The organism is Microbacterium sp. zg-Y818 (assembly GCF_030246905.1).
Lineage (GTDB): Bacteria > Actinomycetota > Actinomycetes > Actinomycetales > Microbacteriaceae > Microbacterium.
The window spans coordinates 461,374-692,059 of record NZ_CP126741.1 but is presented as its reverse complement, the minus strand read 5'-3'; the positions used below and the strand labels follow the sequence as shown (position 1 = coordinate 692,059).

Genomic DNA, 230,686 nt, shown 5'->3' with positions numbered 1-230,686 from the left:
CCTTCAGATCGCGGGCGGTCAGCAGCCAGAGGGAGTGCAGGTAGCGCCGCGGAGAACCGGGAGTACCGACGGTCGCACTAGTCACGCTGTCGATCCTAGGGGCGACGAAGGACGCGCAGGCGCCGAAGCACCCCGCCCGCTGCGCGCCGAACGCGCGCTTCGGGCCGGGCGCGCATGACTGCCAGAAGCTCCGCGTTCTCCCGCGCTTGCTCTTCGGCCAGACGGGCGCGGCGAGCTTCGCTGCGGTACAGGTCCCGCCAGTGCGTGCTGGCCTCGAGGTGCTCCATCTCGAGGCGGATAACGATGTCGGCAATCGGCCGGGCACCGGTGACGTCCTCCTCGGAGTAAGGGTCGGAGTCACCTGACACGGTCCGCAGGAAGTCATCGGGCAGGAGCGCGCCGCCTTCCCTCAGCGCCGTGAGGCTTTCGCGCAGGCGGGCGTCGAACACGAAGCCCTCGGGATTCGGCCCCACTGGATGCCGAACGAGGTAGACCGGCTCGAGCAGCCCCGCCTTCCAGAAGCGGTAGTCCCGCATGCCGTGATGCTTCGGACTCGGATTGAGGGTGGGGTTCGCGTCGTAGGAGCGTCCGGTGTTGACCACCTTCGTGCTGTACTGCGCGTAACTGCGCCACGGTACATGGAGCACGTCGATGGCATACGCATCGTCGGGCTCCCCCAGGGACGGGATGCTCACGCCGTGATTGCCCTGCTGCACGAGCACATCGGCAGCGCCGACGTGGATCGCGTCGGCACTCGGGTGGGCATGCAGCGCTGAGGTCTCCATGAGAGTCTCCTCCGCTCGCTCATCGCGCCAGACGAAGGTGGTGAGGTCGGCGACGGTGTGCGACGGCACCCCGGACATGTTCTTGACGGGAGCGAGAAAGGACCCGATCGCGGGATCGACGTGCGCGAGTGCGTCGCGCACCGATAGCTCGGGGTCACGGGCGACGAAGAACTCGTCGGCGTCCGCATTGATCACCCAGTCGGCGTCGTGCACCGTCTTGGCGCGGGATGCCATCTGGGATACGACCATGGTCTGGTTCTTGTCGTGCTGGAGATAGTCGTGGACCTCGACGCGGCCCGTCTCCTCGTAGCGCGCGAGGATCTCCCGGGTCCCGTCCACCGAACCGTTGTCGGTCACGATGATCAGGTCGATGCCCTGGGCGAGATGATGTTCGATCATCGCCGCGACGATGTCGGCTTCGTCCCTCACCATCAGGGTCATGACGATCTTCGGACTGCGCACCTGCTCTCCCATCAGTCGGCGGCCCGTTCCCGCCGGATACGCAGAGCGTCCTCGACCAGGCGCTGCGCCCGGGCCGTGAACGAGTGGTCCCGCGCAACGGAGGCCGCCGAGAGGCGCAGCTCCGAGTCCGACGGCCATCGGCCGGGCTCGCTCAGCAGCTGCGCGAGCTCTTCTCGGGTCCGGTAGACGGCGACCTGCGGCCCGAAGACCTCCTCCATCCCCGCCACGGGATCACTGACGATCCGCGCCCCCGCGGCGGCAGCGTCGAACAGCCGATTCGAGAGGAATCCTTCGGCCGCCATGTCGTCCCAGTGATCGTTCAGGACGACTCCGGCCTCGGCGTACACGGTGGGCAGTTCGTCGTTGGCGACCAGCGATCCGCGGATGTAACGCGGGTGGATGAACTGCTCCCAGCCATCATCGCCGTACACGGCGACGTCTCCGCCGACCGCGATCGCGTCGGCCACGATCTTGCGCGGCACGCCTCTGGTTCTGCCGACGAAGACCACCGAATCCGACCGCCCTGAACCTGCTGCGGGGGTGAATCGCCGCTCGTTCGTCGCCTGCAGGAGGGTCTGAATGCGAACCTGCCATGCTTCGCTCATCCGGCGAGCCCAGATGTCTCCCGCCGCGTAGACCGCGTCGAATCCGGACACCAGCTCGGCGCGTGTGACCAAGTCGGGATGGCTGATGACCCAGAGCAGATTGACCGCGTCCGGCTGGGGAGTGAATGACGTGAGGCCACGCAGCGTGAGCGTGACGTCGTCCCACACGTCCGACTGGGGCCGGGTGTGCGAGCTGATCCGGTCGACGACGACATCCTGGCCGCACCGGCGCAGCGCATCGGCGAGGTCATCGGCGAAGAAGGTGTCCCCCCACGTATCGCCGGCCGAGTCGCCCGTGGCAGAGGTCTTGATGGCCCAGCGCAGACGCGGGGCGGCCTCGTCCACCTGCAGGGGCAGGTGCCTCGTCAACACGATCTCCCCCTCGCGCAGAGGACTCTCCCTCTGCGGCCGCCACCGCATCGAGGTCCAGCTCAGCGCAGTTCCGTCCAGGACGTTACGGTCGTCGAGATCGTGGACGAGCTCGTGGTGCCAGCGCGCCACGAACCGGTGCCGGTTGTCGTTGACGAAGGCGTGCCGATTGGGCGTCTTGCTCTCCAGATGCAGGACGCGCGATGACGTGCAGACGCGAAGCGGCCTGCCCGTGCGCTGACGCAGCTTGAGAGACAGATCCACGTCCTCCATCCCGTTGACGTAGTGCGTGTCGAAGCCACCCGCGGCGGCCCAGTCTTCGAATCGCATTGCCACGCACGCTGCCGTCAGAGCGGCGAACGGATACTCCGAGATGCGAGGGTCGACATCGAGCTGATGGAATCCCGCCAACAGGTGGCACGGCATCGACAGTCCGCCGGGGAACACCGTGCCTGCTGTCTGGACCGTGCGGTCGGGGTAGAGAAGAAGCGGCTGCGCGGCCACGGCTCCGGCGTCCAGCGAAGCGAGCAGGGGCTCCAGCCATCCCGCTTGAACGATCGTGTCGTTGTTGAGGAACACCAGGGTGCGCGCAGGTTCTGAAGCCACGCCGGCGTTCGATCCGAGCGCGAAATCGGTGTTGCGTGGGAGTCGGCGAATCTTCACGCGGGCGTCGCCGGCGAATTCGCCCGCGAGCAGCGTCGCCACCGGACGGCGGGACCCGTTGTCCACGACGACGATCCGCACGTCCTCCCCCGGGGTGTGCGCCAGCACCGCTCGGACGGCCCCTGCCGTGAGCGCCCAATCCTCGTATGTGGGGATGGAGACGACGACGCCGTCGCGGATCGGCTGGTCGAAGCGTACAAGCCTCCGTGAGCGGGCAGCGTTCGCGCCGGCGCGCGCTTCGAAGCGCTGGGCGCGGTCGGAGATCACCTCGACGAGCGCCGAACGGATCACCGCGCAGACTCCGTCCTCAGCCAGCCCGAAGACGATTCGCTGCGCGACACCCAGGTCGAGCGCGGCATCCGGCAGCACGGCATCCGGACCCGTGCCGCGCAGCACCACGCCGGCACCGTCCACGTCGTCCAGCCACAGCGCGTCGGCGGTGTTCAGCCAGCTCTGGCTGAGACCGTCGTGGGCTACGACCGCCGCCGACGCCTCGGGATGCGCGGCGAGCACGCTCGAGGCGACGAAGGCGAAGCGAGGATCCCACAGCTCCCCGGGACGCCACATCGTCCAGGCGGTCGGAGAAACAGCCTGCAGCGCCCGACGGGCTGCGGAGCCGAACGACTCGTGTCCCTCACGCAGGGTCACGGTTGCTCCGATACGTGCGAACTCGGTCTCCATCCCAGAAGACCGGGGGTAGCGGGTCTCCTCGATGACGAGCAGCCGCACCTCCACGTCCCGCTGCGCGGCGGCCTCGGCGAGCTCGGGTACGCTGTCGAGCGTGAGGTGCCGCCCGTCGACGACGATGGCGAACGTCCCGGAGGGCGTCGCGCTTCCCGGGCTGACGATGTGCCTGCTCACAATCGCGCCCGCTGGCCGGATCACCGCCAGGCTCGCGTGGTACTCACCGACCGTCCGCCGCGTGATCTCGAGCGCGTCGCTGACCTTCACCGGTGTCACGCCCTCGGATGACGGAGTGAACTCCTGCCTGCCGGCCCGCTCGGCGAACCATGCGATCAATCTGGTCTCGTCGGCTTCGGGGTGGATCTCCAAGCACCGCTGGCCCCAGAAATGCGGGCTGGCCTGACCGCGCTGCCCCTGGCGCACGTACTCCAGGAACTGATTCAGAGCGCGGCCTGTTCTGCGCTGCGCCCGATCACGCTCGAGATGCCATTCCGCCTCGAAGAACGGGTGAGGCGACCGGCCGTCGAACTCGCCGTTGGTGAGGTAATCGTCCAACGCAGCCTCGGGGGTCAGCGGACGCGCTCCGCCGATCTGAAGCGAGTAGAAATCCAGATCGAGGAGCCCCCCGCGATGCACCGCCGCCGCGACCTCGGCCAGCCCGCTGCACTCGGACATCACGTCGCGCCACGCCAGGCGACGGGCGCCGATGAGCATCGGCAGGCGCTCACGCTCGAGGTGCGACAACCGCATGAGAGCGACCGGCCAGCCACCTCGGCGGTCTGGGAGACGCGGATACCTGGCGGCGAGCGCGAGCGCGTCGGCGAGCCGGCTCAGCGGCAGCGCTGTGGAGCACTCACCGATCATCGCTGCCTGCGCCAGCGCGTTGCGCAGGCGCAGCGAGGCGAAGATAGAGAACCGTACGGCGGGTAGATCGATGAGGGGGTTGGGAATGACCCCGAGCTTCCATCCCGTGCTGAAGTAGTGTCGGGCGGCCTCCTCCTGGGAGGCGAAGGTGCGCCCGACGAGCATGCCGTAGTACTCGCCGACCACCATGTCCACGCCGCGCGCGGTGGGAAGGTAGGGACGCGCAGCCAGTGTCGCCGCGGCTCGCAGCCCGCGAGTCCCCCGCGCGCGTCGCAGGAAGGGCTTCAGGCGATTGATGAGTGGGTGCACGACGAAACGATCCTTCGGCTCAGCTCTCGTTCAGGACAGTCGGTTGTTCCACATGGACAGCGCGGCACCGATCGCCATGTGCATGTCGAGGTACTGGTAGGTGCCCAGGCGTCCGCCGAAGTGCACGTCGCGCTCACCCTTGGCCAGCTCGCGGTACGCCAGCAGGCCCGCCCTGTCGGCCGCGGTGTTCACCGGGTAGTACGGCTCGTCCTCACGGGTGGCGAAGCGGGAGTACTCCCGCATGATCACCGTCTTGTCCGTCGGGTAGCGCTCGGCCCGTTCCGGGTGAAAGTGCTTGAACTCGTGGATGCGCGTGTACGGGATGTCCGCATCGGCGTAGTTCATCACCGGGGTGCCCTGGAAGTCACCGATGTCGAGCACTTCCTCTTCGAAATCGAGCGTGCGCCATGAGAGCTCGCCCTCGACGTAGTCGAAGTAGCGGTCGACGGGGCCGGTGTAGACGATCGGCAGCTGCCCCACAGTGGCCGCTTTGTTCAGCGGCTGCGCGGGGTCGAAGTAGTCGACGCCCAGCTTGACCTCGATGTTGGGATGGTCGGCCATCCGCTCGAGCCACCGGGTGTAGCCCTCAACCGGGAGCCCCTCCCAGGTGTCGTTGAAGTAGCGGTTGTCGTACGTGTAACGCACAGGCAGGCGGCTGATCACCTCGGCAGGCAAGTCCTTCGGATCGGTCTGCCACTGCTTCGCCGTGTAGTCGCGGATGAAGGCCTCGTACAGGGGACGCCCGATCAGCCCGATGGCCCGCTCTTCGAGGTTCTGCGCGGTCTGCGGGTCGAACTCCCCCGCCTGCTCGTGCACGAGGGCCCGCGCCTCATCGGGGCTGTAGGCCGCCTGGAAGAACTGGTTGATGGTCCCGAGGTTGATCGGAAGCGGGTACACGACGCCGGCGTGGTTGGCGTAGACCCGATGCACGTAGCGCGTGAAATCCGTGAAGCGGTTGACGTACTCCCACACTGTCGGGTTGGAGGTGTGGAACAGGTGCGCGCCGTAACGGTGAACCTCGATGCCGGTGGTGGCCTCGTCCTCGCTGTAGGCGTTGCCGCCGATGTGGTGGCGACGATCGATCACCGTGACCTTGCGGCCGGCCGCAGCCGCCCGCTCTGCGACCGTGAGACCGAAGAAGCCCGAGCCGACGATGAGGAGATCCATAAAAGACGCTTTCGTTCGATTTCGCGGTGCCACAGAGAGACCAACCCAGCCTATCCGGCGGCCGCTGGGCGCCTGATCAATGCAATGTTCCTAAGCTGGAGGCGATGATGATCGATCTCATGCTTCCCTACTGGGGCGACCCGGACCTGCTTTTCCGCACCGTCGATTCGGTGCGTGCGCAGACCGACCCCCGCTGGCGGCTCACGGTTCTCGATGACGGGTACCCCGACCCGCGCGTGGCCGACTTCTTCGCCGGGGTGCGAGACGACCGCATCCGGTATGTCCGCCGCGAGGAGAACGCCGGCATCGTGGCGAACTTCCGCGCCAGCGTCCGCCAGTCACAGGCCGAATACCTCACGGTGCTGGGCAGCGACGACCTGCTCGAGCCCGGCTACGTCGCGCACGTGCACGAGGTGATCGCCCGACACCCCGGCGCGGACATCATCCAGCCCGGCGTGGTCGTGATCGACGCGGAAGGCACCCCGTACCGGCCGCTGGCCGACCGGATCAAGCACGCCATCGCCCCGCGCACCGACCACGGCGACGTCGAACTGCAGGGCGAGCGCCTGGCCACGAGCCTCGTCCGTGGCAATTGGCTTTACTGGCCTTCACTGGTCTTTCGCCGCGAGGCCATCGCGCGACACGATTTCCGCGACGACCTGCCCATCATCCTCGACCTCGCCATCCTGCTCGACCTCGTGTTCGACGGCGCCACACTCGTGGCGACCGGAGCCCCGGTGTTCCGTTACCGCCGGCACCGCGCGAGCGCCTCACAGACCTCACTGCTCAGCGGCCGCCGCTTCGACGACGAGCGGCGCTTCTACGCAGAGGTGGCGGCCCGGGCTGCGGGCGCGGGCTGGTCGACCACCGCGCGAGCGGCCCGGGCGCGCCTGCTCTCCCGATTGCATGCGCTGACCGAACTCCCGCGCGTGCTGCGCGAAGGATCGCCGGCTGGTCGCAGTGCCGCGCTGCGCCACATCCTCCGCTGACGGCTCCCCCGCTCAGCGGCCGAGTGCGGCCATCCAGGCACGGGCGAGCATGAGCCGGGCGCGCAGCACCGCAGCGATCCCCCGCGGCCGTGACGGTGAGGTGTTCTCCGCGTGCAGCCGGCGACGGATCGTGGGCTGGTCGATGTGCACGAGCAGGCCGTGCGCGTTGGCGAACGTCGCCAGCCACAGGTCGTGCGATTCGACGAGAAACGATGGGAAGGGCAGCACCCGCGGGAGCATGTCGCGCCGGACAGCCATCGCGCACCCGAAGTAGGGCGCGATCCCCGCGAGGATCCGCAGCTCATTGCGCACCCGCTGACGCGACCGCCGCGACGACAGCCGCCAGGGCACCCGCCGGATCGGCGAGGGCAGAGGCGCGTCGGAACCCAGCAGGACGAGGTTGGATGCCGCGACGCCCGCTCCCCGCAGCGCCTCGACGAACGCCGCGCGGCGCCCGGGAATCCACACGTCGTCCTGGTCGGAGAGCATGATCACATCGCCCCGCGCGCCGGCCATGGCCTGCTCGAAGGCCCGAACATAGCCGACGTTGCTCTCCCGCACCTGAAGGCGGATGCGGTCGTCGTCGATGGCTCTGATGATCGCGGCGGTGTCGTCACGGGAGGCGTCGTCGACGATGATCACCTCGTCCTGTGGTTCGAGCTCCCACAGGATCGATTCGAGCTGCTCACGGACGTAGGCCGACCCGTTGTAAGTCGCCATGCAGACGCTGACCCTCGCAGCGGTCATCCCCGTCCCCCTCCGCGCATCCGCAGCTCGCGCCACAGCACGGACACCTGGTACCCCGCAACGCACAGCTCCGAGACCGCCACGGACCATGCCACCAGTGAGACCGAGCCGCTCGCAGCGAAAACGAGGATCATCGGAGCGCCCACGCCCGCCCCGATGAGCGTCGAGACTGCCAGGGAGCGTACGCGGCCCACCGCCACCAGGCAGGCATAGCCGACGACGGCCGACACGCCGACACCGACGAAGGCCACGCCCAGCGGGAGCGAGAGCTGCCACGGCACCTCCAGCTTCCCGGCGGAAAGCAGCACCGATGCCAGCGGGGACAATCCCGCGATGAGCCCTCCCCCGATCAGGGCGATGACGGCGGAGGCCAGCGCGGCCGCCTTGGCTCGACGTGCGAGGTCGGCGTCGGGGTCGGGCACCCACCCCTGGAAGAACTGCTGGATGGGCAGGAAGGCGATGGAGCTGTACTTGAAGAGCCGGTCGGCCATGCCGTACAGCGGCACCAGGGCGGGAAGGAACACCTGCACCGCGACGATCGGCAGGCTCACGTACAGGGTGCTCGTGGCGGTGGCCACCACGGCGTGACGCTGCTCGCCGAGGACCAGCCGCAGCGGTCGGCGCTGGGGCTGCGGCGTGGCACCCCGCCCGGCGACCACCGCGTCGATCGAGACGGCGACGAGGAAGCCGAGACCCTGCCCGACCAGGAAAGCCCAGAGCTGACCGGTGAGCAGCGCCGCTCCCACTCCCACGATCGTTCCCGCCATCGTCGGCACGGTGTCGCAGAGGAACAGGCGCAGCGGACGCGCCTGGCCGGTGAAGAACCAGGTCGCGCCCAGATACGGCAGCAGATACACGACAGCGCCGAGGAGCGAAGTGACCACGTCGCCGCGCGTCAGCAGCAGCAGCACGACTGCAGCCAGCGGCACCGCAGCGGCGTAGAGCTGCAGCCGGACGCGCAGGGATTCCCGGTACAGGTTCGGCCGGTCGGCCTCGGGGGCGGAGGCGACCATCGCCGCTCCCGTCGCACCCCATCCGAAGGCGACGAGGACCCCGCCGAGCTGCCCCACCGTCTGCACCACCACGAGGATGCCCCAGGTCTCGGGGCCGAGGGCCACCATGAGCACCGGCAGCGCGAGGATGCCCAGCAGGCTGCCAGCCCCGACCGAGAGGGAGAATCCGCTGATGCGACCGAGCACTCCCACGAGCGGGCGGGCGCTCACCGGTCACCCTCCGACATGAGCGGCGCATCCCAGCGAACCGTGGCCGCCAGGGTTCGCAGAGGGGCAGGCATGGGACCCATCCTGCCCCGCACCGCAGCGAACAGCGCCGCGCGGTAGATCCGCGCCAGTGCCCGTCGCGGGCGCGCCAAAGCGAGCGCGTTGACGAAGTGCACGGCATCCAGAAGCGTGTCCCGCACGATCTGGGCGGGCGCGCTGCGAAAGTACTCACGATCGAGCACGAGCCGGTTGCGCACCCGGTAGAAGTAGCGGAACGGGGTGCTGAGCGTCACTTCCGGGGGGATGCCCGGGACGCGCACGGGACGGCCGAACAGCCGCCGGTCGTACTTCGTGCCCAGCGCATGCCCCAGCCGCAGGCCCGCGACGGCGACGACGCGGTAGCCCCGGCGCCGCAGTCGCAGTTCGAACTCGGTGTCGACCAGGTCGATGAAGAAGTCCTCCCGCAGGTCGCCGACCGCCTGGATCGTGCGCAGCGGGATGAGCATGCCCGACTGGATGACGTTCGCGGCCGGTGCCAGCCCATCGGCGTCCGGCGGCGCTGTGGCCTGGCGGACGTCGGCGAAGTACTCCGGGACGGCCGCGCCGAGCCACTCATCCACGACCTTCTCCGCGCCCTCACGCAAGCCGGCCACGAATCCCTCGGGCACGACGGAATCCTGATCGAGGGTCAGGACATGGCTTGCGCCGCGCGCGTGGGCGATGCGCATGCCGCGGTTCAGATTGGCGGCGATGCCGACGTTCGCGTCGGAGGCGGTCACGTGCGCTCCGAGTTCGCGCAGCCGGTCCAGCGTCGCCGTCGAGTCCTCTCCGGAGCCGTCATCGACCACGATGACCCCGTCGACCTGTCCTCGCACGGACGCGATCGCCTCCACGGCGGAGGGGCCGGGGCGGTACGTCGACACCACCGCCCAGACGACGGCGGCGGTCACCGACGCCCCTGGAGACGGTCGGAGCGGGCGCCGGGGTGAGGGCGGGCGCAGTGGTCGCGAGACAGGGGCATGGCGGACCTAGACTATCCTGACTCGCTGGACCGCCACCGGGCGGCCGGGAGGGCGGGCAGATGGTTCACGGACGCGGCGCGATCGTGCTGGCGGCGTACCGCCCCGACGCCGAGCTGTTCCGGCGCCAGCTGCTGTCGCTGCGGGACCAGACCGTGGCCGACTGGGAGTGCATCATCTCCGTCGACGGCGACCCTGCCGAGGTCGAGCCGGTGCTGCGCGCGGCGGTCGGCGACGACGCCAGGTTCCGCCTCGTCGGCGACGGCACACGGCGGGGCTTCTACGGAAACTTCGAGCGCGGCCTGCGCCAGGTGTCCGAGGCGACCGCCTGGGTGGCCCTGTGCGACCAGGACGACCGATGGGATGCCGACAAGCTCGCGGCCCTGCTTCCCCACCTCGCCGACGTCTCCCTCGTGTCGGGTCAAGCCCGGCTCACCACGTACCCCGGTGACGCAGTGACCGGCCGCACCGACCGGCGCGACACCGACGCGGCGGACACCGTGCTGTTCAACCAGTTCACCGGGTCCTTCTGCGTCTTCGACCGCGCGATCCTGGATACGGCACTGCCTTTCCCCCGCGCGTCGACGCGCGTGGCCACGCACGACCACTGGCTGGCGGTTGTCGCCGGTGCGCACCGCGGCACCCGCGTCGTCGACACGGTGCTGCAGGACTACGTGCAGCACGCTTCCAACGTCTACGGCGACCCCAGCGCACTCGGCCCCGCGAGCCTGGCGGCCTCGGTGCGAAACGTCACGGCCCAGGCGCGCCGCTACGAAGGGTCGTCCTCTGCCGCCGGGATCGCGCGCATGACCTTCTGGACCTACGTCGGCTGGCGACAGCTGATGGTCGACGCGCTGCGCCTGCGCACCGACGGGGTCGAGCCGCAGCTGGGCGAGCTGTTCGGCCACGAGCGTCGATTCCGCCGCCTCGACGCCCTGCTGCGCAGGGCGCTGCGCGCCGGGGTGATCCCGCCGCGGTTCGCCATGGAATATCGCGCGAGCTGGTGGGCGGGGGCCCTGGTCGGCGGCCGGCGCCGCGCCCTCCGAGCCGCCGCGGCTCAGTCGGACGACTCCGGGTCCTGACCGCGGTCCTCGAGCAGGCCGACCCGGGCCTGGATCGACTCGACCTGGAGCCGCAGGATCGCCGATTCCTCGGCGAGGCGCCGCACCTCGTCCTCGGCGAGGCTCAGCTCCCACGACAGATGCAGCGCGACCCCCAGCAGCAGCAGGATCGCCGTGCCGAACAGCAGGTTGGACGGCAGCTGGACGCCCAGGGCGCGCGTCAAGCCGTCGAGCAGCCCCGGGAACAGTCCGACGATCAGCACCGCGAGGCCGATCACCAGCCACATGACGGCGTACTTCTCGCGCAGACGCCGCGTCAGCAGCATCCACATGACCAGCACGATCGTGACAAGTGCCAGGCCGATCCCGATCCACACGATCACGATGCGCTCCCCTGCTCCCGGCGGCGCGGCACCGCGCGTCGCATCAGCGCCAGACCCAGCGCGAAGACGGACCTGAGCAGGTATACGGCTGCGCCGAGGGGCCCCTGACTCGGACGGCCGTGCGCCCGCGGACGCATGGCCACCGGCACCTGCGTCACCGTGAGCCCTGCATGGACGGCCGCCACCAGCGAGTCGAGGGTGTCTCCCAGGTACTCCGCCGGGTAGTAGCGGACGTACTGTTCGATCGCTCGCGCGTTGGCGGCCCGGAAGCCGCTCGTCACGTCGGTGAGCCGGGTTCGGGCGACCTTCGACACGACGGATGCCAGCACGACCATCGCCCACCGGCGGGGGCCGCGCACGCTGTAGTCCCCGACGTCGGCGAATCGCGCGCCGATGGCGATATCGGCCCGCGCGAGACCGCCGAGCACCGCAACGATGTCGCCGGGGTCGTGCTGCCCGTCCGCATCCACCTGAATCGCGCGCCCGTAGCCCTGGCGCTGCGCGTAGGCGAATCCGGTGCGCATGGCCCCGCCGACGCCCAGGTTGAACGGCAGCGACAGCACATGGGCTCCGGCCTCCCGTGCGACCCGTGCAGTGTCGTCAGCGGATCCGTCGTCGATCACGACCACGTCGTAGTCGGACGACGCCGCCCTGATCTCCCGCACGGTGGGACCGACGCTGCGCTCCTCGTTCCATGCCGGAACGAGCACGAGCACCCGCTCGGCGTTGCTGTGTTCGACCATTCGATGCATCCTCCGTGGTCACCCCCGACCGCAGGCGACGACCTCGAAGAGTCTGGCATCCCCCTGCTGGTCCACCAGACGCACCGCTCCGGAATCCTCCAGGTCGGTCAGACCGGGCAGCGCATGGTCACCGCCGTGCACCTCACGCGATCCGAAATCCAGCACGTACCCCACGTCGAGGTCGTCCACGGCGTGGCACACGGCCGGGTCGTCGTCCGCATCGCGCAGCCCGTCGTTGACCTCCGCCATGTCCTCTGACACGTCCATCAGGATGTGCGGCATCAGCACCGGTCGACCGCTGTACGCATACGCGAGGCCCGCTCCGGTGTACGGGTTGCCGGCGATGACGGTCCCCTCGGGCACCGATTCATCCAGGCGTGACAGCAGGGCCGCCTCGTCGTCGCTCAGCAGCGGTGACGACGCGTTCATCACGAAGGAGTGATGTGCCCGATCCGCAGCGGCCTGAAGTCCCGGCTGCGCGGCGGCCAGGAGCGCGATCGCTCCGACGGCACCCAGCACAGCGGCCGACGTCGCGCGCAGGCGCAGTCGCGCCGCGGCCCACTGCGCGGTGCGGGCGATCCCGTAGGCAGCCAGCGGCGCGACCGCGACGACGCAGAGCGCGGCGAGCCGCGGCCAGTTGTTGTACCAACTTCCCGTGAGCGCGTCGCGGAGGTTGCCCCACGGCGACGAGGTGACGACGACGAACAGAATCACCCCGATCGCCCACGAGGCGACCATGACGAAACTCTCGCGGGTACGGTCGATCGCCGCCCACACCAGCCCCAGCAGCACACCGGCCGCGGCGACAGAGGCCGGGACCGGGTAGTAGAGGGTGAGCGTCACGGCATCGACGACGGCCGAGACCGGGTCCATGATCGTGGGCCACAGTCGGGTGGGTAGCGGCGGACGCAGGACTTTCAGCAGCAGGATGCCCAGCACGCCGTAACCGGCGAGCGATGCCACCACGAGAACCCGAGTGCGCCACCCCCTCGCGCGCGCCCAGACGCGCCAGGCGAAGGCGAGGACCATCGGCACCGAGAGCGCCAGCCAGGCGACGAAGCCCCCGGGGTGCGCGAGCGCGACGCCGGGGAGCGAGCCGATGAGCACCAGTGCCCACCACCCGGGAGCCAGTGCGACGTCGCGCTCGCCTCCGATCCCCAGAAGGCGCGCGGTCGCCGCCAGCGCCACGGGCGCCAGAGCAAGCGAGAGCTGATACGGGTACAGGACGCCGTAGTCCATCGGCAGGAAGGGGAACGCGGGCACGGAGACGCTGATGACGGCCGCGCTGACCGTCACGGCTGTGCGCCCGCCGGCGAGCGTGCGAGCCAGGAGCATTGCCGCGGCGGGCCATGTGACGGCCGCGATGACGATCGTCTGGGCGTTGACGACCACCGGGATCGACGCCCCCGTCAGCTGAACCACCAGCGCGGCGGTGGCATGCCACGCCGCGGGGTAGAACGGGACTCCCCCGCCGGGACTGGTCATCTGGCCGATCTCCAGCGCCGACGCCGTTCCGACGTCGGTGATGTAGCGGATCGCGTTCAGGTGGAACACGTTGTCGAATGTCTGCGAGATGGCGTCCGGGGAGCCGAGGACGGCCATCACCCTCAGCGCGAGGATGCCCGCGGCCACGGCGAGCGCGGCCGCCGTCCACCACGCGCCCGCCGTCATCGGGGACGGCCGCAGGCCGAAGGCCGTAGCCGCGCGCCGCGCGAGCATCAACCGCACGCCGACGACGGCGATGGCGATGACGGCCGCGCACAGCAGCGGGGGCACGAAGTTCCACCGCAGGCCCAACCAGGGAGCCACGACGCTCGAGCCGCCGATGACCGTGGTGGCGAAGGCGGGGGCCGCGGCGATGGACCACAGGCCACGCAGACCGATCAGGCGGGCGAGGATGAACCCGAACACTCCGTAGAACAGGAGGGTCGCGATCATGGCGCCCAGAAGTTGGCTCACCACTGCGAACGGGGCCTTTCTGTAAGCGGAGGGGTGTCTGCCCAGGCTATCCCGCTCCCGTGCGCCGACCCTGTCAGGCCCCTCAGAACGGCCCTGACACGAGAAGCGCAGACCCCGCCGGTTAGGCTGGCTGTCGTCTCGCGCGCCCGCGGCGCGGCAATCCTTATCGGAGAACACACCATGCCCCCTGCTTCACGGCGGCTCGCCGACTCTGCGGCGACGACCGATACCCCGGTCGCCCCGCCGTCCCCCCCTCCTGTCCGGGTCGGGGAAACCACGGCAACCGGCCGGGCGAGCATGCGACGCACCGAACGCAGCCATTCAGGTCTCAGCCCCGTTTCTGCGGCGGCCGGTGCTGCCGGCCGCGTCCGGGCACGGTGGGACCGGCTCACGTGGATCCTCTTGGCCACGGTTGTCGGTGGCGCACTCCTACGGGTGACGGGGATCACCTGGGGGCTGCCCGTCCCGCTGCACGCCGACGAGTGGGTCGTCGTCGAAGGTGCGATCGACATGGCCGCCCGCAACTCCTTCGAGCCGCCGTACTTCATGCGTCCCGACCACCTCGAGATGCAACTGAGCTACCTGTTGTTCCAGGCGTGGAGCCACCTCGTGCTGGGGGTGTCGCCCGAAGTCGCCTTCGCTTCCGACGTCGCACCCTTCTATGCCCTCGCGCGCGCCGTGACGGCCGTGCTGGGCACCGCCATGGTCCCCGTCGCCTACCTCATCGGTCGCGAGTATGCACGGTCGGTCGGCGTGCTCATGGCGCTCGCCGTCGCGGTGTTCCCGCCGTTCGTCGCGCATTCCCGCGTCGCGACCCCCGACATCCCGCTGACCTTCGCCGTCATGATCGCGATCCTCGGCGCGGTCCGCTACATCCGCACGCAGTCGTGGCGCGACCTGGCGCTAGGGACGTTCGGTGTCGCCGTGGGGGTAACGGCGAAGTACCCCGCCGCGCTGGCCGCGGTGGTCATCGTCTATGCCGTCATCTATGCCGCACTCCGCAGTCGCCGGCCCGCGCTCATCGTCACCCGTGGCCTCGGCACGCTGGGGATGTTCCTCGGGATGACCTTCCTGCTGTCTCCCACGCTGTTCACGAACATCGCCGAGGTGCGACGCCAGCTGTTCCAGCAGAACTCCACAGGACACCTGGGCGCAGACGGCCTCGACTGGGGCGGCAACCTGGCGTTCTACGCGCGTGACTTTTTCTCCGAAGGCGGCGTCCTGCTCACCGTCTTCGCCGTCGCAGGCCTGTGCGCCATCCTGTGGCGCCGTGTGTGGAGCGCGCTCCCCCTGCTCGTGGGCATCGCGTTCTGGGTGGCGATCAGCGCGCTGACGCTGCACTGGGCGCGATGGGGACTGCCGATGTACATCACTCCGGTGCTGCTCGCCGGTATCGGCGTCGTGGCCGTCTACCGGGCCGCGGCCGCGCTCGGGCGGCGCGCGGAGAACGCCCCACCCGCGGCCAGACGCGCGCCCGCCGTGACGGTGGCGGTGCTTGCCGCGATCTCGGGGGCGAGCCTGCTGCTCAGCTCCACCGTCGGTCTGCTCGTTGCGCTCGCCCCCGATACACGGGCGCTGGCGGAGCGCTACCTGAAGACCCACGGCATCACCGCCGACCAGGTGATCTCCGACGGCTACACTCCTTTTCTCCCCGCCGGAGCGCGCAGCGTCCTGAGCGACCTCACCGTCGACGACGGCGTTCTCCGATCGCGCCACGAGGGCGAGGACCGCACGTACGTCTTGACGTCGTCCACCATGGCGGGCCGCCACCTCAGAGCAGCCGGCACCGAGGGCGCCACGGTCTACTCCGCCATCGCTGAAGAACTGCCCGTGCTGGAGCAGTGGCAGCCGGTCACGGGCTCGCCATCGAGCCCGTGGGAGGCCACAGATATCGCCCGCGAGCTCGCCAAGCTCGCCCAGATCCTCGACGGCGGAGCGAGCGGCCCACAGCTGGTGCTCTACCGATTCCCCGCCCCATGACCCCGTCCCCTTCCTCGCGCCGTCCGTCCGGGACCCGTGGGATAGCCTGGAACGTGGCCATGCATACGGATGAGCGGTGAGTAGCAGATGGGCGGTCCGATCTGTGGCTGAGGAAGCTGAACCGTCGCCGGGCTCGGCGGAGGCGATCGGCGGCATGTCAGGCCCCGATGGTCCGCTGCTGCGGCTCGTCAAGGACCGCCGCGTCGCATTCCTCATCGTGGGCGTGATCAACACCGTCGTCGGGTTCGCCTGGTTCGCCCTGTTCGACCTGACGATCGGTCGCCTCTGGGGCTACATGATCACCCTGCTGTTCGCCCATGTCGCGAGCGTGCTGTGCGCCTTCGTGCTCTATCGGCGCTTCGTGTTCCGCGTGCGAGGACACGTCTGGGCAGACCTCGGTCGATTCGAGCTCGTCTACCTCAGCGCCCTCGCCGTCAACGCGGTGCTGCTGCCGCTGCTGGTCGAGTTCGCCAGACTCCAGCCGATCGTCGCGCAGGCCGTCATCGTGTTCGTGACGACCATGATCAGCTACCTCGGCCACAGCCGCTTCTCGTTCCGTCGAAGAAAGGGTGATGCGTGACGACCCACCCCACACTGAGCATCGTGATCCCGGCGTACCGCAACGCCTCGACGATCCGCGAGACGATCAGCTCCGTCCTCTCGCAGGAGGGAATCGATCTCGAGCTCATCATCGCGGACCACACGTCCGATGACGGCACGCGCGCCGTCGCCGAGGAATTCGCGGAGGATCCTCGCGTCACGATTGTGGACACACCCGCCGGCGGCGGCGCACCGCGCAACTGGAACCGCGTGACCAGCCTGGCTGGCGGGGCGTATCTCAAGCTGGTGTGCGGCGACGACGTTCTCCGACCGGGAGTGCTGGCGCGCCAGGTGCGCCTTCTCCAGACGTCCGGAGCCGTACTCACCGCGTGCCGACGCGACATCATCGACGCCAGTGGGCGCACCCTCTTCGCCGGCTGGGGGCTCCGCGGCCTCGGTCGCCGGATGCCGGGGCCGGAGGCGGCCCGCCGCGCCCTCCGCGCCGGCTCCAATCTGTTCGGTGAGCCGGCATCCGTCATGATGCGGCGGGACGCGCTCGAACAGTCCGGCGGCTGGTTCGCGGACTTCCCCTACCTCATCGACCAGGCGACCTACACGCGGGTGCTCGAGCACGGCGAGTTCGTGCCCGACCTCACCGTGGGTGCGACGTTCCGCATGTCCGCCTCCCAGTGGAGCGTGGCGCTTTCGCGGTCGCAGGCGAGGCAGGCGCGAGCATTCCACGCATGGTTCCGCGCGCAGCGTCCCGATGTCGTGTCGCGGCTCGACGTGATGATCGGCGACGCGCGGGCGACCGCGATGGCTCACCTGCGCAAACTCTCGTACACCCTGCTGAAAAGGAGGATGCGATGACGGCAGTGGAGCCGTTCACGCACGGCATCAGCATCGTCATCCCCGTCTACCAAGGCGAGAAGACGCTGCGCGGCGTCTTGGAGGAGATCCGGCCGCTCACGGCGGGATTCCGCACGCCCGACGGCCACGCCGCACGCGTGGACGAAGTGGTGCTCAGCTACGACCGCGGGCCTGATGCCTCCGCCCGCGTCATCCGCGAACTCGCGTCCGAGTCGGCGTGGGTGAAGCCCGTCTGGCTCAGCCGTAACTACGGGCAGCACGCCGCGACCCTTGCCGGCATCGCCAGCTCGGGGGGCGACTGGGTGGTGACCCTCGACGAAGACGGTCAGCACGATCCGTCCTACATCGGCACCCTCCTGGACACCGCGCTGCGCGAGCAAGCCGACGTCGTCTACGCCCAGCCCTCCAACCGGCCACCCCACGGCTTCGTCCGCAACGCCGCCTCCCGCACCTCCAAACGCGCACTGGAGAGCATCTTCGGCGGCGGGAAGGCCTCGCACTTCAACAGCTACCGGCTGATGCTGGGCGAGATCGGCCGCAGTGTGGCCGCTTATGCGGGCCAGGGCGTCTACCTCGATGTGGCCCTCGGATGGGTCGCAGGGCGCACCACGACCGCCCCGGTGCTGCTGCGCAGCGAGGGCGACAGAGTCTCTGGTTACTCCTACCGTCGGCTCTTCGCTCACTTCTGGCGGATGATCCTGACATCGGGGACGCAGGGCCTGCGCGCGGTCACCGTGACCGGGCTGGTGTTCTTCCTGGGCGGCATACTGTTCGCGCTTTACCTGATCGTGGCGCGGTTCGTCGGGGGCGATACGCCCGAGGGATGGACGTCGCAGATGGTGCTCAGCGCCATCGGCACGGGAGTGATCCTGGTGTCGCTCGGCATCATCGCCGAGTACGTGGGGGTCACGGTGAGCGTTGCGCTGGGCAAACCGGCGTACCTCATCGTGCGCGACCCGCAGGCCGGCCCGCTCGGGCGGACCGCCCGCGCGGAAGACGGAACGCCCGGTGGCGAACACTAGGTGGATCATCGGGCACGGTCTGCTGGGCCGTGCCGTGAACAGGGTCGGCTCGGAACCGGCGCTGCTCGCCGACGTGCGGTGGCACGACGTCGATCTCGCCGCCGCCGACCTGGCCACCGGGCTCCGGCGCGCCACGGCAATCGGCTCACCGTTGGAGATCTACTGGTGCGCCGGACGTGGAGTGACCTCTACTCCGGCGAGCCAGCTGGACGACGAGGTGGCCGTCTTCGCTCGATTCCTCCGCTCGGTCGGCGACCTCGATCCCACCACGCGTGGCAGGCTCACGTTCTTCCTCGCCTCGTCCGTCGGCGGGGCCTTCGCGGGCACCCCGCATCCTCCGTACACCGAACGCAGCCCCGTCTCACCGCTCTCCGACTACGGCCGGGCCAAGCTGCGCATGGAGGGTCTGCTGGAGGAAGCGACCACCGAGGGGAACTGGCGCACGTTCATCGCACGGATCACGAACCTGTACGGACCTGGCCAGAACGCCGGCAAAGCCCAGGGCCTGATTTCTGTGCTTGCCGACGGGCAGGTCAGCAGGCGGCCGGTCTCGGTCTACGTGCCGCTGGACACGCTGCGCGACTACATCTACGAAGACGACGCGGCGAGGGTGATCGACGCGGCAATGCGCCGCACGTGGGACCTTGCACCAGGCCAGACCGTCATGAAGCTGGTCGGGAACATGCGCGCGGTCTCGATCGGCGCGATCCTCGGCGAGATCGTCCGGCTGCGCCGTCACCGCGGTGCCATTGTGCTCGGTCAGGGCGACTCGACAGGACAGGCATCGGACCTGCGCGTGCGCTCGATCGTGTGGGAGGACCTCGACGACTTGGTGCGCACAACGCTGCCTGAAGGAATCGATCAGGTTTTCCGCGCTGCGCTCGCGCGCCGCGCGCACGGGGTCTGAGCACGCCTCCCGGGCCGTGCTCAGCGACTAATCTGCGCACATGGCAGGATGGATCCTGTGAAGGGCATCATTCTGGCCGGGGGCTCCGGCACGCGTCTACATCCGATCACGCTCGGCGTCTCCAAGCAGCTGATCCCGGTGTACGACAAGCCGATGGTGTACTACCCGCTGTCGACGCTCATGCTCGCGGGCATCCGGGACATCCTGGTGATCACCACACCGCATGACGCGCCGCACTTCGAGCGTCTCCTCGGCGACGGATCGCAGTTCGGCATCCAGCTCACCTTCGCCCAGCAGGCGTCCCCGGACGGCCTGGCGCAGGCCTTCACGATCGGCGCCGACCACATCGGCGACGACAAGGTCGCCCTCGTGCTGGGCGACAACCTGCTTTACGGCCCCGGCCTCGGCACGCAGCTCAAGCGCTACGACGACGTCGACGGCGGCGCGGTGTTCGCCTACTGGGTCGGCGAGCCCACCGCCTACGGCGTGGTGGAGTTCGACGACGAGGGCCGTGCGGTCTCGCTCGAGGAGAAGCCCGCCGTGCCGAAGTCGAACTACGCCGTGCCCGGTTTGTACTTCTATGACAACGACGTCGTGCAGATCGCCCGCGATCTGCAGCCCTCCGCCCGCGGAGAGTACGAGATCACCGACATCAATAAGGCCTACCTCGAGGCCGGCAAGCTCCAGGTCGAGGTGCTGCCACGCGGCACCGCCTGGTTGGACACCGGAACGTTCGACCAGATGCTCGATGCCGGCGAATACGTGCGCACCATGGAGCGCCGCACCGGCATGCGCATCGGCGTCCCCGAAGAGGTCGCCTGGCGCCAGGGGTTCCTCACCGATGAGCAGCTCGAGGCGCGCGGAACCGCCCTGAAGAAGTCCGGATACGGCTCGTATCTGCTGGAACTGCTCGAGAGAGGCCTTTAGAGACATGCCGCGCAGACTGCTCGTGACCGGTGGGGCCGGTTTCATCGGCTCCAACTTCGTGCACCACGTCGTGGAGCACACCGACGACCATGTCACGGTGCTGGACAAGCTGACGTACGCCGGCAACCGCGCTTCGCTCGCGGGCCTCCCGGAGGACCGGGTGCGGTTCGTCCAGGGAGACATCGCCGACGCCCCTCTCGTGGACGAGCTGTTCGCGCAGACGGATGCCGTCGTCCACTACGCCGCCGAGTCGCACAACGACAACTCGCTGCACGACCCGCGGCCGTTCCTCGACACCAACATCGTCGGCACGTACACGCTGCTCGAGGCGGCACGCAAGCACGACGTGCGCTTCCACCACATCTCCACCGACGAGGTGTACGGCGACCTGGAGCTGGACGACCCGGCGCGGTTCACCGAGTCGACGCCCTACAACCCGTCGTCCCCCTACTCCTCCACCAAGGCCGGCAGCGACCTGCTGGTGCGCGCGTGGGTGCGCTCCTTCGGCGTGCAGGCGACCATCAGCAACTGCTCGAACAACTACGGTCCCTACCAGCACGTCGAGAAGTTCATCCCCCGCCAGATCACCAACGTCATCCGCGGCATCCGCCCCAAGCTCTACGGCAACGGCGAGAACGTGCGCGACTGGATCCACGCCGACGACCACTCCTCGGCCGTGATGACGATCCTCGACAAGGGCGTCATCGGCGAGACCTACCTCATCGGCGCCGACGGCGAGAAGGACAACAAGACCGTCATCGAGCTGATCCTGCAGCTGATGGGACAGCCCTCCGACGCGTACGACCACGTCACCGACCGGGCCGGGCACGACATGCGCTACGCCATCGATTCGACGAAGCTGCGCACCGAGCTCGGCTGGGCGCCGCGCTTCCAGGATTTTGAGGCGGGGCTGGCGGCCACCATCGACTGGTACCGCGAGAACGAGGACTGGTGGGCACCGGCCAAGGACGACGTCGAAGCGTTCTACGCGGCCAAGGGCCAGTAGTGACCGACTACGGCAAGCAGCTGCGGCCGACCGAGACCGCGATCCCGGGGCTGGTGATCTGGGATCTGCCCGTGCACGGCGACAGCCGCGGGTGGTTCAAGGAGAACTGGCAGCGGGAGAAGATGGCCGCGGCGGGGCTTGCCGACTTCGGGCCGGTGCAGAACAACATCTCCTTCAACGACGCCGTCGGCACCACCCGCGGCATCCACGCCGAGCCCTGGGACAAGTGGGTCTCGGTCGCCACCGGCCGCATCTTCGGCGCGTGGGTGGACCTCCGCGAAGGGCCGACGTTCGGCGCGGTCTTCACCGCCGAGCTCGACCCATCGAAGGCCATCTTCGTGCCGCGCGGGGTGGGCAACTCGTACCAGACCCTCGAGCCGGACACCGCGTACACGTACCTCGTAAACGACCACTGGTCCCCCGACGCGCAGTACACGTTCCTGAACCTGGCCGACGAGACCGCGGCCATCGCCTGGCCCATCCCGCTCGATGAGGCCGAACTCTCGGCGAAGGATGCCGCGCACCCGCGGTTGGCCGACGTCACCCCCGTCCCGCCGAAGAAGATCCTGGTGCTCGGCGCCGGCGGACAGCTCGGCCGCGCGCTCCGGGCCGAGTACGGCGATGCCGCGCAGATCGAGTACGCCGACCGCGCGGAGCTCGACCTGACGGCCCCGGGCCTGGAGTCGGCGCGGCGCTGGCGCGAATACGACACCGTCATCAACGCCGCCGCCTACACCGCGGTCGACCTCGCCGAGACGGCGGAGGGACGGGCGGATGCCTGGGCGGCGAACGTGACGGGTGTGGGGGCCCTAGCCCGGGTCGCCGCGGCCAACGGCATCACGCTGGTGCACGTCTCGAGCGACTACGTCTTCGACGGCACCAAGCCCGGGCCCTACACCGAAGACGACCCGATGGCGCCGCTGGGGGTCTACGGACAGACCAAGGCCGCGGGCGATGCCGTGGTGGCCACGGCCCCCCGCCACTACATCGTGCGCACCAGCTGGGTCATCGGCGAGGGCGGCAACTTCGTGCGGACCATGGCTTCCCTCGCAGAACGCGGCATCGACCCCAAGGTCGTGGGCGACCAGGTCGGTCGCCTCACGTTCACGACGGACATCGCGCGCGGCATCCGCCACCTGCTGGACACCCGCGCGGCATACGGAATATACAACCTCACCGGCACAGGCGAGCCGACCTCGTGGGCGGATGTCGCCCGACGGGTGTTCGCGCTGACGGGCCACGACCCGGCGCGGGTGACCCCCGTGAGCACCGACGACTACTTCGCGTCGGCGGCCGGCCCCGTGGCGCCCCGCCCCCGAAACAGCTTGCTGGAGACAGCGAAGATCGAGGCCACCGGATTCGCCCCGGCCGACGTCGAGCAGTCACTTTCCGCCTATCTCCAGGAGCGATCCACATGAAGCTGTCGGTCATCGGCTGCGGTTACCTTGGCGCCGTCCACGCGGCGGCGATGGCGTCGATCGGCCACGATGTGGTCGGCATCGACGTCGACGAGCGCAAGATCGAATCGCTCTCGCGGGGTGAGGCGCCGTTCTTCGAGCCGGACCTGCAGGAGCTGCTGACCGAGGGCATCGCGTCGGGTCGGCTGCGGTTCACCACCGACATCGCCGCGGCCCGCGGCGCGGCCGTGCACTTCCTCGGCGTGGGCACACCCCAGCAGAAAGACGGCAACGCCGCCGACCTCACCTACGTCAACGCCGCCATCGACGCCCTCATCCCGCACCTGAGCGCGGGCGACATCGTCGCCGGCAAGTCCACCGTCCCAGTCGGCACCGCGGCGGCCCTGGCCGAGCGCGTGCACCCCACGGGTGCGACGCTGGTGTGGAACCCCGAGTTCCTGCGCGAGGGCTTCGCGGTGCTCGACACCATCGACCCCGATCGGCTCGTCGCGGGCGTGCCCGCCGGCGCCGACGGTGAGCGGGCAGCGGCGGTGCTGCGGGAGGTGTACCACCCGTCGGTGGCCAAGGGGACCCCGTTCATCGTCACCGACTACGCCACCGCAGAGCTGGTGAAGGTCGCCGCCAACGCGTTCCTGGCCACGAAGATCAGCTTCATCAACGCGATGGCAGAGATCGCCGAGGTCACCGGAGCGGACGTCACCACCCTCGCCGACGCGATCGGACACGACGCCCGCATCGGCCGCCGGTTCCTCGGCGCCGGCATCGGGTTCGGCGGCGGCTGCCTCCCCAAGGACATCCGCGCCTTCGCCGCCCGCGCCGAAGAGCTCGGCCGCGGCGAGTCGGTGGCGTTCCTGCGCGAGATCGACGCGATCAACCTGCGCCGCCGCGACCGCGCCGTCGACCTGGTGGTCTCGGCCCTGGGCGGGTCGGTGTTCAAGAAGAACATCACCGTGCTCGGGGCGGCGTTCAAGCCGCACTCCGACGACATCCGCGACTCCCCCGCCCTCGACGTCGCCGTGCGCCTGCACGGCCTGGGCGCCTGGGTCACCATCACCGACCCCGAAGCCATCGACAACGCCCGCCGCGCCCACCCGCAGCTGAACTACGTCGCCGACCGCGACGAGGCCCTGCGCGGCGCCGACGCCGTCATCGTCGTCACCGAGTGGGACGAGTACCGCCGCGAGCTCTCCCCCGAGCACGCGGCATCCCTCGTCGCCGGCCGCGTCATCGTCGACGGCCGCAACTGCCTCGACCCCGTGGCCTGGCGCGCCGCCGGCTGGGACTACCACGGCATGGGCCGGCCGTGACCTCCGGCCCGCTGGTTGCCGTCGTCGTCCGCACCAAGGACCGGCCGCACTTCCTGCGGCGCGCGCTGGCGAGCATCAGCGCACAGACCATGCCGGAGTGGGAGTGCGTCATCGTCAACGACGGCGGCGACCCCGCACCCGTCGAGGCTCTCGTCGACGAGCTGGCTCCGGCGCACCGTGCCCGCGTGCGGATGATCCACTCAGAGCAGTCGCGAGGCCGCTGGAAGAGCGCCAACGCGGGCGTGCTGGCGACGAGCGCTCCCCTGCTCGTGCTCCATGACGACGACGACTCGTGGCATCCCCGCTTCCTCGCGGACGCCACGCGCTACCTGGACGACAATCCCGACCGCGACGGCGTGGTGGGAAGGATAGAGATCGTCTGGGAGCGGCGCGAGGGCGACCGTTACACGGCCGTTCGCCGGGAGATCTTCCAGCCCGAGCTGCAGGATGTGCTCCTGAGTGACGCCCTGCTGTTCAACCGGTACGTCCCCATCGGCTTCGTGTACCGTCGCCGCCTGCACGAAGAGGTCGGACTCTACGACGACTCGCTTCCCGTTATCGGAGACTGGGCTTTCAATCTGAAGGTGCTGCAGCGCGGCGCCCTGGAGTATCTGGGAGACGAGCCGCGCGCGTACTGGCATCAGCGTGAAGGTGACACCGGAGCCGACGCGAACAGCGTCATCGGGGCGCGCAACGACCATTCCCGGTACGACGCGCTGCTGCGCGACGACGCGTTCCGCAGCTACGCCCGGGAGCAGGGTCTGGGGCTGGTGCTCTACCTGACCAAGTTCATCGACCGGCGGTTCGTGGACGTGGAAAACGGCATTCGTGCGGAGATCCTCGCCAACAGCACCTGGAACCGTGTGCGCGACAGGGTGTCGAGACTGACGCGTCGACGGCGCTGAGCAGACCTTCATCTCGGGCGGTGGTCGGCCCTACAATCGTCCGATGCGTCCAACACGCACGGTCGTCGTCTTGCCCGCCTGGGACGACAATCCTTACCTGGACCTCCTGTCCCGCGTGCCGGCCTCCCACGGCACACGGTTCCTGCCGGCGCTGACCGTCGAAGAAGCGATCGAGCGCTCCGATGCTCTGACTTCAGGCGACGTCTTCCACCTGCATTGGACCGCCCCCGTGGTGCAGGGGGCAGCGGGCCCGGTCGAAGCCAGGCTGCTCCTCGATCGCTTCGAGCGCCTGCTGACGTCCCTGCACAGTCGGGGGATCGCCATAGTGTGGACCGTTCACAATCTCATGCCTCATGAGCTGGTCCATGCTCGGGAAGAGCAGGAACTGCTGCGGCTGCTCGCCTCGCGTGCAGACGCGATCCACATCATGGCGCCCGGCACCGCGGCACTGTTGGCCCCCGTCGCGTTCCTCGACCCGGAGAAGACCCACCGCATCGCCCACCCCCACTACGCGACGTGCTATCCCAGAACCGACAGGGGGCTTGCGCGGGAGGTGTTCGGTCTCACCGAGGAGCAGTTCGCAGTGCTGCACTTCGGCAACCTCCGCCCCTACAAGGGCCTGGACGCCCTCTTCGGTGCGCTCGAGCGAGCACGCGCCATCATGGGCCGCCAGCCCGTACTGCTACTCACCGGTCACGCAGCGCCCCATATTGCGAGGGAGGTGACCGCGAACCTTCCGGCTGGAGTGCGGGCCGTGACCGAACTCACCTTCACCCCGCCCGACGAACTGGGCGTGTGGGTCGCCGCCTCGGACGTGGTGGCGCTTCCGTACCGCTCTGTTCTCAACTCCGGCAGCGTCCACCTCGCGGGGTCTCTGCACCGCCCGGTGATCCTCCCCGGAGACCCTCACATCCGTGAGCAGTTCCACCGCTACGGATGGGTGCGGTACTTCGATCCCGCAGCATCCGAGGTCTCGCTCGCAGAGGCGATCGCCGACAGTTCACGGCGCGCCGCCACCCTCCCGGATGCGTACCGGAGCTTCCTCGACGACAGCGACCCCCTTCGGGTCTCGCGCCGTTACGACCAGCTTCTGCAGCGCGTCCGGCCGCACCCCGATTCACCCGGGGCCGGGGCCGACCGATCAACCGCGCATGAACGAGATGGCGCTTGACACGTCGCCGTCGAAGACCTTCTTGCCTTTGGAGATCACGATGCCTCGTTCGCAGAGCTGGCTGATCATGTTCATGTCGTGGCTGACCACGAGCATCGTCACCCCTTGGCTGGTGAGCTCCTTGATCTTCTCCGCGCACTTGGCTCGGAACGGACCGTCGCCGACCGAGAGCACCTCGTCCACGAGCAGGACGTCGAGTTCGACGTGGATGGCGACCGAAAACGCCAGCCGCATGAACATCCCCGACGAATAGTGCTTCACCTCCTGATCGATGAACTCTCCGATCTCGGAGAAGGCGACGATGTCGTCGAAGCGCTCCTCGGTCTCGCGTCGTGTCATGCCGAGGATCGCGGCGTTGAGGAACACATTCTCCCGGCCGGACAGCTCGGGGTGGAACCCGGCCCCGACCTCGATGAGCCCCGCGACCCTGCCACGGGTGAACACGCGACCGCCGTCGGGCTCGAGCACCCCCGACACGAGCTTCAGGGTGGTGGACTTGCCCGAGCCGTTCAGACCGAGGATCGCGACGGATTCCCCCTGCCCGACCTGGAAGCTGAGGTCCTCGAGCGCACGGAAATGATCGGAGCGTACGTTGCGCCCCTTGAACCACCCGACGAACGCCTCCTTCAGCGAGTGCGCGTTTCGCTTGACGAAGCTCTTTGAGACGTGGTCGACGATGATCGCGGGTGGGTTCTTCGTTTCACAGATGATGTCGCTGGTCATGATCACAGGTCCTGGGCGAAGGTGCGCTCGAAGCGCCGGAAGGTCAGTTGTCCCGCGGTGAGGAAGATGAGGACGGCCCCAGTGGCGATCATGGCGTAGACGGCGAAGCCCGGCGGCAGCCCGTGGGTATTCTGCACGGTGTCCGCCCAGAATCCTCGGTGGAACAACTCGACTCCGATGGTCAGCGGGTTGGACATGTAGATGTTGAATGCCCAGTCCGGCATGGTGTTGCGCACGAGCGGCCAGATGTAGAGCACCGGCGAGGTCCAGGTGGCGAACATGCGGATGACCTCCACGAGGTTCTGCGCGTCCCGGTACCGCACGTTGATGCCGCTGAAGAACAGCCCGAGCCCCACCGCCAGCGCCACCACCAGCAGCACTCCGAGCACAGCCGCGCCGATTCCCGCCAGCGTCGGCGTCCAGCCCACCAGTATGCAGACGAGTGCGAGGATGGCGAGCTGCGGGAGAAAATGAATGAGGGCGACGATGATCGCAGAGACGGGGAACAGCTCTCTGGGCAGGTAGATCTTCTTCACCAGAGAACCGTTGTCGACGATCGCGGTGGTCGCATTACTGAAGGCCTCGTTGAAGAGATTGATCAGCACCACACCGGAGAACAGATAGATCGCGAAGTTCTCCACGTCGCGATGGGCGTTGAGGATGATGCCCATCACGAAGTAGTAGATGACGAACTGAGACGCCGGCTTCACGTACGACCACGTCCACCCGAGCACCGAATTGCGGTAGCGGGTGGCGGTGCCCTTGCGCACAAGCAGTCGCAGCAGATACCGCTTGCGGAAGACGTCGAGGATCCCGCGCCCTCGACCGGGCGTGTCGTAGTCGCGCAGATCGACGATCGGCGATGAGCTCACGGTTACCGCGCTTCCTGGATTCGGGTGAAAGACGACGGGCGCATTCGCCCACACGATCCTAACCGGCCGCTCCCCGAGCGATCGCTGAGCGGTCGCGTGTGACGGACCTCATCAACCCCGAAGGACGCTCAGGCTGCCCGGCGAGACCCGCACGACGGACTCCGCCGGGAATGTCGTGTCTGTGGAGACGAGGCTGCCTTCTTGAGCCACATACACAGGCCCGGTGCCGTCGGTGATGCGCAGCGCGGCCAGCGTCGGTGCCGTCGCGAACGTCAGCGTCCGGCAGGTGGCCGTGTCGAGCGGTTCGACGCGGAGTCCGCCTTCGGCACCGCGTTGCACCTCGCGCAGCTGTCCCCCGCTGGCGAGGTAGATCCGACCTTCGCAACCCACCAGCGGGGAGAGCGTCCCCTTCGGAGGATGAAGCGCCATCTCCACGGCAGGACGGACGGTCAGTCGCGACCTGATGCCGAGATCGTCCCCCACGCCCCAATTGGGAAGTGCCACGCGCCTCGCGCCGTCGAGCAGATAGACCGTCCCGTCCCCCACCCCGCGTACGACTGCACCTACGGCTGGGAGCGCCCCGGGGGCGGGCAGCGAGGCGAACAGGCCTGCGGTGATGCGGCGGGGCTGCGGCTCGCGGCCCCCATTGGCCGCGCGCGCCTGCTCGGCCGTCTGCAGGCGCAGGAAGCCGCCTGCGGCCGCCACCGCCACGCGGGAACCGTCCGTGACGAAGGCGGGACCGTCGATCGTCGCCCGTATGGGGATCTGCGCGCACGCCGACGGGGCGAGTTCGGAGATCCCGTTGCCCTCAGCATCCCCCGACGACACGCGCGACCGGCCGCCGTCACCGGCGAGGTAGAGCTCGGCTGCGCACGTGACGAACGGCGTCAGGTTCCCCTGAGACGGCCCCGCCGTCGCCAGCTGTGCCGCCGACACGGCCGTGCTCGTGGCTGGGAGCCCCAGGGCGCGCGCGAGGTCCCATGACGGAAGGTGCAGGAGGGAGGCCCCGTTGACGAAGTACACCGTGCTGGCGCCGTCCGCCCGGACCATGCTCCCCGGTCGCAGATACGGCAGCCCCTGCGGGAGAGCGGCCAAGCTCGCGGGCGAAACACGAAGGATCGTGGGGAATGCCCCGCCGTTCAGCTCCTTCAGTAACTCGACGTTCGGCACGTGCCGCAGCGCGTCACCGTTGAGGTGGTGGATCGCGTCCGCACCGATGGCGCCGATGAAGATCTGGCCGCCCGCCGGCGTATCGGCCAGGGCGAGGGCCGCGCACGTCGCCGCATCAAGCTCGGTGGCCGGCAGTGTGCCTCCGGCACCCTGCGGCAGCCTCGTGAGCCTTCCTGAGCCCGCAATGAAGCGCTCGCCCGCGCAGGTGGCCACGGGGGTGAGGGAGCCCGCGGGTGTGTACCCCTGGGTCCGAGCGCGATCCACAACACGGAAGGTCGAACCGGGGATGCCGTAGTCGGCGATCATGGCGAAGCTCGGCACATGGATCAGACGGCCGTCGCTCGTGGGGAGGTACACCTGCGCCCCACCGTCGATGCGCAGCGCTCGTGCCGGGGCGAACAGCGTCGGTCCTGTCGGGACGCCCGCCTGGACGCTCGCCGGCATGACGGCAGCGAACGGCAACGTGCCGCCGTTGACGAGCCGCGCCGACTCGGCATCGAGAATCGGGCGAAGCTGCCCGCCGGCCCAGCGCTGATACAGCCCCGTGACCGCCGTTCGCGAGTAGTCGGTCATCGCGGGCCCGGCCTCGAAGCGAGCGAACTGCTCGGGTGTGAGGTCGACGCGCTTCGCGCAGTCCCCTCCCCAGAGCTGCACCAGGGAACAGCTGGAGAACCAGTGCGTTCGGCCGTTCTGGACATAGGCGATCTCGCCACTGGCCGCGTTGCGGACGAAGAGCGAAACCGGTCCGGAGTCGGTGAACCGGTTGAGGTACGAGGCCGAGGTCGCCACGGCGGTCCCGAACACCCGGATGTACTCCGCGTACACCGTGGAGGGCATGTGGTACCGCCGGTCGCCGGCGACCAGCCAGACGTCGACGCCCACCTTGACCAGAGTGCTGGCAGATCCCTGAGTCGACCCGAACCAGTCGGTGAAGTACTGGTAAAAGTTCCTGTTGCCGTACGCGGAGCAGCCATCACCCTCGCCGTAGCCGGCGCGCAGCGCAGCGGCATTGGGCTGATAGGGCGTGTAGTAGTACAGCGCCGCCGTCGCCTGGTTCGCGATGTACACCGGCGACGAGCCGCACGCGACCGTCGGGTGGTAGCGGACGTTCCAGGTCTTTCCCGGTGCATACCAGGTGAAGTAGTTGCTCGTTCCGGGTGGGTTGGCGTAGCGCTTGAGCTGCCACGCCGCCCCGTACACCTGGTTGAAGAACCCGAAGTACCGGGAATCGCACGCCGCGGTGTCGGGGCAGCCCTGTCCCATGGCGATCTTGTACTGCGAATCCAGCGGCCAGGTGTCTCTGACGAGGCTCTGCTCCTTCTGCAGCATCACGAGAAGCGCCTGGGGGTTGATGCCGCACGCCTGGGCCACCTTGAACAGGATCCGGGCGGCCGACTCGACGCCTCCCCCGGCGTACGCGTTGCACATCGGGTCCGCGGGGATGGCGCGCGTCGTGTCCGTCTTGTCCTTCAAGCACACATACCCCGACCGGCATGTTGGTACCTGGGCGTTGAGGAAGGCCTGGATCTGCCCTTCTGTCATCGTTCCCGAGTTGTAGAAGACGGCGTCGGAGATGATATTCCCCGGCTGGAACTTCGACAGGTCGGCGGTCTTGACGATGCCGGATGCCACCCGTGCCGCGGGTGCCGCGGAGATGCCTTTTGACGTGTCCGCGTCGGCGGTCGGCACAGCCTGTGCGGGCACCGCGACCACCAGTCCGGCAACGAGAAGGATGACGGAAGCGACCGCGGCCGCAGCTCTCGTGCGAAGGCGTGCCGGACGTGCGGGGGGGCGCAGCATGTGACCAGTGTTACGGAAGTTACCAGTGAACACCAATGGGGCGCCCATAACGATCTGTTATGGGGTTACAGATCCGCGTGCAGCTGCCACACCCGCTCTGCCGCCCCGGGCCACGAGAACGCCCGTCCGCGGTCACCCGACAGCACCGACAGGCGCTGGCGCGCCGACTCCGACCCCAGCAGTCGTCCCAGCTCCTCGGACAGTGCGTCGGGGCCGGCGTCGACGAGCGCACCGCCGTCGAGCACGATCTCCCGATGCACCGCGCAGTCCGCGGCGATCACGGGCGTGCCGAGCGTCAGCGCGTCGACGACGAGCCAGGGGAAGGCGGTGACGGCCGCCGGGGCGAGCAGCACCGAGGCCCCGCTCAGCACGGCGGCACGGTCGGCGGCGTCGAGGCCGCTCGGCACATGCACCCGCTCGGCGGGGAGCCCTGCCTCGACGGCGAGCCCCGCGACCTCGGCGCCACGGGAGCCCGCGACGCCGGTCACGACGATGGGCAGCCCCGCCCCGCCGCGGGCCACGGCGGCGAATGCGGCATCCAGCCCCGTACGCCAGGTACCGTCCACCAGCACGTACTCCCCCGGAAGCTCCAGCGCGCGCCGTCGCCCCACCTCGTCGGTCGGCACCGCGAACCCTTCGGGAGCCGCGCCGGCGATCACGCGGATGCGCTCACCGAGCTTCGCGATCTCGGCGAGACGCTCCGCGTGCGCGTGGGTGGGCACCACGACGGCATCGGCGTGCTTGCCGACCCGCTTGAGCATGGCCTTCTGCCACGACACGAACGGTCTCGCCAGTTCATCGGGCGCCTCCCAGGCGGCGAGGTCCCACATCGTGACGACGGTCTGGTCGTGGTGGTAGACGCGGTCGTGTCGAACCAGGGGCGCAGCCAGGCCGGTGGCGTGGATCATCCCCCCGCCGACCCCGGCAGCGATGCCCAGCTGCCACGATGCCGCCAGCTCGCGGCGCGCGAGCGGTGCGGTGTCCACCCGCGCGAGACCGGGGACCTGCGCCTGCAGGTCTGCGAGCACGTCGTCGGGCACCGACGGAACGAGCGCGGCCACATCGCAGCCCGACGGCGCCGTGCGCACCAGCGCCCCGGCCAGTTCGCGCCCTGCCTGGGCCTGCCTGTCGCCGATGGACGCCGACGCCTCCAGCACGACCCGCAGTGTCGTCGTCACCGCTCAGCCCTCCGAGGCGGGGGTCCGCGTCGGCGGATGCAGTGCCGCCTGCACCGCTTCGTGCACACGGTCGTAGTCCGGGTCGTCCGGGTCGATGCCGATTCCCTGCGGGGTCAGTTCGAGCGTCGTCAGAGGCTGTTCCTTGGCCTTCAGCGCCAGGTCGGCGAAGTACGCCAGCATCGACTGGGGCAGGTCGGTCTCGATCAGGTCCTGCCCGGCGGCGGCGATGTCGTTGAACCGCGTCAGCGCGTTGAACGGATCGAGCTGCTCGAGCATCGCCTGCTGCAGCTGCCGCTGTCGCTGCATGCGGTCCCAGTCGCTGGTGGTGTAGCGGGAGCGGGCGTACCACTGGGCGGTGTCGCCGTCCATGTGCTGATCCCCCGCTTCGATCCAGCCGATCGCCCACTCGTCAGCGGGCTGGCCGTCGTACGCCGGCCCCCCGCCCTTGGGCAGCCGCTCGGCGACCGTGATGTCGACCCCGCCCAGCGCGTCGATCATGGCGGCGAAGCCGTGCATGTCGATGAAGACGTAGTACGGGATCTCGATGCCGAGGATTCCCTCCGCGGCATCCTTCGTCGCCTCTACGGCGGGCGTGGAGCCCCGGTCCGCCGCGTCGGGGTACAGGCCCGAGCCGTCGCGGCACACCTGGACCGCGTTCATCAGCTGGTTGATGCCGCCCCCCCAGCCGCACGAGGGGTCGGCATGGCCCTCGAAGCCGTCAGGGTAGAGGTCTTGCATGGGACCCTCCGAGAACGGCGCGTTCTGGATGTCGCGCGGGATGCCGGTGATCGTCACGGCACCGGAGTCGGCGTTCACCGACACCACAGAGATGCTGTCGAAGCGCATCGAGTCGCGGCCGTCGCCGCTGTCGGCGCCCAGCAGCAGGATGTTGTAGTAGCCGTCGGACGGCGGCACGCTGGGGCCGCTCTGCCCGAAGATGCTGCCGAACGCACCGCGCAGGGTGCCCACCGAGTACGCCGCATACGCGGTGCCCCCACCCGCGATCACAAGCAGTGCCACCGCGAGCGCGGCGATGCCGGCGCGGGCGCGCTGCCGAACGCGAACCAGTCGCACGAGACGCAGCGTATCGACCGTGAGCACGCACCACAGCACGACATAGCCGATGAGCAGCACCTGTGCGGCGGTGAGCGCGAACCAGTTGCTGCCGAGCGTGAACAGCGCGGGGCGCCAGAGGAGCGCGAGGAGCCCGACGACGACGACGAGCACCCACATCGTCAGCGTCGCGGCGAGGCCGACGCGGCCGAGCCGGCGGCTGCCGGCGAGCACCTGCGCAGAGCCGGGCACCAAGAAGTTCAGGACGACGAGCCACCAGGCACGACGGGTCATGACCTCGGGCGACGTGGCATCCGGATGCCGCAGCGGGCGCTCCTGCAGCAGTCGCGTCCGCGCGCCGGTCGATCCCGCAGCGCTCACGCGCGGCGGCGTGGTCACGCTCACAGGGCGCCCTTCAGCCGGCGGTTCTTCTCCTCCACCTGGCCCTCGAGGTCGCGGGCGTAGCCGGCCACGCGCTCGGCGAGCCGATCGTCGGACATGCCCAGCATGCGCACCGCGAGGAGGCCGGCGTTCTTCGCGCCGTTGATCGAGACCGTCGCCACCGGAATGCCGGCGGGCATCTGAACGATGCTCAGCAGCGAGTCGAGACCGTCGAGGGTGGCCAGCTGCACCGGAACCCCGATCACCGGCAGCTCCGTCACCGAAGCCAGCATGCCGGGAAGGTGCGCCGCTCCCCCGGCGCCGGCGATGATGACCTTCAGGCCCCGCGCCCGCGCCTCGCGGCCGTAGCGCAGCAGCTTGTCGGGCGTGCGGTGGGCCGAGACGACCTCGACCTCGTGCGGCACCGCGAAGTCCGACAGCGCCTGCGACGCGTCGCTCATGACCCGCCAGTCGGAGTCCGAGCCCATCACGACGCCGACGAGGGGTTCTTCAGAGGAATGCAGCGGCCGGGTCACCTGTCAAGGCTAGGCCGCGCTCCTGCAAGTTCCCCGCAACGGCGCGCGCCCGGCGTCGCCCCGACAGCCTCGGGCAGCCTCTCGCAGCCTCGATCAGCCGTCGAAGTGGGCAGCGGCGGCACGCGCCTCGTACACGGCGTCGTCGAGATCGGGGCCGGCGACGGTGACGTGCCCGACCTTGCGGCCGGGGCGCGGCGCCTTGCCGTAGGTGTGGATCTTGGCGCCGGGGTGCTCGGCCATCGCCCGGTCGAAGCGGTCGTCGAGCCCGCCCGAGGCGGGGCCCCCGAGGATGTTGACCATCACCGACCACGCCGCGCGCGGCGACGGATCCCCCAGCGGAAGGTCGAGCACCGCACGCAGGTGCTGCTCGAACTGACCCGTGACCGCGCCGTCCTGGCTCCAGTGGCCGCTGTTGTGCGGGCGCATGGCCAGCTCGTTGACGAGCACCCGCCCATCGACGGTCTCGAAGAGCTCGACGGCCAGCATGCCGGTGGCCCCGAGCCCGGTGGCGATGGATTCGCCGATGCCGCGGGCCACGTCGATGAGCCGTGCGGAGGCATGCGGGGCGGGAGCGATGACCTCGGCGCACACCCCGTCGCGCTGCACGGTCTCGACCACGGGATACGAGCGCAGGTCACCGGAGGGCCGGCGCGCCACCTGCTGGGCGAGTTCGCGGGTGAAATCGACGAGCTCCTCCACCAGCAGCTCGCCGCCTCGGGCGTCTTCGGCGAGAGCGGTGAACCAGTCCTCGGCCTCGGCCGCCGCAGCGACGACCCGCACTCCCTTGCCGTCGTAGCCGCCGCGCGGGGTCTTCACGACCGCGCGTCCGCCGTGCGCATCGAGGAAGTCCTGAAGCTGGGATGCCTCGGCGACGGCGGCCCACTCGGGCTGCGGCATGCCGAGTTCGTCCAGGCGGGCGCGCATGAGCAGCTTGTCCTGCGCGAATCTCAGCGCGTCGGGCCCGGGGTGCACCGGCACTCCCGCATCGACGAGGGCGTGCAGCACGTCCTGCGGCACGTGCTCGTGGTCGAAGGTGACGACGTCCACGTCCCGCGCGAAGGCGAGCACCGTGTCGGCGTCGCGGTAATCGCCGACCGCCGACGCTGCGAGCGAGGCCGACATGCCCGGCTCCTCCGCCAGAACCCGCAGCTCGACCCCCAGTTCCACCGCCGGTGCGATCATCATGCGGGCCAGCTGCCCCCCACCCACGACTCCGACTCGCAGCGCCATGCCGTTCCTTTCGTCCCCTTCATCCTCCCGCATGCGCGGGGCAGCACGCGCTCAGCGACCGGGAAGGGGCCGCGGCGGTCCGGCGGCGTCGGCGATCGTCTGAATGGCGTGGGAATCGCGGTGCGCCAGGATCTGGCTCACCTCGACCTGGTCGGCGAGCACCTCATGCACGAGTGACACCGCGGGGATGTTCTTGAGCACCACCGGCGCGTCCACCCCGTTGGAGAGGATCAGCGTGCCCGAGCCCCACAGTCGCTGCAGCGGTCCCCGTCGCTCGCGGATGGTGTACCCGCGGGCGTGGGCGACTTCGGTGCGGTGGGTGGTGAACAGCCCCGAACGCGCGATCACCCGTCGGGTCGTGATCGTGTAGGTGCGCGAGAGCCAGGACAGGTACGGCAGCACGACGACGATCAGCACGATCGCGGCCGCCGCGGTCGGCAGCATCCAGTCCTCGAACGGCGCCGGCACGTGCCCGTAGAAGTAGCCGACGGCCCCGGCCACCGCGATGAGCACCAGCGCCGGCCAGAACATGCGCCGCGCATGGCCGCGCACGCGCGCCACCCTCAGTTCGGGCGTCGGCGCGCCGGGCGCCGGCGTCAGCGGACGCCCCGCGAAGCTCATGGGCTGGGTCACCCCACCATTGTGACGGGCGGGGACGACAGCAGACGTCCGGCACGCGGAACGCCGCTCAGCGCACGTGCACGACGTCCCCGGCCGAGACCATCGTCTCGACGCCCGAGACCTCGACGACCAGGCGCCCGTCGGCATCCAGCCGCACGGCCCGGCCGAGGAGCACGCCGCCGTCGGGCATGCTCACCGACACGTCGCGGCCGATCGTGTCGCAGACCGCCTCGACCTCGGCGCGCACTCCGGATGCCGCGGCGTCGCCGCCCGCGGCTGTCAGGGCGGCCAGCTGCTCCTCGATGAAACGCAGATAGCGGGCGAGCAGTGCGTCGAGGTCGATGTCCACGCCCACGGCGGCGAACGACGTCGCGGTGGGCACCGGCAGGTCGACCCGGCGCATGCTGGTGTTCACCCCTGCCCCCACGACGACCGCCGAAGGATCGCCGGGAACCACCTCGGCGAGGATGCCGCACACCTTGCCGCCGTCCAGCAGCACGTCGTTCGGCCACTTCAGCGCCACTTCGTGGGCGTGCCCGCGCAGCTGATCGGTGAGCGCTCGCGTCATCGCGGCGCCGGCGACCAGGGGGATCCAGCCCCGCGCGTGCGGCGGAAGATCGGGGACGCGCACGAGCACCGACACCGCCAGCGCGGTGCCGGCCGGCGTCGTCCAGGAGCGGTCCAGGCGACCGCGACCGGCCCGCTGGTCGTCGGTGAGCAGCACCGACAGGTGCGGGTGACCGGCGGGATCGTGCTCGACGTCGCGGATGAGGTGGGCATTTGTGGAGTCGGTCGATTCGACGACCTGCAGCCGGGGCGAGACGGCCGCTGCGAGCGGGAAGCCTGCGGTGGGGAGCGTCATGGCGACACCCTACGCCTCGACGGATTCCCACAGCGGATGCCGCGACCCCTTGTCTCCACCCTCCAACGTCCGGGAGGGCGCTGTCGCTAGGGTGGAACGGTGACGGACCAGCCCGACCTCTCCACGACCGCCGGCAAGATCGCCGACCTGCGCGACCGATACCAGGAAGCGGTCCTCGATGCCGAGGCCGCCGCGCGCGACAAGCAGCACGCGAAGGGCAAGCTCACCGCCCGTGAGCGCATCGAGCTGCTGGTGGACCCCGGCTCCTTCGTCGAGTTCGACGAGTACGTCCGCCACCGCACCACGGCGTTCGGGATGGACCGCTCCCGCCCCTACGGCGACTCGGTCGTCACCGGCACGGGCACCATCCACGGCCGCACCGTCGCCGTGTACGCCCAGGACTTCTCGACGTTCGGCGGCTCCCTCGGCGAAGTCGCCGGCGACAAGATCATCAAGGTGATGCAGTTCGCCCTGCGCGGCGGCATGCCCATCATCGGCATGCTCGACTCCGGCGGCGCCCGCATCCAGGAGGGCGTGGTGGCCCTCGGCAAGTACGGCGAGATCTTCCGCCTCAACACCGCCGCCTCCGGCGTGATCCCGCAGATCTCGATCATCATGGGTCCCGCCGCCGGCGGCGCGGTGTACTCCCCCGCGCTCACGGACTTCGTGATCATGGTCGACAAGACCAGCCAGATGTTCGTCACCGGCCCCGACGTCATCAAGACCGTCACCGGCGAGGACGTCGGCATGGAGGAGCTGGGCGGCGCACACACCCACAACACCCGCTCGGGCGTTGCCCACTACCTGGCCGAGGACGAGGACGACGCCCTCGACTACGCGCGCACCCTCATCGGCTTCCTCCCCGACAACAACATGGCCGAGCTGCCCGTGTACGAGCACGGGTTCGAGTGGGAGACGACGGATGCCGACCGTTCCCTGAACGCGATCATCCCGGATTCCGCCAACCAGCCGTACGACATCCACCAGGTCATCGCTCACCTCGTCGACAGCGGTGACTTCCTCGAGGTGCAGCCGCTGTTCGCCCCGAACATCGTTATCGGCTTCGGTCGGATGGAGGGCCGCACGGTGGGCATCATCGCCAACCAGCCGTCGCAGATGGCCGGGACGCTCAACATCGAGGCAGGCGAGAAGGCGAGCCGGTTCGTGCGGTTCTGCGATGCGTTCTCGGTGCCGATCGTGACGCTCGTGGACGTGCCCGGCTACCTTCCCGGCACCGACCAGGAGTGGACGGGCGTCATCCGCCGCGGGGCGAAGCTGCTGTATGCCTACGCAGAAGCCACGGTGCCTCTCGTGACCGTGATCCTGCGCAAGGCCTACGGCGGCGCGTACATCGTGATGGGTTCCAAGCAGCTGGGCGCAGACGTCAACCTCGCCTGGCCGACGGCCGAGATCGCGGTGATGGGCGGCCAGGGCGCGGTGAACATCCTGTACCGAGGCGAGATCAAGCGGGCCGAGGAGGCCGGCGAGGACGTCGCCGCCGTGCGGGCGCGCCTCGCGTCGGAGTACACCTACAACGTCGCCTCCCCGTTCCTCGCCGCCGAGCGCGGCGAGCTCGACGGCATCATCGAGCCGGCTCAGACCCGCGTCTCGGTGGCCAAGGCCCTGCGGTCGCTGCGCGGCAAGCGCGCGAGCCTGCCGCCGAAGAAGCACGGGAACATCCCGCTGTGAGCGCCACGGACCCTGGCAACTCCCGCATCCGCGTCGACGTGCGCCGCGGCAGCCCCACCGAGGAGGATCTCGCCGCGGTGATCGCCGTGGTCACCGAGGCATACGAGCGCGAGGCAGCCGACGCGGTCGTCGACGACCCGCCGGTGCGGCCCGGGTGGGAACGCGCCGCACGCGGACTGCGCCAACCGCTGGATCGGCAGTCCGGGTGGCGCAGCGCCCTGCGATGAGTGCGCACGTGTCCCCCAAAGTACCTACAGACAGGTTCGGTCGCCGCGACGGATACTGATCCTGCTGAACGCAATTCTGCGTCCGCCGGATCGCTTCGTTTCATCGAACGCGTGGCCCGGCCCCGCGGAGAGGTTTTCGGGTAACCGCTCCGCACACGGCGAGGGGCGGGCGGCTTCGCCGCCCCTCGCCGCTCTACCTTCCCGCCCCCGCGGACCGCTTCTCGGCGTCCGGGGCCGGCACGGGCAGGGCGATTTCGCGCCAGAGGTCCACGGTGTCCTCGCCGTCCTCGCGCGAGCGGCCGACGACGGTGACGGCGACCGTCTCGTGCGGAGCCGTGCGGATGTAGATGCGCTCGGACTGCGCGTCGCGCAGCACCTCGGCCAGTTCCGCGCGCACCGCTCGCAGTGCCCGCTCGCCGAGGCCGTCCAGGCCCCCTTCGTCGAGCACCGTGACGTTCGCACCACGCTGCCGTGCTGCTTCGAGCACGCCCCGCACGTCGTCATCGAGAAGCCGGCGACCGCGCAGCTCGTCACGGACCCGGCCTTCGGCCAACCGGGCCAGCTCACGCTCGTGGGCGTCGAGGTCGCCGCCCGCGGCGATGGTGCGGGTGAGCACGGGGCCGGCGACGGCGAGCGCCCGCTGCACCTGCACGCGGCGCTCGCGCTGACGACCGGCCTGCGACGCCAGCCACTCCGACGCCGCGCGCTGCAGGCGGGTCAGCTGGGTGCTCTCGCGCGAGGCCCGGTCGGTCGACCACATCAGCAACTGCGCCATCGCCGTCCACACGACCGAGCCGACGAGTCCGAGCGAGAGGGCAGGCACCAGCCCGATCCAGACGGCGCCCTGAAGCGTCAGCAGCGCGATGCCGGCGGCGGCCACGACGGGACGCCGCCGCACCACGATGATCACCATGAGCGCGCCGATCGCGCCGATGGTCCAGGTGGCGTAGGGCTGGGTGCGCCCGGCCTCATCGACGCTGGCCCACACGACGCTCGGAACGGTTGCGGCGGTCAGGAGCGCAAGACCGGCCACCCACGCGGGGAGGAGCGTCGGCCCACCCACCCCGGTGGTCATGCCCGTGTCATCGACGAGGCCGCGTTGCAGCGCCTCTCCGCTGCGCCCACCCCAGAAGATGCTCAGCCACGACGCCGCCAGGTACAGCGCGACGGCGCCGGCGGTGGCGGCCCAGTGGTCGGAGAAGCCCCCCTCCCACCACGGCCAGCCGATGCCGAGGTAGGCGGTGAACGCCACGCCCAGCGCCGACAGCACGATCCGGGGTCGCAATCTCATGGCGCCGGCTCCCATTCCAGGACGACGCTGGTCCCCTCGTCGGTGGGTGACACGTGTGCGCGTCCGCCCACCGCGGCGACCCGGGCGTAGATCGACGCCCGGATGCCGAGCCGATCGTCGGGGACTGCCCCCAGGTCGAACCCCGTACCGGCGTCGCTGACGGTGATGCGGATGCCACCGCTCTCGGCGCCGTCGTCGACCGTCACCTCGAGGCCGGCCGAAGCGGCGTGCTCGACGGCGTTCGCGACGGCCTGTGTGGCGGCGAGCACGAGCGCCCGTCCGACGCGGCCGGGCACGGTGACGGCGTCGTCGGCCAGGGAGCGCTGCACCAGCAGATCCACACCGACCTCCTGCGCTGCGCGCTGCAGTCGCTCGATCAGCTCATTCACCGAGACCGGCGCGTCTGGTCCCTCGCCGGCATCCTGCTCGGTGTTCGCCAGGCGGGTGAGCGCCTCACGCGCCATGGCCACCGCCAGCGCCTGCTCACGCGGCGTCTCCGCCCGCTCTGCGGCGATGAGGGCGGCCAGCACGCTGTCGTGCATGAGCGCGGCGACGGCGATGCGCTCATGTTCGGCAGCGTCGGCGGCGGCGGCGGCGGCGTACGAGGCAACCGCCTCGGCCCGTGCCTCGTCGACGTCGGTGGCGACGGCACGGTAGACGCGGTCAAGCGTCAGCAGCACCGAGCCGAGGATGATGGCGTAGATGACGTCGAGGCCAACGGGGGCAGCGGCATCCGGGGCGAAGTCGAACTGCGCCCACCGCACGATGCCGTACTCCACCGGCACCATCACCGTCCAGACCAACTGCAGCGGCAGCGGGAAGGACAGCACGGCCGCGACCGTCGCCACATTGAGCAGCAGCCAGATCCACGGTCCTTCCGAGGGCGAGGTCGGCGTGCCCGTCACCGCGAGCGGCCACGCGAGGAGGGCCAGCGGGTAGGCGACGGCGAAGACGCCCGCGGTCAGGCGCACCTGGCGCCCCACGAGGCAGCCGATGATCATCGCCGCCAGGGGGACGAACACCAAGATCATGAGCGCAGTGCGCCACTCGGGCTGTTCGGCCGTGGAACCGAGTGCGGTCAGGAGTGAATGAACGCCCAGGGCGATGCTGCCTGCGCCGACCGCGAGCGAGGTGAAGCGCTCGACGCGCGCCCGGGTGAACGTCGCCATCCCCGCGATCGTGTCGGCCGTGTGCGGAAAGGTGCCGTGTGCGTCGGCCAGCACGCGGCGACCGGCTTCAGTCTGCACCGGGGGACTCTGTGGGTCGGGTCAGGAGTCCGTCTTCCATCGCGCGGCGGGCCAGGTCCACCTTGGTGGGCGCAGGGCGACCCACCTCGACGTACTTGTACCTCACTCGCGTGATGTTCTCCTTGGCCGTCGAGTACGCCACCCCCAGGCGGTCCGCGACGACCTTCAGCGGAAGACCCGCAGCGTAGAGCCTCAGCACGTCTCGCTCGCGGGCGGACAGCTGGGCGTCGGCGAAGGCCCGGTCGCCCTCAACGGCGCTGGCCCACTCCACGTTGTCCAGGTGCTGTCCGTCGGCCACGGTGCCGATCGCCTCGACGACCTCGTCGATGCGGCTGGCCTTGCTGATGACCCCCGCAGCTCCCGCGGCGAGCGCCTCCCGTACGGTGGCCGCACGGTCCGCGACGCTGTGGATGATGACGCTCGAGCCGTCGCGCACCAGGCGCGTGACGTTCTCGGTGACGGTGGTGCCGTCGCCCAGCGTCAGGTCGAGCACGACCACGTCCGCCGGCGGCTGGCGGCTGTACTGCCGCCAGCCGAGGTACTCCGTGACGGAGCTCCCCGAGAAGACGACGTCCTGCGCGCCGGAGCGCAGGCACGCCGCTTCGAGCCCGAGGCGCACCGACTCGTGGTCGTCGATGAGGGCCACCCGGATCATGGTCGCCATGCTACCGCCGCGGCTCTTCGCGGATGAGCGTCGCCACGGCCTCGACGTGATGCGAGTGCGGGAAGAGGTCGAGGCCGTCGATGCGGGATGCCGCATACCCGGCATCCCGGAAGGTTGCGACATCGCGCGCCAGCGCGACGGGATCGCACGCCACGTAGACGATGGTCTGCGGGGCGAGGGCTGCCAGCGCCTGCACCACCTCGCGCCCGGCGCCGGAGCGCGGCGGGTCGAGGACGACGACACCGCGGGCCAGCCGATCCCGCTCACGCGGCGAAGCCTCGGCGCCCCACCGCGCGACCCATCGGTCGACCCGGCCGGTCTCGGCGCGGGCGCCGACCCATTCGGAGAGGTTCTCGCCGGCGTGCTCGGTCGCGCGGGAGTCGGACTCGACGCTGATGACGCGCGTACGGGGTCCGCCGATGTCCCCGAGCGCCGCGGCGAACAGGCCCACGCCGCCGTAGAGGTCCAGGTGCAGCGCCTCGGGGTCGAGCCCTTCGGGGTGCGCCTCATTCAGATGCTCGGAGACGACCTGCGTCAGCGCGCGGGCGGCGAAGCGGTGCACCTGCCAGAACCCGCCGGCGTCGACGCGGAACTGGCGCCCCGCGACCTCTTCCACGATCACTTCGCGCAGCGGATTGGCCCCCGTCGCCCTGTTCCCCGTCGGCGTCGCGCCGCGGGGCCGGCGCCCACCGGCACGGTGGTGGTGCTCGGGGCGGGGCAGCACCCGCACACGCCCGTCTGCGGGCAGCACGAGGTCGATCCGCCCCGGCGCCACGCCCTTCAGCTCCAGGGCCACACGCGCGAGGTCGGGGGCGGCGAGCGGGTGGTCTTCGACCGTCACCACGCGGTGGCTGCGCGCCGCGTAGGGTCCGACGCGGCCATCGGCGTCCACGTGCAGGCTCAGCCGGGTGCGCCACCCGGTGCCGTCGCCGTCTTCGGGCGGGGTGGCGCGGTCCACGCCGTCGGCGCTCACCGGCGCGACGGTGACCGGCGTCGTCAGGCCGGCGAAGCGCTGCAGCGCGTCGGTGACGACGTGCTGCTTGAGTTCCCGCTGATGGGTGAGTTCGATGTGGCCGAAGTCCGCGCCGCCCGGTCGGTTCTCCGGGGCCACGTCGACATCCGCCTGCCGCCAGATGTGCGGGCGACGGTGTGGCGACGCATCGAGCACCTCCAGCACCTCACCACGCCAGAACGACGCCTTGCCGACGTCGGTCAGCCTCACCCTCACCCGCTCCCCAGGGAGAGCGTCGGGAACGAACACGACCCGCCCCTCGTTACGGCCGACGAACACGCCGCCGTGAGCGACGTCGGTGACGTCGAGATCGATGAGGGCGTCCGTGGATGCCAAGGGTGTAGCCATCCTTCGATGCTCGCACACCCAGATGTGCCCGCCCCTAGGCTGGGGCGATGCGCGTGTGCCTCGCCTCGACCTCTCCCGCCCGTCTCACGCTGCTGCGGCAGGCCGGTATCGAACCGGAGACGATGGCACCGGACGTGGATGAGGATGCCGTCATCGCAGCGGTTCAGCACGACGAGGCGCGCACCCTGCCCGCCGCCGAGCACGTGCTGCTGCTGGCGCGGCGCAAGGCCGCGGACGTCGCCGAGCGCGTGGCCGCAGCCGGGTTCGAGGGCATCGTCATCGGCGGGGACTCGATGTTCGAGATCGACGGAGAGATCCTCGGCAAGCCCTACACGGCCGAGGCCGCAGTGGCGCGCTGGCGCGCGATGCGGGGGCGAACCGGCATCCTGCACTCCGGCCACAGTGTCGTGCGGGTCGGCCGCGGGCGGCCGGAAGCGGAAGCCCACGGGGTCGCCGAGGCCTCCGTCACCTTCGCCGCCGACATCACCGACGACGAGATCGCCGCCTACGTCGCCACCGGCGAACCGCTGCACGTGGCCGGAGCCTTCACCATCGACAGCCTGGGCGGCCCCTTCATCGACACCGTGCACGGCGACCCCTCGACGGTCGTGGGGATGTCGCTGCCGACCGTGCGGCGCCTCGCGCGGCAACTCGACGTCGCCTGGCCGACCCTCTGGAACCGTTCGTAGACATCGACGAAGGTTTCCGGAACTTTCTTGTGCGAGTGATCCAAAGAGCGCCCCCGCTGTCTGGGTAGGCTGACATCCATGCCTGCTATCGCCAAGGTGCTCATCGCGAACCGCGGCGAGATCGCCGTTCGCATCATCCGCGCCGCTCGCGACAGCGGAAAGGGGTCGGTCGCCGTCTACGCCGACCAGGATCGCGACGCTCTGCACACCCGCCTCGCCGACGAGGCCTATTCGCTGGACGGCGCGACGAGTGCCGACACCTACCTCTCGATCGAGAAGATCCTCTCCGTGGCCCGCCGCTCCGGCGCCGACGCGGTGCACCCCGGCTACGGCTTCCTCGCCGAGAACGCCGACTTCGCCCGCGCCGTCATCGCCGCGGGTCTCGTCTGGATCGGCCCATCGCCCGAGGCGATCGAAGCCCTCGGTGACAAGGTCACCGCGCGCCACGTGGCCGAACGGGTCGGCGCTCCGCTCGCACCGGGCACGCCCGGGCCGGTCGCGAACGCCGACGAGGCCATCGCTTTCGCCCGCGAGCACGGCCTGCCGATCGCCATCAAGGCCGCGTACGGCGGCGGCGGCCGGGGACTGAAGGTCGCCCGCGAGCTGGACGAGGTGGGCGAGGCCTTCGAGTCCGCCACCCGCGAGGCGATCACCGCCTTCGGTCGCGGCGAGTGCTTCGTGGAGAAGTACCTCGACAAGCCCCGTCACGTCGAGACCCAGTGCCTGGCCGATGCCGCCGGGACCGTGGTCGTCGTCTCGACCCGCGACTGCTCACTGCAGAGGCGCCACCAGAAGCTCGTGGAAGAGGCCCCGGCGCCCTTCCTCACCCGCGAGCAGAACGAGGTGCTCTACACCTCGTCGAAGGCGATCCTCAAAGCGGTGGGCTACGTCGGTGCCGGCACGTGCGAGTTCCTCATCGGCGCCGACGGCACCATCTCGTTCCTCGAGGTGAACACCCGCCTGCAGGTCGAGCACCCGGTCTCCGAAGAGGTCACCGGCATGGATCTCGTCCGCGAGCAGTTCCGCCTCGCCGAGGGCGGCCTGCTCGAAGACCGGGACCCCGAGCCCGTCGGCCACTCGATCGAGTTCCGCATCAACGGCGAGGACCCCGGCCGCGGGTTCCTGCCGCAGCCCGGCCGCATCCACGTGTTCAAGACCTTCGGCGGCCCCGGCATCCGGCTGGATTCCGGCGTCACCGCGGGCGACGCCGTGTCGGGCGCGTTCGACTCGCTGCTGGGCAAGATCATCGTCACCGGGCGCGACCGCGCCGAGGCGCTGTCTCGGGCACGCCGGGCGCTGGACGAGTTCGAGGTCGCCGGCATGCCCACGGTGCTGCCGTTTCACCGCCGCGTCGTGCGCGACCCCGCGTTCACCGCCGAAGACGGCCGGTTCGGCGTCTTCACGCGCTGGATCGAGACCGAGTTCGACAACGACATCCCGCCGTGGGACGGCGAAGACGACACCCCGGATGCCGGCGACAGCCGCCACACCGTCGTCGTCGAGGTCGCGGGCAAGCGCCTGGAGGTGAGCCTTCCCGACCGCATCGCCGCGGCCCCGGCGAAGGTCGGCCGCCCGGCGGCCGTGCCGCCGTCGCGGCGCATGCACGCCCCGACGGTGGTCGCCGGGGCATCGGGCGACGCCGTCACCTCGCCGATGCAGGCGACGATCGTCAAGGTCGCCGTGGCCGAGGGGCAGCAGGTCGTCAAGGGGGACCTGGTCGTCGTGCTCGAGGCCATGAAGATGGAACAGCCCATCCAGGCGCACAAGGACGGCACCGTCGGCGGCCTGGATGCCATGGCGGGCACCACCGTGCCGGCCGGGCACCTGCTTCTCACGATCACCTGAGCCCGGCGGGGTCGCGGCCCCGCGGCATCCGTCGCGCCCGGGCGAGGGAGGGCAGCGCGCGGGCTACGCTTCGGGCTCAGCGGCCCGGTCGACGATGTGCATCGCACGGGCGGCATCGGTGATCGACCCCGAAAGGGAGGGGTACACCGCGAACACGCGCGACACCTGGTCGACCGTCAGGCGTCGCTCCACGGCGATCGCGATGGGGTAGATGAGCTCCGAGGCGCGCGGGGCCACGATGACCCCGCCGAGCACGGTGCCGCTTCCCTGGCGGGCGAAGAGCTTCACGAAGCCGTCGCGCACGCCCATCATCTTCGCGCGCGGGTTGGCCGCCAGCGGCAGCTTGTGCACGACGCCGTCGACCAGGCCCGAGTCGATGTCGGCCTGCTGGAACCCGACGGTCGCGATCTCGGGCGCGGTGAAGATGTTCGCGGAGATGCGCCGGCGCTCGAGCGGGATGACGGTGTCGCCCAGGGCGTGGAACACCGCGGTGCGTCCCTGCATCGAGGCGACCGAGGCCAGCGGCACGAAGGTGGTGCAGTCGCCGGCGGCGTAGATGTTGGGGACCGACGTGCGGGCGACCCGGTTGACCCGGATGTGCCCGGAGTCGGTCATCTGGATGCCGGCCTCCTCCAGCCCGATGCCGGCGGTGTTCGGCACGGACCCGACCGCCATGAGGCAGTGGCTGCCCTCGACCGTGCGTCCGTCGGCGAGGGTCACCACGACGCCGTCGCCCGAGCGCTGGACCGTCTGTGCGCGGGCCTTGGACAGCACCTGCATCCCGCCGCGCTTGAAGACGCGCTCGAGAAGGGCCGCCGCGTCGGGGTCCTCCCCCGGCAGCACGTGGTCGCGACTGGAGACCAGCGTGACCTTGGCCCCCAGGTTCATGTACGCGCCGGCGAACTCGGCCCCGGTGACGCCCGAGCCCACCACGATGAGGTGCTCGGGAAGGGACTTCATGTCGTAGAGCTGGGTCCAGGTGAGGATGCGCTCGCCGTCCGGCGGTGCACTGGGGAGCTCTCGCGGCGACGACCCCACCGAGACCACGAGGGTGTCCGCCTCGATGCGGTCGAAGTCGACACCACCGGGGCCGGTGGACACCACCAACGCGTTGTCGCCCTCGAGGCGTCCGTGGCCGGAGACGATCCGCACCCCCGCCTCGACGAGCGTCGCGCGCATGTCGTCGGACTGCTGGCGCGCCAGCGACAGCAGACGCTTGTTGACCGCAGCGAGGTTGATGGCGATCTCGGGCTGCAGCGGCTGACCGTTGCCGCCGCGGGCGAACAGCTGCACGCCCAGGTCGCCGGCCTGTGAGATCGCCACGGCGGCGTCGGCGGTGGCGATGAGGCTCTTGGAGGGCACGACGTCGGTGATCACCGCGGCGCCGCCGACGCTCGCGCGCTCGACGAGGGTGACCTTCGCGCCCAGCTGCGCAGCGGCGATCGCGGCTTCGTAGCCGCCGGGGCCCCCACCGAGGATGGCGACGGTCTGGGTGCGCTCGAAACTCAACGACATGACTTCATTCTCTCAGGCGCGATCGGGCGCCGACGCCGCTCGGCTGGCCCCGCGGCATCCGACTTCCTAAAGTGGGGACATGTCCGACACGACCCCCCATCCCCTCGACGACCCCGCTGCCGACCCCTTCGGCGTGGCCGCCGACGCCGCCGCCGACATCGCCCGCATCACAGGCGTCGAGCGACACGACATCGCCCTGACGCTCGGAAGCGGGTGGGGCAAGGCCGCAGAGCTCATCGGCGAGACGACCGCCGTCTTCCCCGCCACCGAGGTCACCGGCTTCAGCCGGCCCGCCCTGGAGGGCCACGTCGGCACGCTCCGAAGCGTCCGCACCGAGTCCGGCGCGAACGTGCTGGTCATCGGCGCGCGCACCCACTTCTACGAGGGCCACGGCGTCCGCCGGGTCGTGCACAGCGTGCGCACCGCCGCCGCGACCGGCGCCCGCATCATGGTGCTCACCAACGGCGCCGGCGGCATGCGGGAGAGCTGGACCCCCGGCCAGCCCGTGCTCATCAGCGACCACATCAACCTCACCGGCGCCTCACCGCTGGAGGGCGCGACGTTCATCGACCTCACCGACCTCTACTCCCAGCGCCTGCGGGACCTGGCACGCACGATCGACCCCTCGCTCGACGAGGGCGTGTACTGCCAGTTCCGCGGCCCGCAGTACGAGACCCCCGCCGAGGTGCGCATGGCCGGGATCATCGGTGGCGACATCGTCGGCATGTCCACCGCACTCGAGGCCATCGCCGCCCGGCAGGCCGGCATGGAGATCCTGGGCTTCTCGCTCATCACCAACATGGCCGCCGGCATCCAGGAGAGCCCCCTCAGCCACGGCGAGGTGCTCGAGGCCGGCCGGGAGGCCGAGCCTGTCATCTCGTCGCTCCTGGCCCGAGTGATCGGCTCGCTGTGAACGACATCACGCGGGCCGCCCGCCGCTGGCTCGCCCAGGACCCCGACCCCGTCACCCGCGCCGAGCTGGAAGAGCTGCTCGCACGTGAGGCCGAGGGCGACGAGGCGGCATCGGCCGACCTGACCGACCGGTTCGGCGCCCGCCTGGCGTTCGGCACCGCGGGGCTGCGGGGGCGCCTGGGCGCCGGCAGCAACCGCATGAACCGGGTTCTGGTCATGCAGGCCGCCGCCGGACTCGCCGCGTTCCTGCTGGAGCGCCCGGGCCCCGATGGCCCGCCCACCGTCGTGATCGGCTACGACGGCCGTCGCAACTCCGACGTTTTCGCCCGAGACAGCGCCGAGGTGTTCGCCGGGGCGGGGCTGCGCGCGATCCTCCTCCCCCGGCTGCTGCCCACCCCGGTGCTGGCCTTCGCCGTCCGCCACCTCGGTGCCGACGCGGGCGTCATGGTCACCGCCAGCCACAACCCGCCCGACGACAACGGCTACAAGGTCTACCTCGGCGGCCCCGACGACGGCGCGCAGATCGTGCCCCCGGTCGACGCCGATATCGCCGCGCACATCCAGCGCGTGGCGGATGCCGGCGACGTCGGATCCCTCCCCCGCTCGAGCGACTACGAGGTCGCCGGCGAAGAGCTCGTCGAGGCGTACGTCGACGCGACCGCCGCCGTGGCCCCCGCCCCGGCGGGTGCCGACGGCATGACCTGGGTCTACACCGCGATGCACGGCGTGGGCTGGGAGACGCTCTCGCGCATCCTCGAACGCGCCGGCTACCCCGCCCCCGCCCTGGTGACGGCGCAGACGCAGCCCGACGGCACCTTCCCCACCGTCGCCTTCCCCAACCCCGAGGAACCGGGCGCCATGGACCTGGCGTTCCAGACCGCGCGCGAGGTCGGCGCGGAGTTCATCCTCGCCAACGACCCCGACGCCGACCGGCTGGCCGTCGCCGTCCCCGACCCGGGCGCGCCCGGCGGGTGGCGCAAGCTCACCGGCAACGAGGTCGGCCTGCTGCTCGGTTGGCGCGCCGCGCGGCGCGCGGCCGCAGCGGGAGCCGGCGCGGAGGCGTCGCTGGCGTGCTCGCTGGTGTCGTCCCCGGGTCTCGCCACGGTCGCCGCGCGCTACGGCCTGTCGTCGCATGCGACGCTGACCGGCTTCAAGTGGATCTCGCGCGCACCCGGCATCGTCTACGGCTTCGAAGAGGCCCTCGGATACCTCGTCAACCCCGAGACCGTGCGCGACAAGGACGGCATCTCCGCCGCGATCGCCATGCTGGGGCTCATCGCCGAGGCGCGCGCATCGGGCGGCGACGCGAACAGTCTGCTCACGCAGTTCCAATCCGAGTTCGGGTTCTTCGACAGCGGCCAGGTGTCGCTGCGCGTGGACGACGTGTCGTTCATCGGCCGCATCATGGCGTCGCTGCGCACCGCGCCCCCGCAGGCGGTCGGCGGTGTCGCCGTCGAGCGGATCGATGACCTGCTCGACGGCGTCGACGGGCTTCCGCCGGGCGACGTGCTGCGACTGTGGCTTGCCGACGGATCGCGCGTGATCGTGCGGCCGAGCGGCACGGAGCCCAAGGTCAAGGTCTATCTCGACGTGCGCGGCGACTCCGCCGCCGACGCGCGCGAGCGACTTCAGGCGCTCGAGACCGGTGCCACGGAGCTGCTCGCCCGCGGCTGAAAGAGGCGCACATGCGCGAACACGACGCGCCCACGCCGGGCGCAGACGCTTCCAGTGCGGCGGATCCGCCGCACTGGAAGCGCAACGTGGTGCTGTTCCTCGCGGGGCAGACCACGAGCCTCTTCGGGTCGATGCTCGTGCAGTACGCCGTGTTCTGGTACCTGACGCTGACCTATCAGCGGGGCGACATCATGGCGCTCGCGGCGGTGTTCGGGTTCCTGCCGCAGGCGATCGTCTCGATCTTCGGCGGGGTGTGGGCCGACCGCCACAACCGCAAGCACCTCATCATCGCGGCGGATGCCGGCATCGCCCTGACGACCCTGTCCCTCGCCCTGATGATGATGACCGGCTACGACGGCGTATGGCTCATCTTCCTGACCCTCGCGATCCGCTCCGCCGGCGCCGGCATCCAGAGCCCCGCCGTGTCGGCGCTGATCCCGCAGATCACCCCGGCCCGGAACCTCATGCGCGTCAACGGTGTCAACGGCTCCATCCAGTCCGCCATGGCGCTGCTCGCGCCGGCGGCGGCGGGCGCCGTCTTCGCGTGGGCGGCGACCGTGTGGGGCGGGTCGGCGGCGTCGCTCATCCCGATCTTCTTCGTCGATGTCATCACCGCCGCCGTCGGCATCCTGCTGCTCGCGTTCGTGCCCGTCGGCGCCGTTCGCCGATCCGACGACGCCCCCACCGGGTATTTCGCCGACCTCGTGGAGGGCGTGCGCTACGTCGCGCACCACGCCTTCCTGCGATGGCTGCTGGCGTTGTTCGCGATCATCTTCCTGCTCAGCGTGGCGCCCTCGAACCTCACCCCGCTCATGCTGGTGCGCACCTTCGACGCCGGCGAGCAGCAGAACATCACCAACCTCGCGGTGCTCGAGATCGCCTTCAGCGTCGGGATGATGCTCGGCGGCATCGTCGTGGCATCGTTCTTCGCCAAGCGCAGCCGTATCGGGATGATCGTGACGTCCGCCCTGGTGTTCGGCCTGCTGGCGATCGGCATGGGGCTGTCGCCCACCGTATGGACCTTCTTCGCCTTCTTGTTCCTCGTGGGGCTCGCTGTGCCGTTCTTCTCCACACCGGCGTTCACCCTGCTGCAGGAGACCGTCGATCCCGAGCGGCAGGGCGGCGTCTTCGGGTTCGTCGGCATCGTCATGGCCGTCGCGATGCCGCTGGGCATGTCCGTGCTGGGCCCCCTCGCCGATGTCGTCGACATCGAGGTGCTGCTGGTGGCCACCGGCATCCTGACCTTCATCGTCGTCGGCGCCGCGGTGGGGCTGCCCGTCGGGCGCCGTGCCATGCAGGCGGCCCGCGAGGCCTCCCGCGCGGGGGATCCCGCGACGGCGGCGGCTGCTGCGGAGGCGGCGATGCACGAGCGGCCCGCGCGGGAAGCCTGACCATCGGCGACGGACGACGCGGCCGGCGGGCCGGTCCGTCCGCTGCGCCCGGTAGCCTCGTGCTGTGCTGCTGAGCGACGCCACCATCCTGGAGAACGCCCACATACGACTCGAGCCGCTGGGGCCGCAGCATGCGTCCGACCTCGCGGTGGCATCCGTCGGGCTGGAGCACGCCTGGTACACCTCGGTGCCTGCGCCGGCGGGCGTGCCGGAAGAGATCGCCCGGCGCTTGGCGATGCGCGACGCCGGGACCATGAACCCGTGGGCGGTGCTCCGCGATGGGGTCGCCGTGGGGATGACCAGCTTCTGCGGCATCGACCAGCCGAACCGGCACGTCGAGATCGGCTACACCTGGCTCGCGCTGTCCGCGCAGCGCACCGCGGTGAACACCGCGGCGAAGCTGCTGCTGCTGGGGCACGCGTTCGACGCGTGCGACGCGATCGCCGTGGAGCTGCGCACCCACTGGCACAACCGTCAGTCGCGGGAGGCCATCGCCAGGCTCGGCGCGAAACAGGACGGCGTGCTGCGCAACCACCGCCTGGGACCCGACGGCTCGCTGCGCGACACCGTGGTGTTCTCGATCCTGCCGCACGAGTGGCCCGCCGTCCGTCTCGGGCTCGAGGAGCGGCTGCGCGGCGGCTGACCCCCGCCGGCGCTCCACGGTTCGTCGCCCGATACGCGCCCCGACCCGGGGTTTTCGCGGTTCGCCGCCCGATACGCGCCCCGAACCCGGGGTTCTCGCGGTTCGTCGCCCGATACGCGCCCCGAACCCGGGGTTCTCGCGGTTCGTCGCCCGATACGCGCCCCGAACCCGGGGTTCTCGCGGTTCGTCGCCCGATACGCGCCCCGAACCCAGGGCGGCGCCTTCTCCACACGCCCCGCGGAGCGGCGTGTCCTCCCCGATTGTCGAATCACCGTCCCGGATGGATGCCGCCAGCGGCGATCGTCCGAGGATGACCGAGGAAATCCGACTGCTGACACTCGATCACCTGCGACAGCGCGGCATGACCAGCCGTCAGATCGCGGCTTCCGCGGCCGGCGGAAGTCTCGTGCGCCTGCGTCGCGGCATCTACGCGAGTGCGAGCGCCTGGCGAGCGGTGTATCCCGAGCAACGCATCGTCGCCCGCGCTCACGCGCTCGCGGCGGTCTCGGTCGCGCGGCCCGTCTTCGCGTATGCAACGGCTCTGGCGCTGCAGGGTCAGCCGCTGTACCGCGCGCGCGACGACCGGCTGCACGTCATCGCGGATGCCGGCCGGCCCGGCGCCGCGCATGGGGTGGTGCGGCACCGCGGAGAGACCACCGGCGACGTGGTCGAGATCGACGGGCTGCTGTGCACCGGGCTCGCTCGTTCGGTCGCGGACATGGCCCGCACGGCGACCTTCGAGCAGGCGGCGACCTCGGCGGACGCGGCGCTGCACACCCTGTTCGCGCCGCGCGACGGCGTCTACGACCTCGATGGCGCGGAGGAATTCCGAGAGAACGTGCGCCGGATCGTCCACGCCAGCGCACACGGGGTGAACCGGGCGGAGCGGGTGCTCGAGTTCGCCGACGGCAGGGCACATCTGCCCGGCGAGACGATCAGTCGCATCCGCCTGCGTGAGGTGGGGTTCCGTCGCATCCGCCTGCAGGTCGCCGTCCCCTCACCCACGGGCGGCTGCTACTACCTCGACTTCGGGATCGACGACGCCGACGCCTACGGCGAGTTCGACGGCTCGATCAAGTACATCGACGGGCGGATGCTGGACGGTCGCACTCGCGCCGACGTCTTCGACGCCGAGAAGCAACGCGAGGACTGGATCCGGGGCACAACGCAACATCGCCACGGCCGATGGGGGTGGCCGCACGTGTCCACCGCTGCCACCTTGGCGGAGCGTCTGGCCGCGTTCGGCATCCGTCCCCCGCGGTGACCGTCGCCCGATACGCGCCCCAAACCCGGGGTTTCCGAGGTTCATCGCCCGATACGCGCCCCAAACCCGGGGTTTCCGGGCTTCGTCGCCCGATACGCGCCCCAAACCCGGGGTTTCCACGGTTCATCGCCCGATACGCGCCCCAAACCCGGGGTTTCCACGGTTCATCGCCCGATACGCGCCCCAAACCCGGGGTTTCCGGGGTTCGTCGCCCGACACGCGCCCCAAACCCGGGGTTTCCGGGGTTCGTCGCCCGATACGCGCCCCAAACGGCGAGGCGCCGGGCGGGCGGGCGGCCGGCGGGCGGACGTGCGGGCGATCGGGGCGGGGCTCAGCCGTCGATGACGGCGACCAGCTCGTCGAGGAACGCGGCGAAGTCGGTGCCGCGTCGCACGATGCGCTGCACGCTGTCGCGCTCGCTGAACACCTCGACGAACTGCTCGAACACCGTCTGGAACGCCGCGCGGTCGTTCTCGGAGAAGGCGGTGAAGGCGACGACCTGCACGCGCCCCTCGCCCCACGAGACCGACGGCTCGGCGATGCCGATCGCGATCGCGGTGCGCGTGGCCGTCATCCCGATCGCGTGCGGCACGGCGAGGGCGTCGGTGAACGCGGTGGACGAGAGGTTCTCGCGCTCGATCGTGCGCTGCACGTACCCCTCGTCGATGATCCCCTGTTCCACGAGCAGGCCGCCCAGCCGCCGGATCACGGCTTCTTCGCCGCCCTCGCCGTCGAGCCCGTGCACGAAGGCCGCGGGCGAGAAGTAGCGTTCCAGTTCGGCGCGGAGCCTGGCCAGCCGGCGTCCGCGGCGCACCCGCCCGGCCGCCGCCTGCACGCGCTCGACATCGGATTCGGTGAGGAACGGCTGGATGCGCACGATCCGCTCCCCCGGCGCCGGGGGGTCGATCGTGGTGAGCACCAGGTCGGTCTGGATGCCGGACCAGTCCGGGTCCACGCGCGTCTCGACTCCGACGACCTCCACGGCCTGTCCCAGCGAGCGCGAGACGCTCGAGCGCAGCAGCTCGTGCAGCTCGTAGTAGCCGGGGCAGACGATGGTGGCGGTGAGCAGCTGGTCTGCGCGCCGACTGCGCTCCAGCCGCCCGCCGACGTGCATCGCGATGTAGGCGATCTCGTCGTCCATGAGGGGGATGTCGAGGCGCTCGGCCAAACGGCTGGCCATGAAGACGGCGACGTCGAAGATCATCGGGTACGTGGACTTCAGCGACCGGGTGAGGGGGTTGCGGGACCACGCCTGGGCGCGGGCGCGCTGCAGCAGGTTCTGCACGTGCAGCGCCAGGCGCAGCACGAAGTCCTCGTGCGCGATGTCGACGAGGAACTCCGACGCCGCCGACTCGACGACCTCGCGCACCACCCGCTCCACCTCGAGGTCGAGGCGGTCGCGCGCTCGGTCGACCGGCCCGGCGCCCGGGGCGACCACGCGGGTGAGCACCAGCGTGGCCAGATGGCTGCGATCCCCCGCGCCCAGCCGCACCCCGAGGTGCTCCTGGCTCAGCCGGTCGATGATGGCCCCGATCTCGGCGCGAGCGGGATCGTCTTCTGGCGCCTCTTCCAGCCCACGGTCCCGCGAGACCCGGTCCGCGGCGATGGCGATGTGCATGACGACGTCGGCGATGCCCAGCTCGTTCACGAAGTAGCCCAGCTCCCCGAGGCCGGCCACGAGCTCCGTCTTGAACGGGCCGAAGGCCTGGGCTCCGATGGAGCGCGCACCGAGGGTGCGCCGCAGTGCCTCGAGGTCGAACGAGCCGGCATCCATCTCGTCGTGAGCCAGCTTGCTGAGAAGTCGTCGCTGCGCGGCCTCGGTGCCTCGCAGGCTCACGCGATACCCCGAGCGCTCGAGCGTGAGCTCGGTGCCTCCGAGCAGTCCCCGCACCCGGGCGAGGTCCGCCTCGATCGTGGCAAGACTGACGAACAGCTGATTCGCCGTCTCGTAGAGGTCGATGCCGTCGTGCTCGTCGAGGAGAGCCCGCACGAGCGTGTGCAGACGATCGCGTGGGGTGCCCCCGTCGGAGTCGGCGCGCAGAGCCGCGCCGGCCTCGGGCCCCGCGCGGTAGCCCTGCGGCCCGGATTCGATCGCCGTTCCGCCGGGCACGCGCGCGTTCACCGCCGTGACGTAGCTGCGGACGCTGCGCGGGGTCACGCCCAGCGCGTCGGCCGCCCTCGCCGCAGTGATCCAGTCGCCGTCGCGCGTGAGCAGCATGAGCAGACGGTCCTGCCTGGCTCTGGTCACGGGGATCCCTTGCGGTGTCGGTTCCTTCAGTCAACCACGCACACGGGCAGAACCTTCCGCCCCCGCGGAAGCAACCCTGGGTTGTCCCGGGCCTCGGTATTGAGAAAGATGTCCGGGGAGGAGGCACGATGATGAGAATCCTTGTGGTGTGCGCCGCGGGCGCGTCCAGCACGTTCGTTGCCCAGCGTGTGCGCCATGCGGCACACGATCGCGGCCTGCCGTACGCGGCCTTCGCCGGCACCGAACAGTCGCTGCCGATCGATCTGGACGGCGCCGACGTCGTGCTGGTGGGTCCGCACCTGACGTACGCGCTCGAGGACATCCGCCGAGAGGCCGCTCCCCGCGGCACCGCGGTGGTGCTGCTACCCGACGACATCTTCAGCGACCGCGACGGCTCCCGCACCCTCGCCTTCGTGCAGAGCGCCCTGGAAGGAAGGGAAGTCCTGTGAGCGCGATCACCCGCACCGTCCGCGTCGGCTCCACCAACGGTCTGCACGCTCGCCCCGCGAAGCTCTTCGCCCAGGCGGCCAAGGACTCCGGCATCCCCGTCACCATCGCCAAGGATGCCGGTGCGCCCACCAACGCGGCCAGCATCCTCGGCGTCATCGCGCTCGGCGTGGAGCGCGGCGACTACGTGACCCTGACCGCCGACGGTGACGGCGCCGAGAACGTCCTCGACACCCTGGCCGAGCTGCTGGCCACCGACCACGACGCCTGATGAACGACGAAGGAGACATGATGAGCGAGTTGCGCGGAGTGGGCATCGGACTGGGCGTGGCCCAGGGTCCCGTTGCCCGCATGGCCGAGCCGCTCCCTGCGCCCGCCGACACGGCGAGCACACGGGATGCCGAGGAGGAGCGCGCCCGCGCCCGCGAGTCGGTCAGTGCCGTGGCCCGCGAACTCGAGCAGCGCGGTGCGCAGGCGGGAGGCGCCGCCCGCGACGTGCTGGAGGCGCAGTCGATGATGGCCGAGGACCCCGCGCTGCTGCAGGAGGTCGACGCGCGCATCGCGCAGGGCAAGACCGCCGAGTACGCCGTCTTCGACGCCTTCGCGTCGTTCCGCGAGCAGCTGACCGCCATGGGCGGCTACCTCGGCGAGCGCGCCGCAGACCTCGACGACGTCGCCCAGCGGGTCATCGCCCACCTGCAGGGGGTGCCCGCGCCGGGCGTGCCCGACCCCGGCCACCCGTTCGTGCTCGTGGCGCGCGACCTCGCTCCGGCCGACACGGCTCTGCTGGACCTCGACAAGGTGCTGGCACTGGTCACCAGCGACGGCGGCCCCACGTCGCACACGGCGATCCTCGCCCGCGAGAAGGCGATCGTCGCGGTCGTCGGCGCGGCCGGCGCGACCGAGCTGGCCGACGGCGAGACGGTGATCGTCGACGCCGCTGCTGGCGTCGTCGTCACCGACCCGTCTGCGGAGGACCTGGCGCGGGCCCAGAACCGGGCCGACGCCCGCGCGTCGGCGGCATCCGCCCCCATCACCCCCGGGGCTCTCGCCGACGGCACCCTGGTGCCGCTCCTGGCGAACCTCGGCAAGCCGGAGGGCGCCGAAGAGGCCGTCGCGCTCGGGGCCGAGGGCGTGGGGCTGTTCCGCACCGAGTTCCTCTTCCTCAGTTCCCACTCCGCTCCCACCGTGGAACAGCAGCGGGAGACCTACACCCGGCTGCTCGAGGCGTTCCCCGGCAAGAAGGTCGTCGTGCGCGTGCTCGACGCCGGCGCCGACAAGCCGCTGGCCTTCCTCAACGACGCCCACGAGGACAACCCCGCCCTGGGGCTGCGCGGCCTGCGCGCACTCCGGGCGAGCGAAGACATCCTGCGCGAGCAGCTCACGGCCTTGGCGCAGGCGGATGCCGCGACGGACGCCGACGTGTGGGTGATGGCGCCGATGGTGTCCACCGTGGAGGAGACGCGGTACTTCACCGAGCTCGCCCGCGACTACGGCCTGAAGATGGCCGGCGTCATGGTGGAGGTCCCCTCGATCGCGCTCATGGCAGACAAGGCCCTGGCCGTGGCCGATTTCGCCTCGATCGGCACCAACGACCTCACCCAGTACACCCTCGCCGCTGACCGCCTGCTCGGTTCGGTGGCCGCCTTCCAGGACCCCTGGCACCCGGCTGTGCTGCGCCTCATCCGGGAGGTCGGCGAAGCCGGCCGTGCCAACGGCAAGCCCGTGGGCATCTGCGGCGAGGCCGCCGCCGACCCGCTGCTGGCGGTCGTGCTCGTCGGACTCGGGGCCTCGACGCTGTCGATGGCGCCGACCGCCCTCGCCGACGTGCGCGCCAGCCTGCTCACCCAGACGCTCGACGACGCCCAGCGCATCGCCGAAGCCGCCCTCACCGCCGATGACGCGGCGGGGGCACGCCTCGCGGCCCAGCAAGCCGCTACCCGACAGAAGGAGACACAGCAATGACGACTGCGTCAGCCCCCGCCACACAGGGGGGCAGCAAGGCGCGGGTCGGAGTCCAGCGCTTCGGCACGTTCCTGTCCGGCATGATCATGCCGAACATCCCCGCGCTCATCGCGTGGGGCATCTTCACGGCGTTCTTCATCGACGTGGGCTGGACGCCCAACGCCGACCTCGCGACCATCGTGGGCCCGTTCATCCACTACCTGCTGCCGATCATCATCGCCTACACCGCCGGCCACATGGTCTACGGCGTGCGCGGCGCCGTCGTCGGCTCGATCGCCGTCATGGGTGCGATCGCCGGGTCCGACGCGCTGATCGCGCAGTTCAACGCGACCCTGCCCGAGGGCGCGGCGCCGCTCGGCCAGATCCACATGTTCATCGGCGCGATGATCATGGGTCCGCTGGCTGCCTACACGATGAAGTGGCTCGACAAGCTCTGGGACGGCAAGATCAAGGCCGGCTTCGAGATGCTCGTCAACATGTTCTCGGCGGGCATCTGGGGCTTCGTCATGGCCATCGTCGGGTTCTACCCCGTCGCCTGGCTCGTCAACGGCCTCATGGACGTCCTCGGCAACGCGGTGGACTGGCTCGTCGAGGCGAACCTGCTGCCGCTGACGAGCATCCTCATCGAGCCGGCGAAGGTGTTCTTCCTCAACAACGCCATCAACCACGGCGTGCTCACCCCGCTCGGCATCGCGCAGGCCGACGAGACCGGCAAGTCGATCCTGTTCCTGCTCGAGGCCAACCCCGGCCCGGGTCTCGGCCTGCTGCTCGCGTTCACCTTCTTCGGGATCGGCGCCGCGCGCGCGTCGGCCCCGGGAGCGGCCGTCATCCAGTTCTTCGGCGGCATCCACGAGGTGTACTTCCCGTTCGCCCTGATGAAGCCGGTGCTGATCGTCGCGCTCATCGCAGGCGGCATGACCGGTGTCACCACCAACATGCTGTTCGGCGCGGGGCTGCGCGCTCCGGCCGCGCCGGGGTCGATCTTCGCGGTGCTGGCACAGACCGCGAACGACAGCTACGTGGGGGTCATCCTCTCGGTGATCCTCTCCGCGGCGGTCACGTTCATCGTGGCATCCATCATCCTGCGGGCTACGCGCAAGCGCGACCTGCTGGCCGAGGGCGACAAGTTCGCCTCCGCGGTCTCGCAGACCGCGGCGAACAAGGGCAAGTCGTCGGCCTCGCTCGACGCGCTGCGCGCCGCCGACCGCACGGACCGCGAGGGCGTGCGCGAGGGCGAGCAGGCGGTGGACCGCCTCGAGACCGAGGCCGAGACCGGTGGGCGCCTCAGCGGCGGCACCGTCGCGGTGAAGCCGGTGCGCAACATCGTGTTCGCGTGCGACGCGGGCATGGGCTCGTCGGCGATGGGCGCCAGCGTCCTGCGCAACAAGATCAAGAAGGCGGGCATCGACGATGTCACGGTCGTCAACAAGGCGATCGCGAATCTCGACCCCTCCGCCGACCTGGTCATCACGCAGAACCAGCTCACCGACCGGGCGCGCCGGCAGACGCCGGACGCGATCCACGTGTCGGTGGACAACTTCATGAACTCGCCGAAGTACGACGAGGTCGTGGAGCTGGTGCGCGAGCAGCACGACGGAGCCTGACACAGACAGCTGCGGGGCCGGGTGGCATCATGCCCCCGGCCCCGCGGCGTCTCGCATTCCGACCGCTAGCCACGCCCGCGCAGAGAGCGCAAGCCCTCTGGCCGGCGAGGAGCGAACTGAGACAGTGAAGGGGACGGATGCCGCGGCATCCGCCCGATGAAAGGGGTACGACATGGCACGCGAGGTGCTGAACGTAGGACAGGTCCGCATCCACCCGGGCTCGGTGAGCCGCGAGGACGCGATGAAGGAGGCCGCCGACATCCTCCAGGCGGCGGGGGCTGTGACCGGCGCCTACTACGACGCGATGCAGCAGCGCGAGGAGACCGTCTCGACCTACATGGGCAACGAGCTGGCCATCCCCCACGGCACGAATGAGACCAAGGAGACGATCCTGGACTCGGCACTGTCGGTCGTCCGCTACGACGGCGGCGTGGACTGGGACGGCAACCCCGTGACCTTCGTCGTCGGCATTGCCGGCAAGGGCGACGAGCACCTCGAGATCCTGTCGCAGATCGCCCTGGTGTTCTCCGACGAGGACGAGGTGGCCAAGCTCAAGCAGGCGCAGACGCCGGAAGAGCTGTACACCCTCCTCTCGACGGTCAACGCATCATGAAGGCCGTCCACTTCGGCGCCGGCAACATCGGGCGCGGCTTCGTCGGCCTGCTGCTGCACGAGGGCGGCTACGAGCTCGTCTTCTCCGACGTCGCGGCCGACCTCGTCGATGCGATCAACGCCGCCGACTCCTACACCGTGCACGAGGTGGGCGAGGGCGGCACCGACAAGGTGGTCACGAACTTCCGCGCCATCAACAGCCAGACCGACCCGCAGGCGGTCATCGATGAGGTGGCCACGGCTGACATCGTCACCACTGCGGTCGGCCCCACCGTGCTGCGCTTCGTCGCACCGCACATCGTCGCCGGCATCGCGATGCGCGACCCCGCGCTCCCACCGCTGAAGGTCATGGCGTGCGAGAACGCCATCAACGCCACCGACCTGCTGCGCGACGAGATCCGCGCCCAGGCGGAGGATGGCTGGGATGCCATCGCCGGCCACGCCGTCTTCGCCAACACTGCGGTGGACCGCATCGTCCCCGCCCAGGCGCCGGGGGAAGGCGTCGACGTGACCGTCGAGCCCTTCTTCGAGTGGGCCATCGAGGCGCCGCCCTTCGGCGGCGAGCTGCCCTCGATCCCGGGGGCGCATTTCGTGGATGACCTGGCGCCCTACATCGAGCGCAAGCTGTTCACGGTCAACACCGGCCACGCGGCGACGGCCTACTTCGGCGCGCGTGCCGGCGTCGACACGATCGCCGCGGCGCTGGAGGAGTCGGAGATCGTCGCGGCCGTCGCCCGGGCGCTGTCGGAGACGTCGGCGCTGCTGGTCGCCAAGCACGGCCTCAACCCGGACGACCTCACCGACTACCGCGAGACGATCCTGCGACGCTTCGCCAACCCCGCGCTCCCCGACACCGTGTGGCGCGTGGGACGGCAGCCGCTGCGCAAGCTCTCCCGGCACGAGCGGTTCGTCGGGCCCGCTGCGGAGGCGGCCGAGCGCGGCCTCGCCGTCGACGGCCTCGTGGCCGCGATGGGCGCCGCGCTGGAGTTCGACGACCCCGAGGACCCGCAGTCGGTCGACATGCAGCGGCTGCTGCGCGAACAGGATGCCGCGACCTTCACGGCATCCGTCACGGGTCTCGACTCGGACCACCCGCTGTTCGCTCCCGTGCTGGCCGTCGTCACGGCCCGACAGCGCGCGCTGCGTTGAGCACGCCGGGCACCCGCCACGGGCGCGGGCGGCGGGGCCGCCGCGTGCTGTGGTGGGTGCTCGGGTCCCTCGCCGGGCTGCTGGTCCTCGCCGTGGTCGGCGTCGTGATCTGGAGCCAGGTCGGTGTCATGGCCGCGGAGTCCGACCCCCTGGACGCGGTGCGCGCGGACGAGCGCATCACCGTGACCGACGACTCTGCGGCGATCGTGCTCTCCCCCGCCGACGGCGACTCCGACACCGGCCTGGTGTTCATCCCCGGCGCCAAGGTCGACCCGTGGGCTTACGCCGCGCTGCTGGCCGGCGCCGCCGCGGAGAACGACCGGACGGTGGTCATCACCAAGCCGTGGCTGAACCTGGCGTTCTTCGACCCGCGAGGGCTCGACACCTTCACCGACCTCGCGCCGGGCGTCGACACGTGGATCGTCGGCGGCCATTCCCTGGGCGGCGTGCGGGCGTGCCAGCTGGCCGACGACGCCGACGGGCTCGCCCTCTTCGCCTCGTACTGCGCGACGGATCTGTCCGACTCCGACCTGCCGGTGCTGAGCCTGGCGGGCAGCGAGGACGGCCTGTCGACGCCGCAGAAGATCGCCGACGCGCGAGGGTTGCTGCCCGCCGACGCCGAGTTGGTGGAGATCGACGGCGCTTCGCACGCGTCGTTCGGGGACTACGGCGCGCAGCCCGGGGACGGCGAGCCGACGATCAGCGACGAGGACATGCGGGCGCTGGTCGCCGAAGAGCTCGGCGGGCTCGCGGCGTCATCGGCGCCCTGAGCGCGGGCGCCGGGGCGCCGGGCGCCGGGGCCGCCGCAGGTGCGGGGAAGGCCGGCGCGCGCCGTAACTCCTCAACAACGCACGGTCGGCCGGGCCACCGACTGGATTCCGGCCTCGCCAGGGCGGTTTTTGAGGAGTTGCGACGGGGCGCCAGGCCGCAGCCCGCGGGCGGCTGCCCAGCCGACGCCGCGCCGGCCGCCGATTCCTCCCCGGCCCGCGAAGGGGAGTATCCGTCCACCGTTCCGATCGCGCGGCCATCGCCGCCGGCCGCCCACCCCGCACAGTGTCGACATGCTCCGACAACCGCCGCCCACCTCCCCCGACGTCCCGATGCGGTTCCTGAGCACCCGGGAGCTCGCCTTGCACGGGGTCGGTCGGCAACGGGTGCGGCGCGGCCTGCAGGACGGCTCGCTGCTGCGCGTGCGGCGCGGGCGGTATCTGCTCGCCGGGTGCCACCCCGACATCGTGCGCGCGGCTCGCTTGGGGGTCCGGGTCGACTGCTTGTCACTCCTCGCGCTTCTCGGCGTCTTCGTCATGGACCACAACCGGCTGCACGTGCAGGCGACCAACGGCGCGAGTCGACTGCCGCCACGGCCGCCGGATGTCGTCTGCCACTGGCGGCCGTCGTCCGCTGAGCCGACCCGCCTCATGACCGATGTGGTCGAGGCCCTCGCACAGGCCTGCCGCTGCCAAGGACCGCGCGAGGCGATCGCGACGCTCGACAGCGCCTGGTACCGCGGCATCGTCGACGAGAAGGGTGTGGCCGCCGTCTTCGCGCTCCTCCCCCGGCGGTTCCAGCGGCTGCGGCCGCTGCTTGATCCCCGTTGCGAGTCCGGTCCGGAGACGATCATGCGGCTGCTGCTGCGCGGCCTCGGCTGCACCGTCGAGATACAGGTCTCGATATCCGGCGTCGGCCGCGTCGATCTCGTCGTCGACGGATGGCTGATCATCGAATGCGACAGCGAGGCGCACCACGCCGGGTGGGAGGCGCACAAGCGCGACCGCCGCCGCGACCTGGCCGCCGCCGCGCTCGGCTATACGACCGTGCGCCCGATCGCCGAGGACATCCTGTACCGGCGGGAGCAGATGCTCGCGCAGCTGAAGCAGATTCTGGCCGTCGGCCCGACCACGCCCCGGGCGCAACTCCCCAAACGCGTCCCAGCTCGGTGAGGCGAGAGTCGTAACTCCTCAAGAACCGAGAACGGGGCCGACGGACGCGGCCGATCCCGGCAGTTCGCGCGTGCCTTTGAGGAGTTGCGACGACCGCTCACCGGAGCACGCCGCCGCGCGGTCCCGCGCGGGCGACCAGCGGCTGCTGACCACGCCCCGGTCGCAACTCCTCAAAACCGGGCGTCGGGCGCGGCAGAAGCGGTCGATCCGGGCGAGCGAGGCCGGTTCTTGAGGAGTTACGGCGCCTGCGGGCGCGTAGATGCCGCACCAACCCCGCCCGCGCCAGGCACGGCGAGCCCGCGGTCACGACCTTCTCAGCGGGCGAAACCCTCGGCGATGATCTCGATGAGCTCCTCGCGCTCTTCCACCGTCAGGAAGGCGGCGGCGGCGGCGTTCAGCTGGAACGCCTCGAGGTCGTCGAGGTCGTACTCGAAGGCCTCGGCCAGCAGTGCCAGCTCGCGAGTGAGCGAGGTGCGGCTCTGCGTGCGGTTGTCGACGTTCACCGTGACGGAGAATCCCAGCTGGTACAGCAGGTCGAACGGGTGGTCGGCCAGCTCCTTGCCCCAGCGCTCGATGGCACCTGTCTGCAGGTTCGACGACGGCGACAGCTCCAGCGGGATCTCGCGGTCGCGCACCCACCGGGAGAGGTCACCGAGCTGGACGAAGACCTCTTCGCCCTCGCGCGAGATGACCTCGAGGTCCTCGGCGAGCCGCACACCGTGGCCGAGGCGCAACGCGCGGCCGTCGATGAGCGCCGAGCGGATCGAGTCGAGCCCGGCCGCTTCACCGGCGTGCACTGTGACGGGGAAGAAGTGGGCCGCGAGGTAGTCGAACGCCTCACGGTGGTTCGACGCGGGGAAGCCGTCCTCGGGACCGGCGATGTCGAAGCCGACGGCGCCGCGCGTGCGGTGGGCGACGGCGAGCCGGGCGATCTCGAGCGAACGGTCGGTGTGGCGCATCGCCGTGAGGAGCTGGCCGACGCGGATGTCGCGACCGGTCGCCTCGACGGCATCCTCACCCTCTTCGATGCCCTCCTGCACGGCCTCGACGGCCTCGTCCAGTGACAGCCCGCCTTGCAGGTGCTGCTCCGGCGCCCATCGCACCTCGCCGTACACCACGCCGTCGGCGGCGAGGTCCTCGACGAACTCCCGCGCCACCCGGGTGAGACCCTCGCGCGTCTGCATGACCGCGGTGGTGACGTCGAAGGTCTTCAGATACTCCACGAGCGAGCCCGAGTCGCTGCGCTCCTCGAACCATTCCGCCAGCGCGTCGGCGTCGGTCTCGGGGATCGGCACACCGGTCGCGTCGGCGAGTTCGATGATCGTCGCCGGGCGCACAGCGCCGTCGAGATGGTCGTGCAGCGAGACCTTCGGGAGCTCGCGGATCGAGACTCCCTGCAGCCGGACGTCGTCGTTCTGGTCCATGCCCATGAGGTTCCTTCGTTCGGTGCGGAGTCAGGCGGTGATGCGCTCGAGCACGAGCGGCGTGGCCGTCGGAGCGGTGGCGCCGATCTCCCACGCGTCGTCGAGGGCGTCGAGCGCGCGGGCGAACCGCTTGTCGTCGTCGGCCAGCAGGGTGAACAGCGGCTGCCCCTCGGTGACCGTGTCGCCGGGCTTGACGTGCAGGTCGATGCCGGCGGCGTGGACGACCGGGTCCTGCGCGCGGGCGCGACCCGCCCCCAGCCGCCACGCGGCGATCCCGAAGGGGAGCGCGTCGAGACGGGTGACGAAGCCCCCGGCGGTCGCGGTGACGGTGTGGGTCTCGCGGGCGACCGGCAGCGGTGCGTCCGGGTCGCCGTCCTGGGCGCGGATCATGGCACGCCATGTGTCCATCGCCCGGCCGTCGCGCAGCGCCGCTTCGACGTCGGCGTCGGGCTGGCCCGCGAGGGCGAGCATCTCGCGGGCGAGGGCCACGGTGAGCTCGACCACATCGGCGGGGCCGCCGCCGGCGAGCACCTCGACAGACTCCCGCACCTCGTTGGCGTTGCCGATCGCGAGGCCGAGCGGAGTGTTCATGTCGGTGAGGAGCGCAGTGGTCGCGACGCCCGAGTCGGTGCCGAGCGCCACCATCGTGCGGGCGAGCTCGCGGGCCTTCTCGACATCGCGCATGAACGCGCCGCCGCCGAACTTCACGTCGAGCACGAGCGCGTCGGTGCCTTCGGCGATCTTCTTCGACATGATGCTCGACGCGATGAGCGGAATGGCCTCGACGGTGCCGGTGACATCGCGCAGCGCGTAGAGCTTCTTGTCGGCGGGGGCCAGGCCCGAGCCCGCAGCGCAGATGACCGCACCGATGTCGCGTAGCTGCGCGAACAGCTCGTCGTTGGTGAGGGCTGCGCGCCAGCCGGGGATCGACTCGAGCTTGTCCAGCGTCCCTCCGGTGTGACCGAGGCCGCGTCCCGAGAGCTGCGGTACGGCGACGCCGAAGGATGCCACGAGCGGCGCGAGCGGCAGGGTGATCTTGTCGCCGACACCGCCGGTGGAGTGCTTGTCGACGGTCGGCTTGCCGAGGGCGGCGAAGCTCATGCGCTCACCCGAGGCGATCATGGCGTCGGTGAGAACGCGGATCTCGTCGCGCTGCATGCCGTTGAGGAGCACCGCCATCGCGAAGGCGGCCATCTGCGATTCCGCGACGTAGCCGCGTGTGAAGGCGTCGACCATCCAGCGCAGTGCGGGCTCGGGGACGGCGCCCCCGTCACGCTTGGCCCGGATGACGTCGACGGCGTCGAACGGTTCGTTCTCGGTGGTCATCGTGAAACTTCCTCGAGGTCGCGCGGCCCGAACGCGTCGGGCAGGACCTCGTCGATCGTGCGGATGCCGGAGACGGTCTCCAGCAGCATGCCCGGCAGGGCGAATTCATTGAGCAGCTGACGGCAGCGTCCGCACGGCATGATCGTCTGGCCGTCGTTGTTGACGCAGACGAACGCGACGAGTTGGCCGCCGCCGGACATCTGCAGGTCACCCACGAGGGCGCACTCTGCGCACAGGCCCACCCCGTAGGAGGCGTTCTCGACGTTGCAGCCGGCCACCACCCGCCCGTCGGTCACGAGCGCGGCGGCGCCCACCCGATACCGGGAGTAGGGGGCGTACGCCCGCTCCATGGCCTCCGTCGCGACGGCGCGGAGATGGTCCCAATCGATGTCGGTCATGTCGATGTCATCCCTTGATGTACGGCTTGCCGGCTGCCGCGGGTCCGCGGATCTGGCCGGCGAAACCGGCCACGGCGATGATGGTGACGACGTAGGGCAGCATGAGCATGAACTCGCTCGGGATCGGCGTGCCCAGCACCGTCAGCAGATTCTGCAGGTTGGTGGCGAAGCCGAACAGCAGCGCCGCGAGGGCGGCGCGGATGGGGTCCCACCGGCCGAAGATCACCGCGGCCAGGGCGATGAAGCCGAGACCCGCGGTCATCTCCTTGCCGAACTGCGGCACCGACACCAGGGTGAAGTACGCCCCGCCGATGCCGGCGATGGCGCCCGCCAGCGACACGTTCCAGAAACGGGACATGTTGACCTTGATGCCGACGGTGTCGGCAGCCTGCGGGTGCTCGCCCACCGCGCGCAGGCGCAGGCCCCAGCGGGTGCGGTACAGGCCCCACGCCACCACGGCGACGGTGATGTACATGAGGTACACCAGGAACGTCTGGTTGAACAGCACCGGTCCGATGATCGGGATATCGCTGAGCAGCGGGATCTCGAGCCGCGTGAAGCGCACGGGCTGGTTGAGCTCGTTCTCGTTGGGCACGAGCAGCGCGCCGTAGAGGAAGCCGGTCAGGCCGGTGACCAGCACGTTCAGCACGACGCCGACGATCACCTGGTCGACGAGGTACTTGATCGCGAAGGCGGCCAGCACGAAGGCGACCAGCACACCGCCGATCATCGCGCCGATCAGGCCGATGAAGGGGTTGCCCGTGACGCTCGAAAGCAGCGCCGCCGAGAAGGCGCCCAGCAGCAGCTGCCCCTCGATGGCGACGTTGACCACGCCCACCCGCTCGCCGATGACCCCGCCCAGCGCGCCGAAGACCAGCGGCACCGAGAGGGAGATCGCCCCGAACAGCAGCCCCGTGACCGGCACGAGTCCGCCCGCGGCCGCCCACACGAGGAAGGCGAACACCCCGAGCACCGCGAAGACGATGACCAGCCACAGCGGCGGGCGGCGGTACGACCAGGCATCCCACGCCGCCCATGCCGTCAGGGCGAGCAGCAGCACCACGAGCAGCCAGCTGGTGGTGGCGGTGGGCAGCTCCACGTTGGGAAGGGCGATCGCCGACGACGCGTCGCCGAGCCGGAAGGTGCTGATCCCGTCGCGGGGGGCGAAGAAGAACAGCGCAGCCAGCAGCACCGTGGCCAGGGCCAGGACGACCGGCACCTTCAGGTGCCGCTCCTTGACCGTGCCGAGCGGGAGGGCGCCGGGGTTCGACGCCGTGGGAGCGAGCGCGCTCATGCGGCCACCGCCTTCTTCGCTGACTTGGCTCGGGCCTTGGCTGCCTTCTCCGCTTCGGTCTTGGGCAGGAAGAACACCGCCCGCAGCAGCGGCGGGGCCGCGATGAACAGCACGATGAGCGCCTGAACGACCAGCACGATGTCGACGGGGATCCCCTGCGCCTGCATCGAGAAGGACCCGGACTTCAGCGCGCCGAACAGGATGCCGGCGGCGAAGGTGCCCCACGCGCGACTGCGGCCGAGGAGGGCGACGGTGATGGCGTCGAAGCCGATGCCGGCGTCGATCGAACCGGAGAAGCCGGTGGTCACCGACCCCTGGATCTGGTTCATCGCGGCCAGGCCCGCCAGCCCTCCGGCGAAGAGCATCGCGTAGACGTAGATGCGCTTGACGTTGATGCCCGCCGCGCGCGCTGCGTGCGGGTTCTCCCCCACGGCGCGCAGGCGCATGCCGAGGCTGGAGAACTCCACGATCCACCAGACGGCGATCGTCGCGATGATCACCATCACGAAGCCCCAGTCCAGCAGCGGGAAGGCAGACCCGAAGAGCTCGGGGAACTGCGCCGTCTCGGGTGTGGCCGAAGTGATCGGCTGGTTGGTGCCCGGCTTCTGCAGCAGGCCGGGCGTGCGGATCATCCACAGCAGCAGGTAGTAGGCGACGTAGTTGAGCATGATCGTGAGGATCACTTCATGCGCGCCCGTGCGCGCCTTCAGCACACCCACGATCCCGCCCCACAGGGCGCCCCCGATGATGCCGGCGAGCATCGTCAGCGGCATGTGCAGCCAGAACGGCAGGTCGAGATTGAAGGCGAACAGCGCCGCGAAGATCGCGCCGACCAGCATCTGACCGCGGGCGCCGATGTTGAACAGGCCCACGCGGAACGCCAGCGCCACGCCGAGTCCGGCGGCGATGAGGGGAGCTGCGAACCCCAGGGAGCTGGTCAAGGGACGGATCTGCGCGGCGAAATCCGCCCCGCGCGGGTTGAACACCGCGCCGCGGAAGAGGGCCTCGTAGCCGCCGTAGACGGCGCTCCAGATCGCGGCGAACGTGTCGCCGGGACGGGCGAAGAAGTAGCCGGCCGCCTCTTGCACATCTTCGTCGGTGAGGGCGATGAGGATGCCGCCGACGACCAACGCCAGCACGATCGCGAGGATCGTGGTGAACGCGCTGCCGCGCAGGAGGTCCTTGATGAAGACGTTGGTGCGCGGCGGCGGCGGAACCTGGGGCTCCCCCGCCAGCGGGCTCTTGACAGGAGGCAGCTGCTCGGGGGGCAGCCCCTGTGTCACGTCGTCGGCACCGGGTGTCGTGCCGGTCATGCTGCCACCTCCGGGTCGCTGGCGCCGGCCATCATGAGGCCGAGGATGTCGCGCGGGGTGTCGCCGGGGACGACGCCGACGATCGCGCCGCGGTACATCACGGCGATGCGATCGGCGAGCGCGGTCACCTCGTCGAGCTCGGTCGACACGACGATCACCGGCACGCCGCTGTCGCGCGTCTCGATGATGCGCTTGTGGATGAATTCGATGGAGCCGACATCGACGCCTCGGGTCGGCTGGGCGGCCACCAGCAGCCGCAGCTCGCGATCGAGTTCGCGGGCAATGACGACCTTCTGCTGGTTGCCTCCGGAGAGGGTCGCCGCGGGAGCCTGCGGGCCCTGCGTGCGGATGTCGTACTCGGCGATGCGGTCGCGCGCGAACCGGTCGAGGGTCTTGCGCATGATCGTGCCCCAGCGCACGAAGGCGCGGTCGGACGAGCGGTCCAGGATGAGGTTCTCGGCGACGGAGAACTCACCCACCAAGCCGTCCTCGTTGCGGTCCTCGGGGACGAACCCCACGCCGGCGTCGAGGATGCCACGCACGCTCCGGCCCACGAGCTCGGTGCCGTCGAGGCTGATGGAGCCTTCGACGCGGCCGGCGAGGCCGACGATGGCCTCGACCAGCTCGGTCTGGCCGTTGCCCTGCACGCCGGCGATCGCGAGCACCTCACCGGGGCGCACGTCGAACGAGACGGCGTCGACGACGATGGCGCCGTGGTGGGTGAGCACGCGGAGGTCGCGCACCTCGAGTCCTCCTTCGCCCAGGCGCGGCGGCTGCTTCTGCACGGTCAGCTCGACCGCACGGCCCACCATGAGGGAGGCGAGCTCGGTGTTGGAGGCGGTCGGCGCGGCCGCGCCGACGACCGCGCCGAGGCGGATGACGGTGATGCGGTCAGCGACTTCGCGCACCTCGCGCAGCTTGTGGGTGATGAAGACGATCGAGGTGCCCTCGTCGCGCAGCTGACGCATGATCGTCATCAGCTCGTCGGTCTCCTGCGGGGTGAGCACCGCCGTCGGCTCGTCGAAGACGAGCACCTTGGCGTCGCGCGAGAGCGCCTTGATGATCTCGACGCGCTGCTGAACGCCCACGGGGAGGTCGCCCACGGTGGCATCCGGATCGACGTCGAATCCGAACCGGTCGGCCACGGCACGCACGTGCGCGCGGGCGGCGGCGAGGTCGAGCCCACCCAGCCCCTTGGTCGACTCGTGGCCGAGCATGACGTTCTCGGCGACGGTGAACACCGGGATCAGCATGAAGTGCTGGTGCACCATGCCGATGCCCGCCGCCATCGCGTCACCCGGCCCGCGGAAGTGCTGCGGCACCCCGTCGAGCAGGATCTCGCCCTCGTCGGCCTGGTACAGGCCGTAGAGGACGTTCATCAGCGTGGACTTGCCGGCACCGTTCTCGCCCAGCAGCGCATGGATCTCACCGGGCTCCACGGTGAGATCGATCCGGTCGTTGGCGACGAGGCTGCCGAACCGCTTGGTGATTCCGCGAAGCTCGAGCTTCATAACTGCACCCTAATCCAGGAGCCGCTCCGCGCGGAAACGGCTCTCACTGTCCATGGAACATGCTCAGGGGCGAGCAGCGACGTGCGCTGCTCGCCCCGAGCGGACTTCAGAAGGTCACGGGGAGTTCGGCGACTCCACCGTGATGTCGCCCGCGATGATCTGCTCCTGCAGCGCGGCCAGCTCGTCGGCCAGACCCTCGGGCAGCTCCGCCTCGAACTCGTGGAACTCGGAGAGCTTCACGCCCTCGTTCTCGAGCGTCCCCACGTACGGCTCCACGTCGAAGTCGCCCGCGGCGGCCTCGAGGGTGGCGTCGTAGACGGCCACGTCGATGGCCTTCATGATCGAGACGAGGGTCACGTCCGTGACGTCGGGGTCAGCGACTGCCAGGTCCTTGTCGACGCCCACCATGACGACGTCGAGGCCACCGTCGGCGATGGCCGCCGCCGCGCTCTGGTAGATCGGTCCACCCACGGGGAGGATGACGTCCACACCCTGGTCGAGCACACCCTGCGCCGTCTGCTTGGCGGTGTCGTTCGCCGCGAAGCCACCGGTGAAGAGGCCCTCCTGCGCGGCAGTGTCCCACCCGAAGACCTCGACGGCAGCGCCCTTGTCCTCGTTGTACTTGTCGACGCCCTTCTCGAAGCCGTCCATGAACACGGCGACCGACGGGATCTGCATGCCGCCGAAGGTGCCGACCTTGTTGACGCCGTTCTGCGCCGACCAGGCCGCCGCGGCGTAGCCGCCGAGGTACGACGCCTGCGCGGTGTCGAACACGAGGGGCTTGATGTTCGGGGCGTCGGTGGCGCCGTCGAAGTCGTTGTCGGCCCAGTCATCGATGATCGCGTAGTCGATCTCGGGGTTGGCCAGCGCCGACTCGACCGTGGCGGCCGAGAGGTTGAAGCCGACCGAGACGATGAACGTGCAGCCCTCGGAGACGAGCGTCTCGAGGTTCGGCGCGTAGTCGTTCGGGGTGGCCGACTCCATCTCGATGCCCTCGATGTCGAGTTCTTCGAGCGCGCGGTCCATGCCTTCCTTGGCGGCCTGGTTGAACGAACGGTCGTTCCAGCCACCCTCGTCAGAGATCAGGCAGGGCTTGAAGTCGTCTGCCGACTCGGGTGCGGCACTGCCGCCGGTGTTCTCCTCGGGCGCGCTTCCGCAGCCTGCGAGGGCGACGAGCAGCGCAGCGGCGCCGGTCGCGCCGAGGACCTTCTTGGTGGTCGAGATGGTCAAAGCAGCCTCCACGATGGCTCCCGCGGATTTCGCGGCGCCATGTGAAAGTTACCGACTGTTACGCGGTGCCCTTGACCGAATCCGGGCCAGACGGCGAAAGGTTACAAAGACGCAATCATCGCGTCATAGAAACCTCACAAGACATCGCCGCGACCGGTGAGCTTGAGGGCATCCACGACGCCCTTCACCCGCTGCGCGTGCTCGCTCGTGGTGACCAGCAGCGCGTCCTCGGTGTCGACGACCACGATGTCCTTCACCCCGATGAGGCTGATGACCCGCGACGTCTGGCTCACCACGATGCCGCTGGCGGCGTCCGAGAGGATGCGCGCGTTCTTTCCCAGGATCGCCAGCTCGTTGCGCCCGTGGGAGTTGAGCTTGGCGAGGCTCGCGAAGTCCCCGACGTCGTCCCAGTCGAAGTGACCGGGGATGACCGCCAGCCGCCCCTTCTCGGCCGCCGGCTCGGCGACGACGTAGTCGATCGCGATCTTCGGCAGTGCCGGCCACACCCGGTCGACGACGGGGCCTCGGCGGTCCCGGTCGTCCCAGGCCTCGGCGAGCTCCAGCAGGCCGGCGTGCAGCTCCGGTGCGTTCTCGGCGAGCTCTGCCAGCAGCACGTCGGCGCGGGAGATGAACATGCCCGCGTTCCACAGGTACGAGCGGTCGGCGAAGTACTCCTTCGCGGTGTCGAGGTCGGGCTTCTCCACGAAGCGCTCGACGACAGCCGCCTCAGGCGCCCCGTCGACGATGAGCTCGCCGTCCTTCTTGATGTATCCGAAGCCCACCGACGGCTCGGAGGGCTGGATGCCGATCGTGCAGATGTAGCCCTCGCGGGCGACGGCGACGGCCTGCTGCACGGCGAACTCGAACGTCCGCGTGCCGCGGATGACGTGGTCGGCGGCGAAGGAGCCGATGATGACATCGGGCTCGCGGCGCACCAGCACGGCCGCGGCCAGCCCGATGGCGGCGGCGGATTCGCGCGGCTCGGACTCGAGGAAGACGTTGCGGTCGGGGATGCCGGGCAGCTGCTCCTCCACCGCCGCGCGATGCGCGCGACCGGTGACCACCGCGATGCGCTCGGGTCCCGCGAGAGGCTCGAGGCGATCCCAGGTGTCGCGCAGCAGCGTCTGGCCGGAGCCCGTCAGGTCGTGGAGGAACTTCGGCGCGTCGGCGCGCGACAGCGGCCACAGGCGGCTGCCGATGCCTCCGGCGGGGATGACGGCGTAGAAGTTCGCAAGGGGATCTGCCATGAGGCTCAGGCTAGCGAACCGCAGCATCCGTCCCCTGAACATGCTCGATAGGGCCGGCGTTCGTCGCCCGGGTTCGATCCACGGGAATAGGATGGAAGACGCGCCCCTGTGACGCAATGCGGATCCCGCCCCGATCGTGTGAGCGGTCCGCCTCCCCCCTGTCGACCATGGAGGACGAAAGTGGCTGCACCAGCACGCGTCACGCTGTCGGTGAAAGAGACGACATCGAAGACGCCACGCGGCACGCTGTACCGCGGTAACGAAGGCATGTGGTCGTGGGTGCTGCACCGCATCACCGGTGTGGCGATCTTCTTCTTCCTGCTCGTGCACGTGCTCGACACGGCCCTGATCCGGGTGGCTCCCGAGGCGTACAACGCCGTCATGAGCACCTACAAGAACCCGATCATGGGCCTCGGCGAGGTCGTGCTCGTCGCGGCCGTCGCCTACCACGCGTACAACGGGCTGCGCATCATCCTCGTCGACTTCTGGTCCAAGGGCGCCCGATACCAGCGCCAGCTCTGGTGGGGGGTTCTGGCCCTGTGGCTCGTGACCCTGGTGCCGTTCTCGGTGCGCCACCTCTCGATCGTGTTCGCTTCCGGATGGGGAGGCCACTGATGACCGCTGACACCCTCGCCGCGCCCCGCGCGCCGCACTCCACGCCCCGCAAGAAGGGCACGAACCTGGAGAAGTGGGGCTGGATCTACATGCGCGTCTCCGGCGTACTGCTGGTCGTGCTGATCTTCGGCCACCTGTTCGTGAACCTCATGCTGGGCGAAGGCATCCACGGCGTCGACTTCGCGTTCGTCGCCGGCAAGTTCGCCTCGCCGTTCTGGCAGTGGTGGGACGTGCTGATGCTCTGGCTCGCCTTCATCCACGGCGCCAACGGCATGCGCACGATCGTCAACGACTACGTCACGGGCCCCAGGGCCCGCCGCGTGCTGGTGTGGGCCCTCTGGTTGTCGGCGGGATTGATGATCGTCCTGGGCACGCTCGTGGTGTTCACCTTCGACCCGTGCCTCGGGATCGAGAACAGCACCACCGAGTGGCTGATCGAGAAGTGCGCGGCGTAGCGACGCCGCGCGACACAGCAGAGATTGAAGGCATCTGACACGTGAGCACCCAGAGCGAAGGCGCTGTCGTCAAGGACGGCGTGCACTACCACCAGTTCGACATCGTGATCGTGGGCGCCGGCGGCGCCGGCATGCGGGCGGCGATCGAGGCCGGTCCCGGCGCCAAGACCGCCGTGATCTCGAAGCTCTACCCGACCCGTTCGCACACCGGTGCGGCGCAGGGCGGCATGGCAGCGGCCCTGGCCAACGTCGAAGAGGACTCCTGGGAGTGGCACACCTTCGACACCGTCAAGGGCGGCGATTACCTCGTCGACCAGGATGCCGCGGAGATCCTCGCCAAAGAGGCGATCGACGCCGTCATCGACCTCGAGAACATGGGGCTGCCGTTCAACCGCACCCCCGAGGGCAAGATCGACCAGCGCCGCTTCGGCGGACACACGGCCGACCACGGCAAGACGCCCGTGCGCCGCGCCTGCTACGCCGCCGACCGCACCGGCCACATGATCCTGCAGACGCTGTTCCAGAACTGCGTCAAGCTCGGCATCAACTTCTTCAACGAGTTCTACGTGCTCGACCTCATCACGGTGAAGGCCGAGGACGGCACGATGCAGGTCGCCGGCGTCGTCGCCTACGATCTCGCCACGGGCGACCTGCACGTCTTCCAGTCCAAGGCGACGATCTTCGCCACGGGCGGCTTCGGCAAGATCTTCAAGACGACCTCCAACGCCCACACCCTCACCGGTGACGGCGTCGGGGTCATCTGGCGCAAGGGCCTGCCGCTGGAGGACATGGAATTCTTCCAGTTCCACCCGACCGGTCTCGCCGGTCTCGGCATCCTCCTCACCGAGGGCGCCCGCGGCGAGGGTGCGATCCTGCGCAACGCCTCGGGCGAGCGGTTCATGGAGCGCTACGCGCCGACCATCAAGGACCTCGCCCCACGCGACATCGTCAGCCGGTGCATGGTGCAGGAGGTGGCCGAGGGCCGCGGCGCCGGACCGGAGCGCGACTACGTGCTGCTGGACTGCACGCACCTGGGCGCCGAGGTGCTCGAGACGAAGCTCCCCGACATCACGGAGTTCGCCCGGACCTACCTGGGCGTGGACCCCGTCGTCGAGCCCGTGCCGGTCATGCCGACGGCGCACTACGCGATGGGCGGCATCCCCACCAACGTCAACGCCGAGGTGCTCAGCGACAACACCACCGTCGTCCCCGGTCTCTACGCCGCCGGCGAGTGCGCCTGCGTGTCGGTGCACGGCTCGAACCGCTTGGGCACCAACTCGCTGCTGGACATCAACGTCTTCGGCAAGCGAGCCGGCCGCAACGCCGTGGAGTACGTGCAGACCGCGGACTTCGTGCCGCTGCCGGAGGACCCTGCCAAGGAGGTCCGCGAGATGCTCGAGACCCTCCGCAACAACCCCGGCACCGAGCGCATCGCGGTGCTGCGCAAGACCCTGCAGGACGAGATGGACCGCAAGGCCCAGGTCTTCCGCACCGACGAGTCCCTCTCCGAAGTGATGGACGTCATCGCGGACCTGCGCGAGCGCTACCGCAACGTGCACGTGGACGACAAGGGCAAGCGGTTCAACACCGACCTGCTCGAGGCCGTCGAGCTCGGGTTCCTCCTCGACCTCGCCGAGGTCGTCGTCGTCACCGCCCGCAACCGCAAGGAGAGCCGCGGCGGCCACATGCGCGACGACTACCCGAAGCGCGACGACGAGAACTACATGAAGCACACGATGGCCTACCTCTCGGGCGACCCCCACTCGTCGCACCCCGAGGACCACATCCGCCTGGACTGGAAGCCCGTCGTCATCACCCGCTACCAGCCGATGGAGAGGAAGTACTAGGCATGGCCACCGCACTCGCCCCCGCCGAGACGGCCGACGCCGTGGAGCCCGGCGCCGCCGGCATCCAGTCGTTCCTCGTCACCTTCATCATCCGCCGCTTCGACCCCGAGAAGGACGCCGAGCCGCGCTGGGTCGACTACGACGTGGAGCTGTACTCCACCGACCGCGTGCTCGATGCGCTGCACAAGATCAAGTGGGAGGTCGACGGCTCGCTGAGCTTCCGCCGCTCGTGCGCGCACGGCATCTGCGGCTCCGACGCGATGCGCATCAACGGGCGCAACCGCCTGGCCTGCAAGACGCTCATCAAGGACCTCGACATCTCCAAGCCCATCTACGTGGAGGCCATCAAGGGCCTGCCGCTGGAGAAGGACCTGATCGTCGACATGGAGCCGTTCTTCGCGTCATACCGCGAGGTGCAGCCCTTCCTCATCTCCACCTCCAAGCCGGAGCCGGGCAAGGAGCGCATCCAGACGATCGCGAACCGCGAGATCTTCGACGACACGACCAAGTGCATCCTGTGCGCGGCCTGCACGTCGTCGTGCCCGGTGTTCTGGACCGACGGGCAGTACTTCGGTCCAGCCGCCATCGTCAACGCGCACCGGTTCATCTTCGACTCGCGCGACGACGCCGGCGACGCCCGCCTGGACATCCTCAACGACAAGGAGGGCGTGTGGCGCTGCCGCACCACCTTCAACTGCACCGAGGCGTGCCCCCGCGGCATCGAGGTGACCAAGGCCATCGCCGAGGTCAAGCAGGCGATCCTGCGCAAGTAGGACACACGTCACCGAGGGCGGATGCTGCGACCTGCGGCATCCGCCCTCGCTTACGCTGGGCGCGTGAGCGACTCCGGCCGCAACGGCACGCCCGACGACGTGCGGGATGAATCGTGGCGCGCCCGCTGGGACGATTCGGTGCTGCGCGAACGCCTGGACGAGCCGATCGAGCGCGCGTCGGCGCTGCGTCGGCGCACCCTGAAGGCCTTCCCGGTGCGGGTCTGGCGGCACTTCCTGCGGCACAACGGGTTCCTGCTGGCCGCCAGCATCAGCTACCAGTCGCTGTTCGCGATGTTCGCGGTGCTGTACTTCGCGTTCGCGATCGTGGGGCTGTGGCTCGGCGGCAGCACGCAGGCCATCGACGCCCTCATCGCGCTGGTGAACCTCTACATTCCCGACCTCATCTCCACCGGCGGCCTGGTGTCGCCCGAGGATGTCACCCAGGTCGCCCGTTCCAGTACGGGCGCGCTGGCGGTCACCGGTTCCGTGGCGGTCCTGGTGGCGATCTGGACCGCCATCGGCTTCGTCACCTATACCCGCCGTGCCGTGCGCGACATCTTCGGTCTGCCGTACGATTCGCGCAGCTACCTGGTGCTGAAGGCGCGCGACTTCGTCGCCGCGGCCATGTTCGGCGTCGCGCTCGTGCTCGGCGCGGGGCTCGGGGCGATGGCCTCGGGCGCGGTCAATCTGCTGTTCGACCTGTTCGGGTGGGAAGACGCCGCCACCTGGGTGTCGGTGGTCAGCCGGGTGGGGTCGATCGTGGTGGCGTTCGCGATCAACTCCACCGCGCTGGCGCTGCTGTTCCGTTTTCTCGCCGGGGCCTCGGTGCCGTGGCCCACCATCTGGCCGGGCGCGCTGCTCGGCGGGGCGGCGATCGGCGTGCTGCAACTGGGAGCCGGGCTGCTGCTGGTCTACACCCCGGCCAATCCGCTGCTGGCGACGTTCTCGGTCTTCATCGCGTTCCTGGTGTGGTTCCGCCTCGTCGCCATCGTCATCCTCGTCGCGGCGTCGTGGATCGCGGTCGCAGCCGCCGACCACGACATCCCCCTCGCCCCGGTCAGCGATGCGCAGCGCCGCGCCGTCGAAGCGCGCGCGCTCGTGATCGCCGCGGAGGTGCACCTGCGCGAGGCACGGGAACGGCGCCGGCGCGCGCCCTGGTACCGAGCCCGCCGAGCCGCCCGCGACGTGCGCGCGGCGAAGGAAGAGCTCGCTCGCGCGCAGGCGGCGCTGCCACGGGCCGACGGCCCCGTCCCCGGCGGGCTGCTGGACTGAGGGCGGCGTTTCGCTGGTTCGCCGCGGCGTCGGGTGTCGGCGCCGCTGGTTAGGCTTTTCGTCGTGCCACGAACACTTCGCATCGCCTCCGTCAACGTCAACGGCATCCGCGCCGCCGTCCGAAAGGGCATGACGCCCTGGCTCGAGGAAGCCGGTGTCGACATCCTCACCCTGCAGGAGGTGCGGGCCGAAGCATCCGACCTCGCCGCCGCTCTGCCGGGCTGGCACGTCGTCAACGACGAGGCGCTGGCGAAGGGCCGCGCGGGCGTCGCCATCGCCGCCCGCGAGCCGCTGGAAGTATGGCGCACCGACCTCGGCGCTGACGAGACCCTCGACACCAAGGGTCGCTGGGTCGAAGCCGACGTCGACGTCGACGGCGAGCAGGTCACCGTCGTCAGCGCCTACGTCTTCACCGGCCAGGCCGACACCGACAAGCAGGTGGCGAAGTACGCGTTCCTCGACGCCATGGAGGCCCGCATGCCGCACCTCGCCGCCGACGGTGCGCTGGCCGTGATCACCGGTGATCTCAACGTCGGCCACCGCGAGCTCGACATCCGCAACTGGAAGGGCAACGTCAAGAAGGCCGGGTTCCTCCCCCGCGAGCGGGCGTACTTCGACCGGTTCACCGGCGCCGTCGGCGCCCAGGTCACCGGCGTCGACGGATCGACGGGCACCGGGCTCGGCTGGGTCGACGTGGGGCGCACCTTCCACGGCGAGGTGGACGGGCCGTACACATGGTGGTCCAACCGCGGCAAGGCGTTCGACACCGACACCGGGTGGCGCATCGACTACCACCTGGCCTCCCCCGCGCTGGCGGACCGGGTGGTGGACTACCGCGTGGTGCGGGCGCCCTCGTGGGACACACGGTGGAGCGACCACGCGCCCGTCATCGCGGACTACACCGTCGGCGTCTGACGCGGGCTCGGTGAGGGCCTCGGCATCCGCTCTCTAGACTGGAGGGGTGACCAAGCCCCGTCTCTACTCCGGAATGCAGCCCTCGGCCGATTCGCTCCAGATCGGCAACTACATCGGGGCGCTGCTGCAGTGGCGTGACCTGCAAGAGGCGTACGAGGCGTACTTCTCGGTGGTGGACCTGCACGCGCTCACCCAGCCGAACGACCCCGCCGAGCTGCGCGAGAAGACCCGTCGCACGGCGGCGCAGTACATCGCCGCCGGCATCGAGCCATCGCGGTCGACTCTGTACGTGCAGTCGCACGTGCGCGCCCACGCCGAGCTGGCCTGGATCCTCTCGACCATCACCGGGTTCGGTGAGGCCGGCCGGATGACGCAGTTCAAGGACAAGTCGCAGCGTCATGGCACCGACGGCACGACGGTCGGCCTGTTCACCTATCCGATCCTCATGGCCGCGGACATCCTGCTCTACCAGACCGACATCGTGCCGGTGGGAGACGACCAAAGGCAGCATGTCGAACTCACCCGCGACCTCGCGGAGCGCTTCAACTCCCGCTACGGCGAGACGTTCACGGTGCCGATGCCGGTGATCCAGAAGGAGACCGCCCGTATCTACGACCTGCAGGACCCGCTGGCGAAGATGTCGAAGTCCGCCGAGTCGGATGCCGGCGTGCTGTGGCTGCTGGATGACCCCAAGGTGTCGGCGAAGAAGATCATGCGCGCCGTCACCGACAGCGAGGGCGCGGTGCGGTACGACCGCGAGAACAAGCCCGGGGTGTCGAACCTGCTGGTGATCTACGCGGCCCTCACCGGTCGGCAGATCCCCTCGATCGAGGACGAGTACGCCGGCCGCGGGTACGGCGACTTCAAGAAGGGACTCGCCGAGGTCGTCGCCGAGGAGTTCGGACCGGTTCGCGCCCGCGCGCTGGAGCTGCTGGACGACCCCGCCGAGCTCGACCGGGTGCTCGCGGCCAACGCGGCCCGTGCCGAAGAGGCCGCGGACGCCACGCTGTCGACCGTGTACGACCGCGTCGGGCTGCTCCGCCGCGCCTGACCCGGGTGCGGCCGGCGGCGTCGGGCACACCGCGGCGCGGTTAGGCTCGAATGATGCAACCGGTGACCCTCCGCACGTCCCGCCTCGAGCTGTCGCTCCCGACCGAGGCGGATGCCGACGCCGTCACCGCCGCCGCGCAGGACCCCGAGGTCGCTCGCTGGACGACCCTACCCTCGCCGTACCACCGCAGCCACGCCGTGGACTTCATCGCCAAGGCCGCCGAGTGGTGGGATGCCGAGACCGAGCTGACCTGGGCCGTCCGCCGCGACGGCGCGTGGATGGGCATGCTGGGCCTGCAGCACCTGCATGTGGGCGGCGACGCCGAGATCGGGTTCTGGATGGCGGCGTCCGCGCGCGGCCAGGGCTACCTCGGCGAGGCGGCCCGCGCCGTCATCGACTTCGCGTTCGACCCCGACGGGCTGGGCCTGCAGCGCATCGAGTGGCAGGCGATCGTCGGCAACATCCCCTCCGCCCGCACGGCGCGCTCGCTGGGATTCCGCTACGAGGGCCTGATGCGCCGGAAGCTCGTCGACCCCCGCGGCCGTCACGACGGCTGGGTCGCCGGGCTCCTCCCCACCGACGACCGCTCGCCGGTGGACTGGCCGATCCTGGCGGCCTGACCCCGCGCCTCGCCGGCGCCCACGGCCGCCCGGTGGCACCGACGCAACCCCCCGCCCACGCTCCCCGGGTCCGTGCCAGGATGCCGGTATGCCCGAGATGCCAGAAGTGCAAGGGCTCGTCGACTTCCTCGGCGAGCGCGCACGCGGCCTGCGCGTGTCGCGCGCGACGGTCGCGAACATCGCCGCGCTGAAGACGTACGACCCTCCCGTCGATGCCCTCGTCGGGGCGGAGATCACCGGCGCCGAGCGCCACGGCAAGTTCGTCGACCTCGCCGCGCGCACCGAGACCGGCGACACGCTGCACCTGGTGTTCCACCTCGCCAAGGCGGGGTGGCTGCGCTGGTACGACCGGCTTCCGGCGACCGTCATCAAGCCCGGTCGCACCCCCATCGCCCTGCGCATCGCCTTCGACGACGGGTCGGGCTTCGACCTCACCGAGGCCGGCACGAAGAAATCCCTCGCCGTCTACGTCGTCCGCGCGCCGGCCGACGTTCCCGGCATCGCGCGCCTCGGCCCGGACCCGCTCGATCCGGGCTTCGACCGCGACACGCTCGCGGGACTCCTCGCCGGCCGGCGCACCCAGATCAAGGGGGTCCTGCGCGACCAGTCCGTGATCGCGGGGGTCGGCAACGCCTACTCCGACGAAATCCTCCACGCCGCGCGCATGTCGCCCTACGCCCTCGCGGCGGGACTCGACGACGCCGAGGTCGACCGCCTGTACGCAGCCCTCCGGGAGACGATCACGGATGCCGTTGCAACGGCATCCGGCAAGCCCCCCGCCGATCTGAAGGATGCCAAGCGCCGCGGCATGCAGGTGCACGGCAGGCGCGGCGAGACCTGCCCGGTGTGCGGCGACGAGGTGCGGTCGGTGTTCTTCGCCGACAATTCGCTGGAGTACTGCCCCACCTGCCAGACAGGCGGCAAGATCCTCGCCGACCGCCGGCTGTCACGCCTGCTGAAGTAGCGTTCGCGCCCTACTCGTCGGTGCCCATGAGGATGCGGGCATCTTCGTCGACCCAGTCGAAGGACTTGGTCACAGCCTTGCGCCACATCCGGTGCCGACGCTCGCGCTCGTCCTCGTCCATGCGCGGCTCGAAGCGCGCCTCTTCCTGCCAGTACGCGCGCAGTTCGTCGTGCCCAGACCAGACCCCGGTGGCGAGCCCTGCCGCGTAGGCGGCGCCGAGCGCGGTGGTCTCGATCACCCGCGGCCGCACGACCGGGATGCCCAGGATGTCGGCCTGGAACTGCATCAGCAGGTCGTTGCGGGTCATGCCGCCGTCCACCCGCAGCTCGTCGAGGGTCGTGCCGGAGTCGGCGGCGACGGCCTCGACGATGTCCCGCGTCTGGAACGCGGTCGACTCCAGGGCCGCCCGCGCGATGTGCGCGCGGTTGACGTAGCGCGTCATGCCCACGAGTGCCCCGCGAGCGTCGGGCCGCCAATAGGGTGCGAACAGTCCCGAGAAGGCGGGCACGAAGTAGGCGCCGCCGTTGTTCTCCACCGTCGCCGCGAGGGTCTCGACCTCACCGGAGCTCTGGATGATCCCGAGATTGTCGCGCAGCCACTGCACAAGCGAGCCGGTGACGGCGATCGACCCCTCCAGCGCGTACCGGGCCGCCTCGCCCTCTCGGCGGTACGCGACGGTCGTGATGAGGCCGTGTTGCGACCGCACGAGTTCGTCCCCGGTGTTCACGAGCAGGAAGTTGCCGGTGCCGTAGGTGTTCTTCGACTCCCCCGCGTCGAACGCCGCCTGGCCGAAGGTGGCCGCCTGCTGGTCGCCCAGGATGCCGGCGATGCGGATGCCGCGCGCGACGCCGGGCACCGTGACCTCGCCGACCACCTCGGACGACGAGCGGATCTCGGGCAGGATGGCCCGCGGAATCCCCCAGACCTCGAGCATCTCGTCGGACCATTCCAGGGTCCGCAGATCCATTAGCAGGGTGCGGGAGGCGTTGGTGACGTCGGTGACGTGGATGCCGCCGCGGCTGCCGCCGGTGAGGTTCCAGATCACCCAGCTGTCGGGGGTGCCGAAGAGCACGTCGCCGGCTTCCGCCGCCGCCCGCACTCCCGGGACGTTGTCGAGGATCCAGGCGATCTTGGATGCCGAGAAGTACGTCGCCAGCGGCAGCCCGGTCTGCTCGGCGAACCGCTGGCTGCCGGCGTCGGATTCGGCCGCCAGCTGATCGATGCGCCGCTGCGTGCGGGTGTCCTGCCAGACGAGGGCATTGTGCACCGGCCGGCCGGTGCGCCGGTCCCAGAGCACGGCGGTCTCACGCTGGTTGGTGATGCCGATGGCGGCGACGTCGCCCGCGCCCACCCCGGCGCGCGACATCGCCGACGACAGCACCCACTCGGTGTTGGTCCAGATCTCCATCGGGTCGTGCTCGACCCACCCCGCGCGCGGGAAGATCTGCGCGTGCTCGCGCTGAGCGGTGGTGACGATGGCGCCCGCGTCGTCGAAGACGATGGCGCGGGTGGACGTCGTGCCCTGGTCGATCGCGATCACGTGGTCGGTCATCGCGCCTCCCGACTGTCGGCGAAGGGTTCCGCACGCGCCGGGTGCGGCGGGTCGGACGCCCCGGCGGGGTCGGCGGCGTGCACGGCCTGCAGCGCCCGATCGATCTCCTGCCCGACGCGGGTGCGGTTCCACCCGAGCACCGTGGCGATGGCGCCGGCCGCCTCGCGTGCCACTTCCGCGGTGACCGCGCCGGTGAAGGCCAGGTCCGTGCGGCGCATGAAGAGGTCATCGAGGTGACGCACGTGCTCGGTCGCGGCGAGGTGGCGCAGCTCCCCTGAGCTGTAGCCGGCGGCGCTCGCGAGCGGCTTGTCGTCGGGATCGGCGGTGACGGCGGCGATGACCTCGGCGGCGATCGTGCCGTAGCGAGTGAGCAGCTGGTCGACCCTCTCCACCGGCAGGTCGCCGGCGTTGGCCTTCACCCACTGCGCGCGGGCACGCTGCGTCGTCGGGAAGCCGCGTCCGCCCCCGATCGCGGTGCCCTTCGTCGAGCGACGCCGGGGCGCACCGAGGTGGCCGAGCACAGTGTCGGCGAGCCGCTCGGCCGAAGCCCGGAAGGTGGTCCACTTGCCGCCCACGAGGGTCAGCACGACCGCGGGAAGTCCCGCCACCTGCGTCTCGTCGATGCGGTAATCCCGCGACACGAACCCGGGGGCGACGTCGTCGTGACGAGGCAGCGGCCGCACGCCGGAGAAGCGGTAGACGATCTCGTTGCGATCGACGTTGATCCCGGGAAGCACCTGCCGCACCAGGTCGATGAAGTAGTCGACCTCGGCCTCGGTGCACACCGCGGGCTCGCGCATGTCGTGCTCGAGGTCGGTGGTGCCGATGAGCACGCGACCGCGCAGCGGGTAGATCAGCACGATCCGGCCGTCTTCGTTCTCGAAGAACAGCTCTCTGCCTCCGGTCGCCGCCAGCAACTGGGGGTTGTCCACGACGATGTGCGACCCCTTCGTGCCGCCCATGCGCCGGACCGGGTCGCCCAGGCCGGCATTGGTCAGGTCGGCCCAGGGGCCGGTCGCGTTGACGATGACGGAGGCTCGGAACACGGTCTCATCGCCGCTCATCGCGTCGCGCAGCAGAATGCCGCCTTCGCTCACCCCGACCGCGGCGGTGTAGTTCGCCGCCCGGGCCTGCCCCGCGCCGGCCGCGAGCGCATCCCGCAGCACGTCGATGGCCAGCCGCTCGGGGTCGTGGACCGAGGCATCCCAGTAGGTCGCGGTGTACTTTACGGCCGGATTCAGATCGGGGAGCTCGTGCAGGGCGCGCTTGCGCCCGCGGAAGGCGTGGCGCGGGACCCGCCCGCCGCTGCGCGAGAACGAGTCGTAGATGACCAGACCGATCTTGATCAGCGCGGCCCCGCGCTCACGCGTGGCGCCCGAGCCGTGCCGGAGGAACCGCAAGGGCGCCGAGAGCAGCCCCGAGAAGGTGGAGAAGATCGGGATGGTCGTCTGGAGGGGTCTCACGTAGTGCGGCGCGGTCCGCAGGAGCGCGTTGCGTTCGGTGACGGCCTCGTGCACGAGGCGGAATTCGCCGTTCTCGAGGTAGCGCACCCCGCCGTGGATCATGTGCGACGACGCTGCGGAGGCGCCGCTGACGTAGTCCGACCGGTCCACCAACGCGACGTCGACCCCCTGCATGGCCAGGTCGCGGAAGGTGGCAAGTCCGTTGATGCCGCCGCCCAGGATCAGCACGTCCGCGTGAGGTCGCGCGGCGAGGGCGGCGAATCCGGTGTTTCCGTCTGCGTTGTGCATGGTCACGTCTCTTCCTCGTAGGCGCTGTCTCCACCCTCGCACGATTGCGGGCTCCGGGACGCGTCCGCTTCGGCGGCCGCGTGGAGCATCGCACGCCCGACCGCCGCCGCAACGGGGACCGCCGCGGCCTCCCGCACGCGCAGCGTGGTGATGGTGACCGCTCCCTCGCTCCACCGGATCGTCACCGTGCTGGCCGCCGCGCCCCGCAGCCACCCGGAGAAGATGCCCGAGTGCACGACCGCCGGGCGCAGCGGTCCCGGGATGCCGCTGATGACGCGCGCGCCGAGCAGATCCTCGAAGGCGATGCCGAGCACCGCATCCCCGGGCACGGCACGGAACGGTCCGGTGCGGTCGAGCCACTCGGTGCGGGGAACCCAATCGCCGTCGCCCGCCCGCCCCACCAGGCGCGCCGAGGGGAGGTAGTCGAACGCTTCGCCGAGGGCGTCGTCGTCTTCGGCCAGCAGCAGCACACGGCCGCCCGCAGCGGCGTGGCGCCGGGCGGATGCCGTGAACCTGCGGGTGACCAGGAGCGTGTCGGCATCCGCCTCGGTCACGACATCGGCGCCGAGGCTCTGCAGCCAGGAAGCGGTCTGCTCGTCGTCGGCCGCACAGCGCACGCCCCGGGCCGTGGGCGGTGCCACGACGATGACGTCGGCGCTGTCGCGCGCGAGCACGGCGTCGCCGACGTGCAGCTCCACGGCAACCTCGTACTGGCCCGGCGCCGACGGCAGAGTGACGCCGACATCCAGCGACTGCCGGCTGCCGTCGACGGCACCGAGATCGCGGGGTCCGTCGGCGCCACCGAGCAGGCGCAGCCGCGTATCGTCGGCGAGCGCGTCGGGGCCGGGCACCACCGTGACGGCGACCGGGACCTCGCCGCCGACGAACGTGCTGTACGCCGCAGGGCGCAGGGCGACGGCATGCTCGCCGTTGACCAGGCGGTAATCCGGGGTGAACCGCTTGGGGCGGCGGTTCATGTCGAAAAGCCCATTGGCCTCCCACTGCACGTCCGAGAGCTGCGTCAGCACGTACCCGCGGATCTGCGGGTGCAGGCGGATGCTGGTGGTCTGGTAGCGGTTGGCCACCGACTGGGCGCGCTGGAGCTGCAAGACGAGTTCCTCCCACGACCCGAAGACGGCGTCCAGACCGAGCGCGGCGAACCGCTCGCGCAGCCCGGTGGCGTCGGCCGCCCCGAAAGCCCAGCCACCGCCCAGGGCGAACCACCAGGGCTCCACGCCGTCGACGTACTGGTCGCGCACGTCGGGCAGGCCCCAGTTGCCGAACTCCGAGAGCATGAGCGGCTCGCGTCCGGTGCGAACGGCGTCGCCGTGCGGGGAGAAGGTCCATTCCGGCCGTCCCGCGAACTCGGCGATCTTGTCATCCCATTCGCGGCGGGATTCCGGGATGCCGCGGTACAGGTGGTAGTCGTCGACCTGAGTGCGCAGGTGGAAGTTGGGGGCGCACGCCGAGTTGTCCACGAGCACGTGCCCGGGCAGCGCCGCACGGAACTCCTCGTACATGTCGCGCAGCCACGCGCGCTGCGGCGCCTCGGAGAGGTCGACGCCCCACGACTCGTTCATGATGGTCCACATGACGATCGACGGGTGGTGGCCGTCCTCGGCGATGATGTCGTGCAGCAGGCCCCGTGCCTCGTGGGCGACGCTGGGGGTCCAGGTCATCCAGCTGGGCAGCTCCGTCCACACCAGCATCCCGAGACGATCGGCGATGTCGTAGTACCGGGGATCGGGACGTTTGATGTGCACGCGCAGCATGTTGAAGCCCAGGTCGCGGGTCTCGCGCAGCAGCTCCTCCCATGCCGCGAAGTCGTCGGCGACGGGCTGGGAGCCCGGGTGGTAGTCCTGATCGAGCACCGCGCGCAGGTAGATCTCGCGGCCGTTGAGGCGGAAGACGCCGTCCTCGGCGCTGAACTCGCGGAAGCCGGTCGCCCGGTCCACGGCGTCGAGCACGGCACCCGCTTCGCGCACCTCGACCCGCACGTCGTAGAGCACCGGCGCATCGAGGTCCCAGCGCTCAGCGCCGTCGATACGCAGCGTCGCCCGGTGGCGGTCGCCGGAGGGATGCATCTGCGCGGAGCCGGCCACCACGCCGTCGCGCAGGACGACGACATGGATCTCATGTCCGGGCCGCACCGCCGGGGTGACGGCCGCGGAGACGTCGAGCGATGCCGTGACGGCGTCGGCGCGCACACTGACGGCGCGCAGATGGGCCTCATGCCGGTCTTCCAGAGCGACGGACTGCCAGATGCCCGCCGTCGTGCCGTACCAGGACTGCTTGCCCAGCGGGCGCTCGAGGAAGCCGGGCCGGTCGGCGCCGCCCACGCGCGGCGGATAGGAGACCGTCACCCGCAGCAGATTGGCGCCGCCGCACAGCGCCGAGGTGGCGTCGAGCTCGAAGGGCAGCCACGCCCCTTCGTGCTCGCCGATCAGCGTCCCGTTCAGCTCCACCCGCGCGTGGTGGTTTACCGCGTCGAACCGCAGAATCTGACGTCGGTCTTCTTCGCCGGTCGGGGTCCAGTCGAAGCGTCGCTCATAGCGCACGGTGGCGTGCGAGTCCCCCGCGCCAGGGACCTGGGCGGTCCAGGCACCGGGTACGGCGACATCGGTCGTGCCGCCGCCGGGCAGATGCAGCGTCCACGTGCCGTCGAGAAGGAGGCGGCGACGGGGTTGCGAGGGCATGGGGTTCCTTCCGGGGATGGGGACGCGGGGCCCGCCAGGGCGGGCCCCGCGTCGGGACGGGCGTGGAACGTCCGTCAGTTCAGCTGCTGCTCGAGCCTGCTCTGGGCCTCGGCGAGGGCTGCGGCGATGTCCTTGTCGTTGAACCAGACCTCTTCGAGCTGCGTGTGGATGAGGTCCTTCACTGCGGTCCAGTTGTCGATCTGCGGCACGAAGCGGATGTCCTCGAGCGCGGTGGACGTGTAGAACTCGCGGTTGGGGGCGGCCTGGTAGGCGTCGGACTCGATGACCGACACGCGGGGGGCGATGTGCCCGGTGGCCACCGACCACACGTCGGTGTTGTCGTACAGGAACGACGCGAACTCCAGGGCGGCGCGGTACTTCACCGGGTCGTCCTCGCGCTGCCGCGGCAACACCCACATGTGCGAGGACGCCCACACGGCCGGCTCGCCCATCAGCGCGGGGAAGTCGGCGACGGCGTAGCCGAACGGCGCCGTGGCCGCGTACTCGTTGACCACCCACGTGCCGTTGACGAGGATCGCGGACTTGCCGCTCTTCCATTCGTCGATCGAGCCGGCGTAGTCGGCGTCGGTGTGGATGTAGCCCCCGTCGATGAGCTCGTTCATGAGCTCAAGTGCCGCAGCCGCCTCCGGCGTGTCGATCTGCGCCTCGCCGTCGTCGGTGACGACGTCCGATCCCTGCTGGCGCACGAGGGAGTAGAACATGCGCCATGCCATGTCGTCGTTGGCGACGCCGAGGGAGAACAGGTACGAGCCGGTCTTCTCCTTCACTGCGGCCGCCATCTCGAGCAGCTCGTCGGCCGAGGTCGGCATGGCCGGGCGCCCGTCCTCGCCCATGTACCCCGCCGCCGCCAGAATGTCGGTGTTCACGTGGGCGAGGATCGCGTGTGAGTCGAACGGGACCGCATAGGTCTCGTCGCCGTAGCGGACGGAGGACTGCGCCTGGGCGGTGCTGTCGGACAGGTCGATGCCGAACTGCTCCGGGTCGAACGCCAGCAGCTGGTCCCGCTGGGCATAGTCCGACATCGAGTAGTCGTGCAGGTTGGCGATGTCGGCGGGATCCCCGCCGGCGACCGAGGCGTTGAACGCGTCGTAGTAGGAGTGCCAGTCGGCGCCTCCCAGCCGCTCGACGGTGATGCCGTGCTCGTTCTCGGCGTTGAACTGGTTGGTGAGGATCTGGATGGCCTCGCACTCGCTGGCCGCCTGCGAAGGGTCGGTCACGTCCTGCGTGGTCTCCTCGCAGTCGCCGAACATGCGCGACATCGTGATCGTGACGCCGTCGAGCTGGTCGTCGGTGACCGCCGCGATCCGGTCGGCGAGGTCGTCGGCTGCGCTGCCGCCCCCGCCCGCTGCGCCGGTGCCGGTGCCGGTGCCGCATGCCGTCAGCAGCATCGCCGCTGCCGTCAGCGACGCGGTCGCGCCGGCGATCTTCATCTTTCGCATGTGTTTCCTCTCTCTGGTGGACGTGACGTCCAGGACGGCCGCGAACGCGGCCGGGTTCGGGTGCCCGGCGTTCGACGGACAGTTCATTTGCCGCCCGAGGTCATGGAGATACCTCGGATCAGGTGGCGCTGGAACAGCAGAAAAATGATCAGCAGCGGCAGAGACCCCACGAGGCCTCGGGCCATGAGGCTGCCGAGCTCCGTGGCCTGGGCGAAATTACCCTGCAGCGAGGCCAGGCCCGTGGTGATGGTGAACATCTCCGAGCGGGTCGCCGAAACCAGAGGCCACAGGTAGTCGTTCCAGGTCTGCACGAAGGTGAAGATGGCCAGAGCGATCATCGCCGGCCGCGCCAGCGGCAGCATGATGAAGAAGAACGTGCGCCACGGGCCCGCGCCGTCGATGCGAGCTGCTTCCTCCACCTCGTGGGGCACCTTGGAGAAGAACTGGGTCATCAGGAACACGCCCAGCGGCGCCGCGATGCGCGGGAGGATGAGCGCGGCGTACGTGTTGTGCATCTGCACGTCGGCGACCATCGTGAACAGCGGCACGAACATCGCCTCCTTCGGGATCATGAGTCCCGCCAGCACGCTGGCGTACACGATCGCCTTGCCTCGGAAGTCGATGCGCGCGAAGGCATAGCCGGCCATGGCGCACAGCAGCACCGTGAGCACCGTGGTCACGATGCTCACGACGGCGCTGTTGAGGAACCAGCGCGAGGTGAGCCCCACCGAGAAGACGCCGAGGAGGTTGTCGAGGGTGATGTCCCGCGGAATGAGGAACTGGGTCTCCCGTGTCAGTGCCGCGTTGTCGCTCAGCGCAAGCGACGTCATCCACAGCATCGGCAGAAGCCACACCAGAGCCGCCACGATCATCGCGATGTGGTACCAGGATGCCGCCGACGCCCGGCGCAACCCGGAGGAGCCTCGAGTGCGACGCGGCGCGGTCGGGGCGGGGACCGCCACGGTACGGGTGGGGGCGACGGAGGTCATGCGCTTTCGTCCTTGCCGAGGTACTTCATCTGGATCACGGAGACCACGAGCATGATGGCGAACAGCACGAGCGACATCGCCGAGGCGTAGCCCAGCTCGAAGTCCCGGAATCCGGTCTGGTAGATGTGCCGGATCACAACGTCGGTGGAGCTTCCCGGCCCGCCCCCGGTCATGATGTTCACCTGCCCGAACACCTGGAACGAGGCGATGACCTGCATCACCATCACCAGCAGCAGTACGTGACGGATGCCGGGGAGGGTGACGTGGACGAACTTGCCCCACGGACCCGCCCCGTCCAGTGCGGCCGCCTCATACAGGGACGCGTCGACGTCCTGCAGCCCGGCGGCGAACAGCACGAGGTTGAACCCGACGGTCCACCACACCGTGGTGGCGACGATCGCGATCATCGCGGTGTCGGTACTCGACAGCCACGCGATGGGCGCGATACCCAGTGGCTCGAGCAGCGCGGCCAGGAGTCCCTGGTTGGGCGACAGGAAGTACGTCCAGATCAGCGTCACGACCGAGACGGGCAGGATATAGGGCAAGAAGAACGCCATCTGGTACCAGCGCGCGCCGCGACGGCCGCCCTGCAGCGCCAGCGCCATCAGCAGCCCGAGTCCCGCTATGAGCGGTGTGGAGACGGCGGTAAACAGCAGCGTGTTCTGCAGCGCGGTCCAGAAGCGCGGGTCGAACCAGAAGCCCGTCTCGCCCGGGTGGAATCCGAGCGCGAAGGCGACGGCCACGAGGCCGAGCACGCCGACGGCGCGCCACACGGTCAGTCTTCGCCGCCGCGCCGGCCCTACCAGCAGCGCCGCGGCGAGGGCGAGGATGCCCAGCCGCCACCAGAACAGGTGGGTCATGGTCCACGTCATGTCGACGCCCCACAGCATCCGAACGTAGTTATCCAGCCCGATGAACTCGCGCGTGGCCCCCAGCAGGTCCCAGTCGTGCACGCTCATGACGATCGCCTGCACGACGGGGACGAGCACGAAGACGATGTACAGCGCGATGAACGGTCCGATGAAGGCGATCCCGTATCGCAGCCCGACCCTGCCGTTGCGAGTCGGGCGCGCGGGCGCTGCCCGCCTGCCGGCCTGGATGGTCGCCATGTGCTCTCATTTCTTGCCACGTTGCAAATTGCGCGATCAGTCTGTCGACGCGACATACTCGTTGTCAACTCGACGCCGTTTGCGTGCGGCGGGCGACGATGCGGAGACGCGGAACGTGAGGAGCGGCATGGCCACGAGCATGCGCGATGTCGCCAAGCTCGCCGGCGTCTCACCGCGCACCGTTTCCAACGTCGTCAACGACTTCGAGTACGTGCGGGACACCACGCGCGAGCGGGTGCTGCGAGCGATCGAGGAGCTCAACTACAAGCCCAACATCTCCGCGCGCCGGCTGCGCGAGGGGCGCACGCGCATCCTCGGATTCGCGGTGCCGGAGCTATCCCAGCCCTACTTCGCAGAGCTGTCCGAGCTGGTCGAATCCGCGGCTCACGCCCGCGGCTACACCGTGATCGTCACTCAGACGGCGGGCCGCAAGGACAACGAGCTGCGCATGCTGCGCGAGTTCACCTCCCATCTCGTAGACGGCCTCATCTTCAGCCCCTTCACCCTCACCGACGAGGAGTTCCACGCTGCGGCCCCGAGCGTTCCCACCGTGCTCATCGGCGAGCAGATCTCGAGCCCTCGCCACACCGGCATCGCCATCGACAACGTGCAGGCGACGACCGACATCACCCGGCATCTGCTCGAGCAGGGTCGGCGCCGCATCGCCGTGCTCGGCGCGTACCACTCCGACCTCTACCGCAGCGCACGTCTACGACTGCAGGGCTACCGCGACGCCCTCGACGCCGCCGGGGTCGCGTTCGACCCCGACCTCGTGCTGTACACCGACAGGTTCGGCCGGCAGGCGGGCCGCGACGGTGTCGCCGCAGCTGTGGCGCAGGGCGTGCGCTTCGACGCACTCGTGTGCTTCACCGACATGCTCGCGTTCGGCGCCGTGCGCGCCTTCGCCGACGCAGGCGTACGGGTGCCGGCCGACGTGGCGATCGCGTCGATCGACGACGTGCAGGAGGCGGAGTTCTCGGTGCCCTCTCTGACCACGGTCGCACCCGACAAGAAAGCCATCGCCGACACGGCCGTGGAGCAGGTGCTGTCACTCGTGGAGGAGCCGACCACCAGTCCCGGCCGCTTCGAGATCGCCTACCGTCTGATCACGAGGGAGAGCTCGGCTGGCGGGGAATGAACAGGCTGCCGCCGCGTTGACTACACTCAGGAAGAGAAACGTGCTCCGGGGTCGGTGAGAATCCGAACCGGCGGTGACAGTCCGCGAGCCCGAGCCTTACGGCAAGGGTTGACCTGGTGGAATTCCGGGACCGACGGTGATGCGACAGATGTCGCTAGTCCGGATGGGAGGAAGCACGAACGACGCCACGCGCGTCGTCGGCGGTCCGACCGTCCCCCGGAGTCTGGACCGGAGGACGAGGATGGACGCGACAGACCGCGAACGCGAGGCCATGCGCCGCGCGCTGTCCCTCGCCCTACGCGGCCCCCGCGGCGTGAATCCGCAGGTGGGAGCCGTGCTGCTCTCGCCCGACGGCACGGTGCTGGCCGAAGGGTGGCACCGCGGTGCCGGCACGGACCACGCCGAAGTCGACGCGCTGGGGAAGCTCGCTCCCGGCGCGGCGCGAGGCGCCACCGCGGTCGTCACGCTGGAACCCTGCAATCACACCGGCCGCACCGGCCCGTGCGCCGAGGCGCTCATCGCCGCCGGCGTCGTGCGCGTGGTCTACGCCGTCGCAGATCCCGGCGAGGCATCGTCCGGTGGCGCGGCCCGCCTGCGCGCGGCCGGCGTCGACGTCACGGGCGGCGTGCTGGCCGACGACGGCAGGGCGCTGCTGGACTCGTGGCTCACGGTGCAGCGGCTCGGCCGCCCCCACGTGACGGTCAAGTGGGCGCAGTCCCTCGACGGCCGCGCCGCCGCCGCCGACGGCACCAGCCAGTGGATCACCGGACCCCGCGCACGGGAAGACGTGCACCGCCGGCGTGCGGATGCCGACGCGATCGTCGTCGGCACCGGCACCGTGATCGCCGATGACCCGGCGCTGACCGCCCGACGCCCGGACGGCGCGCTGTACGACGCGCAGCCGATGCCGGTGGTGGTCGGCCGGCGCACGATCCCCCACGACGCGCGCGTCCACCGGCATCCGCGCCCCCTCATGCTGCACGAAGGCGCCGATCTGTTCGGTGGGGACGAGGATGCCGCGACGTCGCTGCTGGCGCAGTTGCGCGACCGCGGCGTGCATCGCGTCTTCGTCGAGGGCGGTCCGACCCTCGCGAGCGCCTTCCTGCGCGCAGGACTCGCCGACCAGGTGCTGGCCTACATCGCGCCCACCCTTTTGGGAGGACCGGTCACCGCGATCGGGGACCTCGCAGTGGCGACCATCGACGAGCAGCTGCGCCTGGACGTGGCCGCCGTCGAACGACTCGGCGACGATCTGCTGATCGTCGCGACCCCCCGGCAAGCCCGGGGACCGGAACAGGAAGGAACCCGCTGATGTTCACCGGAATCGTGGAGGAACAGGGCGAGATCACCGCCGTCGCACCCTCGGGCGACGGCGTGCGGCTGACGGTGCGCGCACCGCTGGCGGTGTCGGATGCCGGGCACGGCGACTCGATCTCGATCAGCGGCGTGTGCCTGACGGTCGTCGACCAGGACGGCGACCTGTTCACCGCCGATGTCATGAAGCAGACGCTCGACATGTCGACTCTCGGCGAGGCCGCGCCGGGCGTGCACGTCAACGTCGAACGCGCCATGGCCGCGCACGGGCGCCTGGGCGGCCACATCGTGCAGGGCCACATCGACGGTACCGGCGAGGTGCTCGAGGTGCGCCCGGGCGATCAGTGGCGCGTGCTGCGCATCTCGCTCGATCCCGCGCACGCCCCGCTCGTGGTCGACAAGGGCTCGATCGCCGTCGACGGCGTCTCGCTCACCGTCAGCGCCGTGAGCCCGGCCGGAGCCGACCCGGCGTGGTTCGAGGTGTCCCTCATCCCCGAGACGCTCACCGCCACGACGCTCGGCGCCCTCGCCCCCGGTCGCCGCGTCAACCTCGAGACCGACATCCTCGCGCGCCACGTGCAGCGCCTGCTCGCATTCCCGCCGACCGCCGCGGCGGTCCCGAACGAAGGAGGCTCCCGATGAGCCTTTCCACCATCCCTCAGGCTCTCGAGGCGCTGCGCGCCGGGCGGCCCGTCATCGTCGCCGACGACGAGAACCGCGAGAACGAAGGGGACGTCGTCCTCTCGGCACAACTGGCGACCCCCGAGTGGATCGCCTGGACGGTGCGCCACTCGAGCGGTTTCATCTGCGCGCCCATGCCCGGCGAGTGGGCCGACCGGCTGGATCTCCCACCGATGGTCGAGGTCAACGAAGACGCCCGCGGCACCGCGTACACGGTCAGCGTCGACGCCGCCGACCGCGTCACGACCGGCATCAGCGCGGGCGACCGCTCGCGCACTCTGAATGTGCTGGCCGATCCGGATGCCACGCCCGCCAGCGTGATCCGCCCCGGCCACATCCTGCCGCTGCGCGCGGTGGACGGCGGCGTGCGTGAGCGCGGCGGCCACACCGAGGCATCGGTGGAGCTCATGCGCCTGGCCGGCCTCGAGCCGGTCGCCGCGATCTGCGAGCTCGTCGCCGACGACGGCTCGATGATGCGGCTTCCCGGCCTACTCGAGCTCGGCGAGCGCGACGGCCTGCACGTCATCACGATCGAGCAGCTCGTGGCCTACCTCGACGAGCACGAGCCCGTGGCCTCGGCCGCGAAGCTGCCGCACCGCCGGCGCGTGAGCCTGCGGGCCGAGGCCAAGCTGCCCACCTCGCACGGTGTCTTCCGCGTGCTGGCATACAAGGACCGCATCACCGGCACCGATCACCTCGCCATCGTCTCGGGCGACCTCACCGACGAAGCGCCCCTCGTGCGGGTGCACTCCGAGTGCCTGACCGGCGAGGCCTTCGGGTCGCTGAAGTGCGAGTGCGGGCCGCAGCTCGACGCCGCCCTCGACGCGATCGAGCAGGACGGCGGCGTCGTCGTCTACATGCGCGGCCACGAAGGTCGCGGCATCGGCCTGATCAACAAGCTGCGCGCCTACAGCCTGCAGGAGAACGGCCTGGACACCGTCGACGCGAACCTCGCCCTCGGGCTTCCCGCCGACGCACGCGACTACGCCGCCGCCGCCGGCATCCTCTCCGACCTCGGGGTCGACCGGCTGCGACTGCTGACCAACAACATGGACAAGGTCGACCAGCTGCGCGCCCTCGGCCTCGACGTCGTCGAACAGGTCCCCCTGCTCGTGGGCGTGGGGCCCAACAACCACCAGTACCTGGCGACGAAGGCCGAGCGCATGGGCCACATCATCGCCAACGACGACCTCGACGGCGCCTTGGCGCAGAGCCAGGAGGCCCGCGCATGAGCGGCACCGGATCCCCCCAGCAGCACGCCCCCGTCGACGGCACCGGCCTGCGGGTCGTCGTCGTCGCCGGCACCTGGCACCACGTCATCACCGACGGTCTGATCGCCGGCGCCCAGCGCACGCTGGATGCCGCGGGGGCGACCTGGTCGCTGGTGCGGGTGCCCGGATCGTTCGAGCTCCCCCTCGCGTCGAAGGCCGCGCTCGAGTCCGGCGCCGACGCGGTCGTGGCGCTGGGCGTCATCATCCGCGGCGGCACTCCGCACTTCGACTTCGTCTCCTCCGCCGCCACCGACGGGCTCACCCGGGTGGCGCTGGACACCGGCAAGCCGGTCGGGTTCGGCGTGCTCACACTCGACGACGAGCAGCAGGGCCTGGACCGCGCAGGCCTGGAGGGCTCGAAGGAGGACAAGGGCGCCGAGGCCGCAGACGCGGCGCTGCGCACCGCCCTGCTGCTGCGGGAACTGCGGGCCTGAATCGGCACGCCGCAACCATCAGGATGCCTGAAGGTCTGGCTACACTGAGCCCATGGAACTCCTGCGGCACATCGTCGTCTTCATCCACCTGACCGGATTCGCCGTGCTCTTCGGCGCCTGGGCCGTCGAGGCGTTCGGCGGTCGCCGCCGCTTCACGTCTCTCATGACCATCGGCATGACCATCGCGGCGGTCGCCGGCCTCGCCCTCGCCGCCCCCTGGGGCATCGAGTACGACCTCAACTACGTCAAGCTCGGCGTCAAGCTCGGCGTGCTGCTGGTCATCGGCGCGCTCCTGGGCATCGGCACCGGCCGCCAGCGCAAGACGGGCGCCGTACCCTCGGCCATGTTCTGGTCCGTCGGGGTCCTGACGCTGCTCAACGCGGCCATCGCCGTCATCTGGCGCTGATCCCGCGCCGCTGCCGGGCGCGCGCCCGGCAGCGGCTTAGGATGGACCACCGTGCGACCGCGACAACGCGGACGCACACCGGTGATTCAGCGCTGAGACGCCCGCCGCACCACCCCGCTCCGGACGCCTGCCACCGGACCGTCCTACCCGGACGGGACCAACACTTGTCGACAGGCTTCCTCCTCCATGTCCTCAGCACCCGCGGCATCCGCCGTCCCCGCCAACCCCCGCTCGCGCGTCATCACCGCGAGCCTGGTCGGCACGACGATCGAGTTCTACGACTTCTACGTCTACGCGACCGCCGCCGTCCTGGTCTTCCCCATCCTCTTCTTCCCGACCGGCGACGAGACGACGGCCCTGCTGTCGTCGTTCGCGGTGTTCGGTGCCGCCATGGTCGCCCGCCCCATCGGTGCGGTGATCTTCGGCCACTTCGGTGACCGCTTCGGCCGCAAGGCGACCCTCGTGGGCTCGCTGCTGACGATGGGCATCGCGACCTTCCTCATCGGCCTGCTGCCGACCTACAACGACATCGGCTGGTGGGCGGCGCTGCTGCTGCTGCTCATGCGTCTGGCACAGGGCTTCGCCCTGGGCGGGGAGTGGTCCGGTGCCGCGCTCGTGGCCACCGAGAACGCGCCGAAGGGCAAACGCGCCTGGTACGGCACCTTTCCGCAGCTGGGCGCCCCGATCGGGTTCATCATCGCCAACGGCGTGTTCCTCATCATCAACTTCGCCCTCCCCCACCCCGACGGTCCGGCTCAGCGCTCCGCCGACTTCCTGGAGTGGGGCTGGCGCGTGCCGTTCCTGTTCTCCGCGGTCATGGTCATCGTGGGACTGTGGGTGCGACTGAAGCTCGTCGAGTCCGAGACCTTCGCCAAGGCGGAGAAGACCGGCGCGATCCACAAGTTCCCGCTGGGTGAGGTCGTCCGCCGCCACTGGCGCCCGCTCATCCTCGGCACGTTCATCATGCTGGCCACCTATGTGCTCTTCTACCTGATGACGAGCTTCACCCTGTCGTACGGCACCAAGCCGGGGCTCGAGGCCGCCGAGCAGGCCGCACTCGACGCCGGCCAAGCCTTCGACGCCGCCACGTACGTGCCGGGGCTCGGGTTCGGCTACACCGACTTCGTCATCATGCAGATCATCGGCGTGGTGTTCTTCGGCATCTTCACGCTGCTCTCAGGCCCCGTCGCCGACAGCATCGGACGTCGCAAGCTCCTGCTGTGGGTCACCGCCGCCATCGCGGTGTTCGGCCTGCTGTTCAACGTGTTCCTGCTGCCGCACGCCGACCCGAAGTTCACCGGCGCCCTCACCCAGGCGTTCCTCATCTTCGGCTTCATGCTGATGGGCGTGACGTTCGGACCGATGGGCGCCGTGCTGCCCGAACTCTTCCCCACGAACGTCCGGTACACCGGGTCGGCGATCTCGTACAACGTCTCGTCGATCCTGGGCGCCGCTCTGGCACCGCTGGTGGCCGTGGCGCTGTGGGCCGCCGCCGACGGTCAGCCGTGGCTCGTGGGCGTCTACCTCACCGGCTCAGCGGTGCTCACCTTCATCGCCCTCATGCTCTCGAAGGAGACCAAGGACGTCGAGTACGAGACCAACATCGGCCTCGGGGCCACCGGCTCACTCTGACACGACCGACAAGACGGCGGATGCCGCGGGGCCGAGGCTCCGCGGCATCCGCCGTCTGTGCATGGGGTCTGATGTCAGTCCAGGAACAGGGCCCGCATCCGCTTGGTGGTGAACACCAGCCCGACGGCGATCATGACGACGTAGTAGAGGATGTGCCATCCCATGTCGGGGCTCATGACCCCGGTGGTGAACCCGCGGATGAGCTCGACCCCGTGCCACAGGGGGAACGCCTTGACGACCCACTGCACGACCTCGGGGTAGACCGTGATCGGATACAGCGTCGAGGAGAAAAGGAACATCGGCAGCAGCACGAAGTTGATCCAGTCCATGTGCTGGAACGTCTTCATGTAGCTGGTGACCGCCATGCCGAGGCTCGCGAAGCCGAAGGCGATCAGCAGCACCGCGGGGATCGCCAGGATCGCCGTGGGGGCGAGGTTCAGCCCCAGCACCTGCATGATGATGAGGAATCCGGTGGCGTACAGCAGCCCCCGCAGCAGGGCGTAGAGCATCTCCCCGAGCGCGACGTCGAGCGGGCCGAGCGAGGTCGACAGCATCCCCTCGTAGAGCTTGCCGTAGTTGAGCTTGAAGAAGACGTTCCACGTGGAGTCGTACACCGCGCCGTTCATCGCCGACACGGCAAGCAGCGCCGGGGCGATGAAGGCGGCGTAGGGCACGTCGACGCCACCGCTGGTCTGCACATCGCCGATGAGCGCTCCCAGCCCGATGCCCATCGAGGCGAGGTAGAAGACGGGCTCGAAGAACCCCGAGAGCACGACGATCCAACTCGACGAGCGCGCGGCGAGGAGCCCGCGCTGCACGACCGCCCACGGATTGCCGGCCCACAGCGCCCGCACGCCGCCACGACGCGGCGTGGCATCCGCTGCCGTCGCCCTCTCTGCGGGCCCGCGCGTTCCCTCTGTGCGACCCACGCTCACCTCGCCAGCCTCCGTTCGAAGTAGTGCCGGCCGAGGAACCAGCCCCCGAGCGCCAGGACGAGCAGGTACGCGACGTGCACCGCGAGCATCGGCGGCACCCCGTCGCCGTAGGTGGCCGCCCGCCCGAGCTCGGTGGCGTGCCAGAGCGGCGAGATCCAGCCGATCCACTGCAGCCAGCCCGGCAGCTCGCTGAGCGGATAGAACGTCCCCGAGAAGAGGAACATCGGCATGAAGATGAAGCGCTGCACGAGCGCGAACTGGCCCTTGTCATCCTCGATCGACGCGGCGTAGGCCATGACCGGGATGCCGAAGGCGAGTCCGGCGGCCAATCCGGCGAAGATCGAGAGCCAGCCGGTCGCCGGGTCGGGCACGGCGCCGAAGAGCCACAGGAAAAGGTAGTAGAGGACGACCGTCACGACCATGCGCGCGGCGGCACCGGCGACGACTCCCGCTGCGATCTGCGCGGAGGCGATCGGCGACGCGCTGAACCCGTAGAAGTAGCGGCGCCACTTGAACCCGGCCATGACGGGGTAGGTGAACTCCTCGGATGCCACGGCGATCGCCGCCGTCATCAGAAGCGCCGGCGCCACGAAGACGAGGTAGTCCACCTGCTGTCCGCGGTCGGTGATGGGCGCGTCGATGAGGGCCGCGAGCCCCACGGCCATGCCGAGGAGGTACAGCACCGGCTGCCCGAGGGCGCCGATCACGATGGTCCAGCCGTAGGCGCGCATCGCCCGCACCATGTGCTCGGTGACGTACCAGCCGCCGAAGCGCCGGGGCTTGCGGCCCCACTGCATCGCCTCGGCGCGCAGCTGCGCCAGTGATGGGTTCTCGGCCACCGCGGTCTGCGGCTGCGGAGCCTGAGGATCGCTCGGTGTCGTCATTCGATCAGCGACCTTCCCGTGAGCCGTAAGAACACGTCCTCGAGCGACGAGCGACGCACGAGGCTCGTGATCGGCTCGAGGCCGGTCGCAGTGACCCGCTCGAGGGCGGCTTCGCCGTCGTGCGCGTAGATGAGGATGCGGTCGGGCAGCACCTCGGTGCGCTCGCCGATGCCCTGCAGCTGCGCGGCCACCTGCTCATTGCGACTGGAGCCGAAGCGCACCTCGAGCACCTCGCGACTGGAGTGCTCACGGATGAGCGACGTGGGCGTGCCCTCGGCCATGATGCGGCCGTTGTCGACGACCACGAGGCGATCGCAGAGCTGCTCGGCCTCGTCCATGTAGTGCGTCGTCAGCACGAGGGTGGTGCCCCGCTCCTTCAGACGGAAGAGGCGATCCCACAGCACGTGGCGGGCCTGCGGGTCCAGGCCCGTCGTCGGCTCGTCCAGCAGCAGGATGCGCGGGTCGTTGATGAGGCCGCGGGCGATGGTGAGCCGGCGCTTCATGCCGCCGGAGAGCTGGTCGACCTTGCTCTTGGCCTTGTCCTGCAGCTGGGCGAAGGCGAGCAGCTCATCGGCCTTCGCTGCGCACACCTTGCCCGGCAGGCCGAAGTAGCGACCGTAGATGTAGAGGTTCTCGCGGGCGTTCAGCTCGCCGTCGAGGTTGTCCTGCTGGGGCACGACCCCCAGGCGCGACCGGATCTCGGGTCCGTAGCGGTCGGGGTCGAGGCCGAGGATCTGCAGGTCGCCGCTGGTGCGGGTGGACACCGCGCCGATCATCTTCATGGTGGTGGACTTGCCGGCGCCGTTGGGTCCGAGAAGGCCGAACGACTCCCCAGGCGCTACCTCGAACGACAGCCCGTCGACGGCGAGGAAGTCGGGCTTTCCCTTGGAGCGGTAGGCCTTGACGAGGTTGTGGGCGGCGATGACCGGTTCTGGCACCGCACCACAGTAGCGCCGCCTCCAGACATCGACGACGCCGAACGTCAACATACGTTGACCCCACCCCGGCCGTCAACTATTGTTGACCCGTCGAAGGAGCAGACCATGAGCGCAGACGACATCCGGACGCTGATCGGCACGCCGGGCGAGCGCGAGCCGATCGCCGAGCTGCACCGCCTCACGGCGGTGCGCAAGGAGCTCTCGCGTGCGGAGGAGGCGCAGGTGCGGCGGGCCCGCAACCTCGGATTCTCCTGGCAGGCGATCGCCGCAGCCCTCGGGGTCAGCAAACAAGCAGTGCACAAGAAGTACGGTCGACGATGAACCCCCACGCATGAACGAGGTATCAGACATGTCCTCCCCCGCTCCCTCCCGCGGCCGCGCTGGCCGCCGCGCCACCACCGACGGCCCCCGCGCGAGCCTGAAGCAGCTGCTGCCGTTCCTGCTGGAGCACAAGCGCGTGCTCGTCGTCGTGGCGGTCCTCAGCGTGCTCGAGGCCCTCGCGACCCTCGGCCAGCCGCTCGTGGTCGGCCAGGTGATCGAGCGCGTGCAGGGCGGCGAGATGCTCGGCATGCTCGTCTGGGTGCTGGTGGGGCTCGTCGTGGCATCCTCGCTGATCGGAGCCTGGCAGCACTATCTGCTGCAGCGCACCGGCACCGCGGTGGTCTATTCGAGCCGCAGGCGCCTCATCTCCCGGCTGCTGCACCTGCCGATCCGGGAGTTCGACGCACGGCGCACCGGGGACCTCGTCTCGCGCGTGGGCACCGACACCACGCTGCTCTACGCCGTGCTCACGCAGGGGTTCGCCGACTCGATCGGCAGCGTCCTCATCTTCGTCGGCGCGATGGTCGCGATGCTGCTCATCGACCCGCTTCTGCTGTTGCTCATCCTCGTGGTGATCGCCGCCTCGGCCACCGTCGTGGGGCTGCTCAGCGGCCGCATCCGCTCGGCCACGCAGGCCCAGCAGCAGAAGGTCGGCGAGCTGTCGTCGGGGGTGGAGCGTGCGATCGGCTCGATCCGCACGATCCGCGCGGCGGGTGCCGCCGAGCGCGAGCAGCAGACGATCGACGACACCGCGCGCGGCGCGTACGACGCGGGGGTGCGGGTCGCGAAGGCCTCGGCGCTCGTCGTGCCGGTGGCGGGCGTTGCCCTGCAGGTGTCGCTGCTGGTGGTGCTCGGGGTGGGCGGCTTCCGCGTGGCCTCCGGAGCCATCTCCATCGCCGAGCTCGTCACGTTCGTGATGTTCCTCTTCTTCCTCGTGCAGCCGCTGGCGTCGTTCTTCGGCGCCATCACCTCGGTCAACCAGGCCCTCGGCGCCCTGGGCCGCATCCAGGAGGTGCTGGATCTGCCGGCCGAATCGGACGACGACGCCGCGATCTCGGCTGCCGCGGCCGCGCCGTCACCTGCGGATGCCGACGGCGCCGCGCCCGCGATCGAGTTCCGCGACGTGCGGTTCCGTTACCCCGAGGCGGTCGTCGCCGCCCGGCGCACCGCAGAGAGCGAGGCGCTGCGGACGCTCGCCGACGCGCACGTGGATGCCGCGGCGGTCGAGCTGATCGACGACGACGCCGCCGCGGGCGACACAGACGTGCTGCGGGGGGTCTCGTTCACTGTGCCCGCCGGCGCCCGCGTGGCGCTGGTCGGCCCGTCCGGCGCGGGCAAGAGCACGACGCTCGCCCTCATCGAGCGGTTCTACGACCCCACCGATGGCGCGATCCTGCTGCACGGCCGCGACATCCGCACCCTCGACCGGGCCGAGCTGCGCGCGCAGCTGGGCTATGTGGAGCAGGACGCGCCGACGCTGGCCGGCAGCATCGCGGACAACCTGCGGCTCGCGTCGCCTTCGGCATCCGACGACGAGTGCGAGCGGGTGCTGCGCAGCGTCAACCTCGGCGACGTGCTCGAGCGCAGCCCGCTGGGTCTTGACGCTCCCGTCGGCGAGGCCGGTGTCATGCTCTCTGGTGGTGAGCGCCAGCGACTGGCGATCGCGCGGGCGCTGCTGGCGGCGCCGCCGATCCTGCTGCTCGACGAGTCGACATCGTCGCTCGACGGCCTGAACGAGCAGCGCATGCGTGAGGCGATCGATGCGGTGGCCACCGGCCGCACGCTCGTGGTCATCGCCCATCGCCTCTCGACCGTGGTCGACAGCGATCACATCGTCGTCATCGACCGCGGCCGGGTGGTGGGCCAGGGCACGCACTCCGAGCTCGTCGCCTCGACCCCGCTGTACCGGGATCTCGCGAAGCACCAGCTGCTGGTGTGAGCGGGGAGCGCCCACACCGCGGGCGCAGAACGGATGCCGCGACCCCCAGGGCCGCGGCATCCGTTCTGTGACCTGCTGTTCAGCCCCGCTGGGCGACCTTCAGCCGGTAGCGCAGAGCCGCGAGCTCGGCGTACAGGGTGGCGGGCACCCGTCCGTCGAAGGTGCCGTAGAACTCCTCGGTGAGGTCCGCCTCCTGCAGCCACAGTGCGGGGTCGATCGCGAAGAGCTCGTCGAGGTCCTGCGGCGAGACGTCGACGCCGTCGAGGTTGAGGTCCTCGATGCGCGGGAGCCGTCCGATGGGGCTGTCGACGGCCGGCACCGTGCCCTGCACGCGACGGACGATCCAGTCGATCACGCGGGAGTTGTCACCGAAGCCCGGCCACAGGAAGCGGCCGTCGGCGCCCTTGCGGAACCAGTTGACCTGGAAGATGCGCGGCGCCCGGTCGAATCGCACCTGCTGACCGACCTTGAGCCAGTGCGCGAAGTAGTCGGCCATGTTGTAGCCGCAGAAGGGCAGCATCGCGAAGGGGTCGCGACGGAGCTCTCCGACGGTCCCCTCGGCGGCCGCGGTGCGCTCGGACGAGATGTTGGACCCCAGGAACACTCCGTGTGCCCAATCGGTGGCCTCGACCACGAGCGGCACGTTCGTCGCCCGCCGGCCGCCGAAGAGGATGGCATCCAGCGGCACGCCCTCGGGAGCGTCCCAGTCCGCGGCGATCTGCGGGCACTGGGCCGCGGCGACCGTGAAGCGGGAGTTGGGGTGCGCCGCCGGGCGGCCGCTGTCGGGGGTCCAGGGATTCCCCTCCCAGTCGGTCAGGTGAGCGGGCGCCTCATCGGTGAGCCCTTCCCACCACACGTCGCCGTCGGGACGCAGCGCGACGTTGGTGAAGATCGTGTTGCCCCACAGGGTCTCCACCGCGGTGACGTTCGTCGACTCACCCGTGCCGGGGGCGACGCCGAAGAAGCCCGCCTCGGGGTTGATGGCCCACAGGCGCCCGTCCTCGCCGGGGCGGATCCAGGTGATGTCGTCGCCCAGGGTCTCGACCCGGTAACCGGGGAGGGTGGGGCGGAGCATGGCGAGGTTCGTCTTGCCGCACGCCGACGGGAAGGCCGCGGCGATGTGGAACGCTTTGCCCTTCGGGTCGATCACCCGGATGAGCAGCATGTGCTCGGCGAGCCACCCCTCGTTGCGGCCGATCACCGAGGCGATGCGCAGCGCGAAGCACTTCTTCGCCAGGATCGCGTTGCCGCCGTAGCCGGAGCCGTACGACCAGACCTCGAGGGTGTCGGGGAAATGCACGATGTACTTGTCGTCGTTGCAGGGCCAGGCGACGTCCTGCTCGCCCGGGGCCAGGGGCGCACCGACCGAGTGCACCGTCTTCACCCAGTGCTTGCCGGCGGCGATCTCGTCGACGACACTCCGGCCGACCTTGGTCATGATGCCGATGGATGCCACGGCGTAGGCACTGTCGGTGATCTGCACGCCGATGTGCGACAGGGGCCCGCCGACGGCGCCCATCGAGAAGGGCACGACGTACATCGTGCGTCCGCGCATCGAGCCGGCGAACAGCGGCGTGATCGTGGCGCGGATCTCGTCGGGGGCGACCCAGTTGTTGGTGGGTCCGGCGTCTTCCTCGCGCTCGGAGGCGATGAAGGTGCGCCCCTCGGTGCGCGCGACGTCGCTCGGGTGCGAGCGCGCCAGGTAGGAGCCCGGCCGCCACTCGGGGTTCAGCTTGATCAGCTTTCCCTCGGCGACCATCTCGTGCAGGAGCGCGTCGTTCTCGGCCGCCGACCCGTCCACCCAGTGGATGCGGTCGGGCTGCGTGAGTGCGGCGATCTCGTCCACCCATGCGAAGAGGGCTTCGGCCGCCTCACCGCTGAGGGCGGGGCGCTTGCCGTTCGGTACCGCTGTGGGCACCCGGCGCACCGCGGTCGTGGCGGGGCGGGCGAAGATGTCTGCGAGTGCCATGGTCTCTCCTTCTGCGGCGATACCTTCAGGATGCCGGGGTGCGGCGCACTCTTACAGCGACTCGGGCACGCAAGAATCGCGATTCTTTCGCTAGCATCAAGGAATGCCCCCATCCTCCCTGGAACTGACGACGCTCGGTCACCGGATCCGTCACCACCGCCTCACGCGCGGCTTCACCCTCGATGAGCTGGGGGCGCTCGTGGGCGTGGCGGGCAGCCAGCTGAGCCTGATCGAGAACGGCAAGCGCGAGCCCAAGCTGTCCCTGCTGCAGGCCATCGCCGAGGCCACAGGGACCGAGGTCGCCGAGCTGCTGTCAGCAGAGCCGCCGAACCGGCGCGCCGCGCTCGAGATCGAACTCGACCGCGCGCAGGCGAGCACGGTGTTCCGTCGTCTCGGTGTGCCGCCGGTGAAGGTCACCAAGGGCACGCCGGACGAGACCCTCGAGTCGCTCCTGGGCCTGCACCGCGAGCTGCAGCGGCGGGAGCGCGAGGCCATCGCGACGCCCGAAGAGGCACGGCGCGCGAACACTGAGCTGCGGCTGGCGATGCGGGAGCAGGCGAACCATCTGCCTGAGATCGAGGCCCTGGCCGAGAAGCAGCTGAAGGCCGCCGGTCACGTCGCGGGGGCGCTCACCCACCGGACGGTGAGCATCATGGCATCCCAGCTGGGGTTCGAGCTCATCTACGCCGGAGACCTGCCGAGCTCGGTCCGGTCGGTGACCGATCTTGAGAACGGGCGCATCTACCTCCCCCCGGCATCCATCCCCGGCGGCCACGGACTGCGCTCGATGGCGCTGCAGGCCATGGCCCACCGACTGCTCGGCCACCGTCAGCCCACCGATTACGCGGACTTCCTGCAGCAGCGGCTGGAGATCAACTACTACGCAGCCTGCTGCCTCATGCCCCAGGCGGCATCCGTCGCCTTCCTGCAGCAGGCCAAGCGTGACCGCAACCTCGCCGTCGAGGACTTCCGCGACGCGTTCGGCGTCACCCACGAAGCCGCCGGCATGCGCATGACCAACCTGCTGACCACCCACCTCGACATTGCGCTGCACTTCCTGCGCGTGGATGGGAACGGCGCCATCTCACGCGTGTACGAGAACGACGGGCTTCCGCTGCCGATGGATGTGACGGGGGCCGTCGAGGGGCAGGTGGTGTGCCGCCGGTTCCTGGCGCGATCGGCGTTCGAGGAGCAGAACCGCACCACCGAGCACTATCAGTACACCGACACACCGGCCGGGACCTTCTGGTGTTCGACGCAGACCGGCACCACGTCCGACGGGGAGTTCTCGATCACCGTCGGGGTGCCCTTCGACGACGCTCGGTGGTTCCGCGGCCGCGAGACGCCCAAGCGGGTGTCGTCGTCGTGTCCTGACGAGGCCTGCTGCCGACGCCCGCCGGCTGACGTCGCCGCGCGCTGGGAGGGCAAGGCGTGGCCGAGCGCCCGCGTGCACATGCAGATGTTCTCGCCCTTGCCGCGGGGGGCCTTCCCGGGCGTCGACGACAACGAGGTGTACGACTTCCTCGAGCGGCACGCGCAGGGCTGAGCGCCGGCGCCCGCCTCAGCGGCCGAGGAAGTGTGAGAAGCGGGCCAACGCGGCGTCGACCTCGGGCGCCTCGACCCGATCGGGCGCCAGGACCCGCGCCACCGGGAGCCGGGCTTGCCGGCTGGCCGCCACCGACGTCGACCACACCCCCACGACCTCCCCTTCGGCGACGAGGATGGGCTTGACGATGCCGTTCTTGGCCGGCCCGACCTCTCCGAGCAACGGGGCGGGGCAGGCCACGGTGCGATCCGCGTAGGAGATATAGGACTCCTCGAACGGCGGGAGCGCCAGGATGCGGGGCGCTGACAGCAGACGCCGCGGGGCGCGGGAGCGGCTGAGGTACAGCTGTTCGCCCGCACGCTCGGCTACCACTTCGACGTCCTCGGCTGCGGCATCGGCGGCCCGACGCGCGACGCCCAGGGGAAGACCAGACCACCAGGTGAAGTCGCGCGGCCCGGCCGGACCGTGCGAGGCGACGAACCGACGGAAGAACTCCGCCAGCGGCTCGGCCGGCGCCACCTGATCGGGCGCCCACTCCTCCACCAGCACGAAACGCTGCTCCCGCGTCGGCAGTCCCTCGCGCGCGACGACGGGCCCTTGGCAGATCACCAGCCGCGTCGAGAGCACGACGAGCAGGTGGTAACCCCGCTGCCCGGCCGTCGACACGCCCGCCGCTTCGAGCACGGCGAAGATCTCGGCGCGCGTGAGCCGTCCGCCGCCGCGGAGCGCCGCGCGGACGGCGCGCTCCGCCCGCAGCGCCTCGGCGTCGTCTATGCCCTCGGACCGGTGCACCCCAGCCGCCTGCTGGCGCTGACGTGGGCCGGTGACCGCCAGCACCCAGCCGAGGTCCCGCGCGGGCACGATGTGGATCGTGCCGCGCATGGTCCACGTGCGCACGATCTCGCCGCGGTCGAAGGCGGCGTCGACGTCGCTCAGGGCCGGCGCGCCGCGGGTGCGGGCGGCCAGCGCCCACCGGCCTCCGCAGAACTCCTGGGCCTGCACGGCGAGCATGTGGGATGCCGCATCGGCGACGCTGGCCGCCGGCGCGCTCAGTCGGTGCGAACGCAGGCGCTCGCGGCGGAGGGTGGCGGCATCCATGGCCCCATCATGGGGGATGCCGCCTTGAGGAGTTGGGGCCTCAGCCGAACGGGTTCGCCGTGAGGGTGTACTTCGTCTGCAGGTACTCGTGGATGCCCTCGGCGCCGCCCTCGCGTCCGAGGCCCGACATCTTCCAGCCGCCGAAGGGCGCCGCCGCGTTGGAGACCACGCCGACATTGAGCCCCATCATCCCGGTCTGCAGGCGCTCGATCATGCGCTGCCCCCGGCTGAGGCTCTCGGTGTAGACGTACGACACCAGCCCGTACTCGGTGTCGTTGGCGATGCGCACGGCGTCGTCCTCGTCGTCGAACGGGACGATCGCCAGCACCGGACCGAAGATCTCTTCGCGCAGGATGTCGCTTCCGGCGGGCACGTCGCTGAGCACGGTCGCGGCGAAGAACGAGCCGGGCCGATCGATGGGCTCGCCGCCGGCGCGCAGCGTCGCGCCGCGTTCGACCGCGTCGGCCACCAGCTCGCCGGTCTTGGCCACGGCCTTGTCGTCGATGAGCGGGCCGATGACGACCCCCTCCTCGGTGCCGCGGCCCACACGGAACGACTCGACGCGCTCGGTGACGCGGCGCGCGAACTCGTCGACCACACCGCGGTGCACGATGAAGCGGTTGGCGGCGGTGCAGGCCTGGCCGATGTTGCGGAACTTCGCCGCGATCGCCCCGTCGACGGCCTTGTCGAGGTCGGCGTCGTCGAAGACGATGAACGGGGCGTTGCCGCCGAGTTCCATGGACGTGCGGAGCACCCCCTTCGCCGCCTTCTCCAGCAGCGAGACGCCCACCGGGGTGGAGCCGGTGAACGAGAGCTTGCGCAGGCGCGGGTCGGCGATGATCGCGTCCGACAGCGGACCCGAGGATCGCGTCGTGACGACGTTGACGACGCCGGCGGGAAGCCCCGCGTCCTCCAGCAGCTTCGCGAAGGCGAGGGTGGTCAGGGGCGTCAGCGCGGCGGGCTTGACGACCACGGTGCAGCCGGCGGCGAGCGCGGGCGCGATCTTGCGGGTCGCCATCGCGAGCGGGAAGTTCCACGGCGTGATGAGGAAGCACGGTCCGACGGGGTGCTGCGTGACGATCATGCGGCCGGTGCCCTCGGGGTTCGCCCCGTAACGGCCGTTCGCGCGCACCGCCTCCTCGCTGAACCACCGCAGGAACTCGCCACCGTAGGCGACTTCACCGCGCGCCTCGGCGAGGGGCTTTCCCATCTCGAGGGTCATCAGAAGCGCGAAGTCCTCCTTCCGCTCCTGCAGCAGGTCAAAGGCCCGGCGGAGGATCTCCGCCCGCTCACGGGCGGGGGTCGCCGCCCAGGCCGGGAACGCCGCGTCAGCGGCATCCAAGGCGGCCACACCGTCGGCGACCGAGGCGCTGGCGATGGTCTTCACCACATTGCCGGTGGCGGGGTCGACGACGTCGAGCGTGCCGCCGTCCGATGCCGCACGCCAGGCCCCGTCGATGAACAGGCCCTCTGGAACGGAGGCCAGCAGCTCGGTTTCGCGGTCGTCAGTCATTAGGACTCCTTCGTCGTCGGATGCCGCACACACACGTCCCCATGATCGTATACGATCCCCGCGCAAATGACCCTATACTCGGTGACGTCCGGCGGCCGTGCGCCGCCGGTGCCCGAAAAAGGGGCACGCAGCCACCCGGAAGCCCGCGACCGACGACGGTCGCGGGCGGGCGGGCCAGACACATACGGCATCCGATCACCGTCCCTGTACCTGGAGCACCACCCATGCCCTCCGTCTCCGCGCACGTCGCCGTCACTCTCGCCGCCCACATCGATCACGTCTTCGGGTTGATGGGCAACGGCAACGCCTGGTTCCTCGACGCCATCGTTCGCGACACCGACGCCTCGTTCACTGCCGTCCGTCACGAGGCGGGCGCCGTCGTCGCCGCCGACGCCTACCACCGCGCCTCGGGGCGCCTGGCCGCCGCGACCGCGACGTACGGCGCCGGGTTCACCAACACCCTCACCGCACTGGCCGAGGCCGTTCAGGCGCACGTGCCGCTGGTGCTCGTCGTCGGCGACGAGCCCACCTCTGGGCCGCGCCCCTGGGACGTCGACCAGATCGCGCTGGCGGCGGCCGTCGGCGCCCGCACATACACCGTGGGTCGGACGGATGCCGCCGCGACCACCGTCATCGCCATCGAGCACGCCCTGACCTACCGGGTGCCGACGGTGCTGGCGATCCCTTACGACGTGGCCACCCGTGAGGCGGGGCCGATCCCGACGGCGCCGGAGCCGGTGCTGCCGGCGCCCCTGCAGCCTGGACCCTTCGCCCGCGCCGCCGTGGACGACCTCGCCCGCGCGCTGGCCGGCGCCCGCCGCCCGCTGCTGCTGGCCGGCCGCGGCGCGTGGGTCTCGGGCGCCGGCGCGGCACTCGGTCGCCTCGCCGACGCCACCGGTGCGGTGACGGCGACGACCGCGCTCGGGCGGGGCGTCTTCCCCCGCCCGGAATACGACCTCGGCGTCACCGGCGGATTCGGGGCCGAGGGCGCGATGGAGCTTGTGCGCGACGCCGACGTCGCAGTGGTGTTCGGGGCGTCGCTGAACCAGTTCACGATGCGCTTCGGCGACCTGTTCGCACCGGGCACCCGCGTCGTCCAGGTCGACACCGCACCCGCGGCGACCCACCCGCACGTCGGCGGGTTCATCCGCGGCGACGCCGCTGTGGTGGCCGATGCCCTCGCCACCGCTGTGACGGGGCTCGGCGCCGCACCGTCCGGCTGGCGAGAGAGCGTCGACATCGCCGCGCTGCGCACCCAGCGGGCCGGCGAGGAGTTCGCCGCCGACGGCCGCCTCGACCCCCGCGCGGCGGCTGCGCGCATCGGCGAGCTGCTGCCGGAGAACCGCGTCGTGGTCTCGGACGGCGGGCACTTCATCGGCTGGGCGAACATGTACTGGCCGGTTGCGTCGCCCGACCGCATGATGATGATCGGCACCGCCTTCCAGTCGATCGGTCTGGGCTTTCCGAGCGTGCCCGGCGCGGCGCTGGCGCAGCCGGATGCCACGGTGGTGCTCACCACCGGCGACGGCGGCGGCCTCATGGCGCTGGCCGACCTCGAGTCCGCGGTGCGCGTCGCCGGTGGGCGGGGGCTCGCGGTGGTGTGGAACGACGGCGCGTACGGCGCCGAGGTGAACCTGTACGGCCTGAAAGGCGTCGCCCGCGGCCCGATGATGATCCCCGACGTGGACTTCGCCGGCCTCGCATCCGCCGTCGGTGCGCGCGGTGTGGTCGTGCGCAAGCTGGCCGACCTGGAGGCGCTGGCGGAATGGGCGGCCCAGCCGGCATCCGAGCGCCCCTATCTGCTGCTGGACCTGCGCATCTCGTCGTCGGTCATCGCCCCGTACCAGCAGGAGATCATCCGCGTGAACTCCTGACGGGGCGGAGCTCTCCCGTCGCGGGTGCGCCGATATGCGGGGATCCGCCGAAACGAGGACGGACTCGCCGCCGACATCCGCATTCCGGCAGATCCCCTTGTTTCGGCAACGCCAACGGCGCCGACGAAAGCCGCCCGGGTCAGGCCGGGACGGCCGCCGGCTCCCGCATGTGCTGCGCGAAGAAGTCCGCCAGCTCCTGGCGGTCACTCAGCGGCAGCACGTGCGCGACGTACTGGTCCGGCCGCACCACCACGACCGCGCCGCCGCGGTCGATGCCGCGCCGCTCGAAGATGTCGTCGTCGCCGCGGGCGGCGTAGATCTTCTCGTAGTCGATCAGCCCGAAAGGCCCCACCCGCGGCAGGAACACCGCCGGGATGTCCGCCATCTCCACCTCGGAGTGGTCCTGCTGGTAGACGGCCTTCACGTCGAACACGGCGTCGAGGTCGGCCTCGGCCGGGGTGAAGCGCACGACCGGCGAGTCGGATGCCGTCGCCAGCCAGTCCGCCCACGCCCGCAGGGCCGAGGCGTCGCGGTCGGCGAAGGCGTAGATGCGCCAGCGGCCGTCGGCCCGGGCGTGGTGGCCGAGGTGAGCGGGCACCGCGTCGCCGATGCGCACCACCGGCGCCGAGGTGAACCGCTTGCCCACGGGGAAGCCCGTGGCGAGGTCCTGGTGGGTCGCCTCGCCGACGATCATCGACGGCCGGTACTGCGTCATGAACCCGGCGGGGAATTCCGCCGTGGCCGTGTAGAACTCGGCGAGCTCCTCGGGGCTGTCGAACTCCTCGGGCTTCTTGGCCATGAGGCTCGACCACTCCTTGTCGAAGTCGATGAGGTTCTGCGCGATCTCCTGCCTCTCGGCGGAGTACGTCGACAGGAGGGCCTCGGGCGCCCGGCCGGTGAGCACCGAGCCGAGCTTCCAGCCGAGGTTGAACCCGTCCTGCATCGACACGTTCATGCCCTGGCCCGCCTTGGCGCTGTGCGTGTGGCAGGCGTCGCCGCAGATGAACACGTGCGGGGTGCCGTCCTGTCCGGGATCGATGTCGTCGAACTTGTCGGTCACGCGGTGCCCGACCTCGTACACCGACCACCAGGCGACGTCCTTCACCTCGAGCGTGTACTGCCCGAGGATCGCGTTGGCCTTGGCGATGATCGTCTCCAGCGGGGTCGTGCGCACCTTGCCGTTGTCACCTTCGGGCACCTCGCCCAGGTCGACGTACATGCGGAAGAGGTGTCCGCCCTCGCGGGGGATGTGCAGGATGCTGCCGTGCTCGGACTGAATGGCGCACTTGATGCGGATGTCGGGGAAGTCGGTGACGGCCAGCACGTCCATGACGCCCCACGCGTGCCGGGACTGGTCGCCGATGTGCCGGCGTCCGATGGCCTGGCGCACCTTGCTGCGCGCGCCGTCGCAGCCGACGACGTACCGTGCGCGCACCGTGCGCTGCTCGCCGGCGTCGGGCCCGTCGGTGCGCTCCAGGGTGACGGTGACCGGGCGCTCCCCCTCGCCGACCTCGAGCGAGACGAACTCCCAGCCGTAGTCGGGGGTGATCCGCCCCGGCGAGGTCGCGGCGACCTCTCCGAAGTAGTCCAGCACACGGGCCTGGTTGACGATGAGGTGCGGGAACTCGCTGATGCCATGCGGGTCGTCGTCGGCGCGCGCGGTGCGGACGATCCGAGAGCGGTCGGCGGTGTCCGGCGCCCAGAAGTTCATCTCGCTGATGCGATAGGCCTCGGCGGTGATGCGCTCGGCGAAGCCGAAGGCCTGGAACGTCTCGACGCTGCGCGCCTGGATGCCGTCGGCCTGCCCGATCGCGAGGCGGCCGGGACGGCGCTCGACGATGCGGGTCGTCACGGACGGGTACTGAGCCAGCTGTGCGGCCAGCAGCATGCCGGCCGGCCCTGAGCCGACGATGAGCACGTCCATCTCGTCGGGAAGCTCGGCGGGCCGGTCGAGGCCCGTTCCCGCCGCGGGCTGCACGCGCGGGTCGGTGGAGACATAGCCGTGGTGGTGGAACTGCATCGTCGTCGATTCCTTCCTCGGACGCGACGTCATGCGTTGACGCCGTCGTCATCGTGTTCTATATTCGAACACGTCGTTCTACTATTGAACAGATCGTATACGACCGGATGCCGCTCGGCAAGCTCCGGCGGAGAGGATGCCCGTGCCCGAGTCCCCCGCATCGCAGACCCTGAGCCGCGGCATCCGCATTCTGGAAGTGCTCGCAGACGCCTCGGAGCCGCTCACGATCGACGAGGTCGCAGCGCGCCTGGAGGTGCACCGCTCGGTGGCCTACCGGCTGGTGCGCACCCTGGAGGACCACGGCTTGGTCTCCCGCGACGCCTCCGGCCGGCTGACGCTCGGCGCGCGCCTGGCCGCCCTGGCCGCCGGCGTGGCCCACGACCTGCAGGCCGAGGCCCTCCCCGAGCTCACCGCGGTCGCCAACGAGCTCGGCATGACGTGCTTCCTCGCCGTGCTCGATCACGACCAGTGCGTCACGCTCGCCAGCGTCGAGCCGCGACATGCCGTGGCGTCGGTGGTGCAGCGCCCCGGGGCGCGGCATCCGATCACCGTCGGCGCGCCGAGCAAGGCGATCCTGTCGACCCTGGCTCCCGACCACTGGCCGGTGCCGCTGCCGCTGCCGGCGGCGCTCGTCGACCAGGTCACCGCCGCCGCCGAGCGCGGCTACGCCATCAGCGCCGACGAGGTGATCCCGACGGTGCGGTCGGTGGCCGTGCCGCTGCGACTGCGCGCGCCGGCCCGCCCCGCGGCGATCGCCGTCGTGCATGTGGGCGGCCAGGCCGACCCCGCAACCATCGCGCAGCGGTTGCAACGCTCGGCCGACGCGATCCGCGAGGCCCTGGACGGGTGACGACGGAGGGCCCGGATGCTGCGGCATCCGGGCCCTCCGCATCAGCGGGTCAGGCCCTCGACAGCCCGTAGATCGGGCTCTTGGCCTGCTCCTCCTCGTGGTCGGGTCCGAGGGGAATGCCGCTGCGGTCGCGCAGCAGCAACGTGGCCACCAGCCCGAGCAGGGTCATGCCGACGAGGTAGAAAGTCACGGCATCGGTCGACCCCGTCGCCTGCACGAGCGCCTGCGCGATCGTCGGAGCGAACGCACCACCGAGGATCGCGCCGATCGCGTACGAGATCGACACCCCCGAGAACCGGATGGATGCCGGGAACAGCTCGGCGTACAGCGCCGCCTGCGGCCCGTAGGTGAATCCGAGGCCGGCGGTCAGGAGCACGAGCCCCAGGGTGAGCAGCTCGATGCTGCCGGTGTTCACCAGCGGGAACAGGGCCAACACGCCCGCGAGCTGCAGCCCCCAGCCGACGAGGTACGTGTTGCGGCGGCCGATCTTGTCGCCCGCCCAGCCGGCGATCCAGGTGAAGACGAGCCACGACACGGCGGAGATCGTCACCGCGCCCAGCACGTCGGCGGTCTGCAGACCGACCGGACCCTCGGGGTCGGTCGCGTAGCGCTGGATGTAGCCACCGGTGGTCATGTAGCCGATGGCGTTGTTGCCGGCGAAGACGAGTGCAGCGATGATCACGAGCAGCGCGTGCTTGCGGAACAGCTGCACGATCGGCATGCGCGTCTGCTCCTTGCGCTCGGCGAGCTCGGTGAACACCGGGCTCTCCTCGACCTTCTTGCGCACGTAGTAGCCGATGAGGATCAGCACGAACGACAGCAGGAACGGAATGCGCCAGCCCCACTCGAGGAAGGCGTCCCCTGGAGCGATGACGGCCATGAGGCCGAGCATGCCGCTGGCCAGCAGCAGACCCAGCGGCACGCCGATCTGCGGCGAGGCACCGAACAGGCTGCGCTTGCCCTTGGGTGCGTGCTCGACGGCCATGAGCACCGCGCCGCCCCATTCGCCACCCGCGGAGATGCCCTGCAGGATGCGCAGGAAGATCAGCAGGGCGGGGGCGGCGATGCCGATCGCGGCATACGTCGGCAGCAGACCGACGAGAGTGGTCGCGACGCCCATCAGCATGAGGGTGAGCATCAGTACCAGGCGGCGACCGTACTTGTCACCGAGGTGCCCGGCGAGGAAGGCGCCGAGCGGGCGGAACAGGAAGCTGATGCCCACCGTGATGAAAGAGAGGATCTGCGCGAACTCCTCGCCGGCGGGGGCGAAGAACAGCTGGCCGAAGATCAGGCCCGCGGCGGAGGCGTAGAGGAAGAAGTCGTACCACTCGACGGTGGTACCGACGACCGTGGCGAAGACAACCCTCCTGCGGTCCTTCGCGACGGCGATCGTGCCGGTAGGGGTGAAGCCCGAGGTGGGCGTGGGGTGACTCATCGTTGTGACTCCCAGGGGGTGACGGCTCTGTCTTGTGTCGGGTCCTCCGGGGTTGCCGGCGGTGGCATGATCATATACGATTTCGAATACGACGCAAGGGCGAGGGAGCTCATGACTATCGACACCACCACCGATCCCCGGTTCGCCGGCCTTCCCGGCCGCCCCGGCAAGATCATCGCCGTGCACCTGAGCTATGAATCGCGCGCCGCTCAGCGCGGGCGCCGCCCGGCCGCCCCGTCGTACTTCTTCAAGGCATCCAGTTCCGTCGCCGCATCCGGTGGCACGGTGGAGCGACCGCAGGGCACCGAGCTGCTGGCCTTCGAGGCCGAGATCGCGCTCGTCATCGGCACCACCGCCCGTCGCGTCCCCCTCGCCCGCGCCTGGGAGCACGTCGGCTGGGTCACCGCCGCCGACGACCTGGGCCTGTACGACCTGCGCGAGGCCGACAAGGGCTCGAATGTGCGCTCCAAGGGCGGCGACGGGTTCACCCCCATCGGCCGCGACCTCATCGACGCGCGCTCCGTCGACCCCACTGGACTGCGCGTGCGCGCCTGGGTCAACGGCGAGCTGCGGCAGGAGGGGACGACGGCCGATCTCATCTTCCCGCTGGCCCAGTTCGTCGCCGACCTGTCCCAGCACTTCACCCTGGAGCCGGGCGATGTCATCCTCACCGGCACGCCGGCGGGCTCGTCGGTCATCGAGCCGGGCGACGTCGTGGAGGTCGAGGTGGATGACCCCGAGTCCGGAGCCACCTCCGGCCGCCTCACCACGACCGTCGTCGCCGGACCCGCCGTGTCGTTCGACCCGGCGCTGGGCACGCTGCCTGCCGTCGACGACACCCAGCGCGAAGAGGCATGGGGCTCTCGCGAGGAAGCAGGGCTTGCCGCCCGCGGCCTCGACCCCGAACTGCGCGGCCAGCTCGAACGCATCCCCGTCGCCGCCCTGTCGCAGCAGCTGCGCAAGCGCGGCCTGAACAACGTGACCGTCGACGGCGTGCGTCCCACCCACCCCGACCGCAAGCTCATCGGCACCGCCAAGACACTGCGCTTCGTCCCGGGCCGCGAAGACCTCTTCGCCGCGCACGGCGGCGGGTACAACGCGCAGAAGCGGGCGTTCGACGCCGTCGCCGAGGGCGAAGTCATCGTCATCGAGGCGCGCGGCGAAGCGGGGTCCGGGACCCTCGGCGACATCCTCGCGATCCGCGCGCACGCCCGCGGCGCGGCCGGCATCGTCACCGACGGCGGCGTCCGCGACGCCGAGGCGGTCGCGGCCGTCGGCATCCCGGTGTACTCCGCCGGCGCGCACCCCGCCGTCCTCGGCCGCAAGCACGTGCCGTGGGAGACCGACGTCGCCGTCGCCTGCGGCGGCACGACGGTGCTGCCCGGCGACATCATCGTCGGCGACGCCGACGGCGTGATCGTGCTCCCGCCCGCCATCGCGCAGGAGGTGGCCGACGCGGCGCTCGCGCAGGAGGACGAAGACGCCTGGGTCGCCACCCAGGTCGCCGCAGGGCACCCCATCGACGGGCTCTTCCCGATGAACGCGCAGTGGCGCGCCCGATACGACGCCGAGCGGACGGGCTCCTGACATGGATGCCGTCAGCAAGTCCCAGCGGGCCTACCAGTGGATCAAGGAGCGCATCGCCGGCCAGGAGTTCACCCCCGGCTACCGTCTCGTGCTCGGCTCCATCGCCAGTGAGCTCGACATGAGCGTCGTGCCGGTGCGCGAGGCCATTCGCCAGCTCGAAGCAGAAGGGCTGGTGACCTTCGAGCGCAACGTCGGCGCGCACGTGGCGATGGTCGACGACTCCCAGTACCGCTACAGCATGCAGGCGCTGAGCGTGCTGGAGGGCACGGCGACCGCGCTGGCATCCCGCGCCATCACCGAGTCCGACATCCGCGAGGCTCGCGCGGTCAACGAGCAGATGGTGAGGCGCCTGTCCGACTTCGAGCCGCGGGCATTCACCGCGCTGAACCAGCGCTTCCACGAGATCCTCTTCGCCAAGTGCGCCAACCCCCGCATGCTCGAACTCGTGCAGGCGGAGTGGGCGAGGCTCGGTCACCTGCGCGACTCGACCTTCACCTTCGTCCCCGGTCGCGCGCAGGAATCGGTGCGCGAGCACGAGGAGATCCTGCGTCTCATCGAGACCTCCGCCCCGCTGGGCGAGATCGAGCAGGCCGCCCGCCGGCACCGGGCGACGACCCTCGACGCCTACATGATCCACGAGCACCCCGACGAGACCCTGCGTCTCCCGGCGTTCTGACCTTTCCGACGACCTGGAGGAACCGACATGACCGACGCACCCGCGCTGGACCGGCGCCACGTCCCCGCCGATCTGCCCGACCGCATCCGCCACTACATCGACGGGGCGTTCACCGACTCCGTCGACGGCGACACCTTCGACGTGCTCGAGCCGGTCTCCAACGAGGTCTACGTCACGGCCGCCGCCGGCAAGAAGGCCGACATCGACCTGGCCGTCACCGCCGCCCGGCGCGCGTTCACCGAGGGCCCGTGGCCCAAGATGCTCCCCCGCGAGCGCTCGCGGGTGCTCCACCGCATCGCCGACCTCGTGGAGGCGCGCGATGCCCGGCTGGCGGAGCTGGAATCCTTCGACTCCGGCCTGCCGATCACGCAGGCCCTCGGCCAGGCCCGCCGCGCCGCCGAGAACTTCCGCTTCTTCGCCGACCTGATCGTGGCGCAGTCCGACGACACCTTCAAGGTGCCGGGACGCCAGATCAACTACGTCAACCGCAAGCCGATCGGCGTGGCCGGGCTCATCACCCCGTGGAACACCCCGTTCATGCTTGAGTCGTGGAAGCTCGCCCCGGCGCTGGCCACCGGCAACACCGTCGTGCTCAAGCCCGCCGAGTTCACCCCGCTGTCGGCGTCGCTCTGGGCCGGCATCTTCGAGGAGGCGGGGCTCCCGCAGGGCGTGTTCAACCTCGTCAACGGCCTGGGCGAGGATGCCGGCGACGCACTGGTCAAGCACCCCGACGTGCCCCTCATCTCGTTCACGGGCGAGAGCCGCACCGGGCAGATCATCTTCGGCAACGCCGCGCCCTACCTCAAGGGCCTGTCGATGGAGCTCGGCGGCAAGTCGCCGGCGGTCGTCTTCGCCGACGCCGACCTCGACGCTGCGGTGGATGCCACGATCTTCGGCGTCTTCTCCCTCAACGGCGAGCGCTGCACCGCAGGCAGCCGCATCCTCGTGCAGCGCGAGATCTACGACGCGTTCGTCGAGCGCTACGCCGCCCAGGCCCGCCGCGTGAAGGTCGGCTACCCGCACGACCCGGCCACCGAGGTCGGAGCGCTCGTGCACCCCGAGCATTTCGAGAAAGTCATGGGCTACATCGAGATCGGCAAGACCGAGGGGCGCCTGGTCGCCGGCGGCGGCCAGCCGGAGGATTTCGCCTTCGGCAACTTCGTCGCCCCCACCGTCTTCGCCGACGTGGCGCCCGAGGCCCGCATCTTCCAGGAGGAGATCTTCGGACCCGTCGTCGCGATCACCCCGTTCGACACCGACGAGGAGGCGCTGGCGCTGGCCAACGACACCAAGTACGGCCTGGCCGCCTACGTGTGGACCAACGACCTCAAGCGCGCCCACAACTTCTCGCAGGCGGTAGACGCGGGGATGGTGTGGCTGAACTCCAACAACGTGCGGGACCTGCGGACGCCCTTCGGCGGCGTCAAGGCCTCCGGCCTCGGCCACGAGGGCGGCTACCGCTCGATCGACTTCTACACCGACCAGCAGGCCGTGCACATCACCCTCGGCGCGGTGCACAACCCCACCTTCGGCAAGAACTGACCCACTCCGCCCGGATAGCAAGGACGCTGACATGACCCACCGCGACGACATGACCCTGACCTCCTCGGGGTTCTACGTCTCCCAGGAAGCCCCCATCCACACCGACGACCCGGTGCCGACCCCGTCGGTTCCGGCCCCGGACATCCTGCGCTGCGCCTACATGGAGCTCGTGGTGACCGACCTCGCGGCATCCCGCGAGTTCTACGTCGACGTGCTCGGGCTGTACGTGACCGAGGAGGACGACGACGCGATCTACCTCCGCTCGACGGAGGAGTTCATCCACCACAACCTGGTGCTGCGCAAGGGCGACGTCGCCGCGGTCGCCGCGTTCTCGTACCGCGTGCGGTCGGCGGAGGACCTCGACAAGGCGGTCGCGTTCTACACCGAGCTCGGATGCCGCGTCGAGCGCCGCCCCGAGGGCTTCGTCAAGGGCATCGGCGACGCCGTGCGCGTGGAGGACCCGCTGGGCTTCCCCTACGAGTTCTTCTTCCAGACCGAGCACGTCGAGCGCCTCGCCTGGCGCTACGACCTGCACACCCCCGGTGAGCTGGTGCGCCTGGACCACTTCAACCAGGTGACCCCCGACGTCCCCCGTGCCGTGAAGTTCATGCAGGACCTCGGCTTCCGTGTGACGGAGGACATCCAGGACGACGAGGGCACCGTGTACGCCGCGTGGATGCGCCGCAAGCCGACCGTGCACGACACCGCCATGACCGGCGGCGACGGCCCCCGTATGCACCACGTGGCCTTCGCGACGCACGAGAAGCACAACATCCTCGCGATCTGCGACAAGCTCGGAGCCCTCCGCCGATCGGATGCCATCGAGCGCGGTCCCGGCCGCCACGGCGTCTCCAACGCGTTCTACCTGTACCTGCGCGACCCCGACGGGCACCGCGTGGAGATCTACACGCAGGACTACTACACCGGCGACCCCGACAACCCGGTCATCACCTGGGACGTGCACGACAACCAGCGCCGCGACTGGTGGGGGAACCCGGTCGTGCCGTCCTGGTACACCGAGGCCTCCCTCGTGCTCGACCTCGACGGCAATCCGCAGCCCGTGGTCGCGCGCACCGACAGCAGCGAGATGGCCGTGACGATCGGCGCCGACGGCTTCTCGTACACGCGCCCCGGCGACGGCGAACGCAAGCTGGGCCACCAGCTCTGACCCCCGGTCGGAACCACGTTTCGTCTCGTACGCTGACCAGACCGAAGGAGACACCGATGCTGCCCCCCGACACGATCGCGGCGATCGCCACCGAGCTGGCTGAGGCCGACCGCACCCACGGGGTGATCCGCCGCATCACCGCGCGCCACCCCGAGGCGACCGTCGAGGACTCCTACGCGATCCAGGGCGTGTGGCGCGACAAGAACCTCGCCGCCGGGCGCCGGCTGGTGGGGCGCAAGATCGGGCTCACCTCCAAGGCGATGCAGCAGGCCACGGGGATCTCGGAGCCCGACTACGGCGTCATGTTCGACGACACTGTCTACGCCGACGGCGCCGAGATCCCCGTCGACCACTTCTCGAACGTGCGCGTCGAGGTGGAACTGGCTTTCGTGCTCAAGGAGCCGCTCGAGGGCCCCGACTGCACCCTCGACGATGCGCTGCGCGCGATCGACTACGCGGTGCCCGCGTTGGAGATCCTCAACTCCCACATCGAGCTCGAGGGCCGCACGATCGTCGACACCATCGCCGACAACGCCGCCTACGGCGCCATGGTGCTCGGCAGCACCCGGAAGCGTCCGGACGAGATCGACCTGCGCTGGGTGCCGGGCGTACTCTCACGCAACAGCGAGATCGAGGAGACCGGGGTCGCCGCCGGCGTGCTCGGCCACCCGGCTGCGGGTGTGGCCTGGCTCGCGAACAAGCTGCACCAGCACGGCGCACGGCTCGAGGTCGGCGAGATCATCCTGGCGGGATCCTTCACCCGGCCCGTGTGGGTCGGGCGAGGCGACACCGTGAGCTGCGACTACGGACCGATGGGAGTCATCACATGCCACTTCGTCTGACACCGACGTTCCGTCATGATCTCGCCGCGGCATCCCGCCCTCTCGCCGGCATGTGGGTGTGCTCGGGGTCGCCGATGGTGGCGGAGATCTGCGCCGGGTCAGGGCTGGACTGGCTGCTCATCGACATGGAGCACTCGCCCAACGGGCTCGGATCGGTGCTCGCTCAGCTGCAGGCCGTGGCCGCGTATCCCATCACGCCGGTGGTGCGTGTGCCCAGCGGCGACCCCGTGACGATCAAGCAGGTGCTCGACCTCGGCGCGCAGAACCTTCTCGTGCCGATGGTGTCGAGCGCGGACGAGGCGCGGGCGGTCGTCGCCGCCGTCCGATACCCGCCCCGCGGAATGCGCGGGGTCGGGTCGGCGCTGGCCCGCTCCGCACGGTGGAACCGCGTGGACGACTATCTGAGCGACGCCGATGATCATGTGTCGCTCCTCGTCCAGGTCGAGACGGCGGCGGGAGTCGAAGCGGCCGCCGACATCGCCGGCGTGGATGGGGTCGACGGCGTCTTCGTCGGGCCGGCCGACCTGGCTGCCTCGATGGGTCTTCTGGGTCAGCAGTCGCATCCCGACGTCTCGGCGGCAGTCCGGCGCACCTTCGAGGCGGTGCGCGCGGCCGGCAAGCCCGTTGGCGTCAACGCGTTCGACCCCGCCGTGGCCGAGCGCCACCTCGACGCGGGCGCATCCTTCGTGGCGGTCGACGCCGACGTCGCGCTCCTCGCCCGCGGCTCGGAAGCCCTCAGCGCACGGTGGGCGCGACGTGAGCACGATGCCCCGCGTTCCGCGTACTGACCTCGCAAGATGAGAGTTCGATGAGAGCCCGCACGGACATCATTGCGCTTGCTCTCAGGTGAAACGTAGGTTTCTCCTACCGAACACCCAGGTTCGCTGACGGAGGCCCCCCGGATGACTCGATCACTGTCGTTCCCGCGTTTGCTGCAGCTGTTCGCCGCGCTGGGGGTGACGGTGCTCCTGCTGGTCATGCTCGCTCCCCCCGCCCACGCGACCACCGGCGCCGACGACTTCACCGCAAGCCCGGTCTCGCCCGAGGGGCCGGCCGAGTCCGACGCCCGATCAGCCACGGGCAAGCTCGCCGAGAGCGACCCCGACGTCCTCGGCCGCACCGACTCGGGCCAGACGGCGATCATGGTCAAGGTCGACGTCGACCCGGTCGCCGCCTACGCCGGCGGCATCGAGGGCCTCGCCGCGACGAGCCCCGCCGTCACCGGCCGCGATGTGGCCGACAGCGATGTCTCGGCGTACACCGCGTATGTGCAGGAGCAACTGGATGCCGCCTTCGCCGAGATCCAGGCAGCCGTCCCCGGTGCCGAACTGCTGTCGCGTCATGTGACCGTCTACGGCGGTCTGTCGATCATCCTCCCCGCCAACCGCGCGAAGGACGTCGCCGGACTCGAGACGGTCGCCGCCGTGCAGGACAACGCCCTGCGCGTCCAGGGGACCGCAGCCCCCGAGGAGACCCCCGCACCGGAGGAGACCCCGGCACCGGAAGAGACCCCCGCGCCCGAGGAGACCGCCGTTCCCGAAGAGACGGCCGCACCGGAGGAGACCCCGGCACCGGAAGAGACTCCCGCGCCCGAAGAGACCGCCGCGCCCGAAGAGACCCCGGCACCCGAGGAGACCCCGGCACCGGAGGAAGCCCCCGGACCGGACGCCCACGACGCCGACGGCCTCGACAACGACGGGTCGGCCTTCGTCGGCGCCGACAAGGTGTGGCCGAGCCTCGGCGGTCGCGACCAGGCAGGAGCGGGTGTCATCGTCGGCGTCATCGACTCAGGCATCTGGCCCGAGCACCCGATGCTCGCAGACAACGGCATCCCCACCCCCGAAGGCGGACCGTGGGCCTGCGAGTTCGGCGGCGGCGCGGAGGGCGCCGGTGACGACTTCGCCTGCAACGACAAGCTGGTCGGCGCATACGCGTTGCTCGACGCCTACCAGGTGCTCGCCGAAGAGCCCGCCGGAGCCATCGACTTCTGCGGCACTGACGTCTGCTCCGCCCGCGACTCCGACGGGCACGGCACGCACACCGCCACCACCGCCGCCGGCAGCGCCGTGGACAGCGCCCTCGTGCTCGGCGCCGACCACGGCCCCATCAGCGGCATCGCACCGGGAGCGTCGATCATCGCGTACCGGGCACTCGGCCCAGCCGGTGGATACAACTCCGACCTCGTCGCCGCCGTGGAGCAGACCATCCTGGACGGCGTCGACGTCATCAACTACTCCGTCAGCGGGTCGGCGAACGTCTACACCGACCCGGTGGAGATGGCGTTCCTCGACGCGTATGCCGCAGGGGTGGCGGTGCACGCCTCGGCCGGCAACTCCGGCCCCGGGGCGTCCACGGCCAACCACGCCGGCCCCTGGACGACGACCGTGGCCGCCTCCACCCTCGACCGGGTCTTCGCCTCGACCCTCGAGCTCTCCGCCACCGACGGCGGCACGCTGACCAAGAGCGGCGCGACCGTCACGCAGGGCGTCACCGACGCCCCCGTGGTGCGCGCCGACGCCGTCCCTGGCTACACCGGCGGCATCCGCTGCGAGCAGCCCTTCGCCGACGGCTCGCTCGCCGGCACGGTCGTGGCGTGCGAGCGAGGCGGCAACGCCCGCGTCGCGAAGGGATACAACGCCCTGCTCGGCGACGCTGCGGGAATGATCCTGTACAACCCCACCCTGCAGGACACCGCCACCGACAACCACTTCCTCCCGACGATCCACCTCGAGGGACCCAACGACGAGCTTCTCGCCTTCCTGACCCGCCCCGGCGTCACCGCCTCGTGGGGTCCCGGGCAGGCGAGCCCCGGCCCGGGCGACGTCATGGCGAGCTTCAGCTCGCGAGGCCCCATCGGAGAGTTCCTCAAGCCCGACATCACCGCCCCGGGCGTCCAGGTGCTGGCCGGCAACACCCCCGCGCCGAGCAGCCCCGATGCCGGCCCCGACGGCCAGTACTACCAGGCCATCGCCGGCACCTCGATGTCGTCGCCCCACGCGGCAGGCGTCGCGGCCCTCGTGATCGCCGCCCGGCCCGAATTCACCCCCGGTCAGGTCAAGTCGGCGCTCATGACCTCGTCGCTGCAGGACGTGGTCAACGCGGACGGCTCCCCCGCCGGCGTGTTCGACCGCGGGGCCGGCAGCATCCGCGCGGACCGCGCTGTGGCGCCGATGCTCACCATCGCCGAGACGGCTGAACGGTTCGCCGCGAGCGCCGCCGACCCCCAGGGGCGCGTGGACCTCAACATCCCGAGCATCTACGTCGATCCCATGCCCGGTGCCATCGAGACCACCCGCACCGTGACCAACGTCACCGACCGACCGCAGACCTTCCGCGTCAGCGACGAGTCCACCGGGGGCCTGCGGGTGACGGTCTTCCCGTCGCGGTTCACCGTCGCTCCGGGCGCGTCCAAGCGGCTGTCGGTGATCATCGACGGACTGGAAGCGGCGGAGGGGTGGCAGCAGGGCGAGATCACCCTCACCCCGACCCGCGGCGGTTCGGACGTGGTGATCCCGCTCGCGGCGAACGTGCGCGAGGCGGAGGTGGCGCTCGGGCAGTCGTGTGAGCCCGAGAGCATCCGCCGCGGCTCCACCACCACCTGCACCGTCACGGCGACGAACTTCCTGCCGGTGGAGGTGCCGGCGACCATCAACGTCGCCGCGCACCCGTTCCTGAACGTGCGGGGCGTCACCGCACCCGCCAAGCGCCAGTTCCTCGGCGCGAAGTGGGAGGGCACGTTGAGCCCCGCCATCGCACCGACGATCCAGTCGGTCGCACCGGCGGCCGACTCCCACCCCACCGGCGCCTACCTGCCGTTGGCGGACTTCGGGATCGCCTCGGTCGCGCTCGGCGACGAGTCGATCATGAACTTCGCGGTGCCGTCGTTCTCCTACGGCGGCGAGGTGTACGACCGCGTCGGCGTCGTCTCGAACGGCTACGTCGTCGTCGGCGGCGGCACCTCGGCGGATGTGTCCTACCAGTCCACCGGCATCCCGAACCCGGCCTCGCCGAACAACGTGCTGGCGCCGCACTGGACCGACCTCAACCCCGAGGCGGGCGGCGCCGTGCGGGTGAGCACGCTCAGCGACGGCGTCACGAACTTCCTCGTCATCGAGTGGGAGGACGTGCCGACCTACTCCGGCAACGCCGTGAACACGTTCCAGACATGGATCGCGCTGGGCGCCACCGAGGCGATCTGGTTCGCGTACGGCGACGCGCCGGTCGCGGACAGCGCGACCGGCGCGGTCACCGGAGCCGAGAACCGGGACGGCACGAGCGGTGTCGTCGCCGACCCGCCGAGCGCGGGCGACGTCTACGCCATCACGACCGCACCGCCCACCGCCGGCGGCACGGTGAGCTTCGACTACACCCTCACGGGGGTGCTCCGCGGGCAGTGGGACACCTGGGCGACGCTCACCAGCCCGCAGCTGCGGGCCACCCCCGCCGAGCAGACGACGATCACGGTGCGCTGACCGCTCGGTGCGCTAGCCGCTGAGACCGCATCTGGCGGCCGAGACCGTGGGTGACAACCACTGTCTCGGCCGCCAGTTGTCGTCTCACCGGTCAGGCAGGGTCCGGCGGGCCGTGCAGTCGAACGGGCGCGGGGAGCGACGTACCCCGGGGGCGGTCAGGCGGTGCGGGCGGCGGCGCGCTCGGCGGCCTCGACCACGTTGGTCATCAGCAGCGCGACCGTCATCGGACCGACCCCGCCCGGGTTCGGCGACAGGTACCCGGCGACCTCCGCCACGTCGGGGGCGACGTCGCCGAAGACGCGGCTCTTGCCGGTCTCGGGGTCGAGTTCGCGCGTGACGCCGACGTCGAGCACGGCGGCGCCGGGGCGCACATCCTCGGCCCGCACGATGTGCTTCACGCCCGCCGCGGCGACGATGACATCGGCCTCGCGCAGGTGACGGCCGAGGTCGACCGTGCCGGTGTGGGTCAGCGTCACCGTCGCGTTGTACTCGCGGCGGGTCAGCAGCAGCCCGATCGACCGGCCGATGGTGACCCCGCGGCCGACGACGACGACATGCTTGCCCGCCAGATCGTAGCCGTTGCGGGTGAGCAGTTCGATGACGCCCCGGGGGGTGCACGGAAGCGGCGTGGTGATGGGCGTGTTGACGTTGAGCACGAGCCGACCGAGGTTGGTCGGGTGGAGGCCATCGGCATCCTTCGCCGGGTCGATCCGCTCCAGGATCGCGTCGGTGTCCAGGTGCTTCGGCAGCGGCAGCTGCACGATGTAGCCGTGGCAGGTGGGGTCGGCGTTGAGCTCGTCGATCAGCTCCTCGACCTGCTGCTGGGTGGCGTCGGCGGGGAGCTCACGCTGGATCGAGTTCATCCCGATCGCCTCGGACTGCTTGTGCTTCATGCCGACGTACAGCTGGGATGCCGGATCGGCCCCCACCAGCACGGTCGCGATGCCCGGGACGATGCCCTTCTCCGCCAGCGCCGCCACCCGCGTGCGCAGCTCGTCCTTGATCGCGGCCGCCGTCGCGACGCCGTCGAGCCGGACCGCGGTCACTGCTGCAGGCCGGGGTAGAGGGGGAACGCCGCGGTGAGGGCAGCGACGCGTACGCGCAGCGCCTCGAGGTCGGCACCGGGCAGCAGCGCCTGGGCGATGATGTCGGCGACCTCGGTGAACTCGGCGTCGCCGAAGCCGCGGGTCGCGAGCGCGGGCGTGCCGATGCGCAGGCCCGAGGTGACCATCGGCGGCCGGGGGTCGTTGGGGACGGCGTTGCGGTTCACGGTGATGTGGATCTCGTGCAGCAGATCCTCGGCCTGCTTGCCGTCGATCGCGGCGTCGCGGAGATCCACCAGCACCAGGTGCACGTCGGTGCCGCCCGAGCGCACGGCGATGCCGGCATCCTTGACGTCCTGCTGCGTGAGGCGATCGGCGAGGATCGCCGCACCCCGCAGCACGCGCTCCTGCCGCTCGGCGAACTCCGGGGTCGCCGCGAGCTTGAACGCCGTCGCCTTGGCGGCGATGACGTGCATGAGCGGCCCGCCCTGCTGGCCGGGGAAGACGGCGGAGTTGATCTTCTTGGCGATGTCGGGGTCGTTGCTGAGGATGAATCCCGAGCGGGGACCGCCGATGGTCTTGTGCACCGTCGACGACACCACGTGCGCGTGGGGCACCGGGTTCGGGTGGAGGCCCGCAGCGACGAGGCCTGCGAAGTGCGCCATGTCGACCCAGAGGAGCGCGCCGACCTCGTCGGCGATGGCGCGGAAGGCGGCGAAGTCGAGCTGACGGGGGTACGCCGACCAGCCGGCGATGATCACCTTCGGCTTGTGCTCGATCGCGAGGCGGCGTACCTCGTCCATATCCACCAGCGACGTCTCGGCGTCGACCCCGTACGCCACGATGTTGTAGAGGCGACCGGAGAAGTTGATCTTCATGCCGTGGGTGAGGTGGCCGCCGTGGTCCAGCGACAGACCCAGCAGCGTGTCACCGGGACGCGCGATGGCGTGCAGCACCGCGGCGTTGGCCGAGGCGCCGGAGTGCGGCTGCACGTTGGCGAACTGCGCGCCGAAGAGCGACTTCGCCCGCTCGATCGCGAGCTCCTCGGCGACGTCGACTTCTTCGCAGCCGCCGTAGTAGCGGCGACCCGGGTAGCCCTCGGCGTACTTGTTGGTCAGCACCGAGCCCTGCGACTGCAGCACCGAGACCGGCACGAAGTTCTCGGACGCGATCATCTCGAGGTAGCCGCGCTGGCGTTCGAGTTCCCGCTCGAGCACCTGGGCGATCTCGGGATCGACCTCGGAGAGGGGGGCGTTGAACACGGAATCGGTCATGGCGATCTCCAGACTGCAGCGGGTACGTAGAGGTGGTCGAGGCGCCCGCGATGCGGGCGTATCGAGACCCGGCCCAGGCGTGCGGTCGAATGCCTTGTCGGTCGCTCCCCGGTGGTGGCCCACCTCAACGCCAGTCGCGACACCCAGAGCATAGCGGATGCCGCGTCGCGCTCCCCGTCGATGCCGCCCGGCGTCTTCACCCGCGGCGCCCGCGCCCCGGGCGGCGCATGCCGCGTTGCTACGCTGGCTTACCGTGCAGACCCAGGGCTTTTCCCGTGTCGACCTCGTCATCCACCGCGTGCGGCTCGTCGACGCCGGTGAGATCACCGACGACGCCTGGGTGGCGTTCCAGGGCGGCCGTGTCGCCGCCGTCGGCCAGGGCGACTCCTGGCGAGGCCTCTCCCCCGCCGACGCGCACGACGGCGACGGCGCCTGGCTGACGCCCGGCTTCGTCGACATCCACGGCCACGGCGGTGCGGGTCACGCGTTCGACGACGGCCCGGAAGCCATCGCCGAGGCCCGCGCGATGCACCGCGCCCACGGCACGACGCGGGCGGTGCTGTCTCTCGTGACGGCGTCGATCGACGATATGGTCTCCCGCGTCACCGCGGTCGCGCGCCTGGCCCGGGCGGATGCCACGATCCTCGGCTCGCACCTGGAGGGTCCGTTCCTCGACGTCGGCCACAAAGGCGCGCACACCGCGGGCCTGCTGCAAGCCCCCGATGCGGCATCCGTGGACCGGCTGCTGGATGCCGGCGACGGCACCATCCGGCAGGTGACCCTCGCCCCCGAGCTGCCGGGGGCATCCGACGCGATCGCCCGGTTCGTCGCCGCCGGCGTGGCCGTGGCCGTGGGGCACACCGGCGCCGACTCCGATGCGGCCCGACGCGCCTTCGACGCGGGCGCGACGATCCTCACCCATGCCTTCAACGGCATGCGCGGCATCCATCACCGCGCGCCGGGCCCCGTCGTCGCGGCGATGCGGGACGAGCGCGTCACGATCGAGCTCATCGCCGACGGCACGCACGTGCACCCCGACGTGATGCGGCTGGTCTTCGCGGGCGCCCCCGGTCGCGTCGCCCTCATCACCGATGCGATGGCCGCCGCAGGCTCGGCCGACGGCGCCTACACGCTCGGCGGGCTCGCTGTGACGGTCACCGACGGGGTGGCGCGCCTGGACGACGGCGGATCGATCGCGGGGTCGACGCTGACGCAGGATGCCGCGCTGCGGATGGTCACCGGCCGGTGCGGCGTCTCGATGCCGGACGCGGTCGCGGCGCTCACCACCGTCCCCGCGCGTGCGATCGGCGCGCAGGCGGGGTCGCTCGCCGTCGGCGCGACGGCCGACGCCGTGCTGCTGGACGCCGACCTCACCGTGCGGACGGTGTGGGTGGACGGCGTTCCGGCGTAGCGGCCCCCGGCGGGCTGCTCCTGCGCCAGACGTAGACTGAAGCCATGTCCGATCTGCCCTCCGTGCGCCCCGCGAAACCCGCCGAGCCGCAGCCGCCGCAGCCCGACACCAGCCGCGCGCTCACCGCGGTGGACGTGTTCTCGGCGGTCTGCGGCGTGTTCGCGTTCTCGACCCTCGCCTTCTGGGGCTTCGTGGCGTGGGAGTTCCCGTGGAACCTCGTCGCGGGGATCGGCGCCCCCATCGTCGCGATCCTGCTGTGGGCGCTGTTCGTGTCGCCACGCGCCGTGCTCGCCGTGCACCCGTTCGTGCGGGCACTGGTCGAGCTCTTCGTCTACGCCGCCGCGACCATCGCCTGGTGGGCGCTCGGCCACACCTGGGTGGGACTCGGGTTCGCCATCGTCGCCGTGACCGTCGGCGTCATCAGCGGGCGCCGCCGCCTGGCATGACCTCCGCCGCGCCGCCCGCAGCACCCGATGTGGTCGCGCTGCTGCGCGAAGCGCTCGGCAGCCGGGTCGACACCTCCCACGAAGCGCTCGACGCCGCCCGCGCCGACAAGTCCGGACACGCGTCCGCTGCGGCCCCCCTGGCCGTCGTGCACGCGGCATCCATCGCCGACGTGCAGCAGACGATGCAGATCGCCACCGCGACCCGCACGCCCGTCGTCACCCGCGGCGCCGGTACCGGACTCGCCGGCGGCGCCAACGCAGGTGCGGGCGAGATCGCCCTGTCGGTGCGGGGCATGGACCGCATCCTCGAGGTGCGCCCCGACGACCTGCTCGCCGTGGTGGAGCCGGGCATCATCAACGCCGAGCTCAACGCGGCGCTGGCCGCGCACGGACTGTGGTGGGCCCCCGACCCCGCCAGCCGCGACATCTCCACCGTCGGCGGCAACATCGCCACCGGCGCCGGCGGGTTGCTGTGCGCCAAGTACGGGGTCGTCCGCGATGCCGTGCTGGGCCTGGACGTCGTGCTCGCCGACGGCCGGCTGGTGCATCTCGGCCACCGCAGCGTCAAGGGCGTCACCGGTCTTGACCTCACCGCGCTCATGATCGGCTCCGAAGGAACCCTCGGCGTCGTCGTGGGTGCAACGCTGAAGCTCCGCCGTCTCGTACCCGGCGGCACGCGCACCCTCGCGGCCACCTTCTCCGACGTCCGCTCGGCCGCCGTCGGGTCGGCCGCGGTGACCGCCTCGGGCATCCAGCCGGCGATCATGGAGCTGATGGATGCCGTCAGCCTCGAGGCCGTGCACCGGCTGCTGCAGCTGCCGCCTCCCACCCCGGGCGCCGCCCAGCTCACGATCCAGACCGACGGTCCCGCCGCCGACGTCGAGGCCGAGGCCATCGCCGATGTGCTGAAAGCCGCGGGAGGCACGGTGACCCTCGCCGCCGACGAGGCCGAGGGCGAGCGGCTGCTGGCCGTGCGCCGCGCGATGCACCCGGCCATGGTGACCCTCGGTACGACCCTCATCGAGGACGTCTCGGTGCCCCGCAGCGCCCTGCCGGCGATGTTCGACGAGATCGCCCGCGTCGAGCGCGACCACGGCATGGTGATCCCGACGGTGGCGCACGCCGGCGACGGCAACCTGCACCCGAACTTCGTGTTCGAGGGAACCGAGGTGCCGCCGGCCGTCTGGGATGCCGCCGACGACCTGTTCCGCGCCGCCTTGCGCCTGGGCGGCACGCTGACCGGAGAGCACGGCATCGGCGTGCTCAAGCGGCGATGGCTCGCCGACGAGCTCGGCGACGATCAGTGGCAGCTGCAGCGGGACATCGCCCGTGTGTTCGACCCGCTCGGCATCCTCAACCCCGGCAAGGTCTTCGCGCCCTGAGCCGGCTGAGCGGGCCGAGCGGGTGAGCCCGGACCGCGCTCAGAGACCCTGCCAGGCCGGCTTGTTCTCCCACGTGTAGCGGTAGTAGTCCGCCCGCGTGAGCTTCGACGCCGCGGCCTCGTCGACCACGACCGTCGCGTGCGGGTGCAGCTGGATCGCGGAGCCCGGGAGCGAGGCGGTCACCGGCCCCTCGACCGCGCCGACGACGGCAGCGGCCTTTCCCTCGCCGAAGGCCAGCAGCACGAGGTGCCGGGCCGACAGGATGGTGCCCAGGCCCTGCGTGATGCAGTGCATCGGCACCTCGTCGACCGAGTTGAAGAAGCGCGCGTTGTCGTCGCGCGTCTGCGCGGTGAGCGTCTTCACGCGGGTGCGGGAGGCGAAGGACGATCCCGGCTCGTTGAAGCCGATGTGTCCGTCGGTGCCGATCCCGAGGATCTGCAGGTCGACCCCGCCCGCCTCGGCGATGGCGCGCTCGTAGTCGTCACCGGCGTGCTCGATGCCCTCGAGCGATCCGTTCGGCACGCGCACGCGCGCCGGGTCCAGCCCGAGCGGCTCGACGACCTCCCGCGTGATGACGTTGCGGTAGCTCTCGGGGTGGGCGGGATCGATGCCCACGTACTCGTCCAGCGCGAACCCGCGCACCCGAGAGAGGTCCACCTCGCCGTGTCGGGCCCGCAGCGCCTCGTAGACCGGCAGCGGGGTGGAGCCGGTGGCGAGGCCCAGCACGGCGTCGGGCTTTCGCTTCACCAGGCCCAGGATCTCCGCGGCGACGAGCGCTCCGGCATCCGCTGCCGACGGGACGATCACGATCTCAGCCATAGGACGCTTCCTCCTCGATGGGGCGCCCCGCGCCGATCGGCGGAGGCGACACCTCCATCCAACCGCACCTCGTCCTCCCGCGCCGCCGGTCACGTCGCGCCGCCGTCCTGCGCCGTACCGTGACCGTTCCGTTGCCTCCGGCGTGTCAGGCGTCGATTACCATGGGACGGAGGTATCGGCACACACGGACCGGGGGGTGGAATGTGACGGACGTGGTCACCAGGCCAGAGGCAGACAGTTCGAACGGCGCTGCCGCCGACGACGCGACGACCGTTGCCCTCGACGCAGGAGGTGACCGCACCGACGGAAACGACGTGCGCTGGGCACCCGCCGAAGCGGCACCCAAGCGACGCCGACTGGGTCTGTGGATCGGCGTACCGGCCGCTGCGCTCGCACTCGGCGCAGCCGCCGCATCACTCATGCTGGTCGCCCCGGGCACGTCCGTGGCCGGCGTCCCGGTGGGGTGGCTCACCCCCGGTGCCGCAGGCGACGTGATCAACGAGCGCCTCGGCAGCACCGAGATCGTGCTGGAGGGCGGCGCGACCGTCACCGCCGCCGACCTGGGCGCGAGCGTCGACGGTCAGGCCCTCGCCGAAGCCGCCTTCGCCGAGCGCCCCATGTGGAACGTCACCCAGTGGTTCGGCGATCCCGTGGCCGCCACCGTGACCATCGACGCCGAGCAGACGGCGGAAGTGCTGCGCGACGCTGCCCCCGCGCTGTACACGGCGCCCACCGACGCGACGGTCGCCTTCGACGCGGCATCGCAGGCCTACGTGCTGACCCCCGCGATCGACGGCGAGGGCATCGACCCGACGGCCGTCGAAGCGGCGCTGCAGCAGGCCTTCGACGACGGGGCGAGCTCGGTCTCGCTCGATGATCCGGGCCGTGCCGTCCTTCCCGCCAACACCACCACCGAAGAAGGTCAGGCGGGCGTCGACACGCTCAACGCCATGCTCGATTCCGCCGGCTTCTACATCGGCGAGGAGCGCACCGTGCCGATCGACCGGGCGGCGCTGGCATCCTGGCTGACCCTGTCGACGGGCGAGAACGGCGAAGTGACGTTCGAAGCGGATGCCGCGGCGATCCAGCCGATGGTCGACACCCTGCCCGCTCTCGTCGCCCGCGAGGCGGTCGACGCCACCGTCATCACCAACACCGCCGGCGAGAAGCTCTGGGACATCCAGGCGGGTCAGACCGGCCGCGCGCTGGAATCGACCGACGGCATCGCCGCAGGGTTCGCCGAGCAGCTCGCCGACGGCAACGCGGCCTACGCGCTGCCGGTCGTCGAGACCGAGTTCCAGACCACGTCGCTGGCGCGCACCATCGACGTCAACCTCAGCTCCCAGCGCGTCACCCTCTACGAGAACGGCGCCGCGGTCGACGGGTGGTCGGTCTCCACCGGCAAGCAGGGTGCGCCGACCTACCCCGGCGAGTACACGATCCAGCGCATGTACCCCATGCAGACGCTCTACGGCACGTACCGCGGGCCGAACGGCGAGGACCTCGGTCCCTACGTGCAGCCCGACGTGAAGTGGATGATGTACTTCAACGGCGGACAGGCTTTCCACGGGGTGTACTGGCACAGCAACTGGGGCACGCCCACCAGCCACGGCTGCGTCGGGATGCCGGAGTGGCGCGCTGCGCAGCTGTACGACTGGGCCGCCCCGGGCGTCGAGGTGTCGATCCACTACTGAGCGCCCGCCGCCCTCTAGGGTGGCGATCGTGCCCCGTTTCGACCTGCCTCCCGCCGAGCTCGCCGTCTACCGCCCCGAGGTACGCGAACCGCGCGATTTCGACGACTTCTGGACGAGGACGCTCACGGCATCCCGCGCCGCCGGAGGCGAGGCGACCCGTCGCCCGGTGGACACGCCGTTCACGGTCTTCGACGTCTACGACGTCACCTTCCCCGGGTACGACGGCGAGCCGGTGCGGGCGTGGCTGACCCTGCCGCGAGGCGTGACCGGGCCCCTCCCCGCCGTGGTGGAGTACAACGGCTACGGCGGCGGCCGCGGTCTTCCCGGTGAGCGCAGCACGTGGGCCTCCGCCGGGTACGCGCACCTGTTCATGGACACGCGCGGCCAGGGCTCGGCGTGGGGATCCGGCGGTGACACCCCCGACCCGCACGGGTCGGGACCTGCGGCGAACGGGTTCATGACGCGCGGCATCGACTCACCCGAGACGTACTACTACCGACGCGTCTTCACCGACGCCGTGCGCGCCGTGGATGCCGTGCGCTCCTTTCCCGAGGTGGACCCGGCGCGCGTGTCGGTTACCGGGGGCAGCCAGGGCGGAGGCATCACGCTCGCCGTCGCGGGACTGTGCGACGGCCTCGTCGCCGCCATGCCCGACGTGCCGTTCCTGTGCCATTTCGAGCGTGCCGTGGGGCTCACCGACAGCGACCCCTATCAGGAGGTCGTGCGCTACCTCTCGGTGCACCGGGGCGCGGAGGAGCGGGTCTTCGAGACGCTGTCGTACTTCGACGGGGTCAGCTTCGCCCGGCGGGCGACGGCATCCGCCCTCTTCTCCGTCGCGCTCATGGATCCGGTCTGCCCGCCGTCGACGGTCTACGCCGCGTTCAACCACTACTCCGGCGACAAGCGCATCGAGGTGTACACGCACAACCAGCACGAGGGCGGACAGGCGCACCAGTGGTACGCGCAGGCTTCGTTCCTGGCCGACAGGCTGGGTGCGCTCGCGTCGACGGCGTGAACGGCGTGTGACGCTTTCTCGCGCATGTGCGTCGGGGTCGCAAACCCCGATAACCTGTGCTCATGGCTGAGCTTCATGTGGTGGAACTGTCGGCGTCGACGATCGTCGCGGTGAACAACATGTCACTGAAGCCGGGCCAGGAACGCTTCCTCGCCCCCGAGAGCTACGCGATCGCCGCCACCGTGGTGAACCCGGCCACCTCCTGGCAGCGGGTCGTCATGGACGGCGACGAGGTCGTCGGATTCGTGAGCGCGAACTTCGATCCCGAGGCGCCGCAGGAGCACTTCCGCTCGGTGCTGTGGCGCATCAACGTGGATGCCGACGACCAGGGCCGCGGCGTCGGGCGCTACGCCGTCGAGAAGCTGCTCGAAGAAGCGCGCTCCCGGGGCATGGACCACGTGAACGTCATCTACGAAGCCGGCGAAGGCGGCCCCGAGACCTTCTTCACCCGCGTGGGCTTCACCCCCGTCGGCGAGACCGAGTACGGCGAGGTCGTCGCCGAGGTGCGCCTCTAGCGGCATCCCGACCCGCCCTTCGACGCTGAGACGAATGCGGGCGGCCGAGACAGTGGGTAACACCCATCGTCTCGGCCGCCCGTATTCGTTTCACGGTCTGCGCGCGGCTCAGCCGATCGCGTCGATCACCGCGTTGAACGTCTCGGACGGGCGCATGACGGCCTCCACGCGGGCGACGTCGGGGCGGTAGTAGCCGCCGATGTCGGCGGGCGAGCCCTGCACGGCGTTCAGCTCGGCGACGATCTGCTCCTCCTGCGAAGCCAGTGCATCGGCGATCGGGGCGAAGACGGCGGCCAGCTCGGCGTCGGCGGTCTGCCGGGCGAGCTCCTGTGCCCAGTACAGCGCGAGGTAGAAGTGGCTGCCGCGGTTGTCGATGGTGCCGAGCTTGCGGCCGGGCGAGCGGTCCTGCTCGAGGAACGTGCCCGTCGCGGCATCCAGCGTGTCGGCCAAGATCTGCGCCTTGACGTTGCCGGTGGTGGTCGCGAGGTGCTCGAGGGATGCCGCCAGCGCGAAGAACTCGCCCAGCGAGTCCCAGCGCAGGTAGTTCTCGGCCACCAGCTGCTGCACGTGCTTGGGAGCCGAGCCGCCGGCGCCGGTCTCGAAGAGGCCTCCCCCGGCGAGCAGCGGCACGATCGAGAGCATCTTGGCGCTCGTGCCGACCTCGAGGATCGGGAAGAGGTCGGTGAGGTAGTCGCGCAGCACGTTCCCGGTCACCGAGATGGTGTCCTCGCCCTTGCGGATGCGGTCCAGCGAGTACTGGGTGGCCTCTGCCGGCGCGAGGATCTCGATCGTGAGCCCGTCGGTGTCGTGGTCGGCCAGGTAGGTCTTCACCTTCTCGATGAGCTGGGCGTCGTGCGCGCGCGACGCGTCGAGCCAGAACACGGCGGGCGCGCCGGTGGCCCGGGCACGGGTGACGGCGAGCTTCACCCAGTCGCGCACGGCGATGTCCTTGGTCTGCGTCGCACGCCAGATGTCACCGGGGGCGACGGCGTGCTCGAGCAGCACGTCGCCGGCGGAGTTCCGCACCTGCACGACGCCCTCGGAGGCGATCTCGAACGTCTTGTCGTGGCTGCCGTACTCCTCAGCCGCCTGCGCCATGAGGCCGACGTTGGGAACGCTGCCGATCGTGGCCGGGTCCAGCGGACCGTGCGCGATGACGTCGTCGATGACGGTCTGGTAGACCCCGGCGTACGAGGAGTCCGGGATGACCGCGATGGTGTCGTCCTCGCCGCCATCGGCGCCCCACAGCTTGCCGCCGTTGCGCACGAGCGCCGGCATGGAGGCATCCACGATGACATCCGACGGCACGTGCAGGTTCGTGATGCCCTTGTCCGAGTTGACGTACGACAGGCGGGGTCCGCCTGCCATCGCGTCGGTGAAGGCCGCGATGATCTCCTCGCCGCCCTCGACGTCCTTCAGGCCCGACAGGATGCCGCCGAGGCCGTCGTTCGGGGTGAGTCCGGCGGCGGCGATGCGGTCGCCGTACTTCGCGAACACGTCGGCGAAGTAGGCGCGCACGACGTGGCCGAAGATGATGGGGTCGCTGACCTTCATCATCGTGGCCTTCAGGTGCACCGAGTACAGCACGTCGTCCGCCTCGGCGGCGCGCAGCGTCTCGGCGAGGAACGCGTCCAGGGCCGCGGCCGAGAGGAACGTGGCATCCACGATCTCGCCCGGAAGGACCTTCAGGCCCTCCTTGAGCGGAGTGACGGTGCCGTCGGATGCCACGTGCTGGATCGTCAGCACGTCGTCGGCGGCGATCACGACCGAGGTCTCGTTGGCCTTGAAGTCGTCGTGCCCGAGGGTGGCGACGCGGGTCTTGGATCCTTCGGCGAACGGCTTGTTGCGGTGCGGGTGCTTGCGGGCGTAGTTCTTCACCGCCAGCGGCGCGCGGCGGTCGCTGTTGCCCTCACGCAGCACGGGGTTGACCGCGGAGCCCTTGATGCGGTCGTAGCGGGCGCGGATGTCCTTCTGCTCGAGCGTGGTCGGCTCGTCGGGGTAGTCCGGGATGTCGTAGCCGGCGGCCTGCAACTCGGCGATGGCGGCCTTCAGCTGCGGGATGGATGCCGAGATGTTCGGCAGCTTGATGATGTTGGCCTCGGGCAGGGTCGCGAGACCTCCGAGCTCGGCCAGCGCGTCACCGACCTGCTGCTGCGGCGTCAGCCGCTGGGGGAAGGCGGCGAGCACGCGGCCCGCCAGCGAGATGTCCCGCGTCTCGACGGACACCCCGGCCTGACCGGTGTAGGCCTGCACGATGGGCAGGAACGATGCCGTCGCCAGCGCCGGCGCCTCGTCGGTGTACGTGTAGATGATCGTGGGCTCGGTCACGTCGTATTCTCCGTCCGGAACTGCAATTGTCTCGATATCAAGATACCCCGGGGACCGCCCAACGCCGGCGCCGATCAGATCGCCTCGAGGTGCAGGACGAACGCCTGCGCCGGCCAGAGGGTCGGCAGCTGCAGTCCCACGTCGGACAGCAGCGAGCCGACCAGGGTGATCTCGCCGCTGGTGAACCATTCCGGGGCGACCCACCCGTAGGCGGCGTCGCCGATCTCGCGCCGCACCCGCACCCGGTAACGCAGCTCGGGGCTCAGCCCGGGGATGCGCAGCCGCTCGGCGCGGGCGTCCTCGAGGCTCGCGACGGTGGCCACGATCACGACTGCGGCGTGGTCGGTCGTGAAGGCGGTCGCCCGCCACGCCGGGTCCCGCACCAGGGGATGGCGCACGGTCCCGGAGTGCACGATCGGACGCAGCTCGCGGTAGAGCGCGGCGAACCGGCTGAGCGCGGCGGTCTCCTCGGCGTCGCACGCGAGGATGTCCCATTCGAAGCCGGCCGAACCCATGAGACTCGTCGCCATCCGGTAAGACAGGCTGGTGCGGCGTCCCGAGCTGTGCGCGTCGGTGGGCCCCACGTGCGCGCCCACGAGTTCCGGCGGCAGCAGCAGTCCGGTCCACCGTTGGATGTCCTGCCGCTCGATCGGATCGTTCGAGTCGCTCGCCCACACCCGGTCGCACACCTCCAGCATCCCGAGGTCGGTGCGTGCTCCCCCACTGGAGCACGACTCGATCTCGAGCGCCGGATGCCGCGCCTTCAGCTCCCGGATCAGCTCATACACCGCGAGCATCTGCACATGGCCGCCCGGCCGCCCGGCATGCACGCTCTCGACCAGGTCGCGGTTGTGGTCCCACTTGATGAAGTCGATGCCGAGCCCCACCACCAGGTCGTCGATGCGCTCGAGGACGTGCGCGAACGCCTCGGGGTGTGCGAGGTCCAGCACGTACTGCTGCCGCCACGACAGGGCGGCGGGGTGGTCGAGGTGACCAGGCTCGTGCAGCAGCCAGTCCGGGTGGGAGCGCGCGAGGTCGGAGTCGAGACTCACCATCTCGGGCTCGAACCAGAGCCCGAACTGCATGCCGAGGGCGTGGACGCGATCGGCCAGGGGGGCGAGCCCGTCGGGCCAGACACGGCGGTCGACCACCCAGTCGCCGAGGCTGGTGGAGTCGTCCCGGCGCCCCTGGAACCAGCCATCGTCGAGTACGAACCGCTCCACGCCGATCTCGGCCGCCCGCTCGGCGAGCGCCGCCAGGCGCTCCGGGTCCTGGTCGAAGTACACCGCCTCCCAGGTGTTCAGCACGAGCGGGCGCGGCGTCTGCGGATGCTGCGGCCGGGCACGCATCCAGGCGTGCACCCGTCCGGCAAAGCCGTCCAGTCCTTCATCGCTGTAGACGAAGGCGACGCGCGGCGCGTCGTACCGCTCGCCGGCAGAGAGCACCACCTCCCCCGGGCGCAGCAGCTCCCCGGCTCCGATGAGCGGCACCGCGTCGGTCAGGCGATCGGTGCGCACCGTCACATCCGAGGACCACGCCGGATGCACGCCCCAGACCTCGCCGGAATCCCACCGCGCCGCGCCGCGCGACACGATGCCGACCAGCGGCGCGTCGTGCCCGGGGCGTCCCCGGCGGGACTGCCGCACGTTCGAGCCGGGCGGCAGGTCTAGGGCGACGGGGCGCTTCTCCCGCGTCCACCGCCCGTCGAAGGTCAGCAGCGCGTCCACGCCCGCCGGTACGGGGAGGGTGGCTTCGAGCCACCCGACCTCCACCGGCTCCGCGGCGGCGGGCAGTTCGAGTGCCTGGCTGACCCAGACGACCCCGCCCGCCTCGATGGTGACCTCGATCGTGAGCACCAGCCCCGACGTCTGGTCATCGGCGACGACGGTGCAGGCCGTAGCCGCCGCGGCGGCATCCCTCACCCGCCACCGCGGATGGTGCAGCACTCCGCGGCGGCGGATCTCCAGCCCCGGCCGCCCCGCGAAGCCGTCGCCCTCCTGGGGGGAGAGGGACACCTGCCACGCGGCATCCAGCGTTCCCGGCGGAGTCTGTCTGCTGAGCGCGGCCGACAGCGCGTCGAGGTCCTCTGGTGATGGCTGCCCGAGGGCACGCCCCCAGTGCAGCACGCTCGGCAGGCGCTCACCGTCGTGCTCGAGCACGAGGGATACGCCGTGGGCCTGCAGGTGGATGTGGCGTGGCGTGGTCATCGCGTCCTCTCCGGAGCCGGTCGTTCGCCGGTGCCGCGCTCCAGCACCCAGGTGGGCAGCGCCACCTGCTGCGTGAAGCCGGCGGGGTCGGCCATGCGCTCCAGCGCGAGCGTCGCGGCTCGGCGGCCCAGTTCGAGCGGGTCGTAGCTGATGACCGTCACCCCGAGCACGTCGGCGGTATCGAAGTCGTCGAACCCGATGAACGCCGTGCGGCCGTCGTCGCGGCGAGCACGCAGCACGCGGAGGGCGCCGATGGTCATGCGGTTGTTGCCGGTGATGAACGCGGTCGGCGCGTCGTCCGCATCGAGCAGGTCGCCGACGAGCCGATCGGCGGGCACCGAAAGGTCGTCGCCCAGCCTCTCCCAGCGGCGCGAATCGTGGATACCATACGTCGCGAGCGCATCACGGTACCCCCGCAGGCGCTCGGTCTGCGTGTAGACGGATGCCGGGTTGCAGACGTACCCGATGCGCCGGTGCCCGTGCGCCAGCAGCCGCCGCGTCGCGTCGAACGCCCCGCGATGGTTCTCGAGCACCACGGCGTCGGCGACCAGGTTGCGCGCCGGCCGGTCGATGGCGATGACGGGGGTCCCCAGCTGCCGCTCGCCTTCCAGGTACGACTGGTCGTCGGCGACCGGGATGAGCAGCAGCGCCCCGATCCGCTGGGAGAGCAGGGCATCGGCAACCCGCTCCTCGCCTTCCGGCGTGTCGTCGGTGGTCGCAACGACGAGCCCGTAGCCGGCGCCGGCGAGCTGCTTCTCGATCCCCGAGGCGACCTTGTAGTAGAAGGGGTTGCCGAGCTCGCCCATGATGAACCCGACGGTGTTGGTGCCGCCACCGCGCCGCAGCCCGCGGGCGAGCGTGTTCGGCCGGAACCGCAACCGCTTGGCGGCCACGAGCACGCGCTCGACGGTGTCGGGAGCCACGAGGCCGCGGTGGGTGAAGACGCGGGAAACGGTCTTGGAGCTGACTCCCGCCAGGCGCGCGACGTCGTCGAGTGTGGCTCGCTGCTGCACGGTCACCGGGGACTCCTTCGTCGCGACGGGCTCAGGCTAGCATCCCGCGGTCGCGATGACGACGTAGGACATTCGCACGGACATTTCGCTCGCCGCCGAAAGCGACTTCGCCAGTAAATCCCTGATCAGGGTGTTTTGAAAACTGGCGGGCGCCACCTGGACAGACAGAGACAGCGTTGACATCGGGCCCTTGCGCACGCTTCCGGAGCGCCCCTACTCTGACCTCGCGACGACCCGACGACACGGCGGCGCGCGAGTTCAAGGGCGAACGATAGGAGACATCACATGGCACGCAAGGCGCTGGCAGGCATCGTCCTGCTGACCGCTGCCGGCGTCGCGCTGAGCGGCTGCGCAGGCGGCGGCGGGGGCGATCAGGCCGACAACACGATCGACGGCGAGGTGCAGGGCGAGATCAAGGTGATCACCTGGCGCACCGACCTGGTCGAGGACGGCACGTTCGAGGCATACGCCGAGGAGTTCAACAAGACCTACCCCGACGTCACCGTGACGTTCGAGGGCATCACCGACTACGCCGGCGAGATGCAGACGCGCATGAGCACGACCAACTACGGCGACGTCATCGGCATCCCGAACATCCAACCTGCACAGTTCGAGCAGTTCCTCGAACCGCTGGGCGAGACGGCCGACTTCGAGGACACCTACCGGTTCCTTCCGGCTGCCAGCTTCGAGGGCACCCAGTACGGCATCGCCTTCGGCGGCAACGCCAACGGCGTGGTCTACAACAAGAGGGTCTTCGAAGAGGCCGGTGTGACCGAGCTCCCCACCACCGAAGCGGAGTGGCTCGCGGCCTTGCAGCTGGTCGAGGACAACACCGACGCCATTCCGCTCTACACCAACTACAAGGACGGCTGGCCGCTGACGCAGAGCTTCAGCAACCTGGGCGCCGTCACCAACGACCCCGACGCGCCCATCACGATGGCGGAGAACCCGGCCCCGTGGACGGAGGGCACCGACGTGCATGCGATCGACTCCCTGCTGTTCGAGACGGTCGCCGCGGGCCTGACCGAGCCCGATCCGCTCACTACCAACTGGGAGCAGTCGAAGGTCGACCTCGGCACCGGCAAGATCGCGGCGATGACCCTCGGGTCGTGGGCGATCTCGCAGATGCAGGACGCTGCGGAGACCGGCGGCGCCTCCGCGGACGACATCGGCTTCATGGCGTTCCCGGCCGAGGTCGACGGCACGCAGTACGCCGTCATCGGCGGGGACTACAACCTGGCCGTCAGCAGGCACTCCGACGCCAAAGCGGCCGCGTGGGCGTGGATCCAGTGGGTCGTGTCGGAATCCGGCTACACCGAGGAGCAGGGGATGGTCTCCCCCGTCATCGACAAGGAGCTGCCCGAGACGCTGCAGGGGCTCTCGGAAGAGGGCGTGGAGCTGATGGAGATCAACCCGGCGCCGGCGGGCAAGGAGGGACTCATCAACGAGATCGCCGACGACTCGCAGATCGACCTGTATGGCCCGATCTACCGGCAGAAACTCGTCGACATCGCGCGTGGTGCCGCCGAAGGCGACAAGGAGAGCTACTTCGCCGAGCTCAACGAGCGGTGGGCCGCCTCGATGGCCAACGTCGCGGGCTGACCGGAAGGGACGGCGAGATGTCACTGGCCACACCGGGGGCGGCACCAGCCGATGCGCCCGCCGTCCTCTCCGCCCCGGCGCGATCCCGCCGGCTGCGCGGCACACGCCGCGCAGCCGCGGGAGGCACCGCGGCGCCGGGCGGGCGACCCGCCGGGCGCCGCCTGGCAGGCCGCCTCACCCCATGGCTGTTCCTGTCGGGCGCGGTGGGCCTGCTGCTGCTGTTCACGTACTGGCCCGCGCTGAACCTGTTCTGGTACAGCGTGACGGACTGGGACGGCATCGATCTCACCAAGGAGTTCGTCGGCCTCGACAACTACGCGCAGGTCTTCACCGACCCGCGCATCTTCAACGTCTTCTGGGTGAGCCTGTACTACTTCGCCGCCTCGTTCGCGCAGATGGCCATCGCCCTGTACTTCGCGACGATCCTGAGCTTCTCCACGCGACTGTCGAGCTTCTTCCGCGGCATCCTGTTCTTCCCGTATCTCATCAACGGCGTGGCCGTCGGGTTCGTGTTCCTCTATCTGTTCCAGCCCGGGGGAACGCTCGACACGGTGCTGGCCTGGTTCGGACTCGCCGACCCGCCGCAATGGCTCGGCAATCCCGACATCGTCAACTGGTCACTGGCGGGCACCTCGGTGTGGCGCTACACCGGACTGAACTTCGTGCTGTTCCTCGGCGCCATCCAGTCCATCCCCCATGAGCTGTACGAAGCGGCGGAGCTGGACGGTGCCAGCCGATGGCAGCAGTTCTGGGCCATCATCTTCCCCGGCATCCGTCGCATCATCGGCCTGAGCTTCATCCTCGCCATCGCCGGCAGCCTCTCGGTGTTCGAGATCCCCTTCATCATGACCGGCGGCGCCAACGGCTCGGCGACGTTCGTCATCCAGACGCTGCAGACGGCGTTCAACTTCCGCCAGGTGGGGCTCGCCTCGGCGATGGCTGTGGTGCTGCTGATCATCGTGCTGCTGGTGACCTGGATCCAGCGAGCGCTCTTCCCCGACGAGAAGGTGGACCTGACATGACCGTCGCCGTCGCGCCGCGCCGCCGGCACGCACCCTCGGGTCGCACGCTCGGCGAGCGCCTGCGCTCCACAAGCGCCACGACCGCCAAGTACGCCAGCCTGGTCCTCGCCGCCGTGGTGACCCTGCTGCCCCTGTCGGTGCTGCTGTTCGCGAGCCTCAAGACGGCACCGGAGTACGCGCAGTCCGGGCCCTTCGACCTGCCGCAGAACTGGCTGAACTTCGACAACTTCGTCACCGCGTTCACCAGCGGCAAGATGCTCGAGGGCTTCGTCAACACCGGCATCGTGCTGGCCGTCTCGCTCGTCGGCACCGTGTTCCTCGGCACGATGGCCGCCTATGCGCTGGACCGGTTCGCCTTCCGCGGCAAGAAGCTGGTCATGGTGCTGTTCCTCATCGCCACCCTCATCCCCGGGGTGACCAGCCAGGTCGCCACCTTCCAGCTGATCAACGGGCTGGGACTGTACGACACCAAGGCCGCGCTCATCCTGCTGTTCATGGGCACCGACATCATCGCCATCTACCTGTTCATCCAGTTCATGGCCTCGATCCCGATCTCGCTCGACGAGGCGGCCATGATCGACGGGGCCAACCGCTGGACGATCTACTGGCGGGTCGTGCTGCCGCTGCTCAAGCCCGCCATCGCCACCGTGGTCATCATCAAGGGAATCGCCATCTACAACGAGTTCTACGCCGCTTTCCTCTACCTGCCGTCGGAGGGGTTCATCTCCACCTCGCTGTTCCGGTTCAAGGGCCCGTTCGGGGCGCAGTGGGAGGTCATCGCCGCCGGCACCATCGTCGTCATCATCCCGACTCTCCTGGCCTTCCTGCTGCTGCAGCGGTGGATCTACCGGGGCCTCACCGCGGGAGCCGTGAAATGAGCCTGGAGCGCAGGGAACTCCACGACGGCTGGACCGCGCAGGCAGCCGCCGGTCCCGCCCCTGCTCACCTGCGCGATGTGGTGATCCCCGCCGCGGTGCCCGGGACCGTCCACACCGACCTACTGGCGGCCGGTCTCATCCCCGACCCCTACCGGGGCGCCAACGAGAACCTGCTGGCGTGGATCGGCCTGGTGGACTGGACCTACCGCACCACTTTCGCGTGGACCCCAGACGGGCACACGCGCCATGACCTCGTGTTCGACGGCATCGACACGGTCGCCGAGCTGTCGCTCAACGGCCACGCGCTGGGCGACGTGGCCAATCAGCACCGCTCCTACCGGTTCGCCGTCGACGGCAGGCTGATCGACGGCGACAACGAGCTCGTGGCGCGCTTCCGCGCCCCCGTCCCCTACGCCAACGCGCAGAGCCTGGCGCTCGGCGCGCGGCCGAGGCCCTATCCGCTGCCGTACGAGGCGATCCGCAAATCGGCGTGCAACTTCGGCTGGGATTGGGGCATCGCCACCTACACCAGCGGGCTCTGGCGACCGGTGCGCCTGGAATCGTGGTCGGTCGCGCGCCTGGCCGAGGTACGGGTGACGGCGACACCGGACGGTGCCGGCGGCGCCGTCGATATCGAGGCCCTGATCGAGCGGTCGCCGGATGCCACGGACCACCCGCTCACCGCCCGCCTCGCCGTCGACGGTCCAGGCGTCCCGGCCGCAGGTGCGCCCACCGCCGACGCGGACATCGCGGGAGACCGCGTGCACCTGCGCGTCACTCTCGACGACGTCAGACGATGGTGGCCGGCGGGGTACGGCGACCAGCCGCGGTACGACGTGGACGTCCAGCTGGCGGCCGGCGATCTGCTCGACGCGACGCGACGCGCGGTCGGGTTCCGCACCGTGCGGTGGGACACCGAGCCCGATGCCGCCGGCACGCCCTTCACGCTGGTCGTCAACGATCAGCCCGTCTTCGTCAAGGGCGTCAACTGGATCCCCGACGACGCGCTCCCCGCGCGCGTGGACCGCGCCCGGTATGAGCAGCGCCTGCGCCAGGCGGTCGCGGCGAACCTCAACCTCGTCCGCGTCTGGGGCGGCGGCATCTACGAATCCGACGACTTCTACGACCTGTGCGACCAACTGGGGCTGCTGACGTGGCAGGACTTCCTCTTCGCCTGCGCCGCCTACCCCGAGGAGGAGCCGCTACGTTCCGAGATCGAGGCCGAGGCGCGGCAGAACATCGTGCGCCTGGCATCCCACCCCTCGCTCGTGCTGCTGACCGGCAACAACGAGAACCTGTGGGGGTTCGAGGACTGGGGCTGGAAGCGTCGCCTGGACGGCGCGACGTGGGGTGCTCACTACTACTACGCGCTGTTCCCCGGACTCGTGGCGGAACTCGCTCCCCACGTCCCCTACTCCCCCGGCAGTCCGTTCAGCCCGGGAACCACCTGGGACGGCGCCGTGCAGTCCGGTTTCCACCCCAACGACGAGGCGCACGGCACCACGCATCTGTGGGAGCAGTGGAACCGTCGCGACTGGCCGACCTACCGCGAGCACCGTCCACGGTTCGTGGCCGAGTTCGGCTGGCAGGGGCCGCCCACGTGGACCACGCTCACCGGCGCCCTCGACGACGACCCGTTGACGCCGGAGTCCCCCGGCATGATCGTGCACCAGAAGGCCCAGGACGGGAACGTCAAGCTGGCCGACGGCCTGCTGTCCCACTTCCGCATGCCCGCCGACATGGAGACCTGGCATTGGGCCATGCAGCTGAACCAGGCGGTGGCGGTGCGGACGGCGCTGGAGCACTTCCGCTCCTGGGCGCCCCACACCATGGGTGCCGTGGTGTGGCAGCTGAACGACTGCTGGCCGGTCACCTCGTGGGCCGCGGTCGACGGCGAGGGCCGTGCCAAGCCGCTCTTCCATGCGCTGCGGGCGGCGTTCGCTCCCCGTCTGGTGACGGTGCAGCCCCGTGAGGACGGGCTCGCCGTCGTGCTGGGAAACGACACCGCTGAGGCCTGGGCGGGCACGCTGCGCGCGCGCCGGCTGCGTTTCGACGGCACCGAATCGGCGCGCGTCGACCTGGCCTTCCAGGTGGCCCCTCGTGCCTCGACGACGATCGGCGTCCCGCGGAACGTCGCCGATCCGGCCGATCCCGCAGCCGAGCTGCTGGTCGCCGAGACCACCGACGAACGGGGGCTGTGGTTCTTCGTCGAGCCGCGTGACAGTGCGCTGCCCGACCCCGACCTGAGCGTGTCGACGGAGGTCACGGCGGACGGGACCGTCGTCACCGTGACGACGGATGCGCTGGCCCGGGACCTCACGCTGCTCGCCGACAAGGTGCATCCCGATGCCCACGCGACCGACGGACTCATCACGCTGCTGCCGGGGGAATCGGCACGCGTCCTCATCACCGGCGCCGGAGCCCTCAGCGCCGACGCGCTGCGCGATCCCCGTGTGCTGCGCACCGCCAACCAGCTGGTGGTGCGATGAGCGGGCTCGACACCTTCGTCTGCGGCATGACCTGGGGGTGGACCGGTGTCCGCGGCACCTGGCTGACCGACGCGGCAGAGCGGTCCATGCGCGAGATGGCCGACCACGGCGTGACCTGGACCGCCCTGTCGTACGCCGCGCTGCAGCAGACGCCGTTCTCGACGGAGATCCCCTTCGACGCGGAACCCACGGTCACCGATGCCGAGATCGTCAGCGCCATCCGCCGGGCGCACGCCCTGGGCATGCGCGTCTGCCTGAAACCCGTCGTGAACGTCGCGGACGGCACCTGGCGGGCCCACATCGGCTTCTTCGACTGGGACGTTCCCGGGGAGCCCAGCTGGACGCAGTGGTTCGCCTCGTACACGCGCTTCATCGTGCACGCCGCGCGCATCGCCCAGGCCGAGGGGTGCGCCATGCTGTCGGTCGGCTGCGAGATGGTGCGCGCCGACGGACAGGAGGAGCACTGGCGCCGGCTCATCACGGCGGTGCGCGCGGAGTTCACCGGACTCATCACCTACAACTGCGACAAGTACCAGGAGGACCGCATCACCTGGTGGGATGCCGTCGATGTCGTCTCCTCCAGCGGGTACTACCCCGTCGACACCTGGGAGGACCAGCTCGACCGGATCGAACCGGTCGTGAGGGCGTCGGGCAAGCCGTTCCTCTTCCTCGAAGCCGGCTGCCCGAGCCGCTCCGGTTCCGCGGAGCGACCGAACGACTGGACGCTTCCCGGGGAACCGGACGGCGGGGAGCAGCTGCGGTACTACCGGGCGATGTTCCGCGCACTCTCTCGGCGGGACTGGGTGCGCGGCATCGTGCTGTGGGACTGGCCGGCCCACCTGTATGCGCCGGACGACGCCGGACACAACGACGACTACTGCCCATACGGCAAGCCGGCCGGGGCGTTCCTGCGCGAGACGTACCGCGCGCTCGCACGGCAGGAGCCGGTCGGATGATCGAACCGGCGGTGCTGGCGATCGACGCCGGACAGACGGGCATCAAGACGCGCGTGCAGTGGGCCGGTGCGGCGCACGAGGATGTCTTCCCCGGCATCCGCACCCATGCCCCGCTGTTGCCGCAGCTGGCGCAGGTCGCGCGTGCGGTCATGGCGCGCGCGAGCGCACCGGTCTCGGTGGTCGCGGCCGGAGTGTCCGGCCTCACGTCCGGTGAGGCGGATGCCGGTGCGCTCGGGCGATTGCTGACCGGCACCGCGGTGACCCGCACGGTGCTCGCACACGACTCCACGACCGCCTTTCTCGGCGCCCTCGGCGACCGGCGCGGCGCGGTCATCGCCGCGGGCACCGGGGTGGTCACCCTCGCTGTCGGGGCCACCACCATGGCCCGCGTGGACGGGTGGGGATACCTGATCGGCGACGCCGGCAGTGGGTACTGGATCGGGCGGGAGGCGCTGGACGCGGCCCTTCGCGACTACGACGGTCGCGGTCCCGCCACGGCCCTGCGGTCGGCGGCCGAACAGCGGTGGCCGTGCCTGACCGAGGCGTACATCGATCTGCAATCGCGTGACGACCGGGTCACGATCATCGCCTCGCTCGCCACGGATGTCGCCGCACTCGCCGAGTCCGGTGACGCCGTCGCGCAGGACATCACCCGGCGGGCGGCCCGCGAACTCGCGCACAGCGTGACCACGGCCCTGTACCGGGTCGACCGTCCTGCGGATGGCGCCCTGCCCGTCTGCGCGCTGGGCGGCGTCTTCCGCGCCGAGGCGCTGCGTGCCGCATTCGCCGCCGACATCGCCACCGTCGATCCCGCCACCGAACTCGTGGCGCCGTCGGGCCAGGGTCTGGACGGCGCCGTCGCCCTCGCCGCCCTCTCCCCCCGGCATCCGCTCGCGGCGTCGGTCTCGGTGAGCGGGTGAGGCCGGTCGGGCCCCGCTGAGTCCTCGGGACGGGCGGGCGGGACGGCCGTGACCGCCCCGCTCACCCGGTGCTCAGACCAGCGACTCCCGCCAGGCGGCATGCAGCTGGGCGAACTTGCCGGTGCCGGCGATGAGGGCCGCCGGAGTGTCGTCCTCGATGATGCGGCCGTGCTCCATGACCAGCACGCGGTCGGCGATCGCGACCGTCGACAGTCGGTGCGCGATGATGATCGCGGTGCGGTCCGACAGCAGCGTCTGCAGCGCCTCCTGGATCATCCGCTCACTGGGCATGTCCAGCGAGGCGGTCGCCTCGTCGAGGATGAGCACCGCAGGATCGGCCAAGAACGCGCGGGCGAACGAGATCAGCTGACGCTGACCGGCCGACACCCGGCCGCCGCGCTTGTTGACGTCGGTGCTGTACCCGTCGGGCAGCGCCTGGATGAACGCGTCGGCGCCGACCGCGCGTGCCGCAGCCACGATCTCGTCCATCGTCGCGTCGGGCTTTCCGAGCGCGATGTTGTCGGCGATGGTGCCACTGAACAGGTACGCCTCCTGCGTGACCATGACGATCGCGCGCCGCAGATCCTTCGGGTGCAGGTCGCGCAGATCCACACCGTCCAGGCTCACCTCGCCGCGGCTCGGGTCGTAGAACCGCGACACGAGCTTGGCCAGCGTGGATTTGCCCGCACCCGTCGTCCCCACCAGGGCCACGGTCTGGCCGGCGGGGATGTCGAGCGAGAAGTCGGGCAGGATCGTGCGGCCCGCGCCGTATCCGAACTCGACGCCGTCGAAGCGCACGTGACCGCGGGCGTGCCAGAGGTCCACCGGCACGGCCGGGTCGGGGACGGTCGGCTCCTCCTCGAGGATGCCCGACACCTTCTCGAGCGCGGCGGTTGCCGACTGGTAGGAGTTGAGGAACATCGCGATCTCCTCCAGCGGGCTGAAGAAGTTGCGGATGTAGAGCACCACCGCCAGCAGGCTGCCGATGAGGAACGAGCCGTCCACGACCCGCAGCGCGCCCCACAGCAGCACGATCGCCATCGTCACGTTGGCGATGAGGATCAGGCCGGGGTCGAGGATGCCGAACAGGCGCACGAGCTTCAGGTTCACCCGGCGGTAGTCCGCCGAGATCTCGCCGAACTCGGCGTCGTTGCGCTTCTCCTTTCGGAAAGCCTTCACCGCGCGGATGCCGGTCATCGTCTCGACGAACTGCACGATCAGTCGCGCACTGACGACCCGCGACAGGCGGAAGCCCTTCTGGGATTCCCGGTAGAACCAGCGCATGAGGAGGAACAGCGGCAAGCCCATGACGACGAGGATGAGGCCCGACTGCCAGTCCACGAGGAAGAGCGCGACCAGCGTGAAGACGCCGTACAGCGCCCCCTGCACGAGTTGGTTCAGTCCCCCGTCGAGGAGTTCCCGGATCGACTCCAGGTCGCTCGTCTGCCGCGAGATGATGCGTCCAGAGGTGTAGGTCTCGTGGAACTCCAGGCTCAGCCGCTGGGTGTGACGGAAGATGCGCGTGCGCAGGTCCATCAGCACGGCCTGGGTCAGCCGTGCCGACAGCAGCACGTACCAGGCGATGAGCAGGGCACCCATCACGCCCGACACGAGGTACATCGCCGTCACGCCGAAGGCCGGCATCCAGTCGGCGTATTCCACGGCACGCGGCAGGGCCTCGTTGATCCCCCACGCGATGAGGGCGGGGCCGAGGACCCGCAGACCGGTAGAGGCGACCAGCACCAACCCCGTCAGCACCAGCAGCCCCTTCATGGGGCGCACGAGCGACCACAGCAGCCGCAGCGAGCGGCGCCGGATCGTGCGGCTTTCTTCCTGGGTGTAGTCGTCGCGGTCTTCGCCGCTGGTCCCCTGGACGCTGGACGCGCTCACAGGTTCACCTCCGTCTCGCGCTGGGTGCGTTCCTCGGCTTCGAAGCTCGAGATGACGTATCGGTAGTGCTCGCTCGTGCGCAGCAGTTCGCTGTGGGTGCCGACGGCCGTGATGCGGCCCGCCTCGAGCACCGCCACACGGTCGGCCATGGCGACCGTGGACGGGCGGTGGGCCACGATGAGCGCGGTCGTGGTCGCCAGCACTCGTCGCAGCGCCGCCTCGACGAGGGCCTCGGTGTCGACGTCGAGCGCCGACAGCGGGTCGTCCAGCACCAGCACGCTCGGACGCGCCGCCACGGCACGCGCCAGCGCCAGGCGCTGACGCTGCCCACCGGACAGGCTCAGCCCCTCCTCGCCGACGAGGGTGTCGACGCCTTCTGGCAGTTCGTGCACGAACTGCGCCTGTGCGATGGCGAGGGATTCCGCCAGCACGGCGTCGGCCTCGGGGCTGTCGGGGCGCAGGTCGTCACGGCCGAGCAGCACATTCTCGCGCACCGACGAGGAGAACAGCGTGGCATCCTCGAAGGCCATCGCAACGTGCCGGCGCAGGTCCTCGAGGGTGAGGTCGCGCACGTTGACGCCGTCCAGCTCCACCGCACCCTCGGTGACGTCGTAGAGGCGCGCGGGCAGGGTGGTGAGGGTGGTCTTGCCCGAGCCGGTGAGGCCGACGAGGGCCATCGTCTCCCCCGGCTGCAGCACGAGGTCGATGCCATCGAGCAGGTCGCGCTCGTCGGCACCGGCATCCTGATACCGGAAGTGCACGCCGCGGAAGGCCAGCTCACCGCGGGGCTGGGCGATCGTCTTCGGGTTCACCGGGTCGACGATGTCGTTGGTCTCATCGAGCACCTCGAACACGCGGTCGGTGGCCGTACGGGCGTCGACGAGGAAGGCGAAGAGGAAGCCGAGCGACTCGAGCGGCCAGCGCAGCGCCGTCGCCATCGCGAAGAAGGCGAAGAGCTCTCCCACCGTGAGCTGATCCTCGCTGGCGAGCCAGATGCCGATGAGCAGGCACACGGCGAACGCCACCATCGGTACGACCTCAAGCCAGAACCAGAGCACACCCACCTCGCGCGCCTTGCGCAGCTCGGTGGTGCGCAGCGTCTGCACCTGCGCGGTGAACTTCTGCAGCGCGTGCTTGCCGCGGCCGAAGGCCTTGAGCACGCGGATGCCGTGCACGCTCTCTTCCACCGACGTGGCGAGGTCCCCGGCCTGGTCCTGGCTCTGACGCGCCAGCACGCCGTACGTGCGCTCGAATCGGAATCCGAAGAACCACAGCGGGATCGACACCACGAGGAACGTGGCGCCCAGCGCCCAATGCCAGCGGAAGAGGAAGAAGGCGCCGATGATGATCGTGAGCACGTTCACCAGCAGCAGGATCGAGCCGAACGCGAGCCACCGGCGGATCAGGTTGATGTCCTGCATCATGCGGCTGAGCAGCTGACCGGACTGCCAGCGGTCGTGGAACGACACCGGCAGGCGCTGCAGCCGACGGTAGAACTGCTGACGGATCTCGTACTCGACGCCGGTGGCCGGGCTGAGGACGAACGCGCGGCGGAGCCAGACGAAGAAGGCCTCGAGCACGCCGAGCACCAGCACACCCGCCGCCGCCCAGACGATGAGCGGAATGTCACCGGTCGCGATGGGGCCGTCGACGGCGGCTTCGAGGACGAGCGGGATCAGCAGGCTGACCAGCGCGGCACCGAACGCGGCGATGAGGCCGCCGATGAGACGCGGCATCACGGGTTTGACGAACGGCAGGAGTCGCGCGAGCGCACGGGGTGTGGAGAGTCTCTGAGGCGAGGAAGACATGGTCCTTCGAGGGGTTGGATCCGGATGCGCGGGGCTTCGGCGGGGGCGGTTCGATTCGGCGGGGGCGGCCGTGCGACGACTCCGGCGGGTCACGCCGGGGCGGCGCTCGTCGGCCCGGGGCCGTCGGCTTCGCTGACGTGGGCGCGGAAAGGGGCAGGGAGCGAGCGGGCACCGACTCCGGTCCGCAGCGCAACTCTCACCACCCGGTGAGGACGGCGCGTGCGGCGCGGCGGGGCGGGAACCTCGCTGGGGACCGGCGCCTACCCGGCCACCGGTCGACGACCGGCGGGGGCGAGGAGGCGCACGATCGGCTTCGCGGTGACGGCGGCCTGGTACATGGCGTCCTCCTCAGTCGTGGGATGCTGCCGCGAAAGGCGACAGCCCTCCAGACTATCCCTGGGAATTCCCTGAACGCAACACCCGATTCAGGCGGACTCGTGCACCAGGAGAGCCCGCTTGATGTGAAGGCCCCACGCGAAGCCGCCTAGGCTGCCGTCGGCGCGCATCACGCGGTGGCACGGCACGAAGAGCGCCGGCGCGTTGCGGGCGCAGATCGACGCGGCGGCGCGCACGGCGGCGGGCTGGCCCATCGCCGCGGCGAAGGCGGTGTAGGTCAGCGGTCGGCCCGGCTCGATGCGGCGCAGGGCATCCCAGCCGGCCCGCTGCAGCGCGGTGCCCTGCTGCACGACGCTCACGCGGTCGATCGCCCGCAGGTCGCCGCCGTAGTAGGCGAGGACGGCACCGGCGGCATCCGTCGCCCCCGCCCGCACCGTCTCAGGGCGCAGCGCCGGGTGGATGCGGGTGATCATCGCGTCCGCGTCGGCCGTCCAGCCCGAGGCGAGCACGCGGCCTTCGGCGTCGGCGACGATCGTGAAGGGGCCGTCGGCGGTGTCGATGGTCTCGATGAGGGCGGTCATGCGGGGACTCCTTCGGGTTCCGGCGCCGGTTCGGGGGTCGGTTCGGGGGGCGTGTGCTGCCCGGCGGGTGGGCGCAGGGCGGCTCGCCAGAGGTGGGCGGTCAGATATGTGCGCCAGGGCGCGGTGCGCGCGGACCAGGCGACGAGACCCGCGGGGTCCGCGGGAATCCCGAGGGCGGCAGCGCCTGTGCGGGCGGCGACATCGCCGGGCAGCAGCACGTCGGGGTCGCCGGTCACGCGCATGCGCACGTAGTCGGCCGTCCACGGCCCGACACCGGGGAGGGCCAAGAGGCGTGCCCGCTGGTCGGCGGCGTCGTCGCCGGGCGAGAGCGTCAGCTCGCCCGACGCCATCAGTCCCGCCGCGCCGGTGAGTGCCCGGACGCGGGCGGCCGGCCCGCGCAGCACGTCGGCGCCGTGCTCGGCGATGGCCGCCATCGTCGGGAACAGCCGGTCGGTGCCCTCGTGGGCCGGGACCCTCTCCCCCAGCGCCTCGGTCAGCCGCACCAGCGCGGTGCGGGCGGCCGCCACCGAGATCTGCTGCCCGACCATCGCGCGGATGAGCATCTCGTGCGGGTCGGCGGCGCCGGGCACCCGCATGCCCGGGGTCGAAGCGAGCGAGGCGCGCAGTTCGGGGTGGCGCCCGAGCGCCTCGTCGACGGCGACGGGGTCGGCATCCAGGTCGAACAGCCGCCGCGCCCGCGCCACCAGCGTCGGCAGATCGCCCAGCCGGGTCAGCCGGGCGTCGAGCCGCACCCGGTCGGGGCCTGCGGCGCGCAGGCGGAACCAGGCCGGTCCGCCGGGGAGCGCGAGCGTGCGTGCGAAAGAGGTCGCCGTCGCCGTCTCGACGCCGGCGATGGCACGGGCGGACATCCAGGCGAAGAGCCCGTCGACGTCGAACGGCGGGCGTACGGGGAGGACGAGGTCGATGGCGCCGGCGTCGGCGCCGGGGTCGGCGTCGGGGCCCTGGCCTGCGCGGGTGCCGGGACGGCGAGCGCGTAGCTGCTGGGGCGGCATCCCGAAGACCTCGCGCACGGTGTCGTTGAACTGGCGGACGCTGGCGAAGCCCGCCGAGAAGGCGACGTCCGCGATCGGCAGGTCGGTGCCGACGAGCAGCATGCGGGCGGTGTGCGCGCGGTGGGCGCGGGCGAGCGCGAGGGGGCCGGCGCCGAGTTCGGCGGTGAGCAGGCGCGAGAGGTGCCGGCTGGAGTATCCGAGGCGCGCGGCCAGGCCCGGCACGCCTTCGCGCTCGACGACGCCGTCGGCGATGAGGCGCATGGCGCGGCCGGCGGTGTCGCCGCGCAGGTCCCAGGCCGGCGATCCCGGTGCGGCCTCGGGGAGGCACCGCTTGCAGGCGCGGTAGCCGGCCTCGTGGGCGGCAGCGCTCGTGTCGAAGAACTCGACGTTGCCGGGCTTGGGTGTGCGCGCGGGGCAGCTGGGGCGGCAGTAGATGCCGGTCGTGCGCACGGCCGTGACGAACTGGCCATCGAAGCGCGCGTCGCGCGCGTGGATGGCGCTGTAGCGCTCGTCGAATCCGGGCATGTCTCCAGCCTGCCACTCCCGCACCCCACCCACTCGCGGGAATCGGACATCAGTGCCGAGTGAGTATTCTCGCGCTTGAGTGAGTATTCGCGTCGTGTCCGTCGTGAGCGCGGAGTAGATCCCCGCGCCCGCCCCCCGCTATGCGGCGAATTCGTCGTCGAGGCTGTGGAGCTGCCCGAGCGGTGTCGCCCTGGCGCGCGCGAGGGTCGCGTCGTCGATGAGCCCCCGTGCGTGCAGGATCTGCAGCGCGGCCTCGCGGTCGGCCTCGATCCCTGCCCGCTCGCTTTCCGGGAGCTGCGCGATGAGGCGGGCGGTCTCGCTCGGGTCGGCGCCCGCGGGCATGGCGGGCGTCTCGGCGACGGGCGCGCTTCGCCGCGTGCCGCGCCGGACCAGCTGCGCCACCAGCGACAGGACGGAGATGGCGAAGGTGACGACGGTGGCCGGGTACCAGTCCTGCCACCCGGTCGAACCGGGATAGGCGGCGATGTTCGGGAACGCCACCAGGCCGAAACCGGAGAACACCGCAGCGACGAGCACGATCCCCGCCGTGAAGCCGTCGTAGCGGGCACTGGCGCGCACCCAGCGCACCAGGAGCACGATCTGGGTCACGGCGGCGATAAGGAACAGCACCCCGGCGAGGGGCACCGAGCGAGCGGCATCCATGCGGAAGAACTCGAACCGGTCGGCTCCGAGCACGGCAACGGCCGCGGCCGGCGCGGCCACGCCGATGATGGCGAGGGTCACGAGCACCGCTGTGCCGGTCTGCGCGAGCCGTGACCGCTGCGGACGAGGCGCCGAGGCGTAGAGGGCACCGTCGCTGCCGAAGTGACGATGGATGCCGGGGTGATGCTGGAACGCGATCGTCTCCAGCCGCCCGAGCCTCACCGCCATGGCTGTCGAATGGTCCGCCGCCCACTCCCGAGCGGATGCGTGCACGAAGGTCATCGGCGTTCGGCTACGGTGGCGGCGGCCAGCCAGCCATGTCTCGGAGTCGGGGCGCGCGGAGGAGAAGGCCACGGCGCCAGGCTAGGGTCTGCCGACGTCATCGGGGAATCGACGTGCGACCGCTGGCGCCGCCGGCCGACGCCCGCTAGCGTGCCGGAGATGACCGAGCGCACCTACGACGTCGTCGTCATCGGAGCCGGAGCCGTCGGCGAGAACGCCGCCGACCGCGCCGTGCAGGGCGGACTGACGACGGTCATCGTCGAGGCCGAGCTGGTCGGCGGCGAGTGCTCGTACTGGGCATGCATGCCGTCCAAGGCGCTGCTTCGGGCCCCCTCCGCGCTCCGCGCCGCCCGTGCCGTCGCCGGGGCGCGCGAAGCGGTGACCGGCGACCTCGACGTCGCCGCGGTGCTCCGCCGACGTGACGGCATCACCCACGACTGGTCCGACGAGGGCCAGGTGCAGTGGCTCGACGGCGCCGGCATCGACCTGGTGCGCGGTCACGCGCGCCTGACCGGTATCCGTCGTGTCGAGGTCGCCTCCGCCGATGGCACCACGACCACGCTGGTCGCCCGGCACGCGGTCGTCGTCGCGACCGGTTCGGCCGCGCTCCTGCCCGACGTCGCCGGCCTCGCTGACATCCAACCGTGGACGAGCAGGGATGCCACCAGCGCCGAGACCGTGCCGGAGTCGCTGGCCATCATCGGCGGCGGGGTCGTCGCCGCCGAGATGGCGACGGCGTACGCCGCGTTCGGGGCCGCGGTCACCCTCATCGTGCGCTCGCGCCTGCTCGGGTCGATGGAGCCGTTCGCGGGCGAGTTCGTGGCGGCATCCCTCAGCGCGGCGGGTGTCGACATCCGCCGAGGAGTGGAGGTCCTCCGTGCCGAGCGGGAGCAGGGGGCGGATGCCGTGCTCCACCTCTCCGACGGCACGCGCGTCGCCGCCGCGGAGGTGCTCGTGGCCACCGGCCGCACGCCCCGCACCGGCGACCTCGGACTCGATGCGGTGGGGCTTTCCCCCGGCGACTGGCTCGAGACCGATGACACGATGCGCGTGCACGGCACCGACTGGCTGTACGCGGTCGGAGACGTGACCGGCCGGGCGCTGCTGACCCACCAGGGCAAGTACCAGGCGCGCGCCGCGGGCGACGTGATCGCCGCGCGCGCCCGCGGGGGCGCCGTGCAGGACGCGCCGTGGGGCGCGCACGTCGCCACCGCCGACCGCGCCGCCGTGCCGCAGGTCACCTTCACCGACCCCGAGGTGGCATCGGTGGGGCTCACGGCGAAGGCCGCGACCGACGCGGGGCTGCGCACCCGCGTGCTCGATTACGATCTGGCATCCGTCGCCGGTGCGTCGGTGTACGCGGACGACTACCGCGGGCAGGCCCGCGCCGTCGTCGACGAGGACCGCGGGGTGCTCGTCGGGGCGACCTTCGTCGGTCCCGATGTCGCAGAGCTGCTGCAGGCCGCGACGATCGCGGTGGTCGGCGAGGTGCCGCTCGAGCGGCTATGGCACGCGGTGCCCGCGTACCCGACCGTCAGCGAGGTGTGGTTGCGCTGGCTCGAGGCCTACGGGCGGCCGACTCCCTGACGCGAACGGGGCCGCGAATACTCACTCGACACCGCGAATACTCACTCTGCGTCAGTGGAAGAAGTGACGCTCCCCGGTGAAGTACATCGTGGCACCGGCGGCCCGCACCGCGTCGATGACCTCTTCGTCGCGCACCGAGCCTCCGGGCTGGATGATCGTGCGCACGCCGGCGTTGAGCAGCACCTGCACGCCGTCGGCGAAGGGGAAGAACGCATCGGATGCCGCGACCGAACCAGCCGCACGGTCGCCGGCCCGCTCCACCGCGAGCCGGCACGAGTCGACGCGGTTGACCTGGCCCATGCCGATCCCGACCGTGGCCGAGGCCTTCGCCAGCACGATGGCGTTGGACTTCACTGCCCGGCAGGTCTTCCACGCGAACGACAGGTTCATCAGGTCCTCGTCCGCGGGACGCTCGCCGGTGACCAACTGCCACCCGTCGACGAGCGACTCGATCTCGTTCGGGAACCGGTCGGCGTCCTGCAGCAGCAGGCCGCCCGACACCAGCCGCACGTCCATCGGCTCCTGGCGCCAGTCGGCGGGGAGCTTCAGCACCCGCAGGTTCTTCTTGAGCCGGAACACCTCCAGCGCCTCGGGCTCGAAGTCCGGCGCCACGATCACCTCGGTGAAGATGTCACGCAGATTCTCGGCCATCTTCAGCGTCACGGTGCGGTTCGCGGCGATGACGCCGCCGAACGCCGACACCGGGTCGCACTCGTGGGCGCGCAGGTGCGCCGACGCGATCGGATCCAGCGCCTGCGGGGCTGCCACGGCGATGCCGCACGGGTTGGCGTGCTTGATGATCGCCACGGCGGGCTTGATCAGGTCGAAGGCGGCGCGCAGGGCGGCGTCGGAGTCGACGTAGTTGTTGTAGGACATCTCCTTGCCCTGCAGCTGGGTGGCCTGGGCGATGCCGTGCCCGCCCGTCGTCGTGTAGATGGCGGCGCGCTGGTGCGAGTTCTCGCCGTAGCGCAGGTTCGCCAGCCGCTCGGCCTTGATGGTCAGGTGCGCGGGCAGGTCGCCTTCTTCGGCGAGGGTCTGCTCGGCGAACCACGTCGACACGGCCGTGTCGTACGCGGCGGTGTGCGAGAAGGCGCGGGCGGCGAGCTCCCGCCGCTGCGCGAGCGAGGTGCCGCCGGTGGCGATGGCGTCGATGACGGCCGGGTAGGACTCGGGAGAGACCACGACCGCGACGTTGGCGAAGTTCTTGGCGCTCGCGCGCACCATCGCAGGCCCGCCGATGTCGATCTGCTCGACGACGTCCTCGGCGGACGCACCCGAGGCGACCGTCTCGACGAAGGGATAGAGGTTCACCACCACGAGCTCGAACGGCGCGATGCCGAGCTCGGCGAGCTGCCGCTCGTGGTCCTCCAGGCGCAGGTCCGCCAGCAGGCCCGCGTGCACGCTCGGGTGCAGGGTCTTCACGCGCCCGCCCAGGGACTCGGGGAATCCGGTGACGGATGCCACATCGGTCACGGCGAAGCCCGCCTCGCGCACGGTGGCCGCCGTCGAGCCGGTCGAGACGATCTCGACGCCCGCATCGGCCAGGGCTCGGGCGAGCACGAGCAGATCGGTCTTGTCGCTCACCGACACGAGGGCGCGGCGCACCGGGACGATGTCGCGGGGACGGTACAGGGACGGGTCGTGGCTCGGGCCGGCCATGGAGAACTCCTCCGGGTCAGTGTGCGGATGCCGCGGTGAGGTCCAGCTCACCGACGGCGATACGGCGGACGACGTCGATCAGCAGGCGCCGCTCGACGGGCTTGATGCGCTCGTGCAGGGTGTGCTCGTCGTCCTCGGGCAGCACCGGCACGCGCTCCTGCGCGAGGATGGGCCCGGAGTCGACACCGCTGTCGACGACGATGACGCTCGCCCCGGTACGGGCGGCGCCGGCAGCGAGGGCGTCGCGCACGCCGTGCGCGCCGGGGAACTCGGGGAGGTAGGCCGGATGCGTGTTGACGATGCGCGGCGACCACGCCTCGACGACGGCGGCGGGCAGCAGCTTCATCAGACCGCTCAGCACGACGAGGTCCGGCTGCCAGCGCTCGAGCTGCTGCTGCAGCTGCTCACCCCACGCCTCGCGCTCGGCGGCGCCGCGCCAGGGGACGACGAAGCTCGGGATGCCGAAGTGGTCCGCGTGCGCGAGACCGGCGGCTTGCCGGTCCGCACCGACGACGACCACCTGGGCGGGAAAGGCGGGATCGGTCGTCGCCTCGAGGAGGGCCCGGAGATTCGACCCTGCACCTGAGATGAGGACGGCGACCCTGAGCACGCGGTCAGTCTACCGGCGGGCGCGACCCGCGCTCGGCCGTGGCCTCCGGCCCCGCGATGCCGTCGTCCCGGTGGGGGTCCGGCGTCGCGTCGAACACCACGGGGATGGGCTCGGTGGTCGGCGCAGGTTCGGGCGCACGCTGCACGGACTCCAGAACGGCATCGGGCTCGTCGCGGCCGCGGGGCGAGAGCAGCAGGACGGCCGCCCCGATCGCGGCCTCGAGTCCGACGGTGAGGGCGAGTGGGCCGGGATCCGGTCCCACCGAGGCGAGCGTCCCAGGACCGATGGATCCCGACGCAACGGCGGCCAGCAGCGCGGCCCCCGCTCCGGAGAGCAGGGCGATGCCGAGCGTCACCACGACGCGCGCACCCATCGGCTCGGGCCCGGGGACGCCGGCACGGTCGCGCACCAGCTGCGACCGCGCCGTCCACCCCGCCAGCGCACCGGCGGCCACCGGCAGCAGCGCGAGCAGCAGCAGCCACGGCGAGGGGGATTCGGGAAGCGCGCCGAGCACCGGGATGCCCGGGAGCAGACCGACCTGGGTGCCCACCGGCGACACGACGGTGTCGAGGCCGACCGCGAAGCCGGGTCCGGCGATGAAGGAGACCGCCCACACCACGAAGGTGGGGAGGTAAGCCAGGTGGCCGACGGTGAACACCGAGGCGCCCAGCGCGTCGACCTGCGCGGATTGGAAGAGGGCGATGATCTGCGATCCGCGCAGCAGCACGGCGGCGGCGATCAGCAGCGCACCGACCCCGATGAGCGCCATCAGCACGATCGCCGTGCCGCGGGCGATGAGACCGGGGACCTCGGACCACGCGCCGCCGCGGCGGTCGAGCACCACGCGCACGCTGTCGACCACGCCGTCGTCGCCGTCTCGCCAGGCCACCGACACCGCTCCGGCGAGTGCCGGCACCGTGTATACCAGGGCGGGGAGGGCCACGGCCTGCCACGGCTCGACCGCGGCGATGTCGTTGGCGGTCGTGGCGAGCACCGCCGCCGCTGCCGCCACCACGACGACGGCACCGGTGAGCACGCCCACGACCCAGGCTCCGGCGGCGGCGGCGCGGGCACCCGAGCGGAAGGCGAAGACGGCGGTGAAGACCGTCAGCGCGAGCGGTGCCAGTGAGACGGTGAACGACGCCGCGGCCGCGTCGATCCCCAGGGGAACCGTGAACTCCTCGGGCAGGCTCACCGCGAGTGGCACGAGATGCCCGAGCTGCCAGATGCGCCCCGCGGCCGGCCAGAGGCCCACCCACGGGGCATCGGCTCCGAAACCGAAGATCCACAGCAGCGTGAGGGGCGCGAGCGCGGCAACGAGCCCCACAGCGACGGCCAGAACGGCGTCGAAGGCGGCGAGGAGGGCGACGAGAAGGCGATTCATGCGCTGTCGACCCTACCTGCGGCGGGCGTGCGTCCCGTGCGGGCGGCGGGCGCGTCACGCGTGTCAGCTCTCACAGCGAATCGCAATACATTTGGCGTATGACCTCCACCCGATCGGGCGCGAAGCCGCCCGCCTCCACGCCTGCCCCCGCAACGGGCGCACTCGACCGCTTCTTCTCGATCACCGAACGTGGTTCCACGGTCGGCACCGAGGTGCGCGGCGGTCTCGTCACGTTCGTGACGATGGCCTACATCGTGATCCTGAACCCGATCATCCTGTCCACCGCCGACGTCGACGGCACGATCCTCGCGCCCGCCGCAGTCGCGGCGAGCACCGCGCTCACCGCCGGGTTCATGACGATCCTCTTCGGCATCGTCACCCGTCTGCCGTTCGCGTTCGCCGCGGGCCTGGGCCTGAATGCCTTCCTGGCCTTCTCTGTCGTCGGCCAGGTGACGTGGGGTGAGGCGATGGCCCTCACCATCATCAACGGCCTCATCATCGTGCTGCTGGCCGCGACCGGCCTGCGCAAGATGATCTTCGACGCCGTCCCCGTGCAGCTCAAGCTCGCGATCACGGTCGGCATCGGCCTGTTCATCGCGTTCATCGGCTTCGTGAACGCCGGCTTCGTGCGCACCGGCGGCGGGACGCCCCTCGAGCTCGGCACCGCCGGCTCGATCGCGTCGATCGACACGCTGCTGTTCGTGGTGACGCTGCTCATCGGCGGCATCCTGATCGCGCTGAAGGTCAAGGGCGCCATCCTCATCGCCCTCGTCGCCGGCACGATCCTCGCCGCAATCGCCAACATCTTCACGCCCCTCGCCGACTTCGGCCTCGCAGGCGGCGTGTTCGCACTGCCCGATCTCAGCCTCGTCGGCGCGGTGGACTTCACCTTCGACTTCGCCAAGGTCGGCTTCGTGACGCTGCTGATGTTCGTGTTCACGCTCCTGTTCACCAACTTCTTCGACGCCATGGGCACCATGACGGGCCTGGCGAAGGAGGCCGACCTCGCCGACGAGAAGGGCGACTTCCCCCGCATCAAGTCGGCGCTGGTCGTCGAGGGCGTCGGCGCCGTCGTGGGTGGCGCGACCTCGTCGTCGTCCGCCACCGTCTTCGTCGAGTCGGGCTCCGGCATCGGCGAGGGCGCCCGCACCGGCCTGGCGAACGTCGTCACCGGCGTGCTGTTCCTGCTGGCGATGTTCGTGACGCCCGTCACCGGCCTCGTCCCCGGCTTCATCGCCGCGGCGGCCCTCGTGCTCGTCGGCGCGATGATGCTCGCCCAGATCAAGAACATCGACTTCACGGACTTCAACGTGCTGCTGCCGGTGTTCCTCACGGCGACGGTCATGCCGCTGACGTACTCGATCGCCAACGGCATCGGCGCCGGCTTCGTCAGCTGGGTCGTCATCAACGCCCTGTCGGGCCGGGCGCGCAAGGTGCACTGGCTGCTGTGGGTGGTCGCCCTGGGCTTCGTGGTCTACTTCGCCCGCGGCCCGATCGAGATGCTGCTGGCCTGACCGGGATCGAGGACTGAGCCGGCGCGCCGCGCGGCTCAGTCCTCGACCGGCTCCAGCACGAAGACCGCGATGCGGCGGTCGGTCTTGGCCTGATAGTCGTCGTAGTCGGGCCACACGGCCGTCGCGCGCTCCCACCACTGGGCGTACTCGTCGCCATCGAGCTCCCGCGCGAGGTACTCGCGGCGGTCCGCGCCGTCCTGCAGCATCACGCGCGGGTTCTTCCGCAGGTTCCAGTACCAGGCGGGCGGTTCCGGGGCGCCGCCCTTGGATGCCACCACCGCGTACCGACCGTCGTGCTCGACCCGCATCAGCGCGGTCTTGCGCACGCCCCCGCTCTTGGCCCCGACCGTGGTGAGCACGATGATGGGCACGCCCCGCAGGGTGTTCGCCTCGCGGCCGTCCGAGGCCTCGTACTTCTCGGCCTGGGTGCGAGCCCATTCGGAAGTGCTGGGCAGGTAGTCGCCTGTGATCGCCATGGCTCCACGCTAGCCCGCCTCACGCCCGATCGGCACTGCTGCGCCCATGCCGCGACCCACGCGACGAAACGACGAAGGGTGGATGCCGTGTGGCATCCACCCTTCGTCGTGTGAATCCGGCGTTACAGCGCGGCGATGATCTCGCGCATCAGCGCGGCGGTCTCGGACGGCGTCTTGCCGACCTTGACACCGGCGGCCTCGAGGGCCTCCTTCTTGGCCTGCGCGGTGCCCGCCGAGCCCGAGACGATGGCGCCGGCGTGGCCCATCGTCTTGCCCTCGGGAGCGGTGAAGCCCGCGACGTAGCCGACGACGGGCTTGGTGACGTTGGCCTTGATGTACTCGGCCGCGCGCTCTTCGGCGTCGCCGCCGATCTCACCGATCATGACGATCGCCTTGGTCTCGGGGTCGGCCTCGAACGCCGCGAGGGCGTCGATGTGCGTCGTGCCGATGACCGGGTCGCCGCCGATGCCGATGGCGGTGGAGAAGCCCAGGTCGCGCAGCTCGAACATCATCTGGTAGGTCAAGGTGCCCGACTTCGACACCAGGCCGATCGGGCCCTTGCCGGTGATGTTGGCGGGCGTGATGCCCACCAGCGACTCACCCGGCGTGATGATGCCGGGGCAGTTCGGGCCGATGATGCGCGTGGCGTTGCCCTTGCTCTCGGCGTACGCCCACGCCTCGGCGGTGTCGCCCACGGGCACGCCCTCGGTGATCACCACGAGCAGGCCGATGCCGGCGTCGATGGCCTCGATCATGGCGTCCTTGGTGAACGCCGGCGGCACGAAGGCGATCGAGACGTCGGCGCCCGTCTTCTCCATCGCCTCGGCGACGGAGGCGAAGACGGGCAGCTCGACGGCGTTGCCGTCCTTGTCGGTGTGCGAGACGGTCGTGCCGGCCTTGCGGGCGTTGACGCCGCCGACGATGTCCGTACCGGCCTTGAGCATCAGCGCGGTGTGCTTGGTGCCCTCTCCGCCGGTGATGCCCTGGACGATGACCTTGGAGTCTTTGTTGAGATAGATCGACATTGCGTAGTCCTTCTTCGTCCGGGGGTCAGGCGTTCGCGAGCTCGGCGGCCTTGTCGGCGCCCTCGTCCATGCTGGCGGCCAGGGTGACGAGGGGGTTCTTCGCGGCCGCGAGGATCGCGCGTCCCTCCTCGACCTGGTTGCCGTCCAGACGCACCACGAGGGGCTTGGTGGCGGTGTCGCCCAGGATCTCCAGGGCCTTGACGATGCCCTCGGCCACCGCGACGCACGACGTGATGCCGCCGAAGACGTTGACGAAGACGCTCTTGACCTGCTCGTCGCCGAGGATGACGTCCAGGCCCGCGGCCATGACCGTCGCCGAGGCGCCGCCGCCGATGTCGAGGAAGTTCGCCGGCTTCACGCCGCCGTGCTTCTCGCCGGCGTAGGCGACGACGTCGAGGGTCGACATGACCAGGCCCGCGCCGTTGCCGATGATGCCGACCTGACCGTCGAGCTTGACGTAGTTCAGACCGGCCGCCTTGGCCTTGGCCTCCAGCGGGTCGGCGGCATCCTTGTCCTCGAGCAGCTCGTGCTCGGGGTGACGCACCTCGGTGGCGTTGTCGTCGAGGGTGACCTTGCCGTCGAGGGCGATGATGTCGCCGGCGCCGGTGAGCACGAGCGGGTTGACCTCGACGAGGGTCGCGCCCTCGCCCTTGTAGACGTCGTAGAGCTTGACGAAGACGTCGGCGACCTTCTCGACGAGGTTCTCGGGGAAGTTCGCCTCGCGGGCGATCTCGAGCGCCTTGTCCTTGTCGATGCCGGTGAGGGGGTTGACCTCCACGCGGGCCAGCGCCTCGGGCTTCTCGACCGCGAGCTGCTCGATCTCCATGCCGCCCTCGACCGAGCAGAGGCTCAGGTAGGAGCGGTTGGAGCGGTCCAGCAGCACCGAGAAGTAGAACTCCTCGGCGATGTCGGCACCGGCGGCGACCATGACGCGCTTGACGACGTGGCCCTTGATGTCGAGGCCGAGGATGGCCTTGGCCGCCTCATAGGCGTCGTCGGGGGTCTTGGCGACCTTGACGCCGCCGGCCTTGCCGCGGCCTCCGGTCTTGACCTGCGCCTTGACGACGACGAGCCCGCCGATCTTCTCGGCTGCCGCCTTCGCCTCCTCGGGGGTGTCCGCGATGATGCCGGCGAGCACCGGCACCTCGTACTTCTCGAATAGGTCTCGTGCCTGGTACTCGTACAGATCCACGTGCAATCCTTCGCTGGGCGACGGTGGGTTTTGGTGCCGAAACAATCTCGATGTCGAGATATCAGCCGACTCCTCAGCCTACTACCCGCGCATGAGGGGTCCTGCGCCGGGCGCCCGGGTGTCGGTGTCGGTGTGGTGTCGCCGCCTCAGTCGTCCGACCGCTGCACCAGACAGGGCAGATCTCGGCGCGCGGGTCCCTCGAGTCGTGTGCCGTCGGGCGCGAAGCGCGACGCGTGCAGCGGGCAGTCCCACGAGCGCTCCGCGTCATTCCAATCCAGCACTCCGCCCAGGTGGCTGCACACCGCGCTCACCGCCCGTGTCACGCCCCCGACGGTCGAGATGCCCACCGGGCGTCCGTGCCGCTCCGCGACGACACCCTCCCCCTCCGCGGGGCGGGGCACCGGCACCGCGGTACGCTCGGCGCCGACCCAGCCGCGCGCGGCGGCGGCGGCGACCTTCGCGTTCTCCACGATCCCGCGTCCGAGGTCGCCGGGCATCGTCAGCCGGGTGCCGATCTGCCGCATCCACTGCGGCAGCTCCTCCCTGGCCTGTCCGCGGATCTCGGCCGCCAGGCGCAGCGCTGCCCACGGGGCGTTGGTGAGCCCCCACTTCGCGTAGCCGGTGGCGAAGCGCACTCGACCGAGGCCGCGGGGCAGCACGCCGACGAAGGGGATGAGGTTGTGCGAGGTGTAATCCTGCGCCGACCACCGATGTGTGGGCTCGGCGCCGGGAAAGTGCTGCTGCGTCCACGTGACGAGATCTTCGACCAGGCGGCGCTCCGACTCGGCGCGCCCGACCGGGTGGCCGTTGCCGCCGACGATGAGGCGTGAGCCGTGCTCGGCCACGGGACGCAGCGACCGTGTGGGGCCGTCGACGGAGAGGTAGAGGCCCTCGGGCACCGGGTCGGGAGTGTCGAACGCGACGCAGTACGACCGGCTGCCGCTGACCTTCGCGAACGTGAGCCCCCGGTCGATGATCGGGATGCCGGTGGCCAGCACCACCTGGCCCGCGGTCATCTCCCCCAGGGTCGTGCGCACCTCGGGCCGCGGGATCACCGACATGCCCGTCACACGCACCCCCGTGTGCAGGGTGCCGCCGGCGGCGACGAACGCCGCGGCGAGCGCCCGGGTGAGGTCGTCGGGGTCAAGCGCCGTCTGGTCGTCGAGCGCGACGGCACGGGCGACGGGGAAGGGCAGACCCGCGAGCTCGTCGGCGGCGGCGATGCGGGTGGACAGGCCCGCTTCGCGGGCGGCGTCGTGCTCGGCGTCGACGGTGTCCGTGCCGTCGGCGGACTGCGCATAGGAGTAGGCCGTGTGGGTCGTGCGGTCCACGCCGGCGGCATCCGCGAAGGCCAGGATCCATTCCTGCCCGGCACGGTTCGCCTCCACGTAGGCGTGCACCAGGGATGCCGGGTGGTGGGCGCGGATCGTGGACAGTGTGCTCCCCTGCAGCAGCGACACCTTTCCGGTGTTCGACCCGCTCGCCCCGGCGGCGACGTCTCCGGCGTCGAGCACGGCGACGTCGAAGCCGTCGCGCGCCAGCATCACGCCCGTGCTGAGCCCGGTCAGCCCCGCGCCCACGATCACCACGTCGCGGTGGGCGCCGCGCTCGAACGGCTGCGTCGGGACGGGACGGGGGTCCTGCTTCCAGAGAGCGCTCATCGCCCCACTCAACCCCCGGCGGCGCATCCCCTCAAACGGCTTGACAGGGCCGGGCAGTAGGCTCCGTTGACATGAGCGACACCGACGCCGTGACCACCGCGCGCACCGCGGTCGTTGCCGCCGCGCTCGATCTCTTCGCCGCGCAGGGGTTCGAGGCGACCTCGGTCGAGCAGATCGCGCAGGCGGCCGGGGTGTCCCGCTCGACCTTCTTCCGTCAGTTCGGCGGCAAGGACGACGTCGTGTTCACCGACCACGAGGTGCTCCTCGAGCGACTGCGCGCCTACCTCGCCGACGACCACCCCGACCCGTGGCAGGCGGTGTGCGAGGCGTCGGTGACGGTGTACCGCCACTTCGCCGCCGACCCCGACCTCGCCCGGCGCCGCTACGCCGTCGTGCGTCAGGTACCGGCCCTGCGCGACCGCGAGATCGTGACGGTGTTCCGCTACGAGCGACTGTTCGACGAGTACCTGCGCCGGGCGATCCCCGACCTCGACCCGCTGGACGCGGTGGGTTTCGCCGCGCTGGTGACGGCCGTTCACAACCACGTGCTGCGCCGGCTGCTGCGGGGACCGAAGCGGGTGCCGGTGTCGGTGCTGCGCACGGCACTCGACGGCGCCCTGCAGCGCTTCGGCGTCGCGCCGACCAGCCCGCCGGCCGAGGACGACGTCGTGGTCGCCGTCTTCCCGCAGCGCATGCCGGCCGCCGAGGTCGCCCGCCGCGTGCAGGCCTCGCTCTCGCGCTAGCGGGCTCAGAGCGCCACGAGCACCTGCGCCAGCAGGATCTTCACCACCATCGCCGCCGGGTACACCAGGGTGTAGGCCAGCGCGACGCGGGTGTCGTAGTCGGTGCGCAGGTTGGCGAAGGCGAGCAGGGCGGGGTTGGTGAGCGTTCCCGCCATGACGCCCGACAGCCGGGTGCCGCCGGTGTGCATCGCGTGCCGCGCCACGAGGTAGGTGCCCGCCACCACGATCGTGGTGATGACGAACCCGAGCAGCAGCAGCCGCAGGATCTCGCCCGAGGTGATCGCCGAGATGATGAGCGAGCCCGCCTTGGTGCCGGCGTAGGCGAGGAAGATCACCAGCCCCACCTCTGACAGCACGTTCGCCGCCGTCGACGGCAGCGTCGTCACGATCGGGCCGATCCGCCGCACCCGCCCGAAGACGAGGCCGACGATGAGTGCCCCTGCCGCCGGCCCGAGCGCGAACACACCGCCGCCCGGGAGCGGCACCTGGATGAAGCCGAGCGCGAGGCCGAGCGCGATCCCCACCCCGAGAGCGGCGGGATTGATGTCGCTGATGCCGCGCTCGGAGTCGCCGATGAGCTCCGTCAGCGCCGGCATGGCGTCGCGCGGGCCGACGACCTGCAGCCGGTCGCCCTGCTGCAGCACGAGCGAGGCGTCGCCGATGATGTCGGCGTCGCCGCGGCGCACCCGGGGGACGGTCGCCCCGAACCGCTCCTGCAGGCCCAGGCTCGCGAGCGTGCGGCCCGCCAGCTGCGGGTTCGACAGGATCAGGCGCCGGTACTCCAGGCGTGAGCGGTCGTGCACGATGTCCAGCGACGATGTGTGGCCGAGCTCGGCGGCCACCGCCTCGACGGCATCCTGCGGTCCGACGACGTTGACGACGCCGCCGGGCGGCATCTCGGTGTCGGGTCCGACGGTCTCCATGTCGGCGCCGCCCTTGGCGCGCAGTCGCGAGAAGGTGATGCGGCCGCCGTAACGGGCTCTCAGCGCGCGCGCCGTCGGTCGGTCGGTCGTGTCGATGCGTACCGCCTTGTCGACCAGCGGCACGCTGCCCCCGGTCTCGCCGGCGCGGTGGCGCAGCGCCAGACCGACCGCGAGCATGGGCCCGACCACGCCGAACACGTAGGCACTGGCGTAGCCCACCGTCGCCTCGGGACTGCCGCCGGTGGCGGCGAGCGCGGGGGTGTTGGTGACGGCACCGGCGAAGGTGCCGGCGATCGTGAGGGTCGAGACGCCCATGGCGCGACCGAGGAAGAACGCGGCTGCGGCCGCCACGATGAGGAACCCCGTGACGACCAGCAGCAGCGGGTACGCGGAGCGCAGCGCATGCCCGAAGCTCGGCCCGGCGATCAGTCCCACGCAGAACGCGAAGAGCACCAGTCCGGTGTCGCCGATGAGGGCGGGCAGCTCGATGGTGACGCCCGTGGACACGCCCCAGGCGGTCAGGCCCATCGCGCCGAAGAGCACTCCGATCGCCCCGAGCGACACCCCGGCGATGCGGATGCGGCCGAGAGCGGAGCCCAGTCCCACCAGCAGGAACACGGTGAGCACGGGGTGCGCGGCGAGGAACTCGAAGACCGGGCGCATGCACCCGAGTATGCCCCGACGAACGGCCCGTGGCGAGGCGCGGGCCCGCCCGACAGGATGGGGACATGTATGACATCCCCGCCCCGATGCTGGCCAAGGCCGTCCCCGCCGTACCCGACGGGCCGAACTACAGCTTCGAGCCCAAGTGGGACGGGTTCCGGGCGCTCGTGGCCTTCGACGGCGCCGACGTCGAGATCGGTTCGCGGGGCGCCAAGCCGCTGACCCGGTACTTCCCCGAGCTCGTCGAGGCCTTCGCCCGGCTGCTCCCCGAACCGTGTCTCGTCGACGGCGAGATCGTGGTCGCCGTGGGCGAACCCGGCGCGGAGAAGCTGGACTGGCCGGCGCTGTCGCAGCGGATCCACCCCGCGGCATCCCGCGTCGCCCTGTTGTCGGCCGAGACCCCAGCGATGTTCATCGCGTTCGACCTGCTGGCGCGCGGCGATCGCGACCTGCAGGCAGAGCCCTTCGCGACGAGGCGGGCCGAACTCGTTGACCTGCTTCACGGCGTGCCCGACCCGGTGCACGTCACCCGCACCACCGAGGATGCCGCGCAGGCGCGCCGCTGGCTGGCGGAGTTCGAGGGGGCGGGCTTGGACGGCGTCGTCGCCAAGGCGCTCGATGCGCCCTACACCCCCGGCAAGCGCACGATGCTGAAGATCAAGCACGCGCGCACCGCCGACGTCGTCGCGCTGGGCTACCGCGTCCACAAGAGCGGGCAGGGCGTCGGGTCGCTCCTCGTGGGCCTGTACGACTCCGCCGGACGGCTGCGCAACGTGGGCGGGGTGGCGGCGTTCAGCAACGCCCGCCGCTTGGAGCTCGTCGAGGAGCTGGCGCCCCTTGTCGAGACGGATGCCAGTGGCGCCGCGGTCACCGGCGAGACCGACCGCTCGCGCTTCTCGTCGGCGAAGGACACCTCGTTCGTGCGGCTGCGCCCCGAACGGGTGCTGGAGGTGCGCTACGACCAGCTCGAGGGCGACCGGTTCCGCCACACCGTGCAGTTCGAGCGCTGGCGGCCCGACCGTGACGCGCGCTCGTGCACGTTCGAGCAGCTGGAGGCCGTGGCGGCGTACGACCTGGCCGACGTGCTGCAGTGACCCGCTGATCCCGCCTCGTCAACCCACCTCGTCCTGGTCCTGCGGGCGGTACGGTCGACGCATGGGACTGTTCACGCGCTCACCCCGCTCCATCAGCATCGACGCGCCGCTGCGGGTGGACGCCCAGTCGCCCGTGCAGCTCGGCGCCGACCGCGCCCCGTGGAGCCTCTGGGCCGACGGCATGGGCAAGCTCGCGACGCGGGCGCTGCAGCTGATCCTCATCGTGGCGGTGGCCGCGGCGGTCATCCTCGGCATCCAGCAGATCACCGTCGTCACGATTCCGCTCGTGCTGGCCCTCATCCTCGCCTCGGCGTTCGCGCCGGTGATGAGCTGGATGCGCCGCCACGGCGTGCCGGCCCTGGTGGCCACCCTCGCGACGCTGCTGGCCATCTTCGCGCTGCTCGGCGGGGTCGGGTGGCTCATCGTCTGGGCCGTGCGGGACCAGTGGAGCGAGCTCTACGGCCAGGCAGAAGAGGGATTCCAGACCGTCGTGGCGTGGGCACGGGACCTGCCCTTCGCCATCGACCAGGCCCAGATCGACGAGTGGATCGGCGCGGTCACCGACTTCGTCACGAGCGCCCAGTTCGGCTCGGGGGCGCTCGCCGGTGTCGGCGCGGTCGCGAACTTCATCACGGGGCTCGTGCTGCTGCTCGTGATCCTGTTCTTCTTCCTCAAGGACGGCCCGCGCATGTGGGCGTTCCTGCTGCGGCCCTTCCGCGGCGAGAACTACGAGCGCGCGGTGCGCATCGGCGACAAGACGGTGCAGACCCTGGGCTCCTACATCCGCGGCACCGCGACGGTGGCCGCCGTCGACGCCCTCGGCATCCTCATCGGTCTGCTGATCCTGCAGGTGCCGCTGGCGATCCCGCTGGCCGTGCTGGTGTTCCTCCTCGCCTTCATCCCGATCGTCGGCGCGACCGTCGCCGGCATCCTCGCCGCCCTCGTGGCGCTCGTCGCCAACGGCTGGGTCGTGGCGCTCATCGTCGTCGGCGTCGTGGTGCTCGTGAACCAGCTGGAGGGCAACTTCCTGCAGCCGGTCCTCATGGGACGGTCGATGAAGCTCCACGCCTTCGTCGTGCTGATCGCGTTGACCGTCGGCACGGTGCTGGGCGGCATCCTCGGGGCCGTACTCGCGGTGCCGATCACGGCCGTCGTATGGGGCGCCGTGCAGGTCTGGGACGGCGACAACAAGCCCGCCCGGTGGGCGCGCCCGAAGCCGAATGAGGCTGAGGCCGGCTCCCCCGAGCGCTGGGCCCGCTCGCGTCGCAAGCGCAAGGCGGTCGCCGAGGCTGCCAAGCACCCCGTCACCCAGCCGGTGTCGTAGGGCTCAGCCCTCTTCGGGCTGCCGCGCGCGGCTGGGTTGCACCCGCGGGGGCTCTCCCGGCATCTTGGGGAAGTCCGGCGGGAACGGGAGCTCACCGAGCCCGTCTGCGACGTCACGCTCCCACCACTGCAGCAGCGTGTCGATGCGCCCGGGAGCGGCCTGCAGATCCGCCCACGGGTCGCCGACGTCCGCGAGTCGCGCGGGGACCGTGCGCACGGTGAAGGCGGCGGGGTCGACCCCCGCCGCGAGCTCGTCCCATGTCACCGGCGTCGCCACCGGCGCACCGGGGAGCGCCCGTGGGCTGTAGGCGCCCGCCATCGTGCGATCGCGGTTGGCCTGGTTGAAGTCGAGGAAGATGCGCTCTCCGCGCTCCTCTTTCCACCAGTTCGTCGTGACCTTCTGCGGCATCCGCCGCTCGAGCTCGCGGCTGGCGGCGATGACGGCGTGGCGCACGTCGAGGAACTCGTGGGTCGGTTCGATCGGACAGAAGACGTGAATACCGCGGTTGCCGCTGGTCTTGAGGAACGCGGTCAGCCCCGCCTCGGCGAGCACGTCGCGCAGGGCCGGCGCCACCGCGGCGGCATCGGCGAAGTCGGTGCCCGGCTGCGGGTCGAGATCGATGCGCAGCTCGATGGGGTTGTCGGTGTCGGCCGCGAGCGATGCCCACGGGTGGAAGACCACGGTGTTCATCTGCACGGCCCAGACGGCGGCGGCGATCTCGCGGAGGACGACCTGCGGATGCCGACGCCCGCTGTTGTAGGTGACCATGACCTCGTCGACGTACTCCGGCGCGCCCTTGGGCGGGTTCTTCGAGTAGAACCGCTCCCCGTCGATGCCGGCGGGGAAGCGCTCCAGCGACACCGGCCGGTCGCCGTTGGCGGTGAGGAACGGCTCGGCCACCGCGATCACGTACTCGGCCAGCTCGTGCTTGGTGATGCCGAGATCGGGCCACAGCACCCGGTTGGGGCTCGAGAGGCCGACCTCCCGGTCGCCGTCGGGACCGGGGACGGTGAGGGTGATGCGCTCCGATGCCATGCCCCGACCCTAGGGGTGCGGGCGCGCCGGCGCACCGCCCGGTGCGGGGTGTCGCGGGGCGGCTCAGGCGGTGAGCGCGATGACCGGGGCGAGCGCCGACCGGTCGAGCATGATCCACGGACCGGCCGGGTCGACGACGACGCCGCTGAGGCCGGCGTCGGCGACGAGCGCCTTGGACAGCTGCTGCGGGGTGAGCGGCACCGCGCGGTCGTTGCGGCCGAGCACCGCGACCTCGAGCGGGTGCGAGAACACCTCGAGGTGACGGGAGCCGTTCGCGCCGCGCACCTCCGAGACGCCCATGCGCTTCTCCTCGCCGGGCACCGCGCCCGCGGCCACCCACACACGGGTGGTCGCGAGGGCTGCCCCCACAGCCGCGGGAGTCTCCTCGGTGCGCTCGCCGGCGAGCAGGTTCTTCAGCGTGAACTCGGGGTCGGCGTCTTGGAGGGTCTTCTCCACGAGGGCCTTGGGCAGGATGGCCCGACGACCCGGGGTCGCGTGGTCGAGGATGAACCCGGCGTACGGGCCGTCGACGACGTTGCGGAGGATCGCGCCGACGGGCTGCCCCATCGCGGAGGTCTCCTTGTCGCCGTCGGCCGCGACGCTGGCCTGCAGCGCGTCGCCGCCGGTGAACGCCAGCAGGTACCGGTCGTCGCCGACCGCGGAGACCGCCATGGTGAGCTGCTTGCCCTCGGCCAGCTGCGCCCGGGCGTCGCCGCGCACGCGGACGAACAGATGGCCCTGCAGCAGCTGGCGCATGAGCATCATGATGTCGAGGGGTTCGGGCTGCTCCGGCAGCGCCAGAAGCGCCTGGCGCACGAGCACGTTGTCCGGGAGTCCCGGTACGCTCTCGGTGCGCGCCGGAGCCTCGGCCGGTCCCCGCTGCACCCGCTGGGCACCTTCGGGCACGGGCACCGACGCCGGCCGGGCCGCCGGGGCGGGCTTGCCGAAGGTCGACATCGAGATGTTCACCTGCGGCACCGCCTCGGCGTCGACGCCCGGCGCTTCCTGCTGGGGGGCCACGTCAGCCGTCTCGACCTCGTCGGGTGCAGTGGTCTTCTTGTCGCGCCGGGAGAACAGAGCCATCTGTCGAGCGTAGCCGGTGGGTGGGGAGACGCTCAGAGCTTGACGATCGGCGCGACCTTGATCAGCAGCTTCTTGGCCCCGGCGGTGTCGAAGCGCACGTGGGCGATGCGCTTGGCGCCCTCGCCGGTGACGGTGTCCACCCGGCCCTCGCCGAAGTCGTCGTGGCGGATGCGGTCCCCCGCGGCGAGCTCGAGATCGCCGTTGTCGCGCACCTTCGCCGTCACACGGTTCGGGAACCGGCTGGGGTCGGTGACGCGGGCGGAGCGCCCGAGCGGCACCAGGTCGTCGCCGTAGCGCGACCCTCCGCCGAAGCCCCCGGACGAGCCGGAGCCGCCGCCGGGGCGGCGCGCGTTCAGCGCGCGCGACTGCGTGCCGCCGCGCGAGTTGACGTCGCCGGGCGACTGCCGCCAGTGCACGAGGTCGGCCGGGATCTCCTGCAGGAACCGGCTGGGCATGGCCGCCGAGACCTCGCCGAACTGCGCGCGGGTCATCGCCAGCGACAGGTAGAGGCGCTTGCGTGCGCGGGTGATGCCGACGTAGAAGAGGCGCCGCTCCTCCTGCGGTCCGCCCGGCTCCCCCGCCGAGATACGGTGCGGGATGAGGTCCTCCTCGACGCCGGTGAGGAACACCGTGTCGAACTCCAGGCCCTTGGCGGTGTGCAGAGTCATCAGCGACACCGAGCCGGATCCGTCGTCGAGGTCATCGGCATCCGAGACGAGGGCGACATCGGTGAGGAAGTCCAGGATCGTGCCCTCGGGATTGTTGCGGGCGAATTCGCGCGCGACCGCGACGAACTCGTCGAGGTTCTCCACCCGCGCCTCGTCCTGCGGGTCCTTGCTCCGCCGCAGGGCGTCGAGGTAGCCGCTCTTGTTCAGCAGCAGCGTCAGCCCCTGGGCGATCGCCGACGGCGGCGGCAGCTCCCCGGAGGCTGGCAGCATGAGGTCGGATGCCTCGGCCAGCACGGCATCCAGCTGCGAGATCGCTGTCTGCAGCTTCGGCCCGACGCCCAGTGCGGAGGCGTTGGCGAGCGCGTCGCGGAAGGTGATCTGCTCTTCGGCGGCGTACCGGGCGATGGCCGTCTCGGTGACATCGCCGATGCCGCGACGCGGACGGTTGAGGATGCGGCGCACCGCCATCTCGTCGGCGGGGTTCGCCACGGCGGTCAGATAAGCCAGCGCGTCCTTGATCTCGGCCCGTTCGTAGAACTTGGTTCCGCCCATGATCTTGTAGGGCACGGCCGAGCGGATGAAGATCTCCTCGAGCGCACGGGACTGCGAGTTGGTGCGGTAGAACACCGCCATGTCGGAGTACCCGACCCCGGCCTTGCGCAACCGGTCGATCTCGTCGGCGACGAACTGCGCCTCGTCGTGCTGCGAGTAGCCCGTGAAGCCGACGATCTTCTCCCCCGCCCCCACGTCGGTCCACAGCTTCTTGTCCTTGCGGTCGAAGTTGTTGCCGATGACGGCGTTCGCCGCCGACAGGATGTTCTGCGTCGAACGGTAGTTCTGCTCCAGCAGCACCACGTCGGCGCCCGGGAAGTCGCGCTCGAACTCGCTGATGTTGCGGATGTCCGCCCCGCGGAAGGCGTAGATCGACTGGTCCGAGTCGCCGACGACGGTGAGCGATGCCCCCTCGAGCTCGGGGCCGCTCGCCGAGGGCTCGGCCTCGAAGATCATCATGCCGCCGGAGGAGTACGGCTCGGCGCCGCTGGCGCCAGACACCGGCCGGGTGAGCTCGCGGATGAGCGAGTACTGCGCGTGGTTGGTGTCCTGGTACTCGTCGACCAGGATGTGGCGGAACCGCCGCCGGTACACGTCGGCGACGTGCGGGAAGGCGCGGAAGAGATACACCGTCTGGGCGATGAGGTCGTCGAAGTCGAAGGCGTTGGCCCGCCGCAGCGACTTCTCGTAGTCGGCGAAGACCTCGACGAAGACCCGCTCGGCGGGGTCGCTCATGTTGGCCTGGCGCGCGTACGACTCGGCATCCGCCAGCTCGTTCTTGAGCTTGGAGATGCGCCCCTGGACGGATGCCGGGGTGAGCCCGAACGCGTCGGCCTCGTGTTCCTTGACCAGGCGCTTGATGAGCGCGCGCGAGTCACCGGAGTCGTAGATGCTGAAGGAGTTCTTGAAGCCGAACTGCTCCGCCTCGCGGCGGAGGATGCGCACGCACGCGGAGTGGAAGGTCGAGATCCACATGCCGCGGGAGGCCTCGCCCACGAGCTGCCCCACTCGCTCGCGCATCTCACCGGCAGCCTTGTTGGTGAAGGTGATCGCCAGGATCTGGCTGGGCCACGCCTCACGGTTGCGCAGCAGCGACGCGATGCGGTGGGTCAGCACCCGGGTCTTGCCCGAGCCTGCGCCCGCGACGATCAGCAGTGCGGGGCCGCGATAGGTGACGGCGCGGCGCTGGGGCTCGTTGAGGCCGCGCAGCAGGTCGTCGTCCTCCCGCGGTCCGGCGTCGCCGACGACGATCAGAGGGGCGGATGCCGCGTCGCGCGCGGCCGGAGCAGGGTCGGTCATGTCCCATCAAGTCTAGGCGGGGGTGCTGACATCCGGCCGGGCGGCTGCACAGCCGACGGTGCGAGAATCGACCCGTGCGCACCCTGCTGAACATCATCTGGCTGGTCCTGGCCGGCTTCTGGCTGTTCCTCGGCTATCTGGCCGCAGGCGTCGTCCTGTGCGTGCTCATCGTGACGATCCCCTGGGGCATCGCGTCGTTCCGCATCGCGCTGTATGCGCTCTGGCCGTTCGGGCGCACGGTCGTGGTGAAGCCCACCGCAGGCACCTGGTCGTTCCTCGGCAACGTGATCTGGGTCATCGTCGCCGGCATCTGGCTCGCGATCGGACACATCGTCTCGGGCGTCGCGCTGTGCATCACGATCATCGGCATTCCGCTGGGCATCGCGGACTTCAAGATGGTGCCGGTGTCGCTCGCGCCGCTGGGCAAGGAGATCGTCTCCACTCGGCAAGGTGCGTTCGACCGCGCCGTCGCGCGCTGAGCGTCCGCCGCCGCGCGCCGCGCGCGTCACGCGCCGTCACACGTCGCCACCGGCCGCAACATGCGAGGCCGGTGTCGGCGCATCCGCCTAGCGTGGGGGCATCGCGGCGATCCGGGTGGTCCCGGGCACCGGCTCATACCCGGGAGCGTTGCGGGTTCGACTCCCGCCGTCGCGTCTATCCGCGCAGAGTCACGCCTCAGCGCGCGAACTCCGCCGTCCAGGCATAGCACGGCGCGACCACCGTGCTGCGGGATCGGGAGACTGCAGGCGCCGACACCGCGTCGATCCTCCGTGGGAGCACGGGCGGGAGGAGCGCCTCGACCGCGCCCGGCTGCGCATGGCGCGGCCCGGCCAGCGCCCACTGCTCGTTCAGCCGAACGACGGCGAGCGGATGCCCTTCGGAGATCGCGATCCCCACCTCGAACTGGAGGGATGCCAGGAGAGCTGCGAGGGTGACCTGCACCTCCGCCTCCGACGCCTCGCGGGACCGCAGCACGCCAGCCGGCGAGCGCAGCTCGGGGCGACTCGAATCCCGGAGGAGCGCGCGCAGATTCGTCCGCATCGCGACGATCGCCGCCTCGGGGTCGGCATGGTGCTCCGCCAGCGCGATCGCGACGGCCGCGAGGCGGGGATCCGCGGCGATGAGCGGCCGCACGCTCTCACGCAGGGCCTTGCGCTCACCCTGGAAGAGCCGGCGGACCCCGCGCGGGTGACGCAGCCCCGCGCGCACCACGGGAAGGTCGTCGAGCAGCCCCACGGCCTCGTCGAGCGGAGTGAGCGCGGGCACGCCCTCGGGGATGTCCGCGACGAGGTTGTCGTAGCCGAAGTCACCGTCGCGCGTGTAGAGGAAGACGTCCGCCGCCACCTGTCCTGACGACCGCGGCACAAGCGCGAGGTCGATCGGCCCCACCGTGGGCCGGGTGCTGGTGACGGCACGACTGTTGCCGGCGGTGGCCAGGACGCTCACGCGGGCGTGCGCGGTGGAGGTGCGCACGGGCAGCGCGCGATCGACGACGGGATCGAGGTGGAGCTGGGCGCGGGCGCTGACGATGTCGGCGAACCCATCCGCGGTGACGTCGACGCCCCGCGGTCTCGCGTGGATCGCGTCGGGCGACGAGAAGCCGGCGGCTCGGGCACGACGCCAGAGGTCCGGCATCCGACTGCGGTGATGCTGCGGCTCGAGCATCCGCTCGAACATCCAGAGCATCCGCCCGGCGCCGCGTTCGGGGTGGGGGGACAGCTGCCACCAGGTCATCCGGCGCGCGAGGTCGCCGGCGACGGCGGGAGCCCAGGTGGAGGCCTCCGCATATCCGAGAGCCGCGACCCATGCCAGGTAGCGCGGCATGTCCTCCGCCGCGCGGCGGAACTCCGCCATCGACACTCCCAGCGGCGGCGTCTCGCGCATGCGCCCAGGGGCACGCAGCACGATCTGCGCCGCCGCCATGCACACCTGCGCGCCGAACCGATCGGCCGCGCGTGCGGTGACCCGCGGCGACCACCCTGCGAGCAGCTGACCGACGTACCCCCCGTAGGTGCGCTCATTGACGGGGCGGTCGCGCAGCGTGGCCGCCGCGCTGGCGACCGTCTGCACGACGAGCTCTTCGGCTTCGTCCGCGTTCGCCGGCAGGGGGAGCGCGGCGAGCAGCCGCCGCATCTCCCCCGCCGAGTCGACGTCGATCATGAGGCGGGAGGTGAGCAGGCCGATCTCGGTCGGGGCGAGCCGGCCGTCGGTCTCCGATGCGAAGCCGCGCCGCAGCAGGTCGTCGATGACGCCGTCCAGATCGACACGCGCACGGTTCTGGGCGAACGCGAGCGTCTGCTCGAACCAGGCGCGCGCGCTCGTGCGGTCGACGACGGATCCGAGGAGGAGCTCGGCGAGGATCGCGTCGCCGAGCTGCCCGGCGATCCGGCTGGTTGCCGCGTACCCGTCGCTGAATCTCGACGCCCATGCCGATTCCTCGGCTCTCGGGACCAGCATGAATCCGAACCCCTCGGATTCCTGCCCGGCCCTGCCCGCACGCCCGAACATCTGCTGCGCCTGGCTGACCTCCAGCGGCGTCATCCCGAGCTCCAGGTCTCGGATCACGACGAACTTCGCGGGGGTGTTCACCCCCGTCGACAGGCCCGACGTCGCCACCAGCACACGCAGGGCACGCGTCCGGAACGCGTCCAGCGCGCGGCCCGAATGCGGCGCATCACGGAAGTGAATGCCGATGCCTCGGCGGAAGCAGGACTCGACCACCGTCTCGAGGTCGACGCCTCGGTAAGGCACCCCCGCGGCGCGGGCAGCCGTGCGGACGACCGCCGCCTTGCTCCCGCAGAACACGACCGCGCTGGAGGATCCCTTCTCGGCCGCCCGGGGAGACGAGCTGCCCAGGTCCTCGCCGACCAGGCGTCGCAGGAGCGGCAGGACGACCTCGTCCTTCGCGGTCTCGTAGTCCTCGCGCTTGCCTCGCGTCGGGACGTCGTACGGAATGAGCCGGGTCGTCAGCGCCGTCGGGCGCCACGCGGAGCGCACGAGGTCTGCGTGGAACCACGCCGCGAGCTCTTCGGCGTTCGAGACCGTCGCCGACAGTGCGACGATGCGCGTGCCGCCCCCGGCGACACGCAGCCGGGCGATGAGCGACTCGAGCGTCGCGCCGCGGGCGGGGTCGCCCACCAGATGGACCTCGTCGATGATCAGGCATCCGATGCGGCTGATGACGTCCTTCAGCGACGCCCGCCGGTAGAGCGCCTCGAACTTCTCGGTGGTCGCCACCCAGAGCTGCGCCTGGCGCACCGCATCGCTGGACATGTTCGTCTCGCCGGTCAGCTCGACGGTCCGGATGCCGTGCGCGCTCCACCGCCGGGCGATCTCCGCCACTTCCGCCGCGAGGGCGCGGGCGGGGAGCAGCCACACGGCGGGCTTGCCGTCCGAGACGATCGATCGCAGCGCGGCAGCCTCACCGATGAGGGTCTTGCCCGAGCTCGTCGGCGCGACGACCATCACGTGGCCCGACGTGGACAGGACCACAGGCAGAGCCCGCGACTGGAGCGGGTTCACTCGGTCGAAGGAGTCGAGGTATTTGCGCAGCTCCGGCGGGATCAGCGCCGAGGCGGGAGTCCAGGACTCCTCACCCTGTGCCGCAGCGGCGTCGGTCGATCCCACGAGCAGACCGGCACCCTCGCCGCCCTTCGACAACCGTCGAGGTTCCCCAGCCAAGCCCACTCACGCTCCCCTATCCCAAAAAGCGTACAAGCCGCGAGCCTTCCCCTCGCTGCCCGCCGCGTTCTCGCGCGTGCGCTCGCTCCCCACGCTCCGGTCGGCATCGACAGCGTCGGCCCTGACCGACCGGCTAGCATTCCGGGATGACCAACTCGACTCCGATCGACGACGTCCCGGTCGGGAGTGAGATGATCCGCCTCGGGCAGTTCCTGAAGTTCGCGGGGCTCCTCGACTCCGGCGGAGACGTCAAAGAGGCCATCATCGACGGCGAGGTGACGGTCAACGGCGAGGTCGATCGGCGTCGAGGACGGCAGCTGCGTCCCGGTGATGTCGTCGGCTTCGCCGGGCGCCATGTCCGCGTCCAGCGCTGAGGCGCCCACGCCTTCTGCGCGCAGAGGAAACCTGCATGCCTTCTCCCGGTGAACTGATCGCGCCCAAACGCCTCGGCCGCGACTTCCGCTGGCTGCTCGCGTCGTCGTGGACGAGCAACATCGGCGACGGCATCGCGCTGTCGGCGGCGCCGCTGCTCCTTGCATCCCTCACGTCCTCGCCGCTGCTCGTGGCAGCCGGAGCGATGATGCAGTACCTCCCGTGGCTGCTCTTCGGCCTGTTCGCCGGTTCCGTCGCCGACCACCACGACCGTCGACGGCTGGTCATGCTGGCCAACGGTTCGCGGGCCGTGGTCGTGCTGGGGCTCGTCGCCTTCCTCGCCACCGGCCACGTCACCGTGTGGGTCGTGCTGGCATCGGCGTTCCTCTACGGCACCGCGGAAGTCTTCGCCGACACCGCCGGGAGCACGCTCATGCCGATGCTCGTGCGGCCGGGCGACTTGGGCGTGGGCAACGCCCGGATGCAGGCCGGGTACCTCGTCGGCAACCAGCTGGCGGGTCCGCCGCTGGGCGCGTTCCTCTTCGCCGCCGCATCGTTCTGGCCCTTCCTGCTGCAGATCCTCTGCGTGAGCCTGGCCGTGGTGCTGATCTCCCGGATCACCCTCACCCCGGTTCCGGCGAAGGACGAGTCGACGGCGGATGCCCCAAAGGTGCATCCGATCCGCGAGGGCCTGGAGTGGCTGCGCGCCCACCCTCCGGTGCGCACGCTCATCGTGATCATCCTGGTGTTCAACGTCACCTGGGCCGCGCCCTGGAGCCTGCTCGTGCTCTACGCGACCGAGCATCTGGATATGGGCGCCGTCGGCTTCGGCGCGCTCACGACGGCCTCCGCCCTCGGCGGACTCGTGGGGACCGTCTGCTTCGGCTGGCTCGAACGCCATCTGTCCTTCGCGACACTCATGCGCGTCTGCCTCTCGCTCGAGGTGATCATGCACCTGGCGTTCGCCCTCACGACGATCCCCGCGATCGCCTTCGTGATCATGTTCGGGTTCGGCATGTACGCGTTCGTCTGGGGCACCATCTCCACCACCGTGCGTCAGCGGCTGGTGCCCCTGCACCTGCAGGGCCGCATCGCCTCGGTGAACATGGTCGGCATCTTCGGCGGACTCGTGATCGGGCAGCTGCTCGGCGGACTGATCGCCGAAGGCTGGGGACTCACCGCCCCGTGGTGGTTCGCGTTCGCGGGCTCGGCGGTGACGCTGCTGCTGGTATGGCGCTCAATCTCGCACATCGCGGCTGCGCCGCCGGCTCTTGATGAGCCCGGCTCCGCCGCCCGCTAGAACGGAGCGCGCTCTTCGGCCCCGGCGAGGGCCATGAACTCCAGCACCCGCCGGGGGATGTCGACGTAGACCCGCCCTGTCGGACTCGTCCATTCGAGGATGCCGTCGGGTTTCTGGACCACACTCCAGGCGGTCCCGTGTTTGACGGGGTGATGTCGTCCGGGGCAGAGGTTCGCGAGGTTGGTGACCCGGGTCGGTCCGCCGAGGGCGGCGTCGATGGTGTGGTCGCCGTCGCACTGGCGGGCGGGCCTTCGGCATCCGGGGAACCGGCAGTGCTCGTCCCTCGCATCGAGGAAGCGCCGCATCTGCACGCTCGGCCGGTAGGTGTCGACCTGCATGACGGCCCCGGTCGTGGGGGAGGTGAACAGTCGCTCCCAGATCGGGGCGGTCGCGGCGAGGTGCCGGGCGGTGTCTGGGTCGATGGGCCCGTACCCCACGAGTTCGGCGGGTTCGGTGCCTTCACCTGTCAAGGTCGCCGCGGGGATCGTGATCTGCACGTGCGCGGTGATCGCCGCGGTCTCGGGGATGCTGCCCGATGACGCCGGCGCGGTGGCGTGCCCGGTGAGGAGCAGGTCGGTGAGCACATCGGCGCGGACCTGGTCGGTGGTGCGCTGATCGGTCGCGATGACGTCGGCAGGCACATCGGCGACCTCGTCGGCCCCGGCCCGCTCCGCCCGCGCCGCAGCGATGACCTCCCGCGCGTGCGCGGTGAGCCGGTCCCGGATCGCGAACGCCAGCGGCGCCGGCAGCACCGCCGCCAGTTCCGCCATGCCGTCGTCGAGGTCCCGCACCCACACCCGCCGCCCGGCCGCTGCTTCGGCGTGCCGTTCTTCCAGCGGCACCGGGTCGAGCTTCTGGGCGAGCATCAGGATGATCGGTTTCGCCCGACCCGGCGTCTCCCGCTCCGCCACCACCAGCGCGGCCTGTTCGAACCGGGCCCGCGCGTCAGGGTCGGTGATGCGCGCCCCGGCATCCTGGATCACCCGCACATGAGCCACGTCGATCCGCCCCGCCTCCAGCGCGGCCAGCGTCGCGGGGAACCCGTCCACCAGCACCGCCGCGTCCCGCATCCGTTCCTGCATGCCCCGATCCGACCGGCGCAGCACCGCAGCGAGCTCGGCCGCCATCGCCCGCCGCGGCATCTCCCGCTCCCGCCCCTCACTCGACGGCACCCGCGCGGTCTCCTCCGCGGCGATCGCCTCCGCCCGGGCCAACCACTGCAGCTCTTCCGCCTGCAGCGCCGCGATCGCCTGGCGCGTGTCTTCCACACCGGTGATCACCGCGCCGCGCGAGGCAGTGGCGATCGAGGTGGCGATCGAACCGGCCGCCGGGGAGGTGTTCATACCCCTGATTCTGGTGACCCCCTCCGACATTCAAGGGCGAGAAATCCCAGACCAAACCGTCATTGTGGATAACTCGGCACAGCTCGGCCCGGGGAGGAGGTGGCGACCCGGGCAGCCGGGCCGTCAGGCCGGTTCGTACTCCTGCACGAACTCACCCAAGGAGTCCGGCGTCGGCAACTCGACCCACAGTCGGCTGCTCTCGGTGTCGGCACCGACACCGTTGACGACCGCGGCGCCCCCCAGCCGGTCCAGCAGCGGCGCGATACCCGCCGCCCGGGAGGAGGAGACATACCCGACCGCGCGCCCGCGGGCATAGACGGCGATAGCCAACTCGTCCCGCTTGTTGCGCGGTTCGCGGCGCAGCACGTACATGCGGTCGCCGACGCTCATGCGTTCGTGGTCGTGAGCCCGGTATTGGGTGCCCTCGACACGGGCACGGCTGGATTCCAGCCCGCGCAAGTCGGGGAGGGAGGCGTGCTCGTGGGCGCTCATCGACAACAAAGAGCGAACGCGTTCCCACCAGACAGACATTCGATCACCGTATCGGCCGCCGCTGGGAGACCGCCTGGCCCGGCAACCCGTGCTCCGCCGCCGACGCCCGCCCGCCGCAGACCTGTCACCCCGTGGCGGCAGCGCGCCCCAGCCCCGCGACCCGGCGCAGCCGCTACCCCTACTCCCCCGGCAGCTCCGGCGTCGTGGTGAACCCGACGAGCTTGTGGGTGCCGTCACACCAGGGCTTGATCGCCGAGACGCCGCATCGGCACAGGGCCGCGGTCCGCCGCGGCTGGCGGATCTCCTCCCCCGCCTCGGTGCGGTAGGTCACCGCGCCGCGCACGATGAGCGGTCCGTCGGGGTAGGCGGTGATGGTGGTCTCGTCCGCGGTCATGTCGTCCTCCTGAGGGTGCGCAGCGGCGTCGCCGCGCGGTGGATGCGTCCGTCGCGATAGCGCACGCCGCCGCGAAGGCGCAGCAGCACGGCGATCCAGACGGTGAGGGAGCGCTCGAGCGCCCAGGGCAGCGCCCACAGGCAGTCGGAGGCGCGGAAGTGCGCCCGCCCGCCGGCGCGCGCCCGGCCGACGGCGGCGAGCGCGACGACCGTGCCGGCGAATACGGCGATCCCCCGCGCGTCGCGGGCGCGCACCAGCGAAGCGACGGCCGGCAGCAAGGCGAGCTCCCGCAGCAGCCGCGTCGGCTGTGCCCAATCGTCGTAGGCCTGCCGCACCCGCTGCTCCCAGAACCGGCGCACGTCGGCCGGGCGGCGGGCGACGTACAGGTCGGATGCCACGTCGACGCGCCCGCCGCCGGCGCGCACGGTGCGCTCGAGCTCGAGGTTCTCGAACAGCACGTCGGTGTCGTACCCCCGCGCCGGCAGCGCGCTGCGACGCAGCGCGACCGTGCCGGAGAAGTCCCCGCCGAGCGCCCGGTTCACGAGCGACCGTCCGGTGTCCCAGCGCGCATGCCACGGTGCGGGCTCGAAGACGTTCTGCAGCCGCACGAATGCCGCGCGCTCCAGCCGGTCGAGCACCGCGGCGAGCCCGGCGCGGTCGTAGCGCACGTCGTCATCCGCGATGACGACGTTCTCGTGACGGGACAGGCGGATGCCGGTCATCGCGCCGCGGGCCTTGCCGTTGCGGCCGGGCACGACCGGGGCGACATGGCGCACGAACGGCCACGCCTCGCGGTGTGCGGCGAACGCCGTGGCATCCGAGCCGTCCACGACCGTGACGTCGATGGCGCCGGCCAGCTCCCGCAGGTACGCCGTCTGCTCCGCGAGGTCGGCATCGTCGTCCCACCGCAGCGGCAGCACGTACTCGCCGTTCAGGCGCGGGCGGTCAGGGGGAGGCAACGAAGCCCTCGCGCAGGGCCGAGCGGCCCTGCTTCCAGGCCTGCAGGATGTGGTCGCCCGCCCATCCGTCGACGGTCAGGCATGCCGCGGCGCCGAAGAGGATGTCGGGGAGCAGCTCGGGCTCATCCTCGGCGAGTGCTCCGGCCAGGTCGCGGCCGGCGATCTGCTCGTGCACGGCGTCTGCTTCGACGTGCTCGTCGAAGTACGCCGTGACATCGGCGCCGAACCCGGCCCGCCGGAAGCCGTCGGCGTAGTGCTTGTTGGGTATGGACGACGTCATCTCGAACGCGGCCAGATGGCCGACGATGGCTCCGCGCAGGCGCCGGTTCAGCCCGAACATCGACATCATGTTGAGGGATGCCAGGGTGACCGCCGGCACCGCGTCGACGTAGGCGCCGTAGGTGTCGTCGAGGCCCGCCCCGCGCATCGCCTCGGCGAAGATGCCGGCGTGGGCGCGCGCGGCGTCGCCGCTGCCGTACTCGTCGAACTGGATCTCCATGAGCGCCGCCTTCGCGCGGCCGGTCAGGCGGGGGATCACCCAGGAGTGCGGGTCGGCCTCGCGCAGCGTGTAGATGCTGCGGTGCATGAGGAACTCGCGCAGCTGCTCCACCGACGCGCTCTTGGCGACGTGGCGCGCGAGGCTCGGCCCGGGCGTCGGGGCGGTGAAGGCGAACAGCAGCCGCGCGACGGCGTCGGCGGTCGCGTCATCGGGGGCTTCTGGGACCTCGACCGCAGTGCGCAGGCGCGCCTCGAACGCCACCTCGAGCACGCGCCGTGCCCCCAGCAACTCGGGGTCCCACTCCCGAGACTCGGGGAGACCGCCGAGGGATCCGTAGTGGAGCGCATAGAGGAGGAAGAGCGACAGCTGCACGTCGTCGTCGCGCACGGCGTCGTCGGCCGCGTCGACGGCTGCCACCGCGCGGGCCGCGACGCCCGCGGCATCCTTCGCCGGGTCCTCCAGCAGCTCCGCGATCGCAGCGCTCAGCGGTCCGCGTGCGGCGGGGCGGTGATGAATCTGGGTCTGCGCGGCGGCGTGCAGCGTCATGGTGGTTCCCGTCTGTGAAAAGCGACGAGACACAGCTTCGCCTGGCACGCCGCACCCCTGCATCGACTTGACGACCCCTCACCGGAGCGCTATCACCGCCGTCCTGCGGGGGTCAAGCCCGTGGCTCCGGGGGCCCAGGCCGATCAGCCTGGCGACATGGCCGCTCCCGCCCGCTCGCGCACCGAGATCGCCCCCGGCGTTCACCGCCTCACCCGCGCCGACGTGAACTGCTACCTCATCCGCGATGCCGCCGGCATGACGCTCATCGACGCGGGTCTACCCGCCATGTGGCGCGATCTCGTCGCGCTCCTGGCCGAGTTCGAGGCGGAGCCGTCCGACATCGACGCCGTTGTGCTCACCCATGGTCACTTCGACCACGTCGGCATGTCGCGACGCCTCGTCGATGGCCACGGCGTGGCCCATCACGTGCACGAGCTCGACCGCCGCCTGGCGCGGCATCCGTATCGCTATCGCCACGCCGCCCCACGCTGGGTCTACCCCTTGCGGCATCCTCGCGCCATCCCGGTGATCGCCCGCATGACCGCCGCCGGAGCCCTGAATGTCAGAGGCATCGAGGCCGCGGGGACCCTCGTTCCAGGAGTGCCGCTGGGGGTGCCCGGGGCCCCGGTTCCGGTGTTCACGCCCGGGCACACCGAGGGGCACTGCGCGCTGCTGCTCCCCGGCGCCGGTGTGCTGCTCTCGGGCGATGCGCTGGTGACCCTCGACCCCTATACCGGCGCCGTCGGCCCGCGCATCGTCGCGAATGCGGCGACGGCTGACCCCGACGCCGCACTGGCCTCGCTCTCAGCCCTCGCGGACACCGGCGCCCGCACCGTGCTGCCCGGGCACGGCGAGCCGTGGACCGCCGGCGTGGTAGCGGCGGTCGAACACGCGCGACGCGCCGGCGAGGCGTGACACGGGTACTCCCGCGCGGGCCCCGCGTCAATCCCTTCGCCGCCGCCGCGCCGTGCCCCTAGCGTCGACGCCACTGATGCCCGATCGAAAGAGGAGCAGCATGGACACGGACAACTCGCACCCCAGCCAGGCCGAAGGCGACGACCCGGACCGCCCCTCGGAGCAGTCCGGGACGGACGACGCGATGGGTCACCCCTCGCAGGCCGAAGGCGACGACATCGACGCGGAGACCACCGACTCCGAATGACGCAGTGACGCCGCTCAGCCCCGTACCTCTGCCGGCCCGCACAGCTGCACGATGCGGCTGAGGTGGCCGGCCACGGCGAATGCCGAGTCGGGCTGGGCGGTGTCATCCGTCTGCGCGACGACCGCTCGGGCATACCGCGTGACGGCCGCCGAGGCCCGATCTGCAGCGTCGGTCATCGCATCCGCTGACGCGCCCGCCGCGAGCAGGTCGCCGCAGTCGCGCAGCGCAGCGCTGAGCTGCCGATCACGCCCGCGGCCGCCCTCCTGCGTCACCTGCGGTCGCCGGGCCAAGACCTCCGTCACCTCACGCGTGAGCAGTGTCGCCCGTTCCAGGGACGACCAGGCGCGATCGTTCTGCTCCTGCTCCGTCGCCCGACGACGCCCCCGCGGGTTGCCCCGCACGCTGCGTCCGGCCTCACCCACCCCCGCTGCCACGGCCCCGGCGAGCGATGCCAGCTCGTCGGACTCGCGGTCGAGACGCTCGGGGTCGACGCCGCCCGCCTCCACGTCGTCGGCAAGCCTTTCCAGGCTGAGCGCGAGCCGCTCGCGGAGGACCGTCAGCTGCGCGCCCGCCTCGCGCAGGTACAGCGGCGGCAGCAGCAGGTAGTTCGCCGCGATCCCCACCAGCACGCCGAAGGCCATCGTCAGCAGGTATGACAGGGAGAACTCATCGGCGTGCCCCCCGCCGAGCAGCAGCACGAACAGGCCCGCGATGGCGATCCAGTCGCGCCCCGCCCCGAGGCCCTGGATGCCGCCGAGGGCGACGCCGGCGCCGATGACCAGCGCGATCGCCGCGACCGCCGGCGCGCCGGCGGTGACGGCGGCGAGCCCGCCGAAGCCGAGGACGATGCCCAGCGCCAGTCCGCCGAGGGCTTGCACACCCGCACGAGCGGAGTCCGCAACGGTCGGGTACATGCTCACCAGCACCCCCATGGGGGCGTAGTACGAGTACTCCGCGTCGGCGAAGGGAACGGCGGGTGCGAGATACCACGCGACGGCGGCGGCCACGGCGGTCTTGGCTGCCAGCACGAGCCTTGACAGCGCGACGACCTCCCCGCCCGCCGAGCGCAGGCGGCGTGCGACCGCCGCGCGACCGGGCGCGATGTTGCCGGTCAGACGACCTCGCGCCCCCGCGTCACGAGCCGAGGTCCTGGCTCTCGATCTCGAGGGCGACGTCGTCTTCTTCATCGAACGGCACGGGCCGTTCGTCATCGAGCTGGGGGTCTGCGAACAGGCTCTCGACGGCCGGATCGACGGGGCGCTCCTCGTCGGGCAGGTCGGGCAGGTTGTTGCTCATGGCGTGCTCCTCTCCTTCGCCAGGATCGACGACTGCGTCGCCGACCGCATCCGGTTGACGATCCGCTTAGCGCAAGCTACGCCTCTCGGAGGCTCCGTACAGGTTCATCGTGACACCATTGTTACGTACGCGCCGCGACCGAAGAACTCCGTGGCATCCCTCGCGCCGACCCGACGGCGCCGATCCGCGGGCTCCTCGAGCCCAGAGGCCATCGTTTGACCGAGCACACCACTTCCTCCAGCCCCACCCCTGCTTCCACGCGCCGATCCGCCCGCATCGCCGCCGCACGTGCGGCCCGGGAACGGTGGACGATCCTGGTGACCGGGCGGGCGGCGGACCGCACGCCCGGCTCCGGCCGACGCGCCCTCCACGCCGCCTTCGCCGTGACCGTCGTGGTGAGCCTGGCTGGAACCACCGCCATGCCGGCCGCTGCCGTGACGATCCACGACGTGTCCGACACCGCTGCGCAGCCCGCCGACACCTCCGTCGACCGGGGTCGAGGTGCCGCCGACGACTCCTCCACGCTGGTGACCGCGTCCGACGCAGTGGCACCCGAAGAGACACAGTCGCTCGTCGTCGCCTCGGAGCCCGAGGCCGTCGCCCTCGACCGCCTCTCCTACGCCGCCACGACGCCCGAGGAGATCGCTGCGGTCAAGCAGGCTGAGGAGGCCGCGGCGCAGGCTGAGCGCGCCCGGCTCGCCGCCGCGGTCACCAACGGCCAGCTGGCAGCGGTCACCTCCGCCATCCCCGCCGGCGGCGGTGTCGTCCGGCCGCTTCCGTACTTCAACAACTTCGGCACGCCCTATGCCGGCCACCGCGGCGTGGACTACATGGTCGGTGCCGGCACCCCCATCATGTCGATCGCCGACGGCGTCGTGATCGAGTCATCTGAGAGCGGCCCCGGCTGGGGTGTCTACGTCAAGATCGCGCACAACATCAACGGCGTGAGTGTCACCTCGCTGTACGCCCACATGACCTACGGCACCCGCACGGTGCAAGTGGGCGATCGCGTGTCCGCCGGCCAGGTCATCGGGCAGGTCGGCGAGACCGGCCGCGCGTTCGGGGCGCACCTGCACCTCGAGATCCAGGTGAACAACGGCTACGTCAACGGCGAGAGCTGGCTCATCGCCCACGGCGCCTGACACACCGCGCCTGACACACCGGATGCCGCCCGTCGCCCTCTCGCGACCGGCGGCATCCGTGCGTGCCCGTCGGTCAGGCGATGCGGGTACCGCGCGGCAGCGTGCGTGCCGGGGTGCGCGTGCGCCGGTAGGCCCACGCCATCAGTCCGCCGGCGAGCAGCAGCTGCACCCCGAGACCGACGAACCAGCTCGGCACCGTCTCGGCGATGATGTCGCGCGGCGTCGTGTCGTCCCCTGTCGACGGCGCACACTCGTCGTATCGCTGCTCCAGCTCGGGCGGCTGCTGGATCGAGCGCACCACGAGCTTGAGCTGCCCGAAGAGGTCGACCGGCCAACCGCCCCGCTCGAACTGCGTCGGGATCGCGTCGGCGAGCACGACGAACGGGTTCGCCGCGAGCACCCACCACACGGTGTCGGGCCGCGGGATCTCGTAGACGCTCGTCTCCCACTCGTCGGTGCAGGTCACGCCGCCGGCCTCGGTGTACTCGACGACCCGATACGACGACACCACCTCGCTGCGCACGCTGAACGCGACGAGCCCCACCGTGATGGGTGTGCCGATCACGAGCGCTGCCACCACGAGGTAGGTCGTGGCGACCGAGAAGAGCGGCCGGGCGAGGATGCCGCTGAGCGCCGTGCCGAGCGCCGCCACCACCCCGATCTCGACGATGAGCACGGCGAGCGAGACGATCACCGTCACGGGGCTGACGCCGCCCGCGAGGGTCGCGACCACGAGGAAGGGCGCCGCCACGACCGCGAACGCCAGGCCCGTCGCCCACGCGGCGAGGAACCGCCCGAGCAGGATCTCGCCCGTCGTGGCGAGCGTCACCTGAACCGGGGCGAGGGTCGCGGCATCCCGGTCGCCGTTGATGGAGTTGCCGCTGAGCGTCGGCGACACCAGCAGAGCCAGCAGCAGGGTGATGAGGACGACCGTGGAGTAGATCCCGGCGCCGCGGTCATCGCTGCCGCCCCAGGCCAGGAAGGCCAGTGCGGTCACGCCGACCAGCAGCACGGCGAACACCCCGAGCAGCACATACCAGGCGACCGACCGCATCCGCTGGATCAGCTCGAGACGGACGAGGACACCGATGCGCCGGCCGTTCATGCTGCTCCTCCCGGGGCGCCCGGCTGCTCGCGCAGATCCAGGAAAGTGTGCTCGAGCATGCCGGTCGCGGCGGAGAACTCCGCCACCGGCAGTCCCCCGGCGACGAGGGCGGCGAGCCCCCGCGCGGCATCCGCGTCGGAGGCGAACCCGACCAGCACGTCGCGCCGGTCGGTGGGGAGGGTGCCGGCATCCAGCCCCAGCGCGGCGGCCACCGGCAGCACAGCGGCGACGCCGTCGCGGTCGGCCAGGCGGATGCGCCACGTGCGCGTGCGGGATGCCGCGACCGCCACCCGCTCCGAGCTCACCGTCTCACCGGCGACGAGGAACACCGCGTCGTCGATCACTTCTTCGAGCTCCGAGAGGATGTGGCTGGAGATCAGCACGGTGCGCCCCTCGGCTGCGAAGCGCCGCAGCAGCACGCGCAGGTCGATGCGGGCCTGCGGGTCGAGCCCTGAGGCGGGCTCGTCCAGCAGCAGCACCCGCGGGTCGTGCACCAGCGCGCGCGCAAGGCCCAGCTTCTGCTTCTGCCCTCGCGAGAGCACCCGTGCGGGTGCGTCGGCGAGGCCCTCCAGCCCGAGGTCGCGCAGCAGCTCCGCCGCGCGCGCCTTCGCCTGCGGCCGCGGCAGGTCGTAGAGCTCCCCCGTGACGGCGATCGTCTCCCGAGCGGTGAGAGAGGGCCAGGCGCCGAGGGCGTCCGGCATCCAGCCGAGAAGGCGCCGCGCGGCGGCGGGATCGGCGACCGGGTGGACGCCCCCGATCCGCACCTCGCCGGCGTCGGGGGCCAGGAGCGAGGCCAGCATGAGCATGAGGGTGGTCTTGCCGGAGCCGTTGGGGCCGACCAGGCCCGTCACCGCCCCTTCGCGGGCTTCCAGCGTCACGTCGCGCACGGCGTGGACGTCTCCGAACGACCGTCGGACGCCGCGCGCCACTATTCCGGGTGTGGTCACGAGCGTCACCCTAGCGGAGCGTCGCGATTTCGCCGCCGACCGGCGGTGACCGAGATCTCAGGCGCCGTGGAAGAACGCCACCCCGAGGTCGGTGTGGTCGACGAAGACGCCGTCGACCTCGGCATCCGCCAGCACCTGCCACTCCCCTTCGTAGTCGCCGAACGCGGCCTTGCCGCCGTGCCTGCGGAAGCGCGCCAGCAGGAAGGCGTTCTCGGGGCGGGCGGTCCAGGTGAAGACGCGCAGGCCCCGCGCGTGCGCGTCGGCGACGAACGGCGCCGGCCCCGTGGGGCGGCCGAGCGCGTCGGGGGCGAGGATCATGCGCTTGTCGACACTGATCCCCTCGACCCGTCCGACCAGGGCATCGAGCCCCGCCGGGGTGACGGTGTCGGCGTAGTCGGGAGCGTCGGCGCCGAGCCCGGCGACGAGGTCGAAGGGCTTGCCCGCCGCTTCGAGCAGATAGATGAGGTCCGCCGGGATGCCGCTTCGGCGCAGCCGGGCGAGCACCGTCGACTCGAACGACTCGACGACGAGCGGCAGCTCCCCCTCATCCCAGCCCGCCGCGCGCAGTTCCGCCTCGACCAGCTCGGCCACGTCCCAGCCCAGGCCTGCGAAGTACGTCGCGTGCTTGATCTCCACGACGACGCCGATCGGCCGGCCCTGCACGCGGGCGGCGTCCCGCACGAGGTCCAGCACGTCACGCAGCCGCAGCACCTGCTCCCGGTCGTCGAGGGCGGCACTGGCAGGACGCAGCTTCGGCAGCCGTTCGCGGCAGTGCAGGCCGCAAAGCTCGTCCGCCGTGAAATCCTCGGTGAACCAGCCGGTCAGCTGCTCGCCGTCGATGGTCTTCGTGGTGCGACGATCGGCGTACTCGAGACGATCGGCGACATCGGTCGTGCCCGAGATCTCGTTCTCGTGCCGCACCATGAGCACCCCGTCGCGACTGACGACGACATCGGGCTCAACGGCGTCGGCGCCCGTGGCCAGCGCGAGGTCGTACGACGACCGGCTGTGCTCTGGTCGATAGCCGGGCGCACCGCGGTGGCCGATGACGAGGGGACGGGGGCGCGGCATCCCTCCAGGCTACGCGCGGGGGCCGCTGGAGGCCGGGCGCGGACCCGCACCGGGCGGGGCCATCATGCCTTCAAAGCTCGCTCACAGCGATATTCCGTACTCGCGTCATACGTGTCCGTTACTGTGGAGTGCACACAGCACGGCGCTGTGTCGCAAACCCGACTTTGGAGTGTGAGAGAGCACGTGGCCCTCAACAACCCCGCATTCGCCAACCCGGCGTTCCAGGAGCAGCGACCCGGCTTGACGCCGCCGGCCGCTTCCGGCACGCAGACCCAGTACGCCGCCGCTCAGCACCAGGGCGTCGACGTCGCCGCCCAGGCACAGATGGAGGGCATGTACGCCGCTCCGTCGGCCGGCGCGGTCGAGACCGACCGCATGACCGTCGAGGACACCGTCGTCAAGACCGTGGGCCTCTTCGCGATCCTGCTGGCCACCGCCGTCGTCGGCTGGGTGTGGACCCTGTCGCCGCTGCCGGACGCCGGCCCCACCATGATGCCGTGGATCATCGGCGCCCTCGGTGGCTTCGTCCTCGCGATGGTCGTCATCTTCTCGTCGCGCAAGAAGATCCGCCCCGGCCTCATCTTCGCCTACGCGGCCTTCGAGGGCCTGTTCGTCGGTGGCATCTCGGCGTACTTCGAGCTGATCTTCCCCGGCATCGTGATGCAGGCGACCCTCGCGACCCTCGCGGTCGTGGGTGTGACCCTCGCCCTCTTCGCCAGCGGCAAGGTGCGCGCGTCGAAGAAGGCCACCAAGATCTTCATGATCGCGATGATCGGCTACCTGGTCTTCTCGCTGCTGAACGTCGTGCTGATGCTCACGGGCATCATGCCCGAGACCGCGATGTTCGGCATGCGCAGCGAGCCGAGCTTCCTCTTCGGCATTCCGTGGGGCGTTCTCATCGGTGTGTTCGTGGTCATCATGGCCGCCTACTCGCTGGTGCTCGACTTCGACCAGGTGCAGCAGGGCGTGCGCAACGGCGCACCCCGCAAGTTCGCCTGGATGGCTGCCTTCGGCATCATGGTCACCGTCGTGTGGCTGTACGTCGAGATCCTGCGGATCCTCGCGATCCTGCGCGGCAGCGAGTAACACCCGCGTCGTTCGTCGAAAGGGCCGCCCCTCGGGGCGGCCCTTTCTCGTTGCGTCGCCGGCATCCCGCACCGTGAGACGACAACTGACGGCCGAGGACATGGGGAAACCCCACGGTCTCGTCCGCCCGCATTCGTCTCAGCGATCGGAGGGCGGCGGCGCGGGGCGCGGGTCAGCGGCCGGGGCGGGGGGCGGGGGCGTCGAGGGCTGCGCGCACGGCGGCGGCGAGGGCGCGCATCGAGGCGGCGGCATCCATCCCTGCGGCCGCGGCGCGGGCGGCATCCGCCAGCCACGCCCTCACCCCGGGGCCGGTCAGCAGCGCCGTCAGCGCACCGGCGAGGGCATCGACGCCGCCGTCGGGCACGAGCATTCCGCCGCCGCGGGCGAGGGTGTCGCGAGGACCGTAGGGGATGTCGTACGCCACGACCGGCACACCGTGACCGAGGGCCTCCAGGACCACCAGCGGCTGCCCCTCGTTCGTGCTGGTGAGCACGAACAGGTCCGCCGTCGCCCATGCGACCTCAGGGTCCGCCGTGTGACCGTGGAAGAACACCGCATCGCCGAGACCGAGCGAGTCCGCCATGGCGACGAGGGCGGCGCACTCCGGCCCGTCGCCGTACACGTGCAGCTCGGCGTGCGGCACCGAGGCCCGCACCGTCGCCAGGGCGCGGATCGCGTCATCCACGCGCTTGCGGGCGCTGAGGGTGTTCAGCATCACGATGCGGCCGGGCACCGGGTCGTTCGCAAGCCCCGCCGGCGCCGGGTGCGGCACGACGAACGAGCGGATGCCGCTCACCCGCCGTTCCACATCGGCCCGCTGGCTCGCCGTCAGCCACAGCACGCCGTCGAACCGGTCGGCGACGTCGAACCAGCGCGTCCATGCGGCATCCATCGGGGCATCCCAGGTGAACGGCGCCTGCACGTGGCAGGCGTGCGTGGTGTGCACCAATCGGATGCCGGGATCCAGCTGCGGCGGCGCGTCGGCCACCAGAACCTCGCCCACCTGACGCGCCTCGCAGATCACGACCGTGTCGCGCCGGGTCTCGGCCGCGAGGGCGTTCAGCCACGCCCGGTACAGCCCGCCGAACCCGGGCAGCCAGCCGATCGGCTCGGCGCCGTCCGCCGACCACACCACGACCGGGGCCTCGCTCAGGTGCCACGCGGGGTCGCCGGCGATCACCGGGAGCTCGAGCACCGTGCGGCCCGCGGCGTCGCGGATGGCGCGGCTGCCGACGTCGGCGCCGGGTGCAGACGCGGGCACAGGAAGCGGCAGCGCCGCGGCGCGCAGCCAGGCGGCATCCGCCCGGGCGTCGTCGAAGAGGTTCCGCAGGTCTTCGGGGGCGCCGAGCAGCCCCCGTCGCACCCATTCGGCGCGGTCGCGGTCGTGCTCTTCCTGCTCGCCGGGATCCACCGTCAGCAGGCGCACGCGTGCACCGGCGGCGGCCATGTCGCCGGCACGGCGCAGCACCGAGATGGTGAAGCCGCCGTCGCGGTCGGGGATCAGCCTGCTCGCGAGCACGAGGTAGTCGGCGTCGGGCAGCGCGGATTCACTCATCCGTCCATCCTCCCCCACGCCCGCTGGGTCTCCTCCGAACCGCGACGCCGCGCCCGCCGGAAACGACGGATGCCGCGACCCTCAGGCCGCGGCATCCGTCATGCGCTCACTCCCACTCGATGGTCCCGGGGGGCTTGCTCGTCACGTCGAGCACGACCCGGTTGACCTCGCGCACCTCGTTGGTGATGCGGTTGGAGATCTTCGACAGCACGTCGTAGGGCAGGCGCGTCCAGTCGGCCGTCATGGCGTCCTCGCTGGAGACCGGGCGCAGCACGATCGGGTGGCCGTAGGTGCGGCCGTCGCCCTGCACGCCCACCGAGCGGACGTCGGCCAAGAGCACCACGGGGCACTGCCAGATCTCGTCGTCCAGGCCCGCCTTGGTCAGCTCCTCGCGGGCGATGGCGTCGGCGTCACGCAGAATCTCGAGGCGGTCAGCGGTGACCTCACCGACGATGCGGATGCCGAGGCCGGGGCCCGGAAACGGCTGGCGACCGACGATGACCTCGGGCAGGCCGAGCTCGCGGCCGATCGCGCGCACCTCGTCCTTGAAGAGGGTGCGCAGCGGCTCGACGAGTTCGAACTGCAGGTCCTCGGGAAGCCCGCCCACGTTGTGGTGGCTCTTGATGTTGGCGGTGCCGGCGCCGCCGCCGGACTCCACGACGTCGGGGTACAGCGTCCCCTGCACGAGGAAGCGGATGGGCTCGCCGTCGGCCGCGGCTTCGGCGACGAGCGCCGCTTCGGCCTGCTCGAACGTGCGGATGAACTCCCGCCCGATGATCTTGCGCTTCTGCTCCGGGTCGCTGACGCCCGCGAGCGCCGTGAGGAACCGCTCGCGCGCATCCACGGTGACCAGGCGCACGCCGGTCGAGGCGACGTAGTCCTGCTCGACCTGCTCCCGCTCACCCTTACGCAGCAGTCCGTGGTCGACGAAGATGCACACGAGCTGGTCACCGACGGCCTTGTGCACGAGCGCGGCGGCCACGGCGGAGTCGACGCCGCCGGAGAGCCCGCAGATGACCCGGCCGGTGCCGATCTGCTCGCGGATTTTCGCGACCTGCTCGGCGATGACGTTGCCGCTGTTCCAGTCGGCGGGGAGCCCCGCGGCCTTGTGCAGGAAGTTCTCCAGCACGTTCTGTCCGTGGTCGCTGTGCTTGACCTCGGGATGCCACTGCACGCCGTACATCCGCCGCTCGTCGCTGCCGAAGGCGGCCACCGGGGTGGCTTCCGTCGACGCGAGCACCTCGAAGCCTTCGGGGGCGGCGGCGACCTGGTCGCCGTGGCTCATCCAGACGTTCTGCGCCGCGGGCTGGCCGGACAGCAGCACGCCGCCGTCACCGTTGAGCGTGGCATCCGTCGCGCCGTACTCGCGCAGCCCGGTGTTGGCGACCTCGCCGCCGAGGGCCTGCGCCATCACCTGGAAGCCGTAGCAGATGCCCAGGGTCGGGACTCCGAGGTCGAACACCTCCGGGTCGAGGCTCGGGGCGCCGGGCTCGTAGACCGACGCGGGTCCGCCCGAAAGGATCAGACCGACGGGGTGCTTGGCTGCGATCTCGGCAGCCGTCGCGGTGTGCGGCACGATCTCGCTGTAGACGCCCGCCTCGCGGACGCGCCGGGCGATGAGCTGGGAGTACTGGGCGCCGAAGTCGACGACCAGCACGGGACGCTGCGAGGTTTCGGTCTGAGCGGTCAACGGTTGCCTTCCGTGGCGGGGATGGGAGCGGATGCCGCGGCTTCAGAGGCTTCCCGCTCGGCGAGGTAGGTCTTGACCTCCCGGGCGACGCGCGTCTCCATGAAGAACGACAGCAGCGGCACGACACCGCCGAGGGCGAGGACGAGGAAGCGCCTGAAGTTCCAGCGCATGAGGCTCCACACGCGGAAGCAGGCGAAGAGGTACACGACGTAGAACCAGCCGTGCACGACGAGGATGCCCAGCGACAGGTTGAGGCCGTCGCCGGTGGAGATCATCTCGCACTGGTCGCTGCCCGGGAAGAAGAGCGAGAACCACTGGCAGTCGGGGCCGACGATGACGGTGGCGAACCACAGCAGGCCGCCGGATCCGCCGGCGAACAGTTCGACGTGCAGCGGCGAGTACTTGAGGATCATCTCGGCCAGCAGCAGGAGCAGTCCGACACCGGTGATCACCGACGCGATCTGGTAGAACTTCAGCGCCGAGCGGATCGCTGGGAAGGACGCGAGTTTGGGGGCCGGCATGGCTTCCATCCTACCGTCGCGCCCACGTCGGCCGACGCGCCGCCCGGGGCCTCGCGGGGCCGCGCGGGGCCGGCACGCGGCGGTCAGGGGGCGGATGCCGCTGCCTGCTGCTCCTCGAGCTCTTCGACTTCCTTCTCCCATGCGTCGCGCGCCAGGCGGTACCACATGTAGAACGCGAAGCCCGCGAAGATGACCCACTCGGCCGCATAGAAGATGTTCAGCCAGTTGACGGTCGAGCCTTCCGCGGGCGCGGGCGACGCGATCGCCTCGAGTCCGCCGAGCGGCTCGGCCGCGGTGAGGTAGGCGCGGTACACGTCGAGTCCCTCGACGTCGTGCCAGTGGGCCAGCAGGGCCGCGGGCGACATCCGGGTCATCGTCTGCGGGTCGGCGCCCCGCGGCGGGACTCCCGGCCCCTCGTCGGAGATCAGACGCCCGGTGAGCTGCACGGCGGCATCCGGGTCGGCTTCGGCCTGAGCCTCGAGGGTTTCGATCGCGGCCTGCGCGTCGGCTTCGGTGGGCGCCCAGCCGACGGCGACGGCCAGCGACGTCGGCTCGCCGGTGCCGGTCGTGGCTTCGTCCAGCCGCAGCTGTCCGGTGACCCAGTAGCCCTCGACGCCGTCGTTGAAGCGGGATGCGACGGGGACGAAATCCCCCGGCATCCAGTGTCCCGAGGCCTCGACCCGCTGGCCCACGAGCGGCTCGGGCAGGTACTCGCCGGGGCCGGCGACCTCGGCCAGCGGCCGCAGCTGCTCGGTCATTCCGGGGGGCGGCGGATCGGTGTCGATCGCGTTTCCCAGCTGCCATTGGCCGAGCCAGGCGAAGATGCCGGCTACGGCGAGCGCGACGACGAGCATGCCCAGCCACCAGGGCCGCAGCATGACCTCACGCAGGGTCGGCGGGAACTGCGGCAGCGCGGCGGCGCCGGGTGTGGCGTCGCCTGGCCGGGTCACCGGGTCAGGGGCCGACGTCGTCGCCGGGCCCGTCGACGGGTTGCTCACGCTCATCTGGATCGATACGGCGCGACGACGACCTCGACGCGCTGGAACTCCTTGAGATCCGAGTAGCCGGTGGTCGCCATGGACTTCTTCAGCGCGCCGATGAGGTTCGCAGTGCCGTCGGCGACGGGAGCCGGCCCGTAGAGCACGGACTCGAGGTCGACCTTCTGATCGACGCGGATGCGACTGCCGCGCGGCAGGCGGGAGTGGTGCGCTTCGGGGCCCCAGTGGTATCCGCGGCCGGGCGCGTCGGTCGCGCGTGCGAGGGCCACGCCGAGCATGACGGCATCCGCCCCCATCGCCAGCGCCTTCACGATGTCTCCGGAGGTACCCACGCCGCCGTCGGCGATGACGTGCACGTAGCGGCCGCCCGACTCGTCGAGGTAGTCGCGGCGTGCGCCGGCGACGTCGGCGACGGCCGTGGCCATGGGCGCGTGCACACCGAGGGTGGCGCGCGTGGTGGATGCCGCTCCCCCGCCGAAGCCGACGAGCACGCCGGCGGCGCCGGTGCGCATGAGGTGCAGGGCTGCGGTGTAGGTGGAGGCGCCGCCGACGATGACGGGCACATCGAGGTCGTAGATGAACTTCTTGAGGTTCAGGGGCGCGTCGACGCTCGAGACGTGCTCGGCCGAGACGGTCGTGCCGCGGATGACGAAGAGGTCGACGCCCGCGGCGACGACGGTCTCGTACAGCTGCTGCGTGCGCTGTGGGGTGAGGGCGCCGGCGACGGTGACGCCGGCGGCGCGGATCTCGGCGAGCCGGTCGCGGATGAGCTCGGGCTTGATGGGCTCGGCGTACAGCTCCTGCATGCGCCGGGTGGCCTCGGCGTCGGGGAGCGTCGCGATCTCGGCGAGGAGCGGGTCGGGGTCGTCGTACCGCGTCCACAGGCCCTCGAGGTCGAGCACCCCGAGGCCGCCGAGCTGGCCCAGCATGATCGCGGTGCGGGGGCTGACGACGGAGTCCATGGGAGCTGCGAGCACCGGGATGTCGAACTGGAACGCATCGATCGCCCAGCCCGTCGAGACGTCCTCGGGGTTGCGGGTGCGTCGGGACGGCACCACGGCGATGTCGTCGAAGGCGTACGCGCGGCGGGCCCGCTTGGCGCGGCCGATCTCGATCTCCATGCTCACTCCTCCAGCCTACCCGCCCCCTCTGCCACGGCCGTTGAGCGAGTACTCACTCGAGGGCGCGAACGCTCACTGCGCGCTACGAATACTCACTCGCGACCGCGGATACTCACTCGCGCGCGGGGTCAGGTGCGGTAGTTCGGGGCCTCGACCACGATCTGCACGTCGTGGGGGTGCGACTCCTTGAGCCCGGCGGGGGTGATGCGCACGAACTTGCCGCGCGCCTTCAGCTCCTCCACGGTGCGGGCGCCGACGTAGAACATCGACTGCCGCAGGCCACCCACGAGCTGGTAGGCCACCGCCGACACCGGTCCGCGGTAGACGACCTGACCCTCGATCCCCTCGGGGATGAGCTTGTCGTCGGTCGGCACGTCGGCCTGGAAGTAACGGTCCTTCGAGTACGACGTCTTCTTGCCGCGCGTCTGCAGCGCACCGAGCGACCCCATGCCGCGGTACTGCTTGTACTGCTTGCCGCCGACGAAGACGATCTCGCCCGGCGACTCGTCGGTGCCGGCGAAGAGCGACCCGATCATCACGCTGTCGGCTCCCGCGACGAGGGCCTTGGCGATGTCACCGGAGTACTGCAGCCCGCCGTCCGCGATCACCGGCACGCCGGCTTCGCGGGCGGCCAGCGACGCCTCGTACACGGCGGTCACCTGCGGCACGCCGACGCCGGCGACGACGCGCGTGGTGCAGATCGATCCCGGGCCGACGCCCACCTTCACGGCATCCACGCCCGCGTCGATGAGCGCCTGAGCGCCCTCGCGGGTGGCGACGTTGCCGCCGATGACGTCGATGTGGTCGAAGGTCGGGTCGGCCTTGATGCGCCGCACCATGTCGATGACGCCCGCGGACTGGCCGTTGGCGGTGTCGACGACCACGACGTCCACGCCCGCGTCGCGCAGCGCCTCGGCGCGCTCCCACGCGTCACCGAAGAACCCGATCGCCGCGCCGACGCGGAGGCGACCGTGCTCGTCCTTGGTGGCCAGCGGATACTTCTCGCTCTTGTCGAAGTCCTTGATCGTGATGAGCCCGGCGAGCCTGCCGTCGTCGTCGATGAGCGGCAGCTTCTCGACGCGGTGGTGGGCGAAGAGTGCGATGACGTCGTTCGCGCCGATGCCGACCTTGCCGGTGATGAGGCCCTCGCTGGTCATGACATCGCGCACCTTGGTGGTCTGCCGCTCGAAGCCGGAGACGAAGCGCATGTCACGGTTGGTGATGATGCCCAGCAGGCGCCCGTCGTCGTCGATGACCGGCAGGCCCGAGATGCGGTACTGGGCGCACATCGCGTCGACCTCTTCGATCGACGCATCGGGGGTCGTCGTGATCGGGTCGGTGATCATGCCCGACTCGCTGCGCTTGACCCGGTCGACCATGGCCGCCTGATCCTCGATGGAGAGGTTGCGGTGGATGATGCCGAGTCCCCCCTCGCGGGCGACGGCGATCGCCATGCGCGCCTCGGTCACGGTGTCCATGGCCGCGGCGATCAGGGGCGTGGCGACGGTGATGCGCCGCGTCACGCGCGAAGACGTATCCGCCTCGCTGGGGATGACATCGGTGTGCCTCGGCAACAGCAGCACATCGTCATAGGTCAGTCCGACGAAACCGAAGGGATCGTTGTGCTCGCTCATGCCGTTCCTCCACACATCTTGATGAGTCTAATCGCGCCGCGGCGCCAAGCATTCCCCAGCCCGGCTGGGAGATTCGCGGTGCGGCGAGTTGCATACCGGTAACACGCAGGCAACAATCGGCGGATACGTTCAGGTGTCGCCGAAGTCACCGACAGTGGCCCACCCGGCGCGTCCGACAACTCTCTGGAGGTGCCAGTGGCGATCAACCCGATGTCGCGCACTGACCGTCGTCCGTGGCGCGCTGTCGCCTCGTTGATCGCCGGGCTGCTCGCCGCGGTCGTGCTCCTCGGCCTGTCCGCCCCCGCCGCCATGGCGGCCGCCGACGACACCGAGGATCTGCCGTTCACCATCGCCGGCAACGTGCGCGCCGCCGGCGAGCCGATCGAAGGAGCCACGGTCATCGTCACCGGCGGCGGCTTCGAGGCCGAAGCCGAGACGGAGGAGAACGGCACCTTCCGCATCGGCGTGCCCAGCAAGGACGTCGCCTACACCGTCGAGCTCGATGAGGACAGCCTCCCCTCGAGCGTCGAGGTGCCCGAGGGCTTCGCATCCTCGGCCGAGGTGGAGTTCGGCGCGGGGAGCACCGTCACGCGAAACTTCACCCTCGGCGCGGCGGAGCGCCAGACGGTGGGCTTCTGGGATCAGCTGGCATCCCGCGCGGTGAACGGACTGAACTTCGGTCTCATGCTGGGACTGGCCGCCATCGGCCTGTCGCTGGTGTTCGGCACGACCGGCCTGTCCAACTTCGCCCACGGCGAGATGGTCACCTTCGGTGCCCTGGTCGCCCTGCTCTTCTCCGTGGGGCTGGACGTGCCGATCTGGATCGCGATCCCTCTGGCGGTGATCGTCTCGGCCCTGTTCGGCCTGACGATGGATGCCGGACTCTGGCGGCCGTTGCGAAGACGGGGCCTGGGCACGGTGCAGCTGATGATCGTCTCGATCGGCCTCTCGCTCGCGCTGCGCTACGTCTTCCAGATGTTCGCCGGCGGCGGCACGCAGCAGCTGCCCGGCGGTTCCACGTCGATCATCCCGGGCCTCGGACCCATCCGCCTGACGATCACCGATGTCATCAGCATGGCCGTCTCGATCGTCGTGATCGGCGTGTTCGCCTGGTGGCTCATGCGAACCCGGATCGGCCGCGCGACCCGCGCCGTGTCCGACAATCCGTCGCTGGCGGCAGCGAGCGGCATCGATGTCGACGCGGTCGTCCGCGTGGTGTGGGTGGTCGCCGCCGCCCTGGCTGGGCTGTCCGGCGTGCTGTGGGCGTACTTCCGCCCCGGCATCCGGTGGGACATGGGAACCAGCATCCTGCTGCTGATCTTCGCCGCCGTCACCCTCGGCGGGCTGGGGACGGCATTCGGGGCGCTGGTGGGCGCCATCATCGTGGGGCTTCTCGTCGAGATCTCGACGCTCTGGATCCCCTCCGACCTCAAATACGTCGGCGCCCTCGTCGTGCTGATCGTCATCCTGCTGTTCCGCCCACAGGGCCTCCTGGGGCGCCGAGAGAGAATCGGGTAGCGCATCGTGGACTTCCTGCAGATCCTCTCCAACACCGCCGCGCAGATCCTCGCCCCGGCAACGCTCGGCTATGTGCTGGCCGCCATCGGGCTCTCGGTGCACTTCGGCTTCGCGGGGCTGCTCAACATGGGCGTCGCGGGATTCATGGCCATCGGCGCATACGGCTTCGCGATCTCGATCAGCACGTTCGGGATGCCGTGGCCCCTCGCCGTGCTCATCGGTCTCGTCGCCGCGGTGATCTTCGCGCTGATCCTGGGTCTTCCCACGCTGCGCCTGCGCGGGGACTACCTCGCCATCGTCACGATCGCCGCCGCCGAAGTGCTGCGGCTGCTCTTTCTCACCTCCGCCTTCCGCAGCCAGACCGGCTCGGCAGACGGCCTGTCGGGTTTCCAATCGGGCTTCCGGGCGAGCAACCCGCTCCCGCCGGGCCGGTGGGGATTCGGGCCGTGGACCTACCAGTCCGACCAGTGGTGGGTGATCATCGTCGGCATCATCACCATCGCGATCGTGGTGACGCTCGTGTGGCTGCTCATGCGCAGCCCCTGGGGGCGGGTGGTCCGCGGCATCCGTGAGGACGAGGATGCCGTGCGATCGCTGGGCAAGAACGTGTTCGCGTTCAAGATGCAGGCCCTCATCGTCGGCGGCGTCATCATCGCGGCCGGCGGCATCATCACCGCGATGGGAACCAACGTCAACCCGAACGTGTACGTCACGTCGCAGACGTTCTACGTGTGGACGGCGCTGCTGCTGGGCGGTGCGGCCACGATCTTCGGTCCCGTTCTGGGGGCCGTGCTGTTCTGGGTGGTCCGGGCGTTCCTGTCCAACCTGCTCCCGGCTCTCGTCAACATCGGCTGGCTGCCGTTCCTCACCACCGAGCAGAGCCAGATGCTGGTGTTCGTGCTGGTGGGCGTGGCGCTCATGCTGCTCGTCATCTTCCGCCCGCAGGGCATCCTCGGAAGCAAGAAGGAGTTGACCTTTGTCCGGTGAGGTACAGCCGCCCACGCCGCGCCCGAAGGCGACCGGCCTGCACAAGGGCGAGATCCGTCCCGGGGTCGAGAAGGTCGACCCCATCATCGTCATGGACGATGTCCGCCGCGTCTTCGGCGGCCTCACCGCCGTCGACGTCGAGCACCTGGAGATCCCCCGCGGGGCGATCACGGCGCTCATCGGCCCCAACGGCGCCGGCAAGACCACGCTGTTCAACCTGCTCACCGGCTTCGACAAACCCAACTCCGGCAACTGGTCCTTCGACGGCACCTCGCTGGCCGGCATCCCGGCGTACAAGACGGCCCGGATGGGTCAGGTGCGCACGTTCCAGCTGACGAAGTCGCTGGGACTGCTCACGGTGCTGGAGAACATGAAGCTGGGCGCCCCGGGACAGACCGGGGAGCGCATGCTCGCCGGCATCCTGCCGTTCCTCTGGCGCAAGCAGGAGGCGGCCATCGACGAGAAGGCACGCGGCCTGCTGGCGCGGTTCAAGCTCGACGACAAAGAGACCGACTTCGCCGCGAGCCTGTCCGGTGGCCAGCGCAAGCTGCTCGAGATGGCGCGCGCACTCATGAGCGACCCGGTGCTGGTGATGCTCGATGAGCCGATGGCCGGCGTCAACCCGGCGCTCACGCAGTCGCTGCTGGACCACATCCTCGACCTCAAGGACCTGGGCATGACGGTCGTGTTCGTCGAGCACGACATGCACATGGTGCGCCACATCGCCGACTGGGTCGTGGTGATGGCCGAGGGCAAGGTCGTGGCGGAGGGTCCCCCTGACACCGTCATGCGAGACCCCGCCGTCATCGACGCCTATCTCGGCGCCCACCAGGATGTGGACCTGGGAGTGGTCACCGGCCGCTACCAGGGAGAGCTGACAGCCGAGGCGCAGGAGCTCCTCGAGACCGTGCACGAGCTCGATCACGTGATCGAGGCGGAGGGCACAGCCGAGTCCGCACCGAAGAAGCCGGAGGACGGCAAGTGAGCGAGAACGTCGTCGAGATCATCGATGTGCACGCCGGATATCTCCCGGGAGTGAACATCCTCAACGGTGCGAACCTGACCGCCGCCAAGGGCGAACTGGTCGGCATCATCGGCCCCAACGGTGCGGGCAAATCGACCATGCTGAAGGCGATCTTCGGCCAGGTGAAGGTGCGCTCGGGCTCGGTCACGCTCAACGGCGAGGACATCACGGGCCTGCGCGCGAACAAGCTCGTCGCCAAGGGCGTCGGGTTCGTGCCGCAGAACAACAACGTCTTCCCGAGCCTGACGATCGCCGAGAACCTGCAGATGGGCGGCTACCAGCGGCCCAAGGCGGTCGCCGAGCGCACCGAGTTCGTCGCGTCGATCTTCCCCGATCTCGCCAAGCGTCTGCAGCAGCGGGCAGGCTCCCTCTCGGGCGGCGAGCGCCAGATGGTCGCGATGGGACGCGCTCTCATGATGGACCCGCACGTCCTGCTGCTGGACGAGCCGTCGGCGGGCCTGTCGCCCTCCCGGCAGGACGAGGCCTTCCTTCGGGTGTCGGAGATCAACAAGGCCGGCGTGACGACGATCATGGTGGAGCAGAACGCCCGCCGCTGCCTGCAGATCTGCGACCGCGGATACGTGCTGGATCAGGGGCGCGATGCCTACACCGGCACCGGCCGCGAGCTGCTGAACGACCCGAAGGTCATCGGTCTGTACCTGGGGACGCTCGGAACCTGACCTCCTCGGCCGCGATCACGGCTCCCCGTGGCCGCGGCACGGGAAAGGCCCCGGCTCTTCGTGAGCCGGGGCCTTTCGCGTCGCTGTGTCAGCCGAGGTTGAGGAACTCGTAGTTGTTGTCCTCGCCGAACTGGAAGACGCCGATCGTCGCCTCGGTCGGGTCGCCCACCTCGTCGAAGGTGATCGGCCCCGAGACGCCTTCGTAGTCGGCGACCTCCCCGGCGATGATGAGGTCGGCGCACTCGGCGAAGGTCGAGCACGCGGTGCCACCGTCGGCGCCCGAGACGGACTGCAGGTTCGCCGCGACGTCGGGACCGGCCGTGGAGCCGGCCTGCAGCGCGGCGAGGGCCAGCAGCACGACGGCGTCATACGACTCCGGCGCGTAGGTGAAGTCCTTCAGCTCGGGCTGTCCCTCGCCCGTCCAGAAGGCCTGCAGCTCGTCACGGAAGGTGGTGATCGTCTCGGGGTCGACCGCGGGGTAGGTTCCCTTGGCGCCGGCGAGCGTGCCCGTCTCGAACTCCTCACCGAAGTTGGAGAGGTTGCCGTCGACGAAGTAGAGGCCCTCGGCCGGGAAGTCGGCGCCGACCAGCTCGGGGATCATCGTGGTGACCTCCTCGAACGTGATCAGGGCGATCGCGTCGGGGCTGGCAGCGAGCACCTCGTCGATCTGCGCCGAGAAGTTCGCGTCGCCGGTGTTGTAGAGCTGCGCCGCAACGACCTCGCCGCCGGCGCTTTCGAACGCCTCCTTCGTGAAGCACGCAAGGCCCGTGCCGTACGCGTCGTTCAGGACGATCATGCCGAGGGTCTCGTTGCCGTCGGCGGCGATCAGGTTGCCGAGCACCTCGCCCTGGAGCACGTCCGAGGGGGCGGTGCGCCAGTACAGACCGTTGTCCTCGTAGCCGGTGAACGCCGCAGAGGTGTTGGCCGGCGAGAACTGGATCGCGCCGGCGGCGATGACCTGGTCGACGAACTGCAGCGACGTGCCCGACGATGCGGCGCCGACGATGGCCGTCGCGCCTTCTCCCAGCAGTCGCGGGATCTCCGTCTCATACGCCTTGTTGTCGGTGTCGCCGGAGTCGCCCTGGAGGAGGTCGATCGTGATGCCCTTGCCGGCGGCGTTGATCTGGGATGCCGCGAACTCCGTCGCCGCGATCTCGGGCGGGCCGAGGAAGGCCAGGTTGCCGGTGACGGGCAGTGCCGTGCCGATCTTGTAGGTCAGGTCCGTGCCGGGTCCGGTCGAAGTCGACGCGTACTCCGGGACGTAGTCCGCGGGCGCGGCCTCATCACAGTTGATGGGGAAGTCGAACCCCGCCGCTTCGCCGGTCTCTTCGGGGGTGTCCGCGTCGCCGCCGCCGCCGGTGCAGCCTGACAGGACGAGTGCGCTGGCGCCGACCAGGGCGATGGCGCCCAGGACTTTCGACGCGCGTGAACGTGTGAAGACGCTCATGGTGCTCCTTGCTGAATCGGGTGCTGCGCAAGGCCGGGAGCCGCGCGCGATTGGTGACCAACCTAGTGCGGGCATGACGTCGGCGATGTTGCGATCTGTTAACGGTGTGTTTCGCGACCCAATCGTTACTGGCCGGTCAGAGGACCGAACCCGGCTCCACCGCACCGCTGCGCGTCCGCCGGGCGTAACGGAGCGAGTCGGCGGTGAGGAGGACCAGCGCCACCCACACCAGGGCGAAGCCGGCCCAGCGCTCGGGGGGCATGTCCTCCCCCAGCCACACCCCGATCGCGAACTGCAGGATGGGGGCGACGAACTGCAGCAGGCCCATGACCGTCAGCGGAGCCCGCCGGGCGCCGGCGGCGAAGAACAGCAGCGGGACGGCGGTGACGACCCCCGCCAGCGCCAGCAGCACCGCGTGTCCGACCCCGGCGGTGGCCATCGTGATTCCGGTGGTGGCGCCGACGACCACCAGCTGCACGATCGCGACCGGCAGCAGCCAGAACGACTCCAGGGTCAGGCCGCTCACGGCATCCACCGACGGGCCGATCTGCTTCTTCACCAGCCCGTAGACGCCGAACGAGGCCGCAAGGGTGAGCGCGATCCAGGGGAACGTGCCGTACCCCACGACGATGACCAGCACCGCAGCCGCGGCGACGCCGAGGGCCACCCACTGCGTCACGCGCAGCCGCTCGCGCAGCACCAGCACGCCCAGCAGCACCGTCACGATGGGGTTGATGAAGTAGCCGAGGCTCGACTCCAGCACGTGACCGGTGAGCGTGGCGATGAGGAACACCTGCCAGTTGACGTAGATCAGGGCGCCGGCCGCCGCCGTCCACAGCAGCAGTCGCGGCTGACGGACGATGGCGATGATCTTCGGCCACGACCGCGTCACCGTCAGCAGCAGCAGGCAGAAGACGAACGACAGCGTCACCCGCCACGACACGACCTCCCACGGGCCGGTGGGGGCCAGCACGAGGAAGTACAGGGGCATGAAGCCCCAGAGGAAGTACGCGCAGAACGCGTAGACCCCGCCGAGCACGCGTTCGCGGGCGGGGTCGTGGGAGGGGCTCGTCACCGGCTCAGCCTAGAGCCGCTGAACGACGAAGGACCCGGATGCCAGGCATCCGGGTCCTTCGTGAGAAGTCGCGTCTCAGCGGACGACGACCGCCAGCACGTCGCGTGCCGAGAGCACCAGCAGCTCGTCGCCACCGAACTTGACCTCGGTCCCGCCGTACTTGCTGTAGATCACGCGATCGCCGACGGCGACGTCGAGCGGAATGCGGTTGCCGTTGTCGTCGATGCGACCGGGGCCCACGGCGACGACCTCGCCCTCCTGGGGCTTCTCCTTCGCGGTGTCAGGAATGACCAGCCCGCTGGCGGTCGTCTGCTCGGCCTCGACCTGCTTGATGACGATGCGGTCCTCGAGCGGCTTGATGGAAACCGACACGGTCTACCTCTTTCTTAGAACTGAAGACTCGTTAGCACCCACCTGTTGAGAGTGCTAACGCCAGTGTAGAGGCGCGCTGGCACTCACGCAACGCGAGTGCCAGCCCTGTGACCTCCCGCGACCGACCGGGCCTGCTCGAGCCGTCGCCGTAGGCTGAGGGGATGGAGCTCGCCGAACTGACCGCGTTGCTGACCCCGGAAGGGCTGCGGCTGCTGGATGCGACCGGCGGCATCCGCACGACAGACGAAGCCGCGGCGGCCGTCTCACGGCTGCGCGCCGCAGGCCACTCCCCCGAACTCGTCGCGGCGGTCGTCGGGCAGGCACGGCTGCGGGTGAAGGCCGAGGCGAAGTTCGGCGAGTTCGCCGAGCGCATGCTGTTCACCCGCGCGGGGCTCGAGCAGGCAACGCGACTATCGGTCGCCGCCCGGCACGCGGGCCGCTTCCGCGATGCCGGATTCTCCCGCGTCGCCGACCTCGGCTGCGGCATCGGCGGTGACGCGCTGGGGCTGGCCGCGCTGGGCCTCGAGGTAGAGGCCGTCGAGGCCGACGAGGTCACCGCCGCGATCGCCGCGTACAACCTCGCCCCCTTCGGCCGGCAGGTGCGTGTGCACCACGCCCGAGCCGAGCAGTTCGACTCCCCCTCGGTCGATGCCGTCTGGCTCGATCCCGCCCGGCGCACCCCCGGGCACACCGAGACGACGCGCGTGGGCGCCGCCGAGTGGTCGCCACCGTTGGAGTGGGTCTTCCACCTCGGAGAGCGCACGCCGGCCGGCATCAAACTCGGCCCCGCCTTCGACCGTTCGCTGCTGCCGTCCCGCGCAGAAGCGCAGTGGATCAGCGTCGATGGATCGACCATCGAGCTGGTCGTGTGGACGGGGCCCCTCGCCCGCACCGGTGTGCATCGGGCCGCCCTGGTGATCCGTGGCGACTCGGCCCACGAACTGACCGCGGCGGCGGACACCCCGGACGAGCCGGTGCGTCCGCTCGGCACCTACGTGCACGAGCCCGACGGCGCCGTCATCCGCGCCCGCCTCATCGGCGAGGTCGCGCGTCGACTCGAGGCCGGCATGCTGGCACCGGGCATCGCCTATCTCACCGGCGACGCGGCGCTCACGAGCCCGTTCGTGTCGACCTTCAAGGTGCGCGAGCGACTGCCCGCCGATGTGAAGGGTCTCGCCAAGGCCCTTCGCCAGCGGGACATCGGCACGCTCGAGATCAAGAAGCGCGGCGTCGACGTCGACCCCGCCGTGCTGCGCACCAAGCTCAAGCTCTCAGGGAGCGGATCGGCGACGCTGCTGCTCACCCGTGTCGGCAGCAGCAGGCTGGCACTCCTCGCCGACCGCGTGAACTGAGCGCGAGGGCTGCGGGCTCGGCGCCGGGCGACCGGAAGCGCCGATTCAGACTGTCTGGATCGCGGCGTCAGGCGAAGATGTTCGCGGTGTTGGCGGCCCAGACGAGCCATCCGGCGCTGTACAGCACCGAGAGCAGCGCGAGCACGAGCGCCCACAGCGCGATGGAGCGGCTCTCGAGGGGTCGGCGCAGCGCGATGACCGCGGTCACGGCGGCGCCAACGCCGATGGGAAAGCCCCACCCGACGAACCACGAGATCACGAGGCCCACGATCGCGAACCCCAGTGCCCACGCCGCGATCCCCACGACGGGGCGCTGCGGCTCGATCCAGGCATAGACCGCACCGGTGTCGCTCAGCGCCTCGCGCTCGGCCTGGTTCATGCCGTCGGCGACGTCGACCTCGACCGGCGCAGTGGGGAGCCGCTGGAAGCCGCCGCGGTGCTCGCCGGGCAGGCGCGGCGCCTCGTCTGCGGCCACCACGTCGGGAGAGGGCTCCTCGACCCGAGGACGCGGCCGCGGCCGCAGTGGCGGTGCGGCAGGCGGGGGCCCTGCGGCATCCAGTCGCTCGTCGCTCACGCCGGCACCTCCTCGGCGACCTGGATCTCGGTGACGGGAAGCGTCGAGTCGGCGCCGAACGCCAGCGACGAGGGTGGCCGGCCCGCGCTGATCAGCTCGGCGGCGAGCCCGGCGATCATCGCGCCGTTGTCGGTGCAGAGGCTCAGCGGCGGAATGCGCACCGTCACCCCCGCCTCGGCGGCGCGGGCCAGCGCGACCTCCCGCAGCCGCCGGTTGGCGATGACGCCGCCGCCCAGCAGCAGGCGGGGGACGTCGTGACGGGCGCAGGCATCGAGCGCCTTCGTGACGAGCACGTCGACGACGGCTTCGCGGAAGGATGCCGCGACGTCGGCGGTGGGCACGGGCTCCCCCGCCGCCTCGCGCTGCTCGATCCAGCGGGCGACGGCGGTCTTCAGGCCCGAGAACGAGAAGTCGTAGCGGTGGTCTGCCATGTCGGACGCGCGGGACATCCCCCGCGGGAACCGGATCGCGTCCGGATCGCCGTCGGCCGCCGCCCGGTCGATCTCAGGGCCGCCGGGATAGGGGAGCCCGAGGATGCGCGCCACCTTGTCGAACGCCTCGCCGGCGGCGTCGTCGACGGTCTCCCCCAGCATCTCGACGTCGGTCGTGAGATCGCGCACCAGCAGCAGGGACGTGTGCCCGCCGCTGACCAGCAGGGCGACCGTGGGGTACTCCACCGCGTCACCGGTGAGCAGGTCGGCGGCGATGTGGCCGACGAGGTGGTTCACGGCGTAGAGCGGCTTTCCCAGACCCACGGCGAGCGCCTTCGCGGCCCCGATCCCGACCATGAGGGCACCGGCCAGGCCCGGGCCGCTGGTGACGGCGACCGCGTCGAGGTCGGCGAGGGTGACAGGGCGTCCCTCGGCGGCTGAGGCCTCGGCGAGCGCCCGCTCGATGGCCGGCTGCAGCGCCTCGAGGTGGGCGCGCGCGGCGATCTCGGGGACGACGCCGCCGTAGCGGGCGTGCTCGTCCATCGAGCTGGCGATGGTGTTGCTGAGCAGGTGCCGGCCGCGCACGATGCCGATGCCGGTCTCGTCGCAGCTGGTCTCGATGCCGAGCACCAGCGGGTCGTCGCGGTTCACGAGTGGTCCCTTTCGGGGTCGGCAGGGGCGGGGGCGGCGGCTGCGGACGGGTCGGTCGCGGCGCCGGTGGCGGCCCAGGCCCGCAGGTCCAGTCGCATCACAACGGCGTCCACACCGTCGGGCTGGTAGTACGCGGGCCGCCGGCCGAGCTCGGTGAAGCCCTCCGAGACGTACAGCGCCTGGGCCGTGGGGTTGTCCGCCCGCACCTCGAGGAAGACCTCGGCGACGCGACGCGTCACCGCCTCGTCCAGCAGAGCCCGCAGGAGCGCCCTGCCGTATCCGCGCCCCCGGGCGTCCTCGGCGATCGCGATGGTCTGCACGTCGGCATCCTTCGCCCCGTCGGGGGCGCGCAGCCCCGCATAGCCGACGAGGCGGCCTTGCTCTTCGAGCGCGAAGTAGCGACTGTGCGGCGAGGCGAGCTCGCCGCGCATCAGCGTCTCGCTCCAGGCGTCGGTGGGAAACGACGCGCGCTCGAGCGCCATGATCGCGTCGAGGTCGTCGACGTGGGCCGCGCGCAGGGTCATGCGCCGACCTTCTTGCGCGGCGCCGGCACCGACACGTCCGGCGAGCGCAGGTACAGCGGCTCCGATCCCGCGACCTCGCGGCCCGCCGCGATCGCGCGGGCGGCGACGAGGGCGAGCATCTGCGCGGGCACGGCCGCAGCGTCGTGGCGGCGGGCGCCGAGCTCGCCCAGGCGTGCGTCGAGGTCATCGCGCGGCACGAGGGCGGGGCCCGCCGTGCGCACCGGCAGCCCGTCGTCGTCGAGACCGTCGTAGACCGAGTAGGCGAACTCGCGGCGGCGGGCGTCGGTGACGACGGCGAATCGCGGGGTCTCCTCCCCCGCGATCGCGTCGGCCAGCAGCACCTCGAGCGCAACGGCGTCATGGCTGGCGACGGGGATCACCGGCACGCCCCGGGCCAGCGCGAACGCGGTCGCCGCGGCGATGCCGACGCGCAGACCTGTGAACGGCCCGGGCCCCATGCCCGCGGCCACATGCGTGACGGCGATCGGCTGCGCGGCGGTCGTGGCGCCCACGGGGCCCAGCGTCGCCTCGCCGAGCACGCGCTCGAGAAGGTCGCCGATCACCTCGGCGTGCGCGAGCGGGTTGGCGCTGGCGGCGGCCGCGCGCACGACCCCGTCGAGCTCGACGACGGCCAGAGCCGTGCCGAGCGAGGTGTCGATGCCGAGGATCACCGTTCCAGGCTACCCGCGCGTGCGCGCGGCATCCTCCCTTGCGCCGGCATCCCCACGGGCGTCGGGATCCTCGCCTGCGCCGGCACCCTCACGGGCGTCGGGAGACGACGACCCGGCGCGGGGTGTCGGCGTCGAGCTCCTCGGTGGCGCGCGAGACCGTGCCGCAGGCGGTGTCGACTCCGCGCCCGTGCCACTCGCGGTCGAGCTCGGCCTCCCACCAGGTGTCGCGCAGGCCCGGCACCATGTCGCGGCCCCACTCGACGATGACGACCGACCCGTCGAGGTCGATGTCGAGGTCGTCCAGCTCCGCCGCCGAGCCCAGCCGGTAGGCGTCGACGTGCACGAGCGGGGGGCCGTCGACGAGCGACGGGTGGGTGCGCGCAATGACGAAAGTGGGGCTCTGCACGGGGCCGCGGACGCCCAGTCCCGCCGCGATGCCGCGGGTCAGCGTCGTCTTGCCCGCCCCCAGCGCTCCGGTGAGCACGACGAGGTCGCCCGCCCGCAGCGCGCGGCCGAAGTCGCGGCCGAGGGCCTCCATGTCGGCCGGCGACGAGATCTCCCGCTCGCCGAGGAACGCGTCCAACCCGGTCACGCCGTCACCTCGCGGCGCGGCACGCGCGAACCGATGCGCGTGACGATCTCGTAGTTGATGGATCCGGATGCCGTGCCCCACTCGTCGGCGGCGGGCTCGCCGCGGGCGGGGTCGCCGAAGAGCACAACCTCGTCGCCGACGGCCACCGGGGTGTCGCCGACGTCGACGACGAACTGGTCCATCGCGATGCGGCCGGCCACGGTGAACCGGCGGCCGCCGAGGGTCACCGGTCCCCGGGCCGACGCCGCGCGCGGCACCCCGTCGGCGTACCCGAGGGGGACGAGCGCGAGGGTCGTCTCGGCTGCGGTGCGGTGGGAGTATCCGTACGAGACGCCCTGCCCCGCCGGGACGCGCCGCACCGCCACGACGGGCGCGCGCAGCGTCATGGCGGGGCGCAGTCCCAGGTCGGCCGAGGTGCGGTCCTCGAAGGGCGACAGTCCGTACATGCCCAGTCCGATGCGCACGCAGTCCAGGCGCGCCTCGGGCAGGTCGATGGCGGCATCCGTCGCGGCGATGTGACGCACCTCGGGGGTGAGCCCCGCCGATGCCGCCAGCGCCACGCCCTCGAGGAACCGCGCGAGGGCGGCGCGGTCGTCGGCAGCCGAGGTGTTGGAGAGGTGGCTGAAGAGACCGACCACCCGCACCCTCCCGAGCCGCTCCAGGCGGGCCGCCTCCGCGAAGACCGTCGCCCAATCCGCCGGCGCGACGCCGTTGCGGCCGAGCCCGGTCTCGAGCTTCAGGTGCACCGCGACCGGCCGGTCGGCCGTCGCCGCAGCGGCCGCGGCGAGCAGCTGGTCGAACCGCGACACCCCGATCTCGATGCCGTGCGACGCCGGCTGGGCGAACGAGGCACCCGGGGCATGCAACCAGGCCAGGATCGGCGCCCGGATGCCCGCGCGCCGCAGGTGCAGCGCCTCGGTCACGTCGGCCACCCCGAGACGCGTAGCCCCGGCGCCGAGCGCGGCGTGTGCGCTGCGCACGGCGCCGTGGCCGTAGCCGTCGGCCTTCACGACGGCGAGGATCTCCACTCCGGTGAGGCGCTTGAGGCGCTTGACGTTCGCGCCGATCGCGCCGACGTCGATGACCGCCTCGCGAAGCGTGCCGGCCGGCATCCCGTTCATCGCGCATCTCCTCTGTCCGGGTCTGCGGACTCGGCCACGACGTAGGCGGTCGCCAGTCCCGCGTCGTGCGACAGCGACAGGTGCAGCGTCGTGATGCCGCGGTCGGCGACGACCGCGGCTGTCGATCCGGTGAGGGTGAACCACGGCCGTCCCGAGGGCTCCGGGGTGATCTCGATCTCGGTCCAGTGCACGCCGTCGGACCCGCCCAGCGCCTTGATCAGTGCCTCTTTGGCGGCGTAGCGGGCAGCGAGAGACCGCGGCGGCAGGAGCCGCTCCGCGGGTGAGAAGAGCCGCTCAGCCAGTCGCGGCGTGCGTTCGAGCGACCGCTCGAACCGCGGGATGTCCACGAGGTCGACGCCGATTCCGACGATCACAGCCACCTCCCTCGCACCCCGGTCCCCGTCGGGGCGCGGCATCCGACAGGATACCCCGCGCCCGCCCGCCGGAATTCAAGCCGCGGGTTGCGTCCCGGCCGGCCCGGTGGCCGAATGCGCCCGGGAGCAGGAATTCCGGCGGGGTGGCGGCCGCTAGATCGCCGCCGCGAACCGCGCGCTGTAGCCGGGGCTCAGCTCGGCGTACCGCGCGTCCCACGCCCCCGGGCCGCCGAGGTCCGCGTCGGGGTCGGCGGCCACCGCGGCGAGCCGCTCGAGGTAGGTCTGCCACCCGGCTCCATAGCTGATCGACTGGATGCCGGTGTGCGCGAGCACGAGCCGGGTCCCCGTCGCCGCGGGCTCGAGGCGCACCACGAGCTCGGTCGGTTCCTCGCCCTCGGCGTGCCACACCGTCGTGAAACCGTAGGGCGCATCGCACGCGGTGATCTCGCCGCGCCCCCACGTGCTTTCGCCGTCGCCGTCGGCGACCTCCCACGTGCCGCCGAGGCGCAGGTCGCCGCTGTAGTCCCCCATCCACCGCGCGAGGCGGTCGCGCTGGGTGACCGCGGACCACAGGTCGTCGATGTCAGTGGGGTATACCGCGTCGTACACGACGCGATAGCCGTCGCCGTGGCGCTGGATCAGCGGGGAATCGATGGTCATGAGGCATCCTTCCGGTGGTGGTGCGCAGGCCGCGGCGGTGCCGCCTGCGTCGTGCTGGCCCTCGCGGCGGCGCGCGTGCGCTTGCCGCGGGCGATCTCGGTGCCGAGGGCGTCGAATCGCTGGGTCCAGGGGGCGCGCAGGCGCGCGAGTGCCGCTTCGGCCGCGGCGGGGCCGGCCGGATCGAGGGCGTAGATGCGGCGCGGCCCCTCGGCGCGCACCGTCGCGAAGCCGTGCTCGCGCAGCACGCGCAGGTGCTGCGAGACCGCCGGCTGGGAGATGCCGAACTCGCTGCGGACGAGGTCGACGATCGCGCCGGCGGGCTGCTCGCCCTCGGCGAGCACCTCGATCATGCGCCGCCGTGCGGCGTCGGCCAGTACCTCGAACGGGTGCATGCGCCCACCGTATAAGTTTCCACTTATACGGTCAAGAGCTCGCGAGTGAGTATTCGGCGACGCGAATACTCACTCGACGGTGACGGACTTCGCGAGGTTGCGGGGCTGGTCGACGTCGAGGCCCTTGGCCGTTGCCAGGCCCATCGCGAAGATGTGCAGCGGCACGACGGCCAGGAGTGGCTCGAACAGGGGACCTGCCAGCGGGATGCGCAGCACCTCGTCGGCGAACGGGAGCACGGCGGCATCCCCCTCTTCGGCCACCGCGATCACGCGGGCGCCGCGGGCGCGGATCTCCTGGATGTTGGAGACCACCTTCTTGTGCAGCTCGGCGGACTCGCGCGGCGACGGGACGATCACGAACACCGGCTGGCCGGGTTCGATGAGCGCGATGGGGCCGTGCTTGAGCTCGCCCGCGGCGAAGCCCTCGGCGTGGATGTAGGAGATCTCCTTGAGCTTGAGCGCACCCTCCATCGCGATCGGGTAGCCGACGTGACGACCGAGGAACAGCACCGAGCGGGTGTCGGCCATCCAGTGCGCGAACTGCTCGATGTGGGCCTGCTCCTCCGCGAGGATCTGCGAGATCTTGCCGGGGATGGCCTCGAGCTCGCGCGCGTGCTCGGCGATCTCGACGGGCGAGAGCGTCTCGCGCAGCCGACCCACGTGCAGAGCGAGCAGGTACAGCGCCGTGATCTGGGCGACGAAGGCCTTCGTCGAGGCGACGGCGACCTCAGGGCCGGCGTGGGTGTACACGACGGCATCCGATTCCCGCGGGATCGTCGCGCCCTGCGTGTTGCAGATCGACAGCGTCTTCGCACCCTTCGAGGACGCGTACTTGACGGCCATCAGCGTGTCCATCGTCTCGCCGGACTGGCTGATCGACACCACGAGCGTGTCGGGGCCGATCACCGGATCGCGGTAGCGGAACTCGTGGGCGAGCTCGACGTCGACGGGGATGCGCGTCCACTGCTCCAGCGCGTACTTGCCGGTCATGCCGGCGTAGGCCGCGGTGCCACAGGCGATGACCACGATGCGGCGGATGCCGATGAAGAGCTCATCGAGCCCGTCGAGCTCGGGGATCTGGACGAGCCCTTCGTGGATGCGTCCGCGGACGGTGTTGGCGACGGCCTCGGGCTCTTCCGAGACCTCCTTGGCCATGAACGACGACCAGCCGCCCTTCTCCGCCGCCGAGGCATCCCACACCACTTCGAACGGCTCGACGTCGACGTCGTTGCCGTCGAAGTCGGTGACGGTGACGGCGTCGGGGGTGATCGTGACGATCTGATCCTGGCCGATGGCCAGGGCGTTGCGGGTGTGCTCGACGAAGGCCGCGACGTCGGAGCCGAGGAAGTTCTCACCCTCGCCCAGGCCGATGACCAGCGGCGAGTTGCGGCGGGCACCGACGACGACCCCGGGGCTGTCCTGGTGCATCGCCAGCAGCGTGAAGGCCCCCTCCAGGCGCGAGACCACCGAGCGGAAGGCGGCGACGAGGTCGCCACCCTGCTCGCGGTAGGCGCGACCGAGCAGCACCGCGGCGACCTCGGTGTCGGTCTCGCTGCGGAAGGTGTACCCCTCCGACAGCAGCTCAGCCTTCAGCTCGGCGAAGTTCTCGATGATGCCGTTGTGGATGACGGCGAGCTTGTCGTCGTCGGCGAGGTGCGGGTGCGCGTTGGCGTCGGTCGGCCCACCGTGGGTGGCCCAGCGGGTGTGGCCGATGCCGGTGGTGCCGTCAGGCATGGGGTGGGCGGCGACATCGTCGCGCAGCACGGCGAGCTTGCCGGCGTGCTTGCGCATGTCGAGGTGTCCGTCGGCGTCGATGACGGCGATGCCCGCCGAGTCGTAGCCACGGTATTCGAGGCGGGCCAGGCCCGAGAGGAGAATCTCCTGGCTCGGCCGCGGGCCGACGTATCCGATGATTCCGCACATGCCGCCATCTTAGATCGGGGCGGCGGGCGACCCGTGCAACGCGGCATCCGGGCCCAGGCGCCGGACGGGGAGGGCCGTCGAAGGCGGCGAGGGATGCCGCGAGCGCGGCACGACTACGGCAGGCGCGGGTTCGCCGGTGACGGCGCGAGCCCCGCGATGACGGCGCGCACGTTCTCCACGACGTCGGGGTTGCGCAGCAGCTCGTCGTGGGCGCATCCGGCCCCGCCGAACGACAGCGTGGCGTTGCCGCCCAGCAGGTCGCCGACGCCGGTCACGCCCGGCGCGACGCGGTCCTCGCACCGCACGACGAAGGCGGTGTCCGCCTCGGCTGTGGCCGACTCCCGCGAGACGAGGCCGTCGCCCACCGAGACGACGAGTCCGCCGGCGCGCAGCCTGCCGTCGCCGGCGATCGCGTGCACGTCCAGCTCTGCGGGCCAGTCGGGCATGTTCGCCAGCTCCGCGGAGCCGGCATGCAGCGCACGGCCTGCTTCGCCGGTGTTGGCGATCGACGTGCGCAGCCAGGTCGGCAGTCCGCAGCCGTTCATGGCATCCGCTTCGAGATCCCGGTTGCACAGGTCCACCAGCGCCGGGACGATCAGGGCGCGACCCGCAGACCCCGCCCCGATCACGGTGCCGGTGGCCACCGACACGATGTCCAGCAGCGTGGCGGCATCCGAACCCTGGGTGGGCGTCCCCACCGTGATGACCTGCCCGATCATGGGGATGAGGTCGGGGTGCGCGGCCACGGCGTGGCGCAGAGCCAGCCCGCCCATCGAGTGGGCGACCACGTCGACGGGCGCACCGGTCTCGAGCGCCAGCTGCCGGATCGAGGCGGCGAGTCCGTCGACCACGGCGCTGCCGCCGATCCAGGCGGCGGCGGTCTGCGAGTAGTCGAATGCGTACAAAGTCGTGCCGGGGAGTGACTCCAGGCTCTGCTGCAGCGAATGGGTGACCTCGTCGACGGCGGTCGCCTGCACGGCCGCGGCGGGGTGCGCGAAAGGCGACTGGGCGATTCCCGGTTGGTCGTCGGCGGCGCCGGGCAGTGACGTGCTGAGCCAGCCGTGGACGAAGAGCACCGCCTGCGCGGGCTCGGCTGCAGATTCGGACACCCGATCCCTCGCCGACAGCGGCACGAGGGCGCCACCCAGCCGCTCGCCGACGACCGGCGCGACGACGACCTCCGCCGGCACCGGTGTGGCCGCGTACGACGGCAAAGGCGCCCCGGAGCTGGAGTACACCAGCACCGCCACCAGGCCGATGACGATCCGCGCCGACCGCGAGCGCCCGGCGCGCCGCACCCACCCGCCCAGCCGCCGCCGCGCAGAATCGCGGGCGTCCGCATGCGCCATGGCAGCGCTCCCCGCGGTCGATTTCGGGCGGGCGTCCGCAATCGACGCCGCGTGAACCGGAATGTCGCTGCGTGGCATCAGTGGAATCTCGAGCGCGAAATGGTAACCCCCATAACACGATTATGGGGGTCGAGAGTGGCGTGTCGGTGAATCAATAGCCGGAAATACCAAGCGGGACCCTCTCGAGTCAGCCATTTGGGGACTGAATTACTCGAGAGGGTCCCTTTGCCCGCGCACTCCCGGACGATCCGTTGGGGACGGAGCATGCCCAGAACGCCGCTTGGGGGGGCAGCTGAGTGTACGCGCAGGCACGATCATGCTAGCTGATGCTCCCGCGCCGAGGGCGCGAAGCGGGGTCGGCGATGCGCGGGAGTATCGCTTGGGCGGGTGCCGCGCAAGGGGGACTTCTCTCCTGCCGGGCGCCGCGAAGACCTGTGTAATATGGCCGCCGATGGGCGAGGGCCTGAGGCATTTGGGGAGTCCCGGGCCCGATGACTCCGTCACACCATGGGGGCATCTGGGGACACTGTGCACCGTGGGGGGCGTTGTGCCGTGCACCGGTCGGTGCGCGGCACAACGTGTTTATACCGGGTCCCCGTAAACCGTCCAGCGTTCCCTTCCCCTGGTTGGGTGCGCTGTGCCATACTCAACCCACGCCGACCACCGAAAGGGGGTGAGCGCACGCCGAGGGGTCGGCGGGAGACACGGCTCGATGTGGGAATCAAGCCGTGGAATCAGGCGATCTGGGGACACGTGCGCAGCGCGCACACTGGGGACGCGGGCACGCCCGCATTTGGGGACACTGGGGAAACTGTCATGGGGACATGGTTCTGTACGAGCGCGCTCGCTCGAAGGTGGTGCGCGACACTGCCCGACATCGAAGCGCATCGCGAGACCGAGCGATGAGCACCGTCCTCGGGGCGCGCGCGGACCTGCCGCTCGTCAACGCGCCGTGTACACCCGAGCCGCTCGAGCGTCGTCTGGCCTCACTGCGCAGGCACCGCACGTGCGCAGAGGCGGCGGACGCCGCTGTCATCGCCGGCGTGGCCATGGCCGCTGCGTTCGCACCGGCGCTGTCGCCGGCGCCCGGCGAGGGTGCGCCTGCGTCCGTGATCGGGTGCGCGGTCGTCGCCGCGGTGTGGATCGCGGCGTTGGTGCCGCTGCAGCGCGCGTCCCGCCGTCGCAGCCTCGGCCAGCATTTGGGTCTGCTGCCGGTGCTGCGCTCCGCGGCGATCGCGCTGACCGCCCTGGCGGTGCTGGCCGGCCTCACGGGCGGGCCCGCGCTTTCTCCCCACGTCCTGTTCACCATTCCCGTCGGTGTCGGCGCGCTCACCGTGCTGCGCCTGGCGTCTCTCGCGCACGGGCTGCGCGCACCCGGCGAATCACGGGCGCACCGCACGCTGGTGGTGGGCGACCGGGCGGGGATCGAGCATGTCGTCCGCTCCCTTCGCAGCGGCGGCAACCACCACATCGTGGGGGTGGCGATCTCCGACCCGGGCACGGCGGAGCTGTCCGTCGACGGCCAGGTCTATACCGTCCACGGCTCACCGGCGGATGCCGCGCGCATCTGCCGCGATCTCGGCGCCGACACCGTGATCGTCGCGGGCGGCACCGATGATCCCGACTTCGTGCGCCGACTCAGCTGGAGCCTCGAGGGGGCGGCGACGGACCTCGTGCTGGCAACGCGCCTGACCGACGTCGCCGTCTCCCGCATCTCTTTCGAACGTGCCGAGGGCCTCGCGTTGACCCATGTCAGCCTGCCCCGGTTCGACCACTCGAGCATGCGCGCGAAGCGCGCACTCGACGTGGTCGTCGCGCTCGTCGCGCTCATCCCCGTGGCGATGGTGACACCGCTCATCGCCGCGCTGATCGCTTTGGACACTCCGGGGGGCGTGTTCTTCCGTCAGCGGCGGATCGGGCGCGACGGGCGCGAATTCGACATCATCAAGTTCCGGACCATGAGCGCGACGGCCGAATCCGAGCTCGACGCCCTGAGCGCGGCCAACGAGGGCGCCGGACCGCTGTTCAAGCTGCGGCAGGACCCCCGCGTCACACGGGTGGGCGCGGTGCTGCGCAGGTTCTCGCTCGACGAGCTGCCCCAGTTCTGGAACGTGCTGATGGGGGAGATGAGTGTCGTCGGACCCCGCCCCCCGCTGCCTCGTGAGGTGCGCGACTACGACGGCACCGTGTTCCGTCGGCTGTACGTGCCGCCGGGTATCACGGGACTCTGGCAGGTCAGCGGACGCAGCGACCTCTCCTGGGAGCAGAGCGTGCGCTTGGATCTGCATTACGTCGAGAACTGGTCCCTCGCGACCGACCTGCGCATCATGGGCCGCACCGCGGCAGTGCTCGTACGACCCCGAGGGGCGTACTGACGTGACCTGGGCGCCCCGTCCTCCGCTCTTTCCGGGCACGTGCCCGGGCGTTGCCGCCTGGCAACGCCCCCGAATGTGGCGGCTCATGCTCGAGCCAAGACGACCGCTGTGTCGCGCGCCGGGGCCATCTGGCATCCGGTGCGCCACGGTGGTCGCACTCCTCCCCCAGAGGGCGTGAGTCGCCACTCCCAGGCGTGTCCGCTCGGCGCACCGTCGCCGGGCGGGCACGCCGCCTGCTGTCAGTGAGAGCGCGCTGACAGCAGGCGATCGACCACCTCGCCCACACGTCGTACAGCGCCTCGGTGCGGCCACGACGCAGGTCTTGGGCCCATCCGGGGTCATTCACCCACACGACGCCATCGTCGGCGCCGTGTCGTTGCGCCGCACCGTGCACCGCCCGACGCAGCAGCGCATCGGCCGTAGGCCCCGCCAGTCGCGGCATCCATTTACTCGGCTCGAACAGGCCGAGCCGTCCACCGTAGCCTGAGGCGACCCGCAGCCCCCGCCCTCGGCGCGCCCTCAGGTCGTCGCAAGAGGGATCGTGTCAGGCGCTACACCCGCGACGCGGCGCGCTGAAGGCGCGGCATCCGCCGGTCTTGTTCGCGGCACTCAGAGCTTGCGCAGCAGCACACGCTCCACGCCGTGATGCGGGCCCTTCTGCAGCACGAGGGTCGCCCGGTGGCGCGTGGGCTCGACGTTCTCGCGCAGGTTCGGCAGGTTGATGTCGTTCCAGAAGCCCAGGGCGAGCTCGACGGCCTCATCGTCGCCCACCTGAGCGAACCGGTTGAAGAACGAGTTCGGGTTGCTGAAAGCCGCGCGGCGCAGCGCCAGGAACCGGTCGACGAACCACTGCGTGATGTGCTCGGCGTCGGCGTCGATGTAGATGGAGAAGTCGAACAGTTCGCTGACGGCGACGTCGTGGGGCGACGGCGGGGGCTGCAGCACGTTCAGGCCCTCGACGATCACCACATCGGGCCGGCGCACCGTGACGTGCGCGTCGGGGATGATGTCGTAGCGCATGTGCGAGTAGAAGGGGGCGCGCACCTCGGCCGCGCCGCTCTTGACCTCGGTGAGGAAGGAGACGAGGGCGCGGCGGTCGTACGACTCCGGAAAGCCCTTGCGGTGCATGATGCCGCGGCGCTCGAGCTCGGCGTTGGGGTAGAGGAACCCGTCGGTTGTGACCAGCTCCACCCGCGGGGTTCCGGGCCAGCGCGCCATGAGCTCCCGGAGCAGGCGGGCGATGGTGGACTTTCCGACGGCGACGGAGCCCGCCACCGCCACGACGAACGGCGTCGTCGTGTCGCTGTCCCCGAGGAACGCGCTCTCTTCTGCGCCGAGCCGCTTGGTGTTCTCGGCGTACAGCGACAGCAGGCGGCTGAGGGGCAGGTACACCTCGCGCACCTCGTCGAGGTCGAGCCGGTCGCCGATGCCGCGCAGCTGCACGACCTCGGTCTCGGTGAGCGGGTTCGCCATGCCGCGTGCCAACCGCGCCCAATCGGCGCGGTCGATCTCCCGGTAGAGCTCGCGGGCGAGGGGCTCGGGGTCGGTTGCGGCCGCGCCGGCGGCAGGGGTCTCGGCCATCGCGCCCCATCGTATCGGTGCGCCGCCCCGGGGTCGGTGCAGGCCGCGCGCGGGCACAACGTCGCCATGTCGCGCCGGAATGCGGTTCTGGGCGCCCCGGGGCCTGCCGGCGGCGCGGATCGCCGACGTTGCGCACACCCGCCCGCGGGAACAGCCCGGCGTGGCCGGCGCGGGCGTGCCCGGCGCGGGCGTGTGCCGCCGCGGGCGTCTGCCGCCGTGGCATCCGCCCCGCTACGCTGACCCCGTGCGCCTGGGAGTCCTCGACATCGGTTCGAACACCGTCCACCTGCTGATCGCCGACGTGATCCCCGGCGGCAGGCCTCACGCGACGACCAGCCAGCGCACGGTGCTGCGGCTGATGCGCTATCTCGAGCCCGACGGCTCGATCAGCGACGAGGGCGTGGCCGCTCTGGTGGCGGCCGTGACCGAGGCCCGCGAGACGGTGGCGCGCGAGAACGTCGCGGAGCTGCTCGCGACGGCGACGAGCGCGGTGCGCGAGGCGAAGAACGGCAAGGCGGTCATCGCGCGTCTCGAAGAGGCGCTCGGGCAGGAGCTGCAGGTGCTCGGCGGCGAGACCGAAGCGCGGTTCACGTTCCTCGCGGTGCGGCGGTGGTTCGGCTGGTCGGCCGGCCAGATCCTGTTGTTCGACATCGGCGGCGGGTCACTCGAGCTGGCGGCGGGGGCAGACGAGCTTCCGGATGCCGCGGCATCCGTTCCGCTCGGGGCCGGGCGCATGACGGTGAAGTACCTGCCGAACGACCCGCCCGGCGACGACGAGGTCGAGCGGCTGCGCAAGCATGCGCGCAAGACGCTGGCGCCGGTCGCGGAGATGTTCTCGGGAATGCCGCGCCCCGATCACGTGGTCGGGTCGTCGAAGGCCATCCGGTCGCTGGCGAAGCTCGCGGGGTACCCGGTGCCGGGGTGGTCGGGGATCGAGCGCATGGTGCTGCCGCGCGCGGCGCTGAAGGCGTGGATCCCGCGCATGGCGCGGATGCCGGCCGAGGCGCGCGAGGCGCTGCCCGGGATCACGGCGGACCGGTCGTTCCAGATCGTCGCGGCGGCGGTGGTGATGCACCAGGCGATGAAGGCGCTCGACGTCGAGGAGCTCGAGGTGAGCCCTTGGGCCCTGCGCGAAGGCGTGCTGCTGCGCTACATCGAGTCGCTGTCCTGGAGCGCCCCCGGCTCCTGACGCTCGCGAGTACTCACTCGGCAACCGGGGAGGGCGGAGAGGACCGCCCCCCAGTGGCGCGGCCCTCTCGCGGTCCCGGCCGCTCGTGCACGAGCGCGGACCAAGACGGCGGCGAAGAAGTGGCGACGTCGCGTGGGGGGATGCAACGTCAGCGCGGCTCCGCTGCCGTGCTCCCCCTGTTCTATCGCATCCGCGATGTCGCGCTCAAGCCGACGCGCGCCATATGACGCCGCCGCGCGTCAGACGGGAAGCGCGAGCCGGTCACGCACGACATCGGCGAGGCCTTCGGCCACGGATGCGGCGCTGTCGGCCGTCTCGGCCTCCACCATCACCCGCACCAGCTGCTCGGTGCCCGAAGGCCGCAGCAGCACGCGGCCCGAGAGCCCCAGCGATGCCGCCGCCTTCGCGACTGCCGTCTGCACACCCTCGTCGTCGTTCACCCGTGTGCGGTCGACGCCGGTGACGTTGATGAGCACCTGCGGGTACACCGTCATCACCGATGCCAGCTCGGCCAGGGTGCGCCCGGTGCGTGCCACCTCGGCGGCCAGGTGCAACCCCGTCAGCAGGCCGTCGCCGGTCGTGGCGAACTCGCTCATGATGACGTGGCCGGACTGCTCGCCGCCGAGCGAGAACCCGCCCGCCGCCATGCGCTCCAGCACGTACCGGTCACCGACGCCGGTCTGCTCGACGCGGATGCCGTGGTCGGTCATCGCCCGGTGCAGGCCGAGGTTGCTCATCACGGTCGCGACGAGCGTGTCGTCCTTCAGGCGCCCGCGGCGCTGCATCGACAGCGCGAGGATCGCCATGATCTGGTCACCGTCGACGATGTTGCCTGCGGCGTCGACGGCGAGGCAGCGATCGGCGTCGCCGTCGTGCGCGATGCCGAGGTCGGCCCCCACGCGCACCACTTCACCGGCGAGCACGTCCAGGTGCGTCGAGCCGACACCTTCGTTGATGTTGATGCCGTCGGGGTCCGCACCGATCACGGTGACGCGCGCACCGGCATCGCGGAAGGTCTCAGGCGACACACCGGATGCCGCGCCGTGGGCGCAGTCCAGCACGACGTGCAGGCCATCGAGGCGATACGGAAGCGAGCCGAGCAGGTGCACGACGTAGCGATCCTCGGCGTCGGCGAAGCGGCTGATGCGCCCGACGGCGCCGCCGGTGGGCTGCAGCTTCGGGCCGCCCATGGCCGCCTCGATGCGCGCCTCCACCTCGTCGGGCAGCTTCGAGCCGCCCCGGGCGAAGATCTTGATGCCGTTGTCGGGCGCGGGGTTGTGCGACGCCGAGACCATGACGCCGAAGTCGGCGTCGCGGTCGGCGACGAGGAATGCCGCCGCCGGGGTCGGCAGCACGCCGGCGTCGAGCACGTCGACACCGGACGAGGCCAGGCCCGCCGAGACGGCGGCCGACAGGAATTCGCCCGAAATCCGGGGATCGCGGGCGACGACGGCGGTGAGCCGCTTGCCCGCCTTGCGCCGAGCTGCCGCGATACGCCCCTGGCCCAGGACGACAGCAGTCGCCTGGGCCAGGGAGAGCGCGAGGTCGGCGGTGAGGGAGCCGTTGGCCAGCCCCCGCACACCATCCGTACCGAACAGCGCCATGTGCGTTCGGATCAGCGCTTCGAGTACTGAGGCGCCTTGCGGGCCTTCTTGAGACCGGCCTTCTTGCGCTCCTTGACGCGAGCGTCGCGCGAGAGGAAGCCGGCCTTCTTCAGGGTCGGACGGTTGTTCTCTTCGTCGATCTGGTTCAGCGACCGAGCGATGCCGAGGCGCAGGGCGCCGGCCTGACCCGAGGGGCCACCGCCGGAGATGCGCGCGATGACGTCGTAGCCACCGGCGAGGTTCAGCACCGTGAACGGGTCGTTGATCAGCTGCTGGTGCAGCTTGTTGGGGAAGTAGTCCTCGAGCGTCCGGCCGTTGACCGTGATGGTGCCCGAGCCGGGGATCAGTCGCACGCGGGCAATGGCCTGCTTGCGACGGCCGACTGCTGCGCCGGGAACCGACAGCACGGGGCGCGGGGCGCTGGCCTGGGCCTCTTCGGCGGGCGTCTCAGTGGAGTAGTTCTGCGGGGTCTCTTCGATGTTCGCCATCAGTTTTTGTCCTTAAATCTGAGGGGGCGCTTACTGGGCGACCTGGTCGAGGGTGTACGTCTTGGGCTGCTGCGCCGAGTGCGGGTGCTCGGCACCGCGGTAGACCTTCAGCTTCGACAGCTGCTGGCGACCGATGCTGTTCTTGGGCAGCATGCCGCGCACTGCCTTCTCGACGGCGCGCTCGGGGTTCTTCTCGAGCAGCTCCTCGTAGGAGACCGACTTGAGGCCGCCCGGGTAGCCCGAGTGGCGGTAGGCCCGCTTCTTCTGCAGCTTCTGACCGGTCAGCGCCACCTTGTCGGCGTTGACGATGATCACGAAGTCGCCGGAGTCCAGGTGGTTGACGAACGTCGGCTTGTGCTTGCCACGCAGAAGCGCGGCGGCGTGCGAGGCGAGGCGGCCGAGGACGACGTCGGTTGCGTCGATGACCAGCCACTCGCGCTGGATCTCGCCAGCCTTGGGGGTGAAAGTGCGCGTCACGATAGTGCTGCTTTCTTGTGTCGAACGGAGGAGTTCGTGAATCCCACTCCGGGGTGGTTCGAGTCCGTCGAAGACGGTCGAACACGCCAGTGGAGGGCTCACGTTCGCGGTGCCGGCCAGCAGGCGGCCTGCACCAAAGAGACAGCTTAGCATGCCGGGCCCCGCTCCCCTGCTGAGCGGGCACGGGACCACGGGGGCACCCGTGCGACCGGGCGAGATTACGCGCGGCATCCGACCGTCGCAACCCCCTCGCCGTCCGGAGCCCTGCCGATTAGCTTCGAGGCCATGACTTCTTCAGACGCCCGGGAGCCGGGCACGCCGGTCTATGACGCCAGCTCCACCGGCGCCGCCGTGCCGGTGGATCGGACCCACACTCTGCAGCGCGACGTGCTCGCGCGCGAGAAGGACCGCTTCGGCGGGTTCAAGTTCGGATCCGCCTTCTTCGGCTGGCTGACCGCAATGGGCACCGCCGTGCTGCTGACCGCGCTTGCGACCGGCATCGGCCTCGCCGTCGGCGCGGGATCCGGCGCGACCACCGACGAGGTGGCCGATGCCGTCGCCGACGACGCCACCACTGCAGGTGTGATCGGTGCGATCATCCTCGGGCTGATCCTGCTCATCTCGTACTTCGCCGGCGGATACGTCGCCGGCCGCATGGCGCGGTTCAGCGGGCTCAAGCAGGGCCTCGCCGTATGGATCTGGGCAGTCGTCATCGCCATCATCGTCGCCATCGTCACCGCCGTCGCCGGCAGCCAGTGGGAGATGTTCGGCAGCCTGCAGGGCATCCCGGCCATTCCGGTGGATGCCGAGTCGGCGACCCTCACCGGCATCCTCACCGCCATCGGCTCCGCGATCGTCGCGCTCATCGGCGCACTGCTCGGAGGCGCGGCGGGCATGCGCTACCACCGCAAGGTCGACCGCGTCGGCCTCGGCCGACAGGAGATGTGACAGTGATCAGTTCTCATGACATCGCAAGCCTCATCGGACGCCACGTCGTCGACGCAGAGGGGCACAAGGTCGGCACCGTCGGGCAGGCGTTCGTCGATCCCGCCACCGGCAACCCCAACTGGGTGACGGTGAAGACGGGGCTGTTCGGCTCGTCGGAGTCGTTCGTGCCGCTGGAGCAGGCCGAAGAGATCGACGGCGAACTGCGCATTCCCTACGGGAAGGATGCCGTCAAGCACGCGCCCCGCTTCGACTCGGACACGGAGCTCACCCACCGCCAGGAGGAGGAGCTGTACGCCTATTACGCCCTCCGCGACGCGCCGGACACCGCGGGCGACGGTCACGGTCGCAAGCACGAGCACGAGCACCAGCACGACGGCGACCACAAGCATTCGCACGAGCACGAGCACCAGGACGGGCGCGAGCAGGACCACGACCACGACCACGACCACGACCACGACGATTCCAGCGCCGAGTCGACCGACCGCGTCGGCACGACGGCGCCGGCGCCGACGGTCGATGCGGATGCGACGGGCGGCACCGTCGCGCCGGTGGCCGACGGCGGCTTGCGGCTGCGGCGGTACGTCGTGACCGAGCAGGTGACGGTGACCGTTCCCGTTGCCCGCGAAGAGGTGCGGCTCGAACCAGAGTCGCCCACCGGAGCGGCACCCGAAGACGGTGCCGACACCACAACCCCCACTGACCGCTGACGCGGTCGTGGCCCCCAAGAGAAGGAGACGCCCATGGGCATCGGAGACGACATGAAGCACAAGGCCGAAGAGCTTAAGGGCAAGGCCAAGGAGGGCATCGGCAAGGCGACCGACGACAAGTCGATGGAGACCGAAGGCCACGTCGACCAGGCCAAGGGCAAGGGCAAGCAGGCCGCGGATGAGGTCAAGGACGCCTTCACCGACAAGTAGGCCCATACAAGAAAGCGGCCGTCCCCTTTACCGGGGGCGGCCGCTTTCTTCGTGCGCGCGCATGTGTGCACAGCTCGCGCTCACGCCGGGACGAAGTCGAACCGCTTGCGCGCTCCGCGCCTCGGCGTTCGAGCCGGATCGACCCACGGCGGTGGGATGAACCACACCTCTGCCAGGGCCCCCACCCCGTCGACGCGCACCTCGTAGCCGTTGTCGTGCACCCGATGGTGGCAGGAGTCGCAGAGCAGAACGCCGTTCGACAGGTCGGTAGGGCCACCGTCTCGCAGCCACCATCGCAGGTGGTGCACCCGGGTCAGTCCTGGCGGGGCGCCGCACCCGGCGCATCCTCCGTCGCGCTCGATGAGCGCCAGCTTCTGCGCCTTGGTGAAGAGCCGCTTCTTGCGCCCCCAGTCGAGAATCTCGCTCTTGCCGCCCAGCACGCAGGGGATCACTGCTCCGCCGGCGGCCATGCGCCGCACCGTGCCGATCGAGACGGGCTGGGTCATGCCGTCGATGACACCAGTGCCCGTGCCGTTCTCGAGGTCGTCGAGCGACACCCGCACCACCACGGTCGCTCCCTCGAGCGGCAGATCGGTGCGGTCGCACCCCAGGGCGTGGGCGCACAGCCGCGCGAGCGCGTCGGCCTGCAACTGCGGGATCGAGCGGCGGGCCGGGTTTGCGTCGGGTGAGTCGGAGCTTCGCGGTGCGCGGAGGTCCGCCGTGACGAGCGCCTCGATCGCCGCCCGAACGGGGGCCGCATGCTCGGGGTCGAGCAACGCCGACAGCGACGTCATGCCGTTGCGCTCCTCCCGGATGTGCAGGTAGCGCTGCGAACGCAGCTCTTCTTCGCGCGGCTCGACGCCGTCGGGGTCGAGCCAGGCTTCGGCCCGCGCGATGACCTTCGCCAGCTGATCGCTGGTGAGCCCGGGGGCCTGCTCGACCAGCATCCGCTCTGCGGCATCCGTCGCCTCGCGCCCCGCGCGCATGACCACCTTGTCGAGCATGCTGATGATCGCGGAGGCGGCCGCCGAGCCGATGCTCCCCGCCTCGACCCCGGAGGCCACGTGCGGATGCCGCGCCGGCGCCCGCTCACCCGTGAGCAGCAGCCGGGGTGCGGTCGCTTCACCCACCTGCACCAGCCGAGCCGCCTCACCGTTGGTCGACCCCGTCGTGGCCGCGATGAGCGCCGTGGGATTGCGGTAGCCCTGCGACTTGGCCAATCCGTCGGGCCCGAGCTCGGGGCGCGACTGCCGGGCGATCTCGGCCGCCACCTGCGAGTGGAGCCCGTCGGTGAGCCTGCGCACCTTGCCGAGCTCATCGTTCAGGGCGACGAGGGACGAGCCTGTCGTCCCCTCGATCGCGCCCGCCGGCCACGCTTCCGCCACAGCGGCGACCGCTGCGATGAGGCTCTGAAGTGGCTCGTTCATACGAATCATGATACGCCGGAAGTACCCACGAGTATAGAACAAATCTTCTTCTGTGGATAACTCCGCCAATGAATCACGCCACCCTCAAAGAACGCCTGGCCAGCCGACCATCGAACGTTTCTTCGAGCGCCGGCCTTCCTCATCGCCGCCTCGCCACCCCGCGAAACACGCGGAAACGCCCGCGAAATCTGGCACTGAAAGAGTCCTGACCATCCCCCAGGGACGCGCCGGCGCGACATGCGCCGGGTGCGTGCGTCGGCATCCCTCCACCGAGGAAGGACCTGCTTTCGCATGCTTGAAACCACCCTCCGCGCACGACCACGTCGTGCCCGCACCCGAGCGCTCGCGCTGCTGACGGCAGCCGTCGCGGTCTTCGGCGGCTCGCTCGCGCTGGCTCCCGCAGCCCACGCGGCCAGCGGCGTCACCGTCACCGCTCCCGCCACCGTCACCGCGGGCGACTCCGTCACCGTGACGGTGGCCGCCGACGCCGGCGCGGACCTCTTCGCCTACGACCTCACCGTCGGCTACGACCCCGCCCTGCTGGCTTTCACCGACGGCAGCGAGACCTACCCGGCCGGCGGCTACGGCACGGTCACCGAATCGGCCGGCACGGTCACATTCACGAGCACCCGACTCGGCACGTCGCCCGGCCTCGCCGGACCGCACGACCTCGTGACCTTCTCGTTCACCGCCCTCGCCTCGGGCCCGGCGACGATCAGCCTGGATGCCGCCACCTTCATCGACTCGACGAGCGCGTCGCAGGCGCTGCCTCAGCCAGTCACGGCCACGGTCGAGATCGCCGCGGCGCCGGGCAGCGCGCCGGCCCCCACCCCTGCGCCCAGCACTCCGGCCACGGGTGCACCGGCCGGCGGCGCGACGGACGGTGACGTGGATGCCGCCGACCGCGCCGGCGCGCCCGCGGGGTCGCTGGCATCGACCGGTGGTGACGTCGTGATGTGGATCGTCGCGGGCGCCGCAGGTGTGGGCGTGCTCGCGCTCGGTGTGGTGTTCGCGTTGCGCCGTCGCCGTGGGGAGGTCAGGGCGTGAGCGGGGGTGCGGCGTTTCGTCTCGGGCGCACAGCGCCCTCGCTCAACGACCGGGAGCTCAACGACCGGGAGCACAACGACCGGGGAATCAACGACCGGGGAATCAACCGACGGAAGGGAACCATGAACACCACGCGAACCCGGGGAGCGATCGCCGCGGCCGCCGTGCTCGGCACCATCGCCGCCACCGCCGTCAGCGTGCCGGCAGCAGCCGCGCC

199 protein-coding genes, 1 tRNA gene and 2 riboswitches (2 of these 202 running past the window's edge) are annotated in these 230,686 nt (G+C 70.7%); of the genes, 95 read left to right on the top strand and 105 right to left on the bottom strand.

The window, feature by feature from the left end; all coding sequences use genetic code 11:
• The 4 genes in view from QNO21_RS03025 to glf are tightly spaced (at most 30 nt apart) and all read right to left on the bottom strand, a layout consistent with a single transcriptional unit that may run on beyond the window.
• Window positions 1-85, bottom strand: partial view of an ABC transporter permease gene (locus QNO21_RS03025; protein ID WP_257519531.1) — the 5' end (the start) only. The gene continues 707 nt to the left of window position 1, outside the view; 85 of the gene's 792 nt are visible here — the first part of the coding sequence; the start codon lies at window positions 83-85; the stop codon falls past the left edge of the window.
• A gap of 10 nt (window positions 86-95) precedes the next feature.
• Window positions 96-1,247 carry a glycosyltransferase family 2 protein gene (locus tag QNO21_RS03020; protein WP_257519532.1) on the bottom strand — a complete coding sequence of 384 codons (1,152 nt, stop codon included), beginning with the start codon at window positions 1,245-1,247 and terminating at the stop codon, window positions 96-98.
• Between the two features lie 11 nt (window positions 1,248-1,258).
• Entirely contained in the window at window positions 1,259-4,741 is a 3,483-nt protein-coding gene (locus QNO21_RS03015) for a glycosyltransferase family protein (protein WP_257519533.1), read from the bottom strand.
• A 30-nt stretch (window positions 4,742-4,771) separates the two neighbouring features.
• Entirely contained in the window at window positions 4,772-5,908 is a 1,137-nt protein-coding gene (glf, locus tag QNO21_RS03010) for a UDP-galactopyranose mutase (RefSeq protein WP_257519534.1), read from the bottom strand.
• A 104-nt stretch (window positions 5,909-6,012) separates the two neighbouring features.
• Here glf and QNO21_RS03005 point away from each other — a divergent pair, with 104 nt between their 5' ends.
• On the top strand, window positions 6,013-6,897 hold the full coding sequence (locus QNO21_RS03005) for a glycosyltransferase (RefSeq protein ID WP_257519535.1): 885 nt from the start codon (window positions 6,013-6,015) through the stop codon (window positions 6,895-6,897).
• Window positions 6,898-6,909: 12 nt separating this feature from the next.
• Here the strand turns inward: QNO21_RS03005 and QNO21_RS03000 are convergent, their stop codons facing one another.
• From QNO21_RS03000 to QNO21_RS02990, 3 genes are read right to left on the bottom strand one after another with little or no spacing between them, the layout of a single operon-like run.
• Window positions 6,910-7,644: a glycosyltransferase gene (locus QNO21_RS03000; RefSeq protein ID WP_257519536.1), complete on the bottom strand. Its 735-nt coding sequence runs from the start codon at window positions 7,642-7,644 to the stop codon at window positions 6,910-6,912.
• Complete coding sequence (locus tag QNO21_RS02995; protein WP_257519537.1) at window positions 7,641-8,867, bottom strand: lipopolysaccharide biosynthesis protein; 1,227 nt, start codon at window positions 8,865-8,867, stop codon at window positions 7,641-7,643. Before QNO21_RS02995 ends, QNO21_RS03000 begins: the two co-directional genes overlap by 4 nt.
• Complete coding sequence (locus tag QNO21_RS02990) at window positions 8,864-9,814, bottom strand: glycosyltransferase family 2 protein (protein ID WP_257519538.1); 951 nt, start codon at window positions 9,812-9,814, stop codon at window positions 8,864-8,866. The genes QNO21_RS02995 and QNO21_RS02990 overlap by 4 nt, the downstream gene beginning before the upstream one ends.
• 131 nt (window positions 9,815-9,945) lie before the next feature.
• Between QNO21_RS02990 and QNO21_RS02985 the strand changes: the two genes are divergently transcribed.
• Window positions 9,946-10,965 (top strand): glycosyltransferase, encoded by a 1,020-nt coding sequence (locus QNO21_RS02985; RefSeq protein WP_257519539.1) that lies wholly within the window; start codon window positions 9,946-9,948, stop codon window positions 10,963-10,965.
• Here the strand turns inward: QNO21_RS02985 and QNO21_RS02980 are convergent.
• The 3 genes from QNO21_RS02980 to QNO21_RS02970 are packed head-to-tail and all read right to left on the bottom strand — an operon-like array spanning window position 10,941 to window position 14,008.
• Window positions 10,941-11,327: a DUF2304 domain-containing protein gene (locus QNO21_RS02980; protein WP_257519540.1), complete on the bottom strand. Its 387-nt coding sequence runs from the start codon at window positions 11,325-11,327 to the stop codon at window positions 10,941-10,943. The two genes, QNO21_RS02985 and QNO21_RS02980, sit on opposite strands and share 25 nt — an antisense overlap.
• Entirely contained in the window at window positions 11,324-12,070 is a 747-nt protein-coding gene (locus QNO21_RS02975; RefSeq protein WP_257519541.1) for a glycosyltransferase family 2 protein, read from the bottom strand. Before QNO21_RS02975 ends, QNO21_RS02980 begins: the two co-directional genes overlap by 4 nt.
• 18 nt (window positions 12,071-12,088) lie before the next feature.
• Window positions 12,089-14,008: a DUF6541 family protein gene (locus tag QNO21_RS02970; RefSeq protein WP_257519542.1), complete on the bottom strand. Its 1,920-nt coding sequence runs from the start codon at window positions 14,006-14,008 to the stop codon at window positions 12,089-12,091.
• Window positions 14,009-14,464: 456 nt separating this feature from the next.
• On the opposite strand from QNO21_RS02970, the gene QNO21_RS02965 reads away from it, so the two are divergent.
• From QNO21_RS02965 to QNO21_RS02915, 11 genes are all read left to right on the top strand, one after another.
• A complete protein-coding gene (locus QNO21_RS02965) occupies window positions 14,465-16,009 on the top strand; it encodes an ArnT family glycosyltransferase (protein WP_257519543.1) in 1,545 nt (514 codons plus the stop codon).
• A gap of 154 nt (window positions 16,010-16,163) precedes the next feature.
• Window positions 16,164-16,589 (top strand): GtrA family protein, encoded by a 426-nt coding sequence (locus QNO21_RS02960; protein ID WP_257519544.1) that lies wholly within the window; start codon window positions 16,164-16,166, stop codon window positions 16,587-16,589.
• The gene (locus tag QNO21_RS02955) at window positions 16,586-17,419 is read left to right on the top strand and encodes a glycosyltransferase family 2 protein (protein WP_257519545.1); all 834 of its coding nucleotides are present in this window, start codon (window positions 16,586-16,588) and stop codon (window positions 17,417-17,419) included. Before QNO21_RS02960 ends, QNO21_RS02955 begins: the two co-directional genes overlap by 4 nt.
• Window positions 17,416-18,441 (top strand): glycosyltransferase, encoded by a 1,026-nt coding sequence (locus QNO21_RS02950; protein WP_257519546.1) that lies wholly within the window; start codon window positions 17,416-17,418, stop codon window positions 18,439-18,441. Before QNO21_RS02955 ends, QNO21_RS02950 begins: the two co-directional genes overlap by 4 nt.
• Window positions 18,428-19,348 (top strand): NAD-dependent epimerase/dehydratase family protein, encoded by a 921-nt coding sequence (locus tag QNO21_RS02945; protein WP_257519547.1) that lies wholly within the window; start codon window positions 18,428-18,430, stop codon window positions 19,346-19,348. Before QNO21_RS02950 ends, QNO21_RS02945 begins: the two co-directional genes overlap by 14 nt.
• Before the next feature lie 57 nt (window positions 19,349-19,405).
• Window positions 19,406-20,275 carry a glucose-1-phosphate thymidylyltransferase RfbA gene (gene rfbA / locus QNO21_RS02940; protein WP_257519548.1) on the top strand — a complete coding sequence of 290 codons (870 nt, stop codon included), beginning with the start codon at window positions 19,406-19,408 and terminating at the stop codon, window positions 20,273-20,275.
• A 4-nt stretch (window positions 20,276-20,279) separates the two neighbouring features.
• Window positions 20,280-21,281, top strand: a complete 1,002-nt coding sequence (rfbB, locus tag QNO21_RS02935; protein ID WP_257519549.1) for a dTDP-glucose 4,6-dehydratase — start codon at window positions 20,280-20,282, stop codon at window positions 21,279-21,281.
• A complete protein-coding gene (gene rfbD, locus QNO21_RS02930; protein WP_257519550.1) occupies window positions 21,281-22,699 on the top strand; it encodes a dTDP-4-dehydrorhamnose reductase in 1,419 nt (472 codons plus the stop codon). The genes rfbB and rfbD overlap by 1 nt, the downstream gene beginning before the upstream one ends.
• Window positions 22,696-24,006, top strand: coding sequence for a UDP-glucose dehydrogenase family protein (locus QNO21_RS02925; protein WP_257519551.1), 1,311 nt, complete (start codon window positions 22,696-22,698; stop codon window positions 24,004-24,006). Before rfbD ends, QNO21_RS02925 begins: the two co-directional genes overlap by 4 nt.
• Window positions 24,003-24,911 (top strand): glycosyltransferase family 2 protein, encoded by a 909-nt coding sequence (locus tag QNO21_RS02920; protein WP_257519552.1) that lies wholly within the window; start codon window positions 24,003-24,005, stop codon window positions 24,909-24,911. Before QNO21_RS02925 ends, QNO21_RS02920 begins: the two co-directional genes overlap by 4 nt.
• A 43-nt stretch (window positions 24,912-24,954) precedes the next feature.
• Window positions 24,955-26,082 carry a glycosyltransferase family protein gene (locus tag QNO21_RS02915; RefSeq protein ID WP_257519553.1) on the top strand — a complete coding sequence of 376 codons (1,128 nt, stop codon included), beginning with the start codon at window positions 24,955-24,957 and terminating at the stop codon, window positions 26,080-26,082.
• Here QNO21_RS02915 and QNO21_RS02910 read toward each other — a convergent pair.
• From QNO21_RS02910 to QNO21_RS02870, 9 genes are all read right to left on the bottom strand, one after another.
• Window positions 26,053-26,805, bottom strand: coding sequence for an ABC transporter ATP-binding protein (locus QNO21_RS02910; RefSeq protein WP_257519554.1), 753 nt, complete (start codon window positions 26,803-26,805; stop codon window positions 26,053-26,055). The two genes, QNO21_RS02915 and QNO21_RS02910, sit on opposite strands and share 30 nt — an antisense overlap.
• 2 nt (window positions 26,806-26,807) lie before the next feature.
• On the bottom strand, window positions 26,808-27,677 hold the full coding sequence (locus tag QNO21_RS02905; RefSeq protein ID WP_257519555.1) for an ABC transporter permease: 870 nt from the start codon (window positions 27,675-27,677) through the stop codon (window positions 26,808-26,810).
• Between the two features lie 111 nt (window positions 27,678-27,788).
• Window positions 27,789-30,647, bottom strand: coding sequence for a hypothetical protein (locus tag QNO21_RS02900; protein WP_257519556.1), 2,859 nt, complete (start codon window positions 30,645-30,647; stop codon window positions 27,789-27,791).
• Window positions 30,648-30,712: 65 nt separating this feature from the next.
• On the bottom strand, window positions 30,713-31,825 hold the full coding sequence (locus tag QNO21_RS02895; RefSeq protein WP_257519557.1) for a glycosyltransferase: 1,113 nt from the start codon (window positions 31,823-31,825) through the stop codon (window positions 30,713-30,715).
• A 3-nt stretch (window positions 31,826-31,828) separates the two neighbouring features.
• Complete coding sequence (locus QNO21_RS02890; protein WP_257519558.1) at window positions 31,829-33,283, bottom strand: LCP family protein; 1,455 nt, start codon at window positions 33,281-33,283, stop codon at window positions 31,829-31,831.
• Window positions 33,280-33,747, bottom strand: coding sequence for a 5-(carboxyamino)imidazole ribonucleotide mutase (gene purE, locus QNO21_RS02885; protein WP_257513282.1), 468 nt, complete (start codon window positions 33,745-33,747; stop codon window positions 33,280-33,282). Before purE ends, QNO21_RS02890 begins: the two co-directional genes overlap by 4 nt.
• Before the next feature lie 141 nt (window positions 33,748-33,888).
• Window positions 33,889-35,025 carry a 5-(carboxyamino)imidazole ribonucleotide synthase gene (locus QNO21_RS02880; RefSeq protein ID WP_257519559.1) on the bottom strand — a complete coding sequence of 379 codons (1,137 nt, stop codon included), beginning with the start codon at window positions 35,023-35,025 and terminating at the stop codon, window positions 33,889-33,891.
• 51 nt (window positions 35,026-35,076) lie between these two features.
• A complete protein-coding gene (locus tag QNO21_RS02875) occupies window positions 35,077-35,658 on the bottom strand; it encodes a PH domain-containing protein (RefSeq protein ID WP_257519560.1) in 582 nt (193 codons plus the stop codon).
• A 55-nt stretch (window positions 35,659-35,713) separates the two neighbouring features.
• Window positions 35,714-36,508, bottom strand: coding sequence for a biotin--[acetyl-CoA-carboxylase] ligase (locus QNO21_RS02870; protein ID WP_257513248.1), 795 nt, complete (start codon window positions 36,506-36,508; stop codon window positions 35,714-35,716).
• A 99-nt stretch (window positions 36,509-36,607) separates the two neighbouring features.
• Between QNO21_RS02870 and QNO21_RS02865 the strand changes: the two genes are divergently transcribed.
• Window positions 36,608-38,197 (top strand): acyl-CoA carboxylase subunit beta, encoded by a 1,590-nt coding sequence (locus tag QNO21_RS02865; protein ID WP_257519561.1) that lies wholly within the window; start codon window positions 36,608-36,610, stop codon window positions 38,195-38,197.
• On the top strand, window positions 38,194-38,424 hold the full coding sequence (locus QNO21_RS02860) for an acyl-CoA carboxylase subunit epsilon (RefSeq protein WP_257519562.1): 231 nt from the start codon (window positions 38,194-38,196) through the stop codon (window positions 38,422-38,424). The genes QNO21_RS02865 and QNO21_RS02860 overlap by 4 nt, the downstream gene beginning before the upstream one ends.
• A gap of 193 nt (window positions 38,425-38,617) precedes the next feature.
• Here QNO21_RS02860 and QNO21_RS02855 read toward each other — a convergent pair whose 3' ends face one another.
• The 4 genes from QNO21_RS02855 to QNO21_RS02840 are packed head-to-tail and all read right to left on the bottom strand — an operon-like array spanning window position 38,618 to window position 42,986.
• A complete protein-coding gene (locus tag QNO21_RS02855; protein WP_257519563.1) occupies window positions 38,618-39,715 on the bottom strand; it encodes a hypothetical protein in 1,098 nt (365 codons plus the stop codon).
• Complete coding sequence (locus tag QNO21_RS02850; RefSeq protein WP_257519564.1) at window positions 39,712-40,962, bottom strand: sensor histidine kinase; 1,251 nt, start codon at window positions 40,960-40,962, stop codon at window positions 39,712-39,714. Before QNO21_RS02850 ends, QNO21_RS02855 begins: the two co-directional genes overlap by 4 nt.
• On the bottom strand, window positions 40,952-41,617 hold the full coding sequence (locus QNO21_RS02845) for a response regulator transcription factor (protein WP_257519565.1): 666 nt from the start codon (window positions 41,615-41,617) through the stop codon (window positions 40,952-40,954). Before QNO21_RS02845 ends, QNO21_RS02850 begins: the two co-directional genes overlap by 11 nt.
• A gap of 10 nt (window positions 41,618-41,627) precedes the next feature.
• Window positions 41,628-42,986: a class I SAM-dependent RNA methyltransferase gene (locus QNO21_RS02840; protein WP_257519566.1), complete on the bottom strand. Its 1,359-nt coding sequence runs from the start codon at window positions 42,984-42,986 to the stop codon at window positions 41,628-41,630.
• 47 nt (window positions 42,987-43,033) lie between these two features.
• Between QNO21_RS02840 and QNO21_RS02835 the strand changes: the two genes are divergently transcribed.
• A complete protein-coding gene (locus QNO21_RS02835) occupies window positions 43,034-43,675 on the top strand; it encodes a Maf family protein (RefSeq protein ID WP_257519567.1) in 642 nt (213 codons plus the stop codon).
• A 78-nt stretch (window positions 43,676-43,753) separates the two neighbouring features.
• The gene (locus QNO21_RS02830) at window positions 43,754-45,520 is read left to right on the top strand and encodes an acetyl/propionyl/methylcrotonyl-CoA carboxylase subunit alpha (protein ID WP_257519568.1); all 1,767 of its coding nucleotides are present in this window, start codon (window positions 43,754-43,756) and stop codon (window positions 45,518-45,520) included.
• Between the two features lie 63 nt (window positions 45,521-45,583).
• On the opposite strand, the gene QNO21_RS02825 is transcribed toward QNO21_RS02830, so the two are convergent.
• Window positions 45,584-47,035 carry an NAD(P)H-quinone dehydrogenase gene (locus QNO21_RS02825; protein ID WP_257516498.1) on the bottom strand — a complete coding sequence of 484 codons (1,452 nt, stop codon included), beginning with the start codon at window positions 47,033-47,035 and terminating at the stop codon, window positions 45,584-45,586.
• Window positions 47,036-47,114: 79 nt separating this feature from the next.
• Between QNO21_RS02825 and QNO21_RS02820 the strand changes: the two genes are divergently transcribed.
• From QNO21_RS02820 to QNO21_RS02800, 5 genes are all read left to right on the top strand, one after another.
• On the top strand, window positions 47,115-47,948 hold the full coding sequence (locus QNO21_RS02820) for a purine-nucleoside phosphorylase (RefSeq protein ID WP_257519569.1): 834 nt from the start codon (window positions 47,115-47,117) through the stop codon (window positions 47,946-47,948).
• The gene (locus QNO21_RS02815) at window positions 47,945-49,621 is read left to right on the top strand and encodes a phospho-sugar mutase (protein WP_257519571.1); all 1,677 of its coding nucleotides are present in this window, start codon (window positions 47,945-47,947) and stop codon (window positions 49,619-49,621) included. Before QNO21_RS02820 ends, QNO21_RS02815 begins: the two co-directional genes overlap by 4 nt.
• Before the next feature lie 11 nt (window positions 49,622-49,632).
• Entirely contained in the window at window positions 49,633-51,012 is a 1,380-nt protein-coding gene (locus tag QNO21_RS02810; RefSeq protein WP_257519572.1) for an MFS transporter, read from the top strand.
• Window positions 51,013-51,076: 64 nt separating this feature from the next.
• On the top strand, window positions 51,077-51,655 hold the full coding sequence (locus QNO21_RS02805; protein WP_257515174.1) for a GNAT family N-acetyltransferase: 579 nt from the start codon (window positions 51,077-51,079) through the stop codon (window positions 51,653-51,655).
• Window positions 51,656-51,965: 310 nt separating this feature from the next.
• Window positions 51,966-52,919 carry a hypothetical protein gene (locus QNO21_RS02800; RefSeq protein WP_257519573.1) on the top strand — a complete coding sequence of 318 codons (954 nt, stop codon included), beginning with the start codon at window positions 51,966-51,968 and terminating at the stop codon, window positions 52,917-52,919.
• A 331-nt stretch (window positions 52,920-53,250) separates the two neighbouring features.
• On the opposite strand, the gene QNO21_RS02795 is transcribed toward QNO21_RS02800, so the two are convergent.
• Window positions 53,251-55,137: a BglG family transcription antiterminator gene (locus QNO21_RS02795; protein ID WP_257519593.1), complete on the bottom strand. Its 1,887-nt coding sequence runs from the start codon at window positions 55,135-55,137 to the stop codon at window positions 53,251-53,253.
• 161 nt (window positions 55,138-55,298) lie between these two features.
• On the opposite strand from QNO21_RS02795, the gene QNO21_RS02790 reads away from it, so the two are divergent.
• The 8 genes from QNO21_RS02790 (at window position 55,299) to QNO21_RS02755 (ending at window position 62,884) form a co-directional block, all read left to right on the top strand.
• Window positions 55,299-55,616 carry a PTS sugar transporter subunit IIB gene (locus QNO21_RS02790; RefSeq protein WP_257494662.1) on the top strand — a complete coding sequence of 106 codons (318 nt, stop codon included), beginning with the start codon at window positions 55,299-55,301 and terminating at the stop codon, window positions 55,614-55,616.
• On the top strand, window positions 55,613-55,885 hold the full coding sequence (locus tag QNO21_RS02785; protein ID WP_257515172.1) for an HPr family phosphocarrier protein: 273 nt from the start codon (window positions 55,613-55,615) through the stop codon (window positions 55,883-55,885). The genes QNO21_RS02790 and QNO21_RS02785 overlap by 4 nt, the downstream gene beginning before the upstream one ends.
• 20 nt (window positions 55,886-55,905) lie before the next feature.
• Window positions 55,906-57,579: a phosphoenolpyruvate--protein phosphotransferase gene (ptsP, locus tag QNO21_RS02780; RefSeq protein ID WP_257519574.1), complete on the top strand. Its 1,674-nt coding sequence runs from the start codon at window positions 55,906-55,908 to the stop codon at window positions 57,577-57,579.
• Complete coding sequence (locus tag QNO21_RS02775; protein ID WP_257519575.1) at window positions 57,576-59,183, top strand: PTS mannitol transporter subunit IIBC; 1,608 nt, start codon at window positions 57,576-57,578, stop codon at window positions 59,181-59,183. Before ptsP ends, QNO21_RS02775 begins: the two co-directional genes overlap by 4 nt.
• A gap of 172 nt (window positions 59,184-59,355) precedes the next feature.
• On the top strand, window positions 59,356-59,796 hold the full coding sequence (locus QNO21_RS02770) for a PTS mannitol transporter subunit IIA (RefSeq protein ID WP_257519576.1): 441 nt from the start codon (window positions 59,356-59,358) through the stop codon (window positions 59,794-59,796).
• On the top strand, window positions 59,793-60,944 hold the full coding sequence (locus QNO21_RS02765) for a mannitol-1-phosphate 5-dehydrogenase (protein WP_257515774.1): 1,152 nt from the start codon (window positions 59,793-59,795) through the stop codon (window positions 60,942-60,944). Before QNO21_RS02770 ends, QNO21_RS02765 begins: the two co-directional genes overlap by 4 nt.
• A gap of 44 nt (window positions 60,945-60,988) precedes the next feature.
• On the top strand, window positions 60,989-61,714 hold the full coding sequence (locus tag QNO21_RS02760; RefSeq protein ID WP_257519577.1) for an alpha/beta hydrolase: 726 nt from the start codon (window positions 60,989-60,991) through the stop codon (window positions 61,712-61,714).
• Between the two features lie 291 nt (window positions 61,715-62,005).
• On the top strand, window positions 62,006-62,884 hold the full coding sequence (locus tag QNO21_RS02755; protein ID WP_257519578.1) for a type IV toxin-antitoxin system AbiEi family antitoxin domain-containing protein: 879 nt from the start codon (window positions 62,006-62,008) through the stop codon (window positions 62,882-62,884).
• A 314-nt stretch (window positions 62,885-63,198) separates the two neighbouring features.
• Here the strand turns inward: QNO21_RS02755 and QNO21_RS02750 are convergent, their stop codons facing one another.
• The 8 genes from QNO21_RS02750 to QNO21_RS02715 form a co-directional block, all read right to left on the bottom strand.
• Window positions 63,199-64,314, bottom strand: a complete 1,116-nt coding sequence (locus tag QNO21_RS02750; protein WP_257519579.1) for an adenosine deaminase — start codon at window positions 64,312-64,314, stop codon at window positions 63,199-63,201.
• A gap of 24 nt (window positions 64,315-64,338) precedes the next feature.
• Window positions 64,339-65,634 (bottom strand): thymidine phosphorylase, encoded by a 1,296-nt coding sequence (locus tag QNO21_RS02745; RefSeq protein WP_257515777.1) that lies wholly within the window; start codon window positions 65,632-65,634, stop codon window positions 64,339-64,341.
• On the bottom strand, window positions 65,631-66,032 hold the full coding sequence (locus QNO21_RS02740) for a cytidine deaminase (protein ID WP_257515664.1): 402 nt from the start codon (window positions 66,030-66,032) through the stop codon (window positions 65,631-65,633). The genes QNO21_RS02745 and QNO21_RS02740 overlap by 4 nt, the downstream gene beginning before the upstream one ends.
• A gap of 7 nt (window positions 66,033-66,039) precedes the next feature.
• Window positions 66,040-67,326 (bottom strand): ABC transporter permease, encoded by a 1,287-nt coding sequence (locus QNO21_RS02735; protein ID WP_257519580.1) that lies wholly within the window; start codon window positions 67,324-67,326, stop codon window positions 66,040-66,042.
• Window positions 67,323-68,639 (bottom strand): ABC transporter permease, encoded by a 1,317-nt coding sequence (locus QNO21_RS02730; RefSeq protein WP_257515662.1) that lies wholly within the window; start codon window positions 68,637-68,639, stop codon window positions 67,323-67,325. The genes QNO21_RS02735 and QNO21_RS02730 overlap by 4 nt, the downstream gene beginning before the upstream one ends.
• Window positions 68,636-70,150 carry an ABC transporter ATP-binding protein gene (locus QNO21_RS02725; protein WP_285178412.1) on the bottom strand — a complete coding sequence of 505 codons (1,515 nt, stop codon included), beginning with the start codon at window positions 70,148-70,150 and terminating at the stop codon, window positions 68,636-68,638. The genes QNO21_RS02730 and QNO21_RS02725 overlap by 4 nt, the downstream gene beginning before the upstream one ends.
• 114 nt (window positions 70,151-70,264) lie before the next feature.
• On the bottom strand, window positions 70,265-71,380 hold the full coding sequence (locus QNO21_RS02720) for a BMP family lipoprotein (RefSeq protein ID WP_257515661.1): 1,116 nt from the start codon (window positions 71,378-71,380) through the stop codon (window positions 70,265-70,267).
• Between the two features lie 134 nt (window positions 71,381-71,514).
• Window positions 71,515-72,627 carry a mannose-1-phosphate guanylyltransferase gene (locus QNO21_RS02715; protein ID WP_257514884.1) on the bottom strand — a complete coding sequence of 371 codons (1,113 nt, stop codon included), beginning with the start codon at window positions 72,625-72,627 and terminating at the stop codon, window positions 71,515-71,517.
• 180 nt (window positions 72,628-72,807) lie between these two features.
• Here QNO21_RS02715 and sdhC point away from each other — a divergent pair, with 180 nt between their 5' ends.
• The 9 genes from sdhC to QNO21_RS02670 all read left to right on the top strand — a co-directional run bounded on the left by sdhC (window position 72,808) and on the right by QNO21_RS02670 (window position 81,139).
• On the top strand, window positions 72,808-73,242 hold the full coding sequence (gene sdhC / locus QNO21_RS02710) for a succinate dehydrogenase, cytochrome b556 subunit (protein ID WP_257515660.1): 435 nt from the start codon (window positions 72,808-72,810) through the stop codon (window positions 73,240-73,242).
• Complete coding sequence (locus QNO21_RS02705) at window positions 73,242-73,697, top strand: succinate dehydrogenase hydrophobic membrane anchor subunit (protein WP_257519596.1); 456 nt, start codon at window positions 73,242-73,244, stop codon at window positions 73,695-73,697. Before sdhC ends, QNO21_RS02705 begins: the two co-directional genes overlap by 1 nt.
• Window positions 73,698-73,738: 41 nt before the next feature.
• A complete protein-coding gene (sdhA, locus tag QNO21_RS02700; RefSeq protein ID WP_257517100.1) occupies window positions 73,739-75,544 on the top strand; it encodes a succinate dehydrogenase flavoprotein subunit in 1,806 nt (601 codons plus the stop codon).
• Between the two features lie 2 nt (window positions 75,545-75,546).
• Window positions 75,547-76,317, top strand: a complete 771-nt coding sequence (locus tag QNO21_RS02695) for a succinate dehydrogenase iron-sulfur subunit (RefSeq protein ID WP_257517099.1) — start codon at window positions 75,547-75,549, stop codon at window positions 76,315-76,317.
• A 63-nt stretch (window positions 76,318-76,380) separates the two neighbouring features.
• Window positions 76,381-77,589, top strand: coding sequence for a YihY/virulence factor BrkB family protein (locus QNO21_RS02690; protein WP_257515794.1), 1,209 nt, complete (start codon window positions 76,381-76,383; stop codon window positions 77,587-77,589).
• A gap of 63 nt (window positions 77,590-77,652) precedes the next feature.
• On the top strand, window positions 77,653-78,504 hold the full coding sequence (locus QNO21_RS02685; RefSeq protein WP_257519598.1) for an exodeoxyribonuclease III: 852 nt from the start codon (window positions 77,653-77,655) through the stop codon (window positions 78,502-78,504).
• 46 nt (window positions 78,505-78,550) lie between these two features.
• Window positions 78,551-79,555 (top strand): tryptophan--tRNA ligase, encoded by a 1,005-nt coding sequence (trpS, locus tag QNO21_RS02680; protein ID WP_257519599.1) that lies wholly within the window; start codon window positions 78,551-78,553, stop codon window positions 79,553-79,555.
• Window positions 79,556-79,608: 53 nt separating this feature from the next.
• Window positions 79,609-80,175: a GNAT family N-acetyltransferase gene (locus QNO21_RS02675; protein WP_257519600.1), complete on the top strand. Its 567-nt coding sequence runs from the start codon at window positions 79,609-79,611 to the stop codon at window positions 80,173-80,175.
• Window positions 80,176-80,263: 88 nt separating this feature from the next.
• Window positions 80,264-81,139, top strand: coding sequence for an Fpg/Nei family DNA glycosylase (locus tag QNO21_RS02670; RefSeq protein WP_257515798.1), 876 nt, complete (start codon window positions 80,264-80,266; stop codon window positions 81,137-81,139).
• Window positions 81,140-81,149: 10 nt separating this feature from the next.
• On the opposite strand, the gene glpK is transcribed toward QNO21_RS02670, so the two are convergent.
• From glpK to QNO21_RS02640, 6 genes are all read right to left on the bottom strand, one after another.
• On the bottom strand, window positions 81,150-82,691 hold the full coding sequence (gene glpK, locus QNO21_RS02665; RefSeq protein ID WP_257515799.1) for a glycerol kinase GlpK: 1,542 nt from the start codon (window positions 82,689-82,691) through the stop codon (window positions 81,150-81,152).
• Window positions 82,688-84,442 carry a glycerol-3-phosphate dehydrogenase/oxidase gene (locus QNO21_RS02660; RefSeq protein ID WP_257519717.1) on the bottom strand — a complete coding sequence of 585 codons (1,755 nt, stop codon included), beginning with the start codon at window positions 84,440-84,442 and terminating at the stop codon, window positions 82,688-82,690. The genes glpK and QNO21_RS02660 overlap by 4 nt, the downstream gene beginning before the upstream one ends.
• Window positions 84,443-84,444: 2 nt before the next feature.
• The gene (locus tag QNO21_RS02655; RefSeq protein WP_257519601.1) at window positions 84,445-87,138 is read right to left on the bottom strand and encodes a glycoside hydrolase family 2 protein; all 2,694 of its coding nucleotides are present in this window, start codon (window positions 87,136-87,138) and stop codon (window positions 84,445-84,447) included.
• Window positions 87,139-87,212: 74 nt separating this feature from the next.
• Window positions 87,213-88,598 carry an extracellular solute-binding protein gene (locus tag QNO21_RS02650; protein WP_257519602.1) on the bottom strand — a complete coding sequence of 462 codons (1,386 nt, stop codon included), beginning with the start codon at window positions 88,596-88,598 and terminating at the stop codon, window positions 87,213-87,215.
• An 83-nt stretch (window positions 88,599-88,681) separates the two neighbouring features.
• Window positions 88,682-89,587: a carbohydrate ABC transporter permease gene (locus QNO21_RS02645; protein WP_257519603.1), complete on the bottom strand. Its 906-nt coding sequence runs from the start codon at window positions 89,585-89,587 to the stop codon at window positions 88,682-88,684.
• Window positions 89,584-90,696, bottom strand: a complete 1,113-nt coding sequence (locus tag QNO21_RS02640; RefSeq protein ID WP_257519604.1) for a carbohydrate ABC transporter permease — start codon at window positions 90,694-90,696, stop codon at window positions 89,584-89,586. The genes QNO21_RS02645 and QNO21_RS02640 overlap by 4 nt, the downstream gene beginning before the upstream one ends.
• Window positions 90,697-90,823: 127 nt before the next feature.
• Between QNO21_RS02640 and QNO21_RS02635 the strand changes: the two genes are divergently transcribed.
• From QNO21_RS02635 to QNO21_RS02605, 7 genes are all read left to right on the top strand, one after another.
• Window positions 90,824-91,834, top strand: a complete 1,011-nt coding sequence (locus QNO21_RS02635) for a LacI family DNA-binding transcriptional regulator (protein WP_257515494.1) — start codon at window positions 90,824-90,826, stop codon at window positions 91,832-91,834.
• 37 nt (window positions 91,835-91,871) lie between these two features.
• A riboswitch (FMN riboswitch) is annotated at window positions 91,872-92,014 on the top strand.
• Between the two features lie 61 nt (window positions 92,015-92,075).
• Window positions 92,076-93,146: a bifunctional diaminohydroxyphosphoribosylaminopyrimidine deaminase/5-amino-6-(5-phosphoribosylamino)uracil reductase RibD gene (ribD, locus tag QNO21_RS02630; protein WP_257519605.1), complete on the top strand. Its 1,071-nt coding sequence runs from the start codon at window positions 92,076-92,078 to the stop codon at window positions 93,144-93,146.
• Window positions 93,146-93,790 (top strand): riboflavin synthase, encoded by a 645-nt coding sequence (locus tag QNO21_RS02625; RefSeq protein ID WP_257519606.1) that lies wholly within the window; start codon window positions 93,146-93,148, stop codon window positions 93,788-93,790. The genes ribD and QNO21_RS02625 overlap by 1 nt, the downstream gene beginning before the upstream one ends.
• Window positions 93,787-95,061 (top strand): GTP cyclohydrolase II, encoded by a 1,275-nt coding sequence (gene ribA / locus QNO21_RS02620; RefSeq protein ID WP_257519607.1) that lies wholly within the window; start codon window positions 93,787-93,789, stop codon window positions 95,059-95,061. Before QNO21_RS02625 ends, ribA begins: the two co-directional genes overlap by 4 nt.
• Window positions 95,058-95,534 carry a 6,7-dimethyl-8-ribityllumazine synthase gene (ribH, locus tag QNO21_RS02615; protein ID WP_257519608.1) on the top strand — a complete coding sequence of 159 codons (477 nt, stop codon included), beginning with the start codon at window positions 95,058-95,060 and terminating at the stop codon, window positions 95,532-95,534. Before ribA ends, ribH begins: the two co-directional genes overlap by 4 nt.
• A gap of 52 nt (window positions 95,535-95,586) precedes the next feature.
• The gene (locus tag QNO21_RS02610; RefSeq protein WP_257519609.1) at window positions 95,587-95,940 is read left to right on the top strand and encodes a Fe-S protein; all 354 of its coding nucleotides are present in this window, start codon (window positions 95,587-95,589) and stop codon (window positions 95,938-95,940) included.
• A 186-nt stretch (window positions 95,941-96,126) separates the two neighbouring features.
• The gene (locus tag QNO21_RS02605) at window positions 96,127-97,572 is read left to right on the top strand and encodes an MFS transporter (RefSeq protein WP_257517054.1); all 1,446 of its coding nucleotides are present in this window, start codon (window positions 96,127-96,129) and stop codon (window positions 97,570-97,572) included.
• Between the two features lie 74 nt (window positions 97,573-97,646).
• Here QNO21_RS02605 and QNO21_RS02600 read toward each other — a convergent pair whose 3' ends face one another.
• The 3 genes from QNO21_RS02600 to QNO21_RS02590 all read right to left on the bottom strand — a co-directional run bounded on the left by QNO21_RS02600 (window position 97,647) and on the right by QNO21_RS02590 (window position 100,329).
• Window positions 97,647-98,426, bottom strand: coding sequence for an ABC transporter permease (locus QNO21_RS02600; RefSeq protein WP_257519718.1), 780 nt, complete (start codon window positions 98,424-98,426; stop codon window positions 97,647-97,649).
• 77 nt (window positions 98,427-98,503) lie between these two features.
• Window positions 98,504-99,391, bottom strand: coding sequence for an ABC transporter permease (locus QNO21_RS02595; RefSeq protein ID WP_257519610.1), 888 nt, complete (start codon window positions 99,389-99,391; stop codon window positions 98,504-98,506).
• Window positions 99,388-100,329, bottom strand: a complete 942-nt coding sequence (locus QNO21_RS02590; protein ID WP_257515505.1) for an ABC transporter ATP-binding protein — start codon at window positions 100,327-100,329, stop codon at window positions 99,388-99,390. Before QNO21_RS02590 ends, QNO21_RS02595 begins: the two co-directional genes overlap by 4 nt.
• 105 nt (window positions 100,330-100,434) lie before the next feature.
• Between QNO21_RS02590 and QNO21_RS02585 the strand changes: the two genes are divergently transcribed.
• Together QNO21_RS02585 and QNO21_RS02580 are read left to right on the top strand one after the other, a co-directional pair.
• Complete coding sequence (locus tag QNO21_RS02585; RefSeq protein WP_257515504.1) at window positions 100,435-100,650, top strand: AsnC family protein; 216 nt, start codon at window positions 100,435-100,437, stop codon at window positions 100,648-100,650.
• 28 nt (window positions 100,651-100,678) lie between these two features.
• Window positions 100,679-102,589: an ABC transporter ATP-binding protein gene (locus tag QNO21_RS02580; RefSeq protein ID WP_257519611.1), complete on the top strand. Its 1,911-nt coding sequence runs from the start codon at window positions 100,679-100,681 to the stop codon at window positions 102,587-102,589.
• 79 nt (window positions 102,590-102,668) lie between these two features.
• On the opposite strand, the gene QNO21_RS02575 is transcribed toward QNO21_RS02580, so the two are convergent.
• Entirely contained in the window at window positions 102,669-104,558 is a 1,890-nt protein-coding gene (locus tag QNO21_RS02575) for a phosphoenolpyruvate carboxykinase (GTP) (RefSeq protein ID WP_257519612.1), read from the bottom strand.
• A gap of 103 nt (window positions 104,559-104,661) precedes the next feature.
• Between QNO21_RS02575 and QNO21_RS02570 the strand changes: the two genes are divergently transcribed.
• On the top strand, window positions 104,662-106,104 hold the full coding sequence (locus tag QNO21_RS02570; RefSeq protein WP_257519613.1) for an XRE family transcriptional regulator: 1,443 nt from the start codon (window positions 104,662-104,664) through the stop codon (window positions 106,102-106,104).
• Window positions 106,105-106,119: 15 nt separating this feature from the next.
• Here the strand turns inward: QNO21_RS02570 and QNO21_RS02565 are convergent, their stop codons facing one another.
• The gene (locus tag QNO21_RS02565) at window positions 106,120-107,202 is read right to left on the bottom strand and encodes a winged helix DNA-binding domain-containing protein (protein WP_257519614.1); all 1,083 of its coding nucleotides are present in this window, start codon (window positions 107,200-107,202) and stop codon (window positions 106,120-106,122) included.
• 40 nt (window positions 107,203-107,242) lie between these two features.
• Window positions 107,243-108,715, bottom strand: a complete 1,473-nt coding sequence (locus QNO21_RS02560) for an NAD-dependent succinate-semialdehyde dehydrogenase (protein ID WP_257519615.1) — start codon at window positions 108,713-108,715, stop codon at window positions 107,243-107,245.
• A gap of 224 nt (window positions 108,716-108,939) precedes the next feature.
• On the opposite strand from QNO21_RS02560, the gene QNO21_RS02555 reads away from it, so the two are divergent.
• Window positions 108,940-110,589: a thiamine pyrophosphate-binding protein gene (locus QNO21_RS02555; RefSeq protein ID WP_257519616.1), complete on the top strand. Its 1,650-nt coding sequence runs from the start codon at window positions 108,940-108,942 to the stop codon at window positions 110,587-110,589.
• A 139-nt stretch (window positions 110,590-110,728) separates the two neighbouring features.
• Here the strand turns inward: QNO21_RS02555 and QNO21_RS02550 are convergent, their stop codons facing one another.
• Window positions 110,729-112,609 carry an FAD-binding monooxygenase gene (locus QNO21_RS02550; RefSeq protein ID WP_257519617.1) on the bottom strand — a complete coding sequence of 627 codons (1,881 nt, stop codon included), beginning with the start codon at window positions 112,607-112,609 and terminating at the stop codon, window positions 110,729-110,731.
• 136 nt (window positions 112,610-112,745) lie between these two features.
• Between QNO21_RS02550 and QNO21_RS02545 the strand changes: the two genes are divergently transcribed.
• Window positions 112,746-113,459 carry an IclR family transcriptional regulator gene (locus QNO21_RS02545; protein WP_257519618.1) on the top strand — a complete coding sequence of 238 codons (714 nt, stop codon included), beginning with the start codon at window positions 112,746-112,748 and terminating at the stop codon, window positions 113,457-113,459.
• Window positions 113,460-113,508: 49 nt separating this feature from the next.
• On the opposite strand, the gene QNO21_RS02540 is transcribed toward QNO21_RS02545, so the two are convergent.
• The gene (locus QNO21_RS02540; RefSeq protein WP_257515105.1) at window positions 113,509-114,894 is read right to left on the bottom strand and encodes an MFS transporter; all 1,386 of its coding nucleotides are present in this window, start codon (window positions 114,892-114,894) and stop codon (window positions 113,509-113,511) included.
• 111 nt (window positions 114,895-115,005) lie between these two features.
• Between QNO21_RS02540 and QNO21_RS02535 the strand changes: the two genes are divergently transcribed.
• From QNO21_RS02535 to QNO21_RS02505, 7 genes are all read left to right on the top strand, one after another.
• The gene (locus QNO21_RS02535) at window positions 115,006-116,481 is read left to right on the top strand and encodes a fumarylacetoacetate hydrolase family protein (protein ID WP_257519619.1); all 1,476 of its coding nucleotides are present in this window, start codon (window positions 115,006-115,008) and stop codon (window positions 116,479-116,481) included.
• Window position 116,482: 1 nt separating this feature from the next.
• A complete protein-coding gene (locus QNO21_RS02530; RefSeq protein WP_257515103.1) occupies window positions 116,483-117,157 on the top strand; it encodes a GntR family transcriptional regulator in 675 nt (224 codons plus the stop codon).
• A 27-nt stretch (window positions 117,158-117,184) separates the two neighbouring features.
• Complete coding sequence (gene hpaE / locus QNO21_RS02525) at window positions 117,185-118,699, top strand: 5-carboxymethyl-2-hydroxymuconate semialdehyde dehydrogenase (RefSeq protein ID WP_257519620.1); 1,515 nt, start codon at window positions 117,185-117,187, stop codon at window positions 118,697-118,699.
• 31 nt (window positions 118,700-118,730) lie between these two features.
• Complete coding sequence (gene hpaD, locus QNO21_RS02520) at window positions 118,731-119,867, top strand: 3,4-dihydroxyphenylacetate 2,3-dioxygenase (RefSeq protein ID WP_257515101.1); 1,137 nt, start codon at window positions 118,731-118,733, stop codon at window positions 119,865-119,867.
• A gap of 56 nt (window positions 119,868-119,923) precedes the next feature.
• The gene (locus tag QNO21_RS02515) at window positions 119,924-120,709 is read left to right on the top strand and encodes an FAA hydrolase family protein (protein WP_257519621.1); all 786 of its coding nucleotides are present in this window, start codon (window positions 119,924-119,926) and stop codon (window positions 120,707-120,709) included.
• Complete coding sequence (locus QNO21_RS02510; RefSeq protein ID WP_257519622.1) at window positions 120,694-121,497, top strand: HpcH/HpaI aldolase family protein; 804 nt, start codon at window positions 120,694-120,696, stop codon at window positions 121,495-121,497. Before QNO21_RS02515 ends, QNO21_RS02510 begins: the two co-directional genes overlap by 16 nt.
• Window positions 121,498-121,611: 114 nt before the next feature.
• Window positions 121,612-125,181: a S8 family serine peptidase gene (locus tag QNO21_RS02505; protein ID WP_257519623.1), complete on the top strand. Its 3,570-nt coding sequence runs from the start codon at window positions 121,612-121,614 to the stop codon at window positions 125,179-125,181.
• A 155-nt stretch (window positions 125,182-125,336) separates the two neighbouring features.
• On the opposite strand, the gene QNO21_RS02500 is transcribed toward QNO21_RS02505, so the two are convergent.
• On the bottom strand, window positions 125,337-126,227 hold the full coding sequence (locus tag QNO21_RS02500; protein ID WP_257516345.1) for a bifunctional methylenetetrahydrofolate dehydrogenase/methenyltetrahydrofolate cyclohydrolase: 891 nt from the start codon (window positions 126,225-126,227) through the stop codon (window positions 125,337-125,339).
• On the bottom strand, window positions 126,224-127,498 hold the full coding sequence (glyA, locus tag QNO21_RS02495) for a serine hydroxymethyltransferase (RefSeq protein WP_257519624.1): 1,275 nt from the start codon (window positions 127,496-127,498) through the stop codon (window positions 126,224-126,226). The genes QNO21_RS02500 and glyA overlap by 4 nt, the downstream gene beginning before the upstream one ends.
• 64 nt (window positions 127,499-127,562) lie before the next feature.
• Window positions 127,563-127,646, bottom strand: a riboswitch (ZMP/ZTP riboswitch).
• A 105-nt stretch (window positions 127,647-127,751) separates the two neighbouring features.
• Here glyA and nagA point away from each other — a divergent pair.
• From nagA to QNO21_RS02480, 3 genes are read left to right on the top strand one after another with little or no spacing between them, the layout of a single operon-like run.
• Window positions 127,752-128,909 carry an N-acetylglucosamine-6-phosphate deacetylase gene (nagA, locus tag QNO21_RS02490; protein WP_257519625.1) on the top strand — a complete coding sequence of 386 codons (1,158 nt, stop codon included), beginning with the start codon at window positions 127,752-127,754 and terminating at the stop codon, window positions 128,907-128,909.
• A 44-nt stretch (window positions 128,910-128,953) separates the two neighbouring features.
• A complete protein-coding gene (locus QNO21_RS02485) occupies window positions 128,954-129,355 on the top strand; it encodes a YrdB family protein (protein WP_257519626.1) in 402 nt (133 codons plus the stop codon).
• Entirely contained in the window at window positions 129,352-130,737 is a 1,386-nt protein-coding gene (locus QNO21_RS02480; protein ID WP_257519627.1) for an FAD-binding oxidoreductase, read from the top strand. Before QNO21_RS02485 ends, QNO21_RS02480 begins: the two co-directional genes overlap by 4 nt.
• Window positions 130,738-130,776: 39 nt before the next feature.
• Here QNO21_RS02480 and QNO21_RS02475 read toward each other — a convergent pair whose 3' ends face one another.
• Window positions 130,777-131,556 carry a glucosamine-6-phosphate deaminase gene (locus QNO21_RS02475; RefSeq protein ID WP_257519628.1) on the bottom strand — a complete coding sequence of 260 codons (780 nt, stop codon included), beginning with the start codon at window positions 131,554-131,556 and terminating at the stop codon, window positions 130,777-130,779.
• A gap of 203 nt (window positions 131,557-131,759) precedes the next feature.
• Between QNO21_RS02475 and QNO21_RS02470 the strand changes: the two genes are divergently transcribed.
• The 3 genes from QNO21_RS02470 (at window position 131,760) to QNO21_RS02460 (ending at window position 134,780) form a co-directional block, all read left to right on the top strand.
• On the top strand, window positions 131,760-133,250 hold the full coding sequence (locus QNO21_RS02470) for a L,D-transpeptidase family protein (protein ID WP_257519629.1): 1,491 nt from the start codon (window positions 131,760-131,762) through the stop codon (window positions 133,248-133,250).
• 28 nt (window positions 133,251-133,278) lie between these two features.
• Window positions 133,279-134,265, top strand: a complete 987-nt coding sequence (locus QNO21_RS02465) for an acetylxylan esterase (RefSeq protein WP_257519630.1) — start codon at window positions 133,279-133,281, stop codon at window positions 134,263-134,265.
• Between the two features lie 62 nt (window positions 134,266-134,327).
• On the top strand, window positions 134,328-134,780 hold the full coding sequence (locus tag QNO21_RS02460; RefSeq protein WP_257519631.1) for a GNAT family N-acetyltransferase: 453 nt from the start codon (window positions 134,328-134,330) through the stop codon (window positions 134,778-134,780).
• Window positions 134,781-134,888: 108 nt separating this feature from the next.
• Here the strand turns inward: QNO21_RS02460 and QNO21_RS02455 are convergent, their stop codons facing one another.
• The 3 genes from QNO21_RS02455 to QNO21_RS02445 all read right to left on the bottom strand — a co-directional run bounded on the left by QNO21_RS02455 (window position 134,889) and on the right by QNO21_RS02445 (window position 140,334).
• Window positions 134,889-137,108 (bottom strand): NADP-dependent isocitrate dehydrogenase, encoded by a 2,220-nt coding sequence (locus QNO21_RS02455; protein WP_257519632.1) that lies wholly within the window; start codon window positions 137,106-137,108, stop codon window positions 134,889-134,891.
• 74 nt (window positions 137,109-137,182) lie between these two features.
• A complete protein-coding gene (locus QNO21_RS02450; protein WP_257519633.1) occupies window positions 137,183-139,315 on the bottom strand; it encodes an alpha-galactosidase in 2,133 nt (710 codons plus the stop codon).
• Window positions 139,312-140,334, bottom strand: coding sequence for a LacI family DNA-binding transcriptional regulator (locus tag QNO21_RS02445; RefSeq protein WP_257515088.1), 1,023 nt, complete (start codon window positions 140,332-140,334; stop codon window positions 139,312-139,314). The genes QNO21_RS02450 and QNO21_RS02445 overlap by 4 nt, the downstream gene beginning before the upstream one ends.
• A 279-nt stretch (window positions 140,335-140,613) precedes the next feature.
• Between QNO21_RS02445 and QNO21_RS02440 the strand changes: the two genes are divergently transcribed.
• Genes QNO21_RS02440 through QNO21_RS02415 form a run of 6 tightly spaced genes read left to right on the top strand, consistent with a single transcriptional unit; the run spans window position 140,614 to window position 148,195 of the window.
• On the top strand, window positions 140,614-141,930 hold the full coding sequence (locus QNO21_RS02440) for an ABC transporter substrate-binding protein (protein WP_257519634.1): 1,317 nt from the start codon (window positions 140,614-140,616) through the stop codon (window positions 141,928-141,930).
• Window positions 141,931-141,947: 17 nt separating this feature from the next.
• Window positions 141,948-142,952: a carbohydrate ABC transporter permease gene (locus QNO21_RS02435; protein ID WP_285178411.1), complete on the top strand. Its 1,005-nt coding sequence runs from the start codon at window positions 141,948-141,950 to the stop codon at window positions 142,950-142,952.
• The gene (locus QNO21_RS02430; RefSeq protein ID WP_257519636.1) at window positions 142,949-143,830 is read left to right on the top strand and encodes a carbohydrate ABC transporter permease; all 882 of its coding nucleotides are present in this window, start codon (window positions 142,949-142,951) and stop codon (window positions 143,828-143,830) included. Before QNO21_RS02435 ends, QNO21_RS02430 begins: the two co-directional genes overlap by 4 nt.
• Window positions 143,827-146,319, top strand: coding sequence for a glycoside hydrolase family 2 protein (locus QNO21_RS02425; protein ID WP_257519638.1), 2,493 nt, complete (start codon window positions 143,827-143,829; stop codon window positions 146,317-146,319). Before QNO21_RS02430 ends, QNO21_RS02425 begins: the two co-directional genes overlap by 4 nt.
• On the top strand, window positions 146,316-147,275 hold the full coding sequence (locus QNO21_RS02420; RefSeq protein WP_257519639.1) for a glycoside hydrolase family 113: 960 nt from the start codon (window positions 146,316-146,318) through the stop codon (window positions 147,273-147,275). Before QNO21_RS02425 ends, QNO21_RS02420 begins: the two co-directional genes overlap by 4 nt.
• Window positions 147,272-148,195 carry an N-acetylglucosamine kinase gene (locus QNO21_RS02415; protein WP_257515082.1) on the top strand — a complete coding sequence of 308 codons (924 nt, stop codon included), beginning with the start codon at window positions 147,272-147,274 and terminating at the stop codon, window positions 148,193-148,195. Before QNO21_RS02420 ends, QNO21_RS02415 begins: the two co-directional genes overlap by 4 nt.
• Before the next feature lie 72 nt (window positions 148,196-148,267).
• On the opposite strand, the gene QNO21_RS02410 is transcribed toward QNO21_RS02415, so the two are convergent.
• From QNO21_RS02410 to QNO21_RS02390, 5 genes are all read right to left on the bottom strand, one after another.
• Window positions 148,268-150,085, bottom strand: a complete 1,818-nt coding sequence (locus QNO21_RS02410; protein WP_257519640.1) for an ABC transporter ATP-binding protein — start codon at window positions 150,083-150,085, stop codon at window positions 148,268-148,270.
• Window positions 150,082-151,893, bottom strand: a complete 1,812-nt coding sequence (locus QNO21_RS02405; RefSeq protein WP_257514942.1) for an ABC transporter ATP-binding protein — start codon at window positions 151,891-151,893, stop codon at window positions 150,082-150,084. The genes QNO21_RS02410 and QNO21_RS02405 overlap by 4 nt, the downstream gene beginning before the upstream one ends.
• A gap of 425 nt (window positions 151,894-152,318) precedes the next feature.
• The gene (locus QNO21_RS02400; protein WP_257514941.1) at window positions 152,319-152,810 is read right to left on the bottom strand and encodes a methylated-DNA--[protein]-cysteine S-methyltransferase; all 492 of its coding nucleotides are present in this window, start codon (window positions 152,808-152,810) and stop codon (window positions 152,319-152,321) included.
• Window positions 152,807-154,348 carry an AlkA N-terminal domain-containing protein gene (locus QNO21_RS02395; protein ID WP_257519641.1) on the bottom strand — a complete coding sequence of 514 codons (1,542 nt, stop codon included), beginning with the start codon at window positions 154,346-154,348 and terminating at the stop codon, window positions 152,807-152,809. Before QNO21_RS02395 ends, QNO21_RS02400 begins: the two co-directional genes overlap by 4 nt.
• A 138-nt stretch (window positions 154,349-154,486) precedes the next feature.
• Window positions 154,487-155,293 carry a hypothetical protein gene (locus QNO21_RS02390; protein ID WP_257519642.1) on the bottom strand — a complete coding sequence of 269 codons (807 nt, stop codon included), beginning with the start codon at window positions 155,291-155,293 and terminating at the stop codon, window positions 154,487-154,489.
• A gap of 159 nt (window positions 155,294-155,452) precedes the next feature.
• Between QNO21_RS02390 and QNO21_RS02385 the strand changes: the two genes are divergently transcribed.
• Window positions 155,453-156,880, top strand: coding sequence for a dihydrolipoyl dehydrogenase family protein (locus QNO21_RS02385; RefSeq protein WP_257519643.1), 1,428 nt, complete (start codon window positions 155,453-155,455; stop codon window positions 156,878-156,880).
• Window positions 156,881-156,931: 51 nt separating this feature from the next.
• On the opposite strand, the gene purH is transcribed toward QNO21_RS02385, so the two are convergent.
• From purH to QNO21_RS02370, 3 genes are read right to left on the bottom strand one after another with little or no spacing between them, the layout of a single operon-like run.
• On the bottom strand, window positions 156,932-158,539 hold the full coding sequence (gene purH / locus QNO21_RS02380) for a bifunctional phosphoribosylaminoimidazolecarboxamide formyltransferase/IMP cyclohydrolase (RefSeq protein WP_257514937.1): 1,608 nt from the start codon (window positions 158,537-158,539) through the stop codon (window positions 156,932-156,934).
• 16 nt (window positions 158,540-158,555) lie between these two features.
• Window positions 158,556-159,149 carry a phosphoribosylglycinamide formyltransferase gene (purN, locus tag QNO21_RS02375; protein WP_257514935.1) on the bottom strand — a complete coding sequence of 198 codons (594 nt, stop codon included), beginning with the start codon at window positions 159,147-159,149 and terminating at the stop codon, window positions 158,556-158,558.
• 4 nt (window positions 159,150-159,153) lie between these two features.
• A complete protein-coding gene (locus tag QNO21_RS02370; RefSeq protein ID WP_257519644.1) occupies window positions 159,154-160,533 on the bottom strand; it encodes a cell division protein PerM in 1,380 nt (459 codons plus the stop codon).
• Between the two features lie 98 nt (window positions 160,534-160,631).
• Here QNO21_RS02370 and QNO21_RS02365 point away from each other — a divergent pair, with 98 nt between their 5' ends.
• Window positions 160,632-162,047 (top strand): NCS2 family permease, encoded by a 1,416-nt coding sequence (locus QNO21_RS02365; protein WP_257519645.1) that lies wholly within the window; start codon window positions 160,632-160,634, stop codon window positions 162,045-162,047.
• Between the two features lie 35 nt (window positions 162,048-162,082).
• On the opposite strand, the gene QNO21_RS02360 is transcribed toward QNO21_RS02365, so the two are convergent.
• The 4 genes from QNO21_RS02360 to QNO21_RS02345 form a co-directional block, all read right to left on the bottom strand.
• Window positions 162,083-162,523, bottom strand: a complete 441-nt coding sequence (locus QNO21_RS02360) for a nitroreductase family deazaflavin-dependent oxidoreductase (RefSeq protein ID WP_257519646.1) — start codon at window positions 162,521-162,523, stop codon at window positions 162,083-162,085.
• A gap of 122 nt (window positions 162,524-162,645) precedes the next feature.
• Window positions 162,646-163,548, bottom strand: coding sequence for a succinate--CoA ligase subunit alpha (gene sucD, locus QNO21_RS02355; protein ID WP_257519647.1), 903 nt, complete (start codon window positions 163,546-163,548; stop codon window positions 162,646-162,648).
• A gap of 25 nt (window positions 163,549-163,573) precedes the next feature.
• On the bottom strand, window positions 163,574-164,740 hold the full coding sequence (gene sucC, locus QNO21_RS02350; RefSeq protein WP_257515223.1) for an ADP-forming succinate--CoA ligase subunit beta: 1,167 nt from the start codon (window positions 164,738-164,740) through the stop codon (window positions 163,574-163,576).
• Between the two features lie 146 nt (window positions 164,741-164,886).
• Window positions 164,887-166,401: an FAD-dependent oxidoreductase gene (locus QNO21_RS02345; protein WP_257519648.1), complete on the bottom strand. Its 1,515-nt coding sequence runs from the start codon at window positions 166,399-166,401 to the stop codon at window positions 164,887-164,889.
• A gap of 71 nt (window positions 166,402-166,472) precedes the next feature.
• On the opposite strand from QNO21_RS02345, the gene QNO21_RS02340 reads away from it, so the two are divergent.
• Window positions 166,473-167,144 (top strand): TetR/AcrR family transcriptional regulator, encoded by a 672-nt coding sequence (locus QNO21_RS02340; protein ID WP_257519649.1) that lies wholly within the window; start codon window positions 166,473-166,475, stop codon window positions 167,142-167,144.
• A gap of 5 nt (window positions 167,145-167,149) precedes the next feature.
• Here the strand turns inward: QNO21_RS02340 and QNO21_RS02335 are convergent, their stop codons facing one another.
• On the bottom strand, window positions 167,150-168,730 hold the full coding sequence (locus QNO21_RS02335) for an aspartate:alanine exchanger family transporter (RefSeq protein ID WP_257519650.1): 1,581 nt from the start codon (window positions 168,728-168,730) through the stop codon (window positions 167,150-167,152).
• Between the two features lie 65 nt (window positions 168,731-168,795).
• Here QNO21_RS02335 and QNO21_RS02330 point away from each other — a divergent pair, with 65 nt between their 5' ends.
• Complete coding sequence (locus tag QNO21_RS02330) at window positions 168,796-169,824, top strand: ATP-dependent DNA ligase (RefSeq protein ID WP_257519651.1); 1,029 nt, start codon at window positions 168,796-168,798, stop codon at window positions 169,822-169,824.
• A 61-nt stretch (window positions 169,825-169,885) separates the two neighbouring features.
• Entirely contained in the window at window positions 169,886-171,148 is a 1,263-nt protein-coding gene (locus QNO21_RS02325) for an AI-2E family transporter (protein ID WP_257519652.1), read from the top strand.
• 3 nt (window positions 171,149-171,151) lie between these two features.
• On the opposite strand, the gene ligD is transcribed toward QNO21_RS02325, so the two are convergent.
• From ligD to QNO21_RS02310, 3 genes are all read right to left on the bottom strand, one after another.
• Complete coding sequence (gene ligD / locus QNO21_RS02320; RefSeq protein WP_257519653.1) at window positions 171,152-172,183, bottom strand: non-homologous end-joining DNA ligase; 1,032 nt, start codon at window positions 172,181-172,183, stop codon at window positions 171,152-171,154.
• A gap of 63 nt (window positions 172,184-172,246) precedes the next feature.
• Window positions 172,247-173,266 carry an SseB family protein gene (locus QNO21_RS02315; RefSeq protein WP_257519654.1) on the bottom strand — a complete coding sequence of 340 codons (1,020 nt, stop codon included), beginning with the start codon at window positions 173,264-173,266 and terminating at the stop codon, window positions 172,247-172,249.
• 32 nt (window positions 173,267-173,298) lie between these two features.
• Complete coding sequence (locus QNO21_RS02310) at window positions 173,299-175,785, bottom strand: ATP-dependent helicase (protein WP_257519655.1); 2,487 nt, start codon at window positions 175,783-175,785, stop codon at window positions 173,299-173,301.
• 74 nt (window positions 175,786-175,859) lie between these two features.
• On the opposite strand from QNO21_RS02310, the gene QNO21_RS02305 reads away from it, so the two are divergent.
• Both QNO21_RS02305 and QNO21_RS02300 read left to right on the top strand, forming a co-directional pair.
• Entirely contained in the window at window positions 175,860-176,264 is a 405-nt protein-coding gene (locus QNO21_RS02305; protein WP_257519656.1) for a YccF domain-containing protein, read from the top strand.
• Between the two features lie 102 nt (window positions 176,265-176,366).
• Window positions 176,367-176,439, top strand: a tRNA-Met gene (locus QNO21_RS02300).
• 21 nt (window positions 176,440-176,460) lie between these two features.
• Here QNO21_RS02300 and QNO21_RS02295 read toward each other — a convergent pair.
• On the bottom strand, window positions 176,461-179,445 hold the full coding sequence (locus tag QNO21_RS02295) for a DEAD/DEAH box helicase (RefSeq protein WP_285178410.1): 2,985 nt from the start codon (window positions 179,443-179,445) through the stop codon (window positions 176,461-176,463).
• 167 nt (window positions 179,446-179,612) lie between these two features.
• Between QNO21_RS02295 and QNO21_RS02290 the strand changes: the two genes are divergently transcribed.
• Entirely contained in the window at window positions 179,613-179,840 is a 228-nt protein-coding gene (locus QNO21_RS02290) for an RNA-binding S4 domain-containing protein (RefSeq protein WP_257519658.1), read from the top strand.
• 35 nt (window positions 179,841-179,875) lie between these two features.
• Complete coding sequence (locus QNO21_RS02285; RefSeq protein ID WP_257519659.1) at window positions 179,876-181,138, top strand: MFS transporter; 1,263 nt, start codon at window positions 179,876-179,878, stop codon at window positions 181,136-181,138.
• Here QNO21_RS02285 and QNO21_RS02280 read toward each other — a convergent pair.
• The 5 genes from QNO21_RS02280 to QNO21_RS02260 all read right to left on the bottom strand — a co-directional run bounded on the left by QNO21_RS02280 (window position 181,135) and on the right by QNO21_RS02260 (window position 185,371).
• Window positions 181,135-182,481 (bottom strand): HNH endonuclease signature motif containing protein, encoded by a 1,347-nt coding sequence (locus tag QNO21_RS02280; RefSeq protein WP_257519660.1) that lies wholly within the window; start codon window positions 182,479-182,481, stop codon window positions 181,135-181,137. The two genes, QNO21_RS02285 and QNO21_RS02280, sit on opposite strands and share 4 nt — an antisense overlap.
• Window positions 182,482-182,604: 123 nt before the next feature.
• On the bottom strand, window positions 182,605-183,012 hold the full coding sequence (locus QNO21_RS02275; protein WP_257519662.1) for an HIRAN domain-containing protein: 408 nt from the start codon (window positions 183,010-183,012) through the stop codon (window positions 182,605-182,607).
• Between the two features lie 139 nt (window positions 183,013-183,151).
• Window positions 183,152-183,367 (bottom strand): CDGSH iron-sulfur domain-containing protein, encoded by a 216-nt coding sequence (locus QNO21_RS02270; protein WP_257514634.1) that lies wholly within the window; start codon window positions 183,365-183,367, stop codon window positions 183,152-183,154.
• A complete protein-coding gene (locus tag QNO21_RS02265; RefSeq protein WP_257519663.1) occupies window positions 183,364-184,326 on the bottom strand; it encodes a glycosyltransferase family 2 protein in 963 nt (320 codons plus the stop codon). The genes QNO21_RS02270 and QNO21_RS02265 overlap by 4 nt, the downstream gene beginning before the upstream one ends.
• The gene (locus QNO21_RS02260) at window positions 184,313-185,371 is read right to left on the bottom strand and encodes an iron-containing redox enzyme family protein (protein WP_257519664.1); all 1,059 of its coding nucleotides are present in this window, start codon (window positions 185,369-185,371) and stop codon (window positions 184,313-184,315) included. Before QNO21_RS02260 ends, QNO21_RS02265 begins: the two co-directional genes overlap by 14 nt.
• Before the next feature lie 156 nt (window positions 185,372-185,527).
• Here QNO21_RS02260 and QNO21_RS02255 point away from each other — a divergent pair, with 156 nt between their 5' ends.
• Together QNO21_RS02255 and QNO21_RS02250 are read left to right on the top strand one after the other, a co-directional pair.
• Window positions 185,528-186,286: an MBL fold metallo-hydrolase gene (locus tag QNO21_RS02255; RefSeq protein ID WP_257514637.1), complete on the top strand. Its 759-nt coding sequence runs from the start codon at window positions 185,528-185,530 to the stop codon at window positions 186,284-186,286.
• A 100-nt stretch (window positions 186,287-186,386) separates the two neighbouring features.
• Complete coding sequence (locus QNO21_RS02250) at window positions 186,387-186,533, top strand: hypothetical protein (RefSeq protein WP_257514638.1); 147 nt, start codon at window positions 186,387-186,389, stop codon at window positions 186,531-186,533.
• Window positions 186,534-186,547: 14 nt separating this feature from the next.
• On the opposite strand, the gene QNO21_RS02245 is transcribed toward QNO21_RS02250, so the two are convergent.
• Entirely contained in the window at window positions 186,548-187,561 is a 1,014-nt protein-coding gene (locus QNO21_RS02245; RefSeq protein WP_257519665.1) for an aromatic acid exporter family protein, read from the bottom strand.
• 106 nt (window positions 187,562-187,667) lie between these two features.
• On the bottom strand, window positions 187,668-187,829 hold the full coding sequence (locus QNO21_RS02240) for a hypothetical protein (protein ID WP_257514640.1): 162 nt from the start codon (window positions 187,827-187,829) through the stop codon (window positions 187,668-187,670).
• 215 nt (window positions 187,830-188,044) lie between these two features.
• Between QNO21_RS02240 and QNO21_RS02235 the strand changes: the two genes are divergently transcribed.
• A complete protein-coding gene (locus QNO21_RS02235; protein WP_257519666.1) occupies window positions 188,045-188,971 on the top strand; it encodes a M23 family metallopeptidase in 927 nt (308 codons plus the stop codon).
• A gap of 73 nt (window positions 188,972-189,044) precedes the next feature.
• On the opposite strand, the gene QNO21_RS02230 is transcribed toward QNO21_RS02235, so the two are convergent.
• The 3 genes from QNO21_RS02230 to QNO21_RS02220 are packed head-to-tail and all read right to left on the bottom strand — an operon-like array spanning window position 189,045 to window position 192,094.
• Window positions 189,045-190,076 (bottom strand): ABC transporter permease, encoded by a 1,032-nt coding sequence (locus QNO21_RS02230; RefSeq protein ID WP_257519667.1) that lies wholly within the window; start codon window positions 190,074-190,076, stop codon window positions 189,045-189,047.
• Window positions 190,073-191,023, bottom strand: a complete 951-nt coding sequence (locus QNO21_RS02225) for an ABC transporter ATP-binding protein (protein WP_257519668.1) — start codon at window positions 191,021-191,023, stop codon at window positions 190,073-190,075. The genes QNO21_RS02230 and QNO21_RS02225 overlap by 4 nt, the downstream gene beginning before the upstream one ends.
• Window positions 191,024-191,080: 57 nt before the next feature.
• Window positions 191,081-192,094: a glycerophosphodiester phosphodiesterase family protein gene (locus tag QNO21_RS02220; protein WP_257519669.1), complete on the bottom strand. Its 1,014-nt coding sequence runs from the start codon at window positions 192,092-192,094 to the stop codon at window positions 191,081-191,083.
• Window positions 192,095-192,277: 183 nt separating this feature from the next.
• On the opposite strand from QNO21_RS02220, the gene QNO21_RS02215 reads away from it, so the two are divergent.
• On the top strand, window positions 192,278-193,180 hold the full coding sequence (locus tag QNO21_RS02215; RefSeq protein WP_257519719.1) for a Bax inhibitor-1/YccA family protein: 903 nt from the start codon (window positions 192,278-192,280) through the stop codon (window positions 193,178-193,180).
• Between the two features lie 172 nt (window positions 193,181-193,352).
• Here QNO21_RS02215 and QNO21_RS02210 read toward each other — a convergent pair whose 3' ends face one another.
• The 6 genes from QNO21_RS02210 to guaB all read right to left on the bottom strand — a co-directional run bounded on the left by QNO21_RS02210 (window position 193,353) and on the right by guaB (window position 200,699).
• Complete coding sequence (locus QNO21_RS02210) at window positions 193,353-194,735, bottom strand: glycosyltransferase (protein ID WP_257519670.1); 1,383 nt, start codon at window positions 194,733-194,735, stop codon at window positions 193,353-193,355.
• Between the two features lie 106 nt (window positions 194,736-194,841).
• Window positions 194,842-196,425 (bottom strand): glutamine-hydrolyzing GMP synthase, encoded by a 1,584-nt coding sequence (gene guaA, locus QNO21_RS02205; RefSeq protein ID WP_257514924.1) that lies wholly within the window; start codon window positions 196,423-196,425, stop codon window positions 194,842-194,844.
• The gene (locus QNO21_RS02200; protein WP_257519671.1) at window positions 196,422-196,946 is read right to left on the bottom strand and encodes a DUF3817 domain-containing protein; all 525 of its coding nucleotides are present in this window, start codon (window positions 196,944-196,946) and stop codon (window positions 196,422-196,424) included. Before QNO21_RS02200 ends, guaA begins: the two co-directional genes overlap by 4 nt.
• Window positions 196,947-197,029: 83 nt before the next feature.
• Window positions 197,030-197,824 carry an SURF1 family protein gene (locus QNO21_RS02195; RefSeq protein ID WP_257519720.1) on the bottom strand — a complete coding sequence of 265 codons (795 nt, stop codon included), beginning with the start codon at window positions 197,822-197,824 and terminating at the stop codon, window positions 197,030-197,032.
• Between the two features lie 122 nt (window positions 197,825-197,946).
• Window positions 197,947-199,065 (bottom strand): GuaB3 family IMP dehydrogenase-related protein, encoded by a 1,119-nt coding sequence (locus QNO21_RS02190; protein ID WP_257514928.1) that lies wholly within the window; start codon window positions 199,063-199,065, stop codon window positions 197,947-197,949.
• Between the two features lie 128 nt (window positions 199,066-199,193).
• Complete coding sequence (guaB, locus tag QNO21_RS02185; RefSeq protein WP_257519672.1) at window positions 199,194-200,699, bottom strand: IMP dehydrogenase; 1,506 nt, start codon at window positions 200,697-200,699, stop codon at window positions 199,194-199,196.
• Window positions 200,700-200,909: 210 nt separating this feature from the next.
• Between guaB and QNO21_RS02180 the strand changes: the two genes are divergently transcribed.
• Genes QNO21_RS02180 through QNO21_RS02165 form a run of 4 tightly spaced genes read left to right on the top strand, consistent with a single transcriptional unit; the run spans window position 200,910 to window position 204,908 of the window.
• Window positions 200,910-202,217, top strand: a complete 1,308-nt coding sequence (locus QNO21_RS02180) for a branched-chain amino acid ABC transporter permease (RefSeq protein WP_257514921.1) — start codon at window positions 200,910-200,912, stop codon at window positions 202,215-202,217.
• 6 nt (window positions 202,218-202,223) lie between these two features.
• A complete protein-coding gene (locus tag QNO21_RS02175) occupies window positions 202,224-203,204 on the top strand; it encodes a branched-chain amino acid ABC transporter permease (protein WP_257514920.1) in 981 nt (326 codons plus the stop codon).
• Window positions 203,194-204,189, top strand: coding sequence for an ABC transporter ATP-binding protein (locus QNO21_RS02170; RefSeq protein WP_257519673.1), 996 nt, complete (start codon window positions 203,194-203,196; stop codon window positions 204,187-204,189). The genes QNO21_RS02175 and QNO21_RS02170 overlap by 11 nt, the downstream gene beginning before the upstream one ends.
• Window positions 204,186-204,908 carry an ABC transporter ATP-binding protein gene (locus QNO21_RS02165; protein ID WP_257519674.1) on the top strand — a complete coding sequence of 241 codons (723 nt, stop codon included), beginning with the start codon at window positions 204,186-204,188 and terminating at the stop codon, window positions 204,906-204,908. The genes QNO21_RS02170 and QNO21_RS02165 overlap by 4 nt, the downstream gene beginning before the upstream one ends.
• 88 nt (window positions 204,909-204,996) lie before the next feature.
• Here the strand turns inward: QNO21_RS02165 and QNO21_RS02160 are convergent, their stop codons facing one another.
• The 3 genes from QNO21_RS02160 to groES all read right to left on the bottom strand — a co-directional run bounded on the left by QNO21_RS02160 (window position 204,997) and on the right by groES (window position 207,802).
• Entirely contained in the window at window positions 204,997-206,355 is a 1,359-nt protein-coding gene (locus QNO21_RS02160; RefSeq protein ID WP_257519675.1) for an ABC transporter substrate-binding protein, read from the bottom strand.
• Between the two features lie 136 nt (window positions 206,356-206,491).
• Entirely contained in the window at window positions 206,492-207,430 is a 939-nt protein-coding gene (rarD, locus tag QNO21_RS02155; RefSeq protein WP_257519676.1) for an EamA family transporter RarD, read from the bottom strand.
• Window positions 207,431-207,505: 75 nt separating this feature from the next.
• Window positions 207,506-207,802: a co-chaperone GroES gene (groES, locus tag QNO21_RS02150; protein ID WP_191719721.1), complete on the bottom strand. Its 297-nt coding sequence runs from the start codon at window positions 207,800-207,802 to the stop codon at window positions 207,506-207,508.
• Window positions 207,803-207,963: 161 nt separating this feature from the next.
• On the opposite strand from groES, the gene QNO21_RS02145 reads away from it, so the two are divergent.
• Window positions 207,964-209,154: a class I SAM-dependent methyltransferase gene (locus tag QNO21_RS02145; protein ID WP_257519677.1), complete on the top strand. Its 1,191-nt coding sequence runs from the start codon at window positions 207,964-207,966 to the stop codon at window positions 209,152-209,154.
• Between the two features lie 67 nt (window positions 209,155-209,221).
• On the opposite strand, the gene QNO21_RS02140 is transcribed toward QNO21_RS02145, so the two are convergent.
• The 11 genes from QNO21_RS02140 to QNO21_RS02090 form a co-directional block, all read right to left on the bottom strand.
• On the bottom strand, window positions 209,222-209,728 hold the full coding sequence (locus QNO21_RS02140; RefSeq protein ID WP_257519678.1) for a hypothetical protein: 507 nt from the start codon (window positions 209,726-209,728) through the stop codon (window positions 209,222-209,224).
• Window positions 209,725-210,810 carry a tRNA (adenosine(37)-N6)-threonylcarbamoyltransferase complex transferase subunit TsaD gene (gene tsaD / locus QNO21_RS02135; protein WP_257519679.1) on the bottom strand — a complete coding sequence of 362 codons (1,086 nt, stop codon included), beginning with the start codon at window positions 210,808-210,810 and terminating at the stop codon, window positions 209,725-209,727. Before tsaD ends, QNO21_RS02140 begins: the two co-directional genes overlap by 4 nt.
• The gene (gene rimI, locus QNO21_RS02130; RefSeq protein ID WP_257519680.1) at window positions 210,807-211,334 is read right to left on the bottom strand and encodes a ribosomal protein S18-alanine N-acetyltransferase; all 528 of its coding nucleotides are present in this window, start codon (window positions 211,332-211,334) and stop codon (window positions 210,807-210,809) included. Before rimI ends, tsaD begins: the two co-directional genes overlap by 4 nt.
• On the bottom strand, window positions 211,331-212,005 hold the full coding sequence (gene tsaB, locus QNO21_RS02125) for a tRNA (adenosine(37)-N6)-threonylcarbamoyltransferase complex dimerization subunit type 1 TsaB (protein ID WP_257519681.1): 675 nt from the start codon (window positions 212,003-212,005) through the stop codon (window positions 211,331-211,333). The genes rimI and tsaB overlap by 4 nt, the downstream gene beginning before the upstream one ends.
• Window positions 212,006-212,093: 88 nt before the next feature.
• Entirely contained in the window at window positions 212,094-212,597 is a 504-nt protein-coding gene (tsaE, locus tag QNO21_RS02120; protein WP_257519682.1) for a tRNA (adenosine(37)-N6)-threonylcarbamoyltransferase complex ATPase subunit type 1 TsaE, read from the bottom strand.
• The gene (alr, locus tag QNO21_RS02115; RefSeq protein ID WP_257519683.1) at window positions 212,594-213,718 is read right to left on the bottom strand and encodes an alanine racemase; all 1,125 of its coding nucleotides are present in this window, start codon (window positions 213,716-213,718) and stop codon (window positions 212,594-212,596) included. The genes tsaE and alr overlap by 4 nt, the downstream gene beginning before the upstream one ends.
• Window positions 213,715-214,092: a holo-ACP synthase gene (locus QNO21_RS02110; RefSeq protein ID WP_257519684.1), complete on the bottom strand. Its 378-nt coding sequence runs from the start codon at window positions 214,090-214,092 to the stop codon at window positions 213,715-213,717. Before QNO21_RS02110 ends, alr begins: the two co-directional genes overlap by 4 nt.
• Window positions 214,093-214,245: 153 nt before the next feature.
• A complete protein-coding gene (locus QNO21_RS02105; RefSeq protein ID WP_257519685.1) occupies window positions 214,246-214,752 on the bottom strand; it encodes an SRPBCC domain-containing protein in 507 nt (168 codons plus the stop codon).
• A complete protein-coding gene (locus QNO21_RS02100) occupies window positions 214,749-215,144 on the bottom strand; it encodes an ArsR/SmtB family transcription factor (RefSeq protein WP_257519686.1) in 396 nt (131 codons plus the stop codon). The genes QNO21_RS02105 and QNO21_RS02100 overlap by 4 nt, the downstream gene beginning before the upstream one ends.
• Before the next feature lie 69 nt (window positions 215,145-215,213).
• Window positions 215,214-217,067 carry a glutamine--fructose-6-phosphate transaminase (isomerizing) gene (gene glmS / locus QNO21_RS02095; RefSeq protein ID WP_257513538.1) on the bottom strand — a complete coding sequence of 618 codons (1,854 nt, stop codon included), beginning with the start codon at window positions 217,065-217,067 and terminating at the stop codon, window positions 215,214-215,216.
• A 113-nt stretch (window positions 217,068-217,180) separates the two neighbouring features.
• Window positions 217,181-218,416 carry a lipase family protein gene (locus QNO21_RS02090; protein ID WP_257519687.1) on the bottom strand — a complete coding sequence of 412 codons (1,236 nt, stop codon included), beginning with the start codon at window positions 218,414-218,416 and terminating at the stop codon, window positions 217,181-217,183.
• A 902-nt stretch (window positions 218,417-219,318) separates the two neighbouring features.
• Between QNO21_RS02090 and QNO21_RS02085 the strand changes: the two genes are divergently transcribed.
• Entirely contained in the window at window positions 219,319-220,791 is a 1,473-nt protein-coding gene (locus tag QNO21_RS02085; protein ID WP_257519688.1) for a sugar transferase, read from the top strand.
• Between the two features lie 609 nt (window positions 220,792-221,400).
• Here the strand turns inward: QNO21_RS02085 and coaA are convergent.
• Entirely contained in the window at window positions 221,401-222,372 is a 972-nt protein-coding gene (gene coaA, locus QNO21_RS02080) for a type I pantothenate kinase (protein WP_257513535.1), read from the bottom strand.
• A gap of 244 nt (window positions 222,373-222,616) precedes the next feature.
• Between coaA and QNO21_RS02075 the strand changes: the two genes are divergently transcribed.
• A complete protein-coding gene (locus tag QNO21_RS02075) occupies window positions 222,617-223,561 on the top strand; it encodes a Ppx/GppA phosphatase family protein (RefSeq protein ID WP_257513534.1) in 945 nt (314 codons plus the stop codon).
• A 239-nt stretch (window positions 223,562-223,800) separates the two neighbouring features.
• On the opposite strand, the gene glmM is transcribed toward QNO21_RS02075, so the two are convergent.
• The 3 genes from glmM to rplM are packed head-to-tail and all read right to left on the bottom strand — an operon-like array spanning window position 223,801 to window position 226,130.
• A complete protein-coding gene (gene glmM, locus QNO21_RS02070) occupies window positions 223,801-225,165 on the bottom strand; it encodes a phosphoglucosamine mutase (RefSeq protein WP_257519689.1) in 1,365 nt (454 codons plus the stop codon).
• 11 nt (window positions 225,166-225,176) lie between these two features.
• A complete protein-coding gene (gene rpsI, locus QNO21_RS02065; RefSeq protein WP_257513532.1) occupies window positions 225,177-225,653 on the bottom strand; it encodes a 30S ribosomal protein S9 in 477 nt (158 codons plus the stop codon).
• A gap of 30 nt (window positions 225,654-225,683) precedes the next feature.
• Entirely contained in the window at window positions 225,684-226,130 is a 447-nt protein-coding gene (gene rplM / locus QNO21_RS02060) for a 50S ribosomal protein L13 (RefSeq protein ID WP_257513531.1), read from the bottom strand.
• Window positions 226,131-226,415: 285 nt separating this feature from the next.
• Here rplM and QNO21_RS02055 point away from each other — a divergent pair, with 285 nt between their 5' ends.
• The 3 genes from QNO21_RS02055 to QNO21_RS02045 are packed head-to-tail and all read left to right on the top strand — an operon-like array spanning window position 226,416 to window position 227,995.
• Window positions 226,416-227,078 carry a hypothetical protein gene (locus tag QNO21_RS02055; RefSeq protein WP_257519690.1) on the top strand — a complete coding sequence of 221 codons (663 nt, stop codon included), beginning with the start codon at window positions 226,416-226,418 and terminating at the stop codon, window positions 227,076-227,078.
• Between the two features lie 2 nt (window positions 227,079-227,080).
• Window positions 227,081-227,785 (top strand): PRC-barrel domain-containing protein, encoded by a 705-nt coding sequence (locus tag QNO21_RS02050; RefSeq protein ID WP_257519691.1) that lies wholly within the window; start codon window positions 227,081-227,083, stop codon window positions 227,783-227,785.
• Between the two features lie 33 nt (window positions 227,786-227,818).
• Window positions 227,819-227,995: a CsbD family protein gene (locus QNO21_RS02045; protein WP_257513528.1), complete on the top strand. Its 177-nt coding sequence runs from the start codon at window positions 227,819-227,821 to the stop codon at window positions 227,993-227,995.
• 80 nt (window positions 227,996-228,075) lie between these two features.
• Here the strand turns inward: QNO21_RS02045 and QNO21_RS02040 are convergent, their stop codons facing one another.
• Window positions 228,076-229,422 carry an HNH endonuclease gene (locus QNO21_RS02040; RefSeq protein WP_257519692.1) on the bottom strand — a complete coding sequence of 449 codons (1,347 nt, stop codon included), beginning with the start codon at window positions 229,420-229,422 and terminating at the stop codon, window positions 228,076-228,078.
• A 291-nt stretch (window positions 229,423-229,713) separates the two neighbouring features.
• Here QNO21_RS02040 and QNO21_RS02035 point away from each other — a divergent pair, with 291 nt between their 5' ends.
• Entirely contained in the window at window positions 229,714-230,469 is a 756-nt protein-coding gene (locus QNO21_RS02035; RefSeq protein ID WP_257519693.1) for a cohesin domain-containing protein, read from the top strand.
• Window positions 230,470-230,591: 122 nt separating this feature from the next.
• Window positions 230,592-230,686 carry the 5' end (the start) of an amidase family protein gene (locus tag QNO21_RS02030; RefSeq protein ID WP_257519694.1) on the top strand. The gene runs 1,726 nt beyond the window's last position, so the window shows 95 of its 1,821 coding nt (coding positions 1-95); it begins with the start codon at window positions 230,592-230,594; the stop codon falls past the right edge of the window.

Bases quoted from the DNA above. Each gene is read 5' to 3' on its own strand.
- glf (WP_257519534.1), bottom strand. From the start codon at position 5,908: ATGGATCTCCTCATCGTCGGCTCGGGCTTCTTCGGTCTCACGGTCGCA.
- QNO21_RS03005 (WP_257519535.1), top strand. From the start codon at position 6,013: ATGATGATCGATCTCATGCTTCCCTACTGGGGCGACCCGGACCTGCTT.
- QNO21_RS03000 (WP_257519536.1), bottom strand. From the start codon at position 7,644: ATGACCGCTGCGAGGGTCAGCGTCTGCATGGCGACTTACAACGGGTCG.
- QNO21_RS02985 (WP_257519539.1), top strand. From the start codon at position 9,946: ATGGTTCACGGACGCGGCGCGATCGTGCTGGCGGCGTACCGCCCCGAC.
- QNO21_RS02975 (WP_257519541.1), bottom strand. From the start codon at position 12,070: ATGGTCGAACACAGCAACGCCGAGCGGGTGCTCGTGCTCGTTCCGGCA.
- QNO21_RS02970 (WP_257519542.1), bottom strand. From the start codon at position 14,008: ATGATCGCGACCCTCCTGTTCTACGGAGTGTTCGGGTTCATCCTCGCC.
- QNO21_RS02960 (WP_257519544.1), top strand. From the start codon at position 16,164: ATGTCAGGCCCCGATGGTCCGCTGCTGCGGCTCGTCAAGGACCGCCGC.
- QNO21_RS02950 (WP_257519546.1), top strand. From the start codon at position 17,416: ATGACGGCAGTGGAGCCGTTCACGCACGGCATCAGCATCGTCATCCCC.
- rfbB (WP_257519549.1), top strand. From the start codon at position 20,280: ATGCCGCGCAGACTGCTCGTGACCGGTGGGGCCGGTTTCATCGGCTCC.
- QNO21_RS02925 (WP_257519551.1), top strand. From the start codon at position 22,696: ATGAAGCTGTCGGTCATCGGCTGCGGTTACCTTGGCGCCGTCCACGCG.
- QNO21_RS02915 (WP_257519553.1), top strand. From the start codon at position 24,955: ATGCGTCCAACACGCACGGTCGTCGTCTTGCCCGCCTGGGACGACAAT.
- QNO21_RS02910 (WP_257519554.1), bottom strand. From the start codon at position 26,805: ATGACCAGCGACATCATCTGTGAAACGAAGAACCCACCCGCGATCATC.
- QNO21_RS02900 (WP_257519556.1), bottom strand. From the start codon at position 30,647: ATGCTGCGCCCCCCCGCACGTCCGGCACGCCTTCGCACGAGAGCTGCG.
- purE (WP_257513282.1), bottom strand. From the start codon at position 33,747: ATGGGCTCGGACTCCGACTGGCGGGTCATGAGCGACGCGTCGCAGGCG.
- QNO21_RS02880 (WP_257519559.1), bottom strand. From the start codon at position 35,025: ATGGCGCTGCGAGTCGGAGTCGTGGGTGGGGGGCAGCTGGCCCGCATG.
- QNO21_RS02870 (WP_257513248.1), bottom strand. From the start codon at position 36,508: ATGACGCTCCCCACCGCAGGCTTCCCGCTCGCAGCGGCCGTCTCGCCC.
- QNO21_RS02855 (WP_257519563.1), bottom strand. From the start codon at position 39,715: ATGAGATTGCGACCCCGGATCGTGCTGTCGGCGCTGGGCGTGGCGTTC.
- QNO21_RS02845 (WP_257519565.1), bottom strand. From the start codon at position 41,617: ATGATCCGGGTGGCCCTCATCGACGACCACGAGTCGGTGCGCCTCGGG.
- QNO21_RS02840 (WP_257519566.1), bottom strand. From the start codon at position 42,986: ATGGCTACACCCTTGGCATCCACGGACGCCCTCATCGATCTCGACGTC.
- QNO21_RS02835 (WP_257519567.1), top strand. From the start codon at position 43,034: ATGCGCGTGTGCCTCGCCTCGACCTCTCCCGCCCGTCTCACGCTGCTG.
- QNO21_RS02830 (WP_257519568.1), top strand. From the start codon at position 43,754: ATGCCTGCTATCGCCAAGGTGCTCATCGCGAACCGCGGCGAGATCGCC.
- QNO21_RS02825 (WP_257516498.1), bottom strand. From the start codon at position 47,035: ATGTCGTTGAGTTTCGAGCGCACCCAGACCGTCGCCATCCTCGGTGGG.
- QNO21_RS02820 (WP_257519569.1), top strand. From the start codon at position 47,115: ATGTCCGACACGACCCCCCATCCCCTCGACGACCCCGCTGCCGACCCC.
- QNO21_RS02810 (WP_257519572.1), top strand. From the start codon at position 49,633: ATGCGCGAACACGACGCGCCCACGCCGGGCGCAGACGCTTCCAGTGCG.
- QNO21_RS02800 (WP_257519573.1), top strand. From the start codon at position 51,966: ATGACCGAGGAAATCCGACTGCTGACACTCGATCACCTGCGACAGCGC.
- QNO21_RS02795 (WP_257519593.1), bottom strand. From the start codon at position 55,137: ATGCTGCTCACGCGCGACGGCGACTGGATCACTGCGGCGAGGGCGGCC.
- QNO21_RS02790 (WP_257494662.1), top strand. From the start codon at position 55,299: ATGAGAATCCTTGTGGTGTGCGCCGCGGGCGCGTCCAGCACGTTCGTT.
- ptsP (WP_257519574.1), top strand. From the start codon at position 55,906: ATGAGCGAGTTGCGCGGAGTGGGCATCGGACTGGGCGTGGCCCAGGGT.
- QNO21_RS02775 (WP_257519575.1), top strand. From the start codon at position 57,576: ATGACGACTGCGTCAGCCCCCGCCACACAGGGGGGCAGCAAGGCGCGG.
- QNO21_RS02770 (WP_257519576.1), top strand. From the start codon at position 59,356: ATGGCACGCGAGGTGCTGAACGTAGGACAGGTCCGCATCCACCCGGGC.
- QNO21_RS02765 (WP_257515774.1), top strand. From the start codon at position 59,793: ATGAAGGCCGTCCACTTCGGCGCCGGCAACATCGGGCGCGGCTTCGTC.
- QNO21_RS02755 (WP_257519578.1), top strand. From the start codon at position 62,006: ATGCTCCGACAACCGCCGCCCACCTCCCCCGACGTCCCGATGCGGTTC.
- QNO21_RS02750 (WP_257519579.1), bottom strand. From the start codon at position 64,314: ATGGGCATGGACCAGAACGACGACGTCCGGCTGCAGGGAGTCTCGATC.
- QNO21_RS02745 (WP_257515777.1), bottom strand. From the start codon at position 65,634: ATGACCACCGAGAACGAACCGTTCGACGCCGTCGACGTCATCCGGGCC.
- QNO21_RS02740 (WP_257515664.1), bottom strand. From the start codon at position 66,032: ATGACCGACATCGATTGGGACCATCTCCGCGCCGTCGCGACGGAGGCC.
- QNO21_RS02735 (WP_257519580.1), bottom strand. From the start codon at position 67,326: ATGAGCGCGCTCGCTCCCACGGCGTCGAACCCCGGCGCCCTCCCGCTC.
- QNO21_RS02730 (WP_257515662.1), bottom strand. From the start codon at position 68,639: ATGACCGGCACGACACCCGGTGCCGACGACGTGACACAGGGGCTGCCC.
- QNO21_RS02725 (WP_285178412.1), bottom strand. From the start codon at position 70,150: ATGAAGCTCGAGCTTCGCGGAATCACCAAGCGGTTCGGCAGCCTCGTC.
- QNO21_RS02715 (WP_257514884.1), bottom strand. From the start codon at position 72,627: ATGGCAGATCCCCTTGCGAACTTCTACGCCGTCATCCCCGCCGGAGGC.
- QNO21_RS02705 (WP_257519596.1), top strand. From the start codon at position 73,242: ATGACCGCTGACACCCTCGCCGCGCCCCGCGCGCCGCACTCCACGCCC.
- QNO21_RS02695 (WP_257517099.1), top strand. From the start codon at position 75,547: ATGGCCACCGCACTCGCCCCCGCCGAGACGGCCGACGCCGTGGAGCCC.
- QNO21_RS02675 (WP_257519600.1), top strand. From the start codon at position 79,609: ATGCAACCGGTGACCCTCCGCACGTCCCGCCTCGAGCTGTCGCTCCCG.
- QNO21_RS02670 (WP_257515798.1), top strand. From the start codon at position 80,264: ATGCCCGAGATGCCAGAAGTGCAAGGGCTCGTCGACTTCCTCGGCGAG.
- glpK (WP_257515799.1), bottom strand. From the start codon at position 82,691: ATGACCGACCACGTGATCGCGATCGACCAGGGCACGACGTCCACCCGC.
- QNO21_RS02660 (WP_257519717.1), bottom strand. From the start codon at position 84,442: ATGCACAACGCAGACGGAAACACCGGATTCGCCGCCCTCGCCGCGCGA.
- QNO21_RS02655 (WP_257519601.1), bottom strand. From the start codon at position 87,138: ATGCCCTCGCAACCCCGTCGCCGCCTCCTTCTCGACGGCACGTGGACG.
- QNO21_RS02650 (WP_257519602.1), bottom strand. From the start codon at position 88,598: ATGCGAAAGATGAAGATCGCCGGCGCGACCGCGTCGCTGACGGCAGCG.
- QNO21_RS02645 (WP_257519603.1), bottom strand. From the start codon at position 89,587: ATGACCTCCGTCGCCCCCACCCGTACCGTGGCGGTCCCCGCCCCGACC.
- QNO21_RS02640 (WP_257519604.1), bottom strand. From the start codon at position 90,696: ATGGCGACCATCCAGGCCGGCAGGCGGGCAGCGCCCGCGCGCCCGACT.
- QNO21_RS02635 (WP_257515494.1), top strand. From the start codon at position 90,824: ATGGCCACGAGCATGCGCGATGTCGCCAAGCTCGCCGGCGTCTCACCG.
- ribD (WP_257519605.1), top strand. From the start codon at position 92,076: ATGGACGCGACAGACCGCGAACGCGAGGCCATGCGCCGCGCGCTGTCC.
- QNO21_RS02625 (WP_257519606.1), top strand. From the start codon at position 93,146: ATGTTCACCGGAATCGTGGAGGAACAGGGCGAGATCACCGCCGTCGCA.
- ribA (WP_257519607.1), top strand. From the start codon at position 93,787: ATGAGCCTTTCCACCATCCCTCAGGCTCTCGAGGCGCTGCGCGCCGGG.
- ribH (WP_257519608.1), top strand. From the start codon at position 95,058: ATGAGCGGCACCGGATCCCCCCAGCAGCACGCCCCCGTCGACGGCACC.
- QNO21_RS02610 (WP_257519609.1), top strand. From the start codon at position 95,587: ATGGAACTCCTGCGGCACATCGTCGTCTTCATCCACCTGACCGGATTC.
- QNO21_RS02605 (WP_257517054.1), top strand. From the start codon at position 96,127: ATGTCCTCAGCACCCGCGGCATCCGCCGTCCCCGCCAACCCCCGCTCG.
- QNO21_RS02595 (WP_257519610.1), bottom strand. From the start codon at position 99,391: ATGACGACACCGAGCGATCCTCAGGCTCCGCAGCCGCAGACCGCGGTG.
- QNO21_RS02585 (WP_257515504.1), top strand. From the start codon at position 100,435: ATGAGCGCAGACGACATCCGGACGCTGATCGGCACGCCGGGCGAGCGC.
- QNO21_RS02580 (WP_257519611.1), top strand. From the start codon at position 100,679: ATGTCCTCCCCCGCTCCCTCCCGCGGCCGCGCTGGCCGCCGCGCCACC.
- QNO21_RS02575 (WP_257519612.1), bottom strand. From the start codon at position 104,558: ATGGCACTCGCAGACATCTTCGCCCGCCCCGCCACGACCGCGGTGCGC.
- QNO21_RS02570 (WP_257519613.1), top strand. From the start codon at position 104,662: ATGCCCCCATCCTCCCTGGAACTGACGACGCTCGGTCACCGGATCCGT.
- QNO21_RS02565 (WP_257519614.1), bottom strand. From the start codon at position 107,202: ATGGATGCCGCCACCCTCCGCCGCGAGCGCCTGCGTTCGCACCGACTG.
- QNO21_RS02560 (WP_257519615.1), bottom strand. From the start codon at position 108,715: ATGACTGACGACCGCGAAACCGAGCTGCTGGCCTCCGTTCCAGAGGGC.
- QNO21_RS02555 (WP_257519616.1), top strand. From the start codon at position 108,940: ATGCCCTCCGTCTCCGCGCACGTCGCCGTCACTCTCGCCGCCCACATC.
- QNO21_RS02550 (WP_257519617.1), bottom strand. From the start codon at position 112,609: ATGCAGTTCCACCACCACGGCTATGTCTCCACCGACCCGCGCGTGCAG.
- QNO21_RS02545 (WP_257519618.1), top strand. From the start codon at position 112,746: ATGCCCGTGCCCGAGTCCCCCGCATCGCAGACCCTGAGCCGCGGCATC.
- QNO21_RS02540 (WP_257515105.1), bottom strand. From the start codon at position 114,894: ATGAGTCACCCCACGCCCACCTCGGGCTTCACCCCTACCGGCACGATC.
- QNO21_RS02535 (WP_257519619.1), top strand. From the start codon at position 115,006: ATGACTATCGACACCACCACCGATCCCCGGTTCGCCGGCCTTCCCGGC.
- QNO21_RS02530 (WP_257515103.1), top strand. From the start codon at position 116,483: ATGGATGCCGTCAGCAAGTCCCAGCGGGCCTACCAGTGGATCAAGGAG.
- hpaE (WP_257519620.1), top strand. From the start codon at position 117,185: ATGACCGACGCACCCGCGCTGGACCGGCGCCACGTCCCCGCCGATCTG.
- hpaD (WP_257515101.1), top strand. From the start codon at position 118,731: ATGACCCACCGCGACGACATGACCCTGACCTCCTCGGGGTTCTACGTC.
- QNO21_RS02515 (WP_257519621.1), top strand. From the start codon at position 119,924: ATGCTGCCCCCCGACACGATCGCGGCGATCGCCACCGAGCTGGCTGAG.
- QNO21_RS02510 (WP_257519622.1), top strand. From the start codon at position 120,694: ATGCCACTTCGTCTGACACCGACGTTCCGTCATGATCTCGCCGCGGCA.
- QNO21_RS02505 (WP_257519623.1), top strand. From the start codon at position 121,612: ATGACTCGATCACTGTCGTTCCCGCGTTTGCTGCAGCTGTTCGCCGCG.
- glyA (WP_257519624.1), bottom strand. From the start codon at position 127,498: ATGACCGATTCCGTGTTCAACGCCCCCCTCTCCGAGGTCGATCCCGAG.
- QNO21_RS02485 (WP_257519626.1), top strand. From the start codon at position 128,954: ATGTCCGATCTGCCCTCCGTGCGCCCCGCGAAACCCGCCGAGCCGCAG.
- QNO21_RS02480 (WP_257519627.1), top strand. From the start codon at position 129,352: ATGACCTCCGCCGCGCCGCCCGCAGCACCCGATGTGGTCGCGCTGCTG.
- QNO21_RS02475 (WP_257519628.1), bottom strand. From the start codon at position 131,556: ATGGCTGAGATCGTGATCGTCCCGTCGGCAGCGGATGCCGGAGCGCTC.
- QNO21_RS02460 (WP_257519631.1), top strand. From the start codon at position 134,328: ATGGCTGAGCTTCATGTGGTGGAACTGTCGGCGTCGACGATCGTCGCG.
- QNO21_RS02450 (WP_257519633.1), bottom strand. From the start codon at position 139,315: ATGACCACGCCACGCCACATCCACCTGCAGGCCCACGGCGTATCCCTC.
- QNO21_RS02440 (WP_257519634.1), top strand. From the start codon at position 140,614: ATGGCACGCAAGGCGCTGGCAGGCATCGTCCTGCTGACCGCTGCCGGC.
- QNO21_RS02435 (WP_285178411.1), top strand. From the start codon at position 141,948: ATGTCACTGGCCACACCGGGGGCGGCACCAGCCGATGCGCCCGCCGTC.
- QNO21_RS02430 (WP_257519636.1), top strand. From the start codon at position 142,949: ATGACCGTCGCCGTCGCGCCGCGCCGCCGGCACGCACCCTCGGGTCGC.
- QNO21_RS02425 (WP_257519638.1), top strand. From the start codon at position 143,827: ATGAGCCTGGAGCGCAGGGAACTCCACGACGGCTGGACCGCGCAGGCA.
- QNO21_RS02420 (WP_257519639.1), top strand. From the start codon at position 146,316: ATGAGCGGGCTCGACACCTTCGTCTGCGGCATGACCTGGGGGTGGACC.
- QNO21_RS02415 (WP_257515082.1), top strand. From the start codon at position 147,272: ATGATCGAACCGGCGGTGCTGGCGATCGACGCCGGACAGACGGGCATC.
- QNO21_RS02405 (WP_257514942.1), bottom strand. From the start codon at position 151,893: ATGTCTTCCTCGCCTCAGAGACTCTCCACACCCCGTGCGCTCGCGCGA.
- QNO21_RS02400 (WP_257514941.1), bottom strand. From the start codon at position 152,810: ATGACCGCCCTCATCGAGACCATCGACACCGCCGACGGCCCCTTCACG.
- QNO21_RS02395 (WP_257519641.1), bottom strand. From the start codon at position 154,348: ATGCCCGGATTCGACGAGCGCTACAGCGCCATCCACGCGCGCGACGCG.
- QNO21_RS02390 (WP_257519642.1), bottom strand. From the start codon at position 155,293: ATGACCTTCGTGCACGCATCCGCTCGGGAGTGGGCGGCGGACCATTCG.
- QNO21_RS02385 (WP_257519643.1), top strand. From the start codon at position 155,453: ATGACCGAGCGCACCTACGACGTCGTCGTCATCGGAGCCGGAGCCGTC.
- purH (WP_257514937.1), bottom strand. From the start codon at position 158,539: ATGGCCGGCCCGAGCCACGACCCGTCCCTGTACCGTCCCCGCGACATC.
- QNO21_RS02370 (WP_257519644.1), bottom strand. From the start codon at position 160,533: ATGAATCGCCTTCTCGTCGCCCTCCTCGCCGCCTTCGACGCCGTTCTG.
- QNO21_RS02365 (WP_257519645.1), top strand. From the start codon at position 160,632: ATGACCTCCACCCGATCGGGCGCGAAGCCGCCCGCCTCCACGCCTGCC.
- QNO21_RS02360 (WP_257519646.1), bottom strand. From the start codon at position 162,523: ATGGCGATCACAGGCGACTACCTGCCCAGCACTTCCGAATGGGCTCGC.
- sucD (WP_257519647.1), bottom strand. From the start codon at position 163,548: ATGTCGATCTATCTCAACAAAGACTCCAAGGTCATCGTCCAGGGCATC.
- QNO21_RS02345 (WP_257519648.1), bottom strand. From the start codon at position 166,401: ATGAGCGCTCTCTGGAAGCAGGACCCCCGTCCCGTCCCGACGCAGCCG.
- QNO21_RS02340 (WP_257519649.1), top strand. From the start codon at position 166,473: ATGAGCGACACCGACGCCGTGACCACCGCGCGCACCGCGGTCGTTGCC.
- QNO21_RS02335 (WP_257519650.1), bottom strand. From the start codon at position 168,730: ATGCGCCCGGTCTTCGAGTTCCTCGCCGCGCACCCCGTGCTCACCGTG.
- QNO21_RS02330 (WP_257519651.1), top strand. From the start codon at position 168,796: ATGTATGACATCCCCGCCCCGATGCTGGCCAAGGCCGTCCCCGCCGTA.
- QNO21_RS02325 (WP_257519652.1), top strand. From the start codon at position 169,886: ATGGGACTGTTCACGCGCTCACCCCGCTCCATCAGCATCGACGCGCCG.
- ligD (WP_257519653.1), bottom strand. From the start codon at position 172,183: ATGGCATCGGAGCGCATCACCCTCACCGTCCCCGGTCCCGACGGCGAC.
- QNO21_RS02315 (WP_257519654.1), bottom strand. From the start codon at position 173,266: ATGGCTCTGTTCTCCCGGCGCGACAAGAAGACCACTGCACCCGACGAG.
- QNO21_RS02310 (WP_257519655.1), bottom strand. From the start codon at position 175,785: ATGACCGACCCTGCTCCGGCCGCGCGCGACGCGGCATCCGCCCCTCTG.
- QNO21_RS02290 (WP_257519658.1), top strand. From the start codon at position 179,613: ATGACCAACTCGACTCCGATCGACGACGTCCCGGTCGGGAGTGAGATG.
- QNO21_RS02285 (WP_257519659.1), top strand. From the start codon at position 179,876: ATGCCTTCTCCCGGTGAACTGATCGCGCCCAAACGCCTCGGCCGCGAC.
- QNO21_RS02280 (WP_257519660.1), bottom strand. From the start codon at position 182,481: ATGAACACCTCCCCGGCGGCCGGTTCGATCGCCACCTCGATCGCCACT.
- QNO21_RS02275 (WP_257519662.1), bottom strand. From the start codon at position 183,012: ATGTCTGTCTGGTGGGAACGCGTTCGCTCTTTGTTGTCGATGAGCGCC.
- QNO21_RS02270 (WP_257514634.1), bottom strand. From the start codon at position 183,367: ATGACCGCGGACGAGACCACCATCACCGCCTACCCCGACGGACCGCTC.
- QNO21_RS02260 (WP_257519664.1), bottom strand. From the start codon at position 185,371: ATGACGCTGCACGCCGCCGCGCAGACCCAGATTCATCACCGCCCCGCC.
- QNO21_RS02255 (WP_257514637.1), top strand. From the start codon at position 185,528: ATGGCCGCTCCCGCCCGCTCGCGCACCGAGATCGCCCCCGGCGTTCAC.
- QNO21_RS02250 (WP_257514638.1), top strand. From the start codon at position 186,387: ATGGACACGGACAACTCGCACCCCAGCCAGGCCGAAGGCGACGACCCG.
- QNO21_RS02240 (WP_257514640.1), bottom strand. From the start codon at position 187,829: ATGAGCAACAACCTGCCCGACCTGCCCGACGAGGAGCGCCCCGTCGAT.
- QNO21_RS02230 (WP_257519667.1), bottom strand. From the start codon at position 190,076: ATGAACGGCCGGCGCATCGGTGTCCTCGTCCGTCTCGAGCTGATCCAG.
- QNO21_RS02220 (WP_257519669.1), bottom strand. From the start codon at position 192,094: ATGCCGCGCCCCCGTCCCCTCGTCATCGGCCACCGCGGTGCGCCCGGC.
- QNO21_RS02210 (WP_257519670.1), bottom strand. From the start codon at position 194,735: ATGAGTGAATCCGCGCTGCCCGACGCCGACTACCTCGTGCTCGCGAGC.
- QNO21_RS02200 (WP_257519671.1), bottom strand. From the start codon at position 196,946: ATGCCGGCCCCCAAACTCGCGTCCTTCCCAGCGATCCGCTCGGCGCTG.
- QNO21_RS02195 (WP_257519720.1), bottom strand. From the start codon at position 197,824: ATGCTGCGGCCCTGGTGGCTGGGCATGCTCGTCGTCGCGCTCGCCGTA.
- QNO21_RS02190 (WP_257514928.1), bottom strand. From the start codon at position 199,065: ATGGAGATCGAGATCGGCCGCGCCAAGCGGGCCCGCCGCGCGTACGCC.
- guaB (WP_257519672.1), bottom strand. From the start codon at position 200,699: ATGAGCGAGCACAACGATCCCTTCGGTTTCGTCGGACTGACCTATGAC.
- QNO21_RS02180 (WP_257514921.1), top strand. From the start codon at position 200,910: ATGTCGCGCACTGACCGTCGTCCGTGGCGCGCTGTCGCCTCGTTGATC.
- QNO21_RS02160 (WP_257519675.1), bottom strand. From the start codon at position 206,355: ATGAGCGTCTTCACACGTTCACGCGCGTCGAAAGTCCTGGGCGCCATC.
- QNO21_RS02145 (WP_257519677.1), top strand. From the start codon at position 207,964: ATGGAGCTCGCCGAACTGACCGCGTTGCTGACCCCGGAAGGGCTGCGG.
- rimI (WP_257519680.1), bottom strand. From the start codon at position 211,334: ATGACCCTGCGCGCGGCCCACGTCGACGACCTCGACGCGATCATGGCG.
- alr (WP_257519683.1), bottom strand. From the start codon at position 213,718: ATGAACGGGATGCCGGCCGGCACGCTTCGCGAGGCGGTCATCGACGTC.
- QNO21_RS02105 (WP_257519685.1), bottom strand. From the start codon at position 214,752: ATGACCATCGATTCCCCGCTGATCCAGCGCCACGGCGACGGCTATCGC.
- QNO21_RS02100 (WP_257519686.1), bottom strand. From the start codon at position 215,144: ATGCACCCGTTCGAGGTACTGGCCGACGCCGCACGGCGGCGCATGATC.
- glmS (WP_257513538.1), bottom strand. From the start codon at position 217,067: ATGTGCGGAATCATCGGATACGTCGGCCCGCGGCCGAGCCAGGAGATT.
- QNO21_RS02090 (WP_257519687.1), bottom strand. From the start codon at position 218,416: ATGGCGCATGCGGACGCCCGCGATTCTGCGCGGCGGCGGCTGGGCGGG.
- QNO21_RS02085 (WP_257519688.1), top strand. From the start codon at position 219,319: ATGAGCACCGTCCTCGGGGCGCGCGCGGACCTGCCGCTCGTCAACGCG.
- coaA (WP_257513535.1), bottom strand. From the start codon at position 222,372: ATGGCCGAGACCCCTGCCGCCGGCGCGGCCGCAACCGACCCCGAGCCC.
- glmM (WP_257519689.1), bottom strand. From the start codon at position 225,165: ATGGCGCTGTTCGGTACGGATGGTGTGCGGGGGCTGGCCAACGGCTCC.
- rpsI (WP_257513532.1), bottom strand. From the start codon at position 225,653: ATGGCGAACATCGAAGAGACCCCGCAGAACTACTCCACTGAGACGCCC.
- QNO21_RS02055 (WP_257519690.1), top strand. From the start codon at position 226,416: ATGACTTCTTCAGACGCCCGGGAGCCGGGCACGCCGGTCTATGACGCC.
- QNO21_RS02045 (WP_257513528.1), top strand. From the start codon at position 227,819: ATGGGCATCGGAGACGACATGAAGCACAAGGCCGAAGAGCTTAAGGGC.
- QNO21_RS02040 (WP_257519692.1), bottom strand. From the start codon at position 229,422: ATGAACGAGCCACTTCAGAGCCTCATCGCAGCGGTCGCCGCTGTGGCG.
- QNO21_RS02035 (WP_257519693.1), top strand. From the start codon at position 229,714: ATGCTTGAAACCACCCTCCGCGCACGACCACGTCGTGCCCGCACCCGA.